At 67.6% G+C, this 229,019-nt stretch carries 207 protein-coding genes, 3 tRNA genes, 1 pseudogene and 1 riboswitch (2 of these 212 running past the window's edge); of the genes and pseudogenes, 107 read left to right on the forward strand and 104 right to left on the reverse strand.

Going from position 1 to position 229,019, the window contains the following annotated elements; genetic code table 11:
* Positions 1–2,391, reverse strand: the 5' portion of a protein-coding gene (locus C507_RS0113835; RefSeq protein ID WP_018700304.1) for a TRAP transporter permease. The gene continues 228 nt to the left of window position 1, outside the view; the window shows 2,391 of its 2,619 coding nt (coding positions 1–2,391); it begins with the start codon at positions 2,389–2,391; its stop codon lies beyond the left edge, outside the window.
* A gap of 115 nt (positions 2,392–2,506) precedes the next feature.
* Positions 2,507–3,472, reverse strand: coding sequence for a TAXI family TRAP transporter solute-binding subunit (locus C507_RS0113840; protein ID WP_018700305.1), 966 nt, complete (start codon positions 3,470–3,472; stop codon positions 2,507–2,509).
* Positions 3,473–3,834: 362 nt separating this feature from the next.
* On the opposite strand from C507_RS0113840, the gene C507_RS21415 reads away from it, so the two are divergent.
* The 6 genes from C507_RS21415 to C507_RS0113870 all read left to right on the forward strand — a co-directional run bounded on the left by C507_RS21415 (position 3,835) and on the right by C507_RS0113870 (position 8,804).
* On the forward strand, positions 3,835–5,838 hold the full coding sequence (locus C507_RS21415) for an MFS transporter (protein ID WP_018700306.1): 2,004 nt from the start codon (positions 3,835–3,837) through the stop codon (positions 5,836–5,838).
* Positions 5,839–6,091: 253 nt separating this feature from the next.
* A complete protein-coding gene (locus C507_RS0113850; protein ID WP_018700307.1) occupies positions 6,092–6,463 on the forward strand; it encodes an ArsR/SmtB family transcription factor in 372 nt (123 codons plus the stop codon).
* Positions 6,460–6,972: an arsenate reductase ArsC gene (locus C507_RS0113855; protein ID WP_018700308.1), complete on the forward strand. Its 513-nt coding sequence runs from the start codon at positions 6,460–6,462 to the stop codon at positions 6,970–6,972. The genes C507_RS0113850 and C507_RS0113855 overlap by 4 nt, the downstream gene beginning before the upstream one ends.
* Before the next feature lie 24 nt (positions 6,973–6,996).
* Entirely contained in the window at positions 6,997–8,079 is a 1,083-nt protein-coding gene (arsB, locus tag C507_RS0113860; protein ID WP_018700309.1) for an ACR3 family arsenite efflux transporter, read from the forward strand.
* 61 nt (positions 8,080–8,140) lie between these two features.
* A complete protein-coding gene (gene arsC / locus C507_RS0113865; RefSeq protein WP_018700310.1) occupies positions 8,141–8,563 on the forward strand; it encodes an arsenate reductase (glutaredoxin) in 423 nt (140 codons plus the stop codon).
* Positions 8,564–8,728: 165 nt separating this feature from the next.
* Positions 8,729–8,804 (forward strand) — tRNA-Thr (locus tag C507_RS0113870).
* 77 nt (positions 8,805–8,881) lie between these two features.
* Here the strand turns inward: C507_RS0113870 and C507_RS0113875 are convergent.
* Positions 8,882–10,024, reverse strand: coding sequence for a GGDEF domain-containing protein (locus C507_RS0113875; RefSeq protein WP_018700311.1), 1,143 nt, complete (start codon positions 10,022–10,024; stop codon positions 8,882–8,884).
* A 335-nt stretch (positions 10,025–10,359) separates the two neighbouring features.
* Here C507_RS0113875 and C507_RS0113880 point away from each other — a divergent pair, with 335 nt between their 5' ends.
* The 3 genes from C507_RS0113880 (at position 10,360) to C507_RS21420 (ending at position 14,068) form a co-directional block, all read left to right on the forward strand.
* Positions 10,360–11,427, forward strand: a complete 1,068-nt coding sequence (locus tag C507_RS0113880; RefSeq protein ID WP_018700312.1) for a C4-dicarboxylate TRAP transporter substrate-binding protein — start codon at positions 10,360–10,362, stop codon at positions 11,425–11,427.
* Positions 11,428–11,568: 141 nt separating this feature from the next.
* Complete coding sequence (locus C507_RS0113885; RefSeq protein ID WP_018700313.1) at positions 11,569–13,572, forward strand: TRAP transporter large permease subunit; 2,004 nt, start codon at positions 11,569–11,571, stop codon at positions 13,570–13,572.
* A gap of 205 nt (positions 13,573–13,777) precedes the next feature.
* Positions 13,778–14,068: a hypothetical protein gene (locus tag C507_RS21420; protein ID WP_018700314.1), complete on the forward strand. Its 291-nt coding sequence runs from the start codon at positions 13,778–13,780 to the stop codon at positions 14,066–14,068.
* A gap of 91 nt (positions 14,069–14,159) precedes the next feature.
* Here the strand turns inward: C507_RS21420 and C507_RS22475 are convergent, their stop codons facing one another.
* Positions 14,160–14,624, reverse strand: coding sequence for a RidA family protein (locus C507_RS22475; RefSeq protein ID WP_018700315.1), 465 nt, complete (start codon positions 14,622–14,624; stop codon positions 14,160–14,162).
* Positions 14,625–15,105: 481 nt separating this feature from the next.
* Between C507_RS22475 and C507_RS0113900 the strand changes: the two genes are divergently transcribed.
* Positions 15,106–15,477 (forward strand): hypothetical protein, encoded by a 372-nt coding sequence (locus tag C507_RS0113900; RefSeq protein WP_018700316.1) that lies wholly within the window; start codon positions 15,106–15,108, stop codon positions 15,475–15,477.
* 9 nt (positions 15,478–15,486) lie between these two features.
* On the opposite strand, the gene C507_RS0113905 is transcribed toward C507_RS0113900, so the two are convergent.
* Positions 15,487–16,827, reverse strand: a complete 1,341-nt coding sequence (locus tag C507_RS0113905) for a TrkH family potassium uptake protein (protein WP_018700317.1) — start codon at positions 16,825–16,827, stop codon at positions 15,487–15,489.
* A 19-nt stretch (positions 16,828–16,846) separates the two neighbouring features.
* Positions 16,847–17,515 carry a potassium channel family protein gene (locus tag C507_RS0113910; protein WP_018700318.1) on the reverse strand — a complete coding sequence of 223 codons (669 nt, stop codon included), beginning with the start codon at positions 17,513–17,515 and terminating at the stop codon, positions 16,847–16,849.
* Positions 17,516–17,824: 309 nt separating this feature from the next.
* Between C507_RS0113910 and C507_RS0113915 the strand changes: the two genes are divergently transcribed.
* From C507_RS0113915 to C507_RS22480, 3 genes are all read left to right on the forward strand, one after another.
* Positions 17,825–18,157, forward strand: coding sequence for a hypothetical protein (locus C507_RS0113915; protein ID WP_018700319.1), 333 nt, complete (start codon positions 17,825–17,827; stop codon positions 18,155–18,157).
* 350 nt (positions 18,158–18,507) lie between these two features.
* Positions 18,508–20,091 (forward strand): SLC13 family permease, encoded by a 1,584-nt coding sequence (locus tag C507_RS21430; protein WP_018700320.1) that lies wholly within the window; start codon positions 18,508–18,510, stop codon positions 20,089–20,091.
* A 208-nt stretch (positions 20,092–20,299) separates the two neighbouring features.
* Positions 20,300–22,750 carry a mechanosensitive ion channel family protein gene (locus C507_RS22480; protein ID WP_018700321.1) on the forward strand — a complete coding sequence of 817 codons (2,451 nt, stop codon included), beginning with the start codon at positions 20,300–20,302 and terminating at the stop codon, positions 22,748–22,750.
* 148 nt (positions 22,751–22,898) lie between these two features.
* Here C507_RS22480 and C507_RS0113930 read toward each other — a convergent pair whose 3' ends face one another.
* Positions 22,899–23,936, reverse strand: a complete 1,038-nt coding sequence (locus C507_RS0113930; RefSeq protein WP_018700322.1) for a Fe(3+) ABC transporter substrate-binding protein — start codon at positions 23,934–23,936, stop codon at positions 22,899–22,901.
* A gap of 704 nt (positions 23,937–24,640) precedes the next feature.
* Here C507_RS0113930 and C507_RS0113935 point away from each other — a divergent pair.
* The gene (locus C507_RS0113935) at positions 24,641–25,222 is read left to right on the forward strand and encodes a tudor domain-containing protein (RefSeq protein ID WP_018700323.1); all 582 of its coding nucleotides are present in this window, start codon (positions 24,641–24,643) and stop codon (positions 25,220–25,222) included.
* Positions 25,210–25,572 (forward strand): DUF3768 domain-containing protein, encoded by a 363-nt coding sequence (locus C507_RS0113940; RefSeq protein WP_018700324.1) that lies wholly within the window; start codon positions 25,210–25,212, stop codon positions 25,570–25,572. The genes C507_RS0113935 and C507_RS0113940 overlap by 13 nt, the downstream gene beginning before the upstream one ends.
* A gap of 64 nt (positions 25,573–25,636) precedes the next feature.
* Here the strand turns inward: C507_RS0113940 and C507_RS0113945 are convergent, their stop codons facing one another.
* Positions 25,637–25,909, reverse strand: a complete 273-nt coding sequence (locus tag C507_RS0113945) for a helix-turn-helix domain-containing protein (RefSeq protein ID WP_018700325.1) — start codon at positions 25,907–25,909, stop codon at positions 25,637–25,639.
* Between the two features lie 133 nt (positions 25,910–26,042).
* On the opposite strand from C507_RS0113945, the gene C507_RS0113950 reads away from it, so the two are divergent.
* Both C507_RS0113950 and C507_RS0113955 read left to right on the forward strand, forming a co-directional pair.
* Positions 26,043–26,387, forward strand: a complete 345-nt coding sequence (locus tag C507_RS0113950) for a hypothetical protein (RefSeq protein ID WP_018700326.1) — start codon at positions 26,043–26,045, stop codon at positions 26,385–26,387.
* Positions 26,388–26,614: 227 nt separating this feature from the next.
* A complete protein-coding gene (locus C507_RS0113955) occupies positions 26,615–27,262 on the forward strand; it encodes a hypothetical protein (protein ID WP_156829311.1) in 648 nt (215 codons plus the stop codon).
* Positions 27,263–27,490: 228 nt separating this feature from the next.
* Here the strand turns inward: C507_RS0113955 and C507_RS22855 are convergent, their stop codons facing one another.
* Both C507_RS22855 and C507_RS23125 read right to left on the reverse strand, forming a co-directional pair.
* Positions 27,491–30,253, reverse strand: a complete 2,763-nt coding sequence (locus C507_RS22855) for a tetratricopeptide repeat protein (protein ID WP_018700328.1) — start codon at positions 30,251–30,253, stop codon at positions 27,491–27,493.
* Between the two features lie 61 nt (positions 30,254–30,314).
* Positions 30,315–30,575: a hypothetical protein gene (locus tag C507_RS23125; protein WP_156829312.1), complete on the reverse strand. Its 261-nt coding sequence runs from the start codon at positions 30,573–30,575 to the stop codon at positions 30,315–30,317.
* 744 nt (positions 30,576–31,319) lie between these two features.
* Here C507_RS23125 and C507_RS23295 point away from each other — a divergent pair.
* Together C507_RS23295 and C507_RS0113975 are read left to right on the forward strand one after the other, a co-directional pair.
* Positions 31,320–32,180 (forward strand): hypothetical protein, encoded by an 861-nt coding sequence (locus C507_RS23295; protein ID WP_210162137.1) that lies wholly within the window; start codon positions 31,320–31,322, stop codon positions 32,178–32,180.
* A gap of 10 nt (positions 32,181–32,190) precedes the next feature.
* A complete protein-coding gene (locus tag C507_RS0113975; protein WP_018700330.1) occupies positions 32,191–33,426 on the forward strand; it encodes a tetratricopeptide repeat protein in 1,236 nt (411 codons plus the stop codon).
* Between the two features lie 296 nt (positions 33,427–33,722).
* Here C507_RS0113975 and C507_RS0113980 read toward each other — a convergent pair whose 3' ends face one another.
* A complete protein-coding gene (locus C507_RS0113980; protein ID WP_026319092.1) occupies positions 33,723–34,295 on the reverse strand; it encodes a recombinase family protein in 573 nt (190 codons plus the stop codon).
* Positions 34,296–34,519: 224 nt separating this feature from the next.
* Between C507_RS0113980 and C507_RS0113985 the strand changes: the two genes are divergently transcribed.
* On the forward strand, positions 34,520–35,086 hold the full coding sequence (locus tag C507_RS0113985; RefSeq protein ID WP_018700332.1) for a recombinase family protein: 567 nt from the start codon (positions 34,520–34,522) through the stop codon (positions 35,084–35,086).
* Positions 35,087–35,094: 8 nt separating this feature from the next.
* Here C507_RS0113985 and C507_RS0113990 read toward each other — a convergent pair whose 3' ends face one another.
* The 4 genes from C507_RS0113990 to C507_RS0114005 all read right to left on the reverse strand — a co-directional run bounded on the left by C507_RS0113990 (position 35,095) and on the right by C507_RS0114005 (position 41,112).
* Entirely contained in the window at positions 35,095–36,270 is a 1,176-nt protein-coding gene (locus C507_RS0113990) for a COG3904 family protein (RefSeq protein ID WP_156829313.1), read from the reverse strand.
* A 63-nt stretch (positions 36,271–36,333) separates the two neighbouring features.
* Positions 36,334–37,977, reverse strand: coding sequence for a site-specific integrase (locus C507_RS0113995; RefSeq protein ID WP_018700334.1), 1,644 nt, complete (start codon positions 37,975–37,977; stop codon positions 36,334–36,336).
* A gap of 85 nt (positions 37,978–38,062) precedes the next feature.
* Positions 38,063–38,138, reverse strand: a tRNA-Phe gene (locus tag C507_RS0114000).
* A gap of 331 nt (positions 38,139–38,469) precedes the next feature.
* Positions 38,470–41,112 carry a cation:proton antiporter gene (locus C507_RS0114005; RefSeq protein WP_018700335.1) on the reverse strand — a complete coding sequence of 881 codons (2,643 nt, stop codon included), beginning with the start codon at positions 41,110–41,112 and terminating at the stop codon, positions 38,470–38,472.
* A 600-nt stretch (positions 41,113–41,712) separates the two neighbouring features.
* Between C507_RS0114005 and C507_RS0114010 the strand changes: the two genes are divergently transcribed.
* From C507_RS0114010 to C507_RS0114030, 5 genes are all read left to right on the forward strand, one after another.
* Positions 41,713–42,843, forward strand: coding sequence for a type III PLP-dependent enzyme (locus C507_RS0114010; protein WP_018700336.1), 1,131 nt, complete (start codon positions 41,713–41,715; stop codon positions 42,841–42,843).
* A 194-nt stretch (positions 42,844–43,037) separates the two neighbouring features.
* Entirely contained in the window at positions 43,038–43,592 is a 555-nt protein-coding gene (locus tag C507_RS21445; RefSeq protein WP_040401203.1) for a GNAT family N-acetyltransferase, read from the forward strand.
* 171 nt (positions 43,593–43,763) lie between these two features.
* Positions 43,764–45,194 (forward strand): homospermidine synthase, encoded by a 1,431-nt coding sequence (locus C507_RS0114020; RefSeq protein ID WP_018700338.1) that lies wholly within the window; start codon positions 43,764–43,766, stop codon positions 45,192–45,194.
* Between the two features lie 205 nt (positions 45,195–45,399).
* Positions 45,400–45,582, forward strand: a complete 183-nt coding sequence (locus C507_RS0114025) for a type II toxin-antitoxin system HicA family toxin (RefSeq protein ID WP_018700339.1) — start codon at positions 45,400–45,402, stop codon at positions 45,580–45,582.
* Between the two features lie 9 nt (positions 45,583–45,591).
* The gene (locus C507_RS0114030) at positions 45,592–46,041 is read left to right on the forward strand and encodes a type II toxin-antitoxin system HicB family antitoxin (protein ID WP_018700340.1); all 450 of its coding nucleotides are present in this window, start codon (positions 45,592–45,594) and stop codon (positions 46,039–46,041) included.
* On the opposite strand, the gene C507_RS0114035 is transcribed toward C507_RS0114030, so the two are convergent.
* A complete protein-coding gene (locus C507_RS0114035; protein ID WP_018700341.1) occupies positions 45,998–46,495 on the reverse strand; it encodes a DUF2937 family protein in 498 nt (165 codons plus the stop codon). The two genes, C507_RS0114030 and C507_RS0114035, sit on opposite strands and share 44 nt — an antisense overlap.
* A 232-nt stretch (positions 46,496–46,727) precedes the next feature.
* On the opposite strand from C507_RS0114035, the gene C507_RS0114040 reads away from it, so the two are divergent.
* The 3 genes from C507_RS0114040 to C507_RS0114050 all read left to right on the forward strand — a co-directional run bounded on the left by C507_RS0114040 (position 46,728) and on the right by C507_RS0114050 (position 49,915).
* The gene (locus C507_RS0114040; protein WP_018700342.1) at positions 46,728–48,137 is read left to right on the forward strand and encodes an adenylate/guanylate cyclase domain-containing protein; all 1,410 of its coding nucleotides are present in this window, start codon (positions 46,728–46,730) and stop codon (positions 48,135–48,137) included.
* Between the two features lie 143 nt (positions 48,138–48,280).
* Positions 48,281–48,835, forward strand: coding sequence for an O-acetyl-ADP-ribose deacetylase (locus tag C507_RS0114045; RefSeq protein ID WP_018700343.1), 555 nt, complete (start codon positions 48,281–48,283; stop codon positions 48,833–48,835).
* An 84-nt stretch (positions 48,836–48,919) separates the two neighbouring features.
* The gene (locus C507_RS0114050; protein ID WP_018700344.1) at positions 48,920–49,915 is read left to right on the forward strand and encodes a glutathione S-transferase family protein; all 996 of its coding nucleotides are present in this window, start codon (positions 48,920–48,922) and stop codon (positions 49,913–49,915) included.
* A gap of 88 nt (positions 49,916–50,003) precedes the next feature.
* Here C507_RS0114050 and C507_RS21450 read toward each other — a convergent pair whose 3' ends face one another.
* Both C507_RS21450 and C507_RS0114060 read right to left on the reverse strand, forming a co-directional pair.
* A complete protein-coding gene (locus C507_RS21450; protein WP_169508975.1) occupies positions 50,004–50,708 on the reverse strand; it encodes a helix-turn-helix transcriptional regulator in 705 nt (234 codons plus the stop codon).
* A gap of 296 nt (positions 50,709–51,004) precedes the next feature.
* Positions 51,005–52,033, reverse strand: a complete 1,029-nt coding sequence (locus tag C507_RS0114060; protein WP_018700346.1) for an LLM class flavin-dependent oxidoreductase — start codon at positions 52,031–52,033, stop codon at positions 51,005–51,007.
* A gap of 103 nt (positions 52,034–52,136) precedes the next feature.
* Between C507_RS0114060 and C507_RS0114065 the strand changes: the two genes are divergently transcribed.
* Positions 52,137–52,919 (forward strand): IclR family transcriptional regulator, encoded by a 783-nt coding sequence (locus C507_RS0114065; protein ID WP_018700347.1) that lies wholly within the window; start codon positions 52,137–52,139, stop codon positions 52,917–52,919.
* Between the two features lie 8 nt (positions 52,920–52,927).
* On the opposite strand, the gene iaaH is transcribed toward C507_RS0114065, so the two are convergent.
* From iaaH to C507_RS0114080, 3 genes are all read right to left on the reverse strand, one after another.
* Positions 52,928–54,403 carry an indoleacetamide hydrolase gene (gene iaaH / locus C507_RS0114070; RefSeq protein ID WP_018700348.1) on the reverse strand — a complete coding sequence of 492 codons (1,476 nt, stop codon included), beginning with the start codon at positions 54,401–54,403 and terminating at the stop codon, positions 52,928–52,930.
* Positions 54,404–54,570: 167 nt separating this feature from the next.
* Entirely contained in the window at positions 54,571–55,329 is a 759-nt protein-coding gene (locus C507_RS0114075) for a helix-turn-helix transcriptional regulator (protein WP_018700349.1), read from the reverse strand.
* Between the two features lie 91 nt (positions 55,330–55,420).
* The gene (locus tag C507_RS0114080) at positions 55,421–56,479 is read right to left on the reverse strand and encodes a MaoC family dehydratase (RefSeq protein ID WP_018700350.1); all 1,059 of its coding nucleotides are present in this window, start codon (positions 56,477–56,479) and stop codon (positions 55,421–55,423) included.
* Between the two features lie 104 nt (positions 56,480–56,583).
* Here C507_RS0114080 and C507_RS0114085 point away from each other — a divergent pair, with 104 nt between their 5' ends.
* The 7 genes from C507_RS0114085 to C507_RS21455 all read left to right on the forward strand — a co-directional run bounded on the left by C507_RS0114085 (position 56,584) and on the right by C507_RS21455 (position 61,214).
* Positions 56,584–56,982 carry a RidA family protein gene (locus C507_RS0114085; protein ID WP_018700351.1) on the forward strand — a complete coding sequence of 133 codons (399 nt, stop codon included), beginning with the start codon at positions 56,584–56,586 and terminating at the stop codon, positions 56,980–56,982.
* 112 nt (positions 56,983–57,094) lie between these two features.
* Positions 57,095–57,676: a YqaA family protein gene (locus C507_RS0114090; protein ID WP_018700352.1), complete on the forward strand. Its 582-nt coding sequence runs from the start codon at positions 57,095–57,097 to the stop codon at positions 57,674–57,676.
* A 51-nt stretch (positions 57,677–57,727) separates the two neighbouring features.
* Positions 57,728–58,237 carry a disulfide bond formation protein B gene (locus C507_RS0114095; protein ID WP_245559694.1) on the forward strand — a complete coding sequence of 170 codons (510 nt, stop codon included), beginning with the start codon at positions 57,728–57,730 and terminating at the stop codon, positions 58,235–58,237.
* A 414-nt stretch (positions 58,238–58,651) separates the two neighbouring features.
* Positions 58,652–59,074 (forward strand): metallopeptidase family protein, encoded by a 423-nt coding sequence (locus C507_RS0114105; protein ID WP_018700355.1) that lies wholly within the window; start codon positions 58,652–58,654, stop codon positions 59,072–59,074.
* Positions 59,075–59,240: 166 nt separating this feature from the next.
* Positions 59,241–59,891 (forward strand): cytochrome c oxidase assembly protein, encoded by a 651-nt coding sequence (locus tag C507_RS0114110; protein WP_018700356.1) that lies wholly within the window; start codon positions 59,241–59,243, stop codon positions 59,889–59,891.
* Between the two features lie 125 nt (positions 59,892–60,016).
* Positions 60,017–60,730, forward strand: a complete 714-nt coding sequence (locus C507_RS0114115; protein WP_018700357.1) for a TetR/AcrR family transcriptional regulator — start codon at positions 60,017–60,019, stop codon at positions 60,728–60,730.
* Between the two features lie 79 nt (positions 60,731–60,809).
* Entirely contained in the window at positions 60,810–61,214 is a 405-nt protein-coding gene (locus C507_RS21455) for a YbaN family protein (RefSeq protein WP_018700358.1), read from the forward strand.
* Between the two features lie 9 nt (positions 61,215–61,223).
* Here the strand turns inward: C507_RS21455 and C507_RS0114125 are convergent, their stop codons facing one another.
* Positions 61,224–62,732: a tripartite tricarboxylate transporter permease gene (locus C507_RS0114125; RefSeq protein ID WP_018700359.1), complete on the reverse strand. Its 1,509-nt coding sequence runs from the start codon at positions 62,730–62,732 to the stop codon at positions 61,224–61,226.
* Between the two features lie 4 nt (positions 62,733–62,736).
* A complete protein-coding gene (locus tag C507_RS0114130) occupies positions 62,737–63,195 on the reverse strand; it encodes a tripartite tricarboxylate transporter TctB family protein (RefSeq protein WP_018700360.1) in 459 nt (152 codons plus the stop codon).
* A gap of 102 nt (positions 63,196–63,297) precedes the next feature.
* Here C507_RS0114130 and C507_RS0114135 point away from each other — a divergent pair, with 102 nt between their 5' ends.
* The 4 genes from C507_RS0114135 (at position 63,298) to C507_RS0114150 (ending at position 66,493) form a co-directional block, all read left to right on the forward strand.
* A complete protein-coding gene (locus C507_RS0114135; protein ID WP_018700361.1) occupies positions 63,298–64,065 on the forward strand; it encodes an IclR family transcriptional regulator in 768 nt (255 codons plus the stop codon).
* 130 nt (positions 64,066–64,195) lie between these two features.
* On the forward strand, positions 64,196–65,167 hold the full coding sequence (locus C507_RS0114140; protein WP_018700362.1) for a Bug family tripartite tricarboxylate transporter substrate binding protein: 972 nt from the start codon (positions 64,196–64,198) through the stop codon (positions 65,165–65,167).
* Positions 65,168–65,269: 102 nt separating this feature from the next.
* Positions 65,270–65,836 carry an NADPH-dependent FMN reductase gene (locus C507_RS0114145; RefSeq protein ID WP_018700363.1) on the forward strand — a complete coding sequence of 189 codons (567 nt, stop codon included), beginning with the start codon at positions 65,270–65,272 and terminating at the stop codon, positions 65,834–65,836.
* 39 nt (positions 65,837–65,875) lie between these two features.
* A complete protein-coding gene (locus C507_RS0114150) occupies positions 65,876–66,493 on the forward strand; it encodes a nuclear transport factor 2 family protein (RefSeq protein ID WP_018700364.1) in 618 nt (205 codons plus the stop codon).
* A 63-nt stretch (positions 66,494–66,556) separates the two neighbouring features.
* Here C507_RS0114150 and C507_RS0114155 read toward each other — a convergent pair whose 3' ends face one another.
* From C507_RS0114155 to C507_RS0114185, 7 genes are all read right to left on the reverse strand, one after another.
* Positions 66,557–67,543 carry a zinc-dependent alcohol dehydrogenase gene (locus C507_RS0114155; RefSeq protein WP_018700365.1) on the reverse strand — a complete coding sequence of 329 codons (987 nt, stop codon included), beginning with the start codon at positions 67,541–67,543 and terminating at the stop codon, positions 66,557–66,559.
* Positions 67,540–68,301 carry an SDR family NAD(P)-dependent oxidoreductase gene (locus C507_RS0114160; RefSeq protein WP_018700366.1) on the reverse strand — a complete coding sequence of 254 codons (762 nt, stop codon included), beginning with the start codon at positions 68,299–68,301 and terminating at the stop codon, positions 67,540–67,542. Before C507_RS0114160 ends, C507_RS0114155 begins: the two co-directional genes overlap by 4 nt.
* Before the next feature lie 4 nt (positions 68,302–68,305).
* Positions 68,306–69,613 carry a histidinol dehydrogenase gene (hisD, locus tag C507_RS0114165; RefSeq protein WP_018700367.1) on the reverse strand — a complete coding sequence of 436 codons (1,308 nt, stop codon included), beginning with the start codon at positions 69,611–69,613 and terminating at the stop codon, positions 68,306–68,308.
* Between the two features lie 8 nt (positions 69,614–69,621).
* Positions 69,622–70,953 carry a TRAP transporter large permease gene (locus tag C507_RS0114170; RefSeq protein ID WP_018700368.1) on the reverse strand — a complete coding sequence of 444 codons (1,332 nt, stop codon included), beginning with the start codon at positions 70,951–70,953 and terminating at the stop codon, positions 69,622–69,624.
* 12 nt (positions 70,954–70,965) lie between these two features.
* The gene (locus C507_RS0114175) at positions 70,966–71,472 is read right to left on the reverse strand and encodes a TRAP transporter small permease (protein WP_018700369.1); all 507 of its coding nucleotides are present in this window, start codon (positions 71,470–71,472) and stop codon (positions 70,966–70,968) included.
* Positions 71,473–71,565: 93 nt separating this feature from the next.
* The gene (locus C507_RS0114180) at positions 71,566–72,720 is read right to left on the reverse strand and encodes a TRAP transporter substrate-binding protein (protein WP_018700370.1); all 1,155 of its coding nucleotides are present in this window, start codon (positions 72,718–72,720) and stop codon (positions 71,566–71,568) included.
* A gap of 25 nt (positions 72,721–72,745) precedes the next feature.
* Positions 72,746–72,961: a hypothetical protein gene (locus tag C507_RS0114185; RefSeq protein WP_018700371.1), complete on the reverse strand. Its 216-nt coding sequence runs from the start codon at positions 72,959–72,961 to the stop codon at positions 72,746–72,748.
* Between the two features lie 146 nt (positions 72,962–73,107).
* Here C507_RS0114185 and C507_RS0114190 point away from each other — a divergent pair, with 146 nt between their 5' ends.
* Positions 73,108–74,121 (forward strand): LacI family DNA-binding transcriptional regulator, encoded by a 1,014-nt coding sequence (locus C507_RS0114190; RefSeq protein ID WP_018700372.1) that lies wholly within the window; start codon positions 73,108–73,110, stop codon positions 74,119–74,121.
* Positions 74,122–74,157: 36 nt separating this feature from the next.
* On the opposite strand, the gene C507_RS0114195 is transcribed toward C507_RS0114190, so the two are convergent.
* From C507_RS0114195 to C507_RS0114245, 11 genes are all read right to left on the reverse strand, one after another.
* On the reverse strand, positions 74,158–75,546 hold the full coding sequence (locus tag C507_RS0114195; protein WP_018700373.1) for an NAD(P)/FAD-dependent oxidoreductase: 1,389 nt from the start codon (positions 75,544–75,546) through the stop codon (positions 74,158–74,160).
* 112 nt (positions 75,547–75,658) lie between these two features.
* Positions 75,659–77,149, reverse strand: a complete 1,491-nt coding sequence (locus C507_RS0114200) for an aldehyde dehydrogenase family protein (protein ID WP_018700374.1) — start codon at positions 77,147–77,149, stop codon at positions 75,659–75,661.
* Positions 77,150–77,179: 30 nt separating this feature from the next.
* A complete protein-coding gene (locus tag C507_RS0114205; protein ID WP_018700375.1) occupies positions 77,180–78,685 on the reverse strand; it encodes an aldehyde dehydrogenase family protein in 1,506 nt (501 codons plus the stop codon).
* Positions 78,678–79,739 carry an aminoglycoside phosphotransferase family protein gene (locus C507_RS0114210; RefSeq protein WP_018700376.1) on the reverse strand — a complete coding sequence of 354 codons (1,062 nt, stop codon included), beginning with the start codon at positions 79,737–79,739 and terminating at the stop codon, positions 78,678–78,680. The genes C507_RS0114205 and C507_RS0114210 overlap by 8 nt, the downstream gene beginning before the upstream one ends.
* A complete protein-coding gene (locus C507_RS0114215; RefSeq protein ID WP_026319099.1) occupies positions 79,736–80,080 on the reverse strand; it encodes a cupin domain-containing protein in 345 nt (114 codons plus the stop codon). Before C507_RS0114215 ends, C507_RS0114210 begins: the two co-directional genes overlap by 4 nt.
* Before the next feature lie 11 nt (positions 80,081–80,091).
* The gene (locus C507_RS0114220; RefSeq protein ID WP_018700378.1) at positions 80,092–80,451 is read right to left on the reverse strand and encodes a cupin domain-containing protein; all 360 of its coding nucleotides are present in this window, start codon (positions 80,449–80,451) and stop codon (positions 80,092–80,094) included.
* Complete coding sequence (locus tag C507_RS0114225; RefSeq protein WP_018700379.1) at positions 80,448–81,734, reverse strand: nucleotide disphospho-sugar-binding domain-containing protein; 1,287 nt, start codon at positions 81,732–81,734, stop codon at positions 80,448–80,450. The genes C507_RS0114220 and C507_RS0114225 overlap by 4 nt, the downstream gene beginning before the upstream one ends.
* A 77-nt stretch (positions 81,735–81,811) precedes the next feature.
* Positions 81,812–82,876, reverse strand: coding sequence for an ABC transporter ATP-binding protein (locus C507_RS0114230; RefSeq protein ID WP_018700380.1), 1,065 nt, complete (start codon positions 82,874–82,876; stop codon positions 81,812–81,814).
* Positions 82,873–83,664 (reverse strand): ABC transporter permease, encoded by a 792-nt coding sequence (locus C507_RS0114235; protein WP_018700381.1) that lies wholly within the window; start codon positions 83,662–83,664, stop codon positions 82,873–82,875. Before C507_RS0114235 ends, C507_RS0114230 begins: the two co-directional genes overlap by 4 nt.
* A gap of 2 nt (positions 83,665–83,666) precedes the next feature.
* A complete protein-coding gene (locus C507_RS0114240) occupies positions 83,667–84,521 on the reverse strand; it encodes an ABC transporter permease (RefSeq protein ID WP_018700382.1) in 855 nt (284 codons plus the stop codon).
* 112 nt (positions 84,522–84,633) lie between these two features.
* The gene (locus C507_RS0114245; RefSeq protein WP_018700383.1) at positions 84,634–85,686 is read right to left on the reverse strand and encodes a polyamine ABC transporter substrate-binding protein; all 1,053 of its coding nucleotides are present in this window, start codon (positions 85,684–85,686) and stop codon (positions 84,634–84,636) included.
* Between the two features lie 189 nt (positions 85,687–85,875).
* On the opposite strand from C507_RS0114245, the gene C507_RS0114250 reads away from it, so the two are divergent.
* Positions 85,876–86,808, forward strand: a complete 933-nt coding sequence (locus C507_RS0114250) for a GntR family transcriptional regulator (RefSeq protein ID WP_018700384.1) — start codon at positions 85,876–85,878, stop codon at positions 86,806–86,808.
* Complete coding sequence (locus C507_RS0114255) at positions 86,805–88,088, forward strand: nucleotide disphospho-sugar-binding domain-containing protein (RefSeq protein ID WP_018700385.1); 1,284 nt, start codon at positions 86,805–86,807, stop codon at positions 88,086–88,088. Before C507_RS0114250 ends, C507_RS0114255 begins: the two co-directional genes overlap by 4 nt.
* 115 nt (positions 88,089–88,203) lie before the next feature.
* Here the strand turns inward: C507_RS0114255 and C507_RS0114260 are convergent.
* Both C507_RS0114260 and C507_RS0114265 read right to left on the reverse strand, forming a co-directional pair.
* Positions 88,204–88,279, reverse strand: a tRNA-Glu gene (locus tag C507_RS0114260).
* A 146-nt stretch (positions 88,280–88,425) separates the two neighbouring features.
* A complete protein-coding gene (locus tag C507_RS0114265) occupies positions 88,426–88,785 on the reverse strand; it encodes a DUF6476 family protein (protein WP_018700386.1) in 360 nt (119 codons plus the stop codon).
* Between the two features lies 1 nt (position 88,786).
* Between C507_RS0114265 and C507_RS0114270 the strand changes: the two genes are divergently transcribed.
* The 4 genes from C507_RS0114270 to C507_RS0114285 all read left to right on the forward strand — a co-directional run bounded on the left by C507_RS0114270 (position 88,787) and on the right by C507_RS0114285 (position 92,430).
* Complete coding sequence (locus C507_RS0114270; protein WP_210162138.1) at positions 88,787–89,800, forward strand: RluA family pseudouridine synthase; 1,014 nt, start codon at positions 88,787–88,789, stop codon at positions 89,798–89,800.
* A 355-nt stretch (positions 89,801–90,155) separates the two neighbouring features.
* Positions 90,156–91,058, forward strand: coding sequence for an RNA polymerase sigma factor RpoH (rpoH, locus tag C507_RS0114275; protein ID WP_018700388.1), 903 nt, complete (start codon positions 90,156–90,158; stop codon positions 91,056–91,058).
* A gap of 143 nt (positions 91,059–91,201) precedes the next feature.
* On the forward strand, positions 91,202–91,513 hold the full coding sequence (locus C507_RS0114280) for an ArsR/SmtB family transcription factor (protein WP_018700389.1): 312 nt from the start codon (positions 91,202–91,204) through the stop codon (positions 91,511–91,513).
* Between the two features lie 77 nt (positions 91,514–91,590).
* Positions 91,591–92,430, forward strand: a complete 840-nt coding sequence (locus C507_RS0114285) for a class I SAM-dependent methyltransferase (RefSeq protein WP_018700390.1) — start codon at positions 91,591–91,593, stop codon at positions 92,428–92,430.
* A gap of 147 nt (positions 92,431–92,577) precedes the next feature.
* Here C507_RS0114285 and C507_RS0114290 read toward each other — a convergent pair whose 3' ends face one another.
* The gene (locus C507_RS0114290; protein ID WP_018700391.1) at positions 92,578–93,213 is read right to left on the reverse strand and encodes a peroxiredoxin; all 636 of its coding nucleotides are present in this window, start codon (positions 93,211–93,213) and stop codon (positions 92,578–92,580) included.
* 327 nt (positions 93,214–93,540) lie between these two features.
* Between C507_RS0114290 and C507_RS0114295 the strand changes: the two genes are divergently transcribed.
* The 3 genes from C507_RS0114295 (at position 93,541) to C507_RS23130 (ending at position 96,325) form a co-directional block, all read left to right on the forward strand.
* Entirely contained in the window at positions 93,541–94,071 is a 531-nt protein-coding gene (locus C507_RS0114295) for a peroxiredoxin-like family protein (RefSeq protein WP_018700392.1), read from the forward strand.
* Between the two features lie 114 nt (positions 94,072–94,185).
* Positions 94,186–95,148: an IS1595 family transposase gene (locus tag C507_RS0114300; RefSeq protein WP_018700393.1), complete on the forward strand. Its 963-nt coding sequence runs from the start codon at positions 94,186–94,188 to the stop codon at positions 95,146–95,148.
* A gap of 550 nt (positions 95,149–95,698) precedes the next feature.
* Positions 95,699–96,325 carry a glycosyltransferase family protein gene (locus tag C507_RS23130; RefSeq protein ID WP_156829314.1) on the forward strand — a complete coding sequence of 209 codons (627 nt, stop codon included), beginning with the start codon at positions 95,699–95,701 and terminating at the stop codon, positions 96,323–96,325.
* Positions 96,326–96,456: 131 nt separating this feature from the next.
* On the opposite strand, the gene C507_RS0114315 is transcribed toward C507_RS23130, so the two are convergent.
* From C507_RS0114315 to C507_RS0114330, 4 genes are all read right to left on the reverse strand, one after another.
* Positions 96,457–97,398 carry an ABC transporter substrate-binding protein gene (locus C507_RS0114315; protein WP_018700395.1) on the reverse strand — a complete coding sequence of 314 codons (942 nt, stop codon included), beginning with the start codon at positions 97,396–97,398 and terminating at the stop codon, positions 96,457–96,459.
* 36 nt (positions 97,399–97,434) lie between these two features.
* The gene (locus C507_RS0114320) at positions 97,435–98,184 is read right to left on the reverse strand and encodes an ABC transporter permease (protein WP_018700396.1); all 750 of its coding nucleotides are present in this window, start codon (positions 98,182–98,184) and stop codon (positions 97,435–97,437) included.
* A 196-nt stretch (positions 98,185–98,380) separates the two neighbouring features.
* Positions 98,381–98,539: riboswitch (TPP riboswitch) on the reverse strand.
* A 130-nt stretch (positions 98,540–98,669) separates the two neighbouring features.
* Positions 98,670–100,661, reverse strand: coding sequence for a hypothetical protein (locus tag C507_RS21460; RefSeq protein WP_156829315.1), 1,992 nt, complete (start codon positions 100,659–100,661; stop codon positions 98,670–98,672).
* A gap of 39 nt (positions 100,662–100,700) precedes the next feature.
* A complete protein-coding gene (locus C507_RS0114330; protein ID WP_018700398.1) occupies positions 100,701–101,993 on the reverse strand; it encodes an adenylosuccinate synthase in 1,293 nt (430 codons plus the stop codon).
* Positions 101,994–102,199: 206 nt separating this feature from the next.
* Here C507_RS0114330 and C507_RS0114335 point away from each other — a divergent pair, with 206 nt between their 5' ends.
* Positions 102,200–103,117: a DMT family transporter gene (locus C507_RS0114335; protein ID WP_018700399.1), complete on the forward strand. Its 918-nt coding sequence runs from the start codon at positions 102,200–102,202 to the stop codon at positions 103,115–103,117.
* Between the two features lie 73 nt (positions 103,118–103,190).
* A complete protein-coding gene (locus C507_RS0114340) occupies positions 103,191–104,126 on the forward strand; it encodes a DMT family transporter (RefSeq protein ID WP_051089781.1) in 936 nt (311 codons plus the stop codon).
* A 165-nt stretch (positions 104,127–104,291) separates the two neighbouring features.
* Here C507_RS0114340 and serA read toward each other — a convergent pair whose 3' ends face one another.
* The 16 genes from serA to mutL form a co-directional block, all read right to left on the reverse strand.
* Positions 104,292–105,878 carry a phosphoglycerate dehydrogenase gene (gene serA / locus C507_RS0114345; RefSeq protein WP_018700401.1) on the reverse strand — a complete coding sequence of 529 codons (1,587 nt, stop codon included), beginning with the start codon at positions 105,876–105,878 and terminating at the stop codon, positions 104,292–104,294.
* A gap of 122 nt (positions 105,879–106,000) precedes the next feature.
* Positions 106,001–107,179, reverse strand: coding sequence for a phosphoserine transaminase (locus tag C507_RS0114350; RefSeq protein ID WP_018700402.1), 1,179 nt, complete (start codon positions 107,177–107,179; stop codon positions 106,001–106,003).
* Between the two features lie 273 nt (positions 107,180–107,452).
* Complete coding sequence (locus C507_RS0114355; protein ID WP_018700403.1) at positions 107,453–108,880, reverse strand: alanine/glycine:cation symporter family protein; 1,428 nt, start codon at positions 108,878–108,880, stop codon at positions 107,453–107,455.
* A 322-nt stretch (positions 108,881–109,202) separates the two neighbouring features.
* Positions 109,203–110,846, reverse strand: coding sequence for an inorganic phosphate transporter (locus tag C507_RS0114360; RefSeq protein WP_018700404.1), 1,644 nt, complete (start codon positions 110,844–110,846; stop codon positions 109,203–109,205).
* Positions 110,847–110,998: 152 nt separating this feature from the next.
* The gene (locus C507_RS0114365; RefSeq protein ID WP_018700405.1) at positions 110,999–111,760 is read right to left on the reverse strand and encodes an outer membrane protein; all 762 of its coding nucleotides are present in this window, start codon (positions 111,758–111,760) and stop codon (positions 110,999–111,001) included.
* A gap of 188 nt (positions 111,761–111,948) precedes the next feature.
* Positions 111,949–113,289, reverse strand: coding sequence for a phosphoglucosamine mutase (gene glmM / locus C507_RS0114370; RefSeq protein ID WP_018700406.1), 1,341 nt, complete (start codon positions 113,287–113,289; stop codon positions 111,949–111,951).
* 201 nt (positions 113,290–113,490) lie between these two features.
* Complete coding sequence (ftsH, locus tag C507_RS0114375; RefSeq protein WP_018700407.1) at positions 113,491–115,428, reverse strand: ATP-dependent zinc metalloprotease FtsH; 1,938 nt, start codon at positions 115,426–115,428, stop codon at positions 113,491–113,493.
* Positions 115,429–115,556: 128 nt separating this feature from the next.
* Entirely contained in the window at positions 115,557–116,882 is a 1,326-nt protein-coding gene (tilS, locus tag C507_RS21465; RefSeq protein ID WP_018700408.1) for a tRNA lysidine(34) synthetase TilS, read from the reverse strand.
* The gene (ybgF, locus tag C507_RS0114385) at positions 116,866–117,735 is read right to left on the reverse strand and encodes a tol-pal system protein YbgF (protein ID WP_026319103.1); all 870 of its coding nucleotides are present in this window, start codon (positions 117,733–117,735) and stop codon (positions 116,866–116,868) included. The genes tilS and ybgF overlap by 17 nt, the downstream gene beginning before the upstream one ends.
* 253 nt (positions 117,736–117,988) lie before the next feature.
* A complete protein-coding gene (gene pal / locus C507_RS0114390; RefSeq protein ID WP_018700410.1) occupies positions 117,989–118,471 on the reverse strand; it encodes a peptidoglycan-associated lipoprotein Pal in 483 nt (160 codons plus the stop codon).
* Between the two features lie 260 nt (positions 118,472–118,731).
* The gene (tolB, locus tag C507_RS0114395) at positions 118,732–120,102 is read right to left on the reverse strand and encodes a Tol-Pal system beta propeller repeat protein TolB (protein ID WP_018700411.1); all 1,371 of its coding nucleotides are present in this window, start codon (positions 120,100–120,102) and stop codon (positions 118,732–118,734) included.
* Between the two features lie 47 nt (positions 120,103–120,149).
* On the reverse strand, positions 120,150–121,118 hold the full coding sequence (locus C507_RS0114400; protein ID WP_018700412.1) for a TonB C-terminal domain-containing protein: 969 nt from the start codon (positions 121,116–121,118) through the stop codon (positions 120,150–120,152).
* A 79-nt stretch (positions 121,119–121,197) separates the two neighbouring features.
* Positions 121,198–121,653, reverse strand: a complete 456-nt coding sequence (tolR, locus tag C507_RS0114405) for a protein TolR (protein WP_018700413.1) — start codon at positions 121,651–121,653, stop codon at positions 121,198–121,200.
* Between the two features lie 3 nt (positions 121,654–121,656).
* On the reverse strand, positions 121,657–122,385 hold the full coding sequence (gene tolQ / locus C507_RS0114410; protein WP_018700414.1) for a protein TolQ: 729 nt from the start codon (positions 122,383–122,385) through the stop codon (positions 121,657–121,659).
* A gap of 200 nt (positions 122,386–122,585) precedes the next feature.
* Positions 122,586–123,056: a tol-pal system-associated acyl-CoA thioesterase gene (gene ybgC / locus C507_RS0114415; RefSeq protein ID WP_018700415.1), complete on the reverse strand. Its 471-nt coding sequence runs from the start codon at positions 123,054–123,056 to the stop codon at positions 122,586–122,588.
* A 21-nt stretch (positions 123,057–123,077) separates the two neighbouring features.
* Positions 123,078–124,952, reverse strand: coding sequence for a DNA mismatch repair endonuclease MutL (mutL, locus tag C507_RS0114420; protein ID WP_018700416.1), 1,875 nt, complete (start codon positions 124,950–124,952; stop codon positions 123,078–123,080).
* 189 nt (positions 124,953–125,141) lie between these two features.
* Here mutL and C507_RS0114425 point away from each other — a divergent pair, with 189 nt between their 5' ends.
* From C507_RS0114425 to C507_RS0114445, 5 genes are all read left to right on the forward strand, one after another.
* Positions 125,142–126,029, forward strand: coding sequence for a TIGR01459 family HAD-type hydrolase (locus tag C507_RS0114425; protein WP_018700417.1), 888 nt, complete (start codon positions 125,142–125,144; stop codon positions 126,027–126,029).
* Between the two features lie 297 nt (positions 126,030–126,326).
* Positions 126,327–128,009 (forward strand): NAD-dependent malic enzyme, encoded by a 1,683-nt coding sequence (locus tag C507_RS0114430; protein ID WP_018700418.1) that lies wholly within the window; start codon positions 126,327–126,329, stop codon positions 128,007–128,009.
* A 26-nt stretch (positions 128,010–128,035) separates the two neighbouring features.
* Entirely contained in the window at positions 128,036–129,763 is a 1,728-nt protein-coding gene (gene poxB / locus C507_RS0114435) for a ubiquinone-dependent pyruvate dehydrogenase (RefSeq protein WP_026319106.1), read from the forward strand.
* A 77-nt stretch (positions 129,764–129,840) separates the two neighbouring features.
* Positions 129,841–130,287, forward strand: a complete 447-nt coding sequence (locus C507_RS0114440; RefSeq protein WP_026319107.1) for a MaoC family dehydratase — start codon at positions 129,841–129,843, stop codon at positions 130,285–130,287.
* A 142-nt stretch (positions 130,288–130,429) separates the two neighbouring features.
* Positions 130,430–131,434, forward strand: coding sequence for a bifunctional riboflavin kinase/FAD synthetase (locus C507_RS0114445; protein ID WP_018700421.1), 1,005 nt, complete (start codon positions 130,430–130,432; stop codon positions 131,432–131,434).
* 34 nt (positions 131,435–131,468) lie between these two features.
* Here the strand turns inward: C507_RS0114445 and C507_RS0114450 are convergent, their stop codons facing one another.
* The 7 genes from C507_RS0114450 to coxB form a co-directional block, all read right to left on the reverse strand.
* Positions 131,469–132,236 (reverse strand): SURF1 family protein, encoded by a 768-nt coding sequence (locus C507_RS0114450; RefSeq protein ID WP_018700422.1) that lies wholly within the window; start codon positions 132,234–132,236, stop codon positions 131,469–131,471.
* Positions 132,233–132,655 (reverse strand): DUF983 domain-containing protein, encoded by a 423-nt coding sequence (locus tag C507_RS0114455; protein ID WP_018700423.1) that lies wholly within the window; start codon positions 132,653–132,655, stop codon positions 132,233–132,235. The genes C507_RS0114450 and C507_RS0114455 overlap by 4 nt, the downstream gene beginning before the upstream one ends.
* A gap of 55 nt (positions 132,656–132,710) precedes the next feature.
* On the reverse strand, positions 132,711–133,622 hold the full coding sequence (locus tag C507_RS0114460; RefSeq protein WP_018700424.1) for a cytochrome c oxidase subunit 3: 912 nt from the start codon (positions 133,620–133,622) through the stop codon (positions 132,711–132,713).
* 208 nt (positions 133,623–133,830) lie between these two features.
* Positions 133,831–133,998: a hypothetical protein gene (locus C507_RS23300; protein WP_018700425.1), complete on the reverse strand. Its 168-nt coding sequence runs from the start codon at positions 133,996–133,998 to the stop codon at positions 133,831–133,833.
* Positions 133,999–134,004: 6 nt separating this feature from the next.
* Positions 134,005–134,925, reverse strand: a complete 921-nt coding sequence (locus C507_RS0114470; protein WP_018700426.1) for a heme o synthase — start codon at positions 134,923–134,925, stop codon at positions 134,005–134,007.
* Positions 134,926–135,088: 163 nt separating this feature from the next.
* Positions 135,089–136,684 carry a cytochrome c oxidase subunit I gene (gene ctaD / locus C507_RS0114475; protein ID WP_018700427.1) on the reverse strand — a complete coding sequence of 532 codons (1,596 nt, stop codon included), beginning with the start codon at positions 136,682–136,684 and terminating at the stop codon, positions 135,089–135,091.
* Between the two features lie 66 nt (positions 136,685–136,750).
* On the reverse strand, positions 136,751–137,731 hold the full coding sequence (gene coxB / locus C507_RS0114480; protein WP_018700428.1) for a cytochrome c oxidase subunit II: 981 nt from the start codon (positions 137,729–137,731) through the stop codon (positions 136,751–136,753).
* A 447-nt stretch (positions 137,732–138,178) separates the two neighbouring features.
* Here coxB and C507_RS0114485 point away from each other — a divergent pair, with 447 nt between their 5' ends.
* The 4 genes from C507_RS0114485 to C507_RS0114500 all read left to right on the forward strand — a co-directional run bounded on the left by C507_RS0114485 (position 138,179) and on the right by C507_RS0114500 (position 141,076).
* Positions 138,179–138,712: an invasion associated locus B family protein gene (locus tag C507_RS0114485; RefSeq protein ID WP_018700429.1), complete on the forward strand. Its 534-nt coding sequence runs from the start codon at positions 138,179–138,181 to the stop codon at positions 138,710–138,712.
* Between the two features lie 135 nt (positions 138,713–138,847).
* Positions 138,848–140,275: a metalloprotease TldD gene (gene tldD / locus C507_RS0114490; protein ID WP_018700430.1), complete on the forward strand. Its 1,428-nt coding sequence runs from the start codon at positions 138,848–138,850 to the stop codon at positions 140,273–140,275.
* A 57-nt stretch (positions 140,276–140,332) separates the two neighbouring features.
* Positions 140,333–140,761, forward strand: coding sequence for a VOC family protein (locus C507_RS0114495; protein ID WP_018700431.1), 429 nt, complete (start codon positions 140,333–140,335; stop codon positions 140,759–140,761).
* A 93-nt stretch (positions 140,762–140,854) separates the two neighbouring features.
* A complete protein-coding gene (locus C507_RS0114500) occupies positions 140,855–141,076 on the forward strand; it encodes a DUF2093 domain-containing protein (protein WP_018700432.1) in 222 nt (73 codons plus the stop codon).
* 2 nt (positions 141,077–141,078) lie between these two features.
* On the opposite strand, the gene lpxK is transcribed toward C507_RS0114500, so the two are convergent.
* From lpxK to C507_RS0114530, 6 genes are all read right to left on the reverse strand, one after another.
* Complete coding sequence (lpxK, locus tag C507_RS0114505; protein WP_026319111.1) at positions 141,079–142,083, reverse strand: tetraacyldisaccharide 4'-kinase; 1,005 nt, start codon at positions 142,081–142,083, stop codon at positions 141,079–141,081.
* Positions 142,080–143,375, reverse strand: a complete 1,296-nt coding sequence (locus tag C507_RS0114510) for a 3-deoxy-D-manno-octulosonic acid transferase (protein WP_018700434.1) — start codon at positions 143,373–143,375, stop codon at positions 142,080–142,082. Before C507_RS0114510 ends, lpxK begins: the two co-directional genes overlap by 4 nt.
* Positions 143,365–144,051 carry a lysophospholipid acyltransferase family protein gene (locus C507_RS0114515; protein ID WP_018700435.1) on the reverse strand — a complete coding sequence of 229 codons (687 nt, stop codon included), beginning with the start codon at positions 144,049–144,051 and terminating at the stop codon, positions 143,365–143,367. Before C507_RS0114515 ends, C507_RS0114510 begins: the two co-directional genes overlap by 11 nt.
* Positions 144,052–144,282: 231 nt before the next feature.
* A complete protein-coding gene (locus tag C507_RS0114520) occupies positions 144,283–144,537 on the reverse strand; it encodes a DUF4170 domain-containing protein (RefSeq protein ID WP_018700436.1) in 255 nt (84 codons plus the stop codon).
* Between the two features lie 112 nt (positions 144,538–144,649).
* Entirely contained in the window at positions 144,650–145,483 is an 834-nt protein-coding gene (locus tag C507_RS0114525; RefSeq protein ID WP_051089782.1) for a 3'(2'),5'-bisphosphate nucleotidase CysQ, read from the reverse strand.
* On the reverse strand, positions 145,470–146,813 hold the full coding sequence (locus C507_RS0114530) for a TldD/PmbA family protein (RefSeq protein ID WP_018700438.1): 1,344 nt from the start codon (positions 146,811–146,813) through the stop codon (positions 145,470–145,472). Before C507_RS0114530 ends, C507_RS0114525 begins: the two co-directional genes overlap by 14 nt.
* Before the next feature lie 294 nt (positions 146,814–147,107).
* Between C507_RS0114530 and C507_RS21470 the strand changes: the two genes are divergently transcribed.
* The gene (locus C507_RS21470) at positions 147,108–147,677 is read left to right on the forward strand and encodes a DUF6101 family protein (RefSeq protein ID WP_018700439.1); all 570 of its coding nucleotides are present in this window, start codon (positions 147,108–147,110) and stop codon (positions 147,675–147,677) included.
* Positions 147,678–147,945: 268 nt separating this feature from the next.
* On the opposite strand, the gene ubiA is transcribed toward C507_RS21470, so the two are convergent.
* On the reverse strand, positions 147,946–148,887 hold the full coding sequence (gene ubiA / locus C507_RS0114540) for a 4-hydroxybenzoate octaprenyltransferase (protein WP_018700440.1): 942 nt from the start codon (positions 148,885–148,887) through the stop codon (positions 147,946–147,948).
* A 137-nt stretch (positions 148,888–149,024) separates the two neighbouring features.
* On the opposite strand from ubiA, the gene purD reads away from it, so the two are divergent.
* The 3 genes from purD (at position 149,025) to C507_RS0114555 (ending at position 151,377) form a co-directional block, all read left to right on the forward strand.
* Positions 149,025–150,290 (forward strand): phosphoribosylamine--glycine ligase, encoded by a 1,266-nt coding sequence (purD, locus tag C507_RS0114545; RefSeq protein WP_018700441.1) that lies wholly within the window; start codon positions 149,025–149,027, stop codon positions 150,288–150,290.
* A 153-nt stretch (positions 150,291–150,443) separates the two neighbouring features.
* Positions 150,444–150,866, forward strand: a complete 423-nt coding sequence (locus C507_RS0114550) for a YciI family protein (RefSeq protein ID WP_026319113.1) — start codon at positions 150,444–150,446, stop codon at positions 150,864–150,866.
* A gap of 112 nt (positions 150,867–150,978) precedes the next feature.
* Positions 150,979–151,377: a DUF4345 domain-containing protein gene (locus C507_RS0114555; protein ID WP_018700443.1), complete on the forward strand. Its 399-nt coding sequence runs from the start codon at positions 150,979–150,981 to the stop codon at positions 151,375–151,377.
* 3 nt (positions 151,378–151,380) lie between these two features.
* On the opposite strand, the gene C507_RS0114560 is transcribed toward C507_RS0114555, so the two are convergent.
* Positions 151,381–151,947, reverse strand: coding sequence for a HupE/UreJ family protein (locus C507_RS0114560; RefSeq protein WP_018700444.1), 567 nt, complete (start codon positions 151,945–151,947; stop codon positions 151,381–151,383).
* Positions 151,944–153,101: a hypothetical protein gene (locus C507_RS0114565; RefSeq protein ID WP_018700445.1), complete on the reverse strand. Its 1,158-nt coding sequence runs from the start codon at positions 153,099–153,101 to the stop codon at positions 151,944–151,946. Before C507_RS0114565 ends, C507_RS0114560 begins: the two co-directional genes overlap by 4 nt.
* 83 nt (positions 153,102–153,184) lie before the next feature.
* On the opposite strand from C507_RS0114565, the gene C507_RS0114570 reads away from it, so the two are divergent.
* The 5 genes and pseudogenes from C507_RS0114570 (at position 153,185) to C507_RS0114580 (ending at position 156,155) form a co-directional block, all read left to right on the forward strand.
* Positions 153,185–153,760 (forward strand): TetR/AcrR family transcriptional regulator, encoded by a 576-nt coding sequence (locus C507_RS0114570; RefSeq protein ID WP_018700446.1) that lies wholly within the window; start codon positions 153,185–153,187, stop codon positions 153,758–153,760.
* Between the two features lie 68 nt (positions 153,761–153,828).
* The gene (locus C507_RS23620) at positions 153,829–154,218 is read left to right on the forward strand and encodes a sigma factor (RefSeq protein WP_018700447.1); all 390 of its coding nucleotides are present in this window, start codon (positions 153,829–153,831) and stop codon (positions 154,216–154,218) included.
* A 12-nt stretch (positions 154,219–154,230) separates the two neighbouring features.
* Positions 154,231–154,326: pseudogene (locus C507_RS23625) on the forward strand (hypothetical protein); the annotation flags it as partial.
* 75 nt (positions 154,327–154,401) lie between these two features.
* Positions 154,402–155,091, forward strand: a complete 690-nt coding sequence (locus tag C507_RS23630) for a DUF6596 domain-containing protein (RefSeq protein WP_018700449.1) — start codon at positions 154,402–154,404, stop codon at positions 155,089–155,091.
* Between the two features lie 134 nt (positions 155,092–155,225).
* On the forward strand, positions 155,226–156,155 hold the full coding sequence (locus C507_RS0114580; RefSeq protein ID WP_018700450.1) for an alpha/beta fold hydrolase: 930 nt from the start codon (positions 155,226–155,228) through the stop codon (positions 156,153–156,155).
* Positions 156,156–156,211: 56 nt separating this feature from the next.
* Here the strand turns inward: C507_RS0114580 and C507_RS0114585 are convergent, their stop codons facing one another.
* The 6 genes from C507_RS0114585 to C507_RS0114610 all read right to left on the reverse strand — a co-directional run bounded on the left by C507_RS0114585 (position 156,212) and on the right by C507_RS0114610 (position 161,531).
* Positions 156,212–156,703: a molybdenum cofactor biosynthesis protein MoaE gene (locus C507_RS0114585; RefSeq protein WP_018700451.1), complete on the reverse strand. Its 492-nt coding sequence runs from the start codon at positions 156,701–156,703 to the stop codon at positions 156,212–156,214.
* Between the two features lie 104 nt (positions 156,704–156,807).
* A complete protein-coding gene (gene moaD, locus C507_RS0114590) occupies positions 156,808–157,059 on the reverse strand; it encodes a molybdopterin converting factor subunit 1 (protein WP_018700452.1) in 252 nt (83 codons plus the stop codon).
* Positions 157,059–157,634, reverse strand: a complete 576-nt coding sequence (gene pgsA / locus C507_RS0114595; protein WP_018700453.1) for a CDP-diacylglycerol--glycerol-3-phosphate 3-phosphatidyltransferase — start codon at positions 157,632–157,634, stop codon at positions 157,059–157,061. Before pgsA ends, moaD begins: the two co-directional genes overlap by 1 nt.
* Before the next feature lie 112 nt (positions 157,635–157,746).
* Entirely contained in the window at positions 157,747–158,709 is a 963-nt protein-coding gene (locus C507_RS0114600) for a DMT family transporter (protein ID WP_018700454.1), read from the reverse strand.
* A gap of 51 nt (positions 158,710–158,760) precedes the next feature.
* Complete coding sequence (uvrC, locus tag C507_RS0114605) at positions 158,761–160,758, reverse strand: excinuclease ABC subunit UvrC (protein ID WP_018700455.1); 1,998 nt, start codon at positions 160,756–160,758, stop codon at positions 158,761–158,763.
* Positions 160,755–161,531 (reverse strand): SDR family oxidoreductase, encoded by a 777-nt coding sequence (locus C507_RS0114610; RefSeq protein WP_040401142.1) that lies wholly within the window; start codon positions 161,529–161,531, stop codon positions 160,755–160,757. Before C507_RS0114610 ends, uvrC begins: the two co-directional genes overlap by 4 nt.
* Positions 161,532–161,697: 166 nt before the next feature.
* On the opposite strand from C507_RS0114610, the gene C507_RS0114615 reads away from it, so the two are divergent.
* Both C507_RS0114615 and C507_RS22485 read left to right on the forward strand, forming a co-directional pair.
* Positions 161,698–162,426, forward strand: a complete 729-nt coding sequence (locus C507_RS0114615; RefSeq protein ID WP_018700457.1) for a hypothetical protein — start codon at positions 161,698–161,700, stop codon at positions 162,424–162,426.
* 4 nt (positions 162,427–162,430) lie between these two features.
* Entirely contained in the window at positions 162,431–163,336 is a 906-nt protein-coding gene (locus C507_RS22485; RefSeq protein WP_018700458.1) for a glycosyltransferase family 2 protein, read from the forward strand.
* 134 nt (positions 163,337–163,470) lie between these two features.
* Here the strand turns inward: C507_RS22485 and C507_RS0114625 are convergent, their stop codons facing one another.
* Complete coding sequence (locus C507_RS0114625; protein ID WP_018700459.1) at positions 163,471–164,823, reverse strand: MATE family efflux transporter; 1,353 nt, start codon at positions 164,821–164,823, stop codon at positions 163,471–163,473.
* A 158-nt stretch (positions 164,824–164,981) separates the two neighbouring features.
* Here C507_RS0114625 and C507_RS0114630 point away from each other — a divergent pair, with 158 nt between their 5' ends.
* On the forward strand, positions 164,982–165,881 hold the full coding sequence (locus C507_RS0114630) for a histone deacetylase family protein (protein ID WP_018700460.1): 900 nt from the start codon (positions 164,982–164,984) through the stop codon (positions 165,879–165,881).
* A gap of 99 nt (positions 165,882–165,980) precedes the next feature.
* Here C507_RS0114630 and C507_RS0114635 read toward each other — a convergent pair whose 3' ends face one another.
* Complete coding sequence (locus C507_RS0114635) at positions 165,981–166,454, reverse strand: nucleoside deaminase (RefSeq protein WP_018700461.1); 474 nt, start codon at positions 166,452–166,454, stop codon at positions 165,981–165,983.
* Between C507_RS0114635 and C507_RS21485 the strand changes: the two genes are divergently transcribed.
* Both C507_RS21485 and rsmD read left to right on the forward strand, forming a co-directional pair.
* The gene (locus C507_RS21485) at positions 166,453–168,366 is read left to right on the forward strand and encodes a pseudouridine synthase (RefSeq protein ID WP_210162139.1); all 1,914 of its coding nucleotides are present in this window, start codon (positions 166,453–166,455) and stop codon (positions 168,364–168,366) included. The genes C507_RS0114635 and C507_RS21485 overlap by 2 nt on opposite strands.
* Positions 168,363–168,923 (forward strand): 16S rRNA (guanine(966)-N(2))-methyltransferase RsmD, encoded by a 561-nt coding sequence (gene rsmD / locus C507_RS0114645; RefSeq protein WP_018700463.1) that lies wholly within the window; start codon positions 168,363–168,365, stop codon positions 168,921–168,923. Before C507_RS21485 ends, rsmD begins: the two co-directional genes overlap by 4 nt.
* A 115-nt stretch (positions 168,924–169,038) precedes the next feature.
* On the opposite strand, the gene C507_RS0114650 is transcribed toward rsmD, so the two are convergent.
* On the reverse strand, positions 169,039–170,652 hold the full coding sequence (locus C507_RS0114650; protein ID WP_026319115.1) for a phosphoenolpyruvate carboxykinase: 1,614 nt from the start codon (positions 170,650–170,652) through the stop codon (positions 169,039–169,041).
* A gap of 229 nt (positions 170,653–170,881) precedes the next feature.
* Positions 170,882–171,601, reverse strand: a complete 720-nt coding sequence (locus C507_RS0114655) for a HugZ family pyridoxamine 5'-phosphate oxidase (protein WP_018700465.1) — start codon at positions 171,599–171,601, stop codon at positions 170,882–170,884.
* Positions 171,602–172,040: 439 nt separating this feature from the next.
* Between C507_RS0114655 and C507_RS0114660 the strand changes: the two genes are divergently transcribed.
* The 14 genes from C507_RS0114660 to C507_RS0114725 all read left to right on the forward strand — a co-directional run bounded on the left by C507_RS0114660 (position 172,041) and on the right by C507_RS0114725 (position 191,138).
* Positions 172,041–172,742: a response regulator transcription factor gene (locus tag C507_RS0114660; protein WP_018700466.1), complete on the forward strand. Its 702-nt coding sequence runs from the start codon at positions 172,041–172,043 to the stop codon at positions 172,740–172,742.
* A gap of 22 nt (positions 172,743–172,764) precedes the next feature.
* Positions 172,765–174,555, forward strand: coding sequence for a sensor histidine kinase (locus C507_RS0114665; protein ID WP_018700467.1), 1,791 nt, complete (start codon positions 172,765–172,767; stop codon positions 174,553–174,555).
* 11 nt (positions 174,556–174,566) lie between these two features.
* Positions 174,567–175,040, forward strand: a complete 474-nt coding sequence (locus tag C507_RS21490) for an HPr kinase/phosphorylase (RefSeq protein WP_018700468.1) — start codon at positions 174,567–174,569, stop codon at positions 175,038–175,040.
* Positions 175,041–175,206: 166 nt separating this feature from the next.
* The gene (locus tag C507_RS0114675; protein ID WP_018700469.1) at positions 175,207–175,611 is read left to right on the forward strand and encodes a PTS sugar transporter subunit IIA; all 405 of its coding nucleotides are present in this window, start codon (positions 175,207–175,209) and stop codon (positions 175,609–175,611) included.
* Entirely contained in the window at positions 175,608–175,910 is a 303-nt protein-coding gene (locus C507_RS0114680) for an HPr family phosphocarrier protein (protein WP_018700470.1), read from the forward strand. The genes C507_RS0114675 and C507_RS0114680 overlap by 4 nt, the downstream gene beginning before the upstream one ends.
* Positions 175,911–176,137: 227 nt before the next feature.
* Positions 176,138–177,544, forward strand: coding sequence for an adenosylhomocysteinase (gene ahcY / locus C507_RS0114685; protein WP_018700471.1), 1,407 nt, complete (start codon positions 176,138–176,140; stop codon positions 177,542–177,544).
* A 210-nt stretch (positions 177,545–177,754) separates the two neighbouring features.
* Entirely contained in the window at positions 177,755–180,136 is a 2,382-nt protein-coding gene (locus C507_RS21495) for a sensor histidine kinase (protein ID WP_018700472.1), read from the forward strand.
* Between the two features lie 52 nt (positions 180,137–180,188).
* Entirely contained in the window at positions 180,189–181,727 is a 1,539-nt protein-coding gene (locus tag C507_RS21500) for a bifunctional tRNA (adenosine(37)-N6)-threonylcarbamoyltransferase complex ATPase subunit type 1 TsaE/phosphotransferase (protein WP_018700473.1), read from the forward strand.
* Complete coding sequence (locus tag C507_RS0114700; RefSeq protein WP_018700474.1) at positions 181,724–182,455, forward strand: nucleotidyltransferase family protein; 732 nt, start codon at positions 181,724–181,726, stop codon at positions 182,453–182,455. The genes C507_RS21500 and C507_RS0114700 overlap by 4 nt, the downstream gene beginning before the upstream one ends.
* Before the next feature lie 154 nt (positions 182,456–182,609).
* Positions 182,610–185,720 carry a double-strand break repair protein AddB gene (gene addB, locus C507_RS0114705; protein ID WP_051089791.1) on the forward strand — a complete coding sequence of 1,037 codons (3,111 nt, stop codon included), beginning with the start codon at positions 182,610–182,612 and terminating at the stop codon, positions 185,718–185,720.
* Complete coding sequence (gene addA / locus C507_RS21505; protein WP_018700476.1) at positions 185,717–189,283, forward strand: double-strand break repair helicase AddA; 3,567 nt, start codon at positions 185,717–185,719, stop codon at positions 189,281–189,283. Before addB ends, addA begins: the two co-directional genes overlap by 4 nt.
* A 166-nt stretch (positions 189,284–189,449) precedes the next feature.
* A complete protein-coding gene (gene trxA, locus C507_RS0114715) occupies positions 189,450–189,770 on the forward strand; it encodes a thioredoxin TrxA (protein ID WP_018700477.1) in 321 nt (106 codons plus the stop codon).
* Positions 189,771–189,907: 137 nt separating this feature from the next.
* Entirely contained in the window at positions 189,908–190,510 is a 603-nt protein-coding gene (gene grpE, locus C507_RS0114720) for a nucleotide exchange factor GrpE (protein WP_018700478.1), read from the forward strand.
* Positions 190,511–190,658: 148 nt separating this feature from the next.
* Entirely contained in the window at positions 190,659–191,138 is a 480-nt protein-coding gene (locus C507_RS0114725) for an Lrp/AsnC family transcriptional regulator (protein ID WP_018700479.1), read from the forward strand.
* 83 nt (positions 191,139–191,221) lie between these two features.
* Here the strand turns inward: C507_RS0114725 and C507_RS0114730 are convergent, their stop codons facing one another.
* Positions 191,222–191,974 (reverse strand): 5'-methylthioadenosine/adenosylhomocysteine nucleosidase, encoded by a 753-nt coding sequence (locus tag C507_RS0114730; RefSeq protein WP_018700480.1) that lies wholly within the window; start codon positions 191,972–191,974, stop codon positions 191,222–191,224.
* A gap of 197 nt (positions 191,975–192,171) precedes the next feature.
* Between C507_RS0114730 and C507_RS0114735 the strand changes: the two genes are divergently transcribed.
* The 11 genes from C507_RS0114735 to C507_RS0114790 all read left to right on the forward strand — a co-directional run bounded on the left by C507_RS0114735 (position 192,172) and on the right by C507_RS0114790 (position 201,438).
* Positions 192,172–194,574, forward strand: a complete 2,403-nt coding sequence (locus C507_RS0114735; RefSeq protein ID WP_018700481.1) for an ATP-dependent helicase — start codon at positions 192,172–192,174, stop codon at positions 194,572–194,574.
* A gap of 212 nt (positions 194,575–194,786) precedes the next feature.
* The gene (gene murA, locus C507_RS0114740) at positions 194,787–196,076 is read left to right on the forward strand and encodes a UDP-N-acetylglucosamine 1-carboxyvinyltransferase (RefSeq protein WP_018700482.1); all 1,290 of its coding nucleotides are present in this window, start codon (positions 194,787–194,789) and stop codon (positions 196,074–196,076) included.
* A 153-nt stretch (positions 196,077–196,229) separates the two neighbouring features.
* A complete protein-coding gene (locus C507_RS0114745) occupies positions 196,230–196,670 on the forward strand; it encodes a DUF2948 family protein (protein WP_018700483.1) in 441 nt (146 codons plus the stop codon).
* Positions 196,671–196,734: 64 nt separating this feature from the next.
* Positions 196,735–198,027: a histidinol dehydrogenase gene (gene hisD / locus C507_RS0114750; protein WP_018700484.1), complete on the forward strand. Its 1,293-nt coding sequence runs from the start codon at positions 196,735–196,737 to the stop codon at positions 198,025–198,027.
* Between the two features lie 14 nt (positions 198,028–198,041).
* Positions 198,042–198,533 carry a UPF0262 family protein gene (locus tag C507_RS0114755; protein WP_018700485.1) on the forward strand — a complete coding sequence of 164 codons (492 nt, stop codon included), beginning with the start codon at positions 198,042–198,044 and terminating at the stop codon, positions 198,531–198,533.
* A gap of 4 nt (positions 198,534–198,537) precedes the next feature.
* Positions 198,538–198,972, forward strand: a complete 435-nt coding sequence (locus tag C507_RS0114760; RefSeq protein ID WP_026319118.1) for an arsenate-mycothiol transferase ArsC — start codon at positions 198,538–198,540, stop codon at positions 198,970–198,972.
* 121 nt (positions 198,973–199,093) lie between these two features.
* Positions 199,094–199,312: a translation initiation factor IF-1 gene (gene infA / locus C507_RS0114765; protein WP_026319119.1), complete on the forward strand. Its 219-nt coding sequence runs from the start codon at positions 199,094–199,096 to the stop codon at positions 199,310–199,312.
* Between the two features lie 39 nt (positions 199,313–199,351).
* The gene (locus tag C507_RS21510) at positions 199,352–200,026 is read left to right on the forward strand and encodes a Maf-like protein (RefSeq protein ID WP_018700488.1); all 675 of its coding nucleotides are present in this window, start codon (positions 199,352–199,354) and stop codon (positions 200,024–200,026) included.
* Positions 200,027–200,078: 52 nt separating this feature from the next.
* On the forward strand, positions 200,079–200,300 hold the full coding sequence (locus tag C507_RS21515) for a DNA gyrase inhibitor YacG (protein ID WP_018700489.1): 222 nt from the start codon (positions 200,079–200,081) through the stop codon (positions 200,298–200,300).
* Positions 200,301–200,437: 137 nt separating this feature from the next.
* On the forward strand, positions 200,438–200,563 hold the full coding sequence (ykgO, locus tag C507_RS0114785; protein ID WP_026319121.1) for a type B 50S ribosomal protein L36: 126 nt from the start codon (positions 200,438–200,440) through the stop codon (positions 200,561–200,563).
* A 206-nt stretch (positions 200,564–200,769) separates the two neighbouring features.
* Positions 200,770–201,438: a tetratricopeptide repeat protein gene (locus C507_RS0114790; RefSeq protein ID WP_026319122.1), complete on the forward strand. Its 669-nt coding sequence runs from the start codon at positions 200,770–200,772 to the stop codon at positions 201,436–201,438.
* 48 nt (positions 201,439–201,486) lie between these two features.
* On the opposite strand, the gene C507_RS0114795 is transcribed toward C507_RS0114790, so the two are convergent.
* The 5 genes from C507_RS0114795 to C507_RS0114815 all read right to left on the reverse strand — a co-directional run bounded on the left by C507_RS0114795 (position 201,487) and on the right by C507_RS0114815 (position 209,444).
* Complete coding sequence (locus tag C507_RS0114795; RefSeq protein ID WP_018700492.1) at positions 201,487–204,888, reverse strand: efflux RND transporter permease subunit; 3,402 nt, start codon at positions 204,886–204,888, stop codon at positions 201,487–201,489.
* On the reverse strand, positions 204,885–206,198 hold the full coding sequence (locus tag C507_RS21520; protein WP_018700493.1) for an efflux RND transporter periplasmic adaptor subunit: 1,314 nt from the start codon (positions 206,196–206,198) through the stop codon (positions 204,885–204,887). The genes C507_RS0114795 and C507_RS21520 overlap by 4 nt, the downstream gene beginning before the upstream one ends.
* Before the next feature lie 113 nt (positions 206,199–206,311).
* On the reverse strand, positions 206,312–207,304 hold the full coding sequence (locus tag C507_RS0114805) for an Hsp33 family molecular chaperone (protein WP_210162140.1): 993 nt from the start codon (positions 207,302–207,304) through the stop codon (positions 206,312–206,314).
* A complete protein-coding gene (gene argF / locus C507_RS0114810) occupies positions 207,301–208,242 on the reverse strand; it encodes an ornithine carbamoyltransferase (RefSeq protein WP_018700495.1) in 942 nt (313 codons plus the stop codon). Before argF ends, C507_RS0114805 begins: the two co-directional genes overlap by 4 nt.
* Entirely contained in the window at positions 208,239–209,444 is a 1,206-nt protein-coding gene (locus C507_RS0114815) for an aspartate aminotransferase family protein (protein ID WP_018700496.1), read from the reverse strand. The genes argF and C507_RS0114815 overlap by 4 nt, the downstream gene beginning before the upstream one ends.
* Positions 209,445–209,799: 355 nt before the next feature.
* Here C507_RS0114815 and C507_RS0114820 point away from each other — a divergent pair, with 355 nt between their 5' ends.
* Positions 209,800–210,363: a GcrA family cell cycle regulator gene (locus C507_RS0114820; RefSeq protein ID WP_018700497.1), complete on the forward strand. Its 564-nt coding sequence runs from the start codon at positions 209,800–209,802 to the stop codon at positions 210,361–210,363.
* Positions 210,364–210,587: 224 nt separating this feature from the next.
* Entirely contained in the window at positions 210,588–214,400 is a 3,813-nt protein-coding gene (locus C507_RS0114825) for an autotransporter outer membrane beta-barrel domain-containing protein (protein WP_083923570.1), read from the forward strand.
* A gap of 132 nt (positions 214,401–214,532) precedes the next feature.
* On the opposite strand, the gene phoB is transcribed toward C507_RS0114825, so the two are convergent.
* The 7 genes from phoB to C507_RS0114860 form a co-directional block, all read right to left on the reverse strand.
* Positions 214,533–215,234, reverse strand: coding sequence for a phosphate regulon transcriptional regulator PhoB (phoB, locus tag C507_RS0114830; RefSeq protein ID WP_018700499.1), 702 nt, complete (start codon positions 215,232–215,234; stop codon positions 214,533–214,535).
* A 20-nt stretch (positions 215,235–215,254) separates the two neighbouring features.
* Complete coding sequence (phoU, locus tag C507_RS0114835) at positions 215,255–215,977, reverse strand: phosphate signaling complex protein PhoU (protein WP_018700500.1); 723 nt, start codon at positions 215,975–215,977, stop codon at positions 215,255–215,257.
* Positions 215,978–216,011: 34 nt separating this feature from the next.
* Positions 216,012–216,839: a phosphate ABC transporter ATP-binding protein PstB gene (gene pstB / locus C507_RS0114840; RefSeq protein ID WP_026319124.1), complete on the reverse strand. Its 828-nt coding sequence runs from the start codon at positions 216,837–216,839 to the stop codon at positions 216,012–216,014.
* Between the two features lie 58 nt (positions 216,840–216,897).
* On the reverse strand, positions 216,898–218,184 hold the full coding sequence (gene pstA, locus C507_RS0114845; protein WP_018700502.1) for a phosphate ABC transporter permease PstA: 1,287 nt from the start codon (positions 218,182–218,184) through the stop codon (positions 216,898–216,900).
* Positions 218,185–219,564, reverse strand: coding sequence for a phosphate ABC transporter permease subunit PstC (gene pstC, locus C507_RS0114850; RefSeq protein WP_018700503.1), 1,380 nt, complete (start codon positions 219,562–219,564; stop codon positions 218,185–218,187).
* Between the two features lie 139 nt (positions 219,565–219,703).
* Positions 219,704–220,753, reverse strand: coding sequence for a substrate-binding domain-containing protein (locus C507_RS0114855; protein WP_018700504.1), 1,050 nt, complete (start codon positions 220,751–220,753; stop codon positions 219,704–219,706).
* Positions 220,754–220,888: 135 nt separating this feature from the next.
* Positions 220,889–222,262, reverse strand: a complete 1,374-nt coding sequence (locus tag C507_RS0114860; protein ID WP_156829316.1) for an ATP-binding protein — start codon at positions 222,260–222,262, stop codon at positions 220,889–220,891.
* A gap of 548 nt (positions 222,263–222,810) precedes the next feature.
* Here C507_RS0114860 and msrP point away from each other — a divergent pair.
* Positions 222,811–223,821, forward strand: coding sequence for a protein-methionine-sulfoxide reductase catalytic subunit MsrP (msrP, locus tag C507_RS0114865; RefSeq protein ID WP_018700506.1), 1,011 nt, complete (start codon positions 222,811–222,813; stop codon positions 223,819–223,821).
* 25 nt (positions 223,822–223,846) lie between these two features.
* Here the strand turns inward: msrP and C507_RS22490 are convergent, their stop codons facing one another.
* Positions 223,847–226,393, reverse strand: a complete 2,547-nt coding sequence (locus tag C507_RS22490; protein WP_051089783.1) for a mechanosensitive ion channel family protein — start codon at positions 226,391–226,393, stop codon at positions 223,847–223,849.
* Between C507_RS22490 and C507_RS0114875 the strand changes: the two genes are divergently transcribed.
* From C507_RS0114875 to C507_RS0114890, 4 genes are all read left to right on the forward strand, one after another.
* Positions 226,377–226,577 (forward strand): hypothetical protein, encoded by a 201-nt coding sequence (locus C507_RS0114875; RefSeq protein ID WP_018700507.1) that lies wholly within the window; start codon positions 226,377–226,379, stop codon positions 226,575–226,577. The genes C507_RS22490 and C507_RS0114875 overlap by 17 nt on opposite strands.
* Before the next feature lie 61 nt (positions 226,578–226,638).
* Entirely contained in the window at positions 226,639–228,024 is a 1,386-nt protein-coding gene (locus C507_RS0114880) for an ethanolamine ammonia-lyase subunit EutB (protein WP_018700508.1), read from the forward strand.
* Entirely contained in the window at positions 228,021–228,827 is an 807-nt protein-coding gene (gene eutC, locus C507_RS0114885) for an ethanolamine ammonia-lyase subunit EutC (protein WP_018700509.1), read from the forward strand. The genes C507_RS0114880 and eutC overlap by 4 nt, the downstream gene beginning before the upstream one ends.
* Positions 228,828–229,012: 185 nt before the next feature.
* Positions 229,013–229,019 carry the beginning of a diguanylate cyclase gene (locus C507_RS0114890; protein WP_169508976.1) on the forward strand. The gene runs 2,249 nt beyond the window's last position, so the window shows 7 of its 2,256 coding nt (coding positions 1–7); its start codon is at positions 229,013–229,015; its stop codon lies off the right edge, out of view.

Raw genomic sequence — 229,019 nt, forward strand, 5'->3', positions numbered from 1 at the left:
GGTCAGGCCCTCCCGGTCGAGGCGCGCGGCCCCGTCACCCGGCTCGCCGAGCGGCACCATGAAGGTCTTCGTCACCCGCTCGTCCGGGTTGTTGAAGTCGGTCCCCTCGATGGTCATGCGCAGCTGCGCATCGGCCGGCAGGTTGGCCGCGATCTCTTCCGCCTGGGTGCCGGGCGAATAGATGTAGGGCGGCTGCACCTTGTCCAGCCAGAAGCCCGGCCGGAACAGGGTGAAGGAGATCAGAAGCACCGCCACGACCTCCCACCAGCGCATGGGTGCCAGCAGGTAGCGTTGGGTCGCCGCGGCAAACAGGAGCATCGCCACCACAGCGACGATGAAGACGACCAGCGCCTCCAGCGGCCCCACCCCGATCAGCAGAAGTTCCGTGTTGAACAGGAACAGGAAGGGCAGCAGCGCGGTGCGGATATCGTAGGTGAAGCCCTGGATACCCGTCTTGATCGGATCGCCGCCGGAGATCGCCGCCGCCGCGAAGGCGGCAAGGCCAACGGGTGGCGTGTCGTCGGCGAGAATGCCGAAATAGAAGACGAACAGGTGGACGGCCACCAGCGGCACAATCAGTCCCTGTTGGGCACCGAGCGTGACGATCACCGGCGCCATCAGCGACGACACCACGATATAGTTGGCGGTGGTCGGCAGGCCCATGCCCAGGATCAGGCTCATGATGGCCACCAGCACCAGCATGACCATCAGGTTGCCGCCGGAGACGAACTCGACGAACTCGCCGATAACCTGATGGGCGCCGGTGAGCGAGATGGTGCCGACGATCACGCCGGCAGCACCCGTCGCCACCGCGATGGCGATCATGTTGCGCGAGCCGGAGATCATGCCCGCGATCCACTCGTTGACGCCGCGCGCCGCCTCCGCCGCGAAGTTTCCGGTGCCCCGGAAGAACGCCTTCAGCGGGTGCTGGGTAAGCGCGATGAAGATCATCGCAACCGTGGCGTAGAAGGCAGAGGTCGCCGGCGACAGCCGCTCGATCATGATGCACCAGATCAGGATCACGATCGGCAGCAGGAAGTAGAGGCCGGTCAGCGCCACGTCGCCGGCGCGCGGCAGTTCCTCCACCGGGGCGTCGGGATCGTCGACCTTGAGATCGGGCCGCTTCGCGGCGATCCAGAGCAGGACGAGATAGGCCACCAGGAAGGTCAGCGCCGCGCCCCACAGGCCCATGCCGGGGAACGCGTCGGCGATCCAGCCGAGGCCGTAATAGACCAGGCCGGCCAGCACCGCGAGGCCGATGAAGCCGGTCAGAAAGCCGATGAGCTTGGTCATCAGCCGGACGTGGCTCGGCGGCCGCTTCATGCCGGCAAGGCCGAGCTTCAGCGCCTCCAGGTGCACGATGTAGACCAGCGCGATGTAGGAGATCAGCGCCGGAAGCAGCGCGTTCTTGATCAGCTCGGTGTAGGGCGTGCCGGTGAATTCGGAGATCAGGAAGGCGGCGGCACCCATGACCGGTGGCGTGAGCTGGCCGTTGGTGGACGAGGCCACCTCGACCGCGCCGGCCTTCTCCGGCGGGAAGCCGGTCTTCTTCATCAGCGGGATTGTGAAGGTGCCGGTGGTCACCGTGTTGGCAATGGACGAGCCCGAGTAGAGGCCGCTCATCGCGGAGGCCAGCACCGCCGCCTTGGCCGGCCCGCCGCGCAGGTGGCCGAGCAGCGAGAAGGCGATCTTGATGAAGAAGTTGCCGGCGCCGGCCTTCTCCAGGATCGCGCCGAACATCACGAACAGGAAGATCATGGTGGCGGACACGCCTAGGGCGACGCCGAACACGCCCTCCGTCTGCATCCAGTAGTGCCACATGGCCTTGCCGTAGGACGCGCCCTTCCACTGCAGCGTGCCCGGGATCCAGTCGGCGGAGCCGAAGAACACGTAGAGCACGAAGACGGAGGCGACGATCAGCAGCGGCAGGCCCAGCGAGCGGAACACCGACACGCCCAGGATGAGCATGCCGATGGTCGACATGATCAGGTCCCAGTCGGTGGGCAGGCCGGCGCGGTCGGCGATCTGGTCCTTGAAGACGAAGAGGTAGAGACAGGCGGACGCGCCGAGCAGCGCGAGGATCCAGTCGTACCAGGGGATCGAGCGCCGGGAACTCGATTTGAGAAGCGGGTAGGCAAACGCCGCGAGCACCAGCGCGAACGCCAGATGGACGATGCGGATTTCGGTGTTGTTGAGAACCAGCGGCAGGTCGAGCGCCTGCGCAAGGATGAACGGCAGCGGCGAGGCGACATAGAGCTGGAACAGCGCCCAGACGAAGGCGGTGACCGGGATCAGCAGGCGCTGCCAGCCGTCCGGCGAACGCGCTCCGGAATCGGTGGCTGCAACCAGGGATTCCGCGTCGACCCGATGCGCCGTCTGCTCGACCGTCATCCGCACACCCCTCGCCTTGTTGTTCTTGGACGTTGTGCCTCAGGCGACCGCCCGAGCGCTTCGGCAGAAAGCAATCGGGCGCGGTCCCGAAAGACCGCGCCCGATAAGGCCGGACTTACATCCAGCCGCGCTCGGTGTAGTACTTCTTCGCGCCGTCATGCAGCGGGGCAGAGAGACCGTCCTTGACCATCTGCTCTTCCTTCAGGTTGGCGAAGGCCGGATGCAGCTGCTTGAACTGGTCGAAGTTGTCGAAGACCGCCTTCACGACGACGTAGACCACGTCGTCCGACACGTCCGCAGACGTGATGAAGGTCGCGCCCACGCCGAAGGTCGTGGTGTCCTCGTCGTTGCCCTTGTACATGCCGCCCGGAATGGTGGCGACGCGGTAGTAGGGGTTGTCGGCAACGAGCTTGTCGATCGGCTCACCGGCCACGTCGACGAGCTGCACGTCACACGAGTTGACGGCTTCCTGGATCGCCGCAGCCGGGTGGCCGACGGTGTAGATCATGGCGTCGATGTTGCCGTCGCAGAGAGCCTGCGCCATCTCGGAGCCCTTGAGCTCGGTGGCGAGGGCGAAATCGTCCATGGACATGCCGAAGGCGTCCATCACGACTTCCATCGTCGCGCGCTGACCGGAGCCGGGATTGCCGACGTTGACGCGCTTGCCCTTTAGGTCCTCGAAGCCCTCGATGCCGGAATCGCCACGCACGAGGAGGGTGAACGGCTCGGGATGGACCGAGAACACCGCCCGCTCCTTCTCGAACGGACCCTGGTCCTCGAACTTCGAGGTGCCGTTGTAGGCATGATACTGCCAGTCGGACTGGGCGACGCCGAACTCCAGCTCGCCGGAGCGGACGTTGTTGATATTGTAGACCGAACCGCCGGTGGACTCCGCCGAGCAGCGGATGCCGTGCTCCTTGCGGTCGCGGTTGACCAGACGGCAGATGGCGCCGCCGGTCGGATAGTACACACCGGTCACGCCCCCGGTGCCGATGGAGATGAACTGCTGGTCCTGCGCCGTGGCGAGGCCCGTGCCGGCGAGGATCGCCGAGGCCGCGAGCGCGGCAATGGTCCGTTTCATCATAAGGCTCCCTTTAAAAATTGTGGCCTTCTGTTGTCCTCCCGCCGGGGAGCGCCCCCGCGGCTGCCGGTATTCGATAGCCCGAGCGGACCGAAGTCAACGGTTTCCGGCCCCGAGCGGGCCTCCACCCACGGTTCCGGCCGGATTGCGCCTTCCGCATCCACCAAATCGAAAGGCTGCGCCCGCACGATGGAGCGAAAGTGGGTGCATGAAGCATGGTTCAAGGCGGTCCGGAACCGGGCGTCCCGCCGCCGCCTTTTCGCCGTGTCTTTCCCGCACCCCGTGACAGCATCACCGCGCCGCGCCCGGACCCCGACACGCGAGGTCCCGGGCCAATCGAACGGAGGCCCGAAAGGGCAGACATGACCGCAGGGCCTCAGCTCTCCCGGACCTTCCTTCCCGCACAGACCGACTGGCAGCCGTGCCCGCGCGAGCTGAAGAAGTACGTGCTTGCCGTCGCCGTGCTCGGATCCAGCCTCGCCTTCATCGACACCACGGCCGTTGCGGTCGCCCTGGCCGCGATGCGCGAGGATCTCGGCGCCTCCTTCCTCGCCGTCCAATGGGTCGCGGCCGGCTATGCGCTGGTCCTCTCCGCTTTCCTGCTGCTGGGTGGCGCTGCGGCCGATGCCTTCGGCCGCTGGCGCGTCTTCCGCATCGGCATTGCGGTGTTCGCGCTGGCGTCCGCAGCCTGCGGCCTGGCCCCGCGGGCCGATGTGCTGATCGCCGCCAGGGGTCTGCAGGGACTTGCCGCGGCCGTCATGGTGCCGGGGGCGCTGGCGCTCATCGCCACCAATTTCGTGGAGGAGGAACGCGGCCGGGCCATCGGCATCTGGGCGGCGTGGTCCAGCATCGCCGCCGCACTCGGGCCGTTCATCGGCGGCTTCCTGATCGACGTCTGGTCGTGGCGGGCGATCTTCTACCTGAACCTGCCCGTCGCCGCAGCTGCCCTTTTCCTTCTCCAGTACCGCGTGCCGGTGGATTTTCCCGATCTCGACGACCGCCGCTTCGATCTTCTCGGCGGCGGCATCGTGCTGGCCGCCATGGGCCTTTTGGCCCTCGGCCTGACCCTGTTCGGGATCGAAACCGGGTCCGGCGGGCTCGTGCCGGTGACGCTGGTCCTGTCGGGCCTGGTCGGCCTCGTCCTGTTCGTGATGTGGGAGGCGAGCGGCGCCTCGGCGCCGATGATGCCGGTCGGCCTTTTCCTCAACCGCACCTTCACAGGCGCCAACATCGTCACCCTGCTGCTCTACATGGCGCTCGGCGGGCTGTTCTTCCTTCTGCCAGTGGCCCTGATCGAGGGAAGCGGGCGCAGCGCCGCGGAAAGCGGCGCCGTCTTCCTGCCGTTCAGCCTCGCCATGGCCCTCGTCGCCCGACAGACCGGCCCGATCGTCGACCGGTTCGGAAGCCGCCTGCCGCTGGCCGTCGGCGCCGCGGTCGCGGCGGTTGCGTTCGCGTCGCTGGCGGTGGCCGTTCGCGCCGAACTCTATACCACCGGCGTGCTGCCGGCCATTGCCCTCCTCGGTGCCGGCATGGGGCTGGCGGTGCCGCCGCTTTCGGCCGCGGTGCTGGCGGGCGCGCCGGCCAGCCGGGCGGGAATGGCCTCGGCCGTCAACAACACGATCGCCCGCTTTGCCGGCCTGGTGGCGGTCGCCGCCCTCGGCGGCGCGGCAACGCTGATCTACCGGGAGACTCTGGGCGAGCTGGCACCGCAGCTGGCCTCGGTCCTGTCGCGCGCCGACTTCGCCATGCCCGTCGACGGCCCCGCCGACGTGCAGGCCATCCGGGCCGAGGCCGTGCGTGGCACCTTCGCGGTGGTCGCCTTCGCATGCGCCGCCGCAGCCGCCCTGTCGGCGGGTCTTGCCCGCCTCCTTCTGCCCAGGACGGCATCCGCAGGGCCGGCCGCCGCGCCCGATCCGGACAACCCGTTCGAGCCCGAACTGCCGCCCTGGCGGCGGATCGACCTGCCGGATCCGCTGGTCGACCACGACCGCGACGCGCCCGAACTTCCGCTACCGCCGGCGCCTGAAGCGGAGCGGATCGAGCCGCGCTTCGTGCCGGCGCGACCGGTCGCCGAGACCGTTCCAGACGCCCCCGCCACCGGGGCTGAAGAGGCCAGCACCCCGCCCCCCGGTCCGGGCCCGACGCCTCTTCCGGTTGCCGCGAGCGGCTCGCAGACCGACCTGCCGAACCCGCTGCCGTCGACCCGCCCCGAACCGGCCGCCGCGACGGCGACGGCGACGAACGGATCACCCGCGTCCGGGACGCCCGCAACCGTTGCCACCAACGATCGGCCGGCAGGCGTCCGCCGGGTCCGGGCGAACCGAACCGCAACCCCGACCGTGACGTCCGGTTCAGGCGGCCGCTAGGCTCTTCCAACCCGCCGCATCCCCTGTCGCATCGGACTGCGCGGTGGCGCCAAATGGCCGCCGCGCACGTTCTGCGCAGCGGTGCGCGTTTCTGCGCAGTCCTGCGCGATCCTGCGCAGGCATCCCTGCGCAACCGGCATCGCCGCGGACCCCGCTTTTCGGCCGGCTCGGCAAGACGCGATCGCTCGCCACGCACCCTGTCTTTGTGCAGAGGCGCGCTTGCATGTTTCGATTATTCGAGTATTCTCGAATTATGGAAAAGACGGATGCCCTCGAAGCCCTGACGGCGCTTGCCCACCCCACGCGTCTCACCGTGTTCCGCCTGCTCGTCCGCAACGAGCCGGAAGGATTGTCGGCGGGTGCCATCGCGGAGGAGGCGGGCGTGCTCGCCAACACCCTCTCCACCCATCTGGGGCAACTCACCCGGGGGGGGCTGGTGTCGGCCGAGCGTCACGGACGAAGCATACAGTATCGGGTCGACTTGGAGGGGATGCAGGCCCTGCTCCTCTACCTGATGCAGGATTGCTGCGCGGGTCGTCCGGAGGTTTGCACCCAACTGATCGATGCCCTGGCCTGCCGCACCGACGCGGTGGCGGGCCAGCCGGACCTTGAGGAACAGACATGAGCGAAGCCCCGAAGAACGTCCTCTTTCTCTGCACCGGCAACTCCGCCCGCTCGATCCTGGCAGAGGCCATTCTCAACCGCGACGGCGCTGGCCGCTTCAACGCCTACTCCGCCGGCAGCCAGCCGAAGGGCAGAGTGCACCCCTATGCCATCGACCTCCTGAAGCAGACCAACTTCATCACCGACGACCTGCGCTCCAAGAGCTGGTCGGAGTTCGCCGATCCCGGCGCGCCGGTGATGGATTTCGTCTTCACCGTGTGCGACCAGGCGGCGGCGGAATCCTGCCCGGTCTGGCCCGGCCAGCCGATGACGGCCCACTGGGGCGTGCCGGATCCGGCCACGGTGGAAGGCAGCGAGGCGGAGCGGCGTTACGCCTTCGCCGACACGTTCCGCATGCTCAATTCGCGGATCTCGATCTTCCTCTCCCTTCCGCTCGCCTCGCTCGACCAGCTGAGCCTGCAGCGCCAGCTCGACCGGATCGGACAGACGTCGACCACCGAGCCGGCCTGACGCCGCAAATCCAGGATAGTCTTGATGTCTACGCAGAACGCTGCCGTGGCTGCGCCCGCCCCGGGCGGGATCGGCATTTTCGAGAAATGGCTCTCGGTCTGGGTCGGGCTGGCGATCATCGCCGGCCTGGTTCTGGGCAACCTGTTGCCGGGCACCTTTTCCTGGCTGGCCGGGCTGGAATATGCCTCGGTGAACTTTCCCGTCGCGATCCTGATCTGGGCGATGGTCTACCCGATGATGGTGGCGGTGGACTTTTCCAGCCTGTCGCACATCGGCGACCGGCCGAAGGGACTGATTCTGACGCTGGTGGTGAACTGGCTGATCAAGCCCTTCACCATGGCCGCCCTCGGCGTGCTGTTCTTCGAGGTGATCTTCGCGCCCTTCATCCAGCCGGCCGATGCCCAGCAGTATATCGCCGGCCTGATCCTGCTGGGCGCCGCCCCCTGCACCGCGATGGTCTTCGTGTGGTCGCAGCTGGTGCGCGGCGATGCGACCTACACCCTCGTTCAGGTGTCGGTGAACGACATCGTGATGGTGTTCGCCTTCGCCCCGATCGTCGCCATCCTGCTTGGCGTCACCGACATCTCGGTGCCGTGGGCGACGCTGATCCTGTCGGTGGTGCTCTATGTGGTGATCCCGCTGGTGGCCGGTGCCGCCACCCGGCAATGGCTGACCCGACACGCCCGGCGCGGCGAGAGCGCGGATGCCGCGGTCGACCGCTTCACCGGGGCCATCAAGCCGGTGTCCATCATCGGCCTGCTGGCCACCGTGGTGCTGCTGTTCGGCTTTCAGGGTCACGTCATCGTCGAGCGGCCGCTGCTGATCGTGATGATCGCCATCCCGCTGCTGATCCAGTCCTACGGCATCTTCGCGATCACCTACGCGGCGGCCTGGTTCTGGCGGGTGCCGTTCACCGTCGCCGCCCCCTGCGCCATGATCGGCACCTCCAACTTCTTCGAGCTGGCGGTTGCCGTGGCCATCGGCCTGTTCGGGCTTGGGTCCGGGGCGGCGCTGGCCACCGTGGTCGGCGTGCTGGTGGAAGTGCCGGTGATGCTGTCGCTGGTCGCCTTCGCCAACGCCACCCGCACCCACTTCCCCGAGGCCTGACACCGGCTGCCGGGTCCTGCGGGATCCGGCATCGCCCCTTCGCCGATTACGGATTCCTTCGATGACCGTCACGATCTACCACAACCCCAACTGCGGCACCTCGCGCAACGTGCTGGGCCTCATCCGCAACACGGGCGAGGAGCCCGAGGTGATCGAGTATCTGAAGACGCCGCCGACGCGGGAGACGCTGGTGGACCTGATCGAACGGATGGCCATCCCGGTGCGCGATCTTCTCCGCCGCAAGGGCACGCCCTATGACGAGCTGGGCCTGGACGATCCGAAGTGGAGCGACGAAGAGCTCATCGACCGAATGATGGAGCACCCGATCCTGATCAACCGGCCGATCGTCGTCACCCCGATCGGCGTCAAGCTGTGCCGGCCTTCCGAGACCGTCCTGGACATCCTGCCCGCGCCCCAGACGGGCGCCTTCGAGAAGGAAGACGGCGAGCGGGTCGTCGACAAGGACGGCAAGCGGGTCGCCTGACCCGACCGGCCAGCGCGTCATCCCGAGGCTTTTTTCAGCGCCTTCTTGAAATGACGGTCCGTTGCCGGTACATCCCCGCAATGCCTGCGCCCGGTCCGGCTTCGCACACGCGTCGACGGAGCCCGTCGCAGATCGAGGGCGGCGCACCGATCCGCCCTCCGGCAAGCCGCATTAGCTCAGTTGGTAGAGCACGTCATTCGTAATGATGGGGTCGCTGGTTCGAGTCCGGCATGCGGCACCACCCCTCCCTCGCAGCGTTGATTCCGGTTGCCGGCCTCGGGCACATGGCGACCGCGCGCTCTTCGGCACGCCGCGGTGTCAGACCGCCGCGCGGGCGGCATCACCGCTCGCCGGCTGGCTCACGTCGGGAGCCCCCACCTCGACCATGGCGACATGACCAGGGCCCGTCCTGGCCGCCTGGAGTGCCCTGCCGCACGCCGCCAAGAGTGCATTGAGGTCGGCGACCTTGCGGCCCGCCACGGCAATGCCGTCCCGTGCACCGATGTCGATCGTCACGTCCTCGATCTGATACGGCTCGCAGAGCACCTGCACGATCGTCTGGCCGAGCGCCTGGGCGTCCTTCCGGTCCCGGATGTGTGACTGGATGACGATGAACTCGTCACCGCCGTAGCGGGCGACGAAGTCGGTCGGCGCCTTCATCAGCCGCAGCCGATCCGCCACCATGCGCAATACTTCGTCGCCGACAATGTGGCCATGGGCTTCGTTGACCTCCCCGAACCGGTCGAGGTCGATGAAGTGGACGGCGATCAACTCGTCGTCGGCCTGCAGCGCCACGCATTCGGCGATGTGCTGGTTCATGGCGGTCCGATTCAGGACGCCGGTCAGGGAATCCGTGTTGGCCATCAGATTGAGCCGGCGCTGGCTGTCGGCAAAGCCCTCGACGGCTTTGTAGAGGATCCCGACGGTCATCAGCCCTCCGCCATACATGAGCAGAAGGAGGATCAGGAGAAACTTCGTGTAGTAGTCCGGCGTGACCAGAAGGGCGATGCCGGGAACAACGGCGAGGATGGTCAGGTTGAGCGTGCAGATCCACGGTACCAGCGAGATACGCGCGACCATTCCGCCGCCATAGGCAAACAGCAGGCCGGACGAAAGGATCTGCGATTCCGGTTCGCTGTAGAGAAAGGTGTACGCCACCGTCAGGCTCAGGCAGGCAGAGAAACCGACGCTCCCGACCGCATAGCCCTTTTCCCACTGCGCCGCGTTGCGCGGTTGGTAATAGTGCCTGTAGGCCAGCATGGAGGCCACGCGGCCGACACTCCACACCGCGCCAAACGCACCCAAGCCGTAGAGGATCGGATCCGCCTCGCGAATGCCGATCGCGATTGTGAGAATCGCGAAGGCCACGCTGATCGAGACGACCGGGAACATCTCGCCGTAAAGGTGTTCGACCATCTCGCGGCGAATGCGCGCTGCCGCTTCTGTCGTCCGCCTGCTCATTCTTGGTTCGCTTTTTCGCGTTCTTGGTTCGCTTGTCGGCGGATCGTCACCACTCCTGTCACGATCAGCCACCTCCCCGATACGACGGGCCGAGCGGACGGATCATAACGCGAATCGAGGCGGCGTCGCGACCGGGCCGCCTGTTCGCTGCTTCGGCCGCAAATTTCTGGACCCCCTTGCGCGACGTCTCGGCCTTTCGGGGCGGTCGCCCCCCGCTGGATACCACGCAGTTGCTGCGCTGCAAAAAAATCAGGCAGTGTGCGGAATTGCCCAGCTTGCGAACACGCAATCGATTGCATAGGCTGATCGCCATTCGTTTTTGGAGGGGAACCAAGATGAAGTCTGTGATCGCGTCCGTTGCCTTCGCGGCAGCCACCGTTCTCGGTGGAGCAGCCCTGGCGGAAGAGACCGTCCGGCTCACCATGTCGTCGAGCCATCCGACCGCCGTGGCGTGGGTCGGCGCCCTGAAGACCCATGTGGTCGACAATGCCAACTCCGAGCTGGAGAAGATGGGCTCGGACTATCGCATCGAGTGGACCGAGGCCTTCGGCGGCTCGCTCTACAATTTCCAGGACACGCTGGAGGCGGTCCAGGACGGGCTGACCGACATGGGCTGGGTCGGCGCCCTCTGGGAGCCGTCCAAGATGCCGCTGCAGAACATCATGTTCGCCACGCCGTTCGTGACCAGCGACACGGTGCTCGCGGTGGACGTCATGAACGAGCTCAACGACACGATCCCGGAGATGCAGGAGGAGTGGGACCGCTACAATCTCGTCTTCCTCGGCGCCACCGTGTCGGACACCTATCATCTGTTCACCACCTTCCCGATCGCGAGCCTCTCGGACCTGGAAGGCAAGCGGATCGTCGGCGCATCCTCCCTCGGCCCCTGGATGGAAGGCACCGGCGCGGTGCCGGTGGCCGGCGGCCTGCCGACCTTTTACCAGCAGATCCAGACCGGCGTTGCCGACGGCGCGATCATCATCCCCACCGGCGCCTACTCGCTGAAGCTGCACGAGGTCGCCCCGCACATCACCCTCGTCGACATGGGCGTGACGACGGTCGGCGGCCTGGCGGTGAACAAGGACACCTGGGAAAGCCTGCCGGAGGACGTGAAGACCGTGCTCACCAAGCTCGGGCGCGAATACAGCACCGTCCACGCCGAGGAGGTGCTGGCCCGCTATGACGGCTCCATGCAGAAGATGGCCGAGGAAGGCGCCACCATCGTCGAGATGCCCGCCGCCGACCGCCAGCAGTGGGTGGAAAGCCTGGGCAACCTGTCGAAGGACTGGGTGGCCAGCGTCGAGGCCAAGGGTCTGCCGGCCAAGGAGATCCTGTCCACCTACATGGACGCCATGCGCGAAGGCGGCGCCGAGCCGCTGCGCCAGTGGGACAAGGAACTCTAGGCCCCCACCCAACCGACAGAGGCCGGCCGGACGGTGCGTGAGGGCACCTTCCGGCCACGCCACTTTCCAGCGGGGTGACGAGACTGCAGACTGCCGGCGCAGCCGTCACGCTTCCCGCAAGCCCTTCGGAGTCCTTACCGCGTGTCCAGTCCTTCCGAAGCGCCGCTGCCCGATGCAGCCGACCCGGCAGACGCCGGGACCGTAGAGACCCATCCCCCCGAGACGGCCGCCGGCCGGCTGCTTGCCGCCGCCGATCGGGTCACCGGCGCCGTCGCCATGACCTTCGCGACGGTCAGCTCGCTGTGGATCTTCGCGATGATGATCCTGGTGTGCGCCGACGTGCTGGCGCGCGGCGCGCTGAACCGGCCGATCCTCGGCGTCGCCGAGATCGTTTCCTACTCCGTCCCGAGCTGCGTCTTCCTCGCCGTCGCGTTGTCGATCCGCACCGGGCGATTTCTGCGCGCCGACTTCGTCATCGAGAACATCGAGAAGCGCTATCCGCGCGCCGGAGCGCTGTTCAACACCCTGTTCAATCTCGCCGGCACCTGGGTTTTCTTCAAGGTGGCCGAAGGCCTCTGGCCGCGGATGGTGCGCTCCTTTGTCAACGACGACTTCTTCGGATCGGTCGGCACCTTCACCGCGCCGACCTGGCCGTTCATCGCCGCCCTCTTCCTCGGCGCGTGCCTCGCCGCGCTCCAGTTCGCGGTGTTCACGCTGACGGCCGGCGCCGACAGCCTGCGCCACCGCAACTCCGGCGAGCCGGCGCGGGGCATGATCCTGGTGGGCGGTTTCCTGGTGATCGCCGTCGGCGGTGCCCTCTTCGCCATTACCGGCGACCTGTCGCCCATCGACCTGGGCTTCGTTGCGCTCGCCGGCATGCTGTTCATGGTGCTGGCGGGCCTGCACATCGCCACCGCGCTGATCCTGCTGTCCTTCCTCGGCATCTGGCTGGTCCGCCACAACCCGCTCATCGCGGAGCGCTCGCTGGCTCTGGCGGCGGCGGGATCGATCAAGTCCTACAGCTTCGGGGTAATCCCGCTGTTCATCCTGATGGGGCTGTTCGTGGACATCGCCAATGTCGGCCGGGACGCGTTCGCGGTGGCGGCCGGCCTGCTGCGCCGCATCCGCGGCGGGCTCGGGGTGGCCACCGTCTTCGCCAACGCCATCTTCGCGGCCATCACCGGCTCCTCCATCGCCTCTGCCGCGGTGTTCACCCGGGTCGCGACCCCGCAGATGGTGGCTCACGGCTACACGAGGCGCTTCTCCGTGGGCGTCGTCGCCGGATCGTCGGTGCTGGGCATGCTGATCCCGCCGAGCCTGCTGCTGATCGTCTACGGGCTGATCGCCGAAGTCTCGGTGGGCAAGCTGTTCACCGCCGCCATCCTGCCGGGCCTGCTCTTGGCAGCGACCTTCTGCGCCACCATCCTGCTGATGGCCTGGCTGACGCCGGGCCAGGTGGGCGACGCCAGACCGGCCGACGACGTGGAAGGCATCAGCTTCCGCGACTTCGCGGTGAAGCTGTTTCCCATCCTGACGCTGATCGTGGTGGTCGTGGGCGGGATTTATGCCGGCTATTTCACGCCGACGGAATCCGGCGCGGTGGGCGCCGCCGGCGGCTTCCTGATCGCGCTCGCCCGGCGCGAACTCAGCTGGCAGAAGCTGCGCCAGGTGCTGCTGGAAGCCGCCGAGATTTCCGCGGCCATCCTGTTCCTGATCATCGCCGCCAACCTCTACAGCCGCATGCTGACGCTGACCACGATCCCGCAGAGCGTGGCCGGCTGGATCGTCGCCGCCGACATGACGCTGCTGGCCTTCCTGGCGATCTACCTGGTGATCCTGATCGTGCTCGGCATGTTCCTGGACTCCGTGTCCATCATGCTGGTGGTGCTGCCGCTGATGCTGCCGGTCGTCAGCGCGCTGGGCGGCGACCTGGTCTGGTTCGGCATCGTGACGACCGTGGCGGTGGAAATCGGCCTCCTGACACCACCGTTCGGGCTGGCGGCCTACGTGGTCAGGGGAACGTTGCCACCGGGTACGGCGACGCTGGGCGAGATCTTCGCGGGCTGCACGCCGTTCGTCGCCGCCATGATCCTGGTGACCATCGTTCTGATGGCCTTCCCGGCGATCAGCCTCGCGCTGCTCTAGGCGCTCATCGCCAAGGCACGCCGCGGCGCTGGTGCGCCACCGGCAAACACAACCAAAAGTTATTTACAACGACAACCACAACCCGTATCCTGCCCATCTGCACGGACCACGGGCATCACCCGCCATTTCCCGTTCGATACAGCCCGGGCGGCCTCGCGCCGCCGGGTCGGGCGCGCTCGCCCGTGCATCAACAAGGGAGGCTGCAATGACGGTGAGCTATGCGTCTGCTGTGGTTGGAGACACGGGCAAGCTGATCGGCTCTCACAACGTGAAGAGCTGTGAGCGCGTCGATACGGGGGCGTACATGCTCAACTACGTGGAGACCTTCAGCGCCGGCGTCGGCGCGCAGGCCACGTCCTGGAACACTGCCGCGATCACCAGCGTCAACATCATGGCCGAGAACACCTGCGAGGTGTTCGTCAGGGACGCCGGCGGCAAGAGCGTCGACGGCGGCTTCACCTTCCTCGTGATGGGAACCAGCGTCGGCCCAGCATAGACCGCGCCGGACGCGCCACCGGCCGGGGTGCGCAATCCGCACGCGGAGAACCGGGGCCGCACCGGCAAACCGGCGCGGCCCGACCGGCCGTCTACTTTTTCGGGAAGACGGCGATGGTGTCGATCTCGATGCGGGCGCCGGGGGTGGACAGCTGGTTGACGCAGACCATGGTGCTGGCCGGCGACCAGTCACCCATGATCTCGGCCATGGTCTTGCTGACCACCTCGATCTCGCGCATGTCGGTCAGGTACTTGGTCATCTTCACCACGTCGGTCCAGGTCAGGCCCTGGTCCTCCAGCAGCGTCTGGATCGTGCCCATCGCGAGCCGCGTCTGCTCGCGGATGTCGTTGGAGTGATTGTGCTCGCTCCAGTCGTGCGGATGCTTGTGGTAGAGCGGCGACGCCGTGGCGCCGGAGATGTAGAGGAGATCGCCCGGCGATTCGACCCGGATGGCCGGAGCATAGGGCATGTCGGCCACGCGGTCCGGCTCCGTGTGGATCTCGCCGATGCTCGGGTTGGTCGGGGAGGTCTTGTAGGCGGGCTTTCGTTCGGACATCACCGGATTCCTGTTCAGATCAACGGAAGACTGAGTCCCGATCATCCCACTTCGGGACGGCGCGTGCAATCGATTGCGAAACCCCGAGCCGGCCGGGCTCCGCGCGGTTGCCGGAGGACGGTGCGGGGATTCGTCCGGCGCAGGCAAGCAGGGATCGGCCCATCCCGCCCGCAATCGGGGGCCTGCCGGGCACCGGTACCGGTCGTTGTGCCCGGCCGCGGTTCGTGAGAAGGGCTTGGGAGACGAGCAGTCCGGCACGAGGACGGTGAGGATGCAGCGCGATCAGTCGCGAGGAGCCGCCCCGGCGAGGCATGCGGCCAGGGCCGAGGCGCGGACGCGACGGGCCGCGACCCGATCCGCCGCGGCCGCCGCGATCCTCGCCTGTGCGCTCGCGGGTGGCTGCAGTCCGTCACCCCAGACCCCCACCCCGCAGCCGACGGCCTTCCAGACCGCCCTCGGGCCGTGCGGCGACCCCTGCCGGGTGGCCGGCAACGACGGCGGCGAGCTCGTCTATTTCCTGAAAGCGGCAGAGGAGCTCAACGCGCGCGGCGACCGGCTCGTGGTGGTGGACGGCGCCTGCCGCTCCGCCTGCGCGGCCTTCGCCGACCGCGCCCGTGCCCATGTCTGCATCACCCCGAACGCCCGCTTCGGCTTCCACAAGGCGAGCGTCTACACCGCCGACCTGAGCGAACGGCTGGCCCAGGTGGAGCCGCCCCAGTCGCCGGACATCCTGGCCTGGGTGGCGGCCAATGGCGGCTTCCCGACGAACGGGATGCGCGACATGGACGCCGGCGACGCCGCTCGCTTCTGGCGCGCCTGCACCGTGGAGGAACGAGAGACGGCACGCTCCTGAGCAGGTGGATTAGCCCAAAAACACATGCCCGGCGGGGTAGCGCACCCGCGGAACCGACCGGGTGGCGAGGAAGAAGCCCAACGTCAGCGGCCCGATCCGGCCCACGAACATGGTGGCCATGACGATGATCCGGCCGAGCGCTTCCAGCTCGCCGGTGACGCCGCGCGTCAGGCCGACCGTGCCGAAGGCGGAGACGATCTCGAAGGCAAGGTCGAGGAAGGCCCCCTCCTGGACGATGACCAGGGCGAAGGTGCCGCTCATCACGACCAGGATGCTGACCACGGTCAGCGCCAGCACCTTCAGAACCTCGTCCAGCCCGAGGCTGCGGCCGAAGGCATGGAGATGGGTGGAGCGGCGGAAGAAGGCGACGGTGGCCAGGAGCAGCACCACAACCGTGGTGACCTTGATGCCGCCGGCGGTCGACGTGCTGCCACCGCCGATGACCATCAGCGAGATCAGCATCAGCGCGGTGGAATCGTGCAACCCCTCCATCGGCACCGTGTTGAAGCCGGCCGTGCGGGGCGTCGCGCCCTGGAACCAGGCCGCCCACACCCGGGTGGCGACGTCCGGCAGTGCACCGAGGGTCTGCGGGTTGGTCCACTCCAGCGCCGCTACCGCAACCGTCGTCCAGACGAGCAGCACGGCGGTGGCGCTGAGCATCAGCTTGGAGTGCAGGCTGTAGCGGCGCCACGAGCGCTGCTTGCGGATGTCGGCGATGACGCTGAAGCCGAGCCCGCCGACGATGAACAGGGCGGGAATGGTCAGGTTGACCAGCGGATCGCCGACATAGGCGGAGAGGCTGTCGGGAAACAGTGAAAAGCCGGCATTGTTGAAGGCCGAGACGCTAAGAAAGAGCGCGTGCCAGAGCCCCTGCGCCCAGCCGAAATCGGGCACGAACACGAAAGCCAGGACCGCCGCGCCGGCGATCTCGCAGACCAGCACCACGCGCAGGATGGTGGTGACGAGGCGCAGCAGGTCGGTAAGGGAGGTCTGGTTGAGCTCCTCGCGCAGAAAGATGCGCTGCGGCATGCCGATAGGCAGGCCGAGCATGGTGAGGACGAGGACGGCGAAGGTCATCAGCCCGAGCCCGCCGAGCTGGATCAGCGCCAGGATCACCGCCTGTCCGAACAGGGTGAAGTGGCTGCCGGTGTCCACCACCACCAGGCCGGTCACCGTGATCGCGGATACGGCGGTGAAGGCGGCATCGAACCAGCTCGTGCCGACATGGGAGGCGAGAGGGAGCTTCAGGCAGAGCGCGCCAGCCAGGGCGAGGACGCCGTAGAAAACGGCCAGAACGGCGGGCGGCGGGATGTCGATCCGGTGCCGGGTGAACAGCGACAGGAACTGCATGACGCGCGCGACCCAACGGTCAGGAAACGCTGTCGGCGAAGGCGCGCAGCTTTTCGCGGACGCCCAGCAGAAGCAGCTTGTCGCCGGCCTCCAGCGCGGTCCCGCCAGCCCTCTCCGCCTCGATGAACTCGGTTCCCCGCATCAGGCCAAGGCCGCGGAGCGCGTAGCTGTCCTGCAGCGCGAGCGTGTCGACGGTGCGCCCCTCCAGCGCCTCCGGCACCTGGAAGTCGACGATGTGGAAGCCGTTGCCGAGGCTGACATAGTCGCGCACCAGCGGATTGTGCAGCATCTGGGCGATGTGCAGGCCGATATCGTGCTCGGCCTGGATGACCCGGTCGATGTCGAGCTTCGCCAGGATGCGGTGATGGGTCCGGCCGATGGCCTTGGCCCAGACGGTCGGGGCACCGAGCATCTTCACGTTCATGGTGCACAGCACATTGGACTCCAGGTCCTCGCCGATGGCCACCACGGCCACGTCGTAGGTGCCGACCCCTGCCTCGCGCAGTGCCTCCTCGTCGCGCCCGTCGGCGATGACGACCTCGGTGAGCTCGTCGGAGAAACGGCTAGCCACCCGTTCGTCGTTGTCGATGCCGAGCACGTGGTTGCCGAACCGCGCCAGCTCCACGGCCACCGTCCCGCCGAACGTGCCGAGGCCGATGACGACGAAACTTCTCTTCCTGGCGGCCATGCAGCACTCCGGGGACAAGGAAAACGAGTCGACGACGGACTGCCCCACCTTGGCCCCTTTGCCCCGCCGCTGTGAAGCCGGTGGCGGCGAACCGGCCGCACAGGCAAACGGGGCGATTGCAGCCGGGCCGAAGCGGGATTACAGAATCCGGTGTCGGACGGAGCGTCCGGCCTGAGCAAGGCGCCGGCCACCGAGCCTCTCCGTTGGCCCGGAGCGTCCCCATTCACGCCAAAACACTCCGCCTCGAGCCGGCGAGGGCTGTCTCGCTCCGGCGGGCCGCCGCGGTCCGCCCTTTTCGAGGTGTCGCTCATGTCTCTGCTCGTCGCGATCGTGGCGCTTGCGCTCACGACGCTCGCCTTCCTCGTCACCATCCTCCTGTTCAACCGACCCGGCCTCGGGACCCGCCTCAGGCGCGAAGCGGTGGTCATGCCCGTCTCGAAGGGCTTCACCGGCGGCTTCGCGCTGACCTTCGCGTTCGTCCAGCAGGCGACCATGCAGCTGCCGTTTCCGGTCTGGGCGAACGTGCTCGCCGGCACGGCGGTCAGCGTCGCGACCATCGTTGCGGTCTGCCTGGCGACGCGGTTCGCCGCGCGGGCGCGGCCGCCGGTCGCTCCGCCCCCGATCATGCCGACGGCGGCCTGATCCAGACCGCGCCAAAAGATCGGCCCGACGCGGATCCAAACGGGCCCGATCCGGGTTCTGAGGGGCGCACCCCCGACGGAGCCCCCGAGGGATTGCCCGCGGTGTCGGCATCCGACACCGTGACAGACGCGATGGGCCGCCGGGAGATCGGGCATGCTGGTGTCGGAAGAGTGGGGGGCCACCGTGGCGCTCGCGCTGGTGGCAGTGATCTTTGTCGGCTTCCTTCTGGAACGCTGGCCACCCGCCGTCATCGCCGCCGCCGGAGCGTCGGCGTTCGTCGTGCTCGGTCTCATCGAGACCGACCGGCTTCTGTCGGTGTTCGCCAACCCGGCCCCATTACCATCGGCGCCATGTTCGTGCTGTCGGGGGCGCTGGTGCGCACCGGTGCCCTGGAGGCGGTGTCCGTCTTCGTGCTCGGCAGGGCCCGAACCCACCCGATCGCCGCGATCCTGGCAGTGGTGGTCGGGGCAATGGCGGCCTCCGCTTTCATGAACAACACGCCGCTGGTGATGGTGCTCATCCCGCTGGTGATGCGGCTGTCCGCCACCATGGGAACCGCCGCCTCGCGACTCTTGATCCCGCTGTCCTACGCCTCGATCCTCGGCGGCACCTGCACCCTGATCGGCACCTCCACCAACCTGCTCGTCGACGGCGTGGCGAGCGGCCTGGGGCTCGGCCATTTCGGCCTGTTCGAGATCACTCCGGTCGGGCTGGTGGCGGCCGCTACGGGGGGCCTGTTCATGGTGGTCGCCGGACGCTTCCTGTTGCCCGACCGCCCCACATTCCAGAGCGGTGACCCGAACGGACGCGAGGTGTTCCTGACGGAAGTGCAGATCGGCGAGGGCTTCGAGGGTCTTGAGACGCCCTACGGCGGGCTGGCGCTGTTCAACCGGCCCGGCATGCGGCTGCTGGCGGTGAAGCGGCGCGAGAAGGTGCTGCGCGCCGGCATCGCGGAGGAAACGGCCGCGGCGGGCGACCGGCTGGTGCTGATGGCACCGCCGAGCGAGCTCCTAACCTTCCACGAGGAAGAGGGGCTGCAGGTGGGCACCCGCCAGCGCGGTTTCCGCGGCAAGGAGGAGAAGATCGTCGAGGCACTGGTTTCGCCCTACTCGCGTGGTCAGGTGCGCAGGCTTGTCGACTACACCTTTCCCGCCCGCTTCGGCATCACCCCGCTGGGTGTCCGCCGCCACGGCCACATCCCCGGCGCCGATCTCGGCAGCACCCGGCTGCGCGGGGCGGACGTGCTGCTGCTCGCCGGGCCGCCGGAAGCCTTCGCCAGCCTGGCGGAGGACGAGGGCGATATCGTCTCATTTGCAGAGACCGGCACCCGGAGCTATCGCCGCCGCCGGGCGCCCGCCGCCATCGCCGCGCTGGCCGGCGTGGTGATCCTGTCGGCCTTCGACGTGATGCCCATCGCCGCCCTGGCCCTGGTGGCGGCGGCCGCGTTGATGCTCCTGCGCTGCATCGACCTGGACGAGGCGATGGAATCCATCGACGGCGGCGTGCTGGTGCTGATCTTTTCCATGCTGGCGGTGGGCGCCGGGCTCGAAGCCACCGGGGCGCTCAAGCTCGTGGTCGACGCGCTGTCGCCCTGGTTCGCCGGCATGTCGCCCTTCATGCTGCTCCTCTGCGTCTACGCCCTGACATCGGCGCTGACGGAGGCCGTCACCAACAACGCCGTCGCGGTCATCCTCACGCCGCTGGCGGTGGGCCTTGCCCAGGCCGCGGGGCTCGATGCGCGTGCCTTCGTGGTGGCGGCGATGTTCGCCGCCTCGGCGAGCTTCGCGACGCCGATCGGTTACCAGACCAACACGCTGGTCTACGCGGCCGGCAACTACCGCTTCTCCGACTTCCTGCGCATCGGCGTGCCCATGAACGTGCTCGTCGGACTGGCGACCTGCCTGGCCATCACCATGGTCTTCGGGCTCAAATAGGATCCCGCGTCCGCAGCCCGGACCCCTTCGCCCCGGGCGAAAAGCATTCCGGATTCGCCCCGTGACATGTCCGCCATAGACCGTCCCTGACGGAAAAGGATAAGCCGCCAGCGCCGGGCACCCGTAACATTCACGGTGGATTAACGGTCAGATCTTCGCAAAGATCGGCCGGCCGATTGGGCGGGGCGGAATTCGGGATTCAAGAATCATGGGCTGGACTCACTTTCGACGCGCACTGGCGGCGCTGTTCATCGTCTCATGCGCGCTTCTGGCGACCGGCCAGATCGCGGCGGCGCAGTCGGGCGAGGCCTCAGACAGCGACCCGGCCGCGGTGGCGAGCGAACTCGCGCCCCTGACCACCCAGGAACGCGACGCGCTGATCGGCAAGCTCACCGACGAGCAGGCCCGCAGCCTGCTTCTCTACTATTTGTCGGAGAACGCCCCGGCCGAGGCCGGCGACGGATCGACCGCCTCCGCGGCCCTGTCCATGCAGGCGCTGCAGGAGAAGGGCACCGAGATCCGCACCAACCTGGCGGCGGTGCTCTCCAAGTTCGGCGGCGTAATCGGCGACTATGCCGGCCACATGGAAGAGAAGCTGCGCATCGGCGTCGGCCACGGCGGGCTGCTGCTGGTCGTCGGCACCATTCTCGGCCTGTCGCTGGCCGGCTTCATCGTCGAATGGATCTACCGCCACTTCACCCGGCCGATGGTGGAGCGCTACGAGGCGGCACCCATCGAAACGGTGCGCGAGAAGCTGTCGCGCGCCTTCGGCCAGCTGATCCACCAGTTCGGCGCCATCGCCGCCTTCACCGCCGGCTTCGTCGGCGCCTTCCTGGCCGTCTGGGCCGGCGACGTGCCGCGCCGCGACTTCCTGATCGTGGTGCTGCTGGCGATCCTGATCACCCGCGTCTCCGTGGCCGTGGTGCGCTTCGTGTTCCTGCCGAACCACCCCGCCTGGCGCCTCATGCCGGTGGACGACGAGGCCGCCGCCCACTTCGTCCGGGGCACGCGCCGGCAGGTGGCGCTGGGCATCGCGCTGCTGCTGTTCAGCACGCTCGGCCGCATGTGGGGCGTCGACCACGACATCTGGCGGCTGGGGGCCCTCCTCGGCGCGATCGTCTTCACGCTCTCCTACTGCTTCTTCCTGTGGCGCTATCGCCGCCACGCCCTGCGCGCCGTCCGCGCCGCTTTCGGCAGCACCACCGTGCCCCGCTGGGCGGAGGGTGCGGCCGGCTGGAGCTGGTACGCGCTGGCGGTGGGCTACGTGATCGTCGCCTTCCTGCTGGGCATCTACAGCCTGCTGCTCGGCCTGGACTTCGATCCGCTGAAGGCAGCGGTCGGTTTCTTCATCCTGTTCGTGGCGAACCCGTTCGTCACGGCGGTGCTGAAGGCGATGTTTTCCGCCGACCCGGCCGCCGGCGGAGCCAAGGCGCCCACCGAGATCTACGTCACCGACCCTGACGACGGCGAGCGGGTGATGGTGACCCGCGATGCGGCGGCCACGGAAGCCGAGGCAGATGCCGGCCACGCGCCGGCCGAACCGGTGACGCCGGCGGGCCAGGCGGTGCTGCGCGACCAGCGCATTCTCGGCCGCGTCATTTCCATCTCCGTGCTGGTGGTCTCCCTGGCCGTCTTCGCCATGGTAATCGGCGTCGACATCTTCTCCTCCACCAGCCCCTACCCGATCGCCAAGTACCTGCTGCGGGTGATGATCAACATCGGCATCATCGTGCTTCTGGGCTACGTGGCCTGGTCGTTCATCGCGACCTGGATCGACCGCAAGCTCGCCCAGGAACAAGCCAACGCACCCGGCGACGACCACAGCGACGACGCCGGTCCGGCGATGTCGGCCGGCACCCGGCTGCAGACGATCCTGCCGATCTTCCGCAAGGCGATCCAGGTCGCCATCGGCCTGATCGTGCTGATGGTGGCGCTGTCGTCGATGGGGGTGAACATCGCCCCGCTGATCGCCGGCGCCGGCATCTTCGGCCTGGCCATCGGCTTCGGGGCGCAGACGCTGGTGAAGGACCTGATCTCCGGCCTGTTCTTCCTGATGGACGACGCCTTCCGCATCGGCGAGTATATCGACGCCGGCGGCACGTCGGGCGCGGTGGAGCGGTTCAACGCCCGCTCGCTGGTGCTGCGCGGCACCCTGGGCGCGGTCTACACGGTGCCCTACGGCGATCTCGGCAAGGTCACCAACTTCAGCCGCGACTGGGTGATCATGAAGCTGCGCTTCCGGGTGCCCTACGACACCGACATCGACAAGGTGCGCAAGATCTTCAAGAAGATCGGCCAGGAGCTGCAGGCCGATCCGGAGCTGGGCCCCGACTTCCTGCAGCCCTTCAAGTCGCAGGGCGTGGTGAAGATGGACGATTCCGCCTTCATCGTCTCCGGCAAGTTCATGGCCAAGCCGAACAAGCAGTGGGGCATCCGCAAGGCCGTCTACCAGAAGGTCCAGGAGGCCTTCCACGACGCCGGCATCAAGTTCGCGCCGAAGCGCGTCATCGTCGACGTGCCGACCGCCGCCGACATGGACGACGACCATGCCGGGGATGCACCCGGCGCCGGCGCGCCCCTGACGCCGGAGGCCCGCGCAGCAGCGGCCGCCGCGGGGGCAGCCGTTGCCACCGAGCCGCCGCCCGGCAGCAAGGCCTGAGCCGAACCCCTCCCCCAGACGAAAGAAGCCGGCCCCGCGAAGGGCCGGCTTCGGCAGTCGTGTCCGTGGCAGTCGTGTCGGTCAGCCGTGACCGCCCGTACGGCCGGGGAAGCGCAGCGCCCCTCCCCGGCCCACAGGAACCACAGCCTTACTTGTAGCCGACGCGGTCGTAGATCTGCACCGCGGCCGCCTGGTTCTCGCCCAGCGCGGAGAGGTTCAGCTCGTCGGCCTTGAAGCCGCCCTCGGGCGTCATCTCGGTCAGCGGAGAGGCCATGGCGACGCCCTCGACCACCGGATACTCGTTGTTGCCCTCGGCGAAATATTTCTGGGCGCTGTCGCTGGCCAGATACTCCAGGAACAGGATCGCGTTCTCCTTGTTCGGCGCGTTGGCGGCGACGCCGGCCCCGGAGATGTTGACGTGGGTGCCGGTGGTGTCCTGGTTGGGGAACACGACCGCGATGTCGTCGGTCTGGCCGGTGAGGCCGTCGACCGAGCCGCCGAGCGCGCGGGCGAAATAGTAGGTGTTGGACAGCGCGATGTCGCACTCGCCGGAAGCCACGGCGCGGAGCTGGTCGGTGTCGCCGCCCTGGGGATCACGGGCGAGGTTGTCCTTCAGGCCCTGGGCCCACTTCTGCGCAGCTTCCTCGCCCTCGTTGGCGATGATCGAGGCGAGCAGCGAGATCATGTAGATGTTCGAGCTCGAGCGCGCGCAGATCATGCCCTTGTACTTGGGATCGGCGAGATCCTGGTAGGTCGCCGGCGGATCGCTCACGTCGTTCTTGTCGTAGAAGATGACCCGGGCGCGCTTCGAGAAGCCGTACCAGTTGCCGTCGGGGTGGCGCAGGGCTTCCGGCACGCGCTCGTTCAGCGTGTCGGAGGAGACCGGCTGCAGCAGGCCGGCGTCGTCGGCCTTGAACAGGCGGCCGGCATCGACGGTGATCAGCACGTCGGCCGGGCTGTTGGCGCCCTCCGCCGACATCCGCTCGATGAGCACGTCCGCACCGTCCTCGATGCGCTTGATCTTGATCCCGGTCTGCTCCTCGAAATCGGAATAGAGCCGTTCGTCGGTGTCGTAGTGGCGCGAGGAATAGAGGTTGAGCTCGCCCGACTGCGCCAGCGCGCCGTTGAGCGGAACGATCGCCATGGCAAGCGTCGAGGAAAGGGCCAAAAGCCTGGCAGGCAGCATGAAGTCTCTCCCTTTGGACACGGGGTTCAAGGCCCCTGGTCACGTGGCGGCGCCCGCCTGCGCGCACGATCAGCGTACGCGCACGGACTGCCTACGCGGTCATAAGGGAAGAATATGGACTTTTACAATCAAGATTATGTCAGTCAGGCCCGCAGCCCGGGCGCTGCGACGGGGAAAGCGGCCAAGCCTTGCACGGCATCGCAGCGCGCGAGGGGTCAGTGTCGCGCGAGGGCTCAGAGCCGCGCGCATGCCTGCGCCAGTGAAACCTGGCTAGGCGGGAGGTTGCCTGGAAGTTTGGGAAGGAATGGTGCCAGGGGCGGCATCAAACCACCATATTAACTAATTGAATTTATGAGCTTATTTTATCGCGCCGCATTCCTCAAACCATCAGAAATACCAACTATTTTATTGGATATGGCCGGACGTACTCGGACGCGGATGAACTGAACGCAACATAACGAGCTGCCAGCGAAGTAGCTGTGGAAAATTCGCCTTATCTAAGGGTTTCGAGAACCCAAGTCCGACACAGGTCAGAATTAAGATCAGTGAAATAGATATTTATGTCTATTCTTTAAATATACGATAATTTTTGATAAAAAATCAAAGCAAAAGACGATTTTAGCGCGCCAACATTGGTCGATAATTTGTCTAATGCTATTTGAAATTCGAGGGGCTTAGGCCCCTCTTTCTTTTGGAGAAGAGAGATGGTTGCAACTATCGATCACAGCACCAGCAATCCGGCGCTAATCGTGCTCGGGCGCGATGCTGCGGGACGCTCCCACGCCTCATGGTTCGACGAAAGCCAGGTCGAACCGGCGCACGACGCTGCAGAGGTGATGGGAATGACTACTCTGCCCGTCTCTAGCGACGACCTGCGCTCACTTGCGGGCGACCTCGCCCGCGGCAAGCTGTTCGCCAGCGGCAAGGCCTTCGTCCCCTTCGTCAACGGTACGCTCTTCAGCAAGCTGACAACCCATCTCAGCGACGAGCAGCGGTCCGAAATCGAGGCCTCGCGTATGGGAGAGGTTGCCGCGGGCGTTTCCGACGGCAAGCGCCCCGAACCGCCTCATCTCCCGGAGGATTGGTCAAAGCTTACGGTCGGCAGCCTAGTCGTTGCCTGCGAAAGCGCAGACGGCGGCTGGTGGCTTGCGAGGATCGTCAAGGTCGCGAGCGAGAATTCCTTCACGCTCAAATGGCTCGACTATCCGGACGATCCCGCCGTCAACCGTCAGCGCAAGCACATTGCCCTGCTGCATCCGGAGGCCGGTGCGTCATGGCTGCGCTGAGCGCCCTCGAAGAAGGGTGTGGTAGCGGAATGCCAGCCACGCTTGCCACGCTGAACGACGCCTTCCGGCGAAGTTTCACCGGAGGGCGGGTGATGGTGACGCGCGGTGTTGCTGCTCTTCCCGAAGCCGAACGCGCCGCTCTTCTTGAGGCGGTTCGCGAGTTTGACGGATTCGACGAGAGCAACGACCCGTATGGAGAGCACGACTTCGGCGCCATCGATTGCGGGGCAAACCGCTACTTCTGGAAGATCGACGCTTACGATCGGTCGATGAAGGCCGCCTCTCCTGACCCGCTTGACCCCCTGCAGACTTGGCGGGTTCTGACAGTGATGCGCGCCGATGAGTACTGAGCGCGGTTCCCGACAAGTTGCCATCGACGCGAAGCAAGGCCGGCGGCTCATCCCGCCGGCCTCTTTATTTGGGGCCTGCGCCCTTGCGCTTTCTCCCGGAAGGAAGGGGATCGGGGCGAGTGTGCTCGGTCGGCTCCTCGAGCAGCCGGGCGACGGGCACACTCAAGACGCCCGCCAGGGCCTCGAGTGTCGAGACCGTCACGTTCTCGCTGCCACGCTCGACCCGGCCGACATAGGAGCGGTCGATCCCGGCAGCGAGCGCCAAACGCTCCTGCGAGAGACCGCGCTCCACGCGCAGGCTGCGAAGATTCCAACCGATGATGCTGCGGGCGTCCATGCGGAGAGAACCAAAGCGCGCTCGCCGCTTGACAATCGACGGACTGACAGTCCCCTATTTATTCAAACAACCCATCGCCCGGCCGATCAAGTTGCGGCCCCTCCCCCTCATCCCCGTCAAGCGAGGTGACCCCATGAAGATCGCAGTCGGGCTCATCGGAATATTCCTGAGCCTGCTCATCCTGCTTCAGTCCTGCGCCATCAGCGCAGGCAGCAGCCTCATCGACGACCAGACCACGTTCGAGGCCGGTGTCGTCGGGGTCATGGTCGGGTTCCTGTTCTTCTTCGGCGGCGCCTTCGCGTTCGGCCTGCCGATTGTCTCAGTCGTGCTGTTCGCACTCGGCGGCCTCTTCGGCCTCGCCGCCGCGAAGGATTTTCCCGACCTGCAAATCTGGGGCTTCGTATCGCTCGGCCTTGCGGTGCTCGCGCTCATCGTTTGGCGCCAGTCGCGCAGGCATCGACAGAAGGCCACCGAATGAGGCGGCACCGCGCGCCTCAATCCCGCATTGCCGGGCCTTCAGGGCGGAACAGGGCAGGCTCCGGGCCAGCGCAGGGGTACCGCACCGGCCAGCACCCCAGACGCGCTGTCGGCGCACGCCTCGCCCCACCGGCAATTCCCGGGAAGGCCGGAGATGCCCTCGCAGCCCCCCCTTCCCCGCACCATCCGACCGACGCCCCTACCCCTTTATTGACGAGGACGGACCCGATGCATGCCAGTTTCACCACGTTCCACCCCCGGCAGCCCAAAGCCTCCCGACGCCGCCCAGCCCGCATATTCCCCTGGGCACTTGCTGCGGCTCTGACTGCCCCACTTTCACCCGCGATCGCCGGAGACAACCTCGATGACATGGGAAGCGCTCTTGAGCGCCAGCAGGAAAGCTTAGGCCCCGTGATCGGCGGGTTCGAATGCCAGCTTGTCGGCTCCGTCGTGCTTGGGCTTCCGGCAGCGATGTCCAACCGCCCGCAGACGCCAGACCACGTCAGCCTTGCCTTCCACGAGGCGGGATCGGCACTCCTCAACGGCACACGGCTCGAACCGTCCTACAGGAGCGCGCCCAACGAAGAGGGCCTTTACGCATATCCTCTGCGCGACGTCCTCTATGCCGCGGCCGGCATACCTGTCGGACGGGAGCTTCCGAACGATCCCAGCAGCTCCGGAAACACGATGCAGGACTTCAGCATGGGACAGCAGCTCGTCATTGACCTGCTCCTGAGCGAGGGACTGATGGCCGGTCGAAACCGGTTCATGATCGTCAGCTTCCAAAGGGATGCGGTGTATTTCGTCGACGTCAGTGACCGGAACGAGATCGAGAACCCCACACAGGCCGACTGCTATCGGAGTCGCGGACAGTGAAGCTGGGCAGCAGCGCTTAGGAGTGGCTGCTTCGCGCCCGCAGTGGACACAATGATGCGGTTTGCGCTTTCTCCGAAGCGGACTTAGCGCATAGCAGCAGTAGCTCAGATGGTGGCCTCCGGCCTCGACCCGGCGGGACTACGACTTCCGATGGGCAACCCAAGTCTTGCCAACATTTTTTTTGGATCACACCTGATCGGCAATGAGATCCCTTCTTCTCGCACCGCTCTATTGCACGAACATCATAGCCCCAGCGGCTTCATTGAAGCTGAACGGCTCTGGGGGCTTGTACTGCGAGCCGCCCGACGCTGATTGTGGGCATGTTCCACCATTCATGGACTTGCAGACCTCGTTGATAGCAACACCCACGCTCCAAATAACCTCAAATGCCCTTTGAAAATCGGATTTCTGTGCATTCCTGTAGGCCTGATTGTAGACAGACCTTTCAGCAAGTACGCGCTCTCCGAGATCCTTCGTCCCCTGATCGCTTGATCTGGAAGCTCTCCCAGCATAATCGAACAAACTGTTCATGTGATTGCCGAGATCCCTCAAAGATTGATCTTTATTATTCGTGTTTCTGATATTCTTATATATTCTATTAAATTGCTCACCGTGAATTACCATTGCGTTTTTAAGGAATTTCTCGCCCCCAATTTCAATCGCGCCATCCAAGTAGCCGTCCGCCTCATCCCTCTTTTGTGATGAAGATTCGTACAAATCATTCGCCTTATTTGAATAAATCACCGCGATGGGATGTCGGGCATCATCATAGCCCTTACTGGCTGCCTGCTTCAGCCAATGAAGCGCAAGATCCTCGTTTTTCGGGACACCATTTCCCGATGCATACAGATTTCCGAGTACATACTGTGAGCGAATATCGCCTTGCTCAGCTGCCCGGCGGAACCATTGGACCGCGAGTTCTTCGTCTTTCCCGACCCCTCGACCGAACAGGTATTTCTCTCCGAGTTCGCGCTGCGAGCCCATATTGCCCCGTTCTGCCGCCTGCCGAAACCATTTGGTCGCTAGACCATCATCCTTAGGCACACCGCGTCCGAGCTCGTACATGCGCGCGAGATTGTGCTGGGCTTTCGCATGCCCCTGTTCCGCCGCTTTGCGGAGCCACTGAACCGCAATCTCATCGTCTCTTTCGACAACGCGACCAATTAGGTACGCCCATCCAAGATTAGACTGCGCCGCAGCAAGGCCTTGCTCGGCCGCCAGCCGATACCAGTGGACGGCCGTCTCTTCGTCTTTCGGAACGCCCCGTCCGTATTGGTACAGTATCCCAAGGTTGGCTTGCGCCGTAGCATGCCCCTTCTCAGCCGCACCGCGGTACCATCGCGCCGCTTCTTTGTAGTTTTTCGGCACGCCGCGCCCATTTTCGTAGAGGTATCCTAGGTCAACTTGGGCGATCACATCGCCCTGTTCAGCGGCCTTGAGGTACCATTGCGCGGCCAGACCTTCATCCTTTTGAACACCCCGCCCGTGCAGGTACATGTAACCCAACTGATGCTGCGGCTTGGCATAGCCCTGCTCAGCAGCGAGACGATACCATTGGACAGCCTGCCTATCGTCCTGCTGAACGCCCCGCCCATGTTTGTACATTGTCCCAAGGTTGGACTGCGCCGTGGCATGACCCTGCTCGGCCGAAACGCGATACCATCGGACCGCTTCTTCATAGTTCTTCGGAACACCCCGGCCGCTCTCATAGAGGTATCCAAGGTCACTCTGGGCAAACACGTCGCCCTGTTCGGCTGCCTTGAGATACCATTGTGCGGCCAACTCTTCATCCTCTTGAACGCCCCGCCCGTTCAGGTACATGGAAGCAAGCCGGGACTGCGCCGTCGCATGCCCCTGCTCGGCCGCAACGCGGTACCACTGAACTGCCTCTTCGTAGTTCTGCGGTACGCCTTGTCCTTGGTCGTACATCAATCCCAAACGATACTGAGCTTGCGAGTGGCCCTGCTCGGCCGCCCGACGAAACCACTGGGCAGACAGATTCTCGTCCTTTTGGACCCCGTTACCCCCAAGGTACATGATCGCTAGGTTTACCTGCGCCGTCACTTCCCCCTGATCTGCCGCCCGGCGGTACCATTGGGCCGCTAACGCGTCGTTCTTCGGAACACCGCGTCCGCGCGCGTACAGAGCTCCAAGGTGAGCCTGGGCCTCTGCGACACCCTGCTCAGCAGCTTTGCCGAACCACTGAGCCGCCAGCCCCTTGTCCTCATGCACGCCACGGCCGCTCGCGTACATGTAACCAAGAACATACTGCGCCTGGGCATAGCCCTGTTCAGCCGCTCGACGGTACCATTGTGCAGCAAGGCCATCGTCCTGCCGAACACCTTTTCCACCGAAGTACATGTTCCCGAGGTTGTGCTGCGCCAGCGCGTAGCCTGTCTCAGCCGCCCTTCCGTACCACTGAACGGCCAACTCTTCGTCCTTAGGCACGCCCCGGCCGGCCTCATACATGGATCCCAAATTGGTCTGCGCCATTGCATGACCCTTGTCTGCCGCGCGCCGAAACCACTGGACCGCCAGACCATCGTCCTTCGGGACGCCGTAACCACCCTGGTACATGAAGCCGAGGTTAGATTGCGCCTGCGCATAGTCCTGCGCTGCTGCCTTTCGATACCAATCGACCGCCAGTTTCTCGTTCTTCTCTACTCCTCGGCCGACGTTATACATGTAACCCAGGTTGTTTTGACCAACCGGATCACCCGCCTTCGCTGCTTCAAGTGAGTATTCGAAGGCCTCCCGATCTCGTCCGGCCGCAGACAACCCCCGCCCGATCGCAGCCATCACAGCGGCATCGACGTTCCCATTATCAATCAGTTCCTGGCAGTCCTTGATGACTGCCTCCTGATCGATTTCCTGAAACGCCAATTCCAAGGAACCGAGACAGATATTTGCTTCCGCCGTGGAAATTGCCACGAGCGGCGCAGCGGCTGTCAGGAGCCCGAACAGGGCACGCTTGACCAGTGCGTTCCTCATCAATCCCTCTCGAACTCAGCCATCGAAACTGCCCAACAACAAGTAAGCTTCGTTATGAAGCTTAAACGCTCAATTGCACGGCCCGCAACAACCCCTGCGAACTCTCGGATTGACGATCAACGACGATCAAAGCGGCCATGCCTGCTGCCGCATTTAGACCCGCGACCGTGAGAGGATGTGTCCGATCCGGGAAACCACTCGCAATCCGACCTACCAGCAATGGATTATTTTCACGTGCCTGGTGGATATGGCCAAGTTCGGCGCACCGTTCCGACGCGCCGATCTCAATGTTGATGATGCTAGGCTGCACCGCACGGTCCATCACTGTCCTTTACGCGCTCGGTGCACCCTATTAATCTCAGTAGCTTGTGGTTGCTTACAAGCAGGCTAGATTCCGCTCTCATTGAAGGTGAGTGCTTGGCAAACATGCTGGGATGAATGTGACATGGGCGCATTGTTAGTATTAATGCTGGTTGGCGGATTATTTGGATTATTCATCTGGCTGGCTGTTTCGGGTGCCGCAAGCATCTTCGCGCCCCCACTGAGAAAGAATGTGTTGAATGCGCGGAAACCATAAAGTTCAGAGCCAGAAAATGCCTTCATTGCGGCGCGCCTCAGCCTGCATTGGATGAAACCCCGCCATGCCGGGGAACAATTCCCAGTGTACTCGCTTCAATTTCGCCAGAAGAAATATCGCCTTCCACGCCATCGAGCGCTCAAGAAGAACTTATTGAATTCAAACGGCGCGAATTGGTCGCCTTGGCAATGAAAAACAGGGAAAGGGTCGGGCGAAGCTGTATGATCGTTTGTGCGCTTGCTTCATTCGTCCTGCTAAACACATTAAGCGCAGATAATCCGCGAAACTTTGCCATTTCACTCGGCGCGGCCGTATTCATTGGTTACTCAGGCCGTATGCTCGGACGCGATGTGATCGCGGCTGGATATGACAACAGACTTCGAAAACAATGGGACGATTACAAGGCGTCTTTGTTAGAAGATACCAGTTCTTCGAAATATTAATCCTTAAAGTACACCACAAATTCCATGTGAGAAGCCTATGAATTTGATGTCGTACGCCCTTGTCAGCCTGATAGCCGTCGCTTCATCTTTCGGTGCCGTCAATTATGCACTTGCGAACGATACGGTTCTGGCACTGGAGCGCCAGGAGCTTTCATCAGGCTGCGCGCAGATCGAATTCCTGGATGGGTATATCACGCAGGTCGATGCAAACGGCGATAGTCTGCCAGATTATCTCATCAACACCCAGCGGCTGATGTGCGATGGGAGCCAGATGATGTGGTGCGGCACCGCGGGCTGCGTCCACCGTATCTGGGTTCAAAAACCGGACGGTGGTTTCGACAAGTCGCTCGATACCTACGCTTATGAGGTCGTTTTCGACCGTCCTGGCGACACCTCCTACAAGATCGTCACCCGCGAGGGAGAACGCCGGGAGTGGCTTGCCGGAGCCGCCGCTCCTGCGAGCGCCTCATCCGCCGCCGCCACCCTAAGCGGTCGCTGGTCTTACAGCGCAGATCCGCTGCCGGTGGCCGCTGTGGGCGGGCCAGAGGACGGCAAGCTTTCGCTAACATGCGAATCCGGCGAGCTGCGTCTGCGCTACGCCGGCTGGTGGCTGTTTGAAGGCGATGCTATCAACACGGGCACCCGCCAATGGGACAAGAGCGCCTCCGGCATTGTGCCGACATTCACGGTCGGCGCTCACGAAACCGATGTCCCGGTTCGCATCTCGGAAGAAGAGCGGATGCTGGTGGCCAAAGACACGCTGCCACTCACCGCGCCGTTGATCGATGCGCTCGCGCGCGGCTCATATGTCACGCTGGTTCATGGCGGCTCGCTCGAGCATGAGTTGCAGTTTGCTCTCGCCGGTTCATCGGCCGCTTTGCGCTCCCTGCGAGCTGCCTGCAACTGAGGCATTTCACATGCGTCGTTCCATCAAGATCGCCACCGCGGCGGCCATTTCCCTTGCCGCCGTAGGTCCCGTCTCCGGCCAGGCTGCGCGAAGCTGCACCGAACTGATCCCCGACCTGAGCGCGGTCGGTCGAGAGTCAGTAGCTGCGCTTTCGCAGCAAATTGTCGCCAATGCGCCAGCAGCCGTGGAGGCTTGTGCAGACGACGACACGCGCCTGCGATTGATCACAGCTCTTGCGGCCTTGCCGGAAAGCGCGGGCGAGGCGCGCGCGCTCGCCGAGGAACTGGCGGCAACGGGGAACGCGCAGGCAAGCAACATGCTGGGTGCGATGCACAGCAACGGCATTGGCGGCGCGCCAAACGATGTCCGTGCCGCCATCTTGTTCCGGCAGGCGGCAGCAGCCGGATACGCACCGGCCATGTACAATTTCGGGGTGACACGCTGGTATGGGCTTGGGCTGCCCGCCGACCGGGACGACGCCATAAACTGGCTTGAGCGGGCGGTTGCGGCAGGCGATCCCGATGCAATGTCCTTTCTCGGCCTGGTTCTATTGACCGGCGACGGGATTGTTGCCCAGCGCGAACGAGGGCTGGACCTCATCCATTCGGCGGTCGACGCGAAGGGCCTGCGTTCGGCCAGCGATGCCAAGTCTGCCTACGACTATCTTGCTTCCTTTGCCGGAAGCGACGGCCCTGGCATTCCGCCTCATGCCGACACCATCGAACAGACCTCGCGCAACTACGAAGCGTTCCTGAAACTGTCGGCTGCATCCGGGGATCGCCGCTTTATGATCGCGGAGCTGCAGCTTGGCCCATCGGCCAACGAGTCGCGGGAGGTCCTCGATCGGGTCGTATTGCCGCTTCGCCCGGAAGACCGGCTCGCGGCGTGGCTCACGCATGCCGCCGTCACCTACGGCGACGGCGACCAGGGCGTCTACGAGCAACTAATGCTGTATCGCGGCTTTCTGCTCATGTCGCCAGGCCTCGACATTCAGCCCTATATCGACACGATTGCTCAACGGCTCGGAGAGAATGCCGCCGCAGATGCGGTAGATGGGCTGGACGTGAACGACGCGACCCTCGTTTCCCGCTGGCAAGAAACGACGGCCGAATGCGCGGCCTCTCCGCTCAGCGTCGATGCCTATCTCGGCTGCGCGAAAAGCGAGGCGCTCGCGCAACTGCTCTGGCAGCGGGGCTTTTGCCCCGATTCGCGGCAAGATGGCTGGACTCGTTGCGAAGAAAAATAAATCTACAATCTGCCTTGTGACCCAGCCCTGTAATCTTCGTCATAAGCTACATCGCCGACAGTTAAGCCCATTTCCAGGATTGCGGCCGCTTCCTGAGACTAGCATTTATATTGAGGCTGCCACGGGACCAACCGAATAGCGGCTGAGCAAATTTCGTCCGGGCGGCAGCCGCTCCTACATCCTTTCTGGGAATCTCCATTTGATGCGTCTATAGGGTTGGTGGAGTCGGAGGTAAAATGGCAGCTTCTGGCCCTCCAGCCGGAAAGCGACCAGATCGCTTGCGGGCAAACACTGTCTCAGCGCGCCGTTGGGCAGGACGGCTCCCGGGTTTCCTTAAGAATCCTATAGACTTGCATTCGGGAGCAATGAACGGCCTCAGCAATCCCCGCCACACTAAGACCCAAGCTGCGGAGTCTTAGAACCTCGGAGCGATCGAGGCGCCTCGTCCCGCCCTTGAACGCACCCCGCTTCCTGGCTTGCTCAATTCCTTCGCGCTGCCTTTCAAGAATGAACCCACGCTCCATCTGGGCGACCATTCCGAGCACAGTCAGCACCACTTGTCCCATTTGGCCGCGCGTCGACACATGAGGGTCGAGAACGGTCAAGAAAGCCCCCTTCTGTTCGACCTCATGGACGATGTTGAGGACGTCGCGGGTATCTCGGCCAAGGCGATCCAGCCGAGTGACGATGAGTTCGTCGTCCGGGCGCAGAAACTCGATCACCGTCGCCAGCTCGGCTCGCCCCTCTCGACGGCCACCGGAAACCTTTTCGGCGCGCACGATGGCGCATCCTTCACTCTTTAATCTGGCAACTTGCCGATCGAAGTCCTGATCAAGGGTGCTTACTCGAGCGTAACCAATGCGAGCCATAGCGTGTCACCTCAAAGCCTAGGCTCGACGCTACATTGTCACAAATGGTCTTAGTCAACCCTGTTGTTACGTAAGCGGCCCAAGCACCAAAGCGTCACTTCGGGGCATACCCCTACGAGACATCGCAGTGAGACACTTTTCGCGTATCATAGGGGTTGATTTCGGAATTCTGAGACGCTAGGTGCCGATGGTCTAGAACCATACGAGACATCTGGAGCCTCGCCATGTCGACCTACGGATACGCCCGCGTCAGCACCATCGACCAGGACCTGTCCTATCAGGTGGAGACCCTCAAGGCGCACGGCTGTGAGTGCGTCCGGGAAGAGAAGCGGAGCGGCACCAGCCGCAAGGACCGCACCGAACTGGCCATCCTCATGGATTTCCTGAAGGAGGGCGACACGCTGATGGTCACGCGGGTCGATCGGCTCGCCCGGTCCATCGGGGACCTTCAGGACATCGTTCGCGACCTCCGGAAGCAGGGCGTAGCCCTGAAGGCCACAGATCAGCCGATAGATACCTCCACCGCCGCCGGCAAGGCGTTCCTGGACATGCTAGGTGTGTTCGCCGAGTTCGAGACCAATCTCCGGAAGGAGCGGCAGATGGAGGGCATCGCCAAGGCGAAGGCGCGGGGCGTGTACAAGGGCCGCAAGCCGTCGATCGACACGGCGGAGGTCGCCCGGCTGAAGGCCGAAGGGCTGGGAGCTACGGCTATTGCCGAGCGTCTCGGGATCGGTCGCGCCAGTGTCTATAGGTGTTTGAAAGAACCGAATTCTCTAGCTGTTAGCGACTGAGAGCTAGGCTACATACACGTTCTCTGAAGGACGTGCATCCCGTTGAAGCTGCTTGGAAGCGAAAAGCTCAGATCGCGGGCCGCATTGCTCGCGTATCGACTTGAATAGTCGGTAAACCTGAAATCCGTGACCGCCACCATATCGCGGAGTGGGGCATCGAATGTGTAGCTGATGCTCGCTACATCGCGACCATTAACTTTGGAGAAATTAACCTTCTCTCTCGTTAGCCGCACAGAACCATCAAGAGAAATATTCTTTAGCAGGCCCCACTCGTAAAAAGCCTCGACATCGTATGCATATCGCCATTCGATATGGGCCAACATTGCGATTGATGCCCCCCTGCAGAACAGCTCAACTCTGTAATCCGCATCCGAACTGCTGAACGTCGTTTCGACAATCGCCACCCCATTCCGATAGCCCTTCAGCAAGACCTTCTGGGAAGATCGCGTATCTAGATTTGCCCGAATAACCTCAGAATCGCTAAGCTCCTTGCTAGACCTCGGATCAACTCCAAGCGCCATTTGAAGAAGATCTGCCGAAACACCCATCTCTTTGAGATAGGCAAGCAAAGCGGCCGTGATAAACTGATCGATAATGCGATCTCTGGCAGTGAAGATTTCACGATCCACTTCATCTAAGCCAATTGGATCGAAAAACTGATGCACGTGCAAGCTTCCAATCTTCTGAAAGCCAACGAGCGAGCCCGGCGTATCTCTCAGCGCATACCGCTGCTCACCACCGGCGAACGCAAAGACACATGCGGACGCGCAGATAGGATCCGTGTCGTATTCGAAATCGATCTGTACGGCCCCATCACTTTGGATCTCTCCAGCAGTTTCGGACACCACAGTGTTAAAACGGTGCTGACGAATGGCCGCACCTAGCTTCATGCCACCCAAGAGATCTCCGCCGAGCGAGTGAAGATGGACGTCGAGGCCCGCCTTGCCTGCCAATCCTTCCCGGTCCAAAAACTCCTCAAACTTCTCGTGGGTGTCGCTCTTGATTGGCCCAACGGCAGCTATCCATGTGCAGGTTACGCAATTGCCGCCAGTCCGGGCTATCCGAAATGACATCTCTCCCAATCTGTTGGGGGGGAAAGTGTCAGCATTTGCGCCCAGTTGTAGAGCCGGTAGATAGAGCAGTGTGACCAATGCGGCTAAAGTAGAGATACGCTGTAGTAGCATCGGGATCTCCTCGGCGTTCGGAGTTGTGTCGGCGTGTCCGTGAGAGTGGCTAGCGCGGGGCGCCTAGACCTGCAAACGCGGAAATCGCTCAATCCCGTCCCGCATCACGCTCAGGGGCACCTCGCCGTAGGCCTCGCCGACATTGGCGGGTGCGTGGCCGGTGATTTCGTGAAGCACCCGCTCGGGCACCTTCGCCAAACGCCCCTCTGTCAGGAAGCGGTGACGCCAAGCGTGGTTCGGCTGGACGTCAGGGTCGGTCACGACTTTTCTGGCGAAATCCCTGATACGATTCTTGGTCGTACGCCATGGCCCTCCGGTCTCACCCGCTGCATTGGGTGAATAGAACAGGTGACCCTCCTCCGAGGCCTCAACGAAGCTGACGAAGCCTTGCTCGATCAGATGTGAATGGAGAGGGACGTCACGTACGTCCTTGTCCTTCACGCGGCCCGCCTCTGGGGTGATCCGAATGTGCCACCCGCCTTCGTCCTGCCGGACGTCTACCTTGCAGAGCTGAACGATCTCACCAACGCGGGCCCCCGTGTAGGCACAGAGCCACGGCACCCACCGCTTGGCAGCTGCCATCTTTGGGCTTTCCTTCCCGGCCCGCCGGTGGGCCAAGGATGCCCCCAGGATGGCCTTGGCCTCGGCAACGGTGAAGCTTTTCGTCCTCATTCTGGCTACGCGGGTGACCTTCACGGTCACACCATCGACCGGGTTCGTGTCCAGCCTCCGGTTACGGACACCCCAGCCGAACACGGACTTGAGGCCCGCCAAGTCGGAGTCCTTTACGGTCTTCGGAGAGATCGGCTTCCCGGAACGCGGATTGATTTCTCTAAGACGCGCATCCTTGAACGCGATGATGTCATCGGGCGTAACCCGCGCAGCATCCTCATGTTTTAGGAACGCCCGCAATCGCTGCACAGCATTCCCATAGGAAGACTTAGTGGCCTCACTGAGTCCCGTCGCCTTGGCCTCGGCCCACCAGTCGTCGAAGAGAGTCTGAAGGCTCACACGGGGCTGTGTGCTGGCCCTAACTACGCCCTGCTTTGGTGCCGCCGATGTCCATGACGGAAAGCCCTTCCGGAGTACGTCAGTACTGTAATCCCCTTCCGCGTTCCGCTTAAGCCGTTCGGCCGCCCGGTCGAGGAACTCGCCAGCCTTGCGGAGAAGCCTGACACGACTCTCGTCGTCGATCTCCAAACTGTGTTTGGAAATCACAAAGTCGACCAAAGGGCCGAAGGCGTGCTCGTGCCCTTTGCGGACCCGGGCTTCGGTCGAGCCGATGTGCAGCGGCCAGAGACCTTCCCTCGATCTGCGGTTTGCCTCGATCACAGCATCCCAGTTTTCAGGCGTCTCTGGATCGTCTTCGAACACGTCGACGACAAGCTTGTAGATCTCGCCGGCGAGCGAAACGACCTGCTTGTGGGTAAGGCGTTGAGGACCGCTCCGGATAGCTCTCCAATGCCGCTCAAGTTGCGCCGCGAGATCGGCCTGACGCTCTCTAACCTCGCTGGGATCCGTCGCCCGCAAGGAGAGCTTAATCTCCCGCGTCTTCTCCGTGATCTGGCTGTAGATCACTTCGTCGCCGATCTTGAGTGCCAGCGACTTCCCCCGAGCCTTCGGCAGGACGTCCTGGGGAATACGCTTACGAAAGAGAGGATACTGGGATTCCGGCCGTCTCACTGGTCTCACGATCGCCCAGAGCATGTGCCTCACCTTTGTGTACCAGTCGGGCGAGGCTAAGCCCTGAGAATCACTTAACTATTTCAACGGAAAGCACTTTGGGAAGGAATGGTGCCCAGGGGCGGATTCGAACCACCGACACTGCGATTTTCAGTCGCATGCTCTACCAACTGAGCTACCTGGGCGCCGTGAGGGGCCGGGGCCGAACGGCCCGTCCCCGTGTTGGGAGCGACGCCTTATAGGAAGTCGGCGGCGACGTGTCCAGCCCGTTCGCACACCGTGCGTTCCAATTCTCCACCGCCGCGTCGACCCGGCAGCGGCGCGACCGGTTTCCGCGATCCCGCAGCGGCGCCAGCCCGTCGCGGCGGCGTGCCGCGTTGGCCCTGACCGGTCGAGGCCGAGCGCACAACCCGGGCACCGTCGCGCGGGCGCCGCAACGGCGGTGCCTGGTCCGTTCCCGGCCGCACGACATATCGACCGCGTCGTCGCCGTTGCCGGAGCAAACAGGCCGCGGCGTCAGTCCTCGTCCCTGGACGGCGAGGAGCCGGAGCGCCAGCGCATCAGCGCCGCCACCCGGCGCGCCGAGCGATCCTCGTCGTCATCGCCGTCGTCGAAGCTGCCGATCGGGCGGTATTCCGGCGCCGCCCCCGACGGCGCCGGCTCGGCATCGGAGTGGCCGCGCAGATTCATCGCCTTGCGCGCCTCGGCGATGGAGCCGACCTGGGTGCCGATGTCCGGGTGGCGCTCGATCAGCGCCTTGAAGGCCTCGCCTTCCAGAACCAGCATCTGGCAGTAGCCCAGCGCGGTCACGTCGGCGTTGCGCCGACCGCCATAAAGCAGCGCCAGCTCGCCGATGAAGTCGCCCCGGCCGAGGCGGACGCGGCGCTCGCCGGTGGTCACTTCCACCGCGCCCGACGAGATGAAATAGACCGAATCGCCGCGCTCACCCTTGCGGATGAGACGCTCGCCGGGAACCGCGAAGCGGGGCCGCAAGAGCCGGACAACGCGGTCGATCTGATCCGACGACAGGTTCTTGAACAGCGGGAACTGGGCGACGAGATCGCGGGTGCGCATGCCGAGATCGAGCTTCGGCCCGCGCTCCACCGTGCCGCGCGTGCGATCGATGCCGCGCTGTAGATCGGAGAAAAGCTCCCGGCCGATCAGGTGGTCGGCGAACAGCGCCCGATATTCATGCTCCTCGCGCTGGGTGGCGATGCGCAGGAGGAAGCGGCGCTCCAGATCGGCGGCGTAGTCGGGATATTGCAGACGCAGCGCGTCCAGCGCCTTGGCCACGGCATCGCGGCGCAGCGTCAAAATCTCTTCGACGATGTCGCCGACGCGCTCGCCCAGCAACGGCTTGATCCGGTTGCGCACGTAGGGGATCAGCTCGCCAAGCACGATCCGGCTGACCAGAAGCCGCTCGAAACGCTCGGCCAGCTCGGTGATCAGCCAGCGGTCGATGCCGGTGAAGCGGTGGACGCGCAACGCCACCCGGAAGGCGAAGGGGAAGTCGAGGGAGCGGCGCGCGGCCCGCCGGTAGCCAAGGCGGCCGGACGACCGCGCGTTCTCCCGCATGCGCTCGGCATCCACGACGAGCTGCGACACGATGCCCGGCGAGACTGTGCGCTCGTTGACGTGCTCCAGCAGGATCGAGCGCTCCTGATCGGCCAGCGCGACAAGGCCGAGCGTAACGCGGTCACGATCGAGGATGTCCTCCGCCTTCTCCGCCTCCGACCGGGCCGCGCCGATGCGCGCCTCGTAGGGTCGGCCGGCCTCGCGCGCCACCGACGGCGCGATGTCGTAGTCGTCGGCGGCCGTGGCCACGGCGTCGCGGACGTTGCCGAGCGCCAGCGCCAGCACCTCTTCGCGCAGCGCCCGGTCGAACGGCGACAGCTGGTCGAGCTTCAGGAGCCGGATCAGCGGGCGCAGCGTCATGCCCTGGATGAGGATCGTGTAGAGGGTGAAACCGGTGGCCAGCACCGCGATGAAGCGCTTCTGGTCCTCGTCGAGCAGGCCGTTCTCCGTCACCGCCAGTGCCAGCGCCAGGGTGGCGGCACCGCGCAGGCCACCCCAGAGGATCACCGCCTTGATGGTGTTGGGCACCTGCTGGGCGAGCCGCGTCACGGAGAGAAGCGGCAGCAGGCCGAACAGCACCACCGCGCGCGCCGCGATGGCCGCGACGACCAGCACCGCCAGGCTGACCAGGTCGGACCAGTCGACCCCGCCGAGAAGCTTCGGCAGGAGCAGCGAGGCGAACACGAAGATCAGCGAGCTCGCCCAGAAGGCGATCTGATCCCAGATTTCCGTCACGTGACGCCAGGCGTCCGGCGAGACCCGGGTCGGCCCGCCGGAGGCTACCACGAGCGCGGCGGTGACCACGGCGCTGACGCCGGAGGTGTGGAAGGCGGTCTCGCAGATCACGTAGACGAGGTAGGGAAGCGCCAGCGACAGCGTCATCAGCGCGGCCGGGATGTCGCGCACCAGCCGGAACAGGGCAAGCGCCAGCCAGCCGCCGATGAGGCCGACGAGAACGCCGCCGGCGGCCGAGACGGCGAGGGTGTAGGCGGCGGTTCCCAGGGTGATCTCCGCACCCGAGGTGACCGCGTCCAGGAGCAGCACGAACAGCGCGATCGCCGCGGCATCGTTGAACAGGCTCTCGCCCTCCACCAGCCGCACCAGCCGGGCCGGCGCGCCGAGATCGCGGAAAATGGCGATGACGGCGACGGGATCGGTCGTCGCCACGATGGAGCCAAGCAGCAGACACACCAGCAGCGGCATGCCGGAAACGGGGTGCAGCGCCAGACCGATGACGAAGGTGGCCACGATGACGGCCACCACCGCCAGAAGGAAGATGGGCGCGGCATCCTCCATCAGGCGCCGCACGTCGAGCGACAGCGAGGCCTGGAACAGAAGCGCCGGCAGGAAGATGTAGAGAAAGACCTCGGAGTTCAGCGGCGGGAAGACGAACACCGCCGCCACGTCGTCGAGACCGCTCTTGAAATTGGAGAAGAACAGGAAGGAAGCGCCGGTGCCGATGAGGATGCCCATGAAGGCGAGCATCACCGACGGCGGCAGCTTGAGGCGGCGCGACAGCGGTTCGGTCAGCCCGATGACCACGAGCAGGCTGGCAATGGCGGCTAGGAGGTAGGGAAGACTCATCACTCGCCCCGGCGACTCGGATGCCGCCACTTCACAACCAAACAAGGCATTTTTGAAGACGGCGGCGGCCGGAGCCGAAATTTGCCTGTGCGCCCGCAGCGAGCATGATGAAAATGCGACCAGACGCAAGTTTGCCCTTGCCGCACCGGGGGAAATCCCTTATCTGCCGTCTTGCCCAATTTCGCACGTGCCTGTGGTCGCGTGCCGGTCAGTCGATAACAAGACAGGGCAAGACCGGTCTTCCGGAGCATACCGGACCCTGCGAGCGGATCGCCGCACGCAGCGCGACTTGAAGCAACGACGTAGAGGGCTTTTTTGGTCTCTGCCGGCTGTCCAAATGCCGGGGTTACTGAAGAGGCGACTACATCCTTGCCAGGCGTGCGGTTCGGGATCTCCCGTTCCAATCGGCGGCATTTCGAGGACTGATCCGGACCTGAAGGGCTCTGCCCGACGGTCGGCTCGGTCAACGCAATGAGCACGGCCGGTCGCATTCGACCGGTCTCGGGTCATCGACGCCGTCCGACCGTCTCCATCGCGGTTCGTGACGCCTGTCGGGACGCCCGAATTGGAGCAACCTCATTTGAGGGGGAGTCGCGACTCATGACCGATCGCATCCTCGACTTTCTGCGCACCCGCCGTCCCGATGGTCCCTGCCTCGTGGTCGACCTCGACGTCGTGCGCGACAACTATCTCGGCTTCACCCGCGCCATGCCGGACACCCGCGTCTTTTACGCGGTAAAGGCGAACCCGGCGCCGGAAATCCTGGCCCTCCTGGAGGAGCTGGGCTCGAACTTCGACTGCGCCTCGGTCGTCGAGATCGACCAGGTGCTGGCCACCGGCGCGAGCCCGCAGCGGATCTCCTTCGGCAACACCATCAAGAAGGAGCGCGACATCGCGCGCGCCTACTCGCTCGGCGTCGACCTGTTCGCGGTCGACAGCATCGCCGAGGTGGACAAGGTGGCGCGCGCCGCTCCCGGTGCCCGCGTCTTCTGCCGCATCCTCTGCGACGGCGAGGGCGCCGAGTGGCCGCTGTCGCGCAAGTTCGGCTGCGAGCCGTCCATGGCGCTCGATGTCCTGTCGCACGCCCGTCTCGCCGGCCTCACGCCCTACGGCATCTCCTTCCACGTCGGTTCGCAGCAGCGCGACACCGAGGCCTGGGACCGGGCGCTTGCCGTGTCCGCCGAGATCTTCCGCACGCTCGCCGAGCGCGGCATCGAGCTGAAGATGGTCAACCTGGGTGGCGGCTTCGCGGCCAAGTATCTGAAGGACATCCCGTCCGCGGAGACCTATGGCCGCGACATCATGGGCGCGGTGCGTCGCCACTTCGGCAACCGCATCCCGGAGACGATCATCGAGCCGGGCCGCGGCATGGTCGGCGGCGCCGGCGTGATCAAGGCCGAGGTGGTGCTGATCTCCACCAAAAGCGCCGCGGAGGAGACCCGCTGGGTCTATCTCGACATCGGCAAGTTCGGCGGTCTCGCCGAGACGATGGAAGAGGCGATCCGCTACCCGATCCGCACGCCGCGCGACGGCGACCAGGCGACGCCGTGCATCCTCGCCGGCCCGACCTGCGATTCCGCCGACGTGCTCTACGAGAAGGCGCCCTATCCGCTGCCGATCTCACTGGAGATCGGCGACGAGATCCTGATCGAGGGCACCGGCGCCTACACGACGACCTACTCGTCGGCCGGCTTCAACGGCTTCCCGCCGCTGCAGTCCTACGTCATCTGAAGACACCCGCCGCGCCGATCCCGGCCGCGGCGGGGACACGGCGGCTCGCGACGCCTGCGCGCGCTCCTGCGGATCCTTCGATCCGATATGAGCGAGCCTTTGCGCATGTGCGCGCGAGCCGCCGCTTCCCTCACCCTTGTGTTCGTCTTCTTGCCGGCGCCGCGGATGGAGCGGCCCGGATGGGGTGCATGCCGATGATCCACCTTCGCGACGAGGTTGCAGCCGACTGGTCCGCCCGCGAGACCCTTCTCGACGCCGCCTTCGGAGCTGAGCGTTTCCTGAAGACCAGCGAGGCATTGCGCGCCGGCCGCCTACCGGCCGAGGGCCTGGCGCTCGCCGCCGAGGATGAGGGCCGGCTGCTCGGCTCGGTGCGCCTTTGGCATGTCCGCGCCGGCGGCGTGGCGGCGCTGCTGCTCGGCCCGCTCGCCGTGGACCCCGCCGCTCAGGGGCTCGGTGTCGGCTCGGCCCTGATGCGCCGCGCCCTCAACCGCGCCGGCGCGCTGGGCCACGCCGCCGTCATCCTGGTGGGCGACCCGGCCTACTATGGCCGCTTCGGCTTCTCCGCCGGACTGACCACCCGGCTCCTGATGCCGGGCCCGGTCGACCGCGCCCGCTTCCAGGCGATCGAGCTGGTGCCCGGCGCCCTCACCTCCACAGCTGGCCTGATCGTCGGCACCGGCGCGCTCGCCGCGCCCTCGCTGGTCACGCCGCTTGCGCCGGCTCCCGCCTTCCTTCCCAGCGCCGCTTGAGGCAGTCTGACGCGAGAGGCGCAGCCGCGAGCGTCCACGGTCACAAGACCGTGGGCGGACCTGGCTAGACTGACCGCCGACACCTCACACGGCCGTCCCCGATCCCGGCGTTTCAGGCGCGCCGCCCGCCCCCGCATTCCGCCCGGCAAGACACCAAGGAGACCTCCCGAGATGGCCGATTATCCCGTCTACGGAACCATCACCGGCCCCGTCGTGATGATCGGCTTCGGCTCGATCGGCCGCGGCACCCTGCCGCTCATCGAGCGCCACTTCGACTTCGACCGCGAGCGGATGGTGGTGATCGATCCGGTGGACACCGATCGCGCGTTGCTCGACGAGCGCGGCATCGCCTTCGAGCAAGTGGCGCTGACGCCGGAGAATTACCGCGCTGTGCTGACGCCGCTGCTGACCCGGGGCGGCGGTCAGGGCTTTTGCGTCAACCTCTCCGTCGACACCTCGTCACTGGACCTCATGAAGCTCTGCCGGGAGCTCGGCGCGCTCTATATCGACACCGTGGTGGAGCCCTGGCTCGGCTTCTATTTCGACAAGACCGCCGACGCCGCCAAGCGCACGAACTACGCGCTGCGCGAGACGGTGCGCCGGGAGAAGGCCGCCAATCCGGGCGGCACCACCGCCGTGTCGTGCTGCGGCGCCAACCCGGGCATGGTGTCCTGGTTCGTCAAGCAGGCGCTCGTGGATCTCGCCCGCGACACCGGCCTCGACCGGGCCGAGCCGACGACCCGCGAGGCATGGGCCGCCTACATGCGCGATCTGGGCGTGAAGGGCGTCCACATCGCCGAGCGCGACACCCAGCGCACCCGCCTGCCCAAGCCGATGGGCGTCTTCTGGAACACCTGGTCGGTCGAGGGTTTCATCTCCGAGGGCTTCCAGCCGGCGGAGCTGGGCTGGGGCACCCACGAAAAATGGCAGCCGGACAACATGCGCAGCCAGAGCGAAGGCTGCCAGTCGGCGCACTTCATGCTGCAGCCGGGCGCCAACACGCGCGTGCGGACCTGGTGCCCGACGCCGGGCGCCCAGTACGGCTTCCTGGTGACGCACAACGAGTCCGTTTCCATCGCCGACTACTACACCGTCGGCGCCGGCCTGGAGCCTGAATATCGGCCGACCTGCCACTACGCCTACCATCCGGCAAACGACGCCGTCCTGTCGCTGCACGAGCTGTTCGGCAACGGCGGCACCCAGCAGGAGACGCTGCACGTGCTCGACGAGACAGAGATCGTCGACGGCATCGACGAGCTCGGCGTGCTGCTCTACGGCCACGAGAAGAACGCCTACTGGTACGGCTCGCAGCTCTCCATCGAGGAGACCCGCGACCTCGCCCCCTACCAGAACGCCACCGGCCTGCAGGTGACCTCGGCCGTGCTGGCGGGCATGGTCTGGGCGCTGGAGAACCCGGAGGCCGGTATCGTCGAGGCCGACGAGATGGACCATCGCCGCTGCCTTGAGGTGCAGATGCCCTATCTCGGTCCGGTGAAGGGCTACTACACCGACTGGACGCCGCTCACCGACCGGCCAGGCTTCTATCCGGAAGACATCGACGAGAGCGACCCCTGGCAGTTCCGCAACGTGCTGGTGCGCTGAGCAATCGCAGGAAAAGTGGGAACCGGTTTTCCGTCCGCGATTGCGGGGACTGAAAGCAGGGCCAGCAAAAGCGCTCTTGCGGCCTTGCGTCCGCGCGAGAGAAGATTGGTGTGCCGGAACGTGGCCGAGCCCCTCCTCCCGGCAACTGGCCCATTGATCTCGGGGTCTCCATGCGCATATTAATGCGCATAAACAGAGCGATCTCGTGGAGACGAACAGCCGGAAGATCATCAAGCGACTGGAAGCCGAGGGCTTCGCGCTGGTGAAGGTCACCGGCTCGCATCACAAGTACCGCAAAGATGGCCTGACGGTTACGGTACCGCACCCCAAGAAGGATCTACCGATCGGCACAGTGCGGGCGATCTACAAGCATGCCGGCTGGATCTAGGAGGCCCGATTGCACACTTATGTCGGTGTCGTTCACAAGGATGGCGGAAGCGCCTACGGCGTCCATTTCCCCGATGTTCCCGGCTGTTTTTCTGCTGCCGACACCCTGTCCGATCTTCTACCGAATGCCGCCGAGGCCCTTGCCCTCCATCTCGAGGACATCGCCCCGCCGAAGGCGCGCACGCTCGACGAGGTGCGGGCGGACCCGGAGGTCGCGCTGGATCTTTCGGCAGGAGCCATGCTGATCGCCGTTCCGTGGGTCAGCTTCGCCGGGCGGACAACCAAGGCAAACATCACAATGGACGCAGGCCTCCTGGCGGCCGTCGACCAGGTTGCGAGGGCCCGCAATCTGACGCGGTCGGCCTTCCTTGCCGATCTCGCACGTCGCGAGATCACCGGCCAGACAGACGCGCCGTCTAGGCCGGCGCCCGTCTCCGACGGCGGCGGAAGAGAAGGCTGAGGAAGCCCACCAGCAGCACGCCGAAGCCGGCGCCGACACCGGCAGCCACGGCGCCTTCGGCCGTTGTGGGGACGGCGGGCTGGAAATCCTCCCAGGCGTTCTCGGCCAGGGTCGGATCGAAGTCCTGCGCCAGCACCACGATCCGCTGGAACGGGCCGGCGGAGCGGAACTCCGTCTGCTGGCGCGACAACCGCTCGTAGCGATCGATAGTGACCTGCATGGAGCGGGCGCGCTCGCGCGGGAACGGATCCTCGGCCCGCGCCAGGGCGGCGATGGCCTGGGGCCGGGTGTAGCCGACCCGCTCGGCATCCGCATCGAAGGACTGCACAACGGCGCGCAGCTCGTCGACGGCGCCACCGAGGCGCTGGCGGTACTGCTGCGTATATTCCGGAACCTGGGAGGTGACGACGCCGCAGACGACGGCAACGGTCACGGTGATGGTGCGTCCGAGCATGGATCCCCGGTGTCTGCGACGGCCTGCTCCGAAAACGCCGCCGGAGGGCGGGTGTTCCCGACCAGTTGCCACGCCTTCACGATGCCGTCACAAGACGGACAACTCCGGCACGCGGCGATTGTTACCGGTTTACCATCGCCCCACGTGCAAGTCGACGGAGACTGCGCTCTTCTGGCCGGATCGCGCGGGGTGACGCGCTGAGACCTGTCGCCCCACCCGGGAGGACCCACGCATGACCGACGAGCCGACCCCACGTAAGCGAAAGGGCCGCGCCAGATCCCGGGTCGGCGGTCCGTTCCGCCTGTTCCGTTATCTCGGCTCTTCGGGGAGCGTCGAGCCGCTGCCGAACCGCATCCAGCGGCTGGTGCTGATCGAGGAGGAACGCTCCGAGCGCCTCATCGGCTGGGTGCAGCTCGCGGTGGTCGCGACTTTCGCCACCCTCTACAGCCTGGCCCCGCGCCCGGCCGATGCCGGCATGACCATGCTGGAGCCGGTGACGGTGGCGCTCGGCATCTACTTCGTGTTCACGCTGATGCGCATCGCGATGTCGCGGATGAGCATCCTGCCCGGCTGGTTCCTGTTCATCTCCATGGTGGTGGACACCGCGATGCTGTTCGGCCTGATCTGGTCGTTTCACATCCACTACGACCAGCCGCCCGCCTTCTCGCTGAAGGTGCCGACCTTCATGTACATCTTCGTGTTCATCGTGGTGCGGGCGCTGCGCTTCGACCCGCGCTACGTGATCACGCAAGGGGTGCTGGCCGCCATCGGCTGGATCGTGGTGGTCGGCTTCGCCATCGAGGGCTCGCCGCCGGGAACCATCACACGCTCCTTCACCGAATATCTGGGCGGCAACGCGATCCTGATCGGGGCGGAGTTCGACAAGGTCTTCGTGATCCTGCTGGTTACCGCGATCCTGGCGCTGGTTCTGTGGCGGGCCCGGGCAACGCTGATCACCGCCATCAGCGAGAGCACCGCGACGCGCGACATGCGCCGCTTCCTGTCGGAGGGGGTGGCGGACGTCATCACATCGTCGGAACGCGAGCTGGTCGCCGGCAACGGGGTTGAGCGCGACGCGGCGGTGCTGATGCTCGACATCCGCTCGTTCACGCCGTTTGCCACGTCCGTCTCGCCGCACCGGGTGGTGGAGGCGCTGACGCTCTATCATGGGCTCGTGGTGCCCATCGTGGAGCGCCACGACGGGGTGATCGACAAGTTCCTGGGCGACGGCGTGATGGCGAGCTTCGGCGCTGTCTCGCCCACCGACCGCCCGGCCGCTCAGGCGCTGGCTGCCCTGGAGGAGATCCTCGACGTGGTCCCGAAATGGCACGCGGCGCTCGCCGGGCGCGGCATCGACGAGAAGCTGCACATCAACGGCGCGGTGGCGGCCGGCCGGATCGTGTTCGCAACCATCGGCAACGAGGAAAGGCTAGAATACACGGTGATCGGGGAGCCCGCGAACCTGGCGGCCAAGCTGGAGAAGCACAACAAGGCGGAAGGCTGCGTCGGACTGGTGGACGCGGCGACCTATACGAGCGCGCTGGAGCAGGGCTACCAACCGCACCGGGCGGTGCGGACGCTGGATGGGCGGGCGGTGGCCGGAACGCTCGGCGAGATCGATCTGGTCGCCTACGACCCCTGATATCCGGTGGATCCGGGGTCTGCGCGGATGCGCGAGGGTTGAACCGACCGGCTCGACGACCGTTGTCGGGAGTAAGAACAGGATGGGCGCGCGGCCGGCTCGGGCGCCCGGAGAGCCGACAAGCGCAGGGCCGACAATCCCCCATGCAGACCATTCGCGAAGCCGAGCTCGACGGGGCAAACCTCGCCATCATCGTGGCGGACATCACCACGCTGGAGGTGGACGCGATCGTCAACGCCGCCAACCAGCGACTGGCCGGCGGGGGCGGCGTCGACGGGGCCATCCACCGCGCGGCCGGACGCGAGCTGATCGAGGCCTGCCGTCGCATCGGTGGCTGTCCGACCGGCGAGGCGCGCCTGACCCGCGGATTTGCGCTGCCGGCCCGCTACGTCATCCACACGGTGGGACCGGTCTGGTCGGGCGGCACTGGCGACGAGGACGCCCTGCTGCGCTCGGCCTACGCCAACGCTCTCGACCTGGCAGCCCATAACGGCCTTCAGACGGTTGCGTTTTCCGCCATTTCGACCGGCATCTACGGCTTTCCCGCCGACCTGGCCGCGACGATCGCGGTGGGAACGACCGCCGACTGGCTCGCTGCCCGCGTCCCGGAGCGCGGCATCACCGAGATCATCTTCTGCTGTTTTTCCGAAGACAGCGCCAATCATCACGCCACGGCCTTCGAGGCCCGTGGCCTCTAAGCGCCACACTCACCTCGCTCGCATCGGACAGGCCGCCCGGGAGGGCGCGGCGGATGCGGGCGTCGAACAAGAGGGACTGACACCATGGGCTTTCTGGAAAACGGCCGCTGGATCAACGAGGAAAAGCGGCGCTCCGACGACAGCGGCAAGTTCGCCCGCCCGGATTCCGCGTTCCGGAGCTTCGTCACCGCCGACGGCAGCGCCGGCCCGACGGGCGAAGCCGGCTTCGAGGCCGAACCGGACCGCTACCATCTCTACGTCTCGCTGGCGTGCCCCTGGGCCCATCGCACGCTGATCATGCGGGCCATGAAGGGCCTCAACGACCAGATCGGCCTTTCGGTCGTTCACTGGCTGATGCGCGAGAATGGCTGGACCTTCGACGAGGCGCCCGGCACGTCGCCCGACACGGTCAACAACGCCGACAAGCTCCACGAGGTCTACACCGCCGCCAAGCCGGACTATACGGGCCGGGTCACGGTGCCGGTGCTCTGGGACAAGCGCCGCAACACCATCGTGTCGAACGAGTCCGCCGATATCGTCCGCATGCTGAACTCGGCCTTCGATGCCGTCGGCGCCCAGCCCGGTGACTTCTATCCGGAGCCGCTCAGAGCGGAGATCGACGCGGTGAACGACCGCGTCTACTCAACCGTCAACAACGGCGTCTACAAGGCCGGCTTCGCCACCAGGCAGCAGGCGCACGAGGAGGCCGTGACGGAGCTCTTTGAATCCCTCGACTGGATCGAGGAGCGGCTGGCGCAGCATCGCTTCCTGGTGGGCGACCGTCTGACCGAGGCCGATATCCGGCTGTTCACGACGCTGGTGCGTTTCGACCCGGTCTATCACGGTCACTTCAAGTGCAACGTGCGGCGGCTGGCAGACTATCCGAACCTCTGGAACTACACGCGCGATCTCTACCAGCGTCCGGGGATCCGCGAGACGGTCGATTTCACCCATATCAAGCACCACTACTATGAGAGCCAGGTCTGGGTGAATCCGTCGGGCATCGTCGCCGTCGGACCGGACATCGACTTCGATGCCCCGCACGATCGCGACCGCTTCCAGGAGGAGCTGGCCGCCTGAGCAATCGCAGGAAAAGTGGTCTTGCGGTTTTCCGTCCGCGATTGCGGTCCAATAACCCCTCACGCCGAGTGCGCTTGTGCGCACCGGCTCAGGAAATCAGACTACGACGGAGGGCCTCGGCGACGGCATGAAGCCGGTTCGCGGCGGCAAGCTTTCGCGTGGCCGAGGCAAGGTACCAGTCGGCCGTGTGCTGCGAGATGGCGAGGATCTGGCTGATTTCCCAGCTTGTCTTGCCCTCGGCGCACCATTGAAGGCATTCGCGCTCGCGCCGGGTGAGCACGCCGCGTTCGGACGTGTCGGACACGGCATGGATGACAACGCCGGTCAGCTTGGCGTGCGCCTGCATGGCCACCATCTGCAGAAAGGAATGCGCCGACGGCGGGATCTCGCCGGCCGGACCGCCGAAAACGGCGGCCGCCGGAGCCGATGACAGGCTCCGCAACGGGAAGGCCACCCCGTCGGAGAGCCCGAAGCGGGCCGCGTCGCTGAAGAATGTTCCGGCCTCCGGCACGCCCGCGCGATCGCCGCGCACCGCCTGCCAGGTAAAGCCATCAAGGCGCTTTTCGGCGAAAGCGAGGATCGGATCGGTGTGCAGGTAGCCGGCATCGGCATAGTGCTCGACCCAGCCATCGTCCCATCGCTCGACGAGGACCGCGCGGGTTGCCGGCTTGTCGCGACTGCCGAGCCTCGTCAGCGCATAGCCGCTGAGCCCCACGCGCGGGAGCACGTCGTCGACGCTCGTGGCCACGTCGTGAACCGTTGCCGCCCGTCGCAACCGTTCGAGCGCAGCCAAGGCCGGTTCCAGAAACTCCATAGAACGCTAATGCCCGATGGTCTTGCCACCGCCCCCGATTGTGGGCGCTCGGCACTGGAACGTGCACGGTACACCCGACACCCGACCCCTGTCACGCAGCCGGCCCCGCGGATGGGGATCGGACCGTGCAAGATCAGCCGAACAACGAGAAGGGCCCCCCAACTCGATGGCGACACGGCGGCACGAAAAGCGCCGCCGCCACCCTTCATTGACACCGGGCCGGATGCCGGTGGCAAGGGGGCAGCAGGCTGCAGACCCTGAAATTCCGGTGGCGACTATCCCCGTAAAATTGCCATTTCGCCGTCACCCGCACGCTCGGAGGGAACCGCGCGTCTCATGAGGCGGGTCATAGACTCCTCGATCTCGACCTGGGGAATCAGCCCGAAATTGTGCAGCGTCACGAGATGGGAAACCCCCATGCCCTGAAGGGCGGAGACCTTGTCGCGCACCGTGTCGACTCCGCCCATCAGCGACAAGCCGCTCGCCATGATGTCGTCGTAGGTCTGCTTGCGCGCATAAAGGCGGGTATCGACATAGAGATCGAACGCATCCGACGCCGCGCGCCGCGCCTCTTCGTCGGTCTCCGCGACGTGAGTATGCATCGTGACCAGAATGTCGTCCGGCGTCGGCTCGATCCCGCCGTCGGCCTGGCCGTTGCGGTAGGCCTCGACCAGCCCGGCGATGTCGTCGAAGCCGCCGACCGAGGCATAGGGGACGGTGAAGATCTTCTGGCCCTTCCTGCCGACGTGGTAAGCCGCCTCGGCAGCAAGGATCGCGACATAGACCGGCGGCGTCGGACGCTGCAGCGGCAGCACGTTGAGCGCCACGTCCTCCACTGTCCGCCACCTGCCCTGAAAGCGGACCCGTTCGCCGGAGAGCGCGCGCTGCATGATCTCCAGATTCTCGTCGAAACGCTCGCGCTTCTCGGATGGGTGCACGCCGTAGCCTTCGAACTCGTGCTTCAGGTAGCCGGACCCGACGCCGAGGACGAGACGGCCACCCGAAAGCACGTCCACCATCGCGTAGCCTTCCGCCAGCGTGAGTGGATCGTGGAAGGTGAGGATGGAAATAGCGGTGCCGAGCCGGATGCGCCGGGTGCGCTGGGCCATCGCGGACAGCATGAGCAGCGGATTGGGCACCACGCCGTATTCGTGGAAGTGGTGCTCGGCGACGAAGAAGGTGTCGTAGCCCTCCTCCTCCGCTAGTTCCGCCTGGGCAAGAACCTGAGCGTACAGATCCTGGACCGAGCGGCCGCGGCCCGGATAGTGATCCTGGACGGAGAAGATGGAGGTGCGGAACATCATGTCGCTGTCTCCCCGACCGCCCGCGTCAATGCCGATGGCGGCGCGCAGGCTTTTTCATTTTTCGTAAATCGATTACACAAAGCGTAATAATCCAGAGTGGCTCATGTCAACGCACCCGTCCCCGGAGGATCCGATCGCAACTGACGATGAGACCGCCGCATCCGGCGTGCGCTCGGTAGAGGTCGGCCTGTCGCTGCTTCCCCCGCTGATCGAGGCGGGGACGCCGCTGACGCTGACAGCGATCGCCCAGGCGAGCGGGATGGCGGCACCGAAGGCGCATCGCTACCTCGCAAGCCTGGTGCGCGCCGGCCTCGTTGCCCGGGACGGCGACACCGCGCTCTACGGGCTGGGGCCGCTCGCCGTGTCGGTGGGCCTCTCCGCGCTGGGCCGGCTCGATCCGGAGCGGCGCGGGCGCGAAGCGGTCCGACGGCTGGCGCAGGACCTCGGCGCGACGACGCTGCTCGCGGTTCTGGCCAACAAGGGGGCGACGGTGGCCGCGGTGGAGCCGGCGGCCCAATCGGTGTTCATGGCGGTGCGGACGGGCTCGGTCCTGTCGATGGCGCGCTCAGCCTCGGGCCGGGCCTTCCTCGCCTTTCACGACGATCCGGCGGTGCGGGCTGCGGCCGAAGAGGAGCTGGCACCGGAGGCGATCGACGCGCTGGTGGCGGAAACCCGGGCAGCGGGCGTGGCCTCGGTGCGCGACACCATGCTCCCCGGCATCGCGGCGGTGGCGGCCCCGGTGTTCGATCACGAAGGCCGGGTTGTCCAGGTTCTCACCGTGCTCGGCTCCACCACCGGCTTCGACGCGAGCCCAGGCGGGCAACCGGCGCAGGCCGTCCGGGCCGAGGCCGACGCGCTGTCGCGCGGCCTCGGCTACACAGGCTAGGCCGTGCCCTATTCGCTGGCGACGGCGGGCGGCGGCAGCGTGCCGAACAGCTCTTCCATGGCAAGGCCGATGGCGAGAAGCCGCCGGTCGGTGAAGATCGGCCCGTCAAGTTCGAGCCCAACCGGCAGCCCGGCCTCCGTCAGGCCGATGGGCAGGCTCAGGCCGGGAATGCCGGCGTTGGAGCCCGGATCGGTGTTGCGGATGAAGGTCTGGAAGGTCGGCACCTGCTGGCCGTCCAACTCGACAGTCTCGCCGGACCCCTCCTTCGGCGGTGCCGCCAGAATGGTGGTCGGGAAGACAAGTGCGTCGAGACGGTTTTCCGCGAAGGTTTCCGCGTAGAGCGCCTGGAGCTGCGGACGGAAGGTGCCCATGGCCGCCTCGTAGGCTTCCAGTGGCATTGTCTTGTCGCCCACGACGAAATTGCCGAACACGAACTGCACGTCCGGGCTGGCCACGCCGTCGGCCACCTGCTGCAGGCTCACGCCGGTCTTCCACTCATCGAGGAACGCCGGCAGGTCGCGGCCCACCTCGTAGAGCGCGATGGGAAAGCCGATTTTCTCGTTGAGCGCCATCACCTCGGGCATCTCGACCGGAACCAGCGTGACCCCAGCCTCCTGCAGCTTCGCCGTCGCCGCGTCCCATACGGTCTGCACCTCGGCGGACAGACCACCGGTGAAGGCCTCCACGACACCAAGCCGCACGCCGTCGAGCGGCGCCGCTTCGAGACGGGTCGGCGAGGCCGTGATGACCCCGTCGAGGAGCACCAGATCGTCGACGGTACGCGCCAGCGGCCCCGGCGTATCGCGGGTGGAGGCGATGGGCACAACGCCGGAGGCGGGGTAGCGGCCCATGCTGGGCCGCAGGCCGGCGATGCCGTTGAGCGCCGCCGGGATGCGGACCGAGCCGCCGGTGTCCGTGCCGAGCCCGCCGGGCGCCAGATGCGCGGCCACGGCGGCGCCCGTGCCACCGGACGATCCGCCGGCGGAACGGGAGGCGTCGTAGGCGTTGGCGACGGCCCCGAAGGCGGCATTGTCGGAGGTGATGCCGAAGGCGAGCTCATGCAGGTTGGTCTTGCCGAGCACGATGGCGCCCGCCGCCTGCAGCCGCTCCACAACCGGCGCGCTGGCGTCTGAGACGAAGTCCTTGAGCGCCGGGGTGCCGCCGGTGGTGGGCAGGCCGGACACCACGATGTTGTCCTTGAAGACCAGCGGCACGCCGAGGAGCGGCTTGTCGGCGGCCTCGTCGCGCGCCAGGCGTTCGTCGGCGTCCGCCGCCGCTTCGCCGGCGGCCTGGGCGTCCAGCGTGATGAAGGCGTTCAGGTCGGAGTGCGTCTCGGCGGCCGCGGCAAGCGCCTCGACCAGTTCCACGCTGGTGACCTGGCCGCTCCGGATCGCATCCGCCGCCCCGCGCACCGTCAGCGACCGCGGATCGTCCTGTGCCGCGGCCGGTGTCGCCGCCAGCCCGGCTCCCAGCGCAACCGCCATGGCCAGCCTGCCTCTCTTCGCAAATGTCGTCATGGTGAAGTCTCCCCTCGAAGGCCCTTTGCGGACCGATACAAGAGCGTTGCCGATCCCGGGCCCACCGCCATCCTCGGAAATGATGATGGGGACGCGCGGGCCGCGAACCGGTTTCGCCTCCGCCCGGAAGCGCCTCAGAGCAGGGCCGCCAGCAACGCCGCGCGGGAACCGGTGTTCGTCTTGGCGAACATGTGGGTGAGGTGGGTGCGCAGCGTCGGCACGCTCATGGCGCAGGCCTCGGCGACGGTGGCGTCGGTACCGCCGGCGGCAAGTGCGCGGGCCACGTCGGTCTCGCGCGGGGTCAGCCGGTAGCGGGCGGCCGATGCCGCGATGCGCGCCTGCCGGTCGACCGCGCCGTGGCGCTCGCCGAAGCGCTGGGCGGTGCGCATGGCTGTGGTGAAGGCCGGACCGATGAGATCGAGCAGCGCCAGTTCGCCGCGATCGAAGTTGCCGCGCCCGCGCCCGCGCCAGATCCTGAGATCGCCCACGTGCCGGACGCCGTCGTGGCCGTGATAGTTCATGCCGTAATGCAGGCCGTCGCGGGCCAGGAAGTCGTTGAAGAACTCGGTGCGCTCCAGGTCCGGCTGCTCGAGGATCTCGTTGACGTGGGTCGCCCGGGCCCGCTTCTTCAGCTCCAGCGTGATCGGATCGCGGAACTGGAAGTAGGCGGAATAGGCGTCGAGGTTGGCCGGATCCATGTTCAGGAACACGCGACCGCCGAAGGTGCGGGCGGCGGGATCCCAGACATAGGAGGCGAAGTGGTCGGCCTTCAGGAGGTCGAGCAGGATCTCGCCGGCACGCAGGCGCAGGCGGCCGGAGTCCTCGCAATCCGCAAGCGTCGTCATCAGCTTGCCGACGAGACGCACCTCGCGGGAATCGAGCGTGGTCAGCATGGCCGGATCCCCCCTCAGGATCCGGTACCGAGTGTACCGCAGCCTTGCCGCCCGTCCAGCGCCGTGCCGACAGCGGTGCCGGGCCGCAGCCTCACTCGGTCAGCGGCAGAAGCACCCAGTAGTCAAGGTCGAGCACGACGGACGGGTCGTAGCGGCCCTCGGCATCCACGGCGGGGAAGTCGTGGCAGGCCCGGTTCTTGGTCGCGATCGTGCGCAACCGTAGCGCGCCGAGGTCGCGACGGCCGGGAATTTCGCCCCTGTCGATCACTTCCGACCAGGCGTAGATGGTGTCGCCCGCGAAGGCCGGGGCGACATGGCGCCCACCGTTGATGGCGGCGAAGTGGAAGGCGGTCGCCAGGCCGTTGAAGGACAGCGACCGGGCCAGCGAGATGACGTGGCCGCCATAGACCAAGCGCCGGCCGAAGCGGCCCTCGCCCTCGGTGTGCTGGTTGAAATGGACCTTCGCCGTGTTCTGATAGAGCCGGGTGGCGATCTGGTGCTCCGCCTCCTCGATGGTCATGCCGTCGACGTGGTCGATCTTCTCGCCGACGGAATAATGCTCGTAGCGATAGGGCGAGCCGGCGAAGGCGTCGCTCCATTCGCCGAGATCGAGAAGCGGTACGGCGTTGCCGAGCGAATCGGCATCGAGGGCTGCCGGCAGCTCCGGCACGTGCGGCTCCGGCGGCGGGGTGCCCGGATCGCGCTTGCGCACCATCACCCAGCGCACATAGTCCAGCACCTCGGTGCCGTCGGCCTTGTAGCCGGTGGAGCGCACGTAGACGACGCCGGTCTTGCCGTTGGAGTTCTCCTTGAGGCCGATCACCTCCGACACGGCATAGAGCGTGTCGCCCGGATAGACCGGCGCGAGGAAGCGGCAGCCGGCATAGCCGAGATTGGCGACGGCATTGAGCGAGATGTCCGACACCGTCTTGCCGAAGACGATGTGGAAGACCAGCAGATCGTCCACCGGGCTCTGCGGATAGCCGAGCGCGTGGGCGAAGGCGTCCGACGACTGGACCGCGAAGCGCGCGCCGAACAGCCCGTTGTAGAGCGCCACGTCGCCCACCGTGACGGTGCGCGGGGTGGCGTGCCGGATCACCATCCCGACGGTGAAATCCTCGAAGAAATTGCCGTAGAAGGTCTTGGACACGCGCCGTTCCCCGATGCTGGCCTCTCGCGACACCTGTTGCAGCGCGAGGGGGTGGTGCTGTCAAGTACGGCGCGGCGAGGGCCAGCGCCCTTGAGGAGGCAGCCATGACCCGCAGACTGATCTCGTCCGGTTCGCCGTTCGAGGCGAAGGCCGGCTATTCGCGCGCCGTCGTCGACGGCCGCTGGGTCTTCGTGTCCGGCACCACCGGCTACGATTACCGCACCATGACCATGCCGGACGACGTGGTCGACCAGGCGCGCAACGCGCTGGAGACCATCCGCGCGGCGCTGGCCGATGCGGAAGCTTCCATGGATGACGTGGTCCGGGCCCGCTACTACCTCGTCGATCCCGACGACGCGGAACGGGTCTTCGAGGTTCTCGGCTCCGTCTTCGGCGAGATCCGGCCGGCCGCCACGATGGTGGTGTGCGACCTGATCCGGCCGGAAATGAAGGTCGAGATCGAGGTCACCGCCCGGCGCAAGATCTCCCGCCCCGACGACTGAGACGGCTTCGTCTCGTCAGGCGCGGCGAATTGAGCTATGGGACCGGGGTGCGCCGAACGGCGCGCCCTGCGCCCCGCCAATGCCGGGCCGCGCCGCTCTCCAAGGAAGTCCCATGCTTCGCCGCCTTTACGACAAGACGCTGGCCTTGGCTGCCGGCCGCCACGCCCCTGCCGCGCTTGCCGGCGTGTCCTTCGCCGAAAGCTCGGTTTTCCCGATCCCGCCAGACGCCCTGCTGATCCCGATGGTGATCGCGCGCCGCAACAAGTGGCTGGTCTTTGCGCTGATCTGCACCGTCGCCTCGGTTCTCGGCGGCGCCTTCGGCTACCTGATCGGCTATGCGGCGTTCGAGACCATCGCCGAGCCGATCCTCGCCTTCTACGGCTACGCCCACAAATTCGAGGACTTCGCGGCCCGCTACAACGACTACGGCGCCTGGATCGTCTTCATCGCCGGGCTGACGCCGTTTCCCTACAAGGTGATCACCATCGCCTCGGGCGCAACCGGGCTCGACTTCGCCGTCTTCATGGTGGCGAGCGTCCTGTCGCGCGGCATCCGGTTCTTCGTGGTCTCGGGGCTGCTCTACCTGTTCGGCCCGCCGGTGAAGGCCTTCATCGAGGAGCGCCTCGGCCTGGTGTTCACCGTCGGCGTGGTGCTGCTTGTGGGCGGCTTCGTGGTCGCCAAGTTTCTTCTGTAGCCTCGTCCCGATCTCGTCTCGAGGACCGTTACGCCCATGCTGGAGCCCGGATTGAACCCGCTTTCGCGCCGCCGCCTGATGATCTTCGCCAGCGCCGCCTTCGTGATCGCCGCGACCGCCATCGTCACGGCCTGGGGCTTCCAGCTCATCGGCGGGTACATGCCCTGCCCGCTCTGCCTGGAGCAGCGCGTGCCGTACTACGCGGGCATTCCGCTGACCCTTCTCGCCGTGTGGCTTGCCTCCGTCGGCCGGGTTACAGGCGCCCGCCTGCTGCTCTTCGCCTTCGCGGTGGTGATGGCCTACGGCCTCTATCTGGGCACCTACCAGGCCGGCGCCGAATGGGGTTTCTGGCCTGGACCGACCGACTGCGCCGGCGCCGACACCTCGACCCGCGACGCCGGCAGCCTGCTGCAGACGCTCAACCAGACCCGGGTGGTGAGCTGCACCGAGCCGGCCCTGCGCGTGTTCGGCCTCTCCTTTGCAGGCTGGAATGCGCTTGTCTCGGCGCTCCTGGTCCTGATCGGGCTGGTCGGCGCCCTCGGTGGCAGGGAGCGGACGTGATGACCGGCGAACCGCCGTCGGACGACTGGGTGGAGAAGTGGGGCGTGCTGATCGGGCGCGGGCTCGGCTATGTCGCCGCGATCGCCCTGATCATCTACCTGGTGACCACCTATCTCTAGGCCGGAGAGCTGGCGGCCGGCCGGAGTGCCCCACCGCGCCCCGCCGCCGGGATCCCGTCCCGCGCGAAGAACATGTCATTTGCTAATGCGCCGGGACCATCGCCGGGATATCGCTGCGGGTTGACGGCGCGTCGTGACAAGCGCCGGCCCGGCAAGGTTGCCGGGCACCGTCTCCACCCTCGCGTGCTCCCGGCCCTGTGCGCGCAGGAGCGTGGAGCGTACGGGGTGCTAGGTTTTTTCCAACCGTCTGCTTACTCTAGAGCACCCATTTCACGCTCCCGTGTACCGAGACCATATGAAAACGACCCTCCCCGACCGCTGGCCGAGCCTGATCGCTCCCGACCTCGACGATTTCGAGACACTGGGCCGCACCGCCTTCGACCGGCTGCCGGAGTCCTTCAGGGCTCTTACCGGGGATCTGGTGATCCGGGTGGCGGAATTTCCCGAGAAGTCGATGCTGGACGATCTCGGCCTGTCGTCTCCGTTCGAGCTGCTCGGCCTGTTCGAGGGGGTCGGACTGCCGATGACCGGCGGGCTGGCACAGACCGGTCAGATGCCGAACCATATCTGGCTGTTCCGCCGGCCGATCATGGATTACTGGGCCGACACGGGGAACACGCTGGCGGAGATCGTCACCCACGTGCTCATCCACGAGATCGGCCACCATTTCGGCCTGTCGGATGCCGACATGGAAGCGGTCGAGGCCGCCGCCGACTGACGCCCGCCTTCGCCAGGCCCCGCCGACCTGGCGCCCCGGACAAGGTGCGGCCAACTGTCTCCGGCCATCGCCGAACGCCGTCACATTTGCTAGATAGAAAGTCGGGCCCGGCGCCGCCCATGCGGCAGCCGGCCGATCGTTCGCGTCAGCAAAGGGACAGCGCTTCATGCGCACCGGCAACAATGTGCCGCTGGTTGCCAGCCTCACCGTGGTCGTCGCGGTGATGATCGGGCTCGTCTCCTATTCGCCCACGCTCTATCGCATGTTCTGCGCGGTCACCGGCTACGGCGGCACCGTAAACCAGGCCCAGGCGGCGACGGCGCCGGCCAGCACCTCCGACCGCGAGATCACGGTGCGCTTCGACGCCAACGTCGCACCCGGCCTCGACTGGGAGTTCAAGCCGGCGCAGCGCTCGGTGACGGTGAAGTTCGGCGAACCGACCAAGGCCTACTACATCGCCCGCAACCTGTCGGACGAGACTGTGGTCGCCCAGGCGACGTTCAACGTGACGCCCTATGCGGGCGCTCCGTATTTCTACAAGATCGAGTGTTTCTGCTTCACTCAGGAGCGGCTGAAGCCGGGCGAGAGCGCCGAAATGCCCCTCGTCTTCTACATCGACGAGGAGATGCTCGCCGACGACGAGGCGGAGAGCATCGGCACGATGACGCTGTCCTACACCTTCTTCGCCCAGGAGGGCCTGTCGCCGGAAGAGGTCGCCGCGGCGCGCGACCTGGCGGGCGAATCGCGCACCCTCGATGCCAGCCTGGAGTCGGGCGACAACGTCGGCTTCGCCAACGACGCACCGCGCCGTCGCTAAAGCCGAAGCCGACCGATAAGCCGGGTCGCGCCACGCGCGGCGCCGGCGGGTCACGGGATCGCCACTTTCGGGACGCCTGCTGACGGCTTCGATCGGTCCACGATCCCTCTCCCGGATCCGCCCAGATGCCCCTTCAGCCCAGGACCAGCCCCGGACGAAGACCCTCTGCCCGGGCGCCCGCCGCCACCCCCGCGCGCCCGCGCGGGCGGCCGAAGCTGCGCTCGGACGACGAGCAGCGGGACGCCATCATCCAGGCGGCCAACGATTTGTTCGTGGCCCACGGCTACGATCGCACCACCATGGACGACGTCGCCGCGCGCTGCGGCATATCCAAACGCACGCTCTACCGGCTGTTTCCCAGCAAGTCGGAGCTCTTCGCCTCCCTCATCCGCGCACACCGGAGCTGCCTGCTCGCGCTGCCGGGCGACTATGACGACATGCCCATCGACCGGGCGCTGGAGCGGATCCTGCGCGCCGACCTGGCCCCTTCGGAGGAGCGACAGCGGCACGCCATCCTGCGCCTCGTCCGCGTGGAATCCGCCCAGCACCCCGAGCTGGGCGACATTCTCGTGCGCGAAGGCGGCGACCAGATGCGCTCAGCGCTGGCGGCCTGGCTCGCCGGGCGCGCCGCGGACGGTTCGATCCGCCTGGAGGAACCCGAAGTCGCGGCGCACATCCTCCTGGACATGGTGTTCGGAACGATGGTCATCCGAGGCCCGGATGATCCACTGGTGCCGAAGGGACGCGACAGGGCCGCGCATGTGCGCCGCTGCATTGCGATCTTCCTGCACGGCGTCGCGCGCGACCCCATATCCCAGGGGCACCCCGGCCAGCTGTGAGGCGGAACCTCTGGGCGGCCGGCGACTTGCCGAGGGGAGAAAGCGGGCGGACATTCGCCGGCCCGCAACGGACCGAGCGATGCAACGCCTGATCTATCTTGTCCTGGGATACGGGTTCGTGGCGCTCGGCTTCGTCGGCGTGGTGCTGCCCGTGCTGCCCACCACGCCCTTCCTGATCCTCGCAGTCGGCTGCTTTGCCCGCTCCTCGCCGCGCCTGGAAGCCTGGCTCCTCGGCCACCCGCGTTTCGGCCCGCTGCTCACCCACTGGCGCGCCCACGGCGCGATCCCGAAACGGGCCAAGCTCGCCGCCTATGGCGGCATGGCACTGGGATTTGCGGTGTTTCTCTACACCTCGCGCCCGGGCTGGGCACTGGCGCTGGCCGTCGCCGCGTTGATGGGGATCGGCGCGGCTTACGTGGCGAGCCGTCCTTTGCCTCCGACGGCCAAGACGGAGCCTCCCGAAACACCAACGCGGAGCGGGTGACGAGGCGCCTCAGGCCTCTCCGGCCGCCGCCCGGCGCCGCCTGCGCACGGCACCGGCGATGAACAGCACCACCAGAAGCACCGAGCAGGCAAGGATCGCCGCGGAGATCGGCCGCTCCACGAAGATCATCGGATCGCCCCGCGACAGCATCATGGAGCGCCGCAGGTTCTGCTCCAGGAGCGGGCCCAGCACCAGGCCGAGGAGCAGCGGCGCCGTGGGAAAGCGTGCCAGCCGCATGCCATAGCCTACCGCGCCGAAGAACACGGCGAGCAGCACGTCGAAGGCGGAGTTCGAGATCGAGTAGACGCCGACGCAGATGAACACCAGGATCGCCGGGTAGAGGATGCCGTAGGGGATCGCCAGGATCCGCACCCACAAACCGATCAGCGGCAGGTTGAGCAGCAGCAGCAGGATGTTGCCGATCAGGAAGCTGACGGTGAGGCCCCAGAAGAGTTCCGGATGGTCGGCGATCAGGCGCGGGCCCGGCACCACGCCGTGGATGATCAGCGCCCCCAGCATGATGGCGACGATGGCGTCGCCGGGAATGCCGAGGCTGAGGGTCGGAATGAAGGCCGTCTGGGCGGCGGAATTGTTGGCCGATTCCGGCGCCACCACGCCCTCGATGGCCCCCTTGCCGAAGCGCTCCGGCGTTTTCGAGACGCGCCGCTCGAAGGCGTAGGCGACGAAGGTTGAGAGCGCTGCACCGGTGCCCGGGAGGATGCCGAGGACGGCGCCGATGGAGGTTCCGCGCAGCGCCGGCATCATGGAGCGGCGGAAGTCGTCCCGCGTCGGGATCAGCGCGCGCCAGCGCAAATCCAGCTTGTGCAGGCCGCCGCGGTTGATCCGGCCGGCGTTGGCGATCACCTCCGCGATGCCGAAGAGACCAGTGGTAACCACCACCAAATTGATGCCGTCGCTGAGATGAACGAAACCGAAGATGAAGCGGCGGACCCCGGAGTTCACGTCAGTCCCGACGACGCCGAGCAGCAGGCCGAAGACAATCATCGCCAGCGCCCGGCTGGGCGAGCCGTCGCCGGCCAGGGCGGCCGCCAGCAAGCCGAGGCACATCAGCGCGAAATATTCCGGCGAGCCGAAGTTCAGCGCCACGGCGGCCAGGAGGGGCGCGAAGCCCGCCAGGATGAGGATGCCGCACAGCCCGCCGAAGAAGGACGACACGGTGGTCGCGAAGAGCGCCACGCCGGCGCGTCCGTCCCGGGCCATGGGGTGGCCGTCCAGGCAGGTCACCGCCGCCCCCGCGGTGCCGGGAAGGTTGAGCAGGATCGCCGCCGTCGAGCCCCCGTACATCGAGCCGTAGTAGATGCCGGCAAGCATGATGATCGCCTCGGTGGGCGGGGCGTAGAAGGTCAGCGGCAGGAGCATCCCGACGGTGGCCAGCGGACCGATGCCCGGCAGGACGCCGATCATGATGCCCAGCGTGATGCCGATGACGCAGTAGGTCAGCGCCGACAGGGACAGCGCAACGCTGAAGCCGAGGCTCAGATTGTCGATCAGGTCCACGAGGTCACCAGATGAAGGGGCGCAGCGGCAGGTTGAGGAAATAGAAGAAGACCGCGGTGCAGCCGGCGGCGAGGACCGCACCCAGCGCGAGGGCGCCGAACGGTGTCAGGCTGCGCTCGGCAAGCGCAGAAACCAGCACGCAGGCGAACACCGCCGGGACCAGCCCAAGCCGGCCGACGATCAGCGCAAAGGCCACGGGTCCGCCGAGAACGGTAACGAAGACCAGGGCACGGGCCCGGGTGATGCGGATCGGCTGCTCGTCTTGCTCGGTGCCCCCTTCCAGAACGATGCCCGCCGCTGCCATCAGGAGCAGAACCGACAGGGCGAAGGGAAACACGGCCGGACCGAACATACGGGCGGTACCGAACGAGTAGGTCGACGCCTCCCACATGCCGAGCAGGCCCACCCCGGCTACGGCCGCCGCCGCCAGCCCGACGGTCAGAGGCGCCCTCGGAATTCGCACTCGCTCCCTCCTGGCCGCGAGCCCCGGCGCGCTTCGATGGCTTGCGGAACGGGGCGGATCGTGTTTGTTATCGGCGTTTACATATGTAAGTGGATTGACGATATGAGACCCGCCTCCGTTCGCAAAGTCAAGTCGGCCGACCGGACCCTGGACCTGCTGGAATATCTCGCGGTCTGCCCGGGGCCGGCGCCGTCCTCTTCCATTGCAGGCGCGCTCGATATCCCGAAGAGCAGCCTGTTCCACCTGATGGCGACGCTGACAGAGCGGGGCTACGTGGCGGCCGGCGAAGAGGGCTACACGATCGGGCCGAAGGTGGCGGAACTGGCCCGCGGCGCAGATGCCGGCGCTCATCTCGGCAAGCTGATGCGGCCGGTGGTGGACGACCTCTCCCGCGCCATCAACGAGACCTGCGGCTTCAACCGCCAGCTCGGCGACGACACCGAAGTGATCTACACCCGCCCGGGCCAGCATTCGCTGTCCTTCACCATGAAAACCAGTGACCTCGCACCGCTTTATGCGGTTTCCGCCGGCAAGGCGCTGCTGGCGGAGATGGACGATTCCTGGCTCGACGCCTACTTCAAGCGGGTCCGCTTCGAGATGTTCGCCCGCAACACGATCCAGTCCGTGGAGCGGCTGATGCGCGACATCGAACGCACCCGGGCGGAAGGGTTCGGGGTGGTGGACGAGGAGTTCACGCCGGGCATCCTCGGGCTCGCCATGGCGGTGAAACGCGGCGACGCGGTGGTTGGCGCGGTGAACGTTGCCATCCCGATTGCCCGCTACGATCAGCGGGAGGGTGTTCACATCCGCCAGCAGATCCGCAAGGCCGTGGCCCAGGCCGAAGCCATCCTGGACCGCAGTCGCAGCTGAGCCCTCCGAGCGCGCGCCTCTGCCCGACGACGGCTGCTTGACGCGCGCATCCGGCCGTGATCCTATTTCTCATATAAAATTTGTTCACAATACGAAACGCCCCGAACGGGCCTTTGTGGGAGGGAAGATCATGGTTTCGACAGTTCTGCGCTCGGTGATCGCCGGCGCTGCCGCCTTGACGCTCGCCACCGGCGCAACCGCGGCCGACTGGCCCGAGCGCCCGGTTCACGTCGTCGTTGCCTATGGAGCGGGGGGCGGAACGGATACCCTGTCGCGCATGGTCGCCGAGCCGCTGTCGGAGGTGCTCGGCCAGCCGGTCGTCATCGACAACCGGCCCGGCGCCGGCGGCACCATCGGCGCGGCCGCGGCCGCCAAGGCCGATCCGGACGGCTACACCATGTACATGATGGCCAACGGCCATACCGTCGCCGCCGCCATGTACAAGGACCTGCCCTATGACGCGGTCAGCGACTTCCAGCCGGTATCGGTCGTGGCGCGCATGCCGCTGGTGGTCGTGGCCCGGCCAGACTTCGAGGCGAGCACCATCGAGGAACTCGTTGCGCTCGCCAAGGAGAACCCCGGTGACCTGACCTTCGCCAGCGTCGGCGTGGGCTCGTCACAGCACTTCGCGGGCGCGCTGCTCGCCGAAACCCTCGGTGTCGACGTGGTCCACATCCCCTACCAGAAGACCCCGGAGGCACTGGCTGCCGTGCTCTCCGGCGAAGTCGACATGCTGGTGGAAGTGCTCGCCCCGGTGGTCGGTCAGGTCAAGGCCGGAGACATCAAGGCGCTGGCCGTCACGAGCGCCGAACGTCATCCGGCGTTGCCGGACGTCAGCACCGTCGCCGAAGCCGGTCACCCCGACTACGACGTCGCAACCTGGTACGGGCTGAACTTCCCGGCCGGCACGCCCGACGAGATCGTCGAGCAGGCGAACGCTGCCGTGCAGAAGGCCGTTGCTGACGAAGATCTGCAGAAGAAGGCCCTGGAATCCGGTTACGTGATCGGCGGCTCGACCCCGGAGGCCTTCGGGGACCAGATCGCCTCCGACGTCGAGCGCTGGCAGAAGGTGCGCGAAGCCGCCGGCATCGAGCAGCGCTGATCGCCACTCCTCCCGGAATCCGGTCCACGCGACCGGATCCCCGGCCCGGGCACCCGCGGTGTCCGGGCCTCCTTTCCCTCTCCCCCATCGCGGATGGCTGATATGAGCGACCAGACCGTGCTCGTCCTGTGCGGAAGCCTCAGGGCGGGCTCCTTCAACCGCATGCTCTGCAACTCGCTGCCCGATCTCGCCCCCGCGGGCATGCGCTTCACCACCGCCCCCGACATCGGATCGATCCCACTCTACGACGCCGATCTGCAACAGGCGTCGGGCTTCCCGGAGGCGGTGTCGGCACTCGGCGACGCGGTGCGCGCAGCCGACGCGGTGATGATCGTCACCCCGGAATACAACTACTCGGTCCCCGGCGTCCTGAAGAACGCCATCGACTGGGTCTCGCGGCTTCCCGACCAGCCGTTCGCCGGCAAGCCGGTGGCGCTTCAGTCAGCCGCCATCGGCATGCTGGGCGGCGCGCGCTGCCAGTATCACCTCCGCCAGATCATGGTGTTCCTCGACGCGATCGTCTTCACCAAGCCGGAAGTCTTCGTCTCCTTCGCCAAGTCCAAGGTCGACGAGGAAGCGGGGGTGGTGAGCGACGGACCGACCCGTGATGCCATCGCCGCGCAACTGAAAGCCTTTCAGCCCTTCGTCGACCGCTTCGTGGCGCGCTAGCGCCCGACTGGTCGGATGTCATCCAAGGACACAAAAGCAATGACCGACGATCTCATGGACCGTCTCGCCATCCGCGACCTGGTCGAAAACTGGGCCGTGTGGCGCGACGCCGGCGACTGGGAGCGCTTCCGCACCGTCTGGCACGATGACGGGGTGATGATGGCGACCTGGTTCCAGGGCGTTGCCGACGACTTCATCCGGGTCAGCCGGGAAGGCTTCGAGAAGGGCGTCAACATCCTCCACTTTCTCGGCGGCACGTCCGTCGACGTCGCCGAACCCCGTGCCATCGTCCAGACCAAGATGACAATCGCTCAGCGTGGCAACGTCGAGGGCGTCGTCTGCGACGTGGTCTGCACCGGCCGCTTCTACGACTTCCTGGAGAAGCGCGACGGAAAGTGGGGCGTGGTGCTGCGTCAGCCGATCTACGAGAAGGACCGGCTCGATCCCGTCGATCCGGCCGCCCACCTGGAGCTGGATGCAGAGCTGCTTGGCCGGTTCCCGGAAGGCTACCGCCACCTCGCCTACATGCAGACGAAGCTCGGCTTCACGGTGAAGCGGGACATGCCGGGTCTGAAAGGCGAAGAAGTCCAGAAACTCTATGCCCGGGGCAAGGCGTGGCTGCAGGGCAGCGAGACGACGGGCGCGGCCCCGATCTGAGCCTCCCGCCCCCTTTGCATGCCTTCTAATCGGGCGGCCCATCGCGGCCGCCCGTTCTGTTTCTCAGGGTTGGAGAAGGATCTTCGGCGCCGCGATGCGCCCCGCACGAGCGTCAGCAAAAGCCAGCGCGCCCTCGGCAAGCGGCCGAACCTCCATCCAGTCCAGAGCCCCGAGCCGCCCCCGGAAGATCGCCCCCGCCGTGTGGCGGAAATCCTCCGCGGTGTAGGTGTAGGTGCCGGTCACGGTGATTTCCTGCAGCGTCATCCGGCGCACGTCGAGGCCCCCGCTCGCCGATCCGAGGCCGATGTGCATGATGACGCCGCCCGGCCGGACCTTTGCCGAAGCGGCTGCCCGGGTTGCCTCGAAGCCCACCGCATCGATCACCAGGTCGACGCCGGATGGCCCGTCTTCTTCCGCCGGATCGAAGGTGGCGAACGGACCGGCTTTCGCGACGATGGCGCGCCGCGCCGCGTTGGGCTCGGCCACGTGGATCTCGCGGGCCCGGTGCATGGCGAGCACCAGCGCCGCGCCAAGGCCGATGGCGCCGCCACCGATCACCAGGCAGCGCGCCTCCGCCACCGGCCGGTTCAGCCGGTCGGCGGCGAGCCGCACCGCGTGCCAGCCGCAGGCGATGGGCTCCGCCAGCGCCGCCTTCTCCGTCGGCACCCCGTCGGGGATCTCCACCAGGTTGCGCTCGGGGATGGCGAGCAGCTCGGCGAAGGCGCCTTCACGCGGCGGCATGGAAATGATCTGCCGGTCAGGGCAGAGATTGTCGCGCCCCGCCCGACAGGCCTCGCATTCCCCGCAGGTGACCAGCGGATTGACCGTGACGCGCCGCCCCGCGCCGGGACCGGCAACGATGGTGCCGGCCGCCTCGTGGCCGAGGATCAGCGGCGCCGGACGCCGCTCGTCGTGGCCGGCCCAGGCATGCATGTCGGAGCCGCAGATGCCGACGTGCGCGACCCGGATCAGCGGATCGTTCCCCGGTTCAGGATCGGGCGCGTCGCGATAGTCGAGGCTTTCGGGACCGGTGTAGACGAGCGCCTTCATTTCGCGCTGTACCCCCCGTCCACGAACAGGACCTGGCCGGTGACGTAGCGCGAGGCATCGGAGCACAGGAACAGCGCCGGGCCGACGAGATCATCCATTTCGCCGTTCCGGCCGATGCAGGTCTGGGCGGCGTTGGCGGCGGCCCTCTCCGCGTCGCCGAAGACCGGGCCGGTCAGCTCGGTGGGGAAGAAGCCCGGCGCCAGCGCATTCACCATGATGCCGTCGCGCGACCAGGTCTCGGCCATGGCCCGGGTCATCTGGGCGATGCCGCCCTTGGAGGCGCCGTAGGCGAGGCCGCCGTGAAAGGCGCGCTCGCTCTGCAGCGAGGCGAAGGTGACGATCCGCCCCCAGCCCTTCGCCCGCATGCCCGGCACCAGCGCCTGGGCGAGAAAGAAGGGCATGGCGAGGTTGAGGTCGAGGGTCGTTCGCCAGCCGTCGAGCGTCACGTCGTCGGCCGCTTGCCGGGTGTTGATGCCAGCGGCCGCGACGAGGATCTCCGGATCGCCGAAGGGCTCAGCCGCCCGGCGGGCGATCTCTCCGGCCTCGGCCGGATCGACCAGATCGGCCGGGATCGCCGCCGTCTCGCCGTCGGTTTCGGCGCGCCATGCCTCCAGCGCTTCGGCGCGTCGGGCGATGCCGACAACCCGGGCGCCCGCTTCGGCCAGCGCCGTGGCCAGGGCCCGGCCGATGCCGGAGCTGGCGCCCGTGACGCAGGCGACGCGCCCTTCGACGGAAAAGCGATTGGGACTGTCGGTCACCGGCTCACCCGTTCGTCGTCAGATCGAAACTTTCGCCGGGAAAATATTTCTCGAGGCGAATGTCGGCGGTGCGAGCGTGGCCCTCCATGCCTTCCAGCCGGCTGATGCGAGCGGTGGCCTCCGCCACGCCCTTGGCGCCTTCCCGGGTGGCGCGTTGCCAGGTGACGATCTTCATGTACTTGTGGACCGAGAGGCCACCAGTGTAACGGGCCGCCCCCGACGTCGGCAGCACATGGTTGGTGCCGGCCGCCTTGTCACCGTAGGCGACGGTCGTTTCCTCGCCCAGGAACAGCGAGCCGTAGCACTTCAGCAGGTCGAGGAACCAGTCGAGGTCGGCCGCCTGCACGTGCAGATGCTCGGGGGCGTAGGCGTCCGCGACCTCGGCCAGCCCCTCGCGGTCGGCGACCACCATCACCTCGGCCATGTCGCGCCACGCGGCACGGGCGTTGTCGCGATTGAGTTCCGGCAGGGTCTCGATGATGACCGGCACCAGCTCCAGCACCTTCTCCGCCAGCGGCCGGTGGGTGGTGGCGAGCCAGACCGGCGAGTTGTAGCCGTGCTCGGCCTGACCGACGAGGTCCCAGGCGACGATGGCCGGATCGGCGGTCTCGTCGGCGAGGATCAGGCTGTCGGTGGGGCCGGCGAACATGTCGATTCCAACGCGGCCGAACAGGATGCGCTTGGCCTCGGCGACGAACTGGTTGCCCGGACCGACGAGGATGTCGGACTTGGGCAGGCCGAAGAGACCGAACGCCATGGCCGCGACGCCCTGCACGCCGCCCAGCGCCAGGATGGTGTCGGCGCCGCAGAGGTCGGCCGTGTAGACGATCGCCGGCGCGATGCCGACGTCCGGGCGCGGCGGCGAACAGGCGACGATGTGCTCGCAGCCCGCCACCTTGGCCGTGGTCACCGTCATCAGCGCCGAGGCGATGTGGCTGTAGCGCCCGCCGGGAACGTAGCAGCCAGCCGCCCGGCACGGGATCGCCTTCTGGCCGGCGATCAGGCCGGGCCGGATCTCGATCTCCACGTCGCCGATGGACTCCTTCTGCGCCTCGGCGAAGCGGCGGATGTTGTCCCAGGCGAAGCGGATGTCGTCCTTCAGGCGCTGCGGCACCTTGGCCGCGGCCGCGTCGATCTCCTCGCGGGTCAGCCGGATGTTGCCCTCGTAGCGGTCGAACTGGGCCGCGTAGCGCATGGCAGCCTCGTCGCCGCCCGCCTCGATCTCGGCGAGAATGGCCCGGACCTTTTCCTGAACCTCGGCGGCGGTATCCGTCGATTTGTGCTGCGCTTTCTTCAGGTACTCGATGGCCATGGGAAACCTCACTGGTAGACGGCGGGGAGGAGCGTGGTGGACAGCGCCGGCACGTAGGCAATCAGCAGCACCACCAGCAGCATGAAGAAGACGAACGGGACGGCGCGGGAGGCGATCTTGAGAATCGGCTCGCCGGTCAGCCCGGAGACGACGAAGAGGTTAAGGCCGAGCGGCGGGGTGATGAAGCCGACGCCGAGCGCGGTGATCATCATCACGCAGAACTGGATCTCGTTCATGCCGATATTGTCGGCGAGCGGCTTCAGGATGGGCGCCAGGATGACGATGTTCGGCGTCGTCTCCATCACGCAGCCGGCCGCGATCAGGACCACGATCATCAACAGGATCAGGATCGCCGGGCTGTCGGTTACCGACGTCACCGCGAACACGAAACCCTGCGGCACGCCGAGCGCCGCCATGGTCTGCGCCAGCGGCAGCGACAGGGCGACGATCGGAAGGATCACGCCGCTGACCTTGGCCGAGCTTTCCATCATCGCCGGGAAATCGGCGAGCTTCAGGGTACCGAGGATGAACCCCATGATGATGGTGACGACCACCGCCGTCGCGCCGGCCTCGGTCGGCGTCAGCCGGCCGGAGAAGATGCCCCAGAAGATGATCGCGGGAACGATGAAGGCGTACCAGCCGCGGCCCAGCGCGCGACCGAGATTCGCGGTCCACTCGCCCATGGAGATCAGTCCGCCGGTCTCGTAGGCGTGGCGCCGGTTGACCACGATGTTGGTGATCAGGATCGACAGCAGGATCAAGACACCGGGGATCAGCGCCGCCTGGAAGAGGGTGGAGGCGGAAATGCCGAGCACCAGGCCAATGACGATGTAGGCGATCGACGGCGGGATCAGGATGCCGGTGCAGGCGCCGGCCGCGACCAGCGCGCAGGCATAGGGCCGCGGATAACCCGCCTCCACCAGCCGGCCGATGGTCATGCGGCCGACCGCCGCCGCGCCCGCGGCGTCGGAGCCGGAGATGGCAGAGAACATGCCGCAGACGAGCACAGTGGCCGAGCCGAAGCCGCCGCGTGCCCAGCAGGTGAGCGCATCGGCGATGTCGAGGAACTTGCGGCTGAGGCCGGTGCGGACCAGGACGTCGCCGGTCAGGATGAAGAGCGGCACGGCCGTGAGTGCAAAGGCGTCGATGCCGTCGAACAGGCTTTCGCCCAGAAGCGACATCGGCAGCACGTCGGAGATCAGGAGCATAGCCACCGCGGCCGCCCCGATCGCCGACCAGACCGGCACGCCGAGCGCGATCATCAGGACGAAGAGGATCACGGGACCGTAGAAGTCCCAGCCGATCTGCGGCGCATCCTGGGCAATCTGGTTCCAGAGCATGAGCTGTCCGCCTCAATCGAAGAGTCGTGCGCCCTCGTAGGGCGGGCGGCCTGCGCGCAGGTCGGCCACGTCCCGGACGAGAGACTGGATGAGTCGGAAGATCATCAGGGCGAAGCCGATGGGCACCGCGGCGAGGAACCAGACCAGCGAGATCCGGAGCCCGTGGGAGACCGAGCCGAAGCGCCAGGAGACGGCCACGGATTCGTAGGACCAGTAGACGGCGAGGACAGCCACGACGAGCATGACCAGGTCGCCGAGGATGTAGAGCAGCGCCTTGCCCCGTTCGCTCACCAGGGCGAACAGCACGTCGATGCGGATATGCGCCCGTTCGCGGACGGCCGATGCGGCTCCGATCCACACCAGATAGATGAAGGCGTAGCGGACCACCTCCTCGCCCCAGATCGACGAGTAGGCGAACACTTCGCGCCGGATGACCTCGACGGCCATCGTCACCACCAGCATGGTGTAGAAGACGAGAAGCGCCCAGCGTTCTGCGTTTCGGTCGATGAGTGCGAGCACGCGCCCTCCTTCACCGACACCCGGTTCCGGGCGCGGCGTTCAGACATAAGGGGGTGGGACCGGGACCGCGCAGCACGCGGCCCCGGAGCGCCATCAGGCGTCGTGGACGTAGTAGCGGCCGGACGTGTCGGCCGCCTCGACCAGCTCGTTGAAGGCGTCCATCGAGCCGGCCAGCTCCGTCTTGTAGGGGTCCCACTCGGAGCGCTGGAAGCCGCCGGCGTCCTTCCACTCGGCCATTTCCGCATCGGTCGGGGAGTAGAACTCCACACCTGACTTGGTCAGCTCGGCCATGGCATAGGCCCGGGCGGCGGGAACCTTGGCGAGGTTCTGCTGGAAGGTAATCTCGGAGGCGAAGTCGATACCCTCCTGGACGTCCTTCGGCAGGCCGTTGAACCATTCGAGATTGCAGGAATAGACCTGGCTGTCCGGCACCGCCTGGGTGAAGCTGACGTAGCTCAGGATGTCCTTGAAGCCGAACACGTAGAGCGCTCCCACCGAGGGATCGAGCGCGTCGGCCACGCCCTGCTTGATGGCCGACGGGGTCTCGCCCCAGGCCACCGGCGTCGGGTTGGCGCCGACCATGCGGTAATATTGCTGCAGCATCTGGCTGCCGGGCACGCGAAACTTGATGCCCTTCAGCTCGGACGGCGTCTTGATCGGGCCCGGGCCACCCTTGCGGATGGCGACCACGCGGGGATCGATGACGGCGTACCAGAGAACCTTGAAGCCCTTCTGCTCGACCGTCGGGTGAACCGTCTGCTTCCAGACATCGGAGGTGACGAGGTTCACGAAACGCTGGTTGGCACCGCACAGGTAGGGAAGATTGATCAGGTCGACCACCGGCGCGAACGGGGCGAAGTTGGCCAGCGAGTGCTGCGCGGCCTGGATGGTGCCACCCTGCACCTTCTGAACCAGCGCGCTGCCGGCGCCGAGCTGTCCGGCCGGGGCGAGCTTGACGTAGACCTTGCCGTTGGTGGCGTTCTGGATGTTCTCCTTGAAGTCGAGTTGCATGATCGGATAGCTGCGCGAGGCGCCGAGGACGTACGCCGTTGCGATCGTCATCTCGTGATCGGCAGCCTTCTGGCGGTCGGCTTCCTCGCGCGCCGTCTGGGCGGCGGCCTTCTCCGACCACAACGTTCCGGCGGCACCGGCTACGACGGCTGCGGTGAAGGCGCCGGAGCCGGCGAGCTTCATGAAGTTGCGTCGTTCCAGCGAGGCGATCTCGCTGCGCGTCTTGCGGTCCGTCATGTCAGTCCTCCCGGTGGTTGTTTTTTCATGATGCGGTCTCGCGTCGCCGGCGTGCCTTCTCGGCCGCCTCGCGGCCCAGCACGCCGGCAACGAACAGACAGGACGCAGCGAAGAGCATCAGCGCTTCCGGAACATCGCCAAGGAACGGCACGGTCCCGGAGGCGGCGATCGCCACGTTCGCGAAATAGACGACGAAGCAGATCAGGGCTCCGATCAGCGCCGCTCCGCCATTCCGCAACATCTGCGTTTCCTTCCCTTGGATGGGGCAATCTCGTGCCCTCTTGCGCATGGATTGTAAGCGCTTTCATTCGACATGCAAGCGCTTACATGATTTCTTTTTCGCAGGCATGATAGAGAGGCAGTTTCAGCGGAGCGCGTGACCCGACAATGCCGACCCAGCCAAAGCTCGAGGACGTGGCCCGGCTCTCCGGCGTCTCGACCGCGACCGTATCGCGGGTGTTCAACGCGCCCACGCTGGTCCGCGAGGAAACCCGCAAACGGGTCGAGGCTGCGGTGGCTTCGCTGGGCTACACGCCGCACTTTGGCGGCCGGGCGCTTGCCTCCAACCGGACCTGGACGGTGGGTGCGGTGATCCCGACCATGGAGAACGCGATCTTCGCCCGCGGCCTGCAGGCCATGGAGGAGACGCTGGCCGAAGCCGGCGTGACGCTGCTGGTTTCCACCTCCAACTATGACTGCGATCGGGAAGCGGCCCAGATCGCCGCCCTCATCGGTCGCGGGGTCGACGGGCTGATCCTGATCGGCGAATCCCGCGAAGACGCCACCTACGAACTGCTGGAACGCCGGGGCACGCCCTACGTGCTGGTGTGGAGCTGGCGTGCCGACAGCCCCCGGCCCTGCGTCGGCTTCGACAACCGCGCCGCCGCGGCCGCCATCGCCGAGCGGGTCGTGGAACTCGGACACCGGCGCATCGCCATGATCGCCGGGATCACCGATCACAACGACCGCGCCGCCGCCCGCGTCGATGGCGCACGCGACGCCCTGACGGCGCACGGGCTGGCGCTGGAGCCGCCTTACCTGGTGGAAGCAAAATATTCCGTCGACGCGGGGGCAAAAGCCGCCCGCGCACTGATGGCGCTCGATCCGCGCCCGACCGCGATCCTGTGCGGCAACGACGTCCTGGCCACCGGCGCCCTGATGGGAGTGCGCGAAGCCGGCCTGTCGGTGCCCCGCGATGTCTCCGTCACCGGGTTCGATGACATCGAGCTGGCCCGGGTGGTGGATCCTCCGCTGACCACCGTCCACGTGCCGCACCGGCGCATGGGGGCCCAGGCCGCGGAGGCGCTCCTTGCCCAGTGTGCCGGCGCACCCGGACCGGTGAACATCGCCATGGAGGCTGACATCATCGAGCGCGGATCGCTGGCGCCACCTCCGACCTGACGCCTGGAGCTGCCGGAGATACGCAGGAGTGAACCCTCAGGACGCGAAGCCGATGCCCAGGCGGTCGAGGCCGCGCAGAAAAAGCGAGCGGCGACCGGTGCGGTCCTCGAGCGCGAGATCGCGCTGGGCCCGCGCCACGGCAAGCGAGCGCAGCGGCTCCGGCGGGAACGGCACCGCGAAGCTCCGCAGCATCCGCAGTTCGCTGCGCTCCGTCTTCCTGCCCTCCAGCATGTCCAGCATGGCGAGCGCCGCGAAGCGCGTGGCCGAGACCCCCTGCCCGGTGAAACCGAGCGCGTAGGCGACGGTCCCGCCAAAAGCGGTGCCCGCGAAGAAGGTCGTGCGGGCGGAGGTGTCGATGATGCCGCCCCAGGCGTGGGTGAACCTTACGCCTGAGAGCGCCGGAAAGGCCTCGGCGAAGGTCGCGGCGAGCCGGGCGTAGGTCTCGGGACGGTGCAGGAGTGCGGCGTCGCGCTTGCTGCCAAAATGGTAGATGGCGTCGAAGCCGGCCCACAGGATGCGGTTGTCGTCCGTCTTGCGCGAGTAGTGGAACTGGTTGCCGCTGTCGACGACGCCGTAGCGTCCGCGCCAGCCGATGGCGCCGAGCTGATCGTCGCTCAACGGTTCCGTCATCAGCGAGTAGTCGAAGATCGGCAGGATTGCCGTGCGGAAACGCCGGATGAGCGAGACGGCGGCGTTGGTCGCCATCACCGCCTGCTTTGCCGTGACGGAGCCGGCCGCCAGACTGAGCCGGACGTGCGCCCCATCGCGCGCGATCCCCGTGACCGGCGAGCCCTCGTGCAGCGCGACGCCTGCCTCGATGCAGGCCCGCCTCAGGCCGGCCACCAGCTTCGCCGGATTGACCAGCGCGTAGTTCGGCTCGAACAGGCCGGCCGCATATTTCGGCGTGTCGAGGTGCTCCTTCAGGGCATCCCCCTCAAGCAGCGTCGATGCCACCCCGAAGCGGGCGTAGCTGTCGCGCATGGCCTTCAGGCCATCCGCCTGCCAGGGCGTGGCGGCAAGCGTCAGCTTGCCGGAGCGCTCGAACCCGCCATCGATGGACCAGGCAGAAAGGTCGGCTTCCAGCCCGTCGAGATTCTCCCGGCCGAGACGGACGAGGGTCTCGGCCTCTTTCGGCCACCGGGCGACCGCGTTACCGACCCCGTGCGAGATGGACGGCGCACAAAAACCGCCGTTGCGGCCGCTGGCGGCGTTGCCGCACGTATCGGCCTCCAGAAGCACGATCCGCGCATCCGGCCAGCGCTCGCGCGCCTTGAGCGCGGTCCACAGGCCGGTGAAGCCGCCGCCGATGATGGCGAGATCGCAGGCGACGTCGGCGGCGAGCGGCTTGCACCGGGGGGCGTCCGCCACCGTCTCGCGCCAGTAGGGGGCGCGGATCGCCGTCTCGAAGCTCTGGTTGCTGCTCATTGCGACAATCGCTGCGATGGAAGGGCGGACGGCGCCGGCGACGCCCCGGCCGGTCGCGGACGACCGCCCGACAGGAGATGGATCATCGCTTCAGGAAGTCGAGGACGACACCCTAGGCCTGGTCGCCGGTCGGCAGATACCAGCCCCACTCCCCGTCACGATCAAAGCGGGTGACCTGCTTGGTCTCCAGATAGTTGTCGAAGCCGGCCTCACCCAGCTCGCGGCCGATGCCGGAGCTCTTGTAGCCGCCCCAGGGCGCCTGGGTGAAGGTGGGCTGCGAGCAGTTGATCCAGACGATGCCGGCCCTGAGCCTTGCGGCCACGCGGTCGCAGCGATCGAGGTCCTTCGACATGACCGCCCCGGCAAGGCCGTAGGGGCTGTCGTTGGCAAGCCGCAGCGCCTCGTCCTCTGTCTCGAACGAGTTGACGCAGACCACCGGCCCGAAGATCTCCTCGCGCCAGATTTCCGCGTCGAGCGGCACGTCGGCATAGACCGTCGGCGTGAGGTAGTAGCCGGTGTCGAGACCCTCCGGACGGCCGCCGCCGGTGACTAGTCGCGCGCCGCTCTGCCTGGCGCGCTCCAGGAACCCCATCACCTTGTCGTACTGGCTGCAGGAGACGATGGGACCGAGCTTCACGCCCTCCGCATCACCGGGTCCGATGGTGATCTTCTCGGCTTCTTCCGCGAGCCGCTCCAGGAGACGCGGATAGAGTTCGCGCTGAACCAGCACCCGCGAGGTGGCCGAGCAGACCTCGCCCTTGTTCCAGAAGATCCCGAACAGGATCCATTCCACCGCCTTGTCCACATCGCTGTCGGCGAAAACGATGAAGGGCGACTTGCCGCCAAGTTCCAGCGCCACGGTGCGGATGCCGGCGGAGGCGGCCTGCATCACCTTGCGGCCGGTAACGACCGACCCGGTGAAGGCGATCTTGTCGACCAGCGGATGGTCGGTGAGCGGCGCGCCGGCCTCCGGACCGGTACCGGTCACGAGGTTGAAGACACCAGCGGGCAGGCCGGCCGCGTCGACGATCCGGGCGAGCTCGTGACAGGTGAGCGAACACAGCTCGGAGGGCTTCAGCACGATGGTGCAGCCGGCGGCGAGCGCTGGCGCCACCTTCCACACCCCCATCAGCAGCGGGAAATTCCACGGCGTGATGGCCGCCACGACCCCGACCGGCTCGCGCCAGATACGCGTATCGAACCGCTCGTCGCCCACGTCCACCGTCGTTTCGGGGCCCGCGGCCCGCGCTTCGGCGAGGTCGGCGTAGTAGTCGAAACAGTCAGCGGCGTCGCCGATGTCCCACTCGGCCTCCGGCAGCGGCTTGCCGTTGTCGCGGGTCTCCAGCGCGGCCAGGTCTGAGAGTCGTGCCCGGATGCCCTCGGCGACCTTGCGCAGGAAGCCGGCGCGCGCGCTGGCGGACAGCCCGGACCAGCGGCCGTCGTCAAACGCGGTGCGGGCGGCCCGGACGGCCGCGTCGATGTCGTCCGCCGTCCCGGCCGCGACGGTGTCGAAGACCTCCTCGGTGGCCGGGTCGACCGCCGGGAAGCTGCCGCCGGCCTTCGGCGCGACAAAGGCGCCGTCGATATAGAGCTGCGTTGTCATCGTGACGTCTCCTCTTGTCCCGGGAATGGCTCAGACGTGCTTGCGTCCGCCCGCTTCCAGGAACCAGTCGTCGGGATAGGGGTACCACCACGCGTGCCGCACCGGCTTGTGGTCGAGAATGACCATCTTGGAGCGGCGGAAGGCGTCGAGGCCGAAGCGCCCCAGCTCCCGGCCGATGCCGGAAGACTTCCAGCCGCCGAAGGGCAGCGCGTCGTTGTCGATCATCGGGTTGTTGATCCACACCATGCCGGCCTCGAACCGCTCCGCCGCCTCGTGGGCCTCGGCCAGGTCCGTGGTGAAGACGGAGGCACCGAGCCCGAACGGGCTGTCATTGGCGGCCTTCATGGCGGCCTCGAAATCCGGCACCCGCACGATGGCCGCCACCGGGCCGAAGACCTCCTCGTGCAGGATGTCCATGTCGCCGGTGCAGCCGGTCAGGATCGTCGGCTCGTAGAACCAGCCCGGCCCCGCCCCTTCCGGCGCCTTGCCGCCGCAGACCACCGTTGCGCCCTTGGCCACGGCGTCGTCCACCAGCCGCCGGACCTTGTCACGCGCCGCCTCGCTGACGAGCGGGCCGATCTCCGACTTCTCAAGCCCGTTGCCGATGCGCAGGCGCCGGGTTTCCGCGGCGAAGGCCTCCACGAACGCGTCGTGGATGCTGTCGACCACGTAGAGCCGCTCGGTGGAGGTGCAGACCTGGCCCGACATGTGGAAGGCGCCGGTCACGGCACCGGCCGCCGCGATCTCCAGCGGCGCGTTTGCGGTGATGATCATCGGATCGGAGCCGCCGGCCTCGATGGTGGCCGGCTTGAGCTGGGCCGCAGCGGCCGCCGCCACCGCCTTGCCGGCCGGGACCGATCCGGTGAACGCGACGGCATGGGTCCGCTCGCTCGCCACCAGCGCCTTGCCCACTTCCGCGCCGCCCGGCAGGCAGGCGACCAGGTCGTCGGGCAGCGCATCGAAGAGCTGCATGAACACCAGCGTCGACAGCGTCGTCGGCTCGGCCGGCTTGATGACGCAGCCGTTGCCGGCGGCGAGCGACGCCGCCACCGTCCAGCACATCAGCAGGATCGGAAAGTTGAACGGCACGATGTGCACGGACACGCCATAGGGGGCATAGCACGCATATTGCAGCGAGCCGGCCTGGGTGGAGCCGGCGATCTTGCCGGCATCGTCGCGTGCCATTTCCGCGTAGTAGCGGAAGATCGAGGCGCAGTTGGCCACTTCGCCGATGGCCTCGGGATAGGGTTTGCCCATCTCGCGGCTCATCAGGATGGCGCATTCCGTCATGTCCGCCGCCTCGATCCGGTTGGCGAGCCGGTGCAGCGCCTGGGCCCGGGACTTAGCGTCGAGGCGCGCCCAGGTCTTCTGGGCCCGGTTGACCCGCTCCAGCACCTCGCCGATCTCCGCGTCGGTGACGGAGACGCGCGCGCCGACCTCCTCGAGCGTGGCGGGATCGATCACCGGGGTGACCGGGCCGGCGCTCTGCCAGTAGCCGGGCGAGAGAAAGTAGCGGGGCGACGTTGCGTCAGACACGGGCCTGTCCTTTCGGGATATCGTCGTCGGTGCAGAGCGCGGAGCCGCGCTGCCGCCAGCCGGGCAGTGCGTCCGACAGGACGGCACGGATCTCATCCAGCCCCGCGTCGGCAAGGGCGGTATCGAGCTGGCGCAGCACCCGGGGCAGGAAGGCGAGATAGCGAGGTTTGCCGTCGCGGCGGCTCAGTCGCACGAAGACGCCGGCGATCCGGGCATGGCGTTGGGCACCGAGCAGCGCATAGCGGTGGCGGATGTCCTCTGCCCCGCCGATCCGCACCGGCGCGCCGGCGATGTAGCGGTCGAGAAGATGCGCTTCCAGCCCGGGCGCGAGATCGCGACGCGCGTCCTGCAGCAGCGAGACGAGGTCATACTCGCACGGGCCGAGCACGCCGTCCTGGAAGTCGAGCAGCCCGCAGCGGGCCACGCCGGACCGCCCGTCAAGCCACATCAGGTTGTCGACGTGGAAATCGCGCAGGACGAGCGTGTCGGGGCGATGGGCGACCGGGCGAAGCGCCTCCGCCCACAGGGCCCGGAATGGTCGGGCGAACGCCTCCGCGTCGAAGCCGTCGGGAGCCACGGCGGGCGCGAACCAGTCTGATAAGACGGCGAGCTCGTCCAGCTGCGTGGCGAGATCGAAGACCGGCTGCGAGACCGAGCCGCCCCGCTCGTGGTGATGAAGGTGGAGCAGCGCATCGACGGCGAGCTCGTAGAGCTGACGTTCGTCCTGTCCGGCGGCGAGGCAGGCGGCATAGGTGCTGCCGCCGAAATCCTCCACCAGGGCCAGCCCGTGGGCCGGGTCCGCCCCGTGCACCCGGGGCGCGGAGAGGCCCAGGGCGCGAAGATGGCGGGACAGACGCAGATAGGCAGCGAATCCGACGGGGTCTTCCCGATCTTCCATGAGCAGGAGCCCGCAGCCCGGCAGCCGCATGTAGCGCCGGGTGGAGGCGTCGGCGGTCAGCGGCACGAGCGGCTCGCCCGCGCAGCCGTGCCGAGCCAGGAAGGTTGCCGCCGGTGGATCAAGGGAAAGCGGCGGCACCGCCGGAAGCGCGGTCATCGGATCATGTAGACCTTCTTGATGGTCTCGTGCACCGTGCACACGCCCTTCCAGTCCTGCGGGAAGAAGGCGGCGGTGTCGGGGGTGATCTCGATGACGTCACCGCTCTCGTGCACGTAGGTGCAGCGGCCTTCCAGGAAGTGGCAGAACTCGTCGCGGGTGACGTGGCACTCCCATTTGCCGGGCGTGCAGATCCACAGGCCGCACTCGCTCTGGCCGCCGTCGCCCTTGTGGAGGAGCTTGCCGGAGGTCCGGGAGGAGCCCTCGATCATGGTCGGGATCTCGCCCCAGTCGACCGTATCCTCGATCTCCAGGGGCTTGTGCATCACGGGGGTTTTCATCGGGTCTTGCTTCAACTCAGCATGTAGATGTTGCGGATCGTCTCGAAGATCTCGGCCTCGCCCTGCCAGCCGGCGGGAAACAGCACGCAGGTGCCGGGTGACACCTCGATGGTCGTGCCGTCGTCGGAGCGGTAGACGGCACGACCCGACACGAAGTGGCAGAACTCGTCGCGCGGCACCGACAGCCGCCAGCGCCCGGGCGTGCAGACCCAGATCCCGGTCTCCGGCACGTTTCCCGGCCCCTTGAACAGGAGCCGACCGGTGGAATGGGACTGCCCCTCGATGGCGTCGGGCTGCGGGCCCCAGTCGACGAGGTCGTCGGTGGCGGACGCCGCATGGATGTGGGGCGCGCTGGAGGAGAGGCCGCTCACGCTTTCCCCTCCGCCAGATCCGTCAGCAGCTTCGCCGCCTTTTCCTGGCCGTTGGCCGACTGCATGTGCGCCGACGTGGCCTTGAGCCGGTCGTGCATGGCCTGGTCGGTGAGGCACGCCTCGATCTTCTCGATCAGCTCCTCGTCGGTCCACTCGTAGCGGTCGGAGCGGAAGCCGTGGCCGGTTTCCTGCACGCGCATGGCGTTGTCGTGACCGTCCCAGACATAGGACATGATGATGGCCGGCTTGCCGAAGTAGAGGCACTCGGTGAACGAGTTGTTGCCGCCGTGGTGGATCACCGCATCGACCTGCGGGATCACCGAGGGCTGCGGAAACCAGCTGTCGATGATCACGTTGTCGGGGATGTCGGTGTAGGCGTCCTTGTAGTCGCCGACATTCACCAGCGCCCGGTAGCGCGTCTTGCCAACCAGCGCGATCAGCCGCTTCATGAGGTCAGTGTCGCCCGCGCCCAGCGAGCCGAAGGAGATGTAGAGCAGCGGCCCGTCATTGTTGGCCTTGAAGGTCGGCACCTCGTAGGGCTTGTCCTGGCGCACGCAGCCTTCGAGATACTGGAAGCGAGCGGGATCGAGCGGCACGGCGCGCTCGTAGGTCACCGGCTCGGGATAGAGCAGCAGGTTCAGGTAGGGCGAGGCCTCGAAGAACTCGCCGAGCGGATACGGCGCCTCGCCGGTGGTCTCCAGGAAGGCGTTGAAGTCGTCGTGGATCGGCTTGATGACCTCGTTGAACTTCGCCCGGAAGGCGGCGTGGCCCTCCTTGTCGTCGACCGACATGCCGGAGAGATGCGGCGGGATCGCCTCGTCCTCGATCTCGTTTTCCGAGCACGAGATGATCCGCACCCACGGCACGCCGTGGTGCTTGATCGCCGGGAACAGCACGACGTTGTCGACCGCGATCACGTCCGGCTTGATATTCGCGAGGATCCCCGGGAGGTCCTTCTCCGCCCACTTGGCGCTGTCGACGATCGCCTCCCAGCACTCCTTCACGTAGTTGTCGATCTGATCGATCGGCGCCTTGCGGAAGTTTGGGATGTGGCCGTTGATGAAGTCCTCCCAGAACTTCGCCATCTGCTCCGCCGGCATCGGCTCCGACAGGTTCACCGGGTGAGCCTCGAAGCCGTAGCCCTCGTAGACCTCGACGAAGCCGGGGTCGGAGAGGAAGACGGCCTTGTGGCCCATCCGCTCCACGGCCTGGGCGATGCCGACGGAATTCAGCGCCGGGCCGAAGGCTGCTTCGGGGAAGAAGGCGAAGGTCTTCTGCGCCATGGTCTGTCTCCTCTGGTTGGCGGGCCGGTTGATCCGGCTTCGCCCGGGTGTCGTCGTGTTGCGTGCCGCGCGTCCGGTCAGGCCGGAAAGACGCGCGTGTCTCGGGCCGACCAGCCCACCGTGACCTCTTCGCCCTCCCGGTAGACCCGGCCCTCCGCGGCGTCAGCGGTGAGCCGGACCAGCACCGGTCCGGGGGAGTTCGGAGTGTCCAGGTGAAGCTGCAGGTCGAGGCCGTGATAGGCGGTGGCGGCGACCCGGCCGGTCAGGCTGTTGTCGCCGTCCGAGGCGCCGAGCCGCAGGCGCTCGGGGCGGACGGCAACCACCGCCTCGTCCCCCTCGCCCAGGCCATTCGGCAGCGCGCCCTTGAAGACGTTGCCGTTCTCCGCGACGAGCCGGCCGCCCTGCACGCGCACCGGCAGGAAGTTCATCACGCCGATGAAGTCGGCGGCGAAGCGGCTTTCGGGATGCTCGTAGATCTCGTGCGGCGTGCCGCACTGGAGCAGCAGCCCGTCTTTGAGGATGGCGACCCGGTCGGCCATCACCAGCGCCTCCTCCTGGTCATGGGTGACCACGATGAAGGTGATGCCGAACTCGTCCTGGATGCGCTTCAGTTCCAGCTGCATCTCGCCGCGCAGCTTCTTGTCGAGCGCGCCGAGCGGCTCGTCGAGAAGCAGCACGCGCGGACGCTTGACCAGCGCGCGGGCGAGCGCCACCCGCTGGCGCTGGCCGCCGGAGAGCTGCTCCGGCTTGCGCCCCGACAGGTGGGACAGCTGGATGACCTCCAGCATCTCGTCCACCCGCGTCCGGATCTCGGAGCGGGGCATGCGATCCATTTCGAGCCCGTAGGCGATGTTCTGCGCCACCGTCATGTGCGGGAACAGCGCGTAGGACTGGAACATCAGGTTCACGGGACGGTGGTTCGGCGGCACGGCCGAGACGTCCTGGCCGTCGAGCAGGATCGCGCCGGAGGTGGGCGTTTCGAACCCGGCCAGCATGCGCAGAAGGGTCGTCTTGCCGCTGCCCGAAGCGCCAAGCAGGGCGAAGAACTCGTTATCCCGGATGTCGAGCGACACGCCGCCCACGGCCGCCAGCCGGCCGTAGAATTTCTGGACGTTGCGGATCGACAGGAGAACGTCGCTCATTGGCCGGCAAGCTTTCCGCTGTTGAGGCGCTGGGAGAGGGCCAGCGCGACGACGGACACCGTCATCACGATGGTGGCGAGCGCGTTGATCTCCGGCGTCACCCCGAAGCGGATCATGGCGAAGATCTGCATGGGCAGAGTGATGGAGTCGCGCCCGGCGCCGGCCGTGAAGAAGGCGATGATGAATTCGTCGACGGAGAGGGTGAACGCCAGCAGCGCACCGGCGATGACGGCCGGCATGAGCACCGGCAGGACCACCCGCCGCAGGGTGGTGATGGTCGATGCGCCGAGATCCGTGGAGGCCTCGACGATGGTCCAGTCGAAGGTTTTCAGCCGGGCCCGGACCACCGCGCAGACGAAGGCCAGGTTGAAGACCACGTGGCTGACGATGATCGTGTTGAGCCCCAGCGTGACGTCCAGCATGGAGAAGAAGCTGAGGAGCGCGATGGCCAGCACGATGTCGGGAATGATCATCGGCGCGAAGATCACCGTTTCGAGGAACCGGCCCTTGCGGCGCCGGATCTCCACCCCGACAGCCAGAAGCGACCCGAGCACCGTGGCGATCAGGGTGGATGCCAGCGCCACGATGAGCGTGTTGAGCGCCGCGCCCATGATGTCCTTGTTGGCGATCAGCTCGCCGTACCACTTCGTGGAGAAGCCGGTCCAAGCGGTCGGCAGGCCGCCCTCGTTGAACGACAGCGCCACCAGCACCGAGATCGGGATGTAGAGGAAGGCGAACACCGCCGAAAGGATGACCAGCATGAGGCGCCGGGTGGAGCGATCTGCCATGGTCAGGTTTCCCTCGCCCGGGCGCCCGAGGCGCGTTCGGTGACGAAGGTCTGGAGCGTCAGGAGCCCCATCATGATGGCGATCAGCACCATCGACAGCGCGGCGCCGAACGGCCAGTCGTTGGCGGTGAGGAACTGGGCGTAGACGAGGTTGCCGATCATCTGGAACTGGCCGCCGCCGAGCAGCGCCGGGGTGACGAAGTTGCCGATCGACAGCACGAAGACGAACACGAAGCCGGTGGCGATGCCCGGCGCGGTCATCGGCAGGGTGATGCGGCGGAAGGTCGTCCAGGCCGAGCCGCCGAGATCGCGGGATGCTTCGGCGATTTCCGGGTTGAGCCGGGAGAGCGGCGCGTAGCAGGCGAGGATGACGAAGGGCAGGTAGTTGTAGACGAGGCCCACCACCACGGCGCTCTCGGTGTAGAGCAGCCGCGGCAGTTCGCCGTCGTAGCCGAGCCCTCGCGCAATCGCGGTGATCAGGCCCTCGCGGTTGAGGAGCACGATCCAGGCATAGGTCCGCACCAGGTAGTTCGACCAGAAGGGCAGCACCGCGAAGAACAGGAGCATCGGCTGATGCCGCGCGGGCATGGAGGCGATAGCGTAGGCCGCGGCGTAGCCGATGACCGAGGCGATGAGGCCGGCGAGCCCCGCGATGACCGCCGACTTGAGGAAGATGCTGGCGTAGAGCGGGTCGAAGACCAGGGCGATGGTCTCGAACGTGAACGTGTACTCGATGCCGCCGTAAATGCCGCGCCGGAAGAAGGCGAGCGCCAGCACGAGCAGGCACGGCACCACCATGAAGGCGGTGAGCCAGGCCAGCGCCGGCGACATCAGATAGAGGGGTTTGCGGTCGGCCATCGGGTGCCTGGAGACGCGGGACCTCGGGCGCGACCCGGACCGGCGAGCGCCGGCGGATCGCTTCGAGACGACCCGGCGGCGACCATGCCGCCGGGTCCGGCAATGCCTGCCGTCAGTTGGCGGCCTTGATCTCCGACACGATGCGGGAGTAGGCCCGCTGGGACTCGCCGACATCGCGCAGCTGCTCGAACTCAAGCAGCTCTTCCGGCGACATCGTCATGTTCGGGTAGGTGGCGAGCAGGTCATCCGGCAGGCCTTCCATGGCCGGCTTGTTGGGCACCTTGTAGAGGATGTTCTCGGCGGCCCAGCCGTGGTTCTTCGGATCGAGCATGAAGTTCACGAACTCGTAGGCCGCTTCCTTGTTCTCGGCGTTCTTCAGGATGACCATGGTGTCCACCCAGAGGTCGGATCCTTCCTCCGGGACGACGTACTTGATGTCCCCGTTTTCCGCGATGCCGTAGTTGCACCAGCCGTCCCAGGCCTGCACCAGCTCGGCCTCGCCGGAGACCAGCTTGGCGTAGAAGGTGGTGTCATCGTAGGCGAGAAGCGTCTTCTTGGCGTCGATGAGCAGGTCGCGGACCTCTTCCATCTTCGCCGGATCGGTCTCGTTCACCGAATAACCCTTGGCCAGCTGTCCGGCGGCGAGCAGCCAGCGGTCGGTGGCGAGCATCGTCGTCTTGCCGGAGAGGTCGTCGCTCGGATCCAGCAGAACCATCCAGCTGTCAGGCTCGCCCTCGACGAGGTCGGAACGGTAGCACAGACCGGTGGTGCCCCAGGCGTAGGGAACCGAGAAGGCGTTGCCCGGATCGTGCTTCAGTTCCTGGGCCTCAGGATAGAGGTTGGCCAGGTTCGGGAGCTTGTCGTGGTCCAGCTCTTCCGCAAGGCCGAGATTGTGCAGCACCTCGGCAAACGGCGAGGACACGAAGACCACGTCGTAGCCCTTGCCCTTTGAGGCGATGAGCTTGCCCATGATCTCTTCGTTGGTGGCATGCAGCACCAGCTCGGCCTCGTTGTCGGTGGCCGAGTTGAAGCTGTCGACGGCGTCGGGCGCCATGTAGCCGTCCCAGTTCGAGATCACGAGGGCCTCGGCCTGGGCCGTGGACGGCATCAGGGCCGCCCCGGCGGCTCCCAGGAGTGCGCACGCGGCAACTGTCTGTTTGAGCATTCTCGTTCTCCGTACCTCTGGTGGGCCATCGCCGCCGTTCGCGCCGACGATGAGTCTTCTTGTTGCCGTCGCTTGCCGACTGGCGTTTTTTCCAGTCTTAATGATCGAAAGAATACGTCAACATGTATTCGCTGTTCTTTGACGGCCGCGGGCCGCGCCGGGCGGCGGAGCGCCGGGAATCGGAGCCGGATGAAGGAAACCCGCCGCAGCACCCGCCAGAACCATCTGGCGCTCGGCCAGCAGATCCTGACGATTGCCATGGAGCGCCGCATGCGGCGCGGCGATCACCTGCCGGAGCAGACCTTCTCCGAAGCCTGCGGCGTGTCGCGAACGCCCATCAGGTCGGCTTTCAAGCTTCTGGAACAGAATGAAATTCTGACCTGGCGCGAAGAAGAGGGCTACTTCCTGGCGATCGGCAGCTCGGACGAACTCGCTGATGCCGTGCAGAAGCTGGAGGATCTGGAAAATTCGCTCGCGCAGCGGATCCTGGCCGACCGGGCCGAGCGGCGCATCGGCGACGTCCAGTCCGTCAGGGGTCTCATGACCCGCTACGACGCCTCGCGAAACAGTGTACTTATTGCTCTAAAAGTACTGTCGCGCGACGGGGTGGTGACCCAGATGCCGGGTCAGGCCTGGGTGTTTCAGCCGATCCTCGACTCCCCCAACGCCATCGACGAGAGCCTGTCCTTTCGCCTGACCCTGGAGCCGCAGGCGATCCTGGCACCCGGCATCAGCGTCGATCTCAAGCGGGCCGGACTGCTGCGCGCCCAGATGGCCGACCTTCTGGACACGCCCGAAGGCACCATGAGCGCCGCGCGCTTTCACCGGATCGACACGGACTTCCACTCCTTCATCGCCGAATGTTCCGGAAACCGCTTCGTGCGCGGCGCACTGCTCGCCCATCACCGATTGCGCCGGACCACGCAGAAAGATACTTCGATCCCCGATTTCCGCCTGCGTCAGTCCCTCCAAGAGCATCTCGACATCTTGGACAGCGTTGAAAGCGCCCAGTACGAGCTCGCCGCCGATCAGATGATTCTGCACCTGAGGCGCTCGCGCATCCGCCGGCCCGAGGCGGCCAACCGCGGCACGCCGCCGCTGATGCGGGCGCTGCGGGCATGAGCGTATCGCCGCTGATCGCGCTGTTTCCCGAAGCCAGCTTCGGCGCCGCCCTGAACTGCGTGGGAATCGCCCAGAAGCTGAGGCAGATGGGCGCGACACCCGTGTTCATCTGCCATCCGGGCTTTACCGGCGTCTTCGCCGAGTACGGCTTCAAGGAATATCACCTGGCGCCAACGGCGAAGCGCAGCACCGATGCGATCGAGGATTACTGGCAGGGCTTCATCACCACCCACCTGCCCCATTTCGATCTCGATCCGATGGCACAGCTGCCGACCTACGTGGCCCCGACCTGGCAGGCGATCGTAAACACCGTCGTCGCGGCGGAGGACGGCCTCGCCGCCCTGTTCGACCGCATCCGGCCGGACGCGATCCTGCTCGACAACGTCATCATGTTTCCCGCCGTCGCCAACGCCGGCTGTCCCTGGGTGCGGGTGGTGTCGTGCGCGGAAACGGAAATCCCCGATCCGGACGTGCCGCCCTATCTCTCCGGCCTGCCGGCAGACGACCGGATCGGCCGCGAACGCTTCGAGAAGGCCTATTTGCGGGAAACGCGGGCCGCGCACCGGCGCTACAACGCCTTCCGCAAGACGCACGGGCTTGCCCAACTTCCCGCCGGGCACTTCCTGGAATCCTCCCCGGTCCTCAACCTTTTGCTGGCGCCCTCAGCGACCCGCTTCCCGCGCCGGAATCCGCTGCCGGAGGACCGGTTCGTCTATCTGGAAGGCTGCGTTCGGGAGGAGACGCGGTTCGACGCGCCCCACATGCCGGTGGACCACGCTCGGCTGGTCTATATGAGCTTCGGTAGCCTCGGCTCGATCGACACGGACCTCATCGGCCGGATGATCGACGTCTTCGCCACGCTGCCGGCGCGCTTCCTGGTGAATGTCGGCGGGTTTCTGGAGGCGTACAGCCGGGTGCCGGACAATGTTTACCTGGGCAGCTGGTTTCCGCAGCCGTCGGTGGTCGCCGAATCGGACCTTTTCATCCACCACGGCGGCAACAACAGCTTCTGCGAGGCGCTCTATCACGGCGTCCCCTCGCTGGTGATGCCCTATTGCTGGGACGGCCACGACAACGCGCAGCGGATGGACGAGCTGGATCTCGGCCGCCATCTCCACCGCAGCCGCTGGAGCCCGGACGCGCTCCGCTCCACCCTTGTCACACTGCTTGAGGATACAGCCATGCGAGACCGGCTGGCGGCGGTTTCGCGCGGCATGAAGGCGGAGCCGGGAACGGAGCGGGCGGCACGGGCGGTGATGGACGCGCTGGGCCATCGCTGACAGGCGCCCTGACTGGCCGCGTCTCGGCAACGCATGCACACGCCGCAGCGCCAGGCCCTGACGGGCCAGCCTGCAGCCTCAAAATGTTCAGGGAGTCAGCAGGTTGCCATGAGAATGGCACCCCCAAGGGGACTCGAACCCCTGTTTCCGCCGTGAGAGGGCGGCGTCCTGGACCGCTAGACGATGGGGGCTTCAGAGCGGCGGGCCGCTCGAAACAGACCGCGGATATAGCGAACCCGGATCAGCGGCGCAAGGTGGTCGCGTGACAGAAATGCAAACTGCCCACACTGGCGCGATGCGCGGCCGGCCGCAGCGCGGACGACGCCGCCTTTGCGGCCTACTCACCGTCCGCTGTGAGCGTCACGGTGGAGACGGTGCGGCCGGTCGCCAGGTCGACGATGACGACCTTCGAGGCGCCGTCCGGTGCATCGACGAGCAGCGTGAGCCGCTCGCCGGTCGAAGAAGCGGACCGCACCTCCGACCCGGCCGGCAGCGTCACGGAGGTCTCGGCCGGCGCCTGAGGCATTGCCTTGTCCATCACCGACAGGCGATAGAAGATGGCGGCGAACACGGCGATCAGCCCGGCCACCATGATCAGGCCGGATACCGCCAGGAGCCGCCGGAGTTTGCGCTGAACGCGCTCCATCGCCGGATCGAGCTTTTCTTCCGGCCTGTCTTCGAGCGCGGGTGACGTCATGATGAGTACCGCTTCTTGTTCCGATGCCGGCCCGATGGACCTCGTCGTCGACAACGACGCCACCGGCCAGCGCCTGGATGTCTATCTTGCCGCCCGCCTCCCGGATCTCAGCCGGGCACGGCTTCAGGCGCTTATACGGGCAGGCCAGGTGACTGTCGACGCCGAGCCGGTGACGGAACCCAAGCGCCGGGTAACGCCCGGCATGACCATTGTCGTTTCTGTGCCCGCACCGGAGCCGGCAGCTGCCCGCGCCCAGCCTATCCCCCTTGAAATCGTTTACGAAGATCCCCATCTGATCGTGATCGACAAGCCTGCCGGGCTCGTCGTTCACCCCGCAGCCGGACATGCAGACGGAACGCTCGTCAACGCGCTGATCGCGCATTGCGGCGCAGAGCTGTCCGGTATCGGCGGTGTCGCGCGGCCCGGCATCGTTCATCGGCTCGACAAGGAAACCTCCGGCCTGCTCGTGGTGGCGAAGTCCGACGCGGCGCACAAGGGGCTGGCCGCCCAGTTCGCCGATCACGGCCGGACGGGGCCACTGGAGCGTCTCTACCGTGCGCTGGTTTGGGGAGCTCCCTTTCCTGCGACGGGCACAATCGACGCTCCGCTCGGCCGGGCCCCCAACCATCGCCAGCGATTTGCCGTCGTCCGTACCGGCAAAATCGCCATCACGCACTACGCAACCGAGCGCGGCTTTCCCGCCGCCGATCCCATCGCCAGCCTGGTTTCGTGTCGCCTCGAGACCGGCCGGACCCATCAGATCAGGGTGCACCTGACCCATATCGGTCACCCGCTCCTCGGCGACCCGCTTTATGGAGCCGGTTTCCGGACCAAGGCGCGGCGCCTGCCGGAGGCGGCACAGGACCGGCTGTCCGCCCTGCAGGGCCAGGCGCTGCATGCCGCGGTCCTCGGCTTCGCCCACCCCATCTCGGGGGAGACGATGCGCTTCGAAAGTCCTATGCCGCCGACGCTCGCCGCGCTGGCGCAGGAGCTGGATCGGATCCGGAGCCTGTAGTGGCAGGGCGGCGCCGAATGGCGTAGGAGCTGCGGCAACGAAGCGTTGAAAGAACTGCGCAGATGCGCTCACGCGGTTCTGAACCGGCGTGCGCACGCTTATCCGGCATCGCGGTCGCGGTTTTGACCCATTTGGGGTTAGGCTGTTCGAAGCGTGCCGGGTTCGGGGGATCGGCATTTCAGCCCCCGTTCCGAACAATTTGGACGCTTTCGCCGTTTCGCCTTGAAGGGAGACGGCACGACTCCCGGACTGTCCCCTGTCGAATACGGGGCATTTCCGGATCGTATCGACCGATCGGCGGCGGGATCTGAAGGGGATCTCCCTGCCGGTTACTGACAAAGGAGGGCGCATAGTCATGGCCCAACCGATGGTTCCCGCGATTGCGTCCGGTGATACCGGACTGTCGCGCTATCTCGACGAAATCCGCCGCTTCCCCATGCTGGAGCCGCAGGAAGAGTACATGCTCGCCAAGCGGTATCTCGAGCATGACGACCCCGACGCGGCGCAGCGGCTCGTCACCTCCCATCTGAGGCTCGTTGCCAAGATTGCAATGGGCTATCGCGGCTACGGCCTGCCCATCGGCGAGGTGATCTCCGAGGGCAATGTCGGCCTGATGCAGGCGGTGAAGCGGTTCGATCCCGAAAAGGGTTTCCGTCTCGCCACCTACGCGATGTGGTGGATCAAGGCGGCGATCCAGGAGTATATCCTGCGCTCGTGGAGCCTTGTGAAGATGGGCACCACGGCCAATCAGAAGCGGCTGTTCTTCAACCTGCGCAAGGTGAAGGGCCAAATCCAGGCGCTCGACGAGGGCGATCTGAAGCCCGACCAGGTGGCCCTGATCGCGGAACGCCTCGGCGTGACCGAGGACGACGTGATCTCGATGAACCGCCGCCTCGGCGGCGACTCCTCTCTGAACGCGCCGATCCGCCAGGAGGCGGATTCCGGCGGCGAGTGGATGGACTGGCTCGTGGACGACAGCGAGACCCAGGAAAGCACGCTTGCCGAATCGGAGGAGCTCGACACCCGCCGCCAGCTTCTGAAGGATGCCCTGGGCGTGCTCAACGAGCGCGAACGGCGCATCTTCGAGGCCCGGCGCCTGTCGGAGGACCCGATCACGCTGGAGACGCTCTCGGAAGAGTTCGGCGTGTCCCGCGAACGCGTGCGCCAGATCGAGGTGCGCGCCTTCGAGAAGGTTCAGAAGGCGGTCCAGAAGGCCTCTCGCGACATGGAGCGGCCGCGGCTTGCCGCCGCGACCTGACGCCTCACCTGACCGCCTGGCAAGCTTGAGCCCCGCGATGGATCGCGGGGCTCTTTTCGTTGGCCGCTTCGCGCCGCACCCGCATGTCGTTTCGTGGCGATCGGGACTTTGCCCGAGGGCCCGGTTGATCTATCAAGCCCGGCATGGACCAGTCCCTTGCAGACAAGGCTGCCGAGGTCGCCTCGCTCCTCGCCGCGCTCGCAAACGAAAAGCGCCTTCTCGTGCTGTGCCACCTCCTGCAGGGAGAGCGCTCGGTAACGACGCTCGCCGAGGAGGTTGGTCTCAGCCAGTCCGCCACGTCTCAGCACCTGGCGAAGATGCGCGCGCTCGGGCTCATCGCCGGCCGCCGGGATGCCCAGACGATCTACTATCACATTGCATCTGACGAGCTGCGCCGGGTCATGGCCACGCTGGCGGACGTCTATTGTCCTCCCCTGGTCGAGCCGGCCGACTGACCGGCCGCAGTGCCCGCACCCGGACACCGGGTCCACCTCGCCGGAAAGGCTTCGACGCGCATGAGGAGCAAGCAATCGTGACCGCCCGGGGCCGCTGGCGTACGCTCAATTTCGGACTGCGAACCATCCTCGGCCTGTCGGAGGCCGGTTTCTTCATTCCTCACCGGCATGCTGGGCTGGCGCGCACGGTGGAGCATAACGGTTACGACGCGCTCCGGCCGATCTTCGAGGCCCGCGCCGATGCCATGCGTGCCTTCATCGCCGCCATCGACGGGCTCGCCGGCGACCTGGACGCCATCGGTGGCGCACCGCCGCCCGAACCGCGCTTCGAACAGGACTGGTTCCCCCGACTGGACGCTGCCGCGCTCTACACTCTGGTGCGTGCCGAGGCCCCGGCCCGGATTCTCGAGATCGGGTCCGGCCACTCCACCCGCTTCCTTGCGCGTGCCGTGCGCGATGGCGGGCTTTCAACCGAGATCGCCGCCATCGATCCAAAGCCGCGCGCCGACATCTCCAAGCTGCCGGTCCGGCTCGACCTGCGTACGCTGCAGGAGGCGGGCAAGATTGGTGGAGACCTGGCACCTGGCGACCTGCTGATGTGCGATTCAAGCCACGTGCTGATGCCGGGTACCGATGTCGACATCGTCATCAACCGCATCCTGCCCGGGCTGCCGTCCGGCGTGGTGGTCGGCTTTCACGACATATTCCTGCCCGCGGCCTACCCGGCCGCCTGGCCCTTTACCGCCTACAACGAGCAGCTTGGCGTCGCGGCGCTGCTGCAGGGCGGCTACGAGCTGGTATTTTCCAGCGCCTACGCGCTCTCCGCCCTCAGGGAAGAGCTTGATCGCACGGTCATAAGCCGGCTTCCCATCCAGGATGGCGCGCGGGAATCCCTCATTCTCCTGCGCAAGCTCTGAGGCGTTTTCGGGAAAGGAGCACCCGGTTTCCGCCCGCGACCGCTTCAGCTCCAGCCGAAGTAGCCGCGCTCCCTCCCACGAAAAACGGCCGCCCCCACCAGGGGACGGCCGTTCTGCATCTCTGGCCGGCAAACCGTAGTCGGCCGATCAGTCCTTCGGCTGCGGCACCAGGCGCAGATAGGGCTTCACAGCCTTCCAGCCGTCCGGGAACTTCTTTTTCGCCTCCTCGTCGGAGACGGACGGCACGATGATGACGTCCTCACCCGACTTCCAGTTAACCGGCGTCGCGACCTGATGCTTGGCGGTGAGCTGAAGGCTGTCGATGAGTCGCAGGATCTCGTCAAAGTTCCGGCCCGAGGACGCCGGATAGGCGAAGGTCGCCTTGATCTTCTTGTCCGGGCCGATGATGAACACCGAGCGGACCGTGAACGTGTTGTCCGCGTTCGGATGGATCATGTCGTAGAGCGAAGCAACGACCCGGCCCGGATCCGCAATCAGCGGGAAATTCAGTGCGGTGCCCTGGGTCTCCTCGATGTCCTTGGACCAGCGCTCGTGATCGTCGAGCGGGTCGACCGACACGCCGAGAACCTTGACGTTGCGCTTGGCGAAGTCGGACTTCAGCTTGGCCGTGTAGCCGAGCTCGGTGGTGCAGACCGGCGTGAAATCGGCCGGGTGGGAGAACAGGACCGCCCACGAGCCGTCGATATAGTCGTGGAACTTGATCGAACCCTCGGTGGAGTCGACCTCGAAGTCCGGTGCGGTATCGCCGATAAGCAAAGCCATGAGTGACCTCCTTCACTGCTGTTCCGTCTATGTGGACCTGAATCTGCCGGGCGTCGAGGAAATAGCCGTGCGACTTCGCCGCGCGGCGGGGAACGCTATCCTCTCTTGTCCCGCACTGGGGGAACGCCTGCATTTCTGCCTATAGCACGGCCGAGGGCCTGGGTCGCGACCGGCGAACCCCACGCCTCCGGCGGCGTTGGCTTCACGCCGGTTTGACCGGCGTCCGCAGCCGATCCGACACCCTGCCCTCTGGTATAACGTGCTATGGCACCCAATGTGCGTCCGATCGAACGGCCGAGCCGAGCCGGCCGACCACAGGAGACCTTCATGTCAGACATCACCCCGCTCCTCCCCCGGCAACCCGTTCCCGACCTGACGCTCCCGCTGGTGGGCGGCGGCACCTGGTCGCTCGATGCCAACAAGGGCGAGAATTTCACCCTCGTCGTGGTCTATCGCGGCCTGCACTGCCCGATCTGCAAGCGCTACCTGGGTCAGCTGCAGTCGCTGCTGCCGGAGTTTGAAAAGCGCGGCGTCAGCGTCGTCGCCATTTCCACCGACGACCAGGAAAAGGCCGAGCAGGCGAAGGCCGACTGGGGTTTGGACCAGCTGTCCGTGGCCTACGGTCTCGACCTTGCCACGGCGCGCAAGTGGGGCCTCTACATTTCGAGCGGCCGCAACAAGGAGCCCGAGCTGTTCGCCGAGCCGGGCCTGTTCTTCGTGAAGCCAGACGGAACGCTCTATTTCGGCTCGGTCCAGACCATGCCGTTCGCGCGGCCGCCGCTGGGCGACCTCCCGGGTGCCCTCGATTTCGTCATCCAGAACGACTACCCGGCCCGCGGCGAGGTCGAGACGATCTAGCAAATCAAGGAAAAGGGCGAACCGGGTTTCCGTCCGGAGAGCCCCGCACCCTAATTATATACTTGACAAAGCAGGCCGCAAATCGCACATTCCCATTATCGAAAGGGAACGACGATGACCGACCTGAACAACCCGATCTTCCAGGACAAGGACAAGGCCCGCGAGCACCTTGAGGCGCTGCGCTGGCCGAATGGCGCGATCTGCCCTCACTGCGGCAATGCCGATCCTGCGAAGATCCGGGCGCTCCAGGGCAAGTCCCATCGCCCCGGCCTCTATCAGTGCGCCGCGTGCCGTGAGCAGTTCACGGTGACGGTCGGCACCGTCTTTGAGCGCTCCAAGATCCCGCTGAACAAGTGGCTTCTCGCAACGCACCTGATGGCTGCCAGCAAGAAGGGCATCAGCGCCCATCAGCTTCACCGTATGCTCGGCGTTACCTACAAGACCGCATGGTTCATGGCGCACCGCATTCGCGAGGCCATGAAGGACGACAGCTCCGATGGCCCGATGGGTGGCGAAGGCAAGACCGTCGAGGCGGACGAAACCTATTTCGGCACCAAGGAAGGCCCGGCACCGACCATGACCACCAGCGGCCGTCCGTTCCTCAAGAGCGGCAAGGCAACACACAAGCGCGCTGTCGTCGCTCTGGTGGAGCGCGGCGGTTCGGTCCGCATGTTCCACGTCGATAAGGCCAACCGCGACAGCGTGCGCGATATCCTCGTCCGCAACGTCTCGCGTGACACCACGCTCTATACGGACGAAAGCCGCCTCTACACGATCACCGGCCGCGAGTACCGCGAGCACCACACTGTGAAGCACTCCGCTGGCGAGTACGTGCGCGGCGTGGTCCATACCAACACGATTGAGAACGTGTTCTCAGTGTTCAAGCGCGGCATGAAGGGCGTCTATCAGCACTGCTCTGAGAAGCACCTGCACCGCTACCTCGCCGAGTTCGGCTTCCGCTACAACAATCGCGTTGGCCTCAAGGTCAGCGATTGGGAGCGCTCGGATCGCATCCTTAAGCGCATCGAGGGCAAGCGCCTCACCTATCGGCGGACTGACGAAGCCGCGCACGCTTAGGCAAAAGGCGAGGAAGCTCGCCCGAAGAAGGCGCGCAAGGAAAAACCGTCCACAGAGATCAAAGCCAGAACGTCCAGCGGACTCGCCTTCCAGCAAGAATCACGTAAGTCTTAATTCGGCAGCTCCGAAACCGGCCACGGGACCGCGCCCAATGAGGCGGGGCGCAATCCCGCGTGCCCGGTCAAGCCGGGGAGCAACCCGGCCGGAGGAATGAACATGCTGCAATGTTCATTGCCTAAGGCTGTACACGTCACATGCTACGTGCGTGTACGGAACGGACAGACAGAGTTTGTCCGAGAGCACTGCCGAAGCTACCCAAAGAGGTAGCACCGACCCCAACCTTGACCCCGCTTCGGCGGGGTCTCTTTTTATGCGGCCAGCATAAACCGGATTCGCGGTACGCCAACAGCGGAATTATCCGCCAGACTTCTCCCCCTTCGGCTTCTCTTTGCCCTTCGGCTTTCCGCCCTTAGGATCGGGCGGGGTTTGAAGCAGGCGACGCAATACGTCGTCGCGCCTTTCCTGCTCATCTTTGCGCGGAGAGTTCGCCATGGATTTCGAAGCGTCCGCCATCTTCGGGATTGATAGGGATCGCGTTCCGCGAGCAGTCGGACGCGCCACGATAGCTTGGAACAACGTATCCTTCTCCGTCTATCAGCTCTTTCAGTTCCTGAGCGGGCTTGACGAGGAGTCCGCGAAAGCAGCCTTCTTCTGTATCACATCAGACCGCTCACAGCGCGACATGCTGGGCGCGCTTGTTGAGACCCGCCTCAAGCGGAAAAATGCCGCCGCCGCCAAACAGGCGATGACGATACTCGGCAAAATAAATGGCCTCTCCGGGCGGCGAAACGATATTCTTCATATCGTCTTTATGGACGATCATGACCCTAAAAGTGTTCACCCATTTCATGAGAGAGGCCACATAAAGGGTAAGTCCGGAGAAGAACTTGTATCCTCGATTGATAGCCTGACGGACGCCTGCCTGCAAGTTTCGAACGACTTACTGCAAATCACAATCGATCTTCTGAAAGAGAAGAGAGATCAGCAGACTCTAATCGAAGTACTTCGGACATATACGCCTCCACCAGCGTCGGCAGGAGCGTCCAATCCGATGGGACTCGGTCTCCTAGGCTTTCTTGCCACCACTGACAGCTCTCCCGAAAAAGATCCTGAGTAGTCCCCTCAAATCGAATGCCGGCCTGTCGGCCATTTGATTCGCACATCTCACCTGCTTTGTCACGTATATAATTAGGCCCCGCACCGTTCGGAAGCCGGCCCTCGGGCCGGCTTCCTCGATCTTGACCGCCGCTACGGTAGCTGGACCGCAAAGCGGTCCACCGGAACGGTGTCCTTCACCAGGCCGCGCTCCTTCATGAAGGTGCCGAAGCGCTCGTAGCGGGCGATATCGAGCGCCGACGGGCGCAGCGCGAAGCGGCGCAGCGTGTCGCGGAAGGCTTCCCGGTTGAGCTCGTCGTCGAGATCCGGATACGCCTCAAGGAAGACGGCCAGCGCCTCGTCCGGGTGATTGGTCTGCCAGGTCACCGCCTTCTCGATGGCGGCCAGGAAGGCGGCCATCGCGGGCTCCTCGAGCCGGTCGTTGCGGGCGACGAAGATCAGCTCGTCATAAGTCGGCACGCCGTGCTCTTCCGGATAGAAGGCGACGCCCTCCGCACCCTCAAGCCGCAGCTGGGTGAACTCGAAATTCCGGTAGGCGCCGATCACCGCATCCACCTGCCGGGACATCAGGGCAGGCGTCAGCGAGAAGTTCACGTTGACCAGGGTGACGTCGTCGATGGACAGGTCAACCGAGCCGAGCATCGCTTCCAGGAGCGCATCCTCGAAACCGGCGACGGAATAGCCCACCGTCTTGCCCTTGAGATCCTCGAGCGTCTCGATGGAGCCGCCCTTGAGCGCGACGAGCGTGTTCAGCGGCGTTGCGACCAGGGTTCCAATGCGCGTCAGCTCCAGCCCTTCCTCGACCTGCTGGTAGAGGTTGGGCTGGTAGGTGATTGCGATATCACCCTTGCCGGCGGCAACGAGCCGTGGCGGCGCGCTGGGGTCGGACGGCGTCACCAGCTCGATCTCGAGACCCTGATCGGCGAAGAACCCTATTTCCTGAGCAACGACCAGCGGTGCGTGGTCCGGGTTCATGTACCAGTCGAGAAGCACGGTCAGCTTGGTGGTCTGCGCCGCCGCCGGAGCGGCGAAGGCCAGGGCTGCGGCAAGCGCCGCGGTGGCGAGGCGATACATCGGGCAGTCTCCCTTTCGTCTTGATCTAAGTTGGAGCTAGAGGGTTTCGGGCGCCCACGGCGCCAGCCGCCTGGCCGCGGCATCGACGCCAAGCCGAAGCGCCACCGCCATGGTGGCGAGGCAGAACAGCGCAGCGAACAGAACGTCGGACTGCAGCCGGGCATTGGCCTGCAGCATCACGAAGCCGAGGCCGGCGGACGAACCGACCCATTCGCCCACCACCGCGCCGATCGGAGCGACGGCGGCGGCGACCTTCAGGCCGGAGAGAAGGCTCGGCAGGGCGGCCGGCATGCGGAACAGGGCGAGCGTCTGCAGCGGGCCGGCCCGGTTGAGCCGGGCCAGATCGATCAGGCCCGGATCGGTGCGCGACAGCCCGTCATGAAAGGCGGAGGCGACGGGGAAGTAGATGATCAGCGTCGCCATCACGATCTTCGAGGCCATGCCATAGCCGAACCACAGCACCAGCAGCGGCGCGATGGCGAACACCGGCAACGCCTGGGTGACGATCACCGCCGGCAGGATCAGGCGCCGCGCCAACGGTACCGCGCTCATGGCGAGCGCCGTGGCCGCACCCAGCAACGATCCGATGACGAAGCCCAGCAGGATCTCCGACAGGGTCACGAGCGTGTTGTCGAGGAGATAGGCGCCGCGCTCCTGGAAGGCGCCCGCCACCCGTACGGGCGACGGCAGGATGAAGGCCGGCAGCGCGAACACGCGCACCACCGCCTCCCACACCAGGAGCAGGCCGACCGTCACCAGGACGGCACGCAGGAAGGATCGGGCCATGACGCGGGTCGCTGGCGGCTAGGCCGGAACCCGGGCGGCTGCGGGTGCGGCCGACAGCGGCGTGACCACGCGTGGACGCACCGTCACAGCAACGGCGCAACGAGCCCTGTCGGGCGGGCGGTGGCAGGCGGGGAAGACAAGGCGCATGGGATCTACCGTCCTGAAACGTCGGAATCGGAAGACCCGGGATGACGAGCGGTCGGCAGGTGTCCGTCCCTTCGCCGGTATGACCCGGATCAGGTTCAAAGGGTTCGGCACACCGGGCGCCATCTCAGCTCGCCAAAGCCTGTCCGCACGGCCAGGCCGTGCGGGACATGCTCCACGTCAAATGGGGCGAGCACCCCTCGGAACGCGTTGATTGTTGCCCGATCCGGTCCGCTTTCGCAAGGGGCCGGACCGCAAGCCACTCTACCCACACGAAAAAGGGCCGGCCCGTTGCCGGACCGGCCCTCTGTCAACTCAAAGCCCAGAGGGCACCGCCGGCCTCAGCCTTCTCCCCAGGCCGCAAGGGCCTGGTCGATCGCCTCGGCCCCGTCAGGCCCCTTGTCGAGCGTCAGGATGGCGCGGCCGCCATTGGTGTAGAGCAGCGGGATGTCGATCCAGCTGCGGTCCTTCAGCAGCTGCAAATTCTTCTGCTGGTCCGCGTCGGAGGCCGACAGGGCGATCCAGAAGAGATTGTCCGACACCTTCGCCGACGCACCCAGCAGCGCATTTCCCTGCGCCGCCTCGGTCTGCTTCATGATCAGACCGGGCACGTTGGCGATGCCACCGCCGGGGAAGTCGTCCGACAGGTTGAACTGCGCCTCGATCAGGTGGCTCGCCGGCAACGCCGAATCGCTGTTCTTGCGGAACAGGAGGTCGACGGTCATGTCGCGGTCCGGTACGCGCAGCGTGGCCTTCACCACCGGCTCGGGGGGCTGCCCGCCGATGGATTCCTCCGTGTACTGCCAGTCGAGCGTGCCGCGCAGGGCATTGCCGCCCTGGGCCGCGCTGGCCCCTTCCTCGTAGAGCACGGCCTCGAACGTGCCGTCGGCGGGGGCGGGCGTGGAGTCGCGGACATCCTCGGCGGGAGCGGTCGCGGTCTGCGACGTGCCGGTTGCCGCTGGCGACTGGGCAGGAGCCGTGCCCGGTAGGGCCTGGTTAGAGGCCGCCGGCTCGCCGTTGCCGTTGCGCGGAGTGACCACCCGGGTGGTCTTCACCGTCCGGGCGTCGGGCGCAACAACCGGGGCGGCCTCGTTCTCGGACGGAGCGCCGATCCGGTCGGAAATCTTGTTGGAATCGGCGTCTGCCGCCGTTTCCCCGGAGGCGGTGGTTTCGGACGAAGAGGCCGGCTCGCTCGTCTCTCCGGACGGCGACGTGACCATCGCCATGATGGTGTCGCGCTGGGTGTAGAGCGCGAGCGCGCCCGCACCGAGGATCACGATGATGATGATCGGCGCGACCAGCCAGCGGAAGCTGCGCCGGCGGCCCTGCTCCTCCTCCGCGTAGTAGGGCTCGTCATAGCCCCCATCGTCGTAACCGTCGTCGTAGGCCTCGTCCTCATAGGCCTCGTCTTCGTAGCCGTCGTCCTCGCGCAACCCGTCCTGGCCGTCGTCGGCGTAGGACTCGTCGGCCTGCGGATCGGGATCGGCTGCGGCCAGCGTGACCGTCGGCTCCGGAGTCCCCTTGCGGCGGCGCAGCCAGCCGCGGCGATCGGCGGTCGGAGCGATGGCCGGCTCTTCGGCCTCGGCCGCCGCTTCCTCGATTTCCTCGTCGCTGAGATCGTCCTGCGGTCCCGCTTCGGGCGGAACGGCGGGTGCGCCTCGGCCGGCATCGCCGCGACCGAATGGCCGGCGGAACGCGCCCCGGCGACCGGAGGTCGTATCGGAAGCGTCGTCGGCAGCCTCCGTTCCGAGTTCTTCGGCCTCAGGCTCCGATGACGGAGCCGCGGGACGGCCGAGCGTCGGCTCGCGACGGCGCTGCGGCACATCCGCCACAGGGATCTCCGCTGACGCGTCCTCGTCCGCCGCATCAACGGCCGGAGCGGCAGGGCGGGGCGGAGCCGCCGTGGGAGCACGGGGCGTCACGGTCGGAGCGTTGGCGCGCGGCGCGGCGACCGGGGCCCGGGGCGCAGCAGCCCTCGGGGCCGGCGTCGGCTGCTCGTCGTCGTCCGCATCCGGCTGGGCCAGCGGGGGAGCGGGGCGCGGGGGAGCCGGACGCGGCGGCGCACTCGGGCGCGCGGCAGCAGGGGCGGTCGGTGAGGCAGCCGACGGCGTCGACCGCCCGGCACGGGCGATTTCCGCCTCGAGCTTGCGGATCGCATCTTCCAGAGCAAGCCGCTGCTGCGTCACCTCTTGCGCCGGCAGCGGCGGGTCGAGGCTCTGCAACTGCTTCAGGAGCGCCTTGCGGGCCTTGTCGTAGACGGCCCGCCGGTTGGGACCGCTCTTGTCCGGCAAAGCCGAGACGGCTCGTTTCAGGACCGTGTGGAAATCCGCCATCGCGCGAGAGGGGCCCTATTGCTGTGAGTTTGCGGAGACTTAGCCCCGAAACGGGTCTTCCACAAGGATTGTGTCGTCTCGTTCGGGACTGGTCGACAAAAGTGCGATCGGTGCGCCCACCAGTTCTTCGACGTGGCGCACATATTTCACTGCCTGCGCCGGAAGGTCTGCCCACTTGCGCGCACCCGCGGTCGTGGCCTTCCAGCCCTCGATGGTTTCATACACCGGTTCGACACGGGATTGCGCCGCCTGTGAGGCAGGAAGATGGTCGATTTCCTTGCCGTCGAGGCGATAGCGAACGCAAATCTTCAACTCGTCAAGCCCGTCGAGGACGTCGAGCTTGGTCAGCGCCAGCCCGGTGATGCCGCCCGTCGCCACTGCCTGGCGCACCAGCACGGCGTCGAACCAGCCGCAGCGGCGCTTGCGCCCGGTGACAGTACCGAATTCGCGGCCGCGCTCGCCGAGGAAGGCGCCGATCTCGTTCTCCTGCTCGGTGGGGAACGGACCCGAGCCGACCCGGGTGGTGTAGGCCTTGGTGATACCCAAAACGTAGCCGAGGCTGGAGGGGCCGATGCCCGAGCCCGCGGCAGCCTGGCCGGCAACGGTGTTGGACGAGGTCACGAACGGATAGGTGCCGTGATCGATGTCGAGCAGCGTGCCCTGCGCGCCCTCGAACAGAACCCGCTTGCCTTCCTTGCGCGCATCGTCCAGCGCCCGCCAGGTCGCATCGACATAGGGCAGGATCTGCGGCGCCACCGAAGTGAGCTCGTCGAGAAGCGTCTGCGGCTCGATCTGCTCGACGCCAAGGCCCTTGCGCAGGGCGTTGTGGTGGGTCAGCAGCCGGTCGATCTTGTTGGGCAGCGTGTCCGGCTCGGCCAGATCGAGCACCCGGATGGCGCGGCGCCCGACCTTGTCCTCGTAGGCGGGGCCGATGCCGCGCCCGGTGGTGCCGATCTTGCCGGCGCCACTGGCCTCTTCGCGGTGCCGGTCGAGTTCGCGATGCAGCGACAGGATCAGCGCGGCGTTCTCGGCGATCTTCAGCCGGTCCGGCCCGAGCTGGACGCCCATGTCGCGCAGCCGGCCGATTTCCTCCATCAGCGCATGCGGATCGAGCACCACACCGTTGCCGATGATCGACACCTTGCCCTCACGGACGACACCCGACGGCAGCAGGCTGAGCTTGTAGGTCTGGTTGCCGACCACCAGCGTATGGCCGGCATTGTGCCCGCCCTGGAATCGGACCACGATGTCGGCCCGCTCGGAGAGCCAGTCGACAATTTTGCCTTTGCCTTCGTCGCCCCACTGCGACCCGACCACGACGACGTTGGCCATTGGCTGGACAATCCCCTGGAAGTTCAATGTTGCACGACGAGACCCCCGGGACGTTCGGACGATGCCGAGCCACGCGCTGTCGGGAGCCTGATGACAGTCGGGGCATTCATGGCTGGCGAAGACGCAGGTTGCAAGGCGCACGGCTGGGGAAAAGCGCACGGGCGGCGCGGCGAAACGGCCCGAACCGCCTCGGGAGGGAGTGAACCATGCGCGCGCTCGGCCGGCTGATCTACGGTCAGCCCTACCTGCTTCTGACCGTCACGGCGATGATGTGGGGCGGCAACATCGTCGTTGGCCGCTTTGCCGTGGGCAAGGTGCCACCGGTCGCGCTGGCCCAGTTTCGCTGGACCGCGGCCTTTCTGATCATCCTGCCTTTTGCCCTGACAGCGCTGCGCCAGGACTGGCCGCACATCCGCCGCAACCTGCCCATGCTGGCGCTGCTCTCGCTGACGGGCGTGACCCTCTACAACGCGCTCATCTACACGGGGCTGGAATATACAGAGGCGCTCAACGGTGCGCTGCTGCAGTCCGTGCAGCCGCTGATGATCGCCCTGTTCGCACTGATTCTCTATGGTGACCGGCTCACGCGCTTCCAGATCACCGGCATCGCTGTGTCCTTCGTGGGCGTCGTCCTGATCATCTCCGCCGGCAATCCGATCACCCTGCTGGAACTGGAGATCAACCCGGGCGACGCCATCATCGTGGTCGCCCTCGGCATCTATGGCTTCTACTCGGCGCTTCTGAAGGCGCGGCCGCAGATGCATCCCATGTCGTTCCTGGCGGTGATCTTCTTCCTGGGCTCTGTCATGCTGATGCCCGCCTTTCTGTGGGAATGGTCCAGCGGAGCGCGGCCGGAGAACACGCCCGGGGCCTGGTTCGCCCTCTTCTATGTGGCGATCTTCCCCTCTGTGGTGGCGAATTTCTGCTTCAACCGGGGCGTCGAACTGGTCGGCCCCAACAGGGCCGGGCCCTTCTTCCACCTGATCCCGGTTTTCGGCTCCATTGCCGCCATCCTGTTCCTCGGCGAGGAACCGGCCTGGTATCACGGCGTCGGGTGGGTGCTGATCGCCGGAGGCATCGTCGTTTCCCAGCGCACGCGCGGTTTCGCACGGTCTCCCCGATGATGCCACCGGCACCGTCCGGGCCGTCGTGGGAAAACGGGTGGTTCGGTCCCCTGCACTGCCCCATGGTCCGGCAATGACCACGACCCGCACCGCTCGTCCGAGCCCGCTTGTCCTGTCGCCCCGCGACTGGGCGATGCTGATCACCCTGTCCGTCCTTTGGGGCGGCTCCTTCTTCTTCGCCAAGATCGCGCTGGCGGAGATTCCGCCGCTGACCCTCGTGGCGCTCCGGGTGGGCATCGCAGCCGCGGCCCTGCACGTCCTGCTCTTCGCCCGGGGCATGGGCTCGCCGCTTCTCGACCGGCGCTTTCCCGCACTTGTCGTGCTCGGCATCTTCAACAACGTCATCCCGTTCTCGCTGCTGTTCTGGGCCCAGCAGTCGATCCCGTCCGGGCTTGCCTCGATCCTCAACGCCACGACGCCGATCTTCACCATGGTCCTGGCAACGGCGTTTACCGCCGACGACAAGGCAACGCCGCTGAAGATCGGCGGCATCGCGCTCGGCTTTACCGGTGTGGTGGTGATGCTTGGCACAGGGCTGAGCGGCGCCGGCAGCGGGAGCGCAATCCTGCCCCAGATCGCCTGCCTCGGCGCCGCCTGCTCCTATGGTGTCTCCGCGATGATCGCGCGCCGGATGCAGGCGCCGCCGCTCACCATCGCCTCCGGCCAGCTCACCGGCTCCACCCTCCTGATGATCCCGCTCGCGCTGGTCGTCGAGGTCCCCTGGACGCTGGCCATGCCGAGCCCTGCGGTGATCGCCGCGGTGCTCGCGCTGGCGCTTGCCTCCTCCGCGTTCGGCTATCTTCTCTACTTCGCGATTCTGAGATCGGCCGGCGCCACCAACGCTTCCCTGGTGACCTACCTGGTGCCGGTCAGCGCCATCCTGCTGGGCACGATCTTCCTGGGCGAACGGCTCGGCCTCGCCGACTATGCCGGCATGGTGCTGATCATCGGCGGCATTGCGCTTGCCCAGGGCCGGCTGCGACGCCCGCGCCGCACGGCTGGCGCCTGAGCGTGTTGAGCCGCAGCATTGGAAGTCACAACCGCCCTGCCCTCCGCCTCCGCTGGGGGGGCCTGGGGAAGGCCCGTCGTCAATCTGCCCAACGAAAAACGGCGGACCCTTTCGGGCCCGCCGCGAGGTCGACCGGTGTCCGGTCCTGGGAGAAATGAAGATCGCTCAGAACGACAGCAGCTTCACCTGGGTCACCAGCGGCAGCGCGTTCACCGCGTTCAGCACGTCCGGGCTCACCGGCTCGTCGATCTCCACCAGGCAGATGGCCTCGCCGCCGCGGGCGTCACGGCCGAGATTGAAAGTGGCGATGTTGACGCCGGCCTCGCCGAGCGTGGTGCCCAGCTTGCCGATAAAGCCCGGCTTGTCCTCGTTGGTGACGTAGAGCATGTGGTCGCCGAGCTCGGCTTCCATGTTGATGCCCTTGACCTGGATGACGCGCGGCTTGCCGTCGGTGAAGACGGTGCCGGCAACGGACCGCTCCTGGCGCTCGGTGATGACCGTCAAGCGGATGTAGTTCTCGTAGGCGCCGCGCTGCTCGCGCCGGACCTCTTCTACCGCAATGCCGCGCTCGCGGGCGATCGCCGGCGCCGACACCGCGTTGACGTCCTGCAGCAGCGGGCGCATCAGGCCGGTCAGCGCCGCCGAGGTCAGCGCGCGGATGTTCATCTCCGCCACGTCGCCCTCATACTCGACGCGCACGCCCTTGAGACCGGTCTCGGTGAGCTGGCCGGCGAAGGAACCGAGCTGCTCGGCGAGCTTGGCGAACGGGGTGAGCCGCGGCGCCTCTTCCGCCGAGATCGACGGCATGTTGAGGGCGTTGGTCACGGCGCCGGTCAGCAGGTAGTCGGACATCTGCTCGGCAACCTGGAGCGCAACATTTTCCTGCGCCTCGCTGGTGGCGGCGCCCAGGTGCGGCGTGCAGACCAGGTTCGGCGCACCGAACAGCACGTTCTCCTTGGCCGGCTCCTCGGAGAACACGTCGATGCCGGCACCGCCGACCTTGCCGGAGTCGAGGGCGGCGCGCAGGTCCTCCTCGACGATCAGGCCGCCGCGGGCGCAGTTGATGATGATGACGCCGTCCTTCATCTTCTCGATGGCGGCGGCGTCGACGATGTTGCGCGTCTTGTCGGTGAGCGGCGTGTGCATGGTCAGCACGTCGGCGCGGCGGAACAGCTCGTCGAGCTCCACCTTCTCCACCCCAAGCTCCAGCGCCCGGTCGACGGACAGGAACGGATCGAAAGCGATGACGCGCATCGACAGGCCGATGCCGCGGGCAGCCACGATCGAACCGATGTTGCCGCAGCCGATCACGCCCAGCGTCTTGCCGGTGATCTCGGCGCCCATGAACTTGTTCTTCTCCCACTTGCCGGCCTGGGTGGAGACGTCGGCGGCGGGGATCTGGCGGGCGACGGAGAACATCATCGCGATGGCGTGCTCGGCCGTCGTGATGGAGTTGCCGAACGGCGTGTTCATGACGATCACGCCCTTCTTGGTGGCGGTCGGCACGTCCACGTTGTCGACGCCGATGCCGGCGCGGCCGATGACCTTCAGGTTGCCGGCCTTTTCCAGCAGCTTGTCGGTGACCTTGGTGGCCGAGCGGATGGCGAGACCGTCGAAGTCGCCGATCATCTCGGCGAGCTTGTCCTTGTCCTTGCCGAGGTCCGGCTCGTAGGTGACCTCGATGCCACGGTTGCGGAAGATGTCGACGGCGGTCGGCGAAAGCTTGTCGGAAATCAGAACCTTGGGAGCCATGGGAGCAATCCTCTGGTGGCAATTGCGCAGCTTGGGCCGGGCGGTCCGCCCGGGCGCGCGATATGAAAAGAATGGGGAAGGGACCGCCGGCGGAGGCCGGCGGCCGAATGCCGTGAGCGCGCCTAGGCGGCCTTGGCGAGCTCGGACTTCTCCGCCGCGAAGGCCCAGTCGAGCCACGCGGTGAGCGCTTCCAGATCGGATGCCTCGATCGTCGCGCCGGTCCAGATCCGAAGACCCGCCGGGGCGTCGCGATAGGCGCCGATGTCGTAGGCAACGCCTTCCTTGTCGAGACGCGTGACCATCGCCTTGGCAAAGGCCGCCTGCTCGTCGTCGGAGCGCCCGGCGATGTCGGGATCGACGATCTTGAGGCAGACGCTCGTGTTCGAGCGCGTTTCCGGCTTCACCGCCAGGAAGTCGACCCAGTCGGTCTTCGCCACCCAGGCGTCGATCGCTGCGAAATTGGCGTCGGCACGGGCGAACAGGCCCTCCTTGCCGCCAAGCGACTTCGACCAGGAAAGCGCGTCCAGATAGTCCTCGACGCAGAGCATGGAGGGCGTGTTGATCGTCTCGCCCTTGAAGATGCCCTCGTTGAGCTTGCCGCCCTTGGTCATGCGGAAGATCTTCGGCAGCGGCCGCTCGGGCGTGAAGCTCTCGAGACGCTCCACCGCGCGCGGCGACAGGATCAGCATGCCGTGCGCCGCCTCGCCGCCGAGCACCTTCTGCCAGGAAAAGGTCACGACATCGAGCTTGTCGAAGGGCAGGTCCTGGGCGAACGCCGCGGAGGTCGCGTCGCAGATGGTGAGGCCCGCGCGGTCGGCCGGGATCGCGTCGCCGGTCGGCACGCGCACGCCGGAGGTGGTGCCGTTCCAGGTGAACACCACGTCGCGGTCGAAATCGATCTCGGAGAAGTCGACGATCTCGCCGTAGCCGGCCTTCAGGATCCGGCAGTCGGCCAGCTTCAGCTGCTTCTGGGCATCGGTGACCCAGCCTTCGCCGAAGGATTCCCAGGCGACCATGTCGACGCCGCGGGCGCCGAGCATCGACCACATGGCCATCTCGACCGCGCCCGTGTCGGACGCGGGCACGATGCCGATCTTGTAGTCGGCCGGCACCCCGAGAACCTCGCGGGTGTCTTCGATTGCCTGGAGAAGCTTGGATTTTCCGATCTTGGCGCGGTGCGAGCGGCCGAGAGCCGCATTCGTCAGCGCTTCGAGCGACCAGCCGGGCCGCTTGGCACAAGGACCGGACGAAAAGTTCGGATTGGCCGGACGCACGTCCGGCTTCGTGGCAGTGCTGCTCATGGAGCTATCCTTCCAGATAGTCGCCCCTCGTTGGGGAGGGGTGTCCCACGGACGGCGATACTCCCGAGCGCTGTCGCAATCAAGCGGATCCGCAGACGATGCCGCGGATTCCGCAACCCTCTGAGGGAGGCATGCCCCCTTGTTCCATGCCCCGAAACCGACGCGCGGCGCGGCTTCGCGAGGGGCCCGATAGCTGCCGCGAAGCCTGCGTCATTCCGCCGCAATGAAAGGGTGGAGGGAGGCCGGGACGAACGCCCAAAGCCTCCCCGCAGGTCAGCCGGGATCGGTCTCCGACCAGATGTCCTCGTCGATCTGACCGGCGAGCTCGGGATAGGCGGCCGCGTGGAAGCGCGGCACCTTCCCTTCCTTCTTCTGGTCGAAATAGTCCCGGGTCAGCTTCACCACCGTTCCGGACAGGAGCACGATGGCGATCAGGTTGATGGTTGCCATCAGTCCCATGGAGGCGTCGGCGGTGTTGAACACCGTCGCCACGCTCTGCATCGCCCCCCAGACGACCATGGCCAGCACAGCCGCGCGCAGGACGTTCAGCTGCAGCTTGTGACCCAGCCCCAGGAAGGTCATCGCGTTTTCCGCGTAGGAGTAGTTGCCGATGATCGAGGTGAAGGCGAAGAACAGGATCGCGATGGCGATGAAATCGTCGCCGAACGAGCCGATCTGCGCCGTCAGCGCATCCTGAGTGAGCTGGGTGCCGGTGACGCCCGAGGAGGGATCGAGTACCCCCGACAGCAGGATCATGATTGCCGTCGCGGTGCAGATGAGGATCGTGTCGATGAACACGCCCAGCGCCTGCACCAGGCCCTGCGAGGAGGGGTGATGCGGATCGGGCGTGGCGACGGCGGCGATGTTCGGCGCCGAGCCCATGCCGGCCTCGTTGGAGAAGAGGCCTCGCTTCACGCCGTTGAGCAGCGCCGCCATGACGCCGCCGGTGATGCCGCCTGCGGCCTCTTCAAGACCGAATGCGCTGCCGACGATGGTGGCGAGGACGCCCGGAACCGCCGTGATGTTCATCACCAGAATGAAGATCGCCAGGAGCAGATAGGCACCGGCCATGAACGGCACGATGACCTCCGCCACCCGGGCGATCTGGCGAATGCCGCCGAAGATCACGATGCCGGCCATCGCCGCAACCACCAGGCCGACGCCGAGCTTCGGCACGCCGTAGGCGCCCTGCATGGCATCGGCAATGGAGTTTGCCTGGACCGCGTTGAAGATGAGGCCGAACGACAGGATCAGGCAGACGGAGAACACCGCCCCGGCCCACGGCACGCCGAGCCCGCGCGCCAGGTAGAAGGCCGGGCCGCCGCGATACTGCCCCTCGTCGTTCCTGACCTTGTAGAGCTGGGCGAGCGTCGATTCCGAATAGGCCGTCGCCATGCCGACGAGCGCCACCATCCACATCCAGAAGATCGCGCCGGGGCCGCCCAGCGACAGGGCCACCGCAACACCGGCGAGATTGCCGGTGCCGACCCGTGACGCAAGGCTGGTGCACAGGGCCTGGAAGGGCGTGATGCCGGACTTGTCGTTCTCGCCGGAGCCCAGCACCGCGCGGAACATCTCCGGGAAGTGCCGGAACTGGAGGAACCCCAGCCGCAGCGTGAAGAAAATGCCGACGGCGAGAAGGCCGTAAACCAGCACATAGCCCCAGAGGATGGAATTGAGGAAGTCGATGATCGCTGACATGTGTCGGCCCCTTGGCGGCCGGTCGAACAGGACGCAGGCTCGCCCCGCCGTCCTGTCAGACCTGTGTGTCTGACCGGGCCCGACATGGACCCGGCGCTCGCTCTTGCGTCGGCACGGCGACTGGCGCACCCGGTGCGTCCGTCACGACTTGCACGAGCATAGACGCGAGGGACCGCGGCAGCCAAGGGATGGTCCCGGTTCCGGTTAACGATTCCGGGCCGCGGACCGGCGTGCATGCTGCCGGCGACAGGGCGACGCCGCCGGCCAACCGGCAGCGTCGCGGACAGTCGGATTCGGGCAACCGCAGGCAGCCGCCCCGTCTTCAGAAAATCTGCAACAGCAGCAGATAGATCCCACCGGACAGCGTGATCGCAGCCGGAAGCGTCAGCACCCAGGCCAGCGCGAGATTTCGCACCGTCGACATCTGCAGCCCCGAGCCGTTGGCCGCCATCGTACCGGCCACGCCCGATGACAGCACTTGCGTGGTCGAGACGGGCAGACCGAAGCCATCGGCGGCGAGGATGGTGCCCATGGCCACCACTTCCGCCGCACCGCCCTGGGCGTAGGTGAGATGCGTCTTGCCGATCTTTTCGCCGACCGTGACGACGATGCGCTTCCAGCCGACCATCGTCCCGAGCCCGAGGGCGATGGCCACCGCGATCTTCACCCAAAGCGGGATGAACTTGGTCGCCTCGTCGAGCGAGCGTTCGAAGGCCAGCAGGTTCTGGCGTGTTTCGGTATCGAAGGCCGGTTCGCCGGTCTTGAGCATGACCCGGATCGTCTCGGAGGTCAGATACATGTCGTTGCGCACGTTGGACACGGCAGACGCCGGAACGTCCGCGAGCGTCGGCGCACCAGCCACGTCCCTCGCCAGTTGCCGGGTGATCGCCGCAAGGGCCGGCACGGTGTCCGGCGCAAGCGTGCGATCGCGCACGTAGGCGGTGAGCGTGGCCCGGGGATCCTCGCCCGGCGCCAGCGCCGCCCCGCCATCGCCCGTGCCGCTCACCTCGGTCAGCGACGTCGCCGTGACCTGGGCGAGCGCGCGGAACTGCGCCATGTCCGCCGGCGACACCGCCTTGTTCAGCGCGTAGGTGGTTGGCACGATGCCGATGAGGATGAGCATGATCAGACCCATGCCCTTCTGCCCGTCGTTGGAACCGTGGGCAAAGGACACGCCGGTGCACGTCAGCACCAGGATGCTGCGGATCCACCACGGCGGCGCCTTCTTTTTCTTCGGTTCACGGTAGAGATCCGGGTTCTTGACCAGCACCTTCAGGGCGACGAGCAGCAGGCCCGCGGCGATGAAGCCGATCACCGGCGAGAACAGAAGCGAGTAGCCGATCTTGGTGGCCTGGCTCCAGTCGACGCCGGAGGTGCCGCTGAACCCGTGCAGAAGCTGATTGGCCAGTCCGACACCGATGATCGAACCGATCAGGGTGTGCGAGGACGAGGCGGGCAGACCCAGATACCAGGTCCCGAGATTCCAGATGATCGCGGCAATCAGGAGGGCGAAGACCATCGCCATGCCGGCCGAGGACCCGACATTGAGGATCAGTTCCACCGGCAGAAGCGAGATGATGCCAAAGGCCACGGCCCCGGACGAGGCCAGCACGCCGAGGAAATTCCACAGGCCGGACCAGACGACGGCGAAATGGGCCGGTAGGGAGTTGGTGTAGATCACCGTCGCAACGGCATTCGCCGTATCGTGAAACCCGTTCACGAACTCGAACCCGAGCGCAATCAGCAGCGCCAGGAGCAGCAGGGCGAAAGGAATGATCGCCAGTGTGGACGTTCCGCTGGCGTCGATGTCCTTGACGATCGACCAGACAACGAATGCCAGCCCGCCGAGCAGGACCAGCACGAAGATGATGGGCCCTGCCGGACCCTTGCTCTGACGATCGAGATCGACCCGCGACTCGGCGTCCGGCTCCGACGCCGCGTCCGCGACGGCAACTTGTTTCTGCATGGATGACCCCACCCCGATATGGAGCCTGGGTCATGCAAAGTTGCTGTAACGGGCCGATGACGAAAGGAGGCCAGGCAGCGGATTCATCCGGATGCCCACGATCTTTCGGCGTCGGCCTTTTTTCCCGGCTCATGGGCCGGGAGGTGGCACACCTACCGGAACAGATACCGAAAGCCGATGCGGAACTCGTGGCCCTCGAGGGTATCGAGGGAGACGTGGCTGCCGCGCGCGTCTTGGCCGGTCTCGGCGCTGCCGAAGTTCATGTACCGGTAGCCGGCATCCAGTTCGACCGCCTCGGAGACATCCAGCGTGACGCCAGTGGCCACCGACCAGGCGAAGTTCCAGTCCGACTTGTCGCCGTAGCGGTTGATGGTGCCCGCCGGGGTCCGCTCCTCGACGGAATCCAGCGACACGCTGGCCAGGCCGAGGCCACCGCCCACATAGGGCCGGATCCAGCTTTCCGGAGCGAATTCGGCATAGGCGGAGGCAAGTACCGCGGTCGAGGTCATCGACCCGGTGACCGACCCTGTGCCGCCGCCTGTCCAGTTCGTGTCGGCGGAAAAGTCGCGGGCCGGCGAGAAGGCCACGGACAGATCGCTGCGGAACCAGTTGGAAAAGCGGTATCCGACACCTGCACCGACGCTCACCTGGGCATCGAGCGTACCGGTGTCCACCGCGCCGAGCCCGGCCGGGGCGTTGACGATGGACACGCCGGGCGAAGGCGAGAAGATGCCGCCGACGTCGAAGCGGACATAGGCGCCGCGCCGCTCCACCTCGTCGGGCAGGATATCGTCGGTGTGTTCGAGGACCGGCGCTTCGGCGTCCGCGGACGGCTCGGCGGCAAGGGCCGGAAGGCCGGTGACGATCAGCGCGAGCGCGCTGGCAGACAGAAGTTCATAGACGCGGCGGTGCATGTCGCCTCCCTCGCCCCACCGGTGACGGACGATCGAATCGATCTTTCCGACAGAGTGGGCCGAAGGGCGTTAAACGGGCGTTAACCGTGTCCATTAACCACGATCGGGTCGGGCGGCAGGAGCCTCTCTGGCTGCGAGAAGCCCTGACGCACGGATCGCGGGGCAGGCAGTGGACCGCAAAGTGCAGGTCAGGCGGCCTTGGTGACCGCGGTGGCGATATCGTCCACCACCTCCTGAACGAGGATGGCGTCGTCACCCTCGCCCATGACGCGGATCAGCGGCTCGGTACCGGACGGGCGCACCACGAGCCGGCCGGCGTTTCCGAGCCGGTCGCGACCCGTATCGATGGCCCTGATGACGATGTCGTCCTCCAGCGGCTTGCCGCCGGAATAGCGCACGTTCTTCAGGATCTGCGGCACCGGCTCGAAGCGGTGGCAGACCTCCGACACCGTGCGGCCGCTCGCCACCACCACGGACAGGATTTCCAGCGCCGCCAGGAGACCGTCGCCGGTGGTCGAATAATCCGACAGCACGATATGGCCGGACTGCTCGCCGCCGACATTGTAGCCATTGGCGCGCATGTGCTCGACGACGTAGCGGTCGCCCACCCGGGTGCGCGCCAGCGACAGGCCGATCCCGTCCAGATAGCGCTCCAGCCCCAGATTGGACATGATCGTGGCCACCACGCCCGGCGCTGTCAGCCGTTCGGCGTTCTGCCAGGACGAGCCGATGACGGCGAGAAGCTGGTCGCCGTCCACCGGCTGGCCCTTCTCGTCGATGACAATGAGCCGGTCCGCATCGCCGTCGAGCGCGATGCCGATGTCCGCCCGCACTTCCTGAACCTTCGCCCGGACCTGGCCGAGGGAGGTGGAGCCGCAGTCGGTGTTGATGTTGGTCCCGTTGGGCTGATTGCCGATCTTCACGACCTCGGCGCCGAGCTCCCAGAGGGCGTCCGGCGCGACGCGGTAGCCCGCACCGTTGGCGCAGTCGATGACAATGCGCAGCCCTTCCAGACTGAGATTCCGCGGAAAGGTCCGCTTGATATACTCGATGTAGCGGTCGCGGACACCGTCGAGGCGCTGGGCCCGGCCGATGTCGGCACCGGTGGCGAGGCGCTTGGTCAGATCCTCCTGCATCAGCCGCTCGATCTCCAGCTCCACCTCGTCGGAGAGCTTGAAACCGTCGGCTCCGAAGATCTTGATGCCGTTGTCCTCGTACGGGTTGTGCGAGGCGGAGATCATCACGCCGATGTCGGCGCGCAGAGAGCGGGTCAGCATGGCGACGCCGGGGGTGGGAACCGGGCCGAGCAGGAACACGTCGACGCCCACCGCCGTGAAACCGGCGACCAGGGCGTTCTCGATCATGTAGCCGGACAGCCGGGTGTCCTTGCCGATCACGACCCGGTGCTGTTGCTCCCCGTTGAGCAGCGCCAACCCGGTCGCCATTCCCACCTTGAGAGCGATGTCCGGCGTCATCGGCCAGCGATTGGCCTGACCACGGATTCCGTCGGTTCCGAAGAAGGTGCGCATGTGGCTTGAACATTCCCTGTGCAGTCGGTTCGGCGTCGCGGCCGGACCGGGCGCAAGAGATATCGCGAGACTGCGGCGGATGTCTCGCCGCAAATCTCAAATCGTGTGCGCAATTGTTACAGTCCGCTGACGCCGCGGCGAACGAAAAAGGCCGGGCGTTTGCCCGGCCTTCTCGGTCCGTGTGGCGGCGGTCGCCCCGGCTCAGCCCTGCGGCTGAGGCTCCAGGCCGCCGGGCTCTCCGCCGCGGTCGTCCTTCTCGCGCGAGCCGCCGGTGGAGGGCACCGTGGCGACGCGCGGACCCTTCGGCGTGTCGTCGTCCATGGTCTCGCGCACGGGCGACTTGCCGTTGAGGAGATCGCGGATCTCGTCGCCGGTAAGCGTCTCGTACTCAAGCAGTCCCTTGGCGATCGTGTGCAGCTGGTCGATGTGCGACTTGAGCAGCGAGTTGGCCGTCTCGTAGCCATCGTTGACGAAGCCCTTCACCTCGGCGTCCACGACCTGCTGGGTCGTTTCCGCCACCTGCTGCTGGCGCGCCACAGAATGGCCGAGGAAGACCTCTTCCTCGTTCTCGGCGTAGAGCAGCGGCCCGAGCTTGTCGGACATGCCGTACTGGGTCGCCATCGCCTTGGCGAGTTTCGTCGCCATGCGGATATCGGCCGAGGCACCGGACGTGACCTTCTCGTGGCCGAAGATCAGCTCTTCCGCCACGCGGCCGCCCATGGCCACCGCGAGATCCGCCTTGCACTTGGCGCGGGTCAGCGAGAGCTGGTCGCGTTCCGGCAGGCGCATCACCATGCCGAGCGCGCGGCCGCGGGGGATGATCGTCGCCTTGTGGATCGGGTCGGACGCCGGCATGTGCAGGGCGACCAGGGCGTGGCCGGCCTCGTGATAAGCGGTGAGCTTCTTCTCCTCCTCCGTCATCACGAGGGTGCGGCGTTCCGCGCCCATCATCACCTTGTCCTTGGCGTCCTCGAATTCCTGCATGGTGACGAGACGCTTGTTGCGCCGCGCCGCCATCAGCGCCGCCTCGTTGACCAGGTTCATCAGGTCTGCACCGGCGAAGCCGGGCGTGCCGCGGGCGATGGTCTTCAGGTCGACGTCGGGCGCCAGCGGCACCTTGCGCACGTGCACCTTCAGGATCTTCTCGCGACCGACGATGTCCGGATTCGGCACCACGATCTGCCGGTCGAAACGGCCCGGACGCAGGAGCGCCGGGTCGAGCACGTCCGGACGGTTGGTCGCGGCGATCAGGATGATGCCCTCGTTCGGCTCGAAGCCGTCCATCTCCACCAGGAGCTGGTTGAGGGTCTGCTCGCGCTCGTCGTTGCCGCCGCCCAGGCCGGCGCCGCGATGGCGGCCGACCGCGTCGATCTCGTCGATGAAGATGATGCAGGGCGCGTTCTTCTTCGCCTGCTCGAACATATCGCGTACGCGGCTGGCGCCGACGCCCACGAACATCTCCACGAAGTCGGAGCCGGAGATGGTGAAGAACGGCACGTTGGCTTCGCCGGCGATGGCGCGGGCGAGCAGCGTCTTACCGGTACCGGGAGGGCCGACCAGCAGCACGCCGCGCGGGATACGGCCGCCGAGGCGCTGGAAGCGCTGCGGATCGCGCAGGAAGTCGACGATCTCCTGCAGGTCTTCCTTGGCCTCGTCGACGCCGGCGACGTCCTCGAACAGGACGCGGCCGTGCGCTTCGGTGAGCAGCTTGGCCTTGGACTTGCCGAAGCCCATCGCCTTGCCGCCGGCACCGCCCTGCATCTGGCGCATCAGGAACAGCCAGATGCCGAGGATCAGGAGCATCGGGAACCAGGTCGCGAGGATGCCCAGCAGCGAGAAGCCGTCATTCGCCGGCTTGGCCGTGATGGAGACGCCGCTGGTCTCGAGCTTGTCGATGTAGTTGGCATCCGATGGGGCGAACGTCTGGAACGCGCCGCCATGGTTGTACTTGCCGGCGATCTGCTGGTCGGTGATCGTCACCGACTGCACGTTGCCCTGGCCAACCTCGTCGAGGAACTGCGAGAAGGAGATCTCGGAGCTGTTGGTGCGCTGGTTCGGGCTCTGAAAGAGCTGGAACAGGGCAATCAGCAGCAAGCCGATAATCACCCAGAGCGCAAAGTTGCGAAACGTGTTGTTCATCACGGCCCTTTCGCAGCCCGTCATTCTTACGCGTGCGGCACCAGGCCGGGCGCCGCCTTTGGCAAAAAGATAGGGTCCCGCCCAGCCGGTGCCAAGCCGGACTGCGCCGAATTCGCAGGACCGCCCGCCTATCCGGTCGACAAGGTTAGCGCGTCGGCCGCGCCACCCGGCGGCTCGGAGGCGAAGCCGGCCTCGACCGCCTCCCGCCAAGCTGGGCCGGCAAAGTGGCCGAATGCAGGCGCCGCAACAAGGCTTTCCCCGGCAAATAGCCCCGGAACGACGGCCAGCACCGCCGCCTCCGCTCCCCCGTCTACAGGCGCAAGCTTGCGCCAGGCGGAACCGAGGGCGCGCACCTGAACGGCCGCCGGGGCCGCGTCGGTGAGCCGCACCCGCCAGCGCCCGTCCCACACCCTCGTGCTGCCGGGATCGACGGCAACCTCCGGCAAGCCCGACCGTCCCGCCTCGCGCGCGATCGCAATCGTTCCGTGGCGCCGCGTCACCAGCGCACCCGACAGGGTGAATCGCCCGTCGGGTCCCTCCGCAAGGCGTGCGGCAGCGCGCTCCAGCCGATCCAGCCGCGGCCCGTAGTCGCCCGCGCACCCAGCGGCCCAGCCGAGCATCCGCGCCAGGAGCCGCAACCGCAGCTCCTGTTCGGCTGCCGCGAAGCCCAAGATGCCGAGACGCAGAACCCCGAACCGGTCGGCCGTGACCTCGGCCGCCGCCAGCCGCTGCACCATGGCATCGAGCGCCGCATCGGCGCGCGCCAGGCGATCGGCCGTCTCGGCGAGCCGACGCGCCGTCAGCCCCTCCTTCGCCAGCGCTGGCATGAGCGCGCGCATCCGCACCCGGGCGAAACGCGCATTGTCGTTTGAGGGATCGTCGCACCAGCCGAGGCCGTCGCGGACCAGCGCAGCCCTGAGCCGCTCCCGCGAAACGGACAGCAGCGGACGGACCAGGTCGACATCGCCGAGCCGGCGGACCGGGCTCATCGCGGCCAGCCCCTTCACGCCGGAGCCGCGCGCCAGCCGGAGCATTACGGTCTCGGCCTGATCGTCGAGGGTGTGTGCGGTGAGGATGGCGCCCGCCCCTTCCGCAACGGCGGTCTCGGTGAGCAGCCGGTAGCGGGCGTCGCGCGCTGCAGCCTGGAGGTCGGATGCCGGCTTGTCGCCGTCCCAGCGACGCACCTCCGTCGGCAGGCCGAGGCGCGCAGCCTCCGCCACGACGAAGCGGGCATCGTCGGCAGAGCCGGTCCGAAGCCCGTGGTCGATGGTCACGACCAGTGCTTCCGGCGCGGCGGGGTTCACCCGCCGCCAGGCCTCGAAGAGCGCCATCAGCGCCAGGGAATCGGAACCGCCGGAGACGGCGAGGACGACGCGGGCATGCCGCCCGGCGGCGGCGAAAAGGCCGCTCAGCTCGTCGCCGGAGAAGGGCCGGTCGTCAGGCGCAGCCGGCACGCTGGCGCTCCTGGCGAGCGCGGTCGAGGAGCGAGGGATCGGCGGCCGGATAGCTCTGCAGAAGCTCGCTGAAGGACGAGCACGCAGCGGTGCCCTCTCCCATGCCGGAGAGCGCGATCCCGAGCTTCAGCAGGCTGTCGGGGGCCTTCTCGCCATCGGGATAGTCGGTATAGCTCTTCAGGAAGGCTTCCGCTGCCTGGGAATGCTGACCCGACTGCAGCAGCGCCTCGCCGACCCAGAACTGCGCGTCGCCGACGCGCGGATCCTCCGGATGCGCGGCCATGAAATTTCGGAAGGCGCTTTCCGCCTCGCCGTAGCGGCCGGCCATCACCAGGCTGTAGGCCGCCTCGTATTCCGCTGTCGCCGAGGTGCTCGGCGCCGCATCGTAGGTGGGCACCCCCGGCAGAGCACCGCTCGGCGGGGAGAGAACGTCGCCACGCGCCAGCGCCGACAGGTCGAGCGGACCGGACGAGCCGATGGACCCCGTCGTCTGCGGGTCACCGAGGCCGGCATCGCGCTGGGTGTCGCCGGCAGAGGGGGCGGAGCCCTCGAAATTCTGACGCCGGGGCTGGCCGCCCTCGAGCTGCTGCAGGCGGAACTCGTTGTCCTCCTGCATGCGCCGCATCTGATCCTGCATCTGCCGCATCTGGTGCGCCATCTGCTCGATCTGGCCGTTCAGCTGGCGGATCTGGTCCTCCAGCCGGCTGATGCGAAGCGTCAGCTCGCCCTGCTGGCGATTGCCGCTGCCCCACTGGACCTGCTGGAACAGGCCATCGGGCGCGGCCATGGCCGGGGAGACGGAAAGCGCGGCGGCGACGACCGCTGCCGCGGCAACTGTGCGTGCAAAGATCATGCGCATCCCTCGATTTCGCGATGGCGATCGGCCTCGACCCTACGCCGATCCGCGACTGAGCCCAATACCACCGCCCTCATGTGCCGATCGTGTGACGGCCCGGTGGCCTCACGCACAAGGGCGCCTTCCGATCTCCGAAAGGCGCCCTCGTGCGTTGCAGTCCGTGACGTGGCCGCGCGAGACGGCCTGCCGGAGCCAGTGGCTTGACGCGTTTCCGGACGGCGAACCGGTTCCCAATTCGCCTGGAAACGCTTTAGCTGCCGGCGTTGTCCAGCACCGTCACCGAGCGGCGGTTCTGCGACCAACAGGATTCGTTATCGCAGACGGCGACCGGGCGTTCCTTGCCATAGGAGATGGTCCGCATCCGGTTCGGGGCAACGCCCCGGCTGGCCAGGTAGGCCTTAACCGCGCTGGCACGCCGGGCGCCGAGCGCCAGGTTGTACTCGCGGGTGCCGCGCTCGTCGGCGTGGCCTTCGACGGTGATGGTGTAGCGGTTGTAGCGCTGCAGCCACTGGGCCTGCTTGTCCAGCGTCGCCTGCGCGGTGCCGGACAGGTCGGAGCTGTCCACCGCGAAGTAGACGCGATCGCCGACATTGACGACGAAGTCCTGCGCCGAGCCCGGAACGGCCTGACCGTTCAGCTGCTCCTGCTTCTGGGCGCAAGCGGCCATGAAAGCCGCGACCAGAATGACGATCGCCGCGCGTCCTGCACTCCGCAGCGAAATATTGGTGACCATTCCAAGTGCTCCTTTTGCCCCCACCCCAGCGGAAGCGTTCTTGCGCGGGACGTTAGGATCCGGTGGTAAAAACTCGGTTCCGAAAGAGGGTTAACGGCGTCAATTCGATCGAACCCGGTAACGATGGCGCGCAATGGTGCAGCGCGGTCCAGCGCCCGGCAAACCCTGTTCGTGCATAGCAGCGTGGCGCTGGTGAGGCAAAATCACGACAACCGGAGCGGAGCACGCTTCCGGCTGCCGGATTTTTGACCCTGCCCCCTCTAGTCGAGGAGCGGCGACCAGGCGGGATCGGAGGAGAAGGTATCCGTCGTCACCCGCATTTCGTTGCGTCCGGTGATATCGACCGTGTAGAGCGACGGGCCGCCCTGGGCGCCCTGCGTCTCGCGGAAGAACATCAGCACGCGCCCGTTCGGAGCCCAGGTGGGGCCCTCGTTGTGATAGCCCTCCGTCAGGATCCGCTCGCCGGACCCGTCGGGCTTCATCACGCCGATGGAGAAGCGGCCGCCGCTCTGCTTGGTGAACGCGATCAGGTCTCCGCGCGGCGACCAGACCGGCGTGGAGTAGCGCCCGTTGCCGAACGAGATGCGCTGCGGATTGGAGCCGTCCGCCCCCATCACGTAGAGCTGCTGGGCGCCGCCGCGGTCGGATTCGAACACGATCTGGCGTCCGTCCGGCGAGAAGGACGGCGAGGTGTCGATGGAGGCGGAGTTGGTCAGGCGGGTGGTGCGGCGCGAGCCGAGGTCCATGGCGTAGATGTTGGCGTTGCCCTCCTGCTGGAGGCTCATCACCACAGACCGCCCGTCCGGCGAGAAGCGCGGCGCAAAGGTCATGCCCGGGAAGTTGCCCAGCACCTCGCGCTCACCGGTCTCAATGTTCAGCAGATACACGCTCGGAACGCCGCCGGAGTAGGACATGTAGGTCACGTCCTGGCTCGACGGGGAGAAGCGCGGCGTCAGCACCAGATCGTCGCCCCGGGTCAGGTAGCGCACGTTGGCGCCGTCCTGGTCCATGATGGCGAGCCGCTTGGTGCGGTCGTTCTTCGGTCCCGTCTCCGAGACGAACACGACGCGCGTGTCGAAGTAGCCCTTTTCGCCGGTCAGCCGCTCGTAGATCGCGTCCGCGATGATGTGAGCGAGCCGGCGCCAGTTGTCCGGCTGGGTGTAATATTGCTGGCCGATCATCTGCTCGGCGGCGAAAACGTCCCACAGGCGGAACTCCGCCTTCAGCCGGCCGTCGGGCTCGCGCGTGAGCGTGCCGGCGACCAGCGCCTGGGCGTCGATCGCGCGCCAGTTCTGGAAGTTCGGCACGGCCGCCGCATCCAGCGTCTGGTCGACATAGGAGGCGGGGTCGAGCGGCCGGAACAGGCCGGACCGCTTGAGGTCGTTGGCGATGACCTCGGTCATCTGCCGCGCCAGATCCGCCTCTCCGCCCGTCGAGCCGAAGCTCGGCAGGGCGATGGGCAGGGGCTCGACCTGGCCCTGGGTGATGTCGATCTGGACCAGGGCCTGGGCGGGCGCGGCAAGGCCGACCGCGCCGATGGCGGCGGCGACCAGCGCCACGGCGCGCAGGCGCCAGCGCTTCAGCGAATTGGAGATCCGGCGCGGGGCCGGAAGGGTCATGTCGAGGGCCATTGGCAAGCTCATCCTCTTGAATGGGCGCAGGCGGGGCCGGTTCGGCCTCAGAAGAGATCGCGTGGATCGAAGGTGACGCGCACCTCGCGCCACGTGTCGTATTTCTCGAGCGGCAGGTTGTAGGGCTGGCACCGCAGCACGGCGCGCCGGGCGCTGTCGGCCGCGGCCTGGAAGAACGGGTTCGAGCTGGAATTGGTAATCGTCGGAGACCCCGAAACGGTTCCGTTCTGGTTCAGGGCCATCTGTACGGTGACGATCAGGTCCTCCGCGCCCTGGGCCCCGATCGGCGGGTTCCAGCAGCGCTGGATCTGCGCCCTCAGCGCGTCCAGCTCGGTCATGGTCATCGCCGCGTTGGTGCCGTCGGACCGAATGCCGGCGGACGCCTGCGAGGCGCCGCTGCCGCCACCGGATGGCTCGACCTTGTTCAGGAGCGCGGAAATCCGGTCGGCATCGAAGCTCTCGTTGGACTGGGACGCGGCCGACTGGGTCGGCTGCTGACGCCGCGGCGGCGGCGTCGGCCGGGCGCGCGGCACCACGTCGGTGGAGGGCGTCGGCTCGGCCTCGGCCTGCTGTTCCGGTTCCGGCTGGGGCTCCGGTTCGGGCTCGGGCTGCACCTCTTCCTGCGGAGCGGGTTCGGGCTCCGGCTCGCTCTCGGCTTCCGGCTCCGCGGCTTCCTCAGCCGGCGCCTCGGGCTCCTCGGACGGAAGCGGCGCGGCGGATTCGGCCGTCGACGGGTTCTCGCGCTCCGCCGGGCTGTCGGCCGGCGTTTCGGTCTCGCCGGCGCTCTCCGCCTCGCTTTCGCTTTCGACGCTTTCCACCTCGGGCTTCGGTTCCGGCTCCACCGGCGCCGTTGGCGACCCCATGGAAATGTCGGTCACCTCGCCGATGGTGACGAGCTCGATCGGCAGCGCTTCGATGGGCTTGGCCGCGAACGATTCCGCGTCCGGCCACGCGATCACGCTCCAGAGGAGAATCGCGCCGTGTCCTGCCACAGAGACGATCAAGCCGACACGCATGGGAAAAAGATCTAGCCTTCGATTACCGCTTCAAGGGTCCGACCCGTTCACATTCGCCGGAAGGGCCCATGGCTCAGCCTCAGTTCGAGGCGCTCTCGGGTTCCTGCTCGGTAACGAGGCCGATGCGCTTGAAGCCGGCCGAGTTCAGCCGCCCCATCACCCGCATGATCGACCCGTAGCCGACGTCCTGGTCGCCGCGCACGTAGATGCGCTCGTCGTAGCCGTTCTGCGCGATCGCGGTGAGCCTCGGCACCAGATCGTCGATGGCGATCTCGCTGTCCTGCAGGAACACCTGGCCCTGCGCGTTGATCGACACGGTCAGCGGCTCGGTGTCACCTTCGAGCGGCTTCGCACGCGATTGCGGCAGATCGATGGGAACGCCCACCGTCAGCAGCGGCGCCGACACCATGAACACGATGAGCAGCACCAGCATCACGTCGACGAACGGCGTGACGTTGATCTCGCTCATCGGCTGGTAGCGCGGCGCCCGGCGCCGGCCGCGTCCGCCGGAAGAGTTGGATACCTGCATGCCCATCGGTCAGTAGCGCTCTTCTTCCAGCCGCTCGTCGATCTCGCGGGTCAGGATCGCCAGGAACTCGTCCGCGAACGCGTCCATGCGCGAGATGATCTTGGAGACGTCGCCTGACAGCTTGTTGAAGAAGATCACCGCGGGGATGGCGGCAAGAAGGCCGAGGGCTGTCGCAAACAGGGCCTCGGCGATGCCGGGAGCGACGACGGCGAGATTGGTGCTTTCCGAGACCGCGATGGCCTGGAACGAGGTCATGATACCCCAGACCGTACCGAACAGGCCGATGAAGGGACCGGCGGAGCCGACCGAGGCGAGCACCGCGAGCTTGCTTTCCAGCCGCTCGCCCTCGCGCGCAATGGTCAGCGTCATCACCCGGTCGAGACGCTGGGAGAGGCTCGCCAGCGCCGGGTGATCGCCCTCGTGGCTGCGCTTCCACTCCGTCATTGCGGCAACGAAGATCGCCGACAGGGCGTGGTTGGTGCGCCCCGACAATGTGCGGAACAGGTCTTCCAGGGACTGGCCCGACCAGAACGCATCCTCAAACCGGTTCATCGCCGCGCGGGTGCGCCGGTACAGAAGCCACTTGTCGATGATGATCGCCCAGCACCAGACCGACGCCGAGATCAGTCCCAGCATGACGATCTTGACGACGATGTGCGCCTGCCAGAACAGCCCGAACAGGGAAAAGCCGGAATGGGCGGCGAGATCGGCGCCGGCAACGGCAACGGTGGAGTCCATGGTTCGTCCCGACTTTGCTTCTCGTCACCCGTCGGCCGGCTGAGGCGCGTCGCGCCGCTGGCCGGATCGGATGGGAGGCAGGTGTCAACGTGAGGGTTCGAGGGTGACCGGCGCCTCTGTCGGCACAGAGTTTGTCAAAACTGCGACTCCCGCTGGAAAACGGGCGTCTACACCTCTCGCCAATTAGGGTGAACAGACCGTTAACCGGCCGGCCCCTCATCGCGCGAGACCCGCTCCAGAAGCAGGGCCAGCACCGGTTTCGGCAACCTGCGCGGGCGTCCGTCCGGCGAGATCACCACAGCCTCCACCTCTGCACGCACCAGCGGCTGTTCGCGCTTGAGCACCACCTGGCTCAGCGTGAGCCGGGCGGCGGTGGCGCGGACGAGCCGAGTTTCCACCTCCAGAACGTCGTCGATGCGCGCCGGTGCCTTGAACTCCAGGTTCATGGCCCGCACCGCGAAGGCGATGGCGGCACCGTGGGAACCGTCGGCCAATTCATTGTGATGGACGCCGCACAGCCGCAGGAAGTCGGATCGTCCGCGCTCCAGGTAGCGCAGATAGTTGGCGTGATAGACAACGCCGGAGAAGTCGGTGTCCTCGTAATAGACGCGCACCGCCAGTCGGTGGCTGTCGCCCACGAGCCTGCCTGCGAGATCTGGCCAGTCGGTCATGCGCTGTCCTGCGATGTGGCTTTATTTCCGGCCGAAGAGCCGCTCGATGTCGGAAAGCTTGAGTTCCACGAAGGTCGGGCGGCCGTGGTTGCACTGGCCGGACTTCGGCGTTGCCTCCATCTCGCGCAGGAGCGCATCCATTTCCTCCGGCTTGAGGCGCCGGCCGGTCCGGACCGAGCCGTGGCAGGCCACCGTGGCGGCCACATGGTCGAGCCGGTCGGCCAGCCGCTCGGAGGTCTCCCATTCGGCCAGGTCGTCGACCAGATCGCGCACCAGCCCCTGGATGTCGAGCCGGCCCGCCAGCACCGACGGCACCTCGCGCACCGCCACGGCGCCGGGACCGAACGCCTCGACGACCAGCCCGGTCTCGGCCAGGGCGTCGGCGGCGGACACCAGGCGCTCCACGTCCTCTTCCGGCAGATCGACCACCTCCGGCACCAGCAGCATCTGCCGGGCGACGCCGGAGCGGGCACGCTCCGCCTTCAGGCGTTCGTAGACGAGGCGCTCGTGGGCGGCGTGGCTGTCGACGATGACGATGCCGTCACGGGTCTGGGCGAGAATGTAGTTCTCGTGGAGGTGCGCCCGGGCAGCCCCGAGAGGCCGGTCGAGGTCGCCCTCCGTCTCCGGCCGGGAGAAGGCGCGGGTCTCGGCGGAGGGGGTGGCGAGGGCGGAAAAGGCCGCCTGGCCCTCCTCGTGGAAGCCGGTGGCGGCGGCGGGCGTCTGCGCACCGTAGGCCTGCGCAGACGGGTGCGCGGGCGCTGCGCGATTCTGCGCGATCGTGCGCGATTGCGCAGGATTCGGGTGCGCGGACCATCCGCCCCCGCCGGCCGTGCCGGACGCCGGTGCCGCGTGTGGACGCAGCGCGTCGATGGCGGAGCGGGCCGTCGCGGTGTTGGCGGCAAGCCCGGCCTGGGCGAGCGCGTGCTTGATGGAGCCCACCAGGAGCCCCCGGACGAGGCCTGGATCGCGGAAACGCACGTCGGCCTTGGCCGGATGCACGTTGACGTCCACCTCGGCCGGGTCGAGCTCGATGTAGAGGGCTGCAACGGGATGGCGGTCGCGGGCCATGACGTCGGAAACCGCGCCCCTGAGCGCGCCGAGCAGCAGCTTGTCGCGCACCGGGCGACCGTTGACGAACAGGAACTGGTGCTGCGAGTTCGCCCGATGGAAGGTCGGCCGGCCGATCAGGCCCTCCAGCCGCACGCCCTCGCGCGCCGCATCGATGACCAGCGCGTTGTCGACGAAGTCGCGGCTGATGACGTCGGCGATGCGGGCCGCGTCTGCCCCCTCGCCCTCGCGGGCCGGATAGTCGGTGCGGCTGCGATCCGAGCCGGTCAGCACGAAGCGCACCTCGGGATGGGCGAGCGCCAGCCGGCGCACCACGTCGGAGATGGCGTTGGCCTCGGCCCGGTCGGACTTCAGGAACTTGAGCCGCGCCGGGGTGGCGAAGAACAGGTCGCGGACGTCAACGATGGTTCCGGCCGACAGCGCCGCCGGCTTCGGCCCTTCGCAGAGCCCGCCTTCCACCGAGATCGTCCAGCCGCTGTCGCCGCCGCGTGCCCGGGTGGAGATCGACAGCCGCGCCACCGAGCCGATGGACGGCAGCGCCTCGCCGCGAAAGCCAAGCGTTGCGATGGAGAACAGCGTGTCCTCGGTGAGCTTGGAGGTGCAGTGGCGCTCCACGGCCAGCGCGAGATCCTCCCGGCTCATGCCGCAGCCGTCGTCGATGACCCGGATCAGGCTCTTGCCGCCGGCCGCGGTGACCACCTCGATGCGCCGCGCACCGGCATCGATGGCGTTCTCCACGAGCTCCTTGACGACGCTCGCGGGGCGCTCCACCACCTCGCCTGCGGCGATCCGGTTGATCACGGCACTGGAAAGCTGGCGGACGGGCATGGCGGTCGGACGGTCTCGCGTGGCGATTCGAGCGAAGGGTTAACGCCCGACAATGACGGATTCGCGGTCGCGGGTCAGGCCCCGTCCACACGGCCTCCACTGCTCGGCCGACGGGTCGATCGGTCCGGCGATATCCAACCACACGCCTTTTTGCAGTGCAGCGGCTTGACCCGGAGACGGGTTGAGGCGATGCCCTTGCCCATCATGACACACGCCGCCCCCGACTTCCCCACCGGTCTCTCCGCCCTCGCTCCCGAATACGACGCGCTGCTCGTCGATGTCTGGGGCGTGATCCACAACGGCGTCACCCATTTCGAGGCGGCGGCCGATGCGCTGGTGCGCTTCCGGCGCGAGCGCGGCGGCTCGGTGGTGCTGATCACCAACGCGCCCCGCCCGCACCCGCCCATCGTCGAACAACTCGTCGAGCTGGGCGTGCCGGACGCCGCTTACGACGCGGTGGTGACGTCGGGCGACGTGACGCTGGGCCAGATTTCCGGTCTGGGCGTGGAGCCGATCTACCATATCGGCCCGGAGCGCGACCTGTCGCTGTTCGACGGGCTGGGGGTGCGCCTTGTCGAGGCGGAGGCCGCGCAGGCCATCTGCTGCACCGGCCTCTTCGACGACTGGAACGAAACGCCGGAAGACTACCGTGAGGGCCTGTCGGCTCTCGCCGCTCGCAAGCTGCCCTTCGTCTGCGCCAATCCCGACATCGTCGTGCAGCGCGGTGGCGAGCAGATCTACTGCGCCGGCGCGCTGGCCCAGCTCTACCGCGAGCTCGGCGGTGAAGTGCGCCTGGCCGGCAAGCCGCACCCGCCGATCTACGAGGCGGCCTTCGCCCGGCTCCAGGAGGTCATGGGCAGCGCCCCCGACCGCGACCGGGTGCTTGCGGTGGGCGACGGGCTGATGACCGACATCCGTGGCGCCGTCGGCCAGGGCCTGGCCGCCCTTTTGATCACCCAGGGCATCCACTCCGCCGAGTTCGGCCCGCCCGACGCGCCGGATCCGCAGGCGGTGGCCGACCGGCTGGGCCGCGACGGACTGGCGGTGCGCGCCGTGCTGCCCAGCCTTCGCTGGTAGGCGCGAGTCCTTCTCCCACCTTGCGTCGGCCACGCGGACCGCGCACCGTCATGAAACGGTGAAAGCCCGTGTCCTATGAGCGGGACACGGGCGGAAAACCGGATTCCACTTTTCCTCGTCCCGAAGATCTTTCCCTTGCGCGGGACGCGGGCGGAAAACCGAATTCCACTTTTCCTCGTCCCGAAGGTCTTTCCCTTGCGCGGGACGCGGGCGGAAAACCGGATTCCACTTTTCCTCGTCCCGCTTTAGGCTTTGCCGCGCGCGCGACGGGGATGCGCGGCTGGGGAGCTCACACCAATGACCAGGACCATCGACGCGCAGCGCTATCGCGGCCGCCGGCTGATCGACACGCCGCTGCTCAACAAGTCCGACGCCTTCACCGATGCCGAGCGCACGGCCTTTCACCTGCACGGGCTGCTGCCGCCCTCGGTGGAGACGCTGGAAAACCAGGTCGCCCGCGCCAAGGACGCCTACGCCCAGAAGACCACGGACCTCGAGCGCCACATCTACCTGCGCGCCCTGCAGGACACCAACGAGACGCTCTTCTACGCCCTGATGGCGGAGAACATCACCGAGCTGATGCCGATGGTCTACACGCCGGTGGTCGGGCTCGGCTGCCAGCGCTTTTCCGAGATCTACCGCAAGCCGCGCGGCCTGTTCGTCTCCTACCCGCTGCGCGATCAGATGGACGACCTTCTGGACTCCGCCGGCGCCCAGGACGTGCGCGTGATCGTGGTGACCGACGGCGAACGAATCCTCGGCCTCGGCGACCAGGGCACCGGCGGCATGGGCATCCCGATCGGCAAGCTGTCGCTCTACACCGCCTGCGGCGGCGTGGCCCCGGACTACACCCTGCCGATCACCCTGGACGTGGGCACCAACAACCAGGACCTGATCGACGACCCGTTCTATATCGGCTGGCGCCACGAGCGGATCACCGGCGACGACTACGTGGCCTTCGTCGACGCCTTCGTGGACGCGGTGAAGCGCAAGTGGCCGAACGTGCTGCTGCAGTTCGAGGACTTCGCCCAGAACCACGCGACCATGTTCCTGGAGCGCTACCGCGACCAGCTCTGCATGTTCAACGACGACGTCCAGGGCACCGCCTCGGTGGTGGTCGGCACGGTCCTGTCGGCGGTCAAGGAATCCGGGCGGCCGCTGTCGGAGCAGCGCGTGGTGGTCGTCGGCGCCGGCTCAGCCGGCTGCGGCATCGCCGAGCAGATGATCCGCCTGATGGTGGAAGACGGGCTCGATCCGGAGGAGGCCCGCAAGCGCTTCTACATGATCGACCGGGAAGGCCTGGTCTTCGACACCCAGAAGGATCTCTGGCCGTTCCAGGCAGCACTCGCCCACACCGCTGACCACGTCGCAGCATGGACGGCCGGCGAAACGCCCGGGAAGTTCTCCCTCCTGGAAACCGTGCAGAACGCGAAGCCGACCATCATCATCGGCGTGACCGGCCATCCCGGCGTGTTCACCGAGGAGGTGATCCGCGCCATGGCCGCAACCGCGGAACGGCCCATCGTGTTCCCGCTGTCCAATCCGACCTCCCGCTGCGAGGCACAGCCGGAAGACGTGCTCGCCTGGACCGACGGCCGCGCCATCATCGGTACCGGCAGCCCGTTCCAGCCGGTGACGCACGGCGGCAAGACCTATCCCATCGCCCAGACCAACAACTCGTACATCTTCCCGGGTCTGGGCCTCGGCATTCTGGCGCTCGACATTCCCCGGGTGAGCGACGCCATGTTCATGGCCGCCTCGCGGGCCCTGGCAGACTGCAACACCGGCGGCGCCGGCGACGTGCCGGTGCTTCTGCCGCCGCTCGCCGACATCCGGCAGGTCTCGCGCGCCATTGCCATTGCCGTGGGCAAGGCGGCGGCCGCCGAGGGACTGATCGCGGCGATGGACGATGCGGCGATCGCCGCGAAGGTCGACGCCGCCGTGTGGGAACCCGTCTACAGCGACTACGTGGCCGCCTGAGCGCGACCGGCAGGGGAGTTCGAGTGATGGCTAAGATGCGGGTTGCGGACCAGATGGCGCAGGCCCTCGAGGCGGCCGGCGTGGAGCGGGTGTGGGGCGTCGTGGGCGACAGCCTGAACGGCTTCACCGATGCGCTGAGGACCTCCAAGACGATCTCGTGGATGCACACGCGCCACGAGGAGACGGCGGCGTTCGCCGCCGGCGCCGAGGCGCAGCTCACCGGCAAGCTCGCCGTGTGCGCGGGAAGCTGCGGGCCGGGCAACCTGCACCTCATCAACGGGCTGTTCGACTGCCACCGCACCCGCACGCCGGTGCTGGCGATCGCCGCGCACATCCCCAGCGCGGAGATCGGCTCCGGCTACTTCCAGGAGACCCATCCGGAAAATCTCTTCCGCGAGTGCAGCCACTATTGCGAGCTGGTCTCCAGCCCGGCGCAGATGCCGCGCGCCATGGAGATCGCCATGCGCACGGCGATCCAGAAGCAGGGCGTGGCGGTGCTCGTCATTCCCGGCGACGTGGCGCTGGCGGCTGCGGAAAGCGACGCGCCAGTGACCTTCGCCGAAACCGAGCTGCCGGTTGTGGTGCCGCCGGAAGCCGAGATCGACCGGCTGGCCGAGCGCCTCAACGGCGCCGGCAAGATCACCCTTCTGTGCGGCGCGGGCTGCGCCGGCGCGCACGCCGAGGTGGTCGCGCTGGCCGATGCGCTGAAGGCCCCCATCGTGCATTCGCTGCGCGGCAAGGACCACGTGGAGCACGACAACCCGTACGATGTCGGCATGACCGGCTTCATCGGCTTCTCGTCCGGCTACCACGCCATGGTGAGCGCCGACCTGCTCCTGATGCTGGGCACCGACTTTCCCTACCGCCAGTTCTATCCCGCCGACGCCAAGGTCGCGCAGGTTGACATACGCGGTGAAAATCTCGGCAAGCGCACCCGCCTCGATCTCGGTCTCGTGGGCGATGTCGGGGAAACCCTGCGCCGCCTCAACCCGAAGGTCCGCGCCAGAAGCGACGACGCCTTCCTGAAGAAGGCGCAGGACCACTATCGCAAGGCGCGCCACGACCTCGACCAGTTGGCCGTCGGCAAGCCCGGCTCGAAGCCGGTTCATCCGCAATATGTGGCGAAGATCATCGACGAGGTGGCCGCCGACGACGCGATCCTTTCCTGCGACGTCGGCCAGACCACGGTCTGGGCCGCCCGCTACCTCCACCTCAAGGGCACGCGGCGGCTGATCGGCTCCATGCTGCACGGCTCCATGGCCAACGCCATGCCGCAGGCGCTGGGCGCCCAGGCGGCCTATCCGGGCCGGCAGGTGGTGTCCATGTCCGGCGACGGCGGCTTCACCATGATGATGGGTGACATCATCTCCGCCACCCAGCTCGGCCTGCCGATCAAGATCGTGGTCTTCAACAACGGGCTGCTCGGCTTCGTCGACATCGAGATGAAGGCGGCCGGCTTCCTGCCCTTCGGCACCGACCTGAAGAACCCGAACTTCGCTGCCATGGCCGAGGCGCTGGGCATTCTCGGCATCCGGGCTGAGGATCCGGCCGAGGTCCGTCCGGCCATCGAGCGCGCCTTCGCCCACGGCGGGCCGGCGCTCGTCGACGTGGTGACGGATCCGATGGAGCTGGTCATGCCGCCGGAGATCAAGGCGGAGCAGGCCGTCGGCTTCAGCCTCTATGCCGCGCGCGCCATCATGAACGGACGCGGCGACGAGATCGTGGAGCTTGCGAAGAGCGCGCTCTTCCGGTGATCCTGCAGGAGCCGGGCGCGATCCCGGCTCCGCCCTCCGGCGGTCCGCTTCCCTCGTACCCGGAGACCGGCCATCCCATGACCCTGATGCTCCAGACCCTCTATTTCGAGGATCTCTCCCTCGGTCAGCGCGACAGCTTCGAGAAGACGGTGATGGCCGACGACGTGGTCGGCTTCGCGGAAGTGTCCGGCGACCGCAACCCGATCCACCTGTCGGAGCATTTCGCGGCCCGCACGCCCTTCAAGACGCGCATCGCCCACGGCCTCTACACCGCCAGCCTGATCTCCGCCCTGCTCGGCACCCGCCTGCCGGGTCCCGGCGCCATCTACCTCTCCCAGAGCCTCAACTTCCGCGCCCCGGTGAAGATCGGCGATACGGTGACCGTGTCGGTGGAGGTGGTGGAGCTGATCGCGGAGAAGAACCGCGCCCGGCTCTCCTGCGAGTGCCGGGTCGGCGAGACGGTGGTGCTCGACGGCGAAGCGCTGGTGAAGGTGCCGTCGCGCGCCGAGATCGAGGTCGCGTGAGAGGGGAAGCAGCCACGCCGGCCACGCGGCACTTGATTTTGGCGCGGGGGGTGGGCAGCTTCCGCCAGCCGGGCGCGCGCCCGGTTCCGTTTTACGCCGGGTCCGTTCCCGGCCCCGATCCCGTGACCGGTCCGCGCCCTTCATGAGCTCCCAGTCCGCCGCCTTTTCCGACGGCTCCTTCACCTTCCCCATCGCGGAGGTTCCCGAGCGGCTGCGCGGCGGCGTTGCGGCCATCGGCAATTTCGACGGCGTTCACCGGGGCCATCAGATGGTTCTGAACGAGGCGCGGACCGCCGCCCGACGCATGGGCGTGCCTGCGGTGGCCCTGACCTTCGAGCCGCACCCGCGCACGTTCTTCCGGCCCGACCAGCCGGTGTTTCGGCTGACGCCACCGGCCGAGCGCGCCGTTGTGCTGAGCGCGCTGGGCCTGGACGGCGTGGTGATCGTGCCGTTCGATGCGGCCCTGGCGGCCACGGAAGCCGACCGGTTCGTCGACGGCATCCTGCGCGACCGCCTGGCGATCCGCGGCGCAGTGGTCGGCTACAATTTCCATTTCGGCAAGGCGCGCGGCGGCACGCCCGACTTCCTGCGCGAGCGCGGCGAGGCGGACGGCTTCGCCGTCACCGTGGTGGAGGCGACCGTCGACGAGGGCGGCGAGCCGATTTCCTCCACGCGGGTGCGCGCGGCGCTGGAGGCCGGTGCTCCGGAGGTGGCGGCCCGGCTGCTCGGCCATCGCTGGCTTGTGGTGGGCGAGGTCATTCACGGCGATGCCCGCGGCCGGACGCTGGGCTATCCCACCGCCAACATAAGGCTGGCGCCGGACTGCGCGCTGCGCCATGGCGTCTATGCGGTGCGGGTGGCGGTCGACGGGCAGACTTATGACGGCGTCGCGAGCTATGGCCGCCGACCGATGTTCGACGACGGCGCGCCGCTGTTCGAGACCTTCCTGTTCGACTTCTCCGGCGATCTCTACGGCCGCAAGCTCACCATCTCGGTGTTTTCCTTCCTGCGGCCGGAGCTGCGCTTCGACGGGGTGGAGGGTCTGATCGCTCAGATGGACGCCGACAGCGCCGATGCCCAGCGGATCCTCGGCGAGGCCGAGCCGCTCTCCGACCTCGACCGGATGCTGTCGTTCAGGGCGGGATAGGGCGGCGGGAGGCGGCCGGGAAAGCGGCCCGCCTTCAGAGGCCGGTCTCGCCGTCGGGTCGCAGCCGGCGCCACGCGTAGGCGCCGTAGACGAAGACCAGAACGATCGCCAGACCGTACCAGGTGACCGCGTACTGAAGGTGGCTGTTGGAGAAGGTGAGCGGCGTCTCGCCGGCCTGGGGCAGGCCGTTCGGCGGCGTCTGGGAGGCCACCAGCGACACGTAGTAGGGGGCGACCTTGTCGGCATCGAGGTCCAGCGGCGCGGCCATCTTCGACAGGTCGCGAACGATCCACTCGTTGTCCTCGACATTGGGATCGGGCGTGAAGAAGGCGCCGGTCTCCCCGAAGCGGACCAGCCCCTCGATGGTGGTCTCGCCGGGCGGCGGGCCGGGGCGCGTGCCCGGCTCCTTCTTGTCGAGCGGCACGAAGCCGCGGTCGACCAGCAGCGTCCAGCCGTCGTCCGTCTGGAAGGGCGCGAAGATCAGGTAGCCGGGACCGCCGAGCGGGCCATTGGGCTCGCCCAGCGCCATGAAGACATGGATCTCGCCCTCGCCGTAGCGGCCGTTCGCCTCGACGCGCTGGAAGATCCAGCGATCGGGATCGACATCGGGCCAGCGGCCCGGGCCGGGCGCGGCCACCGGATCGGCAACGCTGCGCGATTCAGCCGCCGCGATCAGGCCTTCCTTCCAGTCGAGCCGCCGCATCTGCCAGTTGCCCAGCGTGACCAGGATGGCGAGGGCGACGAGGGTGGCGAGCGTCGGCCAAACGAGGCTGCGGAGGGCGGAACGGGGCGTGGCGCTCACGCCTCCTCGACCCGGCCTTCGGCGGCCTTCATCTCGTACTGGCGGGCGATCAGCCAGCCCTTGAGCGGCCGGATCATGCCCAGCGACAGGCCTATTGTGAGCGGACCGAGGATGAGCATCTGCAGCCACAAGGGCGGCTGCCAGAGCACTTCCATGAGAAGCGCCAGGCCGACCACGAGGAAGCCGACGATGAGAATGACGAACACGGCCGGGCCGTCGCCGGAATCGATGAACTTGAAATCGAGGCCGCAGACCTTGCAGGAATCCGCCGTCTGCAGGAAGCCGTCGAAAAGCCGCCCCTCGCCGCAGCGCGGGCAGCGGCCGGCCGGGCCGGTGGAGGCGGCGGGCAGCGGCGGATAGGTCCGCTTGCGGGCGGGCCGCGTGGCGGCCGGCTGCCCGGAAGTCGCGTTGTCGCTCATGGCGTCGCATTCAGGCTGGCGGTGGAGGGCGCGGCGGGTGCCGCGCCCGGCCAGATCAGGAGAGCATGGAGCCCACGTTGGCGAGGAAGGCCTGGACCTCCTCGGTGTGGGCGGATGCGCCCCAGACGTAGATGCAGGCGAAGAGGAACAGCCAGACCACGTCGACGAAATGCCAGTACCAGGCGGCCGCCTCGAAGCCGAAGTGATGATCCTTGGTCCAGTGGCCGCGCAGCGCGCGTCCGAGGCAGACCATCAGGAAGATCGTTCCGACGATGACGTGGAAGCCGTGGAAGCCGGTCGCCATGAAGAAGGTCGACCCGTAGATCGATCCGGCGAAGGCGAAGTCGGCGTGGCTATATTCCAGATACTGGACGTAGGAGAAGAACAGGCCCAGCAGGATCGTCAGGATCAGGCCCCACTTCAGGCTCTGCCGGTCGTCGTGCAGCAGCGCGTGGTGGGCCCAGGTGACGGTGGTGCCGGAGGTCAGCAGGATCAGCGTGTTGAGCAGCGGCAGGTGCCACGGATCGAAGCTCTCGACCCCCTCGGGCGGCCAGACGCCGCCGGTGTGCTCCAGCTTGAGATACTCGATGGGCGCGTTGATGAAGAGCGCCGCGTCGAAATAGGCCCAGAACCAGGCCACGAAGAACATCGCCTCGGAGGCGATGAACAGGATCATGCCGTAGCGCAGGTGCAGCTTGACGACGCGGGTGTGGTCACCGCCGAGCGATTCCTTGATGGTCGCCGACCACCAGCCGTACATCGTGTAGAGCACGATGAGCAGGCCGACGACGAAGAGACCCCAGCCCTCGAACGGGATGCCCGCGACGACGAGTTCGTCACCCTGGTGCCAGCGGAACAGGCCGACGGCGCCGAACGCCATGACAAATGCGCCAACCGACCCCAGGAACGGCCACGGGCTAGGCTCTACGAGATGGTAGTCGTGGTTCTTCTGGTGCGCCTCGGCCATCGCTGCGTCCCGATCCTTCGTCCTGTGTGTCCCGCTCTCGGGTCTTGATTTCGAACGTTTCTACAACCGCGGGACCGGCTTCGCCAGAGCGAGACGCCCGCTTTTGCAGCCCGTCCGGCTGACGCCGGCCCGGATTAGTCTGTGGCGGGAGGCCGTCCGGCCCGCCTGCCCGGTCGTGCGGGATGCCCCGCCCTCAGTCCATCGTCTTCTAGAGAGGCCGGTCGACGACCGCGCCGCCCATCTTGAAGATCGTGATCACGTAAAACAGCACCACCAGCACCGCCAGAAGGGCCGCGATCGCCAGGGACCGTGCCCTGCGATTGCGCTTCTGCCGGTCTGTCAGGCGGATGCCGTCATCGTCGCCACCGTCGCTCATGCCGCCTCACACCAGCCCTGCGATGCGCTCGCCGAGCAGCGTTGCGAACAGGAGGAAGAGGTAGATCAGCGAAAATCCGAAGAGCTGCCCGCAGGCCCGCGCCGCCGCCTTGCCCTCGCGGCGCACCAAGACGTTGACCGCGCCGGCCAGGAACACGGCACCCGCCACCACCGACACGGCGAGATAGGCCGGGCCGGCGAAGCCGAGGAACCAGGGCGAGATGCCGGCCGGAACCAGCACGACGGCGTAAAGCAGGATCTGCCAGCGCGTCGCCGTCGGCCCGGCCACCACCGGCAGCATCGGCACGCCGGCGCGCGTGTAGTCCTCGTTCTTGAGCAGCGCCAGCGCCCAGAAGTGGGGCGGCGTCCACAGGAAGATGATGGTGAACAGCACCAGCGGCGGAACCGCGAGGCTGCCCGTCATGGCGGCCCAGCCGATCACCGGCGGCAGCGCGCCGGACGCACCGCCGATGACGATGTTCTGGGCGGTGCGGCGCTTCAGGACCACCGTGTAGAAATGCGCGTAGAACCAGATGGTGAAGGCGAGAAGCCCGGCCGCCAGCCAGTTGGCCGTCAGCCCGAGCGTCAGAACGGAGCCCACCGACAGCGCCATGCCGAAGGCGAGCGCGGCTTCCGGCTGGACCCGCCCCGTCGGCACCGGCCGATTGCGGGTGCGCGTCATCACGGCGTCGATGTCGGCGTCCCACCACATGTTGAGCGCAGCGGACGCGCCCGCGCCCACCGCGATGGCCAGCAGCGAGATGCCGGCGAGCACCGGGTGCAGGCCGGTCGGGGCGATCGCCATGCCGACCAGCGCGGTGAAGATCACCAGCGACATCACCCGCGGCTTCAGCAGCGCGACATAGTCGGCGACGGTCGCCTCGCCTGCGACATCGATATCCGGGTGGGTAAGCGTGGCGTGAGCCATGGAGGCGTGGATCCGTCCCTGTCTGGCGTTGGGCGGGGCGGGGTTCGGCCCCGGCAGGACCGGCCGCCGATGCGGCCTCGTCCCGACCCCTGGTCGCTTCAGTCATGGACAAGCCGGCCAACCGGGCCGGCTTGTCGTGGTCGTTTCGAACCCGGCGCGGATCCTACTTGATGCGCGGCAGGGTCGAGAACTGGTGGAACGGCGGCGGAGAGGACAGGGTCCACTCCAGCGTCGTGGCGCCGGCACCCCACGGGTTGTCACCCGCGACCCGCTTCTTCGAGAAGGCCTCGATGATGCCCCAGAGGAACACCAGCACGGCCAGGCCGGACAGATAGGAGCCGAGCGAGGACACGAAGTTCCAGCCGGCGAAGGCGTCCGGATAGTCGGCGTAGCGGCGCGGCATGCCGGAGACACCGAGGAAGTGCTGCGGGAAGAAGATGAGGTTCACGCCGATGAACGTCATCCAGAAATGCAGCTTGCCGATGAACTCGTTGTACATGTAGCCGAACATCTTGGGGAACCAGTAGTACCAGCCCGCGAATATGCCGAACACGGCGCCCATCGACAGCACGTAGTGGAAGTGGGCGACGACGAAGTAGGTGTCGTGCATGGCCCGGTCGAGGCCCGCGTTGGCGAGCTGGACACCGGTTACGCCGCCCAGCGTGAACAGGAAGATGAAGCCGATCGCCCACAGCATCGGGGTGCGGAAGGAGATGGAACCGCCCCACATCGTGGCGATCCAGGAGAACACCTTCACGCCCGTGGGCACCGCGATCACCATGGTGGCGAACACGAAGTAGGCCTGCGTGTCGGCCGACAGACCCACCGTGTACATGTGGTGCGCCCACACGACGAAGCCGATCACGCCGATGGCGATCATGGCGTAGGCCATGCCGATATAGCCGAACACCGGCTTGCGGGCGAAGGTCGACACCACGTGGCTGACGATGCCGAAGGCCGGCAGGATCAGGATGTACACCTCGGGGTGGCCGAAGAACCAGAACAGGTGCTGGTAGAGGATCGGGTCACCGCCGCCGGCCGGGTCGAAGAAGGCCGTGGCGAAGTTGCGGTCCGTCAGCAGCATGGTGATCGCGCCGGCAAGCACCGGAAGCGACAGCAGCAGCAGGAACGCGGTGACCAGCACCGACCACACGAACAGCGGCATCTTGTGCAGGGTCATGCCCGGCGCGCGCATGTTCAGGATGGTGGTGATGAAGTTGATCGCGCCGAGGATCGACGAGGCGCCGGCGATGTGGAGCGCGAAGATCGCGAAGTCCATGGCCGGTCCGGGGCTTCCCGAGCTCGACAGCGGCGGATAGGCGGTCCAGCCGCCACCGAAGCCGTTCGACCCCGGCGCGCCGGGCACGAACAGCGAAATGATGAGCATCGCGAACGCGGTCGGCAGCAGCCAGAAGGAGATGTTGTTCATGCGCGGGAACGCCATGTCCGGCGCACCGATCATGATCGGGACGAACCAGTTGCCGAAGCCGCCGATCAGCGCCGGCATGACCATGAAGAAGATCATGATCAGGCCGTGCGAAGTCGTGAAGACGTTGTAGACCTCGGGGTTGGTGAAGATCTGGAGCCCCGGCTCCTGCAGCTCGGCACGCATGGCGACGGAAAGGGCGCCGCCGATGATCCCCGCGGTGATCGCGAAGATCAGGTACATCGTGCCGATGTCCTTGTGGTTCGTGGAGTAGACCCAGCGCCGCCATCCGGTCGGATGGTCGTGAGCGGCGTCAGCGACAGTGGTGCTCATCGTCCCAATCTCCTTGTCGATCCGGTTCGGCCCGCGCCCGCAAGCAGCCGGCCGTCGGTCGATCCCTTATTCAGCGGCGGCGCCGGCGGTCTCGGCCGCGGCGACCTTCTGCTCTTCTGCATCGTTGTGGGCGGCCAGGCTGCGACGCTCCTCAGCCTGCCAGGCGAGCAGCATGTCGTTGGCCTTCTGGATGTCGTCCTTCGCGGCCGCCGCCCACTGGTCGAACTGGTCCTGCTCGACCACGCGGATCGCGATCGGCATGAAGGCGTGGCTCTGGCCGCAGAGCTCAGAGCACTGGCCGTAATAGACGCCGGTCTTCTCGGCCTGGAACCAGGTCTCGTTCAGGCGGCCCGGAAGGGCGTCCATCTTGATGCCGAAGGCCGGCATGGCAAACGAGTGGATCACGTCGGCCGAGGTGATCTGCATCCGGACGATCTTGTCGACGGGCACGACCATGTCGACATCGACGGCGAGCAGCCGGGGCGCCTGCTCGGGCGTCAGGTTGTGCTTCTCGCGGAACGCGTCGAGGTCGGCGTTCTGGATCATGTAGGACGTGAAGTCGATGCCCTCATATTCCTCGTCCGGGTAGGTGTAGCCCCAGTACCACTGGTACCCGGTGGCCTTCACCGTGAGGTCGGCTTCCGGGATGGTGGTCTGGAAGAACAGGAGCCGGAAGGACGGCACCGCGATGGCCACCAGGATGAGCACCGGAACGACGGTCCAGACGACCTCGATCAGGGTGTTGTGCGAGGTCTTGGAGGGGACCGGGTTGGCGCGCTCGGAAAAGCGCCACATGCACCAGCCGAGCAGCGCCATCACGAAGATGACGATCAGCGTCATGATGACGAAGGTGTAATTACTGAACCATGTCACGCCGGCCATGATGTCCGTCGCGGCGGGCTGGAAGGTCATCTCCCACGGCTGCGGCTGTGCGGCCATGGCCGATCCCAGCGGAGCAGCCGCGGCAAGCGCGGCGATCCCGGCCCGGGCGGTCCAGTTCCTCAGTCTTGCCCCACACTTCATCGCGGTCGACACCTCGTCTCGCATTCGTATCTCGCTTCCGTCCCAGTCGCCGGCCGGCCTCGCCGATCAGCGCCAATACCCACCGAAGGGCCATCCGGATCCGGCCATCCCGCCCGGGGCACGATGCCGGGGAACGACCGGTGCGCACATGCGCCCCGTTATGTATCAGCCACCGCTGGATGAAAAGCGTCACTGCGACGCATTCCAACAAGAGGCCTTAAAATAGCTCCAACCTTTACACCATGCACTCTCTTGCACGCTCCGAGACGAAACGCCACGCCCAAAACCGGCTGCGGGACGCGACCGGGCTCCTGCATCGCGCAGCCATCGGGGATGCCATCCCGCCGCCTTGATCGGGGCGCAAGCCTCCCGCGTCTTTTCGAGCAGCCAACGATCGGGCAGGGTCGGCAAACGCCCGCCAATGCTGCTAAGAAGACCGACACTCTTTCAAGCCGACGGAACGAGAACGGTATGAAAACTGACACGTCCTCCGCATTTGCGCCGCGAATCGCCTGGATCGCCGCGGCTGTCTGCCTGTTCTTCACAGTGGCGGCGACGCCGGTTCCCGCGAACGCGCAGGGGCAGGTGAAGTCGACCCACGGCGACTGGCAGATCCGCTGCGACACGCCGCCCGGCGCGCAGGGGGAACAGTGCGCCCTGATCCAGAACGTGACCGCGGAAGACCGCGAGAATGTCGGACTGACCGTCATCGTGCTGCACACCGCCGACAAGGACGGGCGCATCCTCCGGGTGCTGGCGCCGCTCGGCGTGCTGCTGCCGTCCGGCCTCGGCCTGACCATCGACGACGAGGACGTGGGCCGGGCCGGCTTCGTGCGCTGCCTGCCGAACGGCTGCGTGGCCGAGGTGATGCTGGACGACGAGCTTCTGGGCAAGCTGGAAAGCGGCTCCACCGCCACGTTCATCATCTTCCAGACGCCCGAAGAGGGCATCGGCATTCCGATCTCGCTGGCCGGATTCACCGAGGGTTTCACCACCCTTCCGTGATCCGGGCCCGCCCGGCACGCGGCTGACGTCCGGTCTTGGCGGCCGGGCGTGCGGGCCACATATGCCGGACTGCGGACCGGGCTGCCGGTCCGGCCTGGCCCGTGCGACCGCGCGGGCCGTTTTCTGGAGGATTCCATGAGCGACCACGCCCCCGATCTCATCGCCACCGCCGGTCTGGCCCCGGAGCGCGTGGCCACGCTGGTCGGAGAGGCGGTCGACGGCGCCGACGACGGCGAGCTGTTCCTCGAGTACCGCCAGTCGGAAGGCCTCGTCTTCGACAACGGGCGCCTCAAGTCGGCGACCTTCGACACCGCCCAGGGCTTCGGCCTGCGCGCGGTTGCCGGCGAGGCGGTGGGATACGCCCATTCCGGCGAGATTTCCGAAGCCGCGCTGAAGCGCGCCTCCGACGCGGTGCAGCAGGCCAAGCACGGTCATTCCGGCACCGGCTACGCCGCGCCGCCGGCCGGCACCAACCTCCGGCTCTACGGTCCGGAGAACCCGCTCGGAGCGCCCTCCTTCGAGGAGAAGGTCAAGCTTCTGGAGCGCATCGACGCCGCCGCCCGCGCCCGCGACCCACGCGTGCGCCAGGTGTCGGTGTCGCTGGCCGGCTCGTGGCAGGTGGTGGAGATCCTGCGCGCCGACGGCTACCGGGTGCGCGACATCCGGCCGCTGGTGCGGCTCAACGTGTCGGTGATCGCCGGAGACGGCGACCGGCAGGAGAGCGGCTCCTACGGCATTGGCGGGCGCGAGGGCTTCGAGCGCTTCATCACCGAGGAGCAGTGGGGCTTCGCCGTCGACGAGGCGCTGCGCCAGGCGCTGGTGAACCTGGAGGCGGTTCCGGCCCCGGCCGGCACCTTCGACGTGGTGCTCGGCGCCGGCTGGCCCGGCATCCTGCTGCACGAGGCGGTGGGGCACGGCCTGGAGGGCGACTTCAACCGGCGCAAGAGCTCCGCCTTCTCCGACCTGATGGGCGAGAAGGTCGCGTCCGAGGGCGTCACCATCGTCGACGACGGAACGCTCTCCGCCCGGCGCGGCTCGCTCACCGTCGACGACGAGGGCACGCCCAGCCACGAGACCACGCTGATCGAGGACGGCCGGCTGGTCGGCTACATGCAGGACCGGCAGAATGCCCGGCTGATGGGCATGGTGGCCACCGGCAACGGACGGCGCGAATCCTATGCGCACGTGCCGATGCCGCGGATGACCAACACCTACATGCGCGGTGGCGACCACGACCCGGGCGAGATCCTCGGCTCGCTGAAGGACGGGCTTTACATGGTCTCGTTCGGCGGCGGACAGGTGGACATCACCTCCGGCAAGTTCGTGTTCTCCTCCACCGAGGCCTACCGGGTGCGCGACGGCAAGATCGGCGAGCCGGTGAAGGGTGCCATGCTGATCGGCAACGGCGCCGACGCGCTCACCCGCATCCGCATGGTCGGTTCCGACATGAAGCTCGATCCGGGCATCGGCACCTGCGGCAAGCAGGGCCAGGGCGTGCCGGTGGGCGTCGGCCAGCCGACCATCCGTATCGACGGCTTGACCGTCGGCGGCACCCAGGCCTAAAGCCCGGCCAGATGTCCGGTCCCGGCTACGGGACCGTCCCCCTCAACGGAGCCTTCCATGATCGAACTGACCCCTTTCCATATCGCCTTCCCGGTGCACGACCTGGAGGCGGCCCGCGCCTTCTATACCGGCCCGCTCGGCTGCGGCACCGGACGCGAGGACACCACCTGGATCGATTTCGACCTGTTCGGCCACCAGATCGTGGCGCACCTCGACCCCGGCATGAACGCCAAGCCGCACGTCAACCCGGTGGACGGCGACCACGTGCCGGTGCCGCATTTCGGCGTGGTGCTGCACATGGACGCCTGGGAGGCGCTGCGCGACCGGCTCAAGACGGCGGACGGCATCGACTGGGTGATCGAGCCGCGCGTGCGCTTCAAGGGTGAGCCGGGCGAGCAGGCGACCATGTTCCTGCGCGATCCCTCCGGCAACGCGCTGGAATTCAAGGCCTTCGCCGATCTCGGCCACCTCTTCGCGACGAGCTGACGGCCGGTTCTGGACAGCCTGACCTATTTGCCCTGACACTGACGCCCACGGTCCGGCGCAAGCCGGCCGGCCAGACCACCGAACGAGGCAGCCATGAACCGCCACACCCCCGGACAGCCCGACGGCGAGGCGCGCGTGCGCTACCTGGACGGCGACTTCCAGGTCATCGCGCCGGGCAGCTTCGTGCGCTGCGCCGTGACCGGCCGAGCGATCCCGCTCGACGAGCTGCGCTACTGGAACGTCGACCTGCAGGAGGCGTACGCGGATCCCGCAACCGCTCTCGCCCGGCACCAGGAGATGGTAGCGAAGGGTTAGGCTCAGGCCGCTCCACAGACGCGGGCAAGACGGGCCCGCATGGCCGTCTCGTCATCGAAGACGAGCCGTACGGCGATCGGACGGGCCCTGGCCGCCAACCGGCCGCGCGCGCCGTCGAGACCGGCGAGCCGGGCACAATCCTTTTCCGTCGTCACCAGATCCAGACCGTCGCGATCGGCCTCCGACAACAACCGCTCCGCGTCCGCCTCGCTGTAGGGATGGTGGTCGGGAAAGGCGGTGAGCCGAACCACCTCGGCCCCCGCCTCACGTAGCGTTGCCGCGACCTTGTCCGGCCGGCCGATGCCGGCAAAAAGATGCACCCGGGCGCCGTCGAAATCCTGCTCTGCGGCGGGCTCCAGCCGAGCCCGAACCACCGGCAGGCCGCGCGCGGCCGCCAGGTCCACCAGAGTTTCGCCCCGCGCACCCTCCCCCACCAGGATCAGCGCATCGGCCCGGTCGAGCTGCGGGCCAAGCGCGGCGCGCAGCGGGCCGGCCGGCGTGATCCGGCCGTTGCCCACGCCCACGCCGGCATCCACCACGAGGGCGGAAAAATCCTTGTGAAGGCTCGGATTCTGGAAGCCGTCGTCCATGACAATGACGTCGGCACCCGAACGCTCGGCCAGTTGCCCACCGGCCAGCCGGTCGCGGGAGACCACCGTCGGTGCGTGGCGGGCAAGAAGCAGCGCCTCGTCGCCAACATCCACCGCCGTGTGGGTGGCCGGATCGACCACCACCGGGCCGGCCATCCGGCCGCCATAGCCGCGCAGCAGGAAGGCGGGACGGCGACCCGCGTCGCGCAGCATGCCGGCGACGGCGATGGCCGTCGGCGTCTTGCCGGACCCGCCGACGGTGGGGTTGCCGATGCAGACGACGGGGATGGAGAGCCGGCCTGCCGGCGGCTGCCGCAACCGGCGGCCGGCCACGAAGCCGACGAGCGCTCCGAACGGCGCGAGCACGACACCCGCCGGTCCCCCCTCCCACCAGAAGCGGGGGGCGGAGCGTCTCACGAGGCCGCTCCCGGGCCGCCCGCCGCCGGCAGGTGATCCTTCAGCGCCAGCATCGTCCGCTCGACGGCGCCGCCATGGGCCAGCGCCACCTGGCTGGCCGCCTCGGCGATGGCCGCGGTTTCCTCCGGGTCGGCCAGCAGGCGGTCGACAGTGGCGACCAGCGTCTCGACATCGGCGACGGAAACCGCCCCGCCGGCGTTCAGGAAGGTCCGGTAGACAGCGGAGAAATTGTCGGTGTGCGGACCGACCAGCACCCCGCATCCCAGGCGGCCGGGCTCGATCGGGTTCTGCCCGCCCTTCTCCACCAGCGAACCGCCCATGAACACCACGGCGGCAAGGCGGAAGAACAGGCCGAGTTCGCCGATCGTGTCGGCGATGTAGATGCCGCCGTCGGACGGAACCGGCTCGCCGGAGGACCGCAGCGCCACGGTGTGGCCGGCCTCGGCAAGCCTGGCGCGGATCTCCGGACCGCGCTGCGGGTGACGCGGCACCAGCAGGGTCACGAGGCCCGCCCAGCGCTCCTCCAGCCGCGCATGGGCCTCGGCGACCAGGTCCTCCTCGCCCGGATGCGTCGAGGCGGCCAGCCAGCGCGGGCCTTCGCCCAGCGCCGCCCGCAGGCTGTCCAGCGCATCCGGTTCGGCCGACAGCGCAGCGCCGTCATATTTCATGTTGCCGACGTCGCGCACCTTCGCCACACCGAGCGCCCGGAAGCGGTCGGCATCGTCGGCGGACTGGGCGAGCACCTCGGTGATGCGCCCGAAGATGGCGCGGTGGACCAGCGGGACGCGTGACCAGCCCCGCGCCGAGCGCTTCGACATGCGCCCGTTGACGACGATGGCTGGAATTGCCTTGCGGGAGAGTTCGTCGAGCGCGACGGGCCAGAGTTCCGATTCCACGAAGAGTGCCAGGCTCGGGCGCCAGTGGCGCAGGAAGCGGTGCAGGTACGTGACGACATCCAGCGCCGCGAACTGGTGCAGCGCCCCAGGCGGCAGCTTCTCCGCCGCGACCCGCGAGGCGGTGACGGTGGTGGTGGTCAGCAGAACCGGAAGGCCGAGCCCGACAAGGCGCTCGATCAGCGGCAACACGGCGTTGGTCTCGCCGACGCTGGCGCAGTGGATCCAGACGAGGGCGCCCTCCGGCCTGGGCAGCGACGGCCGGCCGCGGCGCTCGGCGAGGCGGGCGGGATCCTCCTTGCCGCGGCGCACGCGCACCAGAAGCAGGCCATAGAGCACGGGCCGCGCGGCGCGGCTCAGGCCGCGCCAGAAGCTGTAGAGGATCGCGTCAGCCCGCATGCCCGTCCACGATCGCGTAGGCGCGCTCCGTCACGGCGTTCAACCCGTCCTCGATGCGCTTGCGGGCCGCCTCCAGGTCCTCGTCGGAGAGATGCCGGTCGACATAAATCGGCTCACCGCTGACCGCGGCGGAGCGGCCGAACGGCAGGTTCACCGTGGCCTTGTCCCAGGAATTGAGATTGAAGCGGCGGCTGGTGGCGAAAGCGACCGGAATTACCGGGCGACCCGAGCGGCTGGCGAGCTGGACGATGCCCTCGCCGGCAACGCGCGCCGGGCCTTTCGGAATGTCGGCGGTGAGCGCCACGACGGCCCCTTCCTCCAGCGCCGTCATGGCCTGCAGGAAGCCCCGCACGCCATGCCGCTTCCTGATCTGGTGGGCGTTACGGCCCCCGGAGGCGCGGATCAGGCCAAGGCCAAGATGGGCAGCGGCAATCGCGTTGACGTCCCCGTCGGCCGACCGCGAGATCATCACCCGGCAGTCGGTCCACTCCTTTGGGCGGGCGAAGGGCATCATGAAGTGCTGGCCATGCCACATGGCAACGATGGCCGGCAGATGCGGCGCCGCGTCCTCCACCATGGTTTCCGGCTCGAGCCGAAGCTTGTTCGTCCGGTCCACGAAGCTGAGATAGTTGGCCAGGGTCAGGCCGAGCGCGCGCCGGGCCTTTTCCGAGCGCATCAAGCGTTTCCACATCGTCTCAGCAGACCCTGCCGGTTCGGCGCCCGCCAGATGGCGGGCCAATTGGTGTTTGGGCGGCCGTCCGGACCAACGGGTCCTGCACCGGACGGTTCCGGTCGATACCCGGGCCGGACAACAGCCGGCGGAACGGATCGTCCGTCCCGGTCGTCTTCAGCATCGCACGGATCGCGTGCGGCGCGCGCCGCGAAACCGGGTGGGCGCGATCGACGCTCAGTGGTGGTCCGGCTCGTGGCCCTTCTCAGGGTCGAGGAGCCGGTGCATGTGCACGATGAAATAGCGCATCAGGGCGTTGTCGACGGAGGCCTGGGCCTTGCCCCGCCACGCATCGTAGGCTGCCTTGTAGTCCGGATAGATACCGACGATGTCGAGCTTCGACAGGTCCTTGAACTCGACCCGGTCGACATGGGTGAGTTCGCCGCCGAAGACGAGATGGAGAAGCTGCTTCGGCTCGGTGCCTTCGTTCATCCGACAATCCTTCCGCGCTGTGGATCACGATGAAGTGGGAATGAACCGACCCGAACCGGTGGCACGCGATCGATTCCGGTAGCCTCGACTGCCATGCGTTGCCCGGCCGGGATCACGCCTGCGTCCTGGGCCGATCCGCCAGCGTCGCCGCCAGCAACGCAAGCAATGCCTCGTGAAGCGGCTCGCCAGACGCGGCGATCGGCGGATGAACCGGACGCTCCCGATTGTAGAGCAGCGGTTCCCCCGACAGCTGCGACAGACGGCCTCCGGCTTCGTGCACCAAAAGGTCTGCGCCCGCAAGATCCCAATCGCAGGGGCCGCGGGTCGACGCCGCGCCATCGAGCCGTCCGTCGGCGACAAGGGCCAGCCGATAGGCGAGCGAGGGCACGAACGGCACCACGTCGACGCCTGCGGCCTTCGCCGCCTCGTGGCCCATGACCTTGCGCGGACCGGCCAGCCGGGCGCCGCTCAGCACGGCCTGGCGTCCCGCCCGCATGCGCCGGTCGTTGACGAAGGCGCCCTGCCCTTTTCCGGCGACAAACATCTCGTCGTGGCGCGGACAGAAGACGCAGGAAGCGGTGGGGCGGCCATCGGTAACGATCGCCAGGCTAATGGTCCATTCGTCGGCGCCGCGGATGAAGGCACGCGTCCCGTCGATGGGATCGACGACGAACACCGTGCGCCGCTCGCGCCGATCGGATGTGTCGGCAGTTTCCTCCGACAGCCAGCCATAGCCGGGCCGCTCCCGGGACAGGTGTTCGCGCAAATAGCCATCGACGGCGAGGTCGGCTTCCGTCACCGGCGACTCGTCGCCCTTGGTCCAGCGCTTGACGTCGGTGTCGAAGAAGCCGAGCGCGATATCGCCGGCCGCGCGGGCGGCCCGCTCCAGAAGCGCCACGTCGGCGTCCTGTGCGGCAAGAGGGGATCGGGCGTCAGCGTCCGGCAATCGTCATGTCCTCGATGGCGACCGTCGGCGCGTTCACGGCGCGGGTCTCTTCCAGATCGTTCGCCACCATCATGCGCGCGAACATGTCGTCGAGCTTGCCGGCAATGGTGATCTCGCTCACCGGGTAGGCAATCTCGCCGTTCTCGATCCAGAATCCCGCAGCGCCGCGGGAATAGTCACCGGTCACGAGATTGACGCCTTGGCCGATGAGTTCGGTCACCAGCAACCCCTGGCCGATGTCGCGCAGGAGCTCGTCACGCGTCCGGGTCCCGGCATGCAGCGTGACATTGGTGGCGCCCGGTCCCGGACCTCCGACACCGCGCCGGGCGCGGCCGTTGGTCTCGGTGCCCAGCTCACGCGCGGTGGCGGAGTCCAGAAGCCAGCGCCGCAGCACGCCGTCCTCGATGATGTCGAACGCCTCGCCGGGGACGCCCTCGCCGTCGAACGGGCGCGAGGAGGGGCCGCGCCGGCGAAACGGGTTGTCGGAGATGCGGATGCCGTCGGCGAAGATCTTCTGACCCATCCTTTCGCGCAGGAAGCTGGTCTTGCGGGCGATGGACGCGCCATTCACCGCGCCGAGAAGATGGCCGACAAGGCTGGTGGCGATGCGCGGCTCGAAGATGACCGCGGCCTTGCGGGTGGTCAATTTCTCAGGCTCGAGCCGGCGGACGGCGCGCTCGCCGGCGCGCTCGCCGATGGTGGCCTCCGACGGCATGTCGGACAGGTGCACCCGGCCTTCCGCCCAGTAGTCGCGCTCCATATGCGAGCCGCCGCCGGCAATGGCGGAAGCCGAGCGACCGTGGCGGGTGACGCGGTAGCCGTCGGAGAAGCCGGTCGAGGTCACCAGCACGATGCCGCCCGCCGAAGCACTGGCCGAGGCACCGCCCGAGCGGGTGACGCCGGCGACCTTCATCATCGCGTCCTCCAGCCGGTGGGCGGAGCGCGTCAGCGGCTCGGCGTCCGGGAGGCCGTCATCTTCCAGGTCGAGATCGGCGGTGCTGCGGCCGAGCCGGGCGGGATCGGCGAGGCCAGCATAGGGATCCTCCGGCGCGACGCGGGCCATGGCCACGGCGCGCTCGGCCAACGTCGCGGGATCCTCGGTGAGGTTTGCGGAGACGATCGCCGAGCGCCGGCCGACGAAGACCCGCAGGCCGAGATCGGCCGATTCGGCGCGCTCGGTCTCCTCGACCTTGCCCTCGCGCACGGAGACGGAGAGCGCGGTGCCGTGCACGACGACCGCGTCGGCCTCGTCGGCACCGGCCGAACGCGCCGCGCCCACCAGCCGGTCGGCAACCTCGGTCAGCGCGGAAAGGTCGGTCGCATCGGTCATGAAAATCCTGCGGGTGAAGGACGGGGCGGGTGACGGAACTCGGCGGCGCGGCAAATCCGCGGAGAAAGCGGAGCGGCGCCATGTCTGTGCGTCATGTACGGAGCGGGCAGCCCGCGCGCAAGCCGCACGCCCCGGCGGAAGCGGCCGGCGGGATTTGGTTTAGGAAAGGTCACCGCGATACCGGGCATTGTGATGCGCCGTTTAATGGGGCCGAAAAGTGGCCCCGCTATAGTCCTCTCCATCGGACGCGGACCGGCCACCCAAGACGCCGGCCGCCTCAGTAGGAGATGCGTTATGATCCAGGCCCTTCACGAGACGCAGGCGGGTGCGCTCGATGCAGCGGTCGAACACCACGCCGGCGCCTGCAAGGTGCCGGCCAAGTTCACCGTCACAGTCGACGACGCAACGCTGAACGTGCACCTCGACAGAGACCGCGCTCTGATCCGGCGGGTTGGACCGGAGGGGACCGACACGGCCGTGGTGCCGATGGCGGCCTACCGCGGCGTGGCGGTGAGCGCCCACCACGACGCTGCGGCGGGGCCGACCTTCCGGCTGACGCTGTGCCATCCGGACCCGAGCCTGTCGGTTCCGCTGGCGAGCGGCACCTGCACCACCGAGATCGGTGCCGCCTGGCGCGCCTGGGGCCAGGCCCTGGAGCGTCCGCTGCTGGTGCTCGACCAGACCGGCGGCGTGTCGGCCCGTCTCGACCAGCTCGGCGCCGTGTTCGCGGAAAAGCCGTCGCCCCGCCGCAAGGGCTCGGCCCTGGTCGGCCGGCGCTCCCGCTTCGCCCGCCGGCGGACGGCCGGAACGCCGGGCGCCCCGCGGGTCTACCGGGAAGAGCGCGAGATCATCGCGCGGAATTAGTCTTTAACCCCTCACGCCGAGTTCGCTAGCGCTCACCGGCTCCGGGTGGGCGCCCTGACCGGGCGGCGCGCAGTCGCGCGCTGGTGGGTGCTGTCCGGAAAAGCGGAGGTCGTTTCGTTCCAGAAACCAGCACCGGCCCTGCGGTATCACGCCAACCAGCGGGCGACCGCCCGCCGGCCGGAGGCTGCGCCCGCGCAGCGGCGAACGAAGTGAGCTCGCGTGAGCGGATAAGAAAACAAGCCACAGCTCGCAGCCTCTCCCTCACCTCTCACACGAACCCGCCGTTCCTGACCAGCGCGTCGGCCACCAGCCCGGCGAAGAAGAACCAGCCGGCGTGCCAGTTGGAACGGAAGAGCCTGAGGCAGACCATCGGCTCGGCGATGTCGAGCACCTTCACCTGCCAGGCGAGATGCGCCGCGAAGCCGGCGAGGCCGACATAGGCCAGCGGCCCGACCCCGGCCAGCCAGCAGGCGAGCGCCAGGACCGCCACCGTCAGCGTCCCGAAGGCCGACAGGATCGGCTTGGTGCGCGGCCCGAACAGGAGGGCGGTGGACTTGATGCCGACCAGCACGTCGTCCTCCTTGTCCTGGTGGGCGTAGATGGTGTCGTAGAAGATTGTCCAGGCAATCGAGGCGGTGTAGATCAGCACCGCCGGCCAGCCGAGCGATCCGAACACCGACGTCCAGCCCAGGAACGCGCCCCAGGAGAAGGCGAGGCCGAGGACGAACTGCGGCCAGTAGGTGATGCGCTTCATGAACGGGTAGATCGCCACCACGCCGAGCGAAGCGAAACCCATCAGGACGGTGAAGCGGTTGAACTGCAGGAGCACCGCCAGCCCGATCAGCGCCAGGATCACCAGGAAGACGGCCGCCTGCTTGCGGCTGACCTGGCCGGACGGGATCGGCCGATTGCGGGTGCGGTAGACCTGGGCGTCGAGATCCTTGTCGACGATGTCGTTGAAGACGCAGCCGGCGCCGCGCATGGAGACCGCGCCGATCAGGAACAGGAGCCAGTGCCATGGGTTCGGCCAGGGCTCGCCCGCCGCGTTGCTGGCCAGCGCCAGCGACCACCAGCACGGCCACAAGAGCAGCTGCCAGCCCACCGGGCGCTCCAGCCGCGCCATGCGGGCATAGGGCAGGAACCAGGCCGGCGACCACCGCTCCACCCAGTGGCCCCGGACGGTATCGGGAAGGGAAGCGCTGCGGGTCATGACGGGCTCCGGCGGATTGCGGGGTGCATCGTGCCGACATCGCGCAGCCCCGCGCCCGGGTCAAGCGGCTCGACCGGTCGCGGGCGCGATGCTAAAGGCGGCACGATCCATTCTGCGGCTGAGGCATCCACGCATCCATGAACATCCTCCTGATCGGCGGCGGTGGCCGCGAGCATGCGCTGGCCTGGGCGCTCCTGAAGTCGCCGCTCACCGAGCGGCTGGTGGTGGCGCCGGGCAACGCCGGCATCGCGGCGATCGCGGAAACCACGGCGCTTAACGCCGACGACCATGCCGCCGTGATCGGCTTCTGCGAGGCCAATGCCATCGATCTCGTCGTGGTCGGGCCGGAAGCGCCGCTGGTCGGCGGACTGGTCGATGCGCTGGAGGCCGCCGGCATCGCCGCGTTCGGGCCGTCCAGGGCGGCGAGCGCACTGGAAGGCTCCAAGGGCTTCACCAAGGAGCTGTGCTCGGAGGCCTCGATCCCCACCGCCGCCTATCGCCGTGCCGCCACCCGCGAGGACGCGCTGGCGGCGCTCGCCGAGATGGGCGCTCCCATCGTGGTGAAGGCCGACGGGCTCGCCGCCGGCAAGGGCGTCGTCGTGGCGGAAACGGTGGAGGACGCCACCGCCGCCATCGAGGCGTGCTTCGCCGGCTCGTTCGGATCCGCCGGCGCGGAGGTGGTGCTGGAGGAGAAGCTCGTCGGCGAGGAGGCGAGCTTCTTCGCCGTGACCGACGGCGAGACGGTGCTGCCGCTCGCCACCGCGCAGGACCACAAGCGCGCCTACGACAACGACGAGGGACCGAACACCGGCGGCATGGGCGCCTATTCGCCGGCGCCGGTGATGACGGAGGCTATGATCGCGCGGACCATGCGCGAGATTGTCGAGCCGACGGTGGCCGCCATGAAGGCGCGGGGCACGCCGGTGAAGGGCGTGCTCTATGCCGGGCTGATGATCACGGACAAGGGCCCGGAGCTGATCGAATACAATGTCCGCTTCGGCGATCCGGAGTGCCAGGCGCTGATGATGCGGCTGGAAAGCGACCTCGCGACCCTGCTGATGGCAGCGGCGCAAGGGCGGCTGGCCGGCGAGACGGTCGCCTGGTCGGACGAACCGGCAATGACCGTGGTGTTCGCGGCGAAGGGCTATCCCGGCCCGGTGGAGAAGGGCAGCGAGATCCGCGGGCTCGAAGGGCTGGACGGGCCGGACACGGTGGTCTTCCACGCCGGAACCGCGAAGGATGGCGAAAAGCTGGTGGCCAAGGGCGGCCGCGTGCTGGGCGTCACCGCGAAGGGCGCGACCATCGCCGAGGCGCGCGACAAGGCCTATGCGGCCGTCGCCAAGGTCGACTGGCCCGGCGGCTTCCACCGCACCGACATCGGGGCGAAGGCGCTGAACCGCTGATTGCTTGCCGCTCACGCCGAGTGCGCTGCTTCGTAATACCTCCGCCATCGCCCGAACTTTTTTTGCGTGCCCCTGTCGATTCTGGTCTGCGCCGTTCGTCGTGAGGGCATCGGGCCGGACGGCGGCCTGCACATCGCAAAGGGAGACGAGACGATGCGCGTGATGGTGATGGTGAAGGCGACGGAGGATTCAGAAGCCGGTGTGATGCCGTCGATGGAGCTTCTGGAGGCCATGGGCAAGTTCAACGAGGAACTGGCCGCAGCCGGCGTGATCCTGACGGGTGACGGGCTGAAGCCCTCATCGCAGGGCAAGCGGATTGCCTTCGACGGTCCGGACCGCACGGTGATCGATGGACCGTTCGCGGAGACGCGCGAGCTGGTCGCGGGCTTCTGGCTCTGGGAGGTGAAGGACCTCGCCGAGGCGGTGGAATGGGCCAAGCGCTGCCCCAACCCGATGCCGGGCCCGAGCGAGCTGGAGATCCGGCCGCTCTACGAGGCTGCCGACTTCGGTCCCGAGATGGAAGAGGCCATGGCGGCGGAGATGGATCGCGTCCACGCCGGGTCCGCGAAGACCTGAAGGCGAGCAGATCCAGCGCCGCTGGCGCTGCGTAGCTCCGGAAACCGACCAGCCGCCGGCGCACTCCGCCGGCGGTTTCGCATCCAGGCCCCGACGGGAGGCTCCAGACGCCATGACCGCTGCCACCAGCAAGCGCTGTCTCCAGATCGTGGTCGCTGTTCTGGCCCTGGTGCCGGTCTCCGCCGGTCTCGCAGGCGTGATCCTCGGCCCGTCGGCATTCGCGGACGCGGCGGAGTGGCCCGTCGATCTCGACAGCCACCTACGGTACCTGTCCGGCATCTTCCTGGCCGTGGGAATTGGTTTCTGGACCACGGTTCCGGCCATCGAGCGCAAGACGGCGCTGTTCCGTCTGGCGGCCACCGCCGTGGTCATCGGCGGGCTTGCCCGGCTCCTGTCGCTGGTCCTCCACGGCGCGCCATCCGCGCCGCATGTTGCGGGGCTCGGCCTGGAGCTCGTGGTGGTACCGCTGCTCGCTGTGTGGCAGGGCCGGGTCGCGCGCGCCGCGTCCTGACGGTCAGGCGAGCACCGGAAGCAGGAAAGCAAGCCCCCCGAGGGCTCCGGCCGTGCCAAGCACCCGGAGCGTCGATGGGCCCCGCTCCTGATCGAGTAGCAGACCCGCCCCCGCCAGACCGGCGGCATGCAGGCCGGCCGTGGTGACGAGGAAGCCGATGGCATAATCGATGCCCGCCGCAGCCGGCATCTCGACGCCGTGGGCGGCGCCATGCGCCCAGCCGAACACAAGGGTGGCCGTCGCGGCGAACGGGACCGCCACCGGCCGCGCCAGCGCCACCGCCACCCCGAGGGCGACCCCGGACGCCGCAATCGCTGCCTCCGTTCCCGGAAGGACCAGGCCGGCCCGTGCGGTGAGGGCACCCGCCGCCATCGCCGCGACGAAGGCCGCCGGAACCGCCGACAGGCCGCGCCCCCCGAGCTGGGCGCTCCAGGCGCCGACCAGCACCATGGCCAGCATGTGGTCGGGCCCGGTGAGCGGATGCAGCCAGCCGCTGCCGGCGAAGCCGTGCGCGACCGCCGGCGCCGGTGCGAGCACGGCGAGGCCGGCGAGAAGCGTGCGGCCGATCATGCCGTCTTCCGCCGGGTGCGCAGGATCTCGGCCAGCGCCAGAATGGCCGGGATCATCGGGACGAGGGCGGAGTACATGCCGGAGAAGTAGGCATAGCCGCCGCCGTGCTCGATCATCACCACGACGGGAAAGATGAGCACGTGCGCCGGCTCGCCGAGGATCATGCCGACGATCAGGAACCAGAGCAGGAAATTGCCCGCCGCCTGGCCCTTCCACAGGCTCCAGGCGGCGAAGAACCAGACGACCGGACCGGCCAGCGCGATGATCAGCAGGAACCGGTCCTCCGGCCACGGGTTGCCGGTGAGCGCGGCGATGGCCTGGTTGAAGCCGGTGAGCGTCTCCTCGCCGACATGGACATAGAAGAAGGCGAGCATCAGCAGGAGCAGCGGCAGCAGGCGCGCCGGATCGGCGGGCCTCAGCGACGTGGTGTGCCACCAGCCGATCAGTCCGCCCATCATGGAGCCGATGATGACCCCGACCACCAGGAGACCCGCCTCAACGTAGAGGGTGGCGGCGTAGACGAGGGCCAGCGCGACGAACAGCACGGCCCAGAGACGGCGCCTGCGGGGATCCGGAAGGGCCGGCTCGGGGCGCGGTCGCGCCTTTCCGGCGCCGAGCCGCTGCAGGAGCAGCGCACCGACGACGACCAGCGCAGCGGCCACGACAAGGCCCGCGGCATCCAGGGCCGACCAGCCCCCGGCACCGGCGAGCGCCACCTGCAGCAGCGCCTCGGCGATGGCCCAGAGAGCGGCCCACCACGCCATCAGCCAGCCGAGCGGATGACGGACGGCCAGCGCGAAGCCGCCCAGTGCTGCCGCCGACACTGGCGCGCAGACGAAGACCAGGAACCAGAGCGCGTCGGTGAGACCCGGACCGACCGAGCCGGTCGCGACCAGCGGGCCAAACCCGGCAACCCAGCCGCCCCCATAGCGCAGGGTCTGCAGAAGCAGAACCAGCGGGACGAGGGCGAGATAGAGCGACAGGAGCCCCTCGGCCTCAGGCACCTCTCCAGCCCATAGCCACGCGAGGGTGGCGATCAGGCAGAGGACGGCGAGGATGAAGCCGACAGGCGCCCCGAAGGCCGCAAGCGCGGCAGCGGTCGCGGTGACGGAGAGGCAGATGGCAAAGAGCAGGGACGCGAAACGGGAGTGCATGGCGAACCCTCCCCCGGATTTCAACGGATGTTGACATACGCCTTTTGCTTGCAGAAGTCAACGCATGTTGACATAGCTCGCCCATGGCGAAGTCTCCCTCCCCGACAAAATCGGCCCTCACCCGCGCCCGCATCCTCGCCGCCGCCAAGGCGCTGTTCGCCGAGCACGGCTACGCCGGCGCCTCCGTGCGCGACATCGCGGCCGCGGCCGCGGCCGACCCGTCGCTGGTCATCCGCTATTTCGGCTCGAAGGAGCAACTGTTCGCCGCCGCAGGCACCATCGATCTTCACCTGCCCGATCTCGATGGGGTCCCCGCCGACGCGATCGGGCACACGCTGGCCCGTCACTTCACCACCCTGTGGAGCGATCCGCGCACCGCGCCCGGGTTGCGCGTCCTGCTGCGCTCCGCCGCCACCCAGCCCGAAGCAAAGGAGCGGATGCGCGCCGTCTTCGCCTCGCAGGTGGTCCCGGCGATCCGGGCGATCGATCCGACCGGCGCGAGCGACTGGAAAACCGCGCTGGTGTCCAGCCAGGTTCTCGGCTTCGCCCTCACCCGCTATGTGCTGGAACTGCCGGTGATCGCATCCATGTCTGAGGAGGCGCTGCAGCGCTATCTTGGCCGGCTGATCCAGGCGGCGCTCGAGCTGGACAGCGACTGAGGCGCCAGGCGCAGCGCGAGAGCGTCCGCGAGAGAAACCGTCCCCCGTCAGCCGTCAGAGTTTGAGCCATGCCGCACTCCGAGACGACGCAGGCCATAGAGACGGTCTTCCGCATGGAGCGCGCGCGCCTTGTCGCCGGGCTCGCCCGCATGCTGCGCGACACGGACCGGGCCGAGGAACTCGCCCAGGACGCGCTCGTCGCAGCGCTCCGGGAGTGGCCGAAGACCGGTGTGCCGGAGCGTCCCGGCGCATGGCTGATGGCGATCGCGAAGCGCCGCGCCATCGACGGCATCCGGCACGAGCGGATGCGAACGGAAAAGCATGCCGAGATCGGCCGCGACTTGGAGGCGACCGAGCAGGACCCGGCGGAGGCGATCGAGGCCGCTCTCGACGACGACATCGGCGACGAGCTGCTGGGCCTGATCTTCACCGCCTGCCATCCGATCCTGTCGCGCTAGGCCCGCGCCGCGCTGACCCTCAAGCTTGTCGGGGGGCTGAGCACCAACGAGATCGCCCGCGCGTTCCTGTCCAGCGAGGCCGCCGTCGCCCAGCGCATCGTCCGCGCCAAGAAGGCAATCAAGGCGGCCGATCTCGCGTTCGAGGTCCCGCACGGAAGCGAGCGCGAAACCCGGCTCGCCTCCGTGCTGGAGGTGGTCTATCTGATCTTCAACGAGGGCTACGCGGCAACGGCCGGAGACGACCTGATCCGGCCCGCCCTGTGTGCAGAGGCACGCCGCCTCGGGCGAATTCTGGTCGGCCTCGCGCCCGACGAGGCGGAGGGTCTGGGCCTGTCGGCGCTGATGGACCTGCAGGCCTCGCGGCTCGATGCCCGAACCGCTCCCGACGGATCGTCGATCCCGCTCCCGGAACAGAACAGGGCCCGATGGGACCGGCTGCTGATTCGGCAAGGGCTGGAGACGCTGACCCGCGCAGACGCGCTCCCCGGCCCGCCGGGTCCTTACCGTCTGCAGGCTGCCATCGCCGCCTGTCACGCGCGGGCAGCCACGGCGGACGCGACAGACTGGCCGGCGATTGCCCGCCATTATGACCGGCTCCTGGACGCCCTCCCCTCTCCCGTCGTCGCGCTGAACCGGGCCGTCGCCCATTCGATGGCCTTCGGACCGGATTCGGGGCTCGGACTGCTTGCCGAAATCGAAACCGCGCCAGCCCTCTCGGCCTATGCGCCACTGCCCGCCGCGCGGGGCGACTTCCTGCGGCGCGCCGGCCGAAACGCGGAGGCGAAGGCCCAGTTCGAGCGCGCCGCCAGCCTGAGCCGCAACGCCCGTGAGCGGGACTTTCTGCTGAGGCGCGCCGCGGAATGCGGGGACTGATCCGACCGGCGCGGCAGAAATGCCACGGCGTGTCGCCCGTCTCGCCCGTGCCCTTGCGCGCTGGCGAGGCCGCCTCCATGCTCGCCGCCATCCGCCCCTAGTGTCGTGTGTCCCCCCAGTCGCGAGAGTGCCCCATGGCCGATCTGCCCGACCTTTTCGCCGGCTTCCGGTCCGAGACGATCGAAGGGGACGGAACGCAGATCTTCTGCCGGATCGGGGGTGAAGGCCCGCCGCTCGTCTGCCTGCACGGCTTCCCGCAGACCCACGCCATGTGGCACCGGATCGCGCCGGCACTGGCCACCCGCTACACGGTGGTCCTGCCCGACCTGCGCGGCTACGGCCAGAGCGGCCTCGCCGGGCCGGGGGCCGACCAAGGCGCCTACTCCAAGCGGGCAATGGCGAAGGACATCGTCGCGGTGATGAACCGGCTCGGCTTCCCGAGCTTTCGCATCGCCGGCCACGACCGGGGCGCGCGGGTCGCCTACCGGCTGGCGTTCGACTTTCCCGAGGCCGTGGAGAAGCTCGCCGTTCTCGACGTGGTGCCGACCAAGGCCATGTGGGACGGCTTCGACGTCAACCGGGCGATGAAGACCTATCACTGGCTGTTCCTGGCCCAGCCCGAACCGCTGCCGGAATTGCTGATTGCGCGAGCACCCGGCCAGTATCTGGACTACACCATCGCCAGTTGGACGAAGAGCGGCAACCTCTCCGCCTTCGACGAGCGGGCGCTCGGCCATTACCGCGCCTTCTACTCCCAGACCGAGCGGATGCACGCCACCTGCGAGGACTACCGGGCCGGCGCGACGTCGGACTGGGACGCCGACAGGGACGATTTCGACGCCGGCCGGAAGATCGCGGCGCCGACCTGCGTGCTGTGGGGCTCCCACGGGATACCCGCCGGCGACGAGACGCCGCTCTCCATCTGGGCCGACTGGGCGGACGAGGTGGACGGCCAGCAGATCGATTCCGGGCATTTCCTGTGCGAAGAGGCCCCCGACGAGACACTCGCGGCGCTGCTTCTCTTCTTCGAGGATCCGGAAGAAGCCGACGCGGACGCCGAGTAAGGAATCCGCTGGGCGGACGGACGCTCAGGCGGCGCGAGCGACCCGCCGGGCCTTCTTCATCCCTCGGTTCGCAGATGAGCCCATTTCTCGGCAGCCGCGTCGTCGGCGTCGCGGGCCTCGACCCAGCTGCCCTCGGACCCGTCGGCAAGATGCTCCTTCTTCCAGAAGGGCGCCCGGGTCTTGAGAAAGTCCATCAGGAAGGAGGCCGCCTCGAAGGCGGCGGCGCGGTGGGCGGAGGCGGCGGCCACCAGCACGATCACCTCGCCCGGCCGGATGGGACCCGACCGGTGCACGACCCTGAGCCCGAGCAGCGGCCAGCGGGCGGCAGCCTGCGCCGCGATCCGGCCGATCTCGGCCTCGGCCATGCCGGGATAGTGTTCCAGCTCCAGCACCGCGAGCCGGCCTGCCTCGTCGCGGCAGAGGCCGGTGAAAGCGACGACCGCTCCCACGTCGGTGCGGCCGGCGGTCAGCGCGTCGGTCTCGGCGGCGACGTCGATGGGGTCGGTGCCGACGCGGACGGACGGCTCGACGGCGGCTGGATCAGCCATCGGGGTCGGGACAGTCCTGGAAGGGGAATTGGCCATCTGCGCTCCAACCGATTGTCCAGTCGCGAATTCGGACGGGAAACCGGTGCTCACCTTACCTGAAATCGCTATCCGCCCGTCATCGGCGGAAACAGCGCCACCTCGCGTGCGCCGGCGATGGGCTGGTCCGGTTGGGCGTGCACCCGGTCGACGGCGATGCGGATGATGTCGGGCTCCTCTAGCGCGAAGGCGTGGCCCGGGCTGCGCTCGCGCAGCCAGGACACGAGATCGCCGGCGGTCTTCACCTCCGCCGGAACCTCGACGTCTTCCTCTTCCAGTCCGACCCGCTCGCGCACCCAGGCGAAATAGACGACACGCATCACTCGGCCTCGTTCAGGACGTGGGGCAATCCACCCTTCAGATAATCATAGCCGGTGTAGACGGTCAGGATGGCGGCAATCCAGAGGATTGCCAGGCCCAGCCATTCCGTCGCCGTGGCGGCGGAGCCGAGCAGCGGCGCCACCATGAGGACGGCGATGGCGACGAGCTGCGCCGTCGTCTTCCACTTGGCGAGCTTGGAGACGTGAATGACCACCGTTCCGCCGAGAAACTCGCGCAGGCCCGACACGAAGATCTCGCGCATCATGATGAACACCGCGGCGAGCACATGGAGGCCGTCGATGGAGCCATCGGCGGACAGCGCGATCAGCAATGCAGCGACGATCAGCTTGTCGGCGATCGGGTCCAGCATGCGGCCCAGCGGCGAAAACTGGTCCAGGGCGCGGGCGAGGTAGCCGTCGAGATAGTCCGTCAGCGCGGCGGCGACATAGAGCACCACCGCCACCCAGCGGGCCGTCGGATCGGGAACGAGCAACAGCACCGCGATGACCGGCACGGCCACGATGCGGAGGTAGGTCAGGAGGTTGGGGACGGTGAAGGCGTCGCTGCGGCTCATGCTCTGACCGGAAAGCAAGGGCGGGGCCAGCCCCTCAAGGCCCGACAGACCACAGGGCGCGGCCGCCGTCAACGCAACGGGCTGGCGGCGGGGACGTTCCCTCGCGAGGCCGTCAGGCGGGATCGCCCGTCCGGTCGTCTCCGGTGACCGACGGCGCCAGGGCCGCCGGTGGCGCCAGTGGCGGAGTGAGGACCACGGCGACGAGCACCGCGGCGCCGGCGGCGAGTTGCGCCAGGCTGAGCGGTTCGCCGAAGGCCAGCCAGCCGATGACGAACATGGTGGGAAGCTCGACACTGCCGGCCATCGCCGTGCGGGCCGCCCCGATGGCGGGCGCCGCGATCACGTAGAGGAGCTGCGGCAGGAGCGCGGTGAGCACAGCGATGCCGGCAATCAGTGCCCAGCCGTCGACCGTCTCGGGAAGAAGCGCGTCGGCCTCGACGCCGGCGAGCATGGGCAGCAGTCCGATGGTGGCGCCGAGGGCGGCGAAGAAGACGCGCTCCAGCGGCGTCAGCGCGGCAAGCTTGCCGGTGAGGATGGCGATGGACGTGCCGAAGGTGACCGGCGCGGCGAACGAGACGAGCAGCGCCCAGACCGCCTCGGCCGGCAGCCGCGAGGGCCCCAGCGCCAGCACCGCCGCGCCGAGGATCAGGGCGGCCGCCGCGAGCGAGCGCACCGCCGGGCGCTGGCCGAGCAGCACCCAGGCGGACAGCAGCGCGAAGACGGGATAGGACATGTAGACGACGCCGGCGCTCGCCACCGGAGCCACCTTGATGGCGGCGACGTAGCCGGTCCAGCCGATCCCCATGGCGAAGCCCGCCCCCAGCGCCCAGAGGACAGGCCGGCCCTTGCCGCGCGCCGCCAGCCCGACGGGCAGCAGGACGAGAGCGACAAAGCCGAAGCGGAACAGCGCGATGACGGGCGACGCGATGCCCGCGTCGGCCAGCGATCGGGCGAAGAAGGCGACGGAGCCGAAGCCGAGCGCGGCCAGCACGATCGCCAGGGTGGCGAGCGTCGTGCGCAGGCGCGGCGCGGCCGTGAGAATCGCGGCGGACGGGGGAGCAACACGGGAACCCATGGTCCCGGCTCTTATCCCGACCGTCGCGCCGAGCAAAGGGGTCCTGCCGCCTCAGCCGCCGCTCTCGTGGAAGTGGGAATAGATCGAGCGCGCCATGGCCTCGGAAATGCCGTCGACGGAGAGGAGATCCTCGATGCCGGCCTTGGAGACGGCCTTGGCGGTGCCGAAATGGCGCAGGAGCGCGCGTTTGCGTGCGGCGCCGATGCCCTGGATCTCGTCCAGCGGATTGGCGGCGATCTCCTTGGAGCGCTTGGCCCGGTGGGTGCCGATGGCGAAGCGGTGAGCCTCGTCGCGCAGGCGCTGCACGAAGTAGAGCACGGGATCGCGCGGCGGCAGCCGGAACGGCTTGCGGCCGGGGATGTGGAACTCCTCGCGACCGGCGTCACGGTCGACGCCCTTGGCCACCCCCACCATCGGCAGGCCCTCGATACCGAGATCCGCAACCACCTCGCGCGCCGCGGCGAGCTGGGTCGCGCCGCCGTCGATGAGCACCAGGTCCGGCCATGGCCCGACACCCTCCTGCGGCGCCTCGCGCTCGCCGCGCGGACCGGCCTCCCTGAGCAGCCGCTTGAAGCGACGCTCCAGCACCTCGCGCATCATGCCGAGATCGTCACCCGGCGTGACGTCCTCCGACTTGATGTTGAACTTGCGATAGTGCGCCTTGGCGAAGCCATCCGGCCCGGCGACGATCATGCCGCCGACGGCGTTGGTGCCCATGATGTGGGAGTTGTCGTAGACCTCGATACGGCGCGGCGGTGCCTCCAGCCCGAACGCATCGGCCACGCCCTTCAGGAGCGTCGTCTGGCTGGCGCTCTCGGCGAGCTTGCGGCCCAGCGCCTCGCGGGCGTTCTGCAGCGCATGGTCGACCAGCTCGCGCTTGGTGCCGCGCTGGGGTGCGGCGACCGTGACCTTACGCTCGGCCCGCTCCGCCAGCGCTTGGGCGAGGAGCTCCTGCTCCGGCAGCTGCTCGGACAGGAGGATCAGGCGCGGGCACGGCTTGTCGTCGTAGAACTGGGCGAGGAAGCTCTCCAGCACTTCCGCCAGCGACCAGTGGGCGTCGGCCTTGGGAAAGTAGGCGCGGTTGCCCCAGTTCTGGCCGGTGCGGAAGAAGAACACTTGGATGCAGGTCTGGCCGCCCTCCTGGTGGACCGCGAAGACGTCGGCCTCCTCGATCCCCTGCGGGTTGATGCCCTGGTGCGACTGGATGTGCGACAGCGCCGCCAGCCGGTCGCGGTAGCGCGCCGCCTGCTCGAAATCGAGCCGCTCCGACGCCCGCTCCATCTCCGTGGCAAGCTCCGCCTTCACCGCCTTGCTCTTGCCGGCGAGGAAGGTGTGCGCCTCGTCGACCAGGTGGCGGTAGCCATCGATGTCGATCTCGCCGGTGCACGGTCCGGCGCAGCGCTTGATCTGGAAAAGCAGGCACGGCCGGGTGCGGCTCTCGTAGACGGAGTCCGTGCACGAGCGCAGCAGGAAGGCCTTCTGCAGCGCGTTGATGGTGCGGTTCACGGCGCCGGCGGAGGCGAACGGCCCGAAATAGGCGCCCTTCTTGCTGCGCGCGCCGCGGTGCTTGACGATCTGCGGTGCCTCGTGGTCGCCGGTGATGAGAATGTAGGGAAACGACTTGTCGTCGCGCAAAAGCACGTTGAAGCGCGGCCTGAGGCGCTTGATGAGGTTCGCCTCGAGCAGCAGCGCCTCGGTTTCGGTGCGGGTGGTGACGAATTCCATCGCCACCGTCGCCGAGATCATCGTCAGCGTGCGGTAGTGCAGGCCGGTGGGCCGGGCGTAGTTCGCCACCCGCTTCTTCAGGCTGCGCGCCTTGCCGACATAGAGGACGTCGCCCTTTTTATCGAGCATCCGGTAGACGCCCGGCGCATTGGGCAGGCGCTTGACGAGATCGCCGATCAGATCGGCACCGGTGCGCGCAGTCTCCCCGTCCGGAGTCTCGGCGACGGGCTCCAGGGCGATGCGCTCGAAGGCGTCGTCGGCGGGCACGGCGGCCTTGCCCGGTTTCGGCGGGCTCTGGACTTCAGCGGAAGTCTGATTGGTCATTCAACAATCCCCAGGACGTCCGGCGTCTCCCAGGCCAGGTGCTGGCCGCCGTCGAGCAGGATGGTCTGCCCGGTGATCGACGGCGTTGCGGCCAGGAAGCGCACCGTGGCGCCGAATTCGTCGAGCGACGGACCGTGCCCGAGAAGCAGCGCACCGGTCTGGCGTGCGAAGTCCTCGTCCGACTGACGCGCGCTCTTCAGGACAGGGCCCGGCGCGATGGCATTGACGCGAACGCGCGGCGCCAGCGCCTGGGCCATGGTGATCGTCGCACGGTCCAATGTGGCCTTCGACAGGCCATAGGAAAAGTGTCCGGGCACGGGTTTTTGAACTCGCTGGTCGGTGACATTGACCACGAGGCCGTGCGCCTTGGCGTCCAGTCGACGCGCGAACGCCTGCGCCAGAAAGAGCGGCGCGCCGGCATTGACCGCCATGTGGGCACGGAAGCTCTCCGGCGTCATGGCGGTGAACTCGTCGTTGCCGAACATCGAGGCGTTGTTCACCAGGACGCCAAGCGGGCCGAGGGCGTCGACGGCCTGCCGGACCAGTGCATCGAGCCCCTCCAGATCGGCGAGATCGGCTGTCACGACGCAGGCATCCCCCCCGCCCTCGCGCAGCGCGGCCGCCAGCGCCTCCGCCGCGTCCACCGAGTGGTGGCAGTGCAGCGCGACGCGGTAGCCGTGGGCGGCGAGATCCTCCGCGATGGCGCGTCCGATGCGGCGCGCCGCGCCCGTGACGAGGGCGGTCTTCACGGGAGAGGGTGGGGAAACGGCCATCGGATCTCTTAGCCTGGGGAGAGTCGCCGGACCTGCCGGAGCCTGGAACGGACGACCGATCGAATCGAATGTCCGCTGCCGCCAGCTTGTCACATACGCCCGTTTCTTATAGGCGGATCGAAGCTTCGACGCCCCTTGCGGGGCCCCTGCCCCGAAACAAGGCAAGATGACAGCTCCCGTCAACATCGTCTGCATGAAGTGGGGCACCGTCTACGGGCCGCACTACGTCAACCGGCTCCGCGCCATGGTCGCCCGTCACATGGAGCGGCCGTTCCGCTTCATGTGCTTCACCGACGATCCCGAGGGGATCGACCCGGAGGTGGAAACCGCGCCGCTGCCGCCCATCACGCTGGACGCCTACGAAAACCTGCCCTGGAAAAAGGTCGCGCTGTTCAATCGCGAGCTCGCCGATCTCAAGGGCACTGCGCTGTTTCTCGATCTCGACCTGATCGTGGTCGACAGCCTGGAGCCCTTCTTCGACTACCAGCCGGGCAAGCTGTGCATCATCCACAACTGGACGCATCCAGACCGGCGCGTCGGGAACTCGTCCGTGTTCCGTTTCGAGATCGGCGCCGACGCCCAGGTGCTCGACACCTTCCACGAACACTCCGTCCAGCATTGGGTCGACCTCTACCGCAACGAGCAGGCCTATCTGTCGCACATGAAGCCGGACATCGAATTCTGGCCGGCCGAGTGGTGCGTTTCCTTCAAGAAACACTGCCTGCCGAAAGGCATCCGGCGCTGGTTCGTGCCGGCGACAATCCCCGAGGGCGCGAAGATCGTCGTCTTCCACGGCCATCCGAAGCCCGACGAGGCGTTCGAGGGCCGGTGGCCCGGCGGCATCCACAAGCAGCTCCGGCCGGCGCGCTGGATCGGCGACCACTGGCGCGTGTAGGGCCTTGTCCGTCGACGTCTCCTACCTTGTCACGGTCTATAACAAGGCCGATGCGCTGCCGGCGGTCTGGGACAGCCTGAAGGCCCAGACGGGCGACTTCTCCCGCGAGTTCGTCTTCGTCGACGACGCCTCCACCGACGCCTCCGTCTCGGTGCTGGAAGCAATCGCGGCAGAGGACGACCGCGTCCGCATCCTGCGCAACGACACCAACCGCGGCCCGGCGATCCGCCTCAACCAGGCGGCCGCAGAAGCGACCGGCCGGTGGCTCCACCCCGTGGACGGCGACGATCTGCTGCCGCCCAACGCCAGCACCTGGATGCTGGCCCGGCTGGACGAGGCGGGCGCGCCGCTGATCTATGGCCGGCGGCGCAAGGAGATGCCGAAGCCCATCGACAACGAGGCCTACCGCACCACCGTGGAGCAGCCGCTGATCCAGGCGGCCAGCCGGCCCATCGTGCACGTGGCGCTGATGGTGGAGCGTGCGCTCTACCAGACGGCCGGGGGCTGCGATGAAACAGTGTTCATCCAGGATCAGTCGCTGGCGCTCAGGCTGTCGGCCGCCGCCCGCAGCATGGTTCTCACCGATGCCACCGTGGTCTGCGCGCCGAAGGAGACGGCGGGGCCGACGCTGTCGGCCGACAAGCGCCAGCAGCACCACGACCGCTACGTCTCCGCCTGGCGGCTCTGGCAGTCCTTGCCGAAACCGCATGCCGCCCGTCCCGCGCTGGCACGGCTGTGCATCTCGGCCGCCTGGAAGCTGAGGCGTGACGAGGGCGGGCTTGCGTGGCTCTCCACCGACTTCCTGCGCTATCTCGCCATGGAGATCGGTTTTCCGGTGGCCAGCCCGGGGACGCTGGAGATGTTGGCGAACCGGATGGCTGCTCTGCAGGGGATCAGGCGGCCGGGCTGATTTTGTCCCTCACGCCGAGTTCGCTTCGCTCACCGGCTCCGGGTGGGCGGCGCATAAGCGCCGGCACGCGGTCGCGCGCTGGCTTCGCGGCAAACAATCGCAGGAAACGCGCGAACCGGCTTTCCTCCGCACATCTAGTTGTCGGGCACCCCCGCGAAGGCCCGCTCGACCCGCTTCGGGCAGCGCCACAACAGCGTCAGGCCGCGCAAGCTCAGAAAGCAGATCAGCGCCAGCCAAAGGCCGTGGTTGCCCCACAGGGGCATCGCCACCGCCCAGATGGCGAAATAGGCGGCCAGCGACAGGAGCATCATGTTGCGCATCTCGCCGGTCCAGGTGGCACCGATGAAGACGCCGTCCATCTCGAAGGCGAGCACGCCGGCGAGCGGCAGCAGCATGGCCCAGACGAGATAGACCCGCGCCGTCTCGCGCACCTCCGGCGACGCGGTGATGAAGTCCACCAGCAGGCCGCCGCCCAGCACGGTGGCCAGCGACAGGATGGCCGCCATGACGAACCCCCAGCCCACGCAGAGCTTGACGGCGCGCACGAAGGCCGGCCGGTAGCGCGCGCCCAGCGCCCGTCCCGTGAGCTGTTCGGCGGCGGTTGCGAACCCGTCGAGGAAGAACGAGCCGACCATGAAGAAATTCATCAGGACGGCGTTGGCGGCGAGCGTCACGTCGCCGGCCCGCGCCCCCTGCGCGGTGAAGAAGGTGAAGGCCGTCATCAGCGCCATCGACCGGATCATGATGTCGCGGTTGACCGCACCCATGCGCAGGAACTGGACCCGGTCGGCAATGCGGCTCCAGGACGGCCAGGCGCTCGCGCGCGACAGCCGCAGCACGACGCCGATGGCCACCGCCAGCGCTGCCGCCTCCGCCGCCACCGAAGCCCAGGCGACGCCTGCCACACCGTAGCCGAGCCCGAGCACCAGCACGATGTTGAGGACCACGTTGAATCCGGCGAGGACGAACTGGATGGCAAGCCCGGTCCCCGCGCGCCCCAGCCCCAGCAGCCAGCCCAGCAGCGCGTAGTTCATCAGTTGCAGCGGCGAGGCGAGCACCCGGATGCCGAAATAGGTGCGGGTTGCCTCGTCCACCGCCGCGCTCGCCCCCATCAGCGCCAGGAAGCCGGCCAGGATCGGCCCCTGTAGCAGGATGATCAGAAGCCCGGCGCCAAGCGCCACCATCAGCGCCCGGACCAGAACGGCCTGGATCTCGACCCGGTCGTCGGCGCCCAGCGCCTGGGCGGTGAGGCCCGTCGTGCCCATGCGGAGAAAGTTGAAGCTGGTGCCGACGAAATCGAACAGGATCGCGCCCACCGCGATGGCGCCGAGCAGCGCCGGATCGCCGAGCTGGCCGATCACCGCCGTATCGGAAATGCCCACAAGCGGCGTCGTCACGTAGGCGAGCGTCATCGGCACGGCGATGGCGAGCACCATACGGTGGGTCACCGCGAACGGGCGGACGCGCGAGGCGGGGCGGGTGTCCATGGAAGCGGGGCTTTCGGCGAACGGACAGGGCTTTGGGCTGCAAGCATGAAGCCGATCGCGCCCGGGCGCGCAATCGCGTCGGCGGCCCGCCGCGGCAAATTCGTCGAAATCCCGACCGGCTCTTGCCGGGGCGTTCTCGAACGCCACACTCTGTCGCCATGCTGCCGATCGTTCACAACCCCCGCTACAACGCCGAGTTTCCCGCCGACCACCGCTTTCCCATGGGCAAGTTCCAGCGGCTGGCGGAGGTGCTGATGGAGGAGGGGCTGGCCGGGCCGGGCACCTTTCACGTGCCGGCCGAGGCGCCGGCCTCGTGGATCGCGCTCGCCCACGACCGGACCTATGTCGACCAGGTGTTCTCCTCCGCCGTGCCCACGGCCATCGCCCGGGAGATCGGCTTCGCCATGACGCCGCCAGTGGCGACGAGGGCGCGTTGCGCCAGCGCGGGCACGCTGATGACTGCCCGGCTGGCGATGGAGCATGGCATCGCCTGCAACACGGCAGGCGGCAGCCACCATGCCCGCTTCGCCCAGGGTGCAGGGTTCTGCGTGTTCAACGACGTGGCGGTGGCGATCCGGGTGCTGATGGCCGACGGCGCCATCGAGCGCGCACTGGTCGTCGATTGCGACGTCCATCAGGGCGACGGCACGGCGGCGATCTTCGCGAACGACCCGGCGGTCTTCACCCTGTCGCTGCACGCGGAGAAGAACTACCCGGTGCGCAAGGTGCCGTCGTCGCTCGACGTGCCGCTGTTCGACGAATGCGACGACGCGGCCTATCTGGAGGCGGTCCGCGCAGTGGTCGGCCCGGCAATGGCCAACTTCCGCCCCGACATCGTCTTCTACAACGCCGGCGTGGACCCGCACCGCGACGACCGGCTGGGCCGGCTGGCGCTGTCGGACGAGGGCCTCGTGGAGCGCGACCGGTTCGTCATCGACGCCGTGCGCGAGGCCGGCATTCCGCTTGCCGGCGTCCTCGGCGGCGGCTACCAGCGCGACATCGACAGCCTCGCCCGCCGCCACGCGACATTGCACCGTGTGGCGTGGGAGTTCGTGTGAGGTTTCTCCGCGCGGACGCGCACTGACCGGGCGGCGCGCGGTCGCGCGCTGGTGGATTGCTGTTCGGCGAGGCCTCCCGCACGGGACCGGGTGATGCCCCTAGCGCCGGTCGCGGAAGAAATCCCGCAAGAGCGCGGCGGCTTCGCTCTCGCCGATCCCGCCATAGACCTCCGGCGCGTGGTGGCAGGTGGGCTGATCGAAGACGCGCGGCCCATGCTCGACACCGCCACCCTTGGGATCGGAGGCGGCGAAGTAGAGCCGGCGGATGCGCGCGAACGAGATGGCGGTGGCGCACATCGGACACGGCTCCAGCGTGACGTAGAGATCGCAGCCGGTCAGGCGCTCGTCGCCCAGCGCCGCGCAGGCGGCCCGGATCACCTGGATTTCGGCGTGCGCGGTGGGGTCGAAAAGCTCCCGCGTGCGGTTTCCGTCCAGCGCCAGCAGCTTTCCGTCCTTGACGAGGGCCGCGCCGACGGGCACCTCTCCCCGTTCCGCAGCATCGCGCGCCGCAGAGAGCGCCTCGTCCATGAAGGTCGAGGTCCCGCCGCGCCGTCCGCCCTCTGGTTCGATCATGTCCGACACGCCCGAAACGCCCTCTCAAGACCGGATTGCCAAGGTGATGGCCCGCGCCGGTCTCTGCTCGCGCCGCGAGGCGGAGGTCTGGATCGCCGAAGGCCGCGTCGCCGTCAACGGCCAGACGCTGGAGACGCCGGCGGTCACGGTCAGTCCGGACGACAAGGTCACCGTCGACGGCAAGCCGCTCCCGGTCAAGGAGCGCACCCGGCTGTGGCTCTACCACAAGCCCCGCGGCCTGGTGACCACCGCCTACGACCCGCAGGGCCGGCCCACCGTGTTCGAGCGGTTGCCGGAAACCCTGCCCCGGGTGATGAGCGTCGGCCGGCTCGACATCAACACCGAGGGCCTGCTGCTGCTCACCAACGATGGCGGCCTGTCGCGCGTGCTGGAGCTGCCGACCACCGGCTGGCTGCGCAAGTACCGGGTGCGCGCCCACGGCCGGGTGACCCAGGCCGACCTCGACACGCTGAAGGACGGCATCGCTGTTGATGGCGTGCTGTATGGCGGGATCGAGGCGAAGATTGACCACGAGCAGGGCGCCAATGTCTGGATGACCATAGGCCTGCGCGAGGGCAAGAACCGCGAGATCAAGAACGTGCTCGGCGCCCTCGGGATGGAGGTGAGCCGGCTCATCCGCGTCTCATTCGGTCCGTTCCAGCTCGGCGACGTGCCGCTCGGCCAGGCCGTCGAGGTGGCCGGCCGGACGCTGCGCGACCAGCTCGGCCGCAAGCTGGCGGACGCCGCCAACGCCGACTTCACCGCCCCGATCCATACCCAGCCGGTGCGCCAGGACGGCGGCGATCGCCCGCGCGGCGGCTCACACGGTGGTCGTGGCGCCGGCCCGGCCCGGGACGAGCGCGCCGGCGGCGGACGCCAGGGCGGCCGCAGCGAGGGCTGGGGCGGGCGTGAGGGCGGGTCCCAGGGCGAGAGGACCGACAGGAGCGGACGGGGCGGTGGCACCCGGGGGCGGCCGGAAAGTGGCCGGCGCCCCTACGGCAGCGACACAGGCGAGCGCGGCGAAGGCCGCCCGGCGCGCGGTGGCGGTCGCTTCGGGAAGGACGAGCGGTCCGGGTCGCGTCCGTCCGGCGGCGGAGCCGGCCGCGGCTCCCGACGCGAGGGCGACAGCGGCGAGCGCAGGTTTGACCGCGGAGACCGGCCGCAGCAGGCCCGTGGCGACAGGCCGGGCGGCGAGCGCGGCACCCGGGGCAAACCCCGCGAGGCAGAGGGGCCGGACCGGTCCGGCGAGGCACCGTGGCAGAGCCGGGGCGAGCGAACCGATCGGCCCGGTCGCAGCCCGCGCCGCGCGGGCACCGGAGGTCCGAGCCGCGGCCCCGGTGGCGAGGCCCGTCCGCGCGGCGGATATGGTGGCAAGCCGGGTGGCGGCTTCAAGGGCAAACCGCGTGACGACGGCGAAGCGCGTGGCGAGCGCGGCGAGGGCCGGCCGGCGCGGTCCGGCGACACCGGCGACCGGCGCGGCTACCAGGGCGGACGCGGGGCCGCGCCCCGTCCCGACCGTCCGGAAGGCGAACGCAGGGGTCCGGCCCGGGGCGACCGACCCGCGGGCGGAGCCGGCGGAGCGCCGCGCCGCGGACCTGGCGGTGGGCCCGGAAGGCCTCGAGACGGTGGCGACGGCGAGCGGGGCGGCTACAGAGGCAAGCCCCGCGACGGGGCCGGCACCAAGGGCAAGGCGCCGCGCACCGCCCGTGGCGGCGGCAGTGAGAACGCAGGCGAGAGCGGCGCGGGCAGGCCAAACCGGCTGGCCGATCCCTCCTTCCGGCCGTCGGGACCGAAACCGCGCAATGCACAACGCCCCTCCGGCGCCGCCGGGCGCGGTCCCCGCAAGCCCGGACCGGGCGGCGGTGCGCCGCGCAAGCCCGGCGGCGGGCCCAAGAAGGGTCCGCGCTCGTGAGGATCGTCGGCGGACGGTTCCGGGGCAAGAAGCTCTCCGCCCCCGAGGGACTGGCCACACGGCCCACCACCGACCGGCTGCGCGAGGCGGTCTTCAACGTGCTCCAGCACGGCTACGGAGACCCGGTGACCGGAGCCCGGGTTCTGGATCTCTTCGCCGGAACCGGAGCGCTCGGGCTGGAGGCCCTGTCGCGGGGCGCCAAGTTCACCCTGTTTGTCGAACAGGCGGCGGGTGCCCGGGGCGTTCTGCGCAACAACGCCGAGGCGCTGGGGCTGACCGGCCTGGTCCGGATCTGGCGGCGCGACGCCACCACGCTCGGGCCGGTGGGCACGCTGGCTCCATTCGATTTCTGCTTCGCCGACCCGCCCTACGGCCACGGCCTCGGCACGGCGGCGCTCACTTCGGCGCTTGAAGGCGGCTGGCTGAAGCCCGGCGCGCTGTGCGTGCTGGAGGAAACCGCCCAGGAGCCGATCGAGGTGCTTCCCGGCTTCACCGTTCTGGAGCGCCGGGTGTACGGCGAGACGGCGGTGACGTTTCTGGAGGTCGGGGAGAGCTGACCGGCTCCAGGTCCGGCTGCAAGCCAGATCTTTGACGTTGGGCCCGCACCGGATCGGCGCGGGCCTTGTTCATTTCATCCTTGCCTCGGACCGAACCGGTCGATCCGGGACAGAATTATTCAGCCGCGCTGGTGAGTTCCGGCGCCGCCTGCAGGACGCTGGCGTCCACGTGATCGGCGAAGCGGGCGAAGTTGTCGATGAACATCTGCACCAGCTTGGCCGCCTGGCGGTCGTAGGCCGCCTTGTCCGCCCAGGTGGAGCGGGGATCGAGGATCCTGGCGTCGACGCCCGGCACCGCGACCGGAACGGCAAAGCCGAAGTTGGGATCGGTCCGGTACTCTGCGGAATGAAGCGAGCCGTCGAGAGCGGCGTCGAGCAGCGTCCGCGTGGCAGAGATGGGCATGCGGTGGCCCTCGCCGTAGGCGCCACCGGTCCAGCCGGTGTTGAGCAGCCAGCAGTCGACCTGGTGCTCGGCGATGAGCGCGCGCAGCAGGTTGCCGTATTCCACCGGGTGGCGTGGCAGGAACGGCGCCCCGAAGCAGGTGGAGAAGGTCGCCTGCGGCTCGGTCACACCCTTCTCGGTCCCGGCGATCTTCGCCGTGTAACCGGACAGGAAGGTGTACATCGCCTGCGCCGGCGTGAGCTTCGCGATCGGCGGCATCACGCCGAAGGCATCCGCCGTCAGCATGATGATGTTCTTGGGGTGCGGCCCCCTGCTGCCGGGCAGCACGTTCGGCATGAAGTCGATCGGATAGGCGCCGCGCGTGTTTTCCGTCTTGGAGTCGTCGTTGAAGTCCGGCTCGCGCGTCTCCGGATCGATGGTGACGTTCTCGTAGATCACCCCGAAGCGCTGGCTGGCGGCCCAGATCTGCGGCTCCGCCTCGGCGGAGAGCTTGATCATCTTGGCGTAGGAGCCGCCCTCGAAATTGAAGACGCCGCTCTCGCCCCAACCGTGCTCGTCGTCACCGATGAGCTTGCGCTTGGGGTCCGCCGAAAGCGTCGTCTTGCCGGTGCCGGACAGGCCGAAGAAGATCGCCGTGTCGCCGCCCGCGCCGAGATTGGCGGAGCAGTGCATCGGCATGACGCCCTTCGGTGGCAGCAGGTAGTTGAGGACGGTGAACACCGACTTCTTCATCTCGCCCGCATAGGACGTGCCGGCGATGAGAATGATGTTGCGGCGGAAATCGCAGGCGATCAGCGTCTCCGACCGGCAGCCATAGCGCTCCGGGTCGGCGGAGAAGGACGGCAGGTCGATGATGGTCAGTTCGGGGCTGAAGCTCTCCAGCTCACCGCGCTCCGGACGGATCAGCAGGTTGCGGATGAAGAGCGAGTGCCACGCATATTCGGTGTAGACCCGGACATTGATCCGGTGTTCGGGATCGGCGCCGCCGTAAAGGTCCTGGGCGAAGAGATCCATGCCCTCGGCATGCTTGCGCATGTCGTCGAACAGGAGATCGAACGCGCCCGGCTCGAGCTTGTTGTTGTTGTCCCACCAGATCTGGTCAGCGGTGGTCTCGTCGGAAACGACGAACTTGTCCTTGGGCGAGCGGCCGGTGTGCACACCGGTGTCGGCCGCAAGCGTTCCCGCCGCGGTCAGGATGCCCTCGCCGCGCTTGATGGCCTCTTCATAGAGGGTGGGCGCGGTCAGATTCCAGCGCATCGAGGCAAGACCGGACAAGCCGATCGTGTCGACGCCCGCAGCCGGGTTTCGCAAACCGAATTCTTTCACTGTTCTAACCTTTCGTTGACCAGCCGGTGCAGGGGTTCCATCCCCGATTTTATTGTGCGATGCAGCACCCGACGGCGTGGCGACAGATCTGCGCCTGCCGCTTCACTCCACCTCCCACGCGAATTCTGGCGAGAGCCTAGTAAACCCCTTGGCGGGTATCAAGCGAAACAAGTGCGACTCCCGCGCACGCACCGGTCACCTCCGGCGGCCGTTCCCGTCGGCAGCCGCTTCACATCCCGCGCGCGTCCTTCGCCATGGCGACCAGCACGGCGCGCAGCGGACCGCCGGCCCTGACGCGCTGCGGGAACGGCACGCGGACGGCTTCGTGGCCCGCAACGAGATCGATGCCCTCCGGGTCCAGCCCCGTGGCCCGCCATTCGCCCGCGCCCGCCCCGCCGAGACGCGTCGCGTAAAGCGCCAGCGCATCGGCATGGTCCTCGTTCATGTGCGCCACGGACCCTTCTTCCGCCGCAAGGAGCTCCTCGGCATCCGCTATGTCCGTTCCGATCTCGGCGCCGGAAAGCGTCACGATCCGGCCAAAGCCGGCCACCAGGTGGGCTTTCTCCATCTCGATCACGTAGATTCCGAAGTCGGGGAAGGCGGCATACTCGGCAGCGTCGGGATGGCGCGCCAGAAAACGGCGATAGGCCGTCTCGTCGTCGGTGCGCACGATCCGGCCACCAATGCTGACCCGGGCAAGGGCCAGCGGATCTCCCGGCCTCACCGGCTCGGTGACCAGCAGCGAAACGCGCGGATCGGCCTTGAGATTGCGGGTATGCACAGCGAGATCGGAGAGGAGCAGGATCGGCGACCCGTCAGGCATGGTCGCCACCGTCACCAGCGAGACGTGGGGCGCGCCCGTCTCCGGATCGAGCGTTCCAAGGGCGGCCTGAAAGGCCGTTCGCACGAGGTTTCTAGCGGTGGCGACAGCGTCGACCTGGGTCGTCATGTGGCATCCCTCCCCTGCCGCAACCGACGGCGCGGCGTCCCGGCCAGCCCGCTGCGATCGGCCCGTCTAGCGCGATCGGGTGGGGCTGGCCTTGCGACTGATCAAGACCCCTTCGTTTCCGAATGAGCCGGCCTTCGCAAGGGATGCGCGCTGATCCCGATCCCCAAAATTGCATCGAAACAGTGGATGGATGCCCGGATTCCGGCAAGGCGGGGCTTTCAGATCACAGTCAAGAGGCCATATTTTACACGCAATTGGTGCCTCTTACCGACCGCCACGCAGTGCGGCGGAACCGGAGTGCGTGGCGTCGGGCTGCGCGCAAGCGCATCATGGCCGAACGAAACGGGCCCGCCGGACTTGAAGACCTGAAGCCCGGACCCGGCAGCCAGCGGACAGATCGGCTGCGGCCCGGCTCCAGACCGCGACGAAAGGACGATTAATGGCGACGGTTGCACTCGTCGACGACGACCGGAACATCCTGGCCTCGGTGTCGATCGCCCTCGAATCGGAAGGCTACCGGGTCCAGACCTACACGGACGGATCCTCGGCGCTTCAGGGCTTGTCCCAGGACCCGCCCGATCTCGCGATCTTCGATATCAAGATGCCGCGCATGGACGGCATGGAGCTTTTGAGGCGCGTGCGACAGCAGACCGACATGCCGGTGATCTTCCTCACCTCCAAGGACGAGGAAATCGACGAACTGTTCGGCCTGAAGATGGGCGCCGACGACTTCATCCGGAAGCCGTTTTCCCAGCGGCTTCTCGTGGAGCGCGTGAAGGCGGTCATGCGCCGCGCCCAGCCGCGCGACGGCAGCGCCCCGAAGCCGACCGACGCCAGCAAGATCCTGGAACGCGGCCTGCTGAAGATGGACCAGGAGCGGCACACCTGCACCTGGCAGGGCGAGCCCGTGACGCTGACGGTGACGGAATTCCTGATCCTGTTCGCGCTGGCCCAGCGCCCCGGCGTGGTGAAGAGCCGCAACGCCCTGATGGACGCGGCCTATGACGACCAGGTCTACGTGGATGACCGCACCATCGACAGCCACATCAAGCGGCTGCGCAAGAAGTTCAAGGTGGTCGACACCAACTTCGACATGATCGAGACCCTGTACGGGGTCGGCTACCGCTTCAAGGAGATGTAGGCCGCGACAAGCGGACCGGTTCATGGCTGTCGATACCGACACACAGGAGAGCGAGCGCAGAGCGCCACGCCGCCGGCCACGGCTGCGGGCCATCGGCCGGATCGCGCGCAGCGTCGGCGGATCGCTGTCGGCCACGGTCTTCTCCAGCGTGACCCGGCGGATCCTGGTGCTGAACCTGGTCGGCCTCGTCGCCCTCGTCTCCGGCACGCTCTACCTGAACCAGTTCCGCGCCGGCCTGATCGACGCGCGGGTGGAGAGCCTGCTGATCCAGGGCGAGATCATCGCCGCGGCCATCGCCGCCTCCGCCACCGTCGACACCGACACGATCTCCGTCGATCCGGAACGGCTGCTGGAGCTGCAGGCCGGCGAGAGCGTCTCGCCCATCGACCAGGGGGTGCACGCGCTCGACTTTCCCATCAATCCCGAACGCGTCGCGCCGATCCTCCGGCGGCTGATCTCGCCCACCAAGACCCGGGCGCGGATCTACGACCGCGACGGGCTGCTGCTGCTGGACTCCCGCCACCTTTATTCGCGCGGCCAGATCCTCCGCTTCGACCTGCCGCCGCCGCAGGAGAGCGAGCCCGGCCCGCTGGAAAAGATCTGGGAGAGGTTGAAGGCCTGGACATTGCACGGCGACCTACCCCTTTACCGGGAGATCGGCGGCTCCAACGGCCGGGAATATCCCGAGGTTGAGCGCGCCGTATCCGGCGCGCCGGCCAGCGTGGTCCGCGTCAACGAGAAGGGCGAGCTGATCGTCTCCGTGGCGGTGCCAATCCAGCGCTTCCGCGCCGTTCTGGGCGCGCTGCTTCTCTCCACCCAGGGCGGCGACATCGATTCCATCCTGCGCGCCGAGCGGCTCGCGATCGTGCGGGTGTTCCTGGTGTCCGCCGGTGTCATGGCGGTTCTGTCGATCCTGATGGCCGGCACAATCGCCGGCCCGATCCGGCGGCTTGCGGCCGGCGCGGAACGGGTGCGGCGCGGCGTGCGCGGACGCCAGGCGATCCCCTCCTTCTCCGAGCGCACCGACGAGATCGGCCATCTCGGCCGGGCGCTGAAGGAAATGACCGACGCGCTCTACAACCGGATCGACGCCATCGAGACGTTCGCCGCCGACGTGGCGCACGAGCTCAAGAACCCGCTCACCTCGCTGCGCAGCGCGGTGGAGACGCTACCGCGCGCCAAGACGGAGGAGTCCCGCGACCGGCTTCTCGGCATCATCCAGCACGACGTGCGCCGGCTCGACCGGCTGATCTCCGACATTTCCGACGCCTCGCGTCTCGACGCCGAACTGGCACGCCGCGACGCAGAGCCGGTGGATCTCGCGGCGCTGCTGGAGGCGGTGGTGGAGCTACAGCGCGAGCTGGCGCGCCCCGACGGCATCAAGATCGCCCTCAAGGTCGACACCAAGGCCGCCCGCGGCGGCCGCGACGCCTATCTCGTCAACGGCCACGACAGCCGCCTCAGCCAGGTCTTCACCAACCTGCTCGACAATGCGCGCTCCTTCTCCCCGCCCGGCAGCACCATCACCGTCAGCGCGCATCGGCGCGAAGGCGAGGTTGAGGTGATCGTGGACGACCAGGGACCAGGCATCACCGCGGAGAAGGTGGAGCGGATCTTCGAGCGCTTTTATACGGATCGCCCGGAGGTGCAGGGGTTCGGCGACAATTCCGGCCTCGGCCTGTCGATCACCCAGCAGATCGTCGAAGCCCATCGCGGCAGCGTCTCGGCGGAAAACCGCACGGTCTCCGACGACGGCCAGATCCATGTCGCCGGCGCCCGCTTCATCGTGCGGCTGCCGGCCCTGACCGTGTGAGCACACGGGAGATGGAAACCGTTCATGCCACCTGCCTGCTGATCGGACGGCATGGCGTCCTGATCCGGGGCGCCTCGGGCTCCGGCAAGACGGCGCTGGCCGGCGCACTCATCGATGCCGCACAGGCCCGGGGCGGCTTCGCCTGCCTGGTGGCAGACGATCGCGTGTCGCTTGCGGCGATCAACGGCCGGCTCGTGGCGCGGGTCCCGGACACCATCGCCGGGCTGATGGAAATTCGCGGCCGCGGCATCGAGCGCGTGGATCACGAACCGGCGGCCGTGGTGCGGCTGGTGGTGGACATGGTGCCGCAGGGCGAGGTCGACCGTCTGCCGGATGACGCTGCCCGTATCACCGAGATCGAGGGAATTCGACTGCCGCTGCAGGCGGTGAGCGGCCACGACTGGCCGGCTCTCGCTTCGGTTCGCGCGGCCCTGGCGCGCCTCGCCGATGAGGATGCCGGGACCGTGATCGTCGATTTCCCTTGAACTGCTTTGCCGGGTGGCCGATTTTTGCCGGCACCCTTCGTCGACCCCAGGGTTCTCGCTTCGTGACGGATCGCTCCTTCCGACCTGCCTCGACCGGCGGCCGCCCCGCGCCCGCCCCCGCCCGCCATGCGCCGGCCCCCTCCCACGACCGCACCTGCGAGGTCCTATGATCGGTCTCGTTCTCGTCACCCATGGACGGCTCGCCGAAGAGCTCAAATCGGCGCTGGAGCACGTCGTCGGTGCCCAGGAACACATCGCCACGATCTGCATCGGGCCGGACGACGACATGGAGAAACGCCGCACCGACATCGTCGAGGCGATCGCCGCCGTCGACCAGGGCGACGGTGTGGTGGTGCTCACCGACATGTTCGGCGGGACGCCTTCCAACCTCGCCATATCGGTGATGCGAGCCGGCGAGATCGAGGTGATCGCAGGCGTCAACCTGCCGATGCTGGTGAAGCTGGCCAGCGTGCGCGCCGACACGCCCCTGGTGAAGGCCGTCGACGACGCCAAGACCGCCGGCCAGAAATATATCAGCGTGGCGAGCCAGGTGCTGTCGGGTAGCCGATGAGCGATGCCGGGGCCGAGCCCCTTACCGTCACCCTGACCATCGTCAACCGGCGCGGCCTGCACGCCCGGGCTTCCGCCAAATTCGTCAAGACCATCGAGACCTTCGATGCCGAGATTACCGTCGAGCGCGATGGTCAGAGCGTCGGCGGAACCTCCATCATGGGCCTGCTGATGCTGGGCGCGGGCAAGGGCACCCAGATCGTCGTATCGGCGCGCGGCCCGGAGGCGGACGCCGCGATCGCAGCGGTAACCGCTCTGGTCGAGAACGGGTTCGGCGAGGACGGGCCCGGGGCCGCCTGACCCCGCTCATCGCATGATTGGTGTCCACTGGTCGGGCCGCGGATTGCGGTCCGCGCGTGCGCGCGTCGTTCAGCCGGGGGCCCACCGCTGGCCGAACATATATAAAGAAATCTTTATATCGTTATTGAACCCGGGCGCCGGGACCGCTATACCCCATTCCACGTGGCGCACCGCGTGAACCCGCGCGCGCCCTCTCAATCCGAGAACGCCAACAAGGAGCGACCACCATGCTCGACAAGCCCGCCACCGATTTTATCGTGAAGGACATCGGCCTCGCCGACTGGGGCCGCACCGAAATCGACATCGCCGAGACCGAGATGCCGGGCCTGATGGCCGTGCGCGAGGAATATGCCGCCTCGAAGCCGCTGAAAGGCGCCCGCATCGCCGGTTCGCTGCACATGACGATCCAGACCGCCGTCCTGATCGAGACCCTGGTCGCCCTCGGCGCCGAGGTCCGCTGGGCGTCGTGCAACATCTTCTCGACCCAGGACCAGGCCGCCGCCGCCATCGCCGCGACGGGCACGCCGGTCTTCGCCATCAAGGGCGAGACGCTGGAAGAGTACTGGGACTACGCCGACCGGATCCTCGACTGGGGTGACGGCGAGACCTGCAACATGATCCTCGACGACGGCGGCGACGCCACCATGCTCGTCATGCTCGGCGCCAAGGCCGAGAAGGATCCCTCGGTTCTCGACAATCCGAAGAACGAGGAAGAGAAGTTCCTGTGCGCGACGATCAAGCGTCGCCTCGAGAAGGACCCGACCTTCTACTCGCGCTGCCGCGACGCCATCCGCGGCGTCTCCGAGGAGACGACCACGGGCGTGATGCGTCTCTACCAGATGGAGAAGCGCGGCGAACTGCCGTTCCCGGCCATTAACGTCAACGACTCCGTCACCAAGTCGAAATTCGACAACAAGTACGGCTGCCGTGAATCGCTGGTGGACGCCATCCGCCGCGGTACCGACGTGATGATGGCCGGCAAGGTGGCCGTCGTCTGCGGTTACGGCGACGTCGGCAAGGGCTCCGCCCAGTCGCTCTCCGGCTCCGGCGCCCGCGTGCTGGTCACCGAGATCGATCCGATCTGCGCCCTGCAGGCCGCCATGGACGGCTACGAGGTCGTGACCATGGAAGAGGCCGCCCCGCGCGCCGACATCGTCGTCACCGCGACCGGCAACAAGGACGTGCTGACCGTCGATCACATGCGCGCCCTGAAGGACATGGCGATCGTCTGCAACATCGGCCACTTCGACAACGAGATTCAGGTCGACGGCCTGAAGAACTTCAAGTGGAAGAACGTCAAGCCGCAGGTCGACCTGATCGAGTATCCGGACGGCAAGCGGATGATCCTGCTCTCCGAGGGCCGCCTCGTGAACCTCGGCAACGCCACCGGCCACCCGAGCTTTGTGATGTCGGCGTCCTTCTCCAACCAGACGCTGGCTCAGATCGAGCTCTGGACCAAGGGCGACCAGTACGAGAAGAAGGTCTACGTGCTGCCGAAGCACCTGGACGAGAAGGTCGCCGAGTTGCACCTGCGCAAGCTCTCGGCCCAGCTGACCAAGCTCTCCGACGAGCAGGCCGACTATATCGGCGTTCCGGTCAACGGCCCGTTCAAGTCGGACCTCTATCGCTACTAGAATGGGGTGACGGGGCGCCGGCAGCCAGCCGGGCCGCTCCCACGCCGACATCGAAGCGCCGGTCCCCCGCGGGCCGGCGCTTTCTCGTGCGCCGCCGGTCGCCGCGACGAGAACCGGTCCCATCCGCCGCCACGATGAATTAGGGTTCGCCGACTGCGCCACCCGATTCGACCGACCGACCCGAAATCCCGAGCCGGCTTCGCGACCGCCATGACCGCTCGACCGCCCAGGCCCTTCGCCGCACCGTCCGTTGCCGCCCTCTGGTTCGCCGCCGGAGCGGGACCGGCCGTGGCGACCCCCTACGAGACCGGGCCGAGCCTGGTTCCGCTGGTGCTGGGCGCCACCACGGTGGCGGGTCTCCTGGCGACGATCGGGTTCGGCGCGCTGGCCTGGTCGATCCACCGCCGGCAGGCCGCCCTGCGCGCCCAGGTCGAGGAGAACGGTTTGCGGGCGGAGCGCGCCGAAACCGTTCTCGATGCCGCCGGTCGGCGCACCCTCGTCCTGCCCTCGGACGACGGTCGTCCCGCCGTCTTCGGCGCCACCGCCATGGAAGGCGTACCGGCCACCCCCGACGACCTGCTCGACGCATCACGCTGGCTGGTTGGAGAGGACGCTGCGCGCCTGTCCGAAGCGCTGGCCTCCCTGCGCGCGGACGGCACCCCATTCGAGATGGAACTGGCGACCGATGCCGGCCCCACCGTCATGGTCCGGGGCCGCATTGCCGGCGACAGCGCCACGCTGACGATCGCCCCCATTACCGCCGGGCCCCGCGCGCCGCAGAGCGACGCGCTTCGCGACTTCCTGGAACGGCTGCCCTACCCCGTGTGGATGCGCGACCGGGACGGCCGCCTCCACTGGGTCAACGCGGCCTACGCCAATGCCGTGGAGCGGGCCGACGCGGCGGACGCGGTGGCCGCGAACGACGAACTTCTGGATACCGCCGGCCGCGAAACCCTGGCGGCGCGTCGCACCGGCGACGGCCGCTCCGACGTGCGTGTCTCGACGGTGATCCGCGGCGAAAACCGCACGCTCGACGTGGTCGAACTGACCACTGCCAACGGCCGTGTCGGCGTCGGCATCGACGTGACCGCGCTGGAACAGGCCCATGCCGTCCTGCGCCGCACCGTCGACTTCCACGCCCGCACCCTCGACGAACTCGCCACTCCGGTAGCCGTCTTCGGACCCGACCGGCGGCTGCAATTCTACAACCCCGCCTATCGCGCGCTCTGGGACCTGGACGCCACCTATCTCGACACCCACCCGGAGGACGCGGCCCTTCTCAAGGTGCTGCGCGCAGCGCGCAAGCTGCCCGAGCAGGCCGACTTCGACGCCTGGGCACGCCTCGTCACCCGCGGCTACCAGTCGGTGGAGAGCTTCGAGGAGTGGTGGCATCTGCCCGATGGCCAGACACTGCGCGTCATCGCCAACCCGCATCCGCACGGCGGCGTCACCTACATCTACGAAAACGTCACCGAGCGGCTCGACCTGGAAAGCCGCTACAACGCCCTGATCCGGGTGCAGAGCGAAACGCTGGACCACTTGGCGGAAGGTGTCGCGGTGTTCGGGCCCGACGGTCGTCTACGCCTGTGCAACCCGGTCTTCTCCGAGTTGTGGCAGGTGCCGGCCGATGCGCTCGCCGACCAGACCCACATCACCCGCATCAGCAATGCCAGCGCCCGCAGCCCCGCCGATCGGACCGCCTGGGTGAAGATCGCCGGCGCCGTGACCAGCCTCGACGACCGCCGCGAACCGGTGGCCGACCGGCTGGAGCGCGAGGACGGAAGCGTCGTGGATTACGCCACCGTTCCGCTGCCCGACGGCGCGACGCTCGCCACCTTCGTCGACGTGACCGACACCGTGCAGGTCGAGCGCGCGCTGAAGGAGCGCAACCAGGCCCTGGAGCAGGCCGACCAGCTCAAGACCGCCTTCATCGGCCACGTCTCCTACGAGCTGCGCTCGCCGCTGACCACGATCATCGGCTTCACCCAGCTCCTCACCGGCAGCGGCATCGGCCCGCTGAACGAAAAGCAGCGCGAATACGCCAGCTACATCCACTCCTCCTCCGAGGCGCTGCTGGCCATCATCAACGACATTCTCGACCTCACCACCATCGACGCCGGCATCATGGAGCTGGAGCTCTCCGACGTGGACCTGGCGGCGGTCGTGACGGCGGCGACAGAGGGCCTGCAGGACCGGATCAAGGAAGCACGCCTCACCGTCGCCAGCGACATATCGACCGACATCGGCATCTTCCAGGCCGACGAGAAGCGCGTGCGTCAGGTGATCTACAACCTGCTCGCCAACGCCATCACCTTCTCGCCGGAGGACGACACGGTGGAGATTCGCGGTGCGCGGGAGGGCGGCGAAATGGTGCTGTCGGTCTCCGATCACGGCCGGGGCATCCCGGAGGAGAAGATCGACGCGGTGTTCGACCGCTTCGTCTCCGATCCGTCCGGCGGGCGGCGCCGCGGCGCGGGATTGGGGCTTGCCATCGTGCGGAGCTTCGTCGAACTTCACGGTGGCTCGGTGGACATCGCTTCCGAGCCCGGCGCCGGCACCACCGTGACCGTGCGCCTTCCCCTCCGTCAGTGATCGCTCCTCCATTGCGCGCCGCCCGCGTCCGGCCCCGCTCCCACACCCGCTCATGACCTGCGACCCGATCGACATTGCCATCGAGGACGAAGCCGCCACCGGCCGGCTGGCAGAGGACATCGCCGCGATCCTGGGAGCCGGCGACCTCGTGACGCTGTCCGGACCGCTTGGCGCCGGCAAGACCAGCTTCGCGCGGGCGCTTCTGCGCGCGCTGGCCGACGATCCCGAACTGGAAGTCCCGAGCCCGACCTACACGCTGATGCAGCCCTATGCGCTGCCGCGGTTCGCCATCGCCCACATCGATCTCTACCGGCTCGGCGATCCCGACGAGGCGGCGGAACTCGGCATCGAAGAGCTTCTGACCCAGGGCGCCGTTCTTCTGGAATGGCCCGAGCAGGGCGAGGGCGCGCTGCCGCCCGCCTCGCTTGCCATCGCGATCGAACCCGGCCCGGATCCCGATGCCCGCACCGTCCGGCTCGCCCCCGACCCGGACCTGGCCGACCGTCTGCACCGCACGCTCGCCGTTCGCAGCTTCCTTGAGGGGGCCGGCCGCGCCGGCGCGGCTCGCCGCCACCTGCAGGGCGACGCGTCATCGCGCACCTACGAGCGGATCGCCGATGCTAGCGGCCGCGCGGTCCTGATGAACGCGCCATCCCGGCCCGACGGCCCGCCGATCGCCGGCGGCCTGCCCTATTCCAAGCGCGCCCATCTGGCCGAGAGCGTGCACCCCTTCGTTGCCATCGGCGACGGCCTGCGTGCCCGCGGCTATTCGGCGCCGGCCGTGCTCGCCCACGACATGGACGCCGGCCTGCTGCTGCTGGAAGATCTCGGCACGGACCCCATCCTGAAGGACGGCCGGGTTCTGGAGGATCGTTACGCGCTGGCCGTCGACCTTCTCGCCGATCTCCATTCCAGATCGATGCCGAAGACCGCGCCGCTGCCCGGCGGCGGCAGCCACGCCGTGCCGCGCTTCGACGCCGGCGTTTTCGGCATCGAGCTGTCGCTCTACCCGGAATGGTTTCTGCGCCACGTTACCGGCGCGCCCATGGACGCTGCGACCCAGGCCGAGTTTTCCGAGGCGTGGGATGCGCTGTGGCCCTTCGTCGACGAGGCCGAGACGAACTGGCTGCTGCGCGATTTCCATTCGCCGAACCTGATGTGGCTGCCGGAGCGCGGCGGCCTCGCAACCGTCGGTCTGCTGGACTACCAGGACGCGCTCATCGGTCCGACCGCCTACGACGTGGCGTCGCTGCTGCAGGACGCGCGCGTGACCGTGGACGCAGGCATCGAGGCGCGGCTTCTGGACCGCTATGCCAGCGCCCGCCACGCCGCCGGCGCCTTCGACGACGCCGGATTCCGCCGCGCCTACACCGTGGTCGCGGCGCAGCGGGCGACAAAGATCCTGGGAATTTTCGCCCGCCTTAATGCGCGCGACAAGAAACCCGCCTATCTCGCGCACCTGCCGCGTATCGCCGATTACATGCGGCGATCGCTCGCCGATCCCATTTTCGCCGAACTCAGGGGCTTCTACGAGCCGGCGCTTTCCGCCCTCGACAGACCGGCCCCCTCCACGCAAGCCTCGGACCCATGACCCAGACCTCGACCCGCCCCACCCGCGCCATGGTGCTCGCCGCCGGCATCGGCAAGCGCATGCGCCCCGTCACGGCCACCACGCCGAAGCCGCTGGTGGAGGTCGCCGGCCGCGCGCTCATCGACTACGGGCTCGACCGGCTGCAGGCGGCCGGTGTCGAGGAGGCCGTGGTCAACGTGCACTACCTGGCGGACCTCATGGAATTCCACCTGACCAAGTGCCGGGCGCCGAAGATCACCGTGTCCAACGAGCGCGGTCGGCTACTCGACACCGGCGGCGGCATCGCCAATGCGCTGCCCCACTTCAAGGGCGAGCCGTTCTTCCTGCTGAACGCCGACACCTTCTGGCTGGAGGGCGCGACGCCGAACCTGGTGCGCCTCGCCGACGTCTGGGACCCGGAGATCATGGACGGTCTTCTGATGCTGGCGCCCACCGTCACCAGTGTCGGCTACGACGGGGCCGGTGATTTCGTGCTGTCGACCGACGGCCGCATCGAACGGCGCGGCGAACGCCAGGTGGCGCCGTTTGCCTATGCCGGCGCCGGCATTCTGTCTCCGGCCATGTTCTCCGACGGACCGGAAGGCAAGTTCTCGCTGAACCTGCTGTTCGATCGGGCCATCGCCGAGGGGCGCATGTTCGGGCTGAGGATGGACGGGCTGTGGCTGCACGTTGGCACGCCCCGCGCCATCAAGGACGCCGAGGCGGCGATCGCGGAAAGCGCCGCCTGACAGGACGCTGCACCGCCCCGCCGGACCGGGCCGAAGAAGACGCCTTGGCCGGGTGTGGCTCCTGGCCCACGATGGGAAGGAGCGAATCGTCCCCGGCGGTGGCCAGGGAGGGTTCGGACCGACCAACCCTTCACCGGGCCTTCTGATGCAGGACATGGCAACCAGCGACCCTAGCCAGCCAGGTCACGGCCACGCGGTTCCGCGCGTCTTCTCCATTCCCCCCTCCGTTCCCTTCCTGCCGACCCTGGTCGCCGCGCTTGCCGACGGAACCCTGTGGCCGGGCGGCCGGGTGCCCGACGATCCGCTGGCGCTGGCCGACGCCATCATCTACCTGCCGACCCGCCGCGCGGTGCGCGCGCTGGAGGCTGCCTTTCTTGCCGCGTCCCCCGGGCCGAGCGCGGTCCTGCCCGACATCCGCGCCATCGGCACCGTCTCCGAGGACCTGCTGGTCCTGGAGGAGGAGCAGGGCGACACCAGCCTGCTGGCCCCGCCGCTGCCGGACCTGACCCGCCGGGTGGCCATGGCCGGGCTGGTGCAGCGCTGGGCGGAGCGGCTCTCCACCGACACGCTGGACCTGCTGCCGGGCGACACCGTTGCCGTGCCCACCTCGCCGGCCGATGCGGCCCGGCTGGCGAACGAGCTTCTCGGCCTGATGGACCAGGTGGAGACGCTGGAAGCCGACTGGGGCGCGCTGGGAAGCCTCGTGCCGGAAGAGCTGGCGCAGTACTGGCAGCTGACCACAACCTTCCTCGGCATCGCGGTGGAGCTCTGGCCGGCCTTCCTAGAGGAGCGCGGCGCCATGGAACCGGCCCGCCGCCGCCGGCTGCTGGTCGACGCGGAGACCCAGCGCCTGGTTGCCGCCCCGCCCAGAGGGCCGGTGATCGTTGCCGGATCGACCGGCTCGATCCCCGCAACAGCGCGGCTGATCGCGGCGATTTCCCGCATGCCGACCGGTGCCGTGGTGTTGCCCGGTCTCGACCGGGCGCTCGACGCGGACGCCTGGGACGCCATCGACGATGCGAAGGCCCCGTCCTTCAGTCACCCGCAGTTCGGACTGAAGCAGCTCCTGAAGCGCATTGGCATCACCCGCGACGAGGTCGCCTCGCTCGGCGCGGCCCCCGATACGGTCGCGACCGCCCGGGCCGGCATCGTGTCCGCCGCCTTCCGGCCGGCATCGACCACCGACGCATGGGCGTCCGCCTTCGACGCCAGCGCCGCCGAAACCGCATCCGAGGGGCTCGCCCTGATCGAAGCGGAAACGGCGCGCGAGGAAGCGCTGGCCATCGCGCTGGCGCTGCGCGAGACGCTGGAGACGCCGGGCGCCACCGCCGCCCTGGTGACCCCGGATCGGTCCATCGCCCGGCGGGTCGCGACCGAAATGAAGCGGTGGGAAATCGCGGTGGACGATTCCGCCGGTCGGCCGCTCGGCATGACGTCGGCCGGTGTCTTCGCCCGGCTTGCGGCCTCGGTGGGCACCGATGGCGACGCCCATACGCTCATCGCTCTTCTGAAGCACCCATTTTGCCGGCTCAATATCCCGTATGGCGACTACATCCGGGCGGTCGACGGGCTGGAACGGTACGTTCTGCGCGGCCACCGGGTCCGCCCCGGCAGCGCCGGCCTGAAGGCCGCGCTGGACGCCCGCATCGACGAAACCCGCGCCGCCGATCCCGGCCTGTCGGCCCTCGCCGACGCCTCCACGCTGGTCGACGCGCTCATCGCGGCGCTCGCCCCGATGGAAGCGCTGGCGGCCGAGGGCGCGCCGGTGCCGCTCAGCCGGCTCGCGGCCGCGCACCGGGCGGTGATCGAGGCGCTCGCCACCGATCCGGACCACCCGGACACCCTCATCCGCCGCGATGACGGCGCCACGCTTCTCGCCGCGCTGGAGGGCATCTCCGCAACGGAGGACGTGGACTTCGCGGTGCTGCCGGCCGACTGGCCATCGCTGTTCGAGGCGCTGGCCGGCGATGCCGCCGTGCGCGGCCCCGTCCCCACCGACGACCGGCTGTTCATCTGGGGGCCTCTCGAAGCGCGTCTGCAGAGCGTCGACCGGCTGGTGATCGCCGGCCTCAACGAGGGCGCCTGGCCAGCCGCCGTGGACATCGGCCCGTGGATGTCGCGTCCCATGCTCGGTGCGTTCGGGCTGGAACCGCCGGAGCGGCGCATCGGCCTGGCCGCCCATGACGTGGCCCAGGCGCTGGGCGCCCGCGACGTGGTGATAAGCCGGGCGAAGCGGGTTTCCGGCACGCCCACGGTGGCATCCCGCTGGCTGCAGCGGCTTCTGGCCGTGGCCGGACCGGAGGCCTCCGCGGCCGTCGCGTCACGCGGCCAGACCTATGCCGCCTGGGCTTCGGCCATCGACACGCCCGATGGGCCGGCTGCCCCCACTGAGCGGCCGAACCCGAAGCCCCCCCTCGACGCGCGACCGCGCCACCTGCGCATCACCGAGATCGGCACACTCATCCGCGACCCCTACGCCGTCTACGCCCGGCGGGTGCTGGGGCTCGATCCGCTCGATCCCATCGCCCCGTCGCTGGAGGCGCCGGAGCGCGGCACGATCATCCATGACGTGCTCGCCAGGTTCATCGGCAGCTGGAGAGGACCGCTCGACAGCACCGCCGTCGACGAGCTCAACCGGCTGGCCCGGGAGCAATTCGCCGAGCTGGACGAGGCCGAGGTGACGGCCCTGTGGCTGCCGCGCTTCGGCCGCATCGCCGAGGCGTTCGTGGATCTGGAGGCGCGGCGCGCGCCGGAAATCATGGAGCGCCGGGTGGAGATCGACGGCCGGATGGAGCGGCAGACACCCACCGGCACGGTGACCATCACCGGCCGCGCCGACCGCATCGATCGGACGGCCGACGGGCGGCTCACCCTCATCGACTACAAGACCGGCAGCGCGCCCTCGCCGCAGCAGGTCGCCGCCCACCTGGAGCCGCAGCTTACCATCGAGGCGCTGATGCTGGCCCGCGGCGGCTTCGGCGATCTTGGCAGCACGGCGATCGGCGATCTCGCCTATATCGAGCTGAAGGGGTCGCGGGAGCCGGTGAAGCTGCGCTCCATGCTCGACAACAAGGAGGGCAAGGACGCCGCTGCCCTCACGGACGAGGTGGACGAGAAGCTGCGCGGGCTCCTGGAACGCTACAGCCACGCCGAGGCCGGCTACCTGTCGCGCGCCCGCGTCTTCCAGGAGAAGACCTTCGGCGGCGCCTACGATCACCTGGCCCGTGCCCGGGAATGGGCGCTTTCGGTGGAGGGCGGCGAATGACCGTGCGCGCGATCCCCGAGGCGACGCTGCTCGCCCAGGCCCAGGCTTCCGATCCCGGCGCCTCGGCCTGGGTGTCCGCCAATGCCGGCTCCGGCAAGACCCATGTGCTGGTGGAGCGGGTGGTGAATCTGCTCCTCTCCGGCGTCGCACCGGGCCGGATCCTGTGCCTGACCTTCACCAACGCCGCGGCGGCCCAGATGAGCCAGCGCGTGTTCGACCGGCTGGCCGCCTTCACCCGGGCCGACGACGCCACGCTGGACAAGCTGCTCTCCCCCCGCCTTGGGCGTGCTCCGGCCGCCGACGACCGGGCCGACGCACGCCGGCTTTTCGCCGAGGCGCTGGAAACGCCCGGCGGGCTGAAGATCCAGACCATTCACGCCTTCTGCGCGGCGCTGCTGCACCAGTTTCCGCTGGAGGCGAACCTCGCCGCGCGTTTCACGGTGCTCGACGATGCGGCGAGCGCCGAGCTGTGCGACGACGCCATCGAGAAGACGCTCGCCGAGGCCGCCGCCGCGCCGGACGGGCCGCTGGCCCGCGCCATCGCCGCCATCCTGCCGCTGTCGGCCGACCTGACGCTGCTCGGCGCGATCCGCGCGATGATCCGCGAGCGCGAGGCCTTCCGTGCCTGGCTGACCCATGCCGACGGTCTGGACGGCGCCATCGCGGAGTTGCGGGCCGCGCTCGGGCTAGCGCCCGGCGACACGCTGGATGCGCTCACTCAGGAGATCCTCACTTCCCCCGGCTTCGATGCCGGCTTCCGGTCGGCCTATGCCGAGGCGCTGGCGCGCGGCAGTGCCGCCGACCTCAAGCGGCACGAGCAACTGCGGCTCTGCGGCGATGTCACCGTCGAGCCGGCCGCCCGGGTGGAGGCCTGGCAGGCCCTGTTTCTCACCGCCGCGGGGGCGCCGCGCGCCGCCTCCGGCGCCGGCACGAAGGCCGTCCAGGCCGCGCTGCCCGACCTCGCCGGCCGCTACGCCGACGAGCAGGCGCGCCTTCTCTCGCTCCTCGACAAGGCCGCCGCCATCCGCGCCGTCTCGGTGACGGCAGCGCTCGCCTGCCTGGCCGACCGGGCCCTGGGCCACATGGAGGTGGAAAAGGCGCGCGAAGGCCTCGTCGACTACGACGACCAGATCGCCCGGACAGCCCTTCTGCTGGCACGCTCCGATGCCGCCCAGTGGATCCACTACAAGCTGGATCGCGGCATCGACCACATCCTCGTCGACGAGGCCCAGGACACCAGCCCCCGCCAGTGGGAAATCGTCAACGCGCTCGCCGGCGAGTTCTTCGCGGGACAGGGCGCGCACGAGAAAGGTCCGCGCACCGTCTTCGCCGTGGGCGACGAGAAGCAGTCCATCTACGGCTTCCAAGGCGCGGCACCCGATGCCTTCCACCGTCAGCACGGCCACTTCGAGGGGTTGGCGACGGGAATCGAGGCAGCGTTTCATTCCGTCCAGCTGACGCTGTCCTTCCGCTCGACCCCGGACGTGCTCGGCGCGGTGGACGCCGTGTTCGCCGATCCAGACCTGGCGCAGCGCATCGCCAGCGACGGCACCGCCACCGTCCACGAACCCATCCGCGCCAACGAACCGGGACGGGTGACCCTGTGGCCGCTGATGGAAACGGTCGCGGCCGAAGCGCCGGAAGACTGGACCCAGCCCATCGATCACGAGGCGGGCACGTCCGGCCCCTGGCAACTCGCCGAACGCATCGCCGAAACCATCCGCGACTGGCTGGCCAGCGGCGCGCGGCACCCGAACGGGGCACCGGTGAAGGCTGGAGACATCCTGGTCCTGCTGCGCAAGCGCCAGCCCTTCGCCGATCTCGTCAACCGGGCGCTCAAGGCGGCCGGCGTGCCGGTGGCCGGTGCCGACCGGCTGACCGTCACCGAGCACATCGCGGTGGAGGACCTGATTGCGCTGGGCCGCGCGCTGCTGACGCCGGCCGACGACCTGTCGCTCGCCTGCGTCCTGAAATGCCCGCTCTTCGGGCTGGACGAGGAGACACTCTTCGAGATCGCCCACGACCGGCCGGGAACCCTGGAGGCGTCGCTGCGTGACGCCGGGGCGGCCGATCCGCGCCTGGCCTCGATTGCCGAGCGGCTCGCGCGCTGGCGCCGGATCGCGCTCGCCGACCGACCCTTCGACCTCTACGCCACGGTGCTCGGCGCCGACGAAGGCCGCCGCCTGTTCCGAGGCCGATTGGGCTCGGAAGTGGACGAGGTACTCGACGCCTTCCTGGACATGGCCCTCGACTACGAGCGCACCGGCGTGCCGACGCTGGAAGGATTTCTCGTGCGGGTGACGGCCAGTGCCGCCGAGCTGAAGCGCGAGAGCGACGCAGCCTCCGATGCGGTCCGCGTGATGACGGTCCATGGCGCCAAGGGCCTGGAAGCGCGCATCGTGTTCCTGGTGGACGGCTGCGGCGCGCCGCTTCATGCCGCCCACGACCCGAAGATCGTGCCGCTGCCGCCGGCCGTCGCCGGGGCGGCGGCGCCCCTGGTCTGGGCGCCAAACGGCGACCATCGCCCGCAGGCGGTGACCGACGTGATCGAGGCGGGCCGCGACCGGCAGGAGGCGGAGTATGCGCGGCTCCTCTACGTCGCCATGACCCGCGCCATGGACCAGCTCATCGTCTGCGGCTGGTCGCCGGCCCGTGGACCCCACGAGCGCTGCTGGTACAAGCTCATTGAAACGGGCCTCGCCGGAGCCCTGGTCGACATCACCGCGGAAGACGGCAAAACGCTGGTCGCGCGCGAATGGCGCGGCATCACCCGCGAGCGCGGCGAACAGGTCACCGAAGTCCGGGCCGAAACGGTGCCGGCGGCCCCGCCGCTCCCCGCCTGGGCGCGCACGCCTGCCCCGCCGCCGGTGATCGAGGCGCCGTCGCTGAGCCCGTCCCGCGCCCTGCCACATGCCAGCAGCCACAAGTCGTCGGCGCCGGCAGGATCGCAGGCCGGCCAACCCGGCCTCGCGCCGGAGGCGGCCCGGCGCGCGGCGATGCTGCGCGGAACCATTGCCCATCGGCTCCTGGAGGTGCTGCCAGACCTCGCGCCGGACCAGCGGGCAGACGCGGCCCGCCGCCTCGTTGCCGCACAGCCGGGGGCCGACACCGTCGACGCCGACGCCCTGATCGCCTCGGTTCTGGCCATTCTCGAGGCCCCGGAGTTTGCCGCGGTGTTCGGCCCGGGCAGCCGCGCCGAGGTGGGCCTCGCCGGCCACCTCACCCTGGCCGGCGCCCGCCGGCTCGTCACCGGACGGGTCGACCGCATGGTGCGCACGCCGGGCAAAGTGCTCATTGTCGACTACAAGAGCGACCGACCGGTTCCCGACAGCCTGGACGACGTGCCGCCGGCCTACATCGCGCAGCTCGCGCTCTACCGGGAGATCATGCGCCCGCTGGAGCCCGACGCGGAGATCGGCGCGGCGCTCGTGTGGACCGACACGGCCCGGCTGATGCCGGTTCCGGGACACCGGCTGGATGCGGTTCTGGCCGCTCTCGACCGGGCCGGCAGAGCGGAAAACGAATCTCCCGAAGGACCGGCCGCGAGCCCGCCGTTCGCTTGACGCTCATTCCGGCGCTCCCTACCTTGCGGGCAACCCTGAAGGGCCGCGCCTCGAAGCCGCGTCCGATCGCGTCTCCTTCGAAGCGTCCGGCTTTTCCCAACAGGCGGCCGGAGCGCCGCCCCGCCGCCGCCAACCCGGCGCCGGGAACCATGATCCGAGGTATGCCATGAGCCCGACCAACGTGACGGATTCGTCCTTCAAGACCGATGTCCTGGACTCCGACGAGCCGGTGGTCGTCGACTTCTGGGCCGAGTGGTGCGGCCCCTGCAAGATGATCGCCCCCTCGCTGGAGCAGATCGCCACCGAGATGGACGGCAAGGTGAAGATCGCCAAGCTGAACATCGACGAGAACCAGCAGATCGCCATGCAGTACGGCGTGCGCTCGATCCCGACGCTGATTTTGTTCAAGAATGGTGCCCCGGCCGCCACCCAGGTCGGCGCCGTGCCGAAGGGCAAGCTCGTCGAATGGATCAACGCCTCGATCTGATCCGCCTGCCGGCGAGACCGACGCCTTCGCGAGCCCGGGCGATTGCGACCGGGCTCGCATTTGCGTGCCGAAATTCCTAGATAGCATCCGAGACGGGCCGCAACCGGCGACCCCGCACCGACTGCCCAAGACGAGCGATGATGAGCAACGACACCGCGAACAAGGCCCCCTCCGACGACATCGAGCCCGAGGTCGAGGCGCCGGAAGCCGACGCTGCTGCCGAGGAGTCCGGCGTCGATGATCCGGTGACCCGGCTCGAACGCGAGGTTTCCGACCTCAAGGACCAGCTGCTGCGCGCGCTGGCTGAGGCGGAGAACACCCGGCGCCGCGCCGAGCGCGACGTGGCGGACGCGCGGCGCTACTCCATCGCCGGCTTTGCCCGCGATATGCTGTCGGTGGGCGACAACTTCCGCCGGGCCCTGGAGGCCCTGCCGGAGAACGAAGAGCCGGCCGATCCGAACATGAAGGCGCTGATCGACGGCGTCGCCATGACCGAGCGCGAATTCCTGAACGCGCTGGAAAAGCACGGCATCGCCAAGATCGAGCCGCACGGCGAGCGCTTTGACCCGAACAAGCATCAGGCGATGTTCGAGGTGCCCAACGAGGACGTGCCGAACGGAACCGTCGTGCAGGTCGTCCAGCCGGGCTACGTCATCGCCGACCGCGTTCTGCGTCCCGCCATGGTGGGCGTCTCCAAGGGCGGCCCGAAGGCCGCGCCGAAGGCCGAGAACGACGCCTGACCAGGCTTTCTCCGATCGCGTCTTTGCGGCCCGACGCCCAGAGCGCCGGGCCGTTGCCATGCTCGGGGCAACGCTTCTGTGGTTGTCTCATGAACAGGAAAAGCCAGGGCGGCTTTCCTCGCGCGCGGAACGTGCATAGTCTGCCCGCATGACGCACGATACCGTTTCCCTTGACGGCTATGACCGGCGGCTCCTGGCCGCCCTCCAGGACGACGGCGCGCTGACCAACCAGGCGCTGGCTGAAATCGTCCACCTGTCCGCCTCGCAATGCTCGCGCCGCCGTCAGCGGCTGGAGCAGGCCGGCCTGATCCGTGGCTACCGCGCCGACCTCGACGCCGCGAAGCTCGGCCTGACCATCACCGTCTATGTCAACGTCATGCTGGACACCCATTCGCCGGAGAATGCCGACCGCTTCCAGCGCCTCGTCGCGCGACTTCCCGAGGTGCAGGAGGCGCACGCGCTGACCGGCGACATGGACTATCTCCTGAAGATCGTCGTCGCCGACCTGCCGGCCCTGTCCGAGCTGATCAACGGCGAATTGCTGCCGCACCCGTCGGTGTCGACCGTAAAATCGTCGATCGTGCTCTCGACCCTGAAGGCAGACCAGCGGCTGCCGATCCCGGAATAGGGCGGGCGGAACACGCGGCGTGAGGCCCATTTTCTGGACCGCAATCGCAGGCGGAAAACCGCAAGCACTTCTCTGCGATTGCTCTAGAGCGCCGGCAGCACGCGTTCCACGATCCGCGCCGAGGACTGGGAAACTGCGTCCACGAAGGCGTTGAAGTCCATTTTGGAGGAGTGGCCGGCGAGGTCCGACAACGCGCGGATGACGACGCAGTCGACCCCGTGCAGGTCGCAGACCTGGGCGAGCGCCGCGCCCTCCATTTCCGTGGCGCGGCCGCCATAGGTCTCGAACAGGCGCTGCCGGGTCGCTTCGCAGTTCACGTACTGGTCGCCGGTCACCACCGTTCCGAAAACGATCTTCGGCGGCCGCCCCTCGCCGCCGGCTTCGGCCGCCACAGGCTCAAGCGCCAGGCCCGACAGCGCCTCCTCCAGTCGGGCACGGGTGTCCGGGCGGAGCGTATAGCCGAAGCGCTCGGTGGGCAGAAAGAAAGGGAGGTGGCCAGGGTGATAGGGGTTGAGCCGTTCCTCCTCGAACCAGCCGAAATCGTGCTGCACCAGCCGGTCCGCGATGACCACGTCGCCGATGGCGAGCGCCGGGTCGAGCCCGCCGGCCACGCCGGAGAACAGGATCGTCCGCGCCCCGAGCCGGTCGATCAGGTGGGTGGCCACCATCGCCGCGTTGACCTTGCCGATGCCGGTGCCGACCAGGACCACGTCACGCCCGTGCAGCCGTCCGTGATCGAAGCGCAAATGCGCGATCTCGACACTCTCGCGGTGATCGAGTTCGGCCCGCAGGACGGCCAGTTCCTGGGGGATGGCGCACTGAATGGCGATGGTCATCGGCGATCGGCTCCGCTCGCAGGGCTTGGAAGTTCGCGCCAGAAGAGGCAGAGACTGGCGCCACAGGCAACCGCCCGCGGCAGAATGCGGGCCGCCACCCTTGGGATTGCCCTCCGCGCACCCAATTTCGGGTTTAACCAACGCCGGGTGCAGCCGCCGCTGTTGCTCGATTGTTCCAATCGGCTCAGGATCACCGAATGATTCGTTCTACCGATGGCTCGGCCATGCCCGCCGTGCCGGGTTTCGAGGAGAGTGCGTCCGCGCCCCTGCGCGGACCCGGCATGCCGGCGCCCAAGCGCGGCGGGATCGCGGAGCGCGCGCTCGGCGGCGCGCGTCCCGCTGCCGCCTATCTCGACAAGCTCAACGACGAGCAGCGCCGCGCCGTGGAGACGGTGGACGGGCCCGTCCTCGTGCTCGCCGGCGCCGGCACCGGCAAGACCCGGGTGCTGACCACCCGCATCGCCCACATCCTTGCCACCGGCCGCGCCCGGCCGGGCGAAATCCTGGCCGTCACCTTCACCAACAAGGCGGCCCGGGAAATGAAGGAGCGCGTGGCGAGCCTCGTCGGCCCCTCGGCCGAGGGGATGGCCTGGCTCGGCACCTTCCACGCCATCGGCACCCGCATCCTGCGCCGGCATGCCGAGCTGGTGGGCCTGCGCCCCGACTTCACCATCCTCGACGCCGACGACCAGATCCGGCTCGCCAAGCAGATCATCCAGGCGGAAGGGCTGGACGAGAAGCGCTGGCCGGCGCGCCAGATGCACAACATCATCGACGGCTGGAAGAATCGCGGCCTGACGCCGGCCAACGTGCCGCTGGGCGAGGCGCGGGCGTTCGCCAACGGTCGCGGCGCCGATCTCTACAAGGCCTACCAGGAGCGGCTGCGCGTCCTCAACGCCACCGACTTCGGCGACCTGCTGCTGGAGCCGATCCAGATCTTCCGCACCCACCCGGACGTGCTCGCCTCCTACCAGGAGCGCTTCCGCTACATGCTGGTGGACGAGTACCAGGACACCAACGTCGCCCAGTATCTCTGGCTGCGGCTTCTCGCCCAGGGTAACCGCAACCTCTGCGTGGTCGGCGACGACGACCAGTCGATCTACGGCTGGCGCGGCGCCGAGGTCGACAACATCCTGCGCTTCGAGAACGACTTCCCCGGTGCCGCGGTGGTTCGGCTGGAGAACAACTACCGCTCCACCGCGCCGATCCTGGCCGCCGCCTCGCACCTGATCGGCCACAACGAGGGCCGGCTCGGCAAGACGCTGTTCACCGAGGACGTGGATGCCGACGCGGAGAAGCTGACCGTCGCCTCCTCCTGGGATTCGGAGGAAGAGGCGCGCGCCATCGGCGAGGAGATCGAGTCCCTCCAGCGCAAGAGCCACTCCCTCGACCAGATGGCGATCCTGGTGCGCGCATCCTTCCAGATGCGCGAGTTCGAGGACCGGTTCGTCACCCTGGGCCTACCCTACCGGGTCATCGGCGGTCCGCGCTTCTACGAGCGCAAGGAGATCCGCGACGCGCTCGCCTATTTCCGCGTCATCGTGCAGCCGGCCGACGATCTCGCCTTCGAGCGTATCGTCAACACGCCGAAGCGCGGCATCGGCGAAGTAGCGGTGAAGACGCTCTACGACACGGCGCGCTCCCGGCAGATCCCGCTGGTCCAGGCCGCCACCGAGCTCGTCCAGACCGAGGAGCTGAAGCCGAAGACCCGCACCTCGCTCAAGGATCTGATCGCCTCCTTCGCGCGCTGGCGCTCCGAGCTCGACCGGCTGACCCACACCGAGCTGGCCGAGATCGTGCTCGACGAGAGCGGCTACACCGAGATGTGGCGGATGGACCGCTCGGCCGATGCGCCGGGCCGTCTGGAGAACCTCAAGGAGCTCGTCCGCGCCATGGACGAGTTCGATTCCCTGCCGAGCTTCCTCGAGCACATCTCGCTGGTGATGGACACCGAGAACGAGGCCGGCCAGGAAGCCGTCACCATCATGACGCTGCACGCCGCCAAGGGGCTGGAATTCGACACCGTGTTCCTGCCGGGCTGGGAGGAAGGCCTGTTCCCCCACCAGCGCGCCGTCGACGAGAGCGGCCAGGCAGGCCTGGAGGAAGAGCGCCGGCTGGCCTATGTCGGCCTGACCCGCGCCCGCCAGCGCATCTTCGTGTGGTTCGCGGTCAACCGGCGCGTTCACGGCATGTGGCAATCGACCATTCCGTCGCGCTTCCTCGACGAACTGCCCGAGGAGCACGTGGACGTGCGCGAACAGTCGGGCTACGGCGGTGGCTATGGCGGTTATGGCCAGAGCCGGTTCGACCGGGTGGAACCGTTCTCCTCCACCTACGCGACCCCGGGCTGGGAGCGCGCCCAGCGGCGCAAGTCGCAAGGCACGCCGCAGCCCCGCGCCCGCGAGCCGCTCACCATTGAGGGCGAGCTGGTCGCCAAGAGCGTGTCGGACGCCGAGCCGGCGTTTCCGGTCGGCACCCGTGTCTTTCACATGAAGTTCGGAAACGGCTCCGTTGCGGCCGTCGAGGGCAACAAGCTGACCGTCGATTTCGACAAGGCGGGTCGAAAGCGGGTGCTGGACTCGTTCGTCCAGAGACCCTGAGCCGGCAAAAAAGAACGGCGGCACAAGGGCTTCCGCAGCGGCGCTTGCGCCCGGCCGGACGGTGGTCTAGTTCCGGTCATCCTCGGCGGGTTGCCCGGGCCGGAAACCGGTCGCGGTGACCGGCCCGCAGAGGCTCTGTTCGAGCGGACCTTCGGCGCCGGCATCCGGCACGCCGCCCGCTCCGAGGCACGTGCGCGAGAAGGGTCTGCCACATGGATCGCATTCGGCTCAGGGGCGGGGGCCCGCTGGAAGGGACGATCCCGATTTCCGGCGCGAAGAACGCGGCTCTGCCGCTGATGATCGCCAGCCTGCTCACCGACGAGACGCTGACGCTGGAGAACGTGCCGCGCCTGCGCGACGTGCAGCAGCTCTTCCACATCCTCGCCAACCACGGCACCGACTGGTCGGTGGAGGGCAAGCGCGCCGGCCAGAACGACATGACCGGCCAGACGGTGCATCTGTGCGCCCGCGCCATCGTCGACACCACCGCCCCCTACGAGCTCGTCTCCACCATGCGGGCGAGCTTCTGGGTGATCGGCCCGCTGGTGGCGCGCATGGGCGTGGCCCGGGTGTCGCTGCCCGGCGGCTGCGCCATCGGCACCCGACCGGTGGACTTCTTCATCCAGGGTCTTGAGCAGCTCGGCGCCGAGATCGAGATCGACCAGGGCTACGCCATCGCCCGGGCACCGAACGGGCTCGTCGGCGCCCGCATCGACCTGCCGCGGGTCTCCGTCGGCGCCACCCACACGCTGCTGATGGCGGCGGCGCTGGCCAAGGGCGAGACGCTGATCACCAATGCGGCGCGCGAGCCCGAGGTTGTCGACCTTGCCAACTGCCTCATCGCCATGGGCGCGAAGATCGAGGGCGCCGGAACGTCGGAAATCAGCATTCAGGGCGTCGAGCGGCTGCGCGGCGCGCGCCACCGGGTGCTGCCCGACCGCATCGAGACCGGCACCTACGCCATGGCGGTTGCCATGACCGGCGGTGACGTGACGCTGGAACACGCCCGCGGCGACCTGCTCACGGCGCCGCTGGCCATCCTGGAACGGGCCGGCGCGGAGATCAGCGAGACCAATCGCGGCATCCGCATCCGCCGCAACGGCGCCGGCATTGCCGCCGTCGACGTGGAGACCGATCCGTTCCCCGGCTTCCCGACCGACCTGCAGGCGCAGTTCATGGCGCTGATGACGACGGCGAAGGGAACCTCGCACATCACCGAGACGATCTTCGAGAACCGCTTTATGCACGTGCAGGAGCTGGCCCGCCTCGGCGCCAACATCCACCTCGACGGCCAGGTGGCCACCATCGAGGGCGTCGAGCGGTTGCGCGGCGCGCCGGTGATGGCGACCGACCTGCGCGCCTCGGTATCGCTGGTGATCGCGGGGCTGGTGGCGGAAGGGGAAACGACGATCAACCGCGTCTACCATCTCGATCGAGGCTTCGAGCGGCTGGAGGACAAGCTCGGCCGCTGCGGCGCCGACATCGAGCGCATTTCCGGCTGACGGGAACCCGCGCCGCGATTGCATCGCCGCCCGTGACTGGCTAGACCCTAAAGCGACGCTCGTCCGGATGTCAGCGATCCGGCGCGGGCGACGAGGCTCAGATATCCGGCCGGCATTTCCTGCCGGCCGAACCCGGATCGCAAGACGCCCGCCATGGACCAACTGAAGCTCGCGGCCTTCGACAGCGACGACCTCGCCGTTGTCTCCGCGCACGTCCAGGATGCCGTGCTCAATGTCGGCGCGCTGCGCTGGCGCGCGGCGGACAACCGGTTCGTCGTCGTGTTGAACCGGTTCGTCTGGGAAAAGGCGTCGTCCGGCCGCCGCAAGCGCGACGAGCGCCACCGCGCCGTGCTCGACTTCGCCCACGTGACCGCCGCGCGGGCTCAGAACCTGCGGCGCGACGCCCCCGACGCGGTGCTGTCCCTGCTGGCGGTCACCTTCGACGAGGGCGAAGCGCCCGCCGGCCGGATCACGCTGCATTTTTCCGGCGGTGGTGCCATGCAGCTCGACGTGGACTGCATCGAGGTCACGCTGACAGATCTCGGCGCGGCGTGGGCGGCCCAGGGCCGTCCGGAGCACGATCTCGACGACTGAATGCCATGCCCGATCCCGGCGCGACTTCCGGGATCCGCCCGATCTTGAGGAAGGACACGCGCCCGTGCCCCTGCGACTGACCAGCACCGAGGCCGGCTTCGAGGACAGCTTCACGGCGCTGCTCGCCACCAAGCGCGAGGTCTCCGAGGACGTCGACGCCACGGTCCGCGCGATCGTCGCCGATGTCCGCGCCCGCGGCGATGCCGCCCTCATCGAGTACACCAGCCGCTTCGATCGTCTCGACCTCACCGCCGAGACCATCGCCATCGACCGCGATACGGTCGCCGAAGCTGCCGCGGGCGTTCCGGACGAGCAGCGCGAGGCGCTGGCCTTCGCCAAGGCGCGCATCGAGGCCTACCATTCCCGCCAGCGCCCCGACGACGCGCGCTTCACCGACGAGGCCGGGGTCGAGCTCGGCTGGCGGTGGTCCGCGGTGCCCTCAGTCGGCCTTTACGTGCCGGGCGGCACCGCCGCCTATCCGAGCTCGGTGCTGATGAACGCCGTTCCCGCGAAGGTCGCCGGCGTCGAGCGCGTCGCCATGGTGGTGCCGACGCCAGACGGCACGATCGCACCCCTGGTGCTCGCCGCCGCCCAGATCGCCGGTGTCGACGAGATCTACCGGGTGGGCGGCGCCCAGGCGGTTGCCGCGCTTGCCTACGGCACGGAAACCATCGCGCCGGTGGCCAAGATCGTCGGTCCGGGCAACGCCTTCGTCGCCGCCGCCAAGCGGCAGGTTTTCGGCACCGTCGGCATCGACATGATCGCCGGTCCCTCGGAGGTCGTGGTGGTCGCCGACGCGGCCAACAACCCTGACTGGATCGCCGCCGACCTCCTGGCGCAGGCGGAACATGACACCGCCGCCCAGTCCATCCTCATCACCGACGACGCCGGTTTCGCCGATGCCGTGGAGCGCGCCGTCGCGGCGCATCTGACCACCCTGTCCCGGTCCGCCATCGCCAGCGCCAGCTGGCGCGACTTCGGCGCCATCGTCGTTCTGGGCTCGCTGGACGAGGCACCGGCGCTGGTCGATCGGCTCGCGCCGGAGCATCTGGAACTGGCGGTTGCCGATCCGGACGCGCTCGCGGGACGGATCCGCCACGCCGGCGCGATCTTCCTCGGCGCCTACACGCCCGAGGCGGTGGGCGACTACGTGGCCGGATCCAACCACGTGCTGCCGACGGCCCGCTCGGCGCGCTTCTCGTCCGGGCTGTCTGTGCTGGACTTCATGAAGCGGACGTCACTCCTGCGCTGCAATGCGGAGAGCCTGGCGCGGCTCGGCGCGGCGACGCGCACGCTGGCGGCGGCGGAGGGGCTCGACGCCCACGGCCGCTCGGTCTCGATCCGGCTGAACCACTGACGAGGCGAACGGACATGGTCGACGCTTCCGCAGACGGCTCCCGCCAACGGCTCCTAGCGATCGACCTCGACGAGAGCTCGATCGCCCGCTCCACGCCCGATATCGAGCACGAACGTGCTGTCGCCATCTACGATCTCCTGGAGGACAACCACTTCGCGCCGGTCGGTCACGACGGCGGCCCCTACCGGCTGGCGCTGGCCATCGTGGAAAACCGCCTGGTCTTCGCCATATCGCTGGAGGACGGCACCGCGCTCGCCACCCACGTCCTGTCGCTGACGCCCTTCCGCAAGATCGTGAAGGACTATTTCCTGATGTGCTCGAGCTACTTCGAGGCCATCAAGACCGCTTCGCCGAGCCAGATCGAGGCCATCGACATGGGCCGCCGCGGCGTCCACAACGAAGGCTCGCAGATCCTGCTGGACCGGCTTGAAGGTAAGATCGAGGTGGATTTCGACACCGCCCGACGGCTGTTCACCCTCCTTTGCGCACTCCATTGGCGAGGCTAGGCTCGTGACAGGAACCGGGCGCCCGGGCGCGGTTCTCTTCGTCTGCCGACAGAACGCGGTCCGCTCGCCGATGGCGGCCGCCCTGGCGCATCACCTGTTTCCGCACAGCCTCTACACCCGCTCCGCCGGTGTCGTGGGCGGCGGCAAGCCGGACCCGTTCGCCGTTGCCATCATGGACGAGCTCGGCCTCGACATCTCCGGGCACCAGCCCCGGACCCTTGAGGAACTCGCCGATACAAGCTTCGACCTGGTCGTGACGCTGGCGCCCGAGGCCCACCACCGGGCGCTGGAGATGGCGCGGACCGAGGCCTTCGACGTGGAGTACTGGCCAACCCCCGACCCGACCGTGACCGGTGGATCGCGGTCGCAGATCATGGACGGATACCGATCGGTGCGCGACGGACTGGCAACCCGCATCAAGCAACGTTTCTCGGTTTGACAGCAAAACACGACCTTCGGTCGCTTTACGCCGCCAAATCCCGTCGTCAGAACTGTTTCCAACCGCAGCGCGATTCGCTACGGTCTCGCCGACCCGGTATCGGCAGAGACCATCCAAGCGCATGGCCAAAGAAGAAGTTTTGGAATTTCCTGGCACCGTTACGGAGCTTCTCCCCAACGCCACGTTTCGCGTCCAACTGGAAAACGACCACGAGATCATCGCCCACACGGCCGGCCGGATGCGCAAGAACCGCATTCGCGTGCTGGCCGGCGACAAGGTTCTGGTCGAGATGACGCCTTACGACCTTACCAAGGGCCGGATCACCTACCGGTTCAAGTAAGACGCTCCGCCCCTCGGACCCCGGACCGATACCCGCATCATGACTGACGGTCAGACCCTCGTTCTCGCCTCCGGCTCGCCGCGGCGCCTCGCGCTTCTCGAGCAGATCGGCGTCGTGCCGGATCACCTCGCACCGTCCGACGTCGACGAGACGCCGGCCGAGGGAGAAAGTCCGCACGCACTGGCGCAGCGCCTGGCGCGGATGAAGGCCGACGACGCCTACGAGCGCGCCCGCGCCGACAAGGAGGTCGGCACCGCCTACATCCTGGCCGCCGACACCGTCGTCGCAGTGGGACGCCGGGTGCTGCCGAAAGCGGAATCGCTGAGCGACGCCGAGGAGTGCCTCGACCTGCTCTCCGGGCGCGGCCACCGGGTCTACACGGGCGTGACGCTGATCTCGCCGCGCGGCAAGCTGCGCCAGAAGACGGTGGAGACCCGGGTGCGCTTCAAGCGGCTGTCGCGCCAGGAAACCGAAGCCTACCTCGCCTCCGGCGAATGGAAGGGCAAGGCCGGCGGCTACGCCATCCAGGGCATCGCGGCCGCCTTCGTCGCCAAGCTGGTCGGATCCTATTCCAATGTGGTTGGACTGCCGCTGTTCGAGACGGCGGCGCTGCTGACCGGCGAAGGCTACCCCGTTCTCGGCGGCTGGACGCCGGGCACGCGCGAGACCTCGGCGGCCCCCACGGAAATCGCATCGAAGGACGCCGCGGGGTGAACAGTCTCCGCGCCGAGCGCGTTCGCCAGCCATGAGATACCGGGAGAAACCCTTGAACCAGCCCAGGCCCGCCGGTGGCGGGGGCGGCCGGTCGTCCACGGGCGGCAAGGGCCGCAAGTGCCCCATCTGCAGCAAGCCGACGGTGCAGGACTATCGTCCCTTCTGCTCCAAGCGCTGCGCCGACATCGATCTCGGCAAGTGGCTCGGCGGCGGCTATTCCATTCCGGTCGTGGAAGAAGACGGCTCGGCCGGCGGCCCGCCGGAAGAGGACTGACAGGGCCGCCCGCTGCACTCTGCGCGCCTGCCCCGGTTGACAGGCGAGCGGCCAGAGCCCATACAACGCCCCGTCAGTTTCATTCTGGGCGCGCGCGGAGCCCGTGCGCGCCTTTGTTGTTTGCCCAGGGTCATCCGATGAAAATCAAGAACTCGCTCAAGGCCCTCCTCAAGCGCGACCGGAACAACCGGCTCGTGCGCCGGAAGGGACGGGTCTTCATCATCAACAAGAAGGCTCCGCGCTACAAGGCGCGCCAGGGCTGAGCCCGCGCATCTGTACGCACAGCGCCCGCGGCCGAGCCGGCCCGACCTGTCGAGCGGAGACACATCCGCTTGCGCCGGGATCCAGGCTCCGCTGCCCGCCAGCCGCCGTCTTGCCAGCGTCCGCGACCGGACCCTCAACGCAACCGTGATGCGGCTGCGAACGCTCTCCCTTTGACGGGTTTGCGCCGCGGCGCCATATTCCGGTGATGACACGATCCATCCCGACGGTGCTGATCCTTGCTGGCGCGCTTGCGCTCGCCGCGCCCGCGTTCGCCCAGGATCTCGGCGAGCGCTTTCCCGGCCTCCTTCCGGAAGCCGGATCCCCCGACGACATCCCCCTTCCGCCCGGCCTTGAGGCGGAGGATGAAGCCGAGGCCGACATTGCGGACACGCCCGAGGCCCGCATGGATCGGCTGTTCGGACGGCTGCGCGAGGCGCCGACCGAGCAGCGCGCCGCGGCCATCGCGCGCACCATCCAGCGCGAATTCCTGGATTCCGGCAGCCCGACCATCGCGCTCTTGATGAAGCAGGCGGCCTCGGCCGTCGAAGCCAAACAGCTCCCCGTGGCCCTGGACCTTCTCGACGCGGTGGTGCGCCTGAAGCCCGACTATGCGGAGGGCTGGAACCGCCGGGCCACCGTTCACTTCATGCGGGAGGACTTCGGCCGGTCCATGGCCGACCTGGAACGCGCGCTCGCCATCGAGCCGCGCAACTGGGAAGCCATCGGCGGGCTGGCCACCATCCTCAACGCCCTCGACCAGAAGGACGAGGCCCGCGAGGCCTGCGAGCAGGCGCTGGCCATCTACCCGCTCCAGCCGCGCATCAAGGAGGCCTGCGACGATCTGGAGGCCGAGCGCGACGGCGAAGACATCTGACAGACGGGGGACGCGCTGCCGCGCGCCAGCGCAGTCTTCAGGGGCAGCCTATTCTCCGGCGGTCAGCGCCACGTCGCGGTCCGTCCGGCGACGTCCGTCGATGGTGGCGAACAGCCGGCCGATGTCTCCGCCGATCCCGATCAGGGCGGGCACCAGAACCAGGACCAGCAGCGTTGCCGCGGCGATGCCGAACACCATGGTGATCGCCATGGGCAGCAGGAACTGGGCCTGCAGGCTCGTCTCGAACAACAGCGGCGTCAGGCCGCCGATCGTCGTCAGCGACGTGAGCAGCACCGCCCGCAGCCGGTCGCAACCCGCCCCGATGGCCGCAGTCTCAAGCGCGTCGCCCTCGCGCAGCCGCTCGTCGAGACGGCTGACCAGGATGATGGAGTCGTTCACCAGGATGCCGGAAAGGCCCAGAAGACCGATGAGGCTCATGATGGTGAGATTGAAGCCGAGGATCAGGTGGCCGAGCACGGCGCCGACGATGCCGAACGGAATGATGGCCATCACCGCCAGCGGCCGCCAGTAGGAACCGAACACCCAGGCCAGCACGATGTAGATCACGACCAGCGCTATGACGGTGCCAAGCTTGAGATCGGCGAAGGAGTCGCGCCGTTCTTCGTCGCGCCCCGAGAAGGAAAAATCGATGCCGTGCTTCGCAGCGATCTGCGGCATGATGTCAGCACGCAGAAGCTCGGTGATGGCCGTGGAGGTGTTCACGTCCGGATCCACGTCCGCCGTAACCGACACCGTCGTCCGGCCGTCGCGTCGCAGGATGACGGAGAACGCGTCGCGCTCCTCCAGCGTCACGACTTCGGAGAGAGGCACGAAGGACCCGGTTGCGCTCCTGAGCCACATGTCGCGCAACGCCGCGTCGCCGGACCCGTCATCGGCGAGCTTGACGCGGACCTTCACCTCTTCATCGCCCACCGGTATGCGACGGGCTATGGCGCCTTCGAAGGCGTTGGAGACCTGGGTGGCCACGCTGTCCAGCGTGAATCCCAGCGCCGCTCCCCGTGGCGTCAGGCGCATGGCGAGTTCCGGCTTGCCGTAGGGCAGATCGTCGGAAACGGCGCTGACGCCGGGAATGGTTTCCAGTTCGGCGATGACGTCCTGGGCCGCGTCCTTCAGCAGGACCGGGTCGGCGCCCTGAAGACGCACGTCCAGGTCGCGTCCCGGCGGGCCGCCCCGGCGCTCGTTGATGGCGAAAGACTTGAGACCCGGAATGTCGGGCACCGCGTTTCGCCACGCGCGCACCACTTCGGGTGTCCGCACGCTGCGCGCTTCCGAGGCGGTGAGCTGGACGTCGATCTCGGCGAGGTTGTCGCCCTTGTTCTGTCCGGACACGCCCAGTGTCGTGGAAATGGAGCGCAGCAACGGCTCGCTGCCGCCGGACAACTGCTGCTCGGCAAGCTCCAGCGCCCCCTCGATGCTCTGCACGGCCGCGATCAGTTCGTCTTCCGGCGTTCCCGCGTTGACCTCGACGGTGGCGCGCAGGCTCTCCGCCTCCGGCGAGGGGAAGAAGACGAAGCCGATCCGCCCGCCCGCGATCAACCCGAAACCCACAATCAGCAGCGCCGACAGCGCCACGGCGAGCGTGGTGTAGCGCCAGGCGTAGGTCAGGCGCACGAAGCGGCGGAAGAGGCCGTCGCGAAAGGCCGCGAACCCGCGATCGAACCAGGGGCGGAAGCCGCCCCGCGTGCGCCCCTCGGACTTGCGCCGGCTGGCCGCCAGCCGGGTGCGGAGCAGCCCGAGCTCGACGAGGCCGGCAAGAACGAACGCCAGCGCGGAAACCGCGAGGATGCTGGCGACGGGGCCGATGGCGGCGCGGGTCGCTCCGAGTGCCGACACCAGGCCGGCCAGCGCGCCCTCCCCGGTCGCCCCCGCCGCCGGCGCGACGACGACCAGAAGCGCTCCGATCGCGATGGCCACCACCATCTGCCGCACCAGCGACCAGCGCGGCTCTCCGGTGCCTCCACCGGAGTGGGCCAGGTGCGCCGGCAGGACCAGAAAACACTCCACCAGCGAGGCGAACAGAACCGAGATGGTGACCAGCGGCAGGACCTCGATCATCTGGCCCATGACGCCGGTCATCAGGAACAACGGCGCAAACGCGGCGATGGTCGTCAGGCTGGCTGCGAAGACCGGCACCATCATCTGACGGGCGCCCCGTTCCGCCGCCAGTGCGGGCGGGTCCCCCGCCTCCTCGCGCGTCGCCGTCTGCTCCCCCACGACGATGGCGTCGTCGACGATGATGCCCAGCATCATGATCAGGGCGAACAGGCTCATCATGTTAATGGTCTGGCCGGTGGCGAACATGATCGCCAGCGTTGCCGCCATGGAGATCGGAATGCCGAGCGCCACCCAGGCGGCGATGCGCGCATTGAGAAAGACGAACAGGACCCCGAGCACCAGCAGCAGCCCCTGCCAGCCGTTGCGCACGAGCAAGTTGATCCGGTCCCAAAGGAAACTCGCCTGGTTCCGCGTCTCGTAGATCTGAACCGTCGGCGGCAGCTTGGCGCGCGCCTCGGCGAGGTAGTCCTTCACGATCTGGTCGGTTTCGAGTGCATCCGCGGTGACACTGCGCTCCACCGATATGGCGATTGCCGGGTTTCCGTCGTGGATCCCGCGCTGGGCATCGTCATCGAAGGCAGCCTCGACCGACGCGATGTCGCCGAGAAGGATCCGCTCGCCGCTCGAGAAGGTTTTCACCTCGATCCCGGACAAGGTCTCCGGCGTTTCCCCCGGCGCCAGGGCACGGACCTGCTTCTCCACCGTGCCGGAAACCGTGCCCGTCGGCCGGTCGAGCGTGTTGCTGGCGACGGCCTGGGCGATCTCCTCGATGCTCGTGCCGAGGCGCACAAGGGTGGATTCGGCAACGGCGACCTCGATCTCCTGGTCGCGCATGCCGCTGAACCCGACCTTGTCGATGCCCCGGTCGAGAAGGTCGTCACGGATCTGCTTGGCAAAGATCTGCAGCGCGGCCTCTTCGAACGGACCGGTCAGGATGAGCCGCGAGACGACATCGTGATGGCGCGTGGAGCTGATCGTCGGCTCTTCGCTGGCCTCCGGCAGCGTGGTGATCTGATCGAGTTCCTGTTCGACGTCGGCCACCGCCTTCTGCATGTCGGTGGCCGCGTCATATTCGATGATCGTCGTCCCGGAGCCCTCCCGGGCATAGGAGGTCACCGCGTCGACACCGTCGAGAAAGCGGACGGCCGGCTCGATCGCGTCGAGGATGTTGGCGGCCACGTCGTCGGCGCTGGCGCCCGACCAGGTCGTGGTGATGGTGATCACCTTTTCCTCGACCGTCGGAAAGAACTGCGTGTTGATGCGGGCCAGCGACACGACGCCGGCAATGAGCATCAGCGCCATGAGGAGATTGGCGGCGTTGGGGTGGCGGACAAACAGGCCGATGAGGCCGCCGCCGCGGCGCGGGCTGGTCATCGCTGGACCGTTCCCGCCGCCCGCACGGCCGTCGCCGGCTCGGCGGCCGGCGGCGTAAGGGTCTCGTTGACAAGAAGGCCGTCGCCGGCTTCCGCTATGCGGGTGAGCAGCACGTGGTCACCCGGCGCCACCTCGCCCGCCACGATCACGGTGTCGCCATCCTGGGCGAGCACGGCGACGGTGCGGCGTTCCAGCCGGCTGTCGCGCACCACGAAGACGTGGTCGCGGTCGTAGACCGAGGCCGCCGCGATCCGGATGGAATCGGCGAACACCCGTCCGGGAAGCCGCACTTCCACGAACGCCCCGGGACGCGGCAGAGCCTTTTCTTGGCTCTCGTCCAACCTGGCATAGACCTGGATCCCGCCTCGCGCCGACGAGATCTCCGCCCCGACGCGCTCCACCGTCGCCGTGTAGCGGCGCGGCGTGTCACCGATACGCCAGATCACCTCGATCGGCGTGCCTTCCAGCGAGCCGCCATCGTTGACGAGAACCCCGTACTGGCGGTCGGAGAGGGTGAATTCGACATCCACCGCATCCAACCTGTCGAGGGTCACGGCCACGTCGTTCTCTCCGATGAGCCGGCCCACCTCCACTGTCTCGTTCACGACCACGGCATCGAACGGCGCCTTGAGCGCGGTGTCGGCGAGATCGCGCTCGGCGTTGCGCACCCGCCAGCGCAGCCGCTCGATCGCGGCCGTCTGCTGTTTGATGCCCGCCTCTTCGATGGCGATCTCGTTGACAAGCTGGCTGATCGACTGGCGGCGCTGGCTGACCACCAGGCTGCGCTCGTCCACCGACTGTTCCGTTCCGGCCTGCCGGGTGACGAGGGTACGGCCGCGCTCCAGGTCGCGCTCGGCGAGGTCCAGCTGGGTGCGCACCTCCGCGAGACTTTCGGTCTTGAGCGCGACGCGGGACCGGGCTGCCGTGAGCTCGGCCTCGGCCTCGGCAAGGTTCGCCTTCGCCTCGACCAGAGCCCCCTCATAGGAAAAGGCATCGATCGCCAGCAGGTCGTCGCCGGCGGCAACGGTGGCGCCCGCCTTGAGGCCGGGAGCAACCTCCATGATCTCGCCGTCGACCAGCGCGCGCAGTTCGACCCGCGCGGCGGATACCACTTCGCCATAGACGGAGACGGTGGGGCTGTGGGCGCCCCGCTCCGGCTCGACGGTCTCCACCGAGTAGGCGGTTTCCGTCGGTGGGCGGCGCTGCATTTCGGGCTTCGAGCCGACGAGCCACTGGGTAAACGCCACCGCGCCGACCAGCACCAGCACCGGCAGGACGGCCCGAGCCGTCAGCCCGAGTGCCGACCGCACGCGGCCTCTTTCGGAGCGATCATGTTGCGTCAATAGGGTCAAGCCTCGTCGGCCGGCCGCGCCCCCATCGGCGCGGACCGCAATGAAACTGGAACGTATCCCGTTTCTAAACCCTACGCGTCGGCTTCAAAATCAGATGGATCAAACCGGTAGGTGGAGCTGCAGAACTCGCAGGTCACCACGATCTCGCCATTCTCGATCATCTCGCGGCGCTCGTCGTCGCCGAACTGACGCACGATGCCCTCGACCCGCTCGCGCGAGCACGAGCAGATTTCCTCGACCGCAACCGGGTCGAAGACCCGCACGTCGCGCTCGTGGAAGAGGCGCAGCAACAGCCGGGGCGGCGCCACGTCCGGATCGATGAGCTCGACGTCTTCCAGTGTGCCGACCCGCGCCAGCGCCTCCACCCAGGCATCGTCGTCATCGACCGGCATGGCGGCCGATGCGGCGGGGGCGTCGCCGGGGTCGAGATCGCGGTGTCGGATGCGGTCCTCCGATTCCGGCAGGAACTGCACGAGCACGCCGCCGGCGCGCCAGCTCTGGCGGGGGGCCTCGCCCTCCTGCCGGTCGAACACCTCGGCAACAGCGAGACGCACCGTCGTCGGGATCTGCTCGGACTGCTCGAAATAGGCGTGGGCGACCTCTTCCAGGCTGTCGCCGTCGAGCGGCACCACGCCCTGGTAGCGGCGCATGTGGCCGCCCGGATCGATGGTCAGCGCCAGGTGACCCGTTCCGACCAGGTCGCGGAAGCCGAGCGTGCCCGCCTCGGCGCGCGCAGCGATGGCGGCTTCGTCGAACCGCGCATAGGCCCGCACCCGCTCCGGTGAGCGAAAGTCGACGACGAGAAGGTTGATCGGCCCGTCGCTCTGGATCTGGGTGATGAAGCGGCCTTCGAACTTCAGCGCACTGCCGAGAAGAACGGTGAGCACCAGCGCCTCGCCGAGCAGGCGCGCGACAGTGTCCGGATAGCCGTGGCGGGACAGAACCGTGTCCACCACAGGCCCCAGATGAGCCACGCGCCCGCGCACGTCGAGCGCATTCACCGAAAAGGGCAGGACGAGATCGTCCGACGGAAGCCTCAGGGCATCCGCTCCGACTTCGCTCATTCCGCCGCTGCTTGCTCCGCCAAACACCATGCCAGAATTCCTTTCTGCGCATGTAGGCGATTTTCCGCCTCGTCAAAGACCACCGACTGCGGTCCGTCGATCACGCTTTCCGTGACCTCCTCGCCGCGGTGGGCCGGCAGGCAGTGCATGAAGATCGCCTCGGGCGCGGCCGCGGCCATCAGCCGGTCGTTGACCTGGTACGGCTTCAGCAGGTTGTGCCGGCGCTCGCGTTCGCGGTCACCCATGGACATCCAGGTGTCGGTGACCACGCAGTCGACGCCGTCGACCGCCTCGAACGGATCTTCCGTCCACACCACGTTGGCCCCGGCCGCACGCGCCTTCTCGACGTTGCTGTCGCTGGGCGCGAGCTGCTTGGGCGTCGCGATGCGCAGCTCGAAGGCGAAGCGCTCCGCCGCCTGGACCCAGGACGCCAGCACGTTGTTGGCGTCGCCCGTCCACGCCACCTTGCGGCCCTTGATGGGGCCGCGATGCTCCTCGAAGGTCAGCACGTCCGCCATGATCTGGCAGGGATGCGACACCTTGGTGAGCCCGTTGATCACCGGAACGGTGGCGAACTCGGCGAACTCGATCAGCGCGTCGTGATCGAGAATCCGGATCATCACCGCGTCCACGTAGCGCGACAGCACCCGCGCCGTGTCGGCGATGGTCTCGCCGCGGCCGAGCTGCATTTCCGCACCCGTCAGCATCAGCGTTTCGCCGCCCAGCTCGCGCATGCCCACGTCGAAGGAGACGCGAGTCCGGGTCGAGGGACGCTCGAACACCATCGCCAGCACGCGGCCGGCCAGCGGACCATGGCCCCGGCGCGCGCCATCGCGGGTCTCCTTGAGTACCCGGCTGTGGTCAATGATGCCCCGCAACACGTCCGTGGACAGGACGTCGAGGTCGAGAAAGTGCCTGATCGTAGTCGTCGTTGTCATGCCGTTCCCCCGGCCTGGGCCACGCTCGCCTGCTCCAGCGCCGTCGCGGCGCGGTCGAGACGGCCAACGGCCTCGTCAATCTCGTCCGCCGTCACCACCAGGGGCGGCAACAGGCGGACCACGTTGTCTCCGGCGCCGATGGTAATGAGGCCTTCCTCGCGCGTGGCGAGGACCACATCCTGAGGCGCCACGCGGCATTTGAGGCCCTGCATCAGGCCTTCGCCACGCACGGTGTCGAAGATGGCCGGATGCGCGTCGACCACGGCCGCGAGCTTCTGCTTCAGCACGATGCCCTGCTCGGACACCTTGTCCAGGAACCCGGGCGCCAGCACCACGTCGAGCACGGCATTGCCAACCGCGCAGGCGAGCGCATTGCCGCCATAGGTGGACCCGTGCGTGCCGGCCACCATCGCGTCGCCCACCTCGGCCGTGGCGAGGCAGGCGCCCAGCGGGAAGCCGCCGCCGATGCCCTTGGCGATCGCCATCACGTCCGGCGTGATCCCCGACCATTCGTGGGCGAACAGCTTGCCCGTGCGCCCGACGCCGGTCTGCACCTCGTCAAGCACGAGCAGCGTGCCCGTCTCGTCGCAGAGATCCCTCAGCTTGCGCAGGAACTCGTTGGCGAACGGACGGATGCCGCCCTCGCCCTGCACCGGCTCGATCAGGACCGCCGCCGTCTGCGGACCGACCACCGCCTTGACCGCCTCGAAATCGCCGAACGGCACCTGGTCGAAGCCTTCCAGCGCCGGGCCGAAGCCTTCCAGATACTTGGCGTTGCCGCCGGCGGCGATCGCCGCGATGGTGCGGCCGTGGAAGGCCCCGTCAAAGGTCACGATCCGGTAGCGATCCGGCTCGCCGTTGGCGAAATGGTAGCGGCGCGCGGTCTTGATCGCCGCCTCAACGGCTTCCGTGCCCGAATTGGTCACGAAGACGCGGTCGGAGAACGTCGCCGCGCACAGCCGCTCGGCGAACCGCTCCTGCTCGGGAATGCGGAAGACATTGGACGTGTGCCAGACCTTGCCGGCCATCTCGGTCAGCGTTTCCACCATGTGGGGATGGGCGTGACCGAGCGCGGTCACCGCGATCCCGGAGCCGAAATCGAGATATCGTCGGCCGTCGGACCCGTTCAGCCAGGCACCCTCGCCGCTCTCGAACGAGAGATCAGCGCGCGCATAGGTCTTGTACAGGGCCGACGTTGCCATGGGTTCTCTCAAGTTTAGGCGCCTAAGGGCATGTTGGGGCACCCGAAAAACAAATCGTGCCGCCAGGTGGCGGCACGATCGAAAGCTTTCTATATTCTGGGAACCCCGCCTTCTGTCAATCTCCGAGCCGGTTTTCAGGCCTTTTCCGGCGCCCCAAATGCGTTGGGGAAAACTGATTCGGTCCACAGCGCTTCGGCGCCCGGAATCTTGTCATCGATTCCCGCGATGTTGTAGTCTTCATCCCGTCGAGGCACGAGATATCGTGCATGGCCCCATCCAGAACCCTATATGCGCACCTGCGTGGGCTGGTCCCGCAGCGCTGACGGATTCTGCGAGCCGCAGACGGAGGTCCCGAATGGGCGACGAAACACCGATGTCCTGGACTGAGGAGCGCGTGGCGCTGCTGGAGAAGCTCTGGGCGGAAGGCCTCAGTGCCAGCCAGATCGCCGGCCAGCTGGGCGGGATCACCCGCAATGCCGTCATCGGCAAGATCCATCGTCTCGGCCTGTCGGGCCGTGCCAAGGCGCCCAGCGCATCGCGGCCGCGCAAGCCGCGCCCGGCTTCCAAGCCGAGCACCGGCCGCACCACCCATACCGGCAGCGGCGGTGGGGGCGGCGGCGGCGCATCGGTGGCGCGCCAGACCCGCGTCGTCGGCAACACGGCGCTTAAGGTCGTCGCGGAGCAGGTCATCGAGGCGGAGGTCGTGCCGGCCGCCGCGGCCGAAGTCGTGCCGTTCGGCGAGCGCAAGACGCTCATGGAGCTCAACGAGCACACCTGCCGCTGGCCCATGGGCGACCCCGGCTCGTCCGACTTCGCCTTCTGCGGCCGCGACTCCACGCCCGGTCAGCCCTATTGCGCGGCCCATTCGCGCGTCGCCTATCAACCTGCGCCCGACCGCCGGAAGAAGTCGTCCAGCTAGGGCGCTGTCCGCCGGCACCCCTCACCAGCCGCATCATCGATCCCGGGGCATCCGCTCCGGGATTTTTTGTTGTCTAGGTTGCCGTTCGCGGACATCTCCGGCAATTCCGCTTTTCCCTCCGGCACATGACAGTTACCGTTGGGCATCCATCTCGTGGGGGCGAGTAGTCGCTGCGGTCCATCGCCCGCAGATGATCGGAGGTTGGAGCTGGGGGGCTCCATTCGATGACAAGCAGTCATTCCAACGGCTCAGCAAGCCGTCTCGCTTTATGCGTCTCCGTGGTTGTTGGCGCCGTCCTGCTTTTCACGGGGTTTGGTCTGGCAGACGCCCGGGCAGACTGCACCACGTCCGGCACAACGGCCACCTGTACGGGCGACCCGGGGGCCATTTCCTACGACCAGGACGACGGCATCGACACGGTGGTGGTCGAAACCCTGACCAGCGACATCGACACCGGCGGAAGCAACATTTCCCTTGTCGAGCAGGGCTTCGTCGGCAGTGACGACGGCGACGCCGGATCGGACGGGTCGGACGCCACGATCACCTTCACCGGCACGAACGGGGACGCCTCCTACGGCGTCTCGGGTGCCACCGCCAACAGCATCTACATCGCCACGGCCGGAGGGGACGGCGCCGCCGGAGAGTCGGTCGACACGACCGCAGATGCCGGCGCCACCGGCGGCAAGGGCGGCGCCGGAGGGACTGCTGGAACGGCAACGCTGACGATGACCGGCGGGTTTATTTCGCAGACGGAAGGCGTAACCGGACTGTATGCCATCAGCGAGGGTGGTGACGGCGCCGCGGGCGGCGAGGCCACGTTCGGCAACTACTACAACAGAACCGCGGGACCCAGTGCCTCTGGCGGCGATGGCGGCGCCGGCGGAGCAGCCGGTGCGGTCAAGGTCACGCTCACCGGCCTGTCCAACTCCAGTGCCGATGCTGGCATCGACGTTTCAGGCGTTGAATACGGTATTCAATTGCAGAGCCTGGGCGGGGCGGGTGGCGCGGGCGGAGAAGCACGCTGCGACAACAAGGATTCCACCGGCTGCAATGCCTATTCGGGAAACGGCGGCGCCGGCGGTACGGCTGGCGACGCCGGCCTCACGATCAGCGATACCGATGTCAGCATCAGTGATTTTTCCGCCATCGGCATCGAGATCGCAAGCGCCGGTGGTGCAGGCGCCAAGGCCGGTCTCGGCAAGGGTGAATGGTCGGTCTACCTGATCAACAACCTTGCCGATTCCGGCAAGGGAGGGGCCGGCGGCGCCGGCGGAAATGTCAGCCTGACCCTGGACGGCGCCACGGCCAGCGTGATTGACACTTCGTCCTCGGCCACCTACGGCGTCGCGATCATGAGCACGGGTGGCGCTGGCGGCGACAGCAACGACGTCGAGCTCAAGGACTGCACAGGTTTCTGCGATGCCGGTTACGGTGCTGCCGGCGCCGGCGGTGACGGCGGAGCGGGTTCGCTGATCTTGCAGAACAGCTCCAGCCTGACGGTCGAAACCAGTGCCGAAGCGTCCGTTGCCTTCGCCATGACCTCGACCGGCGGCGACGGCGGCACCTATGGCTCCTATTCTCACAGCAACACCGAGGGCGGTGGCGGCGACAACGATCAGGCCGCTGACGGCGGGGATGGCGGGGCGGGCGGCGCTGTCTCGATCACCGTGGACACCGGTTCGACGCTTGCCGTCACCACCAGCGCCAGCGGCGGTTCCATGGGCGCGCTCACCCTGTCGAGCACCGGCGGCGCCGGCGGCAAAGGGGGCGATGGCGACGACCTGTCCGGCGACGGCGATGGCGGCAGCGGCGGCGACGGGGGCAAGATCTCCGGAACGGTCGCCTCCGTCAGCGCGACAACCAGCGGGGCGGACGCCTTCGGCATCCTGCTGCAGAGCATCGGCGGGGCGGGCGCCACCGGCAAGGGAAGCGATGGCACCGGCGGCGATGGCGGCATCATCGATCTGGCCTTCGACACGGTCACGATCACGACCGCCGGATCTGGCTCGCACGGCCTCTACGCGCTCAGCCAATCGGCGGCCGGCGGCGACAGCTCGAGCGGGGGCGACGACGGTACGGCGGGTAACGTCTCGCTCACCGTCAGCGGCGGCACCATCGAGACCAGCGGCGCGGGCGCACACGGTATCGTCGCGATCAGCCAGGCGCAGAGCGGCGGCAGCGGCACTGCCGGCAATTCCGGCGACGTTACCGTCACCACCGGTGCTTCGATCACCGCGTCGGGCTCGGACGCCTACGGCATCTACATGGAAAGCACCAGCAGCGCCACCAACGGCACTCTGTCGCTGACCGTCGACAGCAGTGGCTCCGTGACCGCCGATACGGATGCGACGGCGGCCGTGGCCTTCGCCAATGGCAGCACGACCGGCAACACCATCATCAACAACGGCACCATCACCACTGGCGACGTCACCGACAGCACGCTCTACGCCGTTTCCGCGACGGGCGGCCTCGTCAGCATCACCAATGCCGGCACGTTCGGTGGTTCTCTCACCACGGACGCCAGCTACGCCAACAACTTCACCAACACAGGCACCGTCGCGATGGGCGCGGCGTTCGACGTGGGAGCGAGCGGCACCTTCACCAATTCCGGAACCATGTCGCCGGGCGGCGTAGGGACTGTCCTGACAACCTCCCTCACCGGTGTCGTGACCCAGAGCAGCGACGGCCTTTATGTCGTCGACATCAGCACCGACGGAACCGACCTGATCCGGTTCCAGACGGCCGGGACGGTTCTGGCCGGCTCGGTGCAGGGCAACGCGGTATCCCTGAGCTCCGCCAACGGCACCGCGCTCGTCGGCCTGGCCGACAACGGCACGATCGATGCGTCAGCGCTGACGGTCACGAATACGTCGACGGCGAGCTACACCCTCGACACCACCAGCGATGTCGAGCTGCTGCTCAGCTACAACATAAATTTGACCGACAGCGACGCCCTTGCCTCGGCGAATGCCAACCAGAGCGCGCTTGCCGGCCATCTGCAGGACGTCATCGAGAACGAGGGCGAGATTGCCGGCGCGCTTGCCGGTCTCGTCAACATCGTCGAGGCAGGTGACTATGTCGCTGCTCTCGACAGCCTTGTCCCCGAGGTCCACACCCACACACAGTCAGCCACCCTCTTCTCGTCCATGCGTCTGTCGGACGCCCTTCTCAGCTGCGCGGCGCGGGAGGGCGCCTACCGCTTCGTCCAGCAGGACAGCTGCGGCTGGATGCGCATCGGCGCGGCGCACCTGGACCGTTCCGAGAGCGCGGCCAACAACGGCTACGACCAGTCCAGCTATGTCTTCGCAGGCGGTGGCCAGCTCACCGTGAACGAGGTCTGGTCGTTCGGCACGGCGGTGTCCTACGAGACCCAGACCCTGGACGTGACCAATCTGGCGACCAGTGACGGCTATTTCACCCAGGCCGGTCTCGTCGCCAAGCGGCGGTTCGGCGACACGATGCTGTCGGCCTCGCTGTCGGGCGGCATCGGCAATCACGACGTGACGCGGCGGGTCTACACCGGCACTACCCTCGAGAGCAGCCAGTCGTTGTCGACGGTCTCCGGCCAGATATCCGCCTCCCACGCGTTCGCCCGGGACTCCTGGTACATCAAACCGCGCATCGACCTCGCCTTCGATCAGGTGATGACGGATGGCTTCACCGAAACCGGAGCCAGCGGTGCGGAAATCACCGTGGGCAGCCAGTCGGAGACCTACTTCAACATCCAGCCGGCGGTGGAGATCGGTGGCGAATTCGCGCTTGCGGGCGGAACGCTACTGCGTCCAAGCCTGACGGTGGGGCTGACCCAGTTCCTCGGCGATGCCAACCCGTCGCTGACCGCCAGCTTTGTCGGAACGCCTGCCGGCGTTGCTCCGTTCACGGTGACAAGCGACTTCGACGAGACCTACCTCGATCTCGGCGCTGGTCTCGACATTCTCTCACGCACGTCCATCGTGGGTTCGATCAAGGCGTTCGGCCAGTTTTCCGACAACACCCAGAGCTACGGCGGCAGCGCCAAGCTCGCGATCGCTTTCTAACACGACGGGGGCGGCTGACCGCCTCCCGCAGACGCCCCGGCGCCAGACTGACGGTCAGAGGGACCGCATCGCGCGCCCGTCAGCCGGTCGCACCTCGAAGAGGAGCAGACCGGACACAGACAGGTGCCCGCGCTACTTCACCAGGTCGGCGAACTGGTCGTTGAAAGCATAGCCGGCGCCACGGACGGTGCGGATCGGATCGCGCGCCTTGCCGCGGTTGATCGCCTTGCGCAGCCGTCCGATGTGGACGTCCACGGTGCGCTCGTCGACATAGACGTCGTGACCCCAGACCCCGTCGAGCAGCTGCTCGCGCGAGAACACCCGGCCCGGCGACTGCATCAGGAATTCCAGCAGCCTGAACTCGGTCGGGCCGAGATGGATCTCACGGCCCATGCGACGCACCCGATGGGTGGTGCGGTCGAGCTCGATGTCGCCCGCCGTCAGCATGGAGGACACCACCGCCGGCTTGGAGCGGCGCAGGATCGCGCCGATGCGCGCCATAAGCTCCGGCACCGAGAACGGCTTGACCACGTAGTCGTCGGCGCCGGTGGACAGGCCGCGGATCCGCTCCGTTTCCTCGCCACGCGCGGTCAGCATGATGATCGGCAACTTTTCCGTCTGGGGCCAGTTGCGCACGCGCCGGCAGAGCTCGATGCCAGACAGGCCCGGCAGCATCCAGTCGAGCACCAGCAGGTCGGGAACGCTCTCGCGCAACCGGATCTCCGCTTCGTCGCCGCGCATGCAGACGTCGACGTCATAGCCCTCAGCTTCGAGATTGTAGCGCAGCAGCAGCGTCAGAGGCTCTTCGTCCTCGACAATCAAGACCTTCGGCATACTGAGGGCGTCTCCCTACCTCACTCGTCCGTATTGTAGCTGGCCGGGATGTAGCTCGACTCGTCGTGCTTCGGCCGATCTTCCTCGAGCTGCTCGCCCGTGATCATGAAGTGGATGTTTTCGGCGATGTTCGTGGCGTGATCGCCGATCCGCTCGATGTTCTTGGCGCAGAACAGGAGATGCGTGCACACGGTGATGTTGCGCGGATCTTCCATCATGTAGGTCAGAAGCTCGCGGAACAGCGAGGTGTACATCGCGTCGATTTCGTCGTCGCGGTTGCGCACCGCCCGCGCCGCCTCGAGATCCTGGGCCGTGTAGGCGTCCAGAACCGCCTTGAGCTGCTCCAGCGTGATCTCGGAAATGTGCTCCACGCCGAAGGCGAGGCGCTTGGTGTGGAACTGGTCCTGGATGGCGATGACGCGCTTGGCGATGTTCTTGGCGAGATCGCCAACGCGTTCCAGGTCGGCGGAGACCCGAAGCGCGGCGATGATCTCGCGCAGATCCTTCGCCACCGGCTGGCGGCGGGCGATGACGCTGATCGCCCGCTCCTCGATCTGGCGCTGCATCTCGTCGAGCTTGTGATCGCGGAAGATGACGTCCTGCGCCTTGGCGATGTCGAACTTCGCCAGCGCGGTCACGGCATCCGAGACCAGCCCCTCGGCGAGCCCACCCATCTCGGCAATGCGGCCGACGAGATCACGCAGCTCGTCGTCGTACGCCCCGGTGATGTGCTCGCTGACCATTTCGTCCCGCCTTCCTGCCGGTCCGCCCGGCCGATCAGCCGAAGCGGCCGGTGATGTAGTCCTGGGTCCGCTTCTCCTTCGGGCTGGTGAAGAGGACGTTGGTCGGCCCCTCCTCGACCAGGATGCCGAGATGGAAGAAAGCGGTGCGCTGCGAGACGCGCGCGGCCTGCTGCATGGAGTGGGTGACGATGACGATCGTGTAGTTCTCGCGCAGCTCGTCGATCAGTTCCTCGACCTTGGCGGTCGCGATCGGGTCGAGGGCCGAGCACGGCTCGTCCATCAGGATGACTTCCGGGCTCACCGCAACCGCGCGTGCGATGCATAGACGCTGCTGCTGGCCGCCAGACAGGCCCGTACCGGGCTCATGCAGGCGATCCTTCACCTCGTTCCACAGGCCCGCCTTCTGCAGACTTTCCTCGACGATCACGTCGAACTCCGCCTTGGTCTTGGCGAGGCCGTGAATCTTAGGACCGTAGGCGATGTTGTCCCAGATCGACTTCGGGAACGGGTTCGGCTTCTGGAACACCATGCCGACGCGCGCCCGCAGCTCGACCACGTCGAGGCGCGGATCGTAGATGTTCGCATCGGACACCAGCATCTCGCCGGTGACGCGGCAGATGTCGATGGTGTCGTTCATGCGGTTGAAGCAGCGCAGGAAGGTCGACTTGCCGCAACCCGACGGTCCGATGAAGGCGGTCACCGCCCGCTCCGGAATGTCGATCGACACGTCGAACAGGGCCTGCTTCTCGCCATAGAAGACGGACACGTCGCTGGCTTTGATCTTGATCGGGCGCGGCTCCGGATCGGGAGTCCGCACGGTCTCGAAGGCCTTGTCGTTGGCTGCCACTGCCACTGCACTCATTTGTCGTCTCCCGTCTTTAGCAAGGCTGGTCCACGCATGGACACCATCCTCGGCCCTATTACCAGCGTCGCTCAAGTCGGCTGCGCAAGAAGATTGCAATCATGTTCATGGTGATCAGGAAGCCGAGCAGCACCAGGATTGCCGCCGACGTCCGTGCCACGAAGCCGCGCTCGGGGCTGTCCGCCCAGATGAAGATCTGGGTCGGCAGGGCCGTGGCCGGCTCCATGATGCCGCCGGGAGGGCTCGTGATGAAGGCGTTCATGCCGATCAGCAGCAGCGGTGCCGTCTCGCCCAGCGCCTGGGCGAGACCCAGGATCGTGCCGGTCAGGATGCCCGGCAGGGCCAGCGGCAGCACGTGCTGGGTGATCACCTGATGCTTCGACGCCCCCATTCCCAGAGCGCCCTCGCGGATCGACGGAGGAACCGCTTTGAGAGACGCCCGCGTCACGATGATCATCGTCGGCAGCGTCATCAGCGAGAGCACCATGCCGCCGACCAGAGGGGCCGACCGCGGTAGCCCGAAGAAGTTGAGGAAGACCGCCAGACCGAGCAGACCGAACACCACCGACGGGACCGCCGCCAGGTTGTTGATGTTCACCTCGATGATGTCAGTCAGCCGGTTCTTCGGCGCGAACTCTTCCAGATACACGGCCGCGGCGATGCCGACCGGGAAGCTGATCAGGAAGCAGACCAGCAGGGCGTAGAACGATCCGACGATGGCGCCGGCTAGGCCTGCCAGCTCGGGGAACCGGCTGTCGGCATTGAAGAACAGGCCCCAGTTGAACGGCGTGGAGACCAGTCCGCGCTGCTCCATCTGGTCGAACAGCTCGACCTGAACGTTCGACACCCGGCGCCGGTCTTCCGGCGTTTCGGCCGAAATGACGCCCTTGTTCAGCTGATCGATCGGATCGGCCATCGGGATGTGGAAGGTCGTGGTCTGCCCCACCAGGGACGGGTTGGACACGACCCTGTCGCGGACGATGAACTGCGCATTGCGCGTCAGCATCTGCTCCAGTTGCCGGAACTCGCTGTCGCCGACATCCGGGAACTCCGCATGGAGCGCCTGCCGGATGAGGTCGCGATAGTCGCCCTTCGACGGGTCGTCCCGACTGACTTCCTCGGACGACACATTCACCGGCAGCGCGATTTCCGTCTGCACGAAGGCCTGGTAGCCGGTCGAGACCAGCGACACGATCAGGATGCCGAGCAGTCCGATCGCGATCGTGATCGCCGTGATGCCGAAGATCTGCAGGCGCCGGTCGGCGCCGTGCCGCTTCTTCCGGCGGGCGATGGCCGCCTCGCTGTGCCAGAAGCTGTCTGTGCTCGTGGGGGCTGTCGTGCTCATCTAGTCATACTTCTCGCGGTATTTCTGGACGATCCGGATCGCCAGAACGTTGAGGCACAGCGTGATGATGAAGAGGACCAGGCCAAGGGCGAACGCGGCCAGCGTCTTGGGACTGTCGAAGGACGTGTCGCCAATCAGCAGCGTGACGATCTGAACGGTCACCGTGGTCACGCTGTCGACCGGGTTGAAGGTCAGGTTCGCGATCAGGCCGGCGGCCATGACCACGATCATCGTCTCGCCGATCGCGCGGCTGAGCGCCAGCAGGATGCCGCCCATGATACCGGGCAGCGCCGCCGGCAGCAGCACGTTGAGCATGGTCTCGCTACGGGTCGAGCCCATGGCCAGCGAGCCATCGCGCATCGCCCGCGGCACCGCATTGAGGGCATCGTCGGACAGGGACGAGATGAACGGGATGATCATGATGCCCATCACGCCGCCGGCGGCGAGCGCACTGTTGGGCGACACGGCAAGCCCGAGCACCGACCCGAAGTCACGCACGGCCGGCGCCACGATGAGCACCGCGAAGAAGCCGTAGACGACGGTGGGCACGCCGGCCAGGATCTCCATGATCGGCTTGACCGTGGAGCGGACCCGGTCGGAGGCGTACTCGACAAGGTAGATGGCGGTCAGCAGGCCGATGGGCGTTGCCACCAGCATCGCGATGAAGGCGATCAGCAGCGTACCGGTGAAGACCGGGATCGCGCCGAAGGCGCCGGCGGCGGCCACCTGGTCCTCGCGGATCGGGATCTGCGGTTCCCAATTCAGACCGAACAGGAACTCGCTCACCGGCACCATCTGGAAGAACGCCCAGGCCTCGAAGAGCAGCGAGCCGATGATGCCCAGCGTGGTCAGGATGGCGAGTGTGGCGCAGAAGATCATCAGACCCGAAACGATGCGCTCGACATTGTTGCGTGCGCGGAAGCGGGGGGACAGCTGGGCCCGCGTGATCATCAGGACTACGATGGTCAGCGCCAGGATGACCACCAGCATCGCCCAGCGCGCGATCGCCTCCCAGCGGATCAGGCGCTCGGCCGCAGCCTTGATCTCGGGCGAGGGCTCGCCGAAGACGCGGCCGGTCGTGACGTTATGAATTTCCTGGAGGTAGAGGTTCAGCTGCGACGCCGAAGCGCCCTCCGTCATCTGCTCGGGCAGGCTGGACAGAAGCAGCTGGTCGATGGCCGTTCCCTGCAGGCCGACCCAGAGCAGCAGCAGGATCAGGGCGGGAATGCCGACCCAGACCGCCACGAATGCACCGTGGTAGGACGGCAGGGAGTGGATCTTTTCCTGCGAGTTCGTCGCGAACCTCGAGCCGGCCGAGCGGCCGACGAAGTACGCGATGAGCGACATCGCGATGATTAGGAGTAGCGCGTAGCCAAACACGAACCCGCCCCCGATTGTCCTGGTTTCGTCCCGGCGGTGGCGGAGCCACCCCCCTCGCACGCCGTCAGACTGGATGGTTTAGACACGGAAGCCGGCGGGCGCGCACGCGCACCCGCCGGATCCGTCAGTGCCGGAAGGATTAGCCCTTCGGAGCCTGCATGGTCGTGCCGTCCACGGCTTCCTTCGAGGTCTGCTCGCGCTTCTCGTCGGAAAGCGGGGTCAGGCCACGCTCCTTGAGGTAGCCGTCAGCACCGAGGGCGTCCTCGGAGACGTACTCCTCAACGAACGCCTGCAGGCCCGGGATGGCGTTGCGGTGGGCGTTCTTGATGTAGAAGTAGAGCGGGCGGGCGATGTCGTACTCGCCGGACGCGATCGTGTCGAAGGACGGCGTGACGCCGTTCACGGACGCGGCCTTCAGCTTGTCTTCGTTCTCGAAGAGGAAGGAGTAGCCGAAGATACCGAGGGCGTTCGGATCAGCTTCGATGCGCTGAACGATCAGGTTGTCGTTCTCGCCGGCTTCGATGAACGGGCCGTCGGTGCGCATGCGCGAGCAGACCTGCTCCCACTTGTCCTCGTCGGCGTCTTCCATCTCGGCCATCATCGGATACTCGTTGCAGCCGTCGTGCATGGCGAGCTCGACGAAAGCGTCACGGGTACCGGACGTCGGCGGGGGGCCGAAGACGGTGATGGCGACATCCGGAAGCTCCGGATTGATCTCGGACCACTTCTTGTAAGGATTGGCCTTCAGCTCGCCGTCCACCGGAACCTCGGCGGCAAGCGCGGTGAAGAGATCCTTCTCCGTCAGCTGCCAGTCGGCGTCGGACTCGCGCGACACGGCGATCGAGAGACCGTCATAGCCCAGCAGAACCTCGGTGACGTTGTCGACACCGTTGGTCTGGCACAGCTCGTACTCGGACGCCTTCATGGCGCGCGACGCGCCCGTGACGTCCGGATGATCGGCGCCAACGCCGGCGCAGAAGATCTGCATGCCGCCGCCCGTACCGGTCGATTCCACGACGGGAGCCGGGAATTCGGTCGAGTTGGCGAACTGCTCCGACACCGCCTGGGTGTACGGAAAGACGGTGGACGAGCCGACGATGCGGATCTGGTCACGCGCCTCGGCAGCGCCAGCGAAAAGGATGCCGGCCGACGCGAGCGCGACGGCGCCGGTAAGAATCTTCGTGTTCACCTGGGTCTCTCCCTAGGTTGGGGACGTGGTGTGAGTGGCGCCCTCGGTTGAGGAAAGAGGCTTCGGAAACCGCGCCAGACACCGACGACAACTAGCCGTCGGTGGCCACCGTTCTATGAAAGGGCAGTGATCCTTTTATGACAGTTTAACTGTCTGATTTTTCACTGCTATTTCAGAGACCTCGTCCGGCAGGTCGGGCGCCGGCTCCAGCTCCAGCCGAATGGTGAACGTGGCGCCCCGTCCGGGCTGGCTGTGGATGGAAAGCCGGCCGCGGTGCCGGGTCAGGATATGCTTGACGATGGCAAGTCCCAGCCCGGTTCCCTTGTTGGCCCGGCTGGTCGCCACGTCGACCCGGTAGAAGCGCTCCGTCAGCCGGGGCAGATGCTCCGGCGGAATACCCGGCCCCCAGTCGCGCACCGAGATCACCGCCAGGTCACCGCCGGCACGGCTTTCGCGCTCGGCGAACACCGCCACGCGCTCGCCGGTCGCGCCGTACTTGATGGCGTTCTCGATCAGATTGTCGAAGACCTGCACGAGTTCGTCACGCTCTCCGCGCACCCAGAGCGGGCTCTCCGTGGCATCGAAGGTCAGCGCCATGCCGGAATCGGCGGCCACGGGCTTGAGCGAATCCACCGCCGAGCGTGCCACGGCAGCCGCATCGACCACGCCCTTCGGCCGGACATGGGCCCGCATCTCGATCTGCGACAGCGACAGGAGATCATCGATCAGCCGCCGCATCCGCTCCGCCTGATCGTGCATGATGATCAGGAAGCGCTCGCGGGCGGCATCGTCGCGCCGGGCCGGGCCCTGCAGCGTCTCGATGAAGCCCGTGAGCGAGGCCAGCGGCGTGCGCAGCTCGTGGCTGGCGTTCGCCACGAAGTCCTCGCGCATGCGTTCCAGACGGCGCTGCTCGGTGAGATCGCGCACCAGCACACAGATCAGATCGGCATAACCGGCATCGGAGGGCGTGTCCGGCGGTCCGGCCAGGGGCGCCACGAAAGCCTCGAACCAGCGTTCGGTCGGAACCTTTTCCGACCAATTGATGTGATCCGCGCGACGCTCCGCCAGCGCCTTCTCCAGCGCCTCCAGGAACACCGGCACCCTGAGCTTGAACGACAGCGGCTCGCCGATGCGGACCGCACCGAGCTGGTCGCTGGCCGCCTTGTTGGCGAAGCGGACGAGACCCTTCCGGTCGATCAGGAAGCAGGGATCGGGGAGGGCATCGATGGCGGTGCGCATGGACGGCGGCGGCGTGAGGTCGCGGTCGCGCCCGAAGCCCTTGCTCACCGCCCGCTTGCGCTTGGCAACGCGGGTCCGGCCGAGAAGGGAAGCGACCAGCACGCCGGCCGTTCCAGCCACCGCGACCAGGGCGGGCACGTCCCAACGGATGGCGCCCGCGCCCAGCACGAGCCCGGCCACGGCTGCGGGCGCAACCAGTCCCGCACAGCGCCGCACGACATTAGCCGTACCGGCCGCCGGCGCCCGCTCGTCGATCGGCTGGGCAGCCATTCGGGTCGATCCCTCCGCGGACGCACGCACACTCCGGACGCGGGTCTCGCTGTTTTCCTCGAGGACGTTTTCGTCCTCGGCCGGTATTCCGACGAGCTCCACGACGTGTTCGTCGGAAGCCGTCTGAGCGCGGCGATGATCGACTGCTTCTTTTGAATTCACATGACACCCCGTCGGGATCGGCCGCGCGCAACCGCCCCCCGATGGGCAAAACGCGTCGACGACTTCGGGTGAATGAGCGGATATCCGGACAACCTTCAAAAGATTTTCTGCCCATATCCGCTTGCGTTGCAAGCCTTTTGCGGCCGGTGGGCGGCCCCGGGCGTAGTCAGCGCTGCCGGGTGCGGCCTGGGACGCGGTGACGAAAGGGTGATTTGTGCGCGAGCAGACGCGAACCCCAGACTCTGCCCGACCCTGAGCTTGAACCGTGTGTGTCCGGGTTGCGTATCCGTCTGGATGCCGGATGATTCGCCGGCGCCGGCGACCGGGCGGTCCTTGCGGACCCGTCGGCTGCCGTTTCCTGAAACCACTACGACAGAGACCGTGTCATGTTCGTCAAGAGACGCCGGGGCTGGGAGATACCGGAGCGCGAAGCCACGCCGGAGAGCATCTATCTCTCGCGGCGCTCGCTGATGGGACTGGCCGGCGCGGGTGCCATCGCCACCGTGGCAGCGCCCTCTCCCGCCAACGCGCTCATCGGCTCGCTGTTCGGCTCGTCCGAGGGCCTGGAGCAGACACTCGATACCAGCGCCGACCCGACCTTCGACCTCTACCCGTTCAAGCGCAACGACACCTACACGCTGTCGCGGCCGCTGACGGCGGAGGCCGACGCCGGAAGCTACAACAATTTCTACGAGTTCGGCTCCCACAAGGAGATCTGGCAGGCCGCCCAGGCGCTGCCGACCCGGCCCTGGACCATCACCCTGGATGGCATGGTGGAAGAGGAGAAGACCGTCGACATCGACACCCTCATCCGCGCCATGCCGCTGGAAGAGCGCCTCTACAGGCACCGCTGCGTCGAGGCCTGGTCGATGACCGTGCCCTGGTCGGGCTTCGCCATGAAGGCCCTCGTCGATTATGCCCGCCCGCTCGGCTCGGCAAAGTACGTGACCATGCAGACCTTCATGGATCCGAAGGTGGCCAGCGGCCAGAACCAGAGCTGGTATCCCTGGCCCTATGTCGAGGGCCTGACAATCGAGGAGGCGACCAACGACCTCGCCTTCCTGGTAACCGGCGTCTACGGCAAGCCGGCGGCAAAGCAGTATGGCGCGCCGCTGCGGCTGGCGGCCCCCTGGAAATACGGCTTCAAGTCGGCGAAATCCCTGGTGAAGTTCACCTTCACCGACAAGCGGCCGGAAACCTTCTGGGAAGGCATCGCACCCAACGAGTACGGCTTCTGGGCGAACGTGAACCCCGAGGTTCCCCACCGCCGCTGGAGCCAGGCCCAGGAGCGCGTGCTCGGGACGGGCGAAACGATCCCGACCCGGATGTTCAACGGCTACGGCGAGTATGTCGCCGGCCTTTACGCCAGCATGAGCGGCGAGAAGCTCTACATGTAGGGATGGCGGCCGGGTAATCCCGCCGTCAGGCTTTCTCGGCGCCGGGCTTCGGTCCGCGGGCGAAGGACCAGAAGGTGCGCCGCGCCCGGTGCGCCTTCATCTGGCCGTCGGCGACCTGGGTGGCGAAGGGTGGCGCACCGTCCGGCGGATAGGGCAGCGAATTCTGCGCCGCGGCGATCTCCTCCGCGGTGAAATTCGGGAACGGCAGGGTCTGCGCCTCGCGCCAGCCGGCCACCGTTTCCACGGCCTTCTCCGCGTCCTCGCCGTTCAGACCCTGATCCCGGCCGAGCCGCAGGGTGCGCGTCGGCACCGCGAACGCCGTGCCCGCGCGCTCCACCACGTCCATCATGCGCAGGTAGATGTCCTCGCGGATGGCGAGGAATTCCGACCAGTCCGTCGACTGGACGTAGGCGAAGACCTCCACCTCCAGCGCGTTCTCGCCGAAACCGACGAAGCGCACCCGCGCCGGGTCCTCGGTCACCTTGGGATGCGCGATCATCAGCCGGCGCAGCTCCGCCAGGACGAAGCGAAGCTGATCCGGCGTGGTCTCGTACCGCAGCGCGAACGTCTTGTGCAGGAGGATGCGGTCGCGCTTGCCGAAATTCTCCAGGTGCATGTTGACGAAATCGGCGTTCGGCACCGACACCAGCGTCCGGTCCAGCGTGCGCACGTTGGTGGAGCGGATGCCGATGCGCTCGACCGTGCCGATCTTGTCGCCGAAGCGGCAGAAATCGCCGACGGCCAGCGGCTTGTCGGCGAACAGGATGAAGCCGGCGATGACATTTTCCAGCGTCGAGCGGGCGGCCAGCGCGACCGCCAGACCGCCGATGCCGAAGCCGGCCAGCGCTGCGCCGTAGGGGATATTCAGCGCTTCCGCCAGAAGCAGCACGTTGCCGAGCACGATGGCGAGCTTGGCAATGCCCACCAGCAGCGAGGCCAGCACGTCGCCACGCACCGTGATGACGCCGGCCCGGTCCAGCCAGGCCCGGATCTCGTCGACGATCCAGAACTCGATCGGGATCGCACCGGCGATCATCGCCACCAGCGCCACGGCGAAAACGATGCTGGCGAAGCTGTCCGGCAGGCCAAGAACGGCAAGCCCGAAATAGCTGATCAGTCCGAAGACCAGGAACCGCGCGCCCCACATGGCCATCCGCGCCGAGGAAAAGCGCGTGCCGGCCTCATCCTCGGTGCGCGACCAGACGAGGCCGGAGGCGAAGTAGGCGAACAGGCTGATAAGGGCCGTGGCCAGCAGCGCGAATACGAACACCGCCGCCATGGCGCCCCACTGCCAGAATTCGAGCGGCCCGAGCGGATCGAGAAGGCGCGGCTGCATCTCGCCGAGGAAGCTGCGGATCTGGAAGAAGACGGCCGTGTCGGGCCGGTAGAGGGGAAGCACCCGCGGCGCGGGCGGCATATCCTCGGTCGCGGTGAACAGCTGGCGGATGGAGCGCAGCGTGTCCGGCGTGAACTTCCACTTCACGCCGTCCTCGGTGTCGACGGGCGCGATGACGATGTCACCCTTCGGGTGGGTGAAGTGGATGTAGGGCGTCCGGTTTTCCGGATCGTTCGGCACTTCCTGGTAGACCACTTCGCCGAGCCGCGCGAGCACCTGCTCCAGATACTGCGCGATCAGAACCGCTTCGCGCTCACGGCCGACCGGGTTCAGTTCCGACAGGTCGAGGGTGTCGATGGCCGTGTCGAGGCCCCCGGGCCCCACCCGCATGGAATCGATGAACGCTTCCAGCGCATCGCGCGGCGTGGCCAGCTTGAACATGTGGTTCACCGGCGGCACCCGGCCGTCGGTCATCGTCAACAGGCCGGAAAGGGTGACCTCCAGCTCTGCCACGGGCGGCGCGTCGATGAACCAGTCGGACCCCTTCTTCACGAAAGCGAGGTCGAAGGTCGCGCCATCGTAGCGGGTCAGGGTGGCAACCTGCCGATCGCCCTCGTCGGGCACGAGCAGCCGCATATCGTCCAGTTGGAACCGGAACTGATCGAGCACCAGCGACAGGAGCGTCGCCTCCCGCAGCAGGTCGCGCTGGTCGACCTCGCCATTCTCGAAGGCCAGCAGCCGAACGGCGTTGTCGAGATATTCCAGCTGGCCGTTCTCCACCGCATCCGAGATGACCATGAATGCCTGCAGAACGTCGGTCGGCGTCGCCTGCGAGATATTCGTCTCCGTCTCCACGCTTTCCTGCGCGATCCGCGAGCCGGTCCACCACAGGTCGCGGCCGAAGCGCCCCATGAAGCTCTTGCCGTCTTCCGACATGACGAATGTGAATTCCCCGCGGCCCTCCGGTGAGTCCCAGGTGCCGGTCAGGCTGCGACCGTCGACCTCGCCCTCGACAATGCCGCGCAGGAGCGGATAGCGACCCGTGACCCGATCGCCGTCCTGCTGCAGGATCAGCCGGGCGCCCCCGTCGGGCCAGCGCGTGTCCCAGGTGCCGGACCAGTTCGCCTCGGCGGCGGCCACCGGAGCGATACCGCCCGGAAGAAGCAGCAGGACCAGCACGGCAAGGATCCGAACGGCCAGGCAGGCCGGATTCGCGATCGTGGCCTGGTCCTTCATGCAGCTGCTCCCGGTCTGCGCCGCATCGCCCTACGGGCGCTTTCGCGGCCGGCTCAGGCATTCTTCGGCCATCGCGCGCATCGATCACAAGGAAAAAATCGCTGCCAGGCCAACCGATAGCTGGCGGACCTGCCGGCTGGCGCAGCGCGTGCATGCCGTCGTGAAGGGGCGGCAACCGAATTGACCGGCCCGGGTCGGGGGGTGACACTTGCCGGCCGATCGCGTGCAGTTAGGAGCCTCGGTCCATGACCTACCGAATGTCAGCCGGGCGCCAGACCTATGTCTTCGCCGACATGAAGGAGGTGATGGCCAAGGCCACCCCGATGCGCTCCGGCGACATGCTGGCCGGCATTGCCGCCACCTCTGCGGAGGAGGGCGTGGCCGCCCGCATGTGCCTTGCCGATCTGCCCCTGAAGACCTTTCTCGACGAAGCCCTGGTGCCCTACGAGACGGACGAGGTTACCCGGCTCATCATCGACAGCCACGACGCAGACGCCTTCGAACCCGTGGCGTCGCTGACCGTCGGCGCCTTCCGTGACCATCTCCTGTCGGAGGCGGCCGACGCGGCCGCGCTGGCCCGTCTCGCGCCGGGCCTGACACCGGAAATGGTGGCCGCCGTCTGCAAGCTCATGCGCAACCAGGACCTCGTTGCGGTGGCCCGCAAGTGCCGCAAAGTGACTGCCTTCCGAAACACGATCGGGCTGGAGGGTCGGATGGCCGTGCGGCTGCAGCCCAATCATCCAACCGATGATCCAGCCGGCATCGCGGCCTCGGTGGTCGACGGGCTGATGTACGGATGCGGCGACGCCGTCATCGGCATCAACCCGGCTTCCGATTCCACCGAAACCATGGCCGCTCTCGCGCGGCTTCTCGACGACATCATTGTCCGCTTCGACATCCCCACCCAGTCGTGCGTGCTCACCCATGTCACCACCTCCATCGAACTCGTGGAGCAGGGCGCGCCGGTGGATCTCGTCTTCCAGTCCATCGCCGGGACGGAGGCCGCAAACCGCTCCTTCGGCATCGATCTGGCCCTGCTGGCCGAAGGCCGGGATGCCGCGCTGTCGCTCAGGCGCGGCAGCGTCGGGTCAAACGTCATGTATTTCGAGACCGGGCAGGGATCGGCACTCTCCGCCGAGGCTCATCACGGCGTCGATCAGCAGACCCTGGAGGCGCGCGCCTACGGCGTCGCCCGGGCCTACGATCCGCTGCTGGTCAACACCGTCGTCGGCTTCATCGGTCCGGAATATCTCTATGACGGCAAGCAGATCATCCGCGCCGGGCTGGAAGACCATTTCTGCGGCAAGCTGCTCGGCCTGCCGATCGGCTGCGACGTCTGCTACACCAATCACGCCGAGGCGGACCAGGACGACATGGACACGCTTCTCACCATGCTCGCCGTTGCCGGCGTGACCTTCGTCATGGGAGTGCCGGGTGCCGACGACGTCATGCTGAACTACCAGTCGACCTCCTTTCACGACCAGCTCTACGTCCGCGAGGTGCTGGGGCTGAAGCGTGCGCCGGAGTTCGAGGCCTGGCTCACGGAGACCGGCATCACCGACGATGCCGGCCGTCTGCTGTCCACCGCCGACCTGCCGCTCTTGCAGGCGCCGATGGCGCTCGCCGGATGAGCGGCGACCTCACCGACCGCTGGCGCCGGCTGGCCTCCCTGACGCCGGCCCGTATCGCGCTCGGTCGCTCGGGCGCAGGGTTGCCAACGGATGAGGTGCTCAGGTTCTCTCTCGCGCATGCCCAGGCCCGCGACGCCGTCCACACCCGCTTCGACGCGGAGATGCTGGCGCGCACCCTGGCGGACGGCCTGCCCCGCGACGCACCGAGGCCGCTCCGCGTTGCAAGCCAGGCCGTCGACCGAGCCCTCTATCTCCGCCGACCGGACCTCGGTCGCCGTCTCGATGCAGATGGCGCACGGATCCTGAACGAAGCGGCCACCGGGACATCGTGCGACCTCGCCATCGTCGTCGGCGACGGCCTTTCCTCCACCGCCGTCAGCGAGAATGCCGCACCGCTTCTCGCCGCGCTGCGCCCGCATCTCGACCGGCTGGACCTTACTGTCGCGCCGCTTGTGATCGCGACGGGCGCCCGGGTGGCGCTGGGCGACGCCATCGGCGAACAGTTGGGCGCCCGCATGGTGCTGGTGCTGATCGGCGAGCGCCCGGGCCTCTCCTCGCCCGACAGCCTGGGCGCCTACCTCACCTTCGCACCCAAGCCCGGCCGCAGCGACGCGGAGCGCAACTGCGTCTCCAACATTCGACCCGGCGGTCTTTCCGCCGATGCCGCAGCATTCCGGATCGCATGGCTGATCGAAGCCGGTTTCCGGGTCGGCCTGACCGGCGTCGGCCTGAAGGATCACAGCGGGTCAGCGCTGACGGCCACCGCTACCCCGCCCCTGCCGGGCACCAGTCAAACCGCCTGAAACCGTCAGGCGTGGGACGCGCCCGGCCCGCCCGCGCGCCTGCTGCCGCGCCCCCGCTTGCGCCGCGTGCCGGTTCGCGCCACGCTGTGCGCCGGAAAACACCGATCCGTTCGCGCGCGGAGAAGACCGGCTCCGAGGCCGGCGGCGCGCTTGGAACCGGATCGGTCTGGGGAATGCGCGTCCGCATGGCAA

Origin of the sequence: Amorphus coralli DSM 19760 (assembly GCF_000374525.1) — a bacterium.
In the GTDB taxonomy this organism is placed as follows: domain Bacteria; phylum Pseudomonadota; class Alphaproteobacteria; order Rhizobiales; family Amorphaceae; genus Amorphus; species Amorphus coralli.

Coding starts and splice junctions, on each gene's coding strand:
- C507_RS0113840 (WP_018700305.1), bottom strand. CDS start 3,472: ATGAAACGGACCATTGCCGCGCTCGCGGCCTCGGCGATCCTCGCCGGC.
- C507_RS21415 (WP_018700306.1), top strand. CDS start 3,835: ATGACCGCAGGGCCTCAGCTCTCCCGGACCTTCCTTCCCGCACAGACC.
- C507_RS0113850 (WP_018700307.1), top strand. CDS start 6,092: ATGGAAAAGACGGATGCCCTCGAAGCCCTGACGGCGCTTGCCCACCCC.
- C507_RS0113855 (WP_018700308.1), top strand. CDS start 6,460: ATGAGCGAAGCCCCGAAGAACGTCCTCTTTCTCTGCACCGGCAACTCC.
- arsB (WP_018700309.1), top strand. CDS start 6,997: ATGTCTACGCAGAACGCTGCCGTGGCTGCGCCCGCCCCGGGCGGGATC.
- arsC (WP_018700310.1), top strand. CDS start 8,141: ATGACCGTCACGATCTACCACAACCCCAACTGCGGCACCTCGCGCAAC.
- C507_RS0113875 (WP_018700311.1), bottom strand. CDS start 10,024: ATGAGCAGGCGGACGACAGAAGCGGCAGCGCGCATTCGCCGCGAGATG.
- C507_RS0113880 (WP_018700312.1), top strand. CDS start 10,360: ATGAAGTCTGTGATCGCGTCCGTTGCCTTCGCGGCAGCCACCGTTCTC.
- C507_RS21420 (WP_018700314.1), top strand. CDS start 13,778: ATGACGGTGAGCTATGCGTCTGCTGTGGTTGGAGACACGGGCAAGCTG.
- C507_RS22475 (WP_018700315.1), bottom strand. CDS start 14,624: ATGTCCGAACGAAAGCCCGCCTACAAGACCTCCCCGACCAACCCGAGC.
- C507_RS0113905 (WP_018700317.1), bottom strand. CDS start 16,827: ATGCAGTTCCTGTCGCTGTTCACCCGGCACCGGATCGACATCCCGCCG.
- C507_RS0113910 (WP_018700318.1), bottom strand. CDS start 17,515: ATGGCCGCCAGGAAGAGAAGTTTCGTCGTCATCGGCCTCGGCACGTTC.
- C507_RS0113915 (WP_018700319.1), top strand. CDS start 17,825: ATGTCTCTGCTCGTCGCGATCGTGGCGCTTGCGCTCACGACGCTCGCC.
- C507_RS21430 (WP_018700320.1), top strand. CDS start 18,508: ATGTTCGTGCTGTCGGGGGCGCTGGTGCGCACCGGTGCCCTGGAGGCG.
- C507_RS22480 (WP_018700321.1), top strand. CDS start 20,300: ATGGGCTGGACTCACTTTCGACGCGCACTGGCGGCGCTGTTCATCGTC.
- C507_RS0113930 (WP_018700322.1), bottom strand. CDS start 23,936: ATGCTGCCTGCCAGGCTTTTGGCCCTTTCCTCGACGCTTGCCATGGCG.
- C507_RS0113935 (WP_018700323.1), top strand. CDS start 24,641: ATGGTTGCAACTATCGATCACAGCACCAGCAATCCGGCGCTAATCGTG.
- C507_RS0113940 (WP_018700324.1), top strand. CDS start 25,210: ATGGCTGCGCTGAGCGCCCTCGAAGAAGGGTGTGGTAGCGGAATGCCA.
- C507_RS0113945 (WP_018700325.1), bottom strand. CDS start 25,909: ATGGACGCCCGCAGCATCATCGGTTGGAATCTTCGCAGCCTGCGCGTG.
- C507_RS0113950 (WP_018700326.1), top strand. CDS start 26,043: ATGAAGATCGCAGTCGGGCTCATCGGAATATTCCTGAGCCTGCTCATC.
- C507_RS0113955 (WP_156829311.1), top strand. CDS start 26,615: ATGCATGCCAGTTTCACCACGTTCCACCCCCGGCAGCCCAAAGCCTCC.
- C507_RS22855 (WP_018700328.1), bottom strand. CDS start 30,253: ATGAGGAACGCACTGGTCAAGCGTGCCCTGTTCGGGCTCCTGACAGCC.
- C507_RS23125 (WP_156829312.1), bottom strand. CDS start 30,575: ATGGACCGTGCGGTGCAGCCTAGCATCATCAACATTGAGATCGGCGCG.
- C507_RS23295 (WP_210162137.1), top strand. CDS start 31,320: ATGTCGTACGCCCTTGTCAGCCTGATAGCCGTCGCTTCATCTTTCGGT.
- C507_RS0113975 (WP_018700330.1), top strand. CDS start 32,191: ATGCGTCGTTCCATCAAGATCGCCACCGCGGCGGCCATTTCCCTTGCC.
- C507_RS0113980 (WP_026319092.1), bottom strand. CDS start 34,295: ATGGCTCGCATTGGTTACGCTCGAGTAAGCACCCTTGATCAGGACTTC.
- C507_RS0113985 (WP_018700332.1), top strand. CDS start 34,520: ATGTCGACCTACGGATACGCCCGCGTCAGCACCATCGACCAGGACCTG.
- C507_RS0113990 (WP_156829313.1), bottom strand. CDS start 36,270: ATGCTACTACAGCGTATCTCTACTTTAGCCGCATTGGTCACACTGCTC.
- C507_RS0113995 (WP_018700334.1), bottom strand. CDS start 37,977: ATGCTCTGGGCGATCGTGAGACCAGTGAGACGGCCGGAATCCCAGTAT.
- C507_RS0114005 (WP_018700335.1), bottom strand. CDS start 41,112: ATGAGTCTTCCCTACCTCCTAGCCGCCATTGCCAGCCTGCTCGTGGTC.
- C507_RS0114010 (WP_018700336.1), top strand. CDS start 41,713: ATGACCGATCGCATCCTCGACTTTCTGCGCACCCGCCGTCCCGATGGT.
- C507_RS21445 (WP_040401203.1), top strand. CDS start 43,038: ATGATCCACCTTCGCGACGAGGTTGCAGCCGACTGGTCCGCCCGCGAG.
- C507_RS0114020 (WP_018700338.1), top strand. CDS start 43,764: ATGGCCGATTATCCCGTCTACGGAACCATCACCGGCCCCGTCGTGATG.
- C507_RS0114035 (WP_018700341.1), bottom strand. CDS start 46,495: ATGCTCGGACGCACCATCACCGTGACCGTTGCCGTCGTCTGCGGCGTC.
- C507_RS0114040 (WP_018700342.1), top strand. CDS start 46,728: ATGACCGACGAGCCGACCCCACGTAAGCGAAAGGGCCGCGCCAGATCC.
- C507_RS0114045 (WP_018700343.1), top strand. CDS start 48,281: ATGCAGACCATTCGCGAAGCCGAGCTCGACGGGGCAAACCTCGCCATC.
- C507_RS0114050 (WP_018700344.1), top strand. CDS start 48,920: ATGGGCTTTCTGGAAAACGGCCGCTGGATCAACGAGGAAAAGCGGCGC.
- C507_RS0114060 (WP_018700346.1), bottom strand. CDS start 52,033: ATGATGTTCCGCACCTCCATCTTCTCCGTCCAGGATCACTATCCGGGC.
- C507_RS0114065 (WP_018700347.1), top strand. CDS start 52,137: ATGTCAACGCACCCGTCCCCGGAGGATCCGATCGCAACTGACGATGAG.
- iaaH (WP_018700348.1), bottom strand. CDS start 54,403: ATGGCGGTTGCGCTGGGAGCCGGGCTGGCGGCGACACCGGCCGCGGCA.
- C507_RS0114075 (WP_018700349.1), bottom strand. CDS start 55,329: ATGCTGACCACGCTCGATTCCCGCGAGGTGCGTCTCGTCGGCAAGCTG.
- C507_RS0114085 (WP_018700351.1), top strand. CDS start 56,584: ATGACCCGCAGACTGATCTCGTCCGGTTCGCCGTTCGAGGCGAAGGCC.
- C507_RS0114090 (WP_018700352.1), top strand. CDS start 57,095: ATGCTTCGCCGCCTTTACGACAAGACGCTGGCCTTGGCTGCCGGCCGC.
- C507_RS0114105 (WP_018700355.1), top strand. CDS start 58,652: ATGAAAACGACCCTCCCCGACCGCTGGCCGAGCCTGATCGCTCCCGAC.
- C507_RS0114110 (WP_018700356.1), top strand. CDS start 59,241: ATGCGCACCGGCAACAATGTGCCGCTGGTTGCCAGCCTCACCGTGGTC.
- C507_RS0114115 (WP_018700357.1), top strand. CDS start 60,017: ATGCCCCTTCAGCCCAGGACCAGCCCCGGACGAAGACCCTCTGCCCGG.
- C507_RS21455 (WP_018700358.1), top strand. CDS start 60,810: ATGCAACGCCTGATCTATCTTGTCCTGGGATACGGGTTCGTGGCGCTC.
- C507_RS0114135 (WP_018700361.1), top strand. CDS start 63,298: ATGAGACCCGCCTCCGTTCGCAAAGTCAAGTCGGCCGACCGGACCCTG.
- C507_RS0114140 (WP_018700362.1), top strand. CDS start 64,196: ATGGTTTCGACAGTTCTGCGCTCGGTGATCGCCGGCGCTGCCGCCTTG.
- C507_RS0114145 (WP_018700363.1), top strand. CDS start 65,270: ATGAGCGACCAGACCGTGCTCGTCCTGTGCGGAAGCCTCAGGGCGGGC.
- C507_RS0114150 (WP_018700364.1), top strand. CDS start 65,876: ATGACCGACGATCTCATGGACCGTCTCGCCATCCGCGACCTGGTCGAA.
- C507_RS0114155 (WP_018700365.1), bottom strand. CDS start 67,543: ATGAAGGCGCTCGTCTACACCGGTCCCGAAAGCCTCGACTATCGCGAC.
- hisD (WP_018700367.1), bottom strand. CDS start 69,613: ATGGCCATCGAGTACCTGAAGAAAGCGCAGCACAAATCGACGGATACC.
- C507_RS0114170 (WP_018700368.1), bottom strand. CDS start 70,953: ATGCTCTGGAACCAGATTGCCCAGGATGCGCCGCAGATCGGCTGGGAC.
- C507_RS0114180 (WP_018700370.1), bottom strand. CDS start 72,720: ATGACGGACCGCAAGACGCGCAGCGAGATCGCCTCGCTGGAACGACGC.
- C507_RS0114185 (WP_018700371.1), bottom strand. CDS start 72,961: ATGTTGCGGAATGGCGGAGCGGCGCTGATCGGAGCCCTGATCTGCTTC.
- C507_RS0114190 (WP_018700372.1), top strand. CDS start 73,108: ATGCCGACCCAGCCAAAGCTCGAGGACGTGGCCCGGCTCTCCGGCGTC.
- C507_RS0114195 (WP_018700373.1), bottom strand. CDS start 75,546: ATGAGCAGCAACCAGAGCTTCGAGACGGCGATCCGCGCCCCCTACTGG.
- C507_RS0114200 (WP_018700374.1), bottom strand. CDS start 77,149: ATGACAACGCAGCTCTATATCGACGGCGCCTTTGTCGCGCCGAAGGCC.
- C507_RS0114210 (WP_018700376.1), bottom strand. CDS start 79,739: ATGACCGCGCTTCCGGCGGTGCCGCCGCTTTCCCTTGATCCACCGGCG.
- C507_RS0114215 (WP_026319099.1), bottom strand. CDS start 80,080: ATGAAAACCCCCGTGATGCACAAGCCCCTGGAGATCGAGGATACGGTC.
- C507_RS0114225 (WP_018700379.1), bottom strand. CDS start 81,734: ATGGCGCAGAAGACCTTCGCCTTCTTCCCCGAAGCAGCCTTCGGCCCG.
- C507_RS0114230 (WP_018700380.1), bottom strand. CDS start 82,876: ATGAGCGACGTTCTCCTGTCGATCCGCAACGTCCAGAAATTCTACGGC.
- C507_RS0114235 (WP_018700381.1), bottom strand. CDS start 83,664: ATGGCAGATCGCTCCACCCGGCGCCTCATGCTGGTCATCCTTTCGGCG.
- C507_RS0114240 (WP_018700382.1), bottom strand. CDS start 84,521: ATGGCCGACCGCAAACCCCTCTATCTGATGTCGCCGGCGCTGGCCTGG.
- C507_RS0114245 (WP_018700383.1), bottom strand. CDS start 85,686: ATGCTCAAACAGACAGTTGCCGCGTGCGCACTCCTGGGAGCCGCCGGG.
- C507_RS0114250 (WP_018700384.1), top strand. CDS start 85,876: ATGAAGGAAACCCGCCGCAGCACCCGCCAGAACCATCTGGCGCTCGGC.
- C507_RS0114255 (WP_018700385.1), top strand. CDS start 86,805: ATGAGCGTATCGCCGCTGATCGCGCTGTTTCCCGAAGCCAGCTTCGGC.
- C507_RS0114265 (WP_018700386.1), bottom strand. CDS start 88,785: ATGACGTCACCCGCGCTCGAAGACAGGCCGGAAGAAAAGCTCGATCCG.
- C507_RS0114270 (WP_210162138.1), top strand. CDS start 88,787: ATGAGTACCGCTTCTTGTTCCGATGCCGGCCCGATGGACCTCGTCGTC.
- rpoH (WP_018700388.1), top strand. CDS start 90,156: ATGGCCCAACCGATGGTTCCCGCGATTGCGTCCGGTGATACCGGACTG.
- C507_RS0114280 (WP_018700389.1), top strand. CDS start 91,202: ATGGACCAGTCCCTTGCAGACAAGGCTGCCGAGGTCGCCTCGCTCCTC.
- C507_RS0114290 (WP_018700391.1), bottom strand. CDS start 93,213: ATGGCTTTGCTTATCGGCGATACCGCACCGGACTTCGAGGTCGACTCC.
- C507_RS0114295 (WP_018700392.1), top strand. CDS start 93,541: ATGTCAGACATCACCCCGCTCCTCCCCCGGCAACCCGTTCCCGACCTG.
- C507_RS0114300 (WP_018700393.1), top strand. CDS start 94,186: ATGACCGACCTGAACAACCCGATCTTCCAGGACAAGGACAAGGCCCGC.
- C507_RS23130 (WP_156829314.1), top strand. CDS start 95,699: ATGGATTTCGAAGCGTCCGCCATCTTCGGGATTGATAGGGATCGCGTT.
- C507_RS0114315 (WP_018700395.1), bottom strand. CDS start 97,398: ATGTATCGCCTCGCCACCGCGGCGCTTGCCGCAGCCCTGGCCTTCGCC.
- C507_RS0114320 (WP_018700396.1), bottom strand. CDS start 98,184: ATGGCCCGATCCTTCCTGCGTGCCGTCCTGGTGACGGTCGGCCTGCTC.
- C507_RS21460 (WP_156829315.1), bottom strand. CDS start 100,661: ATGGCGGATTTCCACACGGTCCTGAAACGAGCCGTCTCGGCTTTGCCG.
- C507_RS0114330 (WP_018700398.1), bottom strand. CDS start 101,993: ATGGCCAACGTCGTCGTGGTCGGGTCGCAGTGGGGCGACGAAGGCAAA.
- C507_RS0114335 (WP_018700399.1), top strand. CDS start 102,200: ATGCGCGCGCTCGGCCGGCTGATCTACGGTCAGCCCTACCTGCTTCTG.
- C507_RS0114340 (WP_051089781.1), top strand. CDS start 103,191: ATGACCACGACCCGCACCGCTCGTCCGAGCCCGCTTGTCCTGTCGCCC.
- serA (WP_018700401.1), bottom strand. CDS start 105,878: ATGGCTCCCAAGGTTCTGATTTCCGACAAGCTTTCGCCGACCGCCGTC.
- C507_RS0114350 (WP_018700402.1), bottom strand. CDS start 107,179: ATGAGCAGCACTGCCACGAAGCCGGACGTGCGTCCGGCCAATCCGAAC.
- C507_RS0114355 (WP_018700403.1), bottom strand. CDS start 108,880: ATGTCAGCGATCATCGACTTCCTCAATTCCATCCTCTGGGGCTATGTG.
- C507_RS0114360 (WP_018700404.1), bottom strand. CDS start 110,846: ATGCAGAAACAAGTTGCCGTCGCGGACGCGGCGTCGGAGCCGGACGCC.
- C507_RS0114365 (WP_018700405.1), bottom strand. CDS start 111,760: ATGCACCGCCGCGTCTATGAACTTCTGTCTGCCAGCGCGCTCGCGCTG.
- glmM (WP_018700406.1), bottom strand. CDS start 113,289: ATGCGCACCTTCTTCGGAACCGACGGAATCCGTGGTCAGGCCAATCGC.
- ftsH (WP_018700407.1), bottom strand. CDS start 115,428: ATGAACAACACGTTTCGCAACTTTGCGCTCTGGGTGATTATCGGCTTG.
- ybgF (WP_026319103.1), bottom strand. CDS start 117,735: ATGATCTTTGCACGCACAGTTGCCGCGGCAGCGGTCGTCGCCGCCGCG.
- pal (WP_018700410.1), bottom strand. CDS start 118,471: ATGGTCACCAATATTTCGCTGCGGAGTGCAGGACGCGCGGCGATCGTC.
- tolB (WP_018700411.1), bottom strand. CDS start 120,102: ATGGCCCTCGACATGACCCTTCCGGCCCCGCGCCGGATCTCCAATTCG.
- C507_RS0114400 (WP_018700412.1), bottom strand. CDS start 121,118: ATGCGTGTCGGCTTGATCGTCTCTGTGGCAGGACACGGCGCGATTCTC.
- tolR (WP_018700413.1), bottom strand. CDS start 121,653: ATGGGCATGCAGGTATCCAACTCTTCCGGCGGACGCGGCCGGCGCCGG.
- tolQ (WP_018700414.1), bottom strand. CDS start 122,385: ATGGACTCCACCGTTGCCGTTGCCGGCGCCGATCTCGCCGCCCATTCC.
- ybgC (WP_018700415.1), bottom strand. CDS start 123,056: ATGACCGACTGGCCAGATCTCGCAGGCAGGCTCGTGGGCGACAGCCAC.
- mutL (WP_018700416.1), bottom strand. CDS start 124,952: ATGCCCGTCCGCCAGCTTTCCAGTGCCGTGATCAACCGGATCGCCGCA.
- C507_RS0114425 (WP_018700417.1), top strand. CDS start 125,142: ATGCCCTTGCCCATCATGACACACGCCGCCCCCGACTTCCCCACCGGT.
- C507_RS0114430 (WP_018700418.1), top strand. CDS start 126,327: ATGACCAGGACCATCGACGCGCAGCGCTATCGCGGCCGCCGGCTGATC.
- poxB (WP_026319106.1), top strand. CDS start 128,036: ATGGCTAAGATGCGGGTTGCGGACCAGATGGCGCAGGCCCTCGAGGCG.
- C507_RS0114440 (WP_026319107.1), top strand. CDS start 129,841: ATGACCCTGATGCTCCAGACCCTCTATTTCGAGGATCTCTCCCTCGGT.
- C507_RS0114445 (WP_018700421.1), top strand. CDS start 130,430: ATGAGCTCCCAGTCCGCCGCCTTTTCCGACGGCTCCTTCACCTTCCCC.
- C507_RS0114455 (WP_018700423.1), bottom strand. CDS start 132,655: ATGAGCGACAACGCGACTTCCGGGCAGCCGGCCGCCACGCGGCCCGCC.
- C507_RS0114460 (WP_018700424.1), bottom strand. CDS start 133,622: ATGGCCGAGGCGCACCAGAAGAACCACGACTACCATCTCGTAGAGCCT.
- C507_RS23300 (WP_018700425.1), bottom strand. CDS start 133,998: ATGAGCGACGGTGGCGACGATGACGGCATCCGCCTGACAGACCGGCAG.
- C507_RS0114470 (WP_018700426.1), bottom strand. CDS start 134,925: ATGGCTCACGCCACGCTTACCCACCCGGATATCGATGTCGCAGGCGAG.
- ctaD (WP_018700427.1), bottom strand. CDS start 136,684: ATGAGCACCACTGTCGCTGACGCCGCTCACGACCATCCGACCGGATGG.
- coxB (WP_018700428.1), bottom strand. CDS start 137,731: ATGCGAGACGAGGTGTCGACCGCGATGAAGTGTGGGGCAAGACTGAGG.
- C507_RS0114485 (WP_018700429.1), top strand. CDS start 138,179: ATGAAAACTGACACGTCCTCCGCATTTGCGCCGCGAATCGCCTGGATC.
- tldD (WP_018700430.1), top strand. CDS start 138,848: ATGAGCGACCACGCCCCCGATCTCATCGCCACCGCCGGTCTGGCCCCG.
- C507_RS0114495 (WP_018700431.1), top strand. CDS start 140,333: ATGATCGAACTGACCCCTTTCCATATCGCCTTCCCGGTGCACGACCTG.
- C507_RS0114500 (WP_018700432.1), top strand. CDS start 140,855: ATGAACCGCCACACCCCCGGACAGCCCGACGGCGAGGCGCGCGTGCGC.
- C507_RS0114510 (WP_018700434.1), bottom strand. CDS start 143,375: ATGCGGGCTGACGCGATCCTCTACAGCTTCTGGCGCGGCCTGAGCCGC.
- C507_RS0114515 (WP_018700435.1), bottom strand. CDS start 144,051: ATGCGCTCGGAAAAGGCCCGGCGCGCGCTCGGCCTGACCCTGGCCAAC.
- C507_RS0114520 (WP_018700436.1), bottom strand. CDS start 144,537: ATGAACGAAGGCACCGAGCCGAAGCAGCTTCTCCATCTCGTCTTCGGC.
- C507_RS0114530 (WP_018700438.1), bottom strand. CDS start 146,813: ATGACCGATGCGACCGACCTTTCCGCGCTGACCGAGGTTGCCGACCGG.
- C507_RS21470 (WP_018700439.1), top strand. CDS start 147,108: ATGATCCAGGCCCTTCACGAGACGCAGGCGGGTGCGCTCGATGCAGCG.
- ubiA (WP_018700440.1), bottom strand. CDS start 148,887: ATGACCCGCAGCGCTTCCCTTCCCGATACCGTCCGGGGCCACTGGGTG.
- purD (WP_018700441.1), top strand. CDS start 149,025: ATGAACATCCTCCTGATCGGCGGCGGTGGCCGCGAGCATGCGCTGGCC.
- C507_RS0114550 (WP_026319113.1), top strand. CDS start 150,444: ATGCGCGTGATGGTGATGGTGAAGGCGACGGAGGATTCAGAAGCCGGT.
- C507_RS0114555 (WP_018700443.1), top strand. CDS start 150,979: ATGACCGCTGCCACCAGCAAGCGCTGTCTCCAGATCGTGGTCGCTGTT.
- C507_RS0114560 (WP_018700444.1), bottom strand. CDS start 151,947: ATGATCGGCCGCACGCTTCTCGCCGGCCTCGCCGTGCTCGCACCGGCG.
- C507_RS0114565 (WP_018700445.1), bottom strand. CDS start 153,101: ATGCACTCCCGTTTCGCGTCCCTGCTCTTTGCCATCTGCCTCTCCGTC.
- C507_RS0114570 (WP_018700446.1), top strand. CDS start 153,185: ATGGCGAAGTCTCCCTCCCCGACAAAATCGGCCCTCACCCGCGCCCGC.
- C507_RS23620 (WP_018700447.1), top strand. CDS start 153,829: ATGCCGCACTCCGAGACGACGCAGGCCATAGAGACGGTCTTCCGCATG.
- C507_RS0114580 (WP_018700450.1), top strand. CDS start 155,226: ATGGCCGATCTGCCCGACCTTTTCGCCGGCTTCCGGTCCGAGACGATC.
- C507_RS0114585 (WP_018700451.1), bottom strand. CDS start 156,703: ATGGCTGATCCAGCCGCCGTCGAGCCGTCCGTCCGCGTCGGCACCGAC.
- moaD (WP_018700452.1), bottom strand. CDS start 157,059: ATGCGTGTCGTCTATTTCGCCTGGGTGCGCGAGCGGGTCGGACTGGAA.
- pgsA (WP_018700453.1), bottom strand. CDS start 157,634: ATGAGCCGCAGCGACGCCTTCACCGTCCCCAACCTCCTGACCTACCTC.
- C507_RS0114600 (WP_018700454.1), bottom strand. CDS start 158,709: ATGGGTTCCCGTGTTGCTCCCCCGTCCGCCGCGATTCTCACGGCCGCG.
- uvrC (WP_018700455.1), bottom strand. CDS start 160,758: ATGACCAATCAGACTTCCGCTGAAGTCCAGAGCCCGCCGAAACCGGGC.
- C507_RS0114610 (WP_040401142.1), bottom strand. CDS start 161,531: ATGGCCGTTTCCCCACCCTCTCCCGTGAAGACCGCCCTCGTCACGGGC.
- C507_RS0114615 (WP_018700457.1), top strand. CDS start 161,698: ATGACAGCTCCCGTCAACATCGTCTGCATGAAGTGGGGCACCGTCTAC.
- C507_RS0114625 (WP_018700459.1), bottom strand. CDS start 164,823: ATGGACACCCGCCCCGCCTCGCGCGTCCGCCCGTTCGCGGTGACCCAC.
- C507_RS0114630 (WP_018700460.1), top strand. CDS start 164,982: ATGCTGCCGATCGTTCACAACCCCCGCTACAACGCCGAGTTTCCCGCC.
- C507_RS21485 (WP_210162139.1), top strand. CDS start 166,453: ATGTCCGACACGCCCGAAACGCCCTCTCAAGACCGGATTGCCAAGGTG.
- C507_RS0114635 (WP_018700461.1), bottom strand. CDS start 166,454: ATGATCGAACCAGAGGGCGGACGGCGCGGCGGGACCTCGACCTTCATG.
- C507_RS0114655 (WP_018700465.1), bottom strand. CDS start 171,601: ATGACGACCCAGGTCGACGCTGTCGCCACCGCTAGAAACCTCGTGCGA.
- C507_RS0114660 (WP_018700466.1), top strand. CDS start 172,041: ATGGCGACGGTTGCACTCGTCGACGACGACCGGAACATCCTGGCCTCG.
- C507_RS0114665 (WP_018700467.1), top strand. CDS start 172,765: ATGGCTGTCGATACCGACACACAGGAGAGCGAGCGCAGAGCGCCACGC.
- C507_RS21490 (WP_018700468.1), top strand. CDS start 174,567: ATGGAAACCGTTCATGCCACCTGCCTGCTGATCGGACGGCATGGCGTC.
- C507_RS0114675 (WP_018700469.1), top strand. CDS start 175,207: ATGATCGGTCTCGTTCTCGTCACCCATGGACGGCTCGCCGAAGAGCTC.
- C507_RS0114680 (WP_018700470.1), top strand. CDS start 175,608: ATGAGCGATGCCGGGGCCGAGCCCCTTACCGTCACCCTGACCATCGTC.
- ahcY (WP_018700471.1), top strand. CDS start 176,138: ATGCTCGACAAGCCCGCCACCGATTTTATCGTGAAGGACATCGGCCTC.
- C507_RS21495 (WP_018700472.1), top strand. CDS start 177,755: ATGACCGCTCGACCGCCCAGGCCCTTCGCCGCACCGTCCGTTGCCGCC.
- C507_RS21500 (WP_018700473.1), top strand. CDS start 180,189: ATGACCTGCGACCCGATCGACATTGCCATCGAGGACGAAGCCGCCACC.
- C507_RS0114700 (WP_018700474.1), top strand. CDS start 181,724: ATGACCCAGACCTCGACCCGCCCCACCCGCGCCATGGTGCTCGCCGCC.
- addB (WP_051089791.1), top strand. CDS start 182,610: ATGGCAACCAGCGACCCTAGCCAGCCAGGTCACGGCCACGCGGTTCCG.
- addA (WP_018700476.1), top strand. CDS start 185,717: ATGACCGTGCGCGCGATCCCCGAGGCGACGCTGCTCGCCCAGGCCCAG.
- trxA (WP_018700477.1), top strand. CDS start 189,450: ATGAGCCCGACCAACGTGACGGATTCGTCCTTCAAGACCGATGTCCTG.
- grpE (WP_018700478.1), top strand. CDS start 189,908: ATGATGAGCAACGACACCGCGAACAAGGCCCCCTCCGACGACATCGAG.
- C507_RS0114725 (WP_018700479.1), top strand. CDS start 190,659: ATGACGCACGATACCGTTTCCCTTGACGGCTATGACCGGCGGCTCCTG.
- C507_RS0114730 (WP_018700480.1), bottom strand. CDS start 191,974: ATGACCATCGCCATTCAGTGCGCCATCCCCCAGGAACTGGCCGTCCTG.
- C507_RS0114735 (WP_018700481.1), top strand. CDS start 192,172: ATGATTCGTTCTACCGATGGCTCGGCCATGCCCGCCGTGCCGGGTTTC.
- murA (WP_018700482.1), top strand. CDS start 194,787: ATGGATCGCATTCGGCTCAGGGGCGGGGGCCCGCTGGAAGGGACGATC.
- C507_RS0114745 (WP_018700483.1), top strand. CDS start 196,230: ATGGACCAACTGAAGCTCGCGGCCTTCGACAGCGACGACCTCGCCGTT.
- C507_RS0114755 (WP_018700485.1), top strand. CDS start 198,042: ATGGTCGACGCTTCCGCAGACGGCTCCCGCCAACGGCTCCTAGCGATC.
- infA (WP_026319119.1), top strand. CDS start 199,094: ATGGCCAAAGAAGAAGTTTTGGAATTTCCTGGCACCGTTACGGAGCTT.
- C507_RS21510 (WP_018700488.1), top strand. CDS start 199,352: ATGACTGACGGTCAGACCCTCGTTCTCGCCTCCGGCTCGCCGCGGCGC.
- ykgO (WP_026319121.1), top strand. CDS start 200,438: ATGAAAATCAAGAACTCGCTCAAGGCCCTCCTCAAGCGCGACCGGAAC.
- C507_RS0114790 (WP_026319122.1), top strand. CDS start 200,770: ATGACACGATCCATCCCGACGGTGCTGATCCTTGCTGGCGCGCTTGCG.
- C507_RS0114795 (WP_018700492.1), bottom strand. CDS start 204,888: ATGACCAGCCCGCGCCGCGGCGGCGGCCTCATCGGCCTGTTTGTCCGC.
- C507_RS0114805 (WP_210162140.1), bottom strand. CDS start 207,304: ATGAGCGAAGTCGGAGCGGATGCCCTGAGGCTTCCGTCGGACGATCTC.
- argF (WP_018700495.1), bottom strand. CDS start 208,242: ATGACAACGACGACTACGATCAGGCACTTTCTCGACCTCGACGTCCTG.
- C507_RS0114815 (WP_018700496.1), bottom strand. CDS start 209,444: ATGGCAACGTCGGCCCTGTACAAGACCTATGCGCGCGCTGATCTCTCG.
- C507_RS0114820 (WP_018700497.1), top strand. CDS start 209,800: ATGGGCGACGAAACACCGATGTCCTGGACTGAGGAGCGCGTGGCGCTG.
- C507_RS0114825 (WP_083923570.1), top strand. CDS start 210,588: ATGACAAGCAGTCATTCCAACGGCTCAGCAAGCCGTCTCGCTTTATGC.
- phoB (WP_018700499.1), bottom strand. CDS start 215,234: ATGCCGAAGGTCTTGATTGTCGAGGACGAAGAGCCTCTGACGCTGCTG.
- phoU (WP_018700500.1), bottom strand. CDS start 215,977: ATGGTCAGCGAGCACATCACCGGGGCGTACGACGACGAGCTGCGTGAT.
- pstB (WP_026319124.1), bottom strand. CDS start 216,839: ATGAGTGCAGTGGCAGTGGCAGCCAACGACAAGGCCTTCGAGACCGTG.
- pstA (WP_018700502.1), bottom strand. CDS start 218,184: ATGAGCACGACAGCCCCCACGAGCACAGACAGCTTCTGGCACAGCGAG.
- C507_RS0114860 (WP_156829316.1), bottom strand. CDS start 222,262: ATGGCTGCCCAGCCGATCGACGAGCGGGCGCCGGCGGCCGGTACGGCT.
- msrP (WP_018700506.1), top strand. CDS start 222,811: ATGTTCGTCAAGAGACGCCGGGGCTGGGAGATACCGGAGCGCGAAGCC.
- C507_RS22490 (WP_051089783.1), bottom strand. CDS start 226,393: ATGAAGGACCAGGCCACGATCGCGAATCCGGCCTGCCTGGCCGTTCGG.
- C507_RS0114880 (WP_018700508.1), top strand. CDS start 226,639: ATGACCTACCGAATGTCAGCCGGGCGCCAGACCTATGTCTTCGCCGAC.
- eutC (WP_018700509.1), top strand. CDS start 228,021: ATGAGCGGCGACCTCACCGACCGCTGGCGCCGGCTGGCCTCCCTGACG.